Below are 230,686 nucleotides of genomic sequence, written 5' to 3'. Positions count from 1 at the left end.
ACGTTAATAGACACATCCCCTTCTGCTTCTGCAATCTTTTCCGCTAAGCGAATAGAATCATCCATTAAGACTTCCTCCGTCCCAGCAGTAATAAAAATCGGTGGTAGATCATGCAGTGCCGCATAGTAAGGAGAAACATCGGGATCGCAAGGGTTATGATTGCCTATATAGTTATTACGCATCAGCAGCAAGCTGCTCAAGTCAAAGAAAGGGTCATCTTTGCTCTTAGTAAATGCAGACTCTCCTGTCACTGCCATGTCTGTCACTGGTGACAATAATATTGCTCCAGCAGGCATCGGTAAATTGGCGTTTCGCGCACGTACTAAAGTGGTTAGCGCTAAATTGCCACCAGCAGAATCCCCAGCAAAAAAAATCTGATGGGGTAAATAGCCTTTGATCAACAATGTCCGATACACCGCATAACATTCGTCAGCAGCCGCTGGATAGGGTCTTTCCGGAGCCAGACTATAGTTCACCATTAAGCCTCGTGACTTTGTGGCATTGGCAAGCCTGGCAAGGAAGGCATTATGGATGTTAGGGCTGTGAAAACAAAATCCACCACCGTGGAAATACAGAACAATTTTATTGCCGCTGCTGTTTGGCATATCAACCCAGTCACAGCCTACATTAGCGAACTTGGTCGAGGTCACAACCATATTTTGCGGCATACTAATGAGTGCACCGTAACTATCAATGCTAGAAATCAACTCACGCATTTCTATTGTTGAGTTACAACGGGCAAGGCGTTGACGCATGACACGGGATAAGAGTTTATTAAAGGCTCTATTACGCCAGCTATCCATAACTCCCACCTTGTTAACATAAAAAGTTAATAACCGAGCTAATTACTAATTAAGGTTTAGATAACCCGTTTAGTCAATGTATGGCAGTAAAAATTCTATTTACTCACAACGCATTCACTACTGTTATGCTGTCAATATTCTCTTGCCAAGACGTATTGGGTGCCGATTTCAACGACTCGCTTTGACTTAACCAACCCAATGGAAAAAAGGCGCGCGTGCATGGCCCACGCGCGACCTAAAAAGACATATCCCCTGAAGGTGTGGTTATATGCCTTCAGGATTACATTATCATCTGGCTGGCTTGATGACACATAACCCTGCCTTGGCAGCTATTCTACTTCTGCCAATTTTTCGACGGCTAGTGTCAGCTTGTCGATTTTCTCATCCATACGCTCTAGTTTTTCACGGTCAACACCACTTAGGCGGTAGAAGAGATCATTCATGCCAGCTTCTACTTCATCAGAAGCCTTCTCGGCATTTTGACCAATGCACTCTTTCGCTTGGGTTTCCACTTCTTTCCCGCGTTCTACAAGCTCATCGAACGCAGTAGACGTTTTCTCATTTAACTGCTGAGCTTCTTCAAGTGTACGGCTATAAAGGCCTAGACCTGCTAACCAAATATTGCGCGCAACACCTTCACCACTTTCAACGACATTCTTAGCCGCTTTCACTACTGTTTTGTCGATCATAATATTATCCCCCTGCGCTTAAGCGCTGGTCTGTGTATGAGACTATCGCTATTTTGTTCACCAGATGCCTGCTCATTGATTGTTGGTAGACTTCCTGCGAACTCAGCATACTTTAAATTCACTTTCGCTGTTTTTGTCACCACCTGACAGGTCAACGCCTGATGTTTATGCTTTTTCCGGTGCAGGTTTAACTTCCGTCTTTTCCGCTATAGGCTTAACTACAGGCTTAGCTACGGCTTCGTGCTTTACCGGCTCCGCCACTATTGGCTTCTCAGAAATAATTTCTTTTTTGACAACAGTCTCTGCTACTTTCGCAGGCTTACGACGCGCAACACCTGGTTTCTTACCGCGTGCTACAGGGGCTTTTGCTGTCGCTGATTTTCCAACTGCTTTTGCTGGCTTACCTTCTTGTTGACGCACTAACAGCGCTTCAATGTTGGCTGTTAATTGATCAATTTTGTCATCCACACGATTCAAACGCTCATTATCGATACCGATAAATTTCTGCACCATCTGGTGGACGCGTTCTTCAATCGCAATGGATGTTTGATTACGTGCAGTATGCACACGTTCTTTGGTTTTTGATTCAACCGCATGTCCGCGCTCTACCAGTTCATCAAACAAGCTTTTACCTTTATCCGATAACTGATTCACTTCATCCGCACTTTTCGCATAAGCGCCCAGTCCGGCTAACCAAATGTTGTAGACCATGGCATCACGGACAAGTTTTTTTTCTTTGCCTGATTCATCCGCAGTCTGTTTAAAGATGCCCATTATTGCGCCCTCCTAATTTCTATTCCATCTGTTGTCAGCCAGTGGTGTTTGTCTGACTGCTTATACATAGAATAAGAATTTCAATTAGAATGTTCTTACTAAAAGAGCGATTTTACGTGGGCGGGATCAAATATTTGAAGGTTTGAAGCGGGAGGGTGTAGCGGTATACCTCTGGGGGCGAGAAGCTAGCATCGAGTAATGAGTATCGAGAAGCGAGAATCTAGTAACTAGGTTCTCGTTACTCGGCCCTCGTTACCAAGACCTAAATTAATTAGATATTAGCAGTTGATCCAGACGTTCCGTGATATGGTTTTCAATCGTAGATGCAAAAAAACTCGCAGCAAACCCCAATTTAAGCTGAATAACAATCTTGCCTTCCTGTGAATGTAAAAATCCACGTGCCGATGCATGGTGAATGACCAGTTTACCTTCCTGCCAAGACCAGTTTATACCATATTCCTGAGCTAACTCTTCGGCAATTGTCTCTGACATTTCTACGATATCATCCAGATGAAAATCATGTTCGCGTTCAATGAAAATAGTCACAATGGATTCCATTCAATTAATGCAACTAGTGCAATTACTCTACTCGTATTATAAACATACCTGACAGAGATATCTTTTTCTGTGCCACGGATCGAATACAAGACGATCAACATATAAATAAATTAGTTAGTCACAGGGGGGCTGCTTCGTCGGACAAGCAGACGAGCAACCCTTGTAAATAATATAGCGCTTCCCACTGCAAGTTGGGCACCTATTATCGCACGACGATACGGTTTTTTTTCAGAAGGTGCGGTCAAGCCTCCGCACAACAGCCCTATTCCCGCCAACTTTATCAAGCGCTCTTGTGCCCTCAATACCAAATAACCACCAAGCATTAAGACGATAAAACGCTGTAATTGAGTACACTCTACGGGTAAACCATGAGATTCACGGACAAATTGTTCGCAATTTTGATTAAATAAATTATACGGCATCCCTAAGTATTTTTGACCGTTGATATAGGCCTGCTCAGGATCCTGCCCGACAATAGAGCTGACAACAATTTCCTTCCCGTCAGAGAACGCTTCCAGCGTATCAAACTGAACTCTGCGTCGTTTTTTCGAATTATGGATCACACTACCTTGTCCGTCCGACATGCCATAGTGCCAGTATGTGCTACAACGAATTTTTAAAACCGTTCCAACTGGATAAAGAACATCTGACATTTCCTACCTCTTACTTTTAGATCTTGTCGATTTAGCTTATTAAGCATAACCAAAGATCGACATTTCATCGGTGAAATTTTTTTCACACTCAATATACCCAAGCCAATAGATAGATTGATTTATAAGCAGGATAAATTTTACCTGCTATAAATTTAACTACAGGTGAAATTTGGAAATCAATATTGCGCAACGATATGAATAACTTAAAATCATTGGTAGTTAAAAAGAATCAATATGCATTATAATTTTTTATTGTTCAGTACAATTTTGCTTTCAGGCTGTCAGAGTGCACATCTTCTGGAAAACGCTACAAACAGCAACCATCAATCGAACAATAGTTCGGTGATTGATTTGACTCCAGAAACCATCAATCAACCCAGTCATATTGACCACCAGCGACACAGTGGTACTTATATTGCCGCAGAACGGCCACAGCAAAGGTTACAACAACCTATTCCCGATGTTTCAGAGAAAATCGAACCTGACTTGTGGGATATCTTAGGCCGTTCCTTTTCATTGCCGGTTCCCGACAATAAACGCATCCGACACTCTCGTCACTGGTTTGTGAATAATCCTTACCACATCAGAACGGTAACCCGACGGGCCGAACCTTTCTTGTATCTCATGTATGACAAGGTACAACAGCGCGACATGCCCATTGAAGTTGCTCTGTTACCTTTCATCGAAAGTGCTTTCGATCAGTTTGCCTATTCACCTCGAGCCGCTGCCGGTCTTTGGCAGATCACCGCGCCTACAGGAAAAGCATTCGGCCTGGAATATTGGAAAGGTTACGACGGACGCCGTGATGTTCTGGCATCAACTGACGCTGCATTAGATTTGCTGGAATACCTTCATGAAAGGTTTAACGGTAATTGGCTTCATGCCATTGCCGCTTATAATACAGGTGGAGCGCGGGTCCGAAATGCGATCAAAAAGAATCAATCTGAAGGGAAATCAACTGATTTCTGGGCATTAGAATTGCCGAAAGAAACGCGATTATATGTTCCTAAATTGTTAGCCATGGCCGACATTATTAAACATCACAACAAATATAATCTGGACTTCGCAACTATCAAGCCCGCACCAGTGCTGTCTAAGGTGATTGTAAATACCCGCGTTCAATTAGAGGTTATAGCCAGCCATGCAAATATATCAAGCAAAGCGCTGTATGCACTCAATCCTGGTTACACGGCTGGCTATACTCTGGAAAAGCGAGATAATCTCATTCTTCTGCCTAAAGACAAAATAGAAGCTTTTTACAAAAATGAAGGGAGTCATGGTTATATAAAATACAAATTCACGATTCACAACATTCAACCGGGCGAATCATTGAGCGAACTTGCTCAAATCAACAACACAACCGTCTCGCATATAAAGCAGGTCAACAAGCTGTCAGATTCAATTATTATCGCAGGACAGCAACTCCTGATCCCTTTGTTTTATCCAGAGTGACACATCAAAGCACACAAAACGTTCTATTTCTCAAGAAGTCGCTCATTTTTTTTCGATAGATGAAAAATCCAAACTTTTAATCGGTTCGACATTCTGTTGAACAGACAGCACTGGGGCAAACGCAGCATAGACGGAACTTTCCAGGTGATTTAAAAATTTCAAATCCGATTCATTATGGGAGAGCGACAGTCCAATCAGGATACCTGCCATCATGGAGGCTGGTGCAATTAAACTTCTGACTGAAATTAAACAGCAAATTGATAAGACCGAGACAATGGTTGCCAAGTAGATATTACCTCTCAGCTCCGTATAAAAAGCTACATATAAGGCCACTCCTTGTAACAAAATCCCTGTAATAAGAAATATTAGCTTCATAACTTAAGCCTTATTATTGGTATTTAACCCAAGTATAGGCATAAAAAAACTTAGCACGGCGCTCGGTTACAGTTTGACTAAGATAAGAAGCCAGAATTGTAAAATACGAGATTTTGTTCCATGTCACTTATCAAAATCAAAACTATTTCATACCATCACAACAATATTGATGAATTTCGCATGCTTTTTTGCTTTAAATCATTCATACATGGAGGTCATTAGCGTTAATGTTAGAGCTGTGTACAAGTTGGCATCTGATTTGCCATAGATTGCTAATCAACGTTATCTCAGCAGCAGCGTAAATTTAAGGGGGCGTTTACCTACTCCTTGCCTTTTTCAATAACCTACCACTTTACAACAATAATAGTGACTTAGCGTCAGGAAAACCTATGAAATATATGAAAGCGACACTCGTTATTCTCAGCCTTGCTTCGGCAACCATCTCTCATGCGGCTGAAAACAAGACCATTCGCCTTGCGACAACAACCAGTACTTACCATTCAGGCTTACTTGATCACCTGTTACCAGAATTCAAAAAAGATACGGGTTACAGTGTTGAAGTCTTGGCCGCCGGTACCGGTAAATCACTGCGTATGGGCGAGAACGGCGATGTTGATTTGGTGATGACACATGCGCCAAAGGCAGAAGCAAAATTCGTTGATAATGGTTTCGGCGTCCTGCCTCGTAAATTGATGCACAATGATTTTGTCGTGGTTGGCCCTGATAGCGATCCGGCGAAAATTGCGGGCGGAAAGGATGTTGTTATAGCGCTGACTAGCATTGCCTCATACAATGCGACGTTTGTTTCTCGGGGCGACGATTCCGGCACACATAAAAAAGAACTGAACCTATGGGCACAAACCACGATCGAACCTGATTTCGGTGGTTATAAAGCAGTAGGCCAAGGTATGGGGCCGACCCTGAATATGGCGTCAGAACTTCAGGCGTATACCATGACTGATCGTGGTACTTGGCTGGCATACCAGAATAAGCTAGACCTGAAAATCATGGTTGAAGGTGATAAGCGTCTGTTTAACCCGTATCAGGTTATTCTGGTTAACCCAAGCCGCTATCCGGATATCAACTACCAAGGCGCAAAAACATTCAGCGACTGGTTAGTGAACCCGAAAGCACAATCCATGATTAACAACTACAAGCGTCATAATGAACAGTTGTTCGTTGCAGATGCTATCGCACAGTAAACCGTTCTCAACACACTCACTTGACGTGGATAACATTACGAAATAATGGATATTTGGCAAACAACCCAACAAGCTGTTCAACTTTTATTTAGCGGTGATATGGCATTATGGGGAATTGTGGGTGTGTCATTTTCGGTCTCTTTGCTGGCAATTGGTATTGTGCTATTGCCAGCATTGACGATAGGATTTGCCCTCGCCTACGGGAAATTTCCAGGACGATGGCTGATCCTATCGCTGTTTAATACTTTCCAGTCGATCCCCACGGTGGTGATCGGCTTACTGCTCTACATGTTATTGTCACGCTCAGGCCCATTGGGTGACTGGAAAATGTTGTTTACCCAACAAGCCATGGTGCTGGGTCAGATTCTTATCTGTTTTCCGATTTTAGTCTCGATGATGCACGCCGCTTTTCAAAATAGTGATCGCCGGGCATGGGAAACCGCTTTGACCTTAGGCGCAAGCTTACCGCGTGCCTTCATCAGCCTGATGTGGGAGAGCCGCTTTCCTTTATTTGCCGCGGTTATTGCAGCGTTCAGCCGTATTATTACAGAAGTGGGCTGCTCGATGATGGTCGGCGGCAACATTTTGAACTCAACCCGAAATATTCCCTCCGCAATTGCCCTTGAAAGCTCTAAAGGAGCATTTTCACAAGGCGTTGCCCTGGGCATGATATTATTAATTCTGGCGCTGGGGCTAAATTTCTTTTTATCTGTTGCTCGTGGCAAAGCCCACTTGCGTACCAATTAAGCAGAGGAACAGGTGATGACACAAATCTCCATTCAGGCACATGACCTCTCGATGCGATTTAAAGATCGCCTGCTATTTCACATACCTCAGCTCAGCCTTGGCCCTCAAGAGGCAATCTATTTAACTGGCGATAATGGTGTCGGTAAAACTACCCTGCTCAAAATTCTTTCCGGATTGCAAAAACCGACAACTGGTCGGGTCAACTTGCAAAATCAGTCATGGCTATCCCGCCTGTTCAGAGGTGAGAGCAAGGGTGGAGTTATATATATGCACCAAACCCCCTATATGTTCGACGGTTCTGTATTTGATAATGTCTGCTATGGTCTTAAATTCGCCATAAAAGATCGCAGAACGCGCCGAAGTGAAGTCATTAATGCTTTACGTATGGTAGGGTTAGAGACTCTGGCCGACGAGCATATCTCAGTGCTTTCAGGTGGTGAAAGACAGCGTGTAGCAATGGCGCGTGCCTGGGTATTAAAACCCAGTGTATTACTGATGGATGAATCAAGTGCCAGTCTGGACTGCGAATCAATTGAACGGCAAGTTCATCTGACTGAAGATCTGCTTGAACGAGGTTCAAGCCTGGTGATCACCAGCCACCAGCAAAATGCACTCACCGCTTTATGCCGTCGCCAGTGGACAATTACCAATGCAAAACTAATTGAACGAGCAGATTTACAGCTCGTGAATGAGGACAATAACAACTATGCCTACGGCTGAACAAACAAGTTGGGTCATTTTAGCTGGCGGACAAGCCAGCCGTATGGGGGGCAATGATAAAGGGCTCGTTGAACTTGCCGGCAAAGCCATGATCGAACATGTGATCGAAGCGTTAAAAACGCAGACATCATCGATCGCCATCAATGCCAACCGCAACTGCGACCGTTACCAAGCTTATGGTTCGGTGTTCGGCGATCATATTCAGAATTATCCCGGCCCGTTAGGTGGCATGCATGCAGCGCTACACCATAAAGATAATGAATGGATCGGCTTTGTACCCTGTGACTGTCCGCGGCTCCCTTCCGACTTAGTTACTCGTATGGCCAATGCTTGTCAGGAAGATACCGATATTGCCGTTGCCCACGATGGCGATCATATTCAGCCAGTCGTGACACTCGTTAACCGCCGTATCTTACCCAAACTGGAAGCTTTCCTTGCCAATGGTGATCGAAAAATCATCCTGCTGTATCGCCAGTGCAACATGATCACCGTTGATTTCAGCGATCAGCCGAATGCATTCGCGAACCTCAACACGCCAGAAGAATTACAACAATTTGGACAAAGCTATGAGTCAAATTAACGCCTCTCTTCCCCTGCTTGGTTTTGCCGCCTTCAGTGGTACAGGAAAAACCACTCTGCTTGAAGCAATGCTGCCTAAACTCGTCGAGCGGGATATTCGCGTGGCGGTCATAAAACACGCCCACCATAATTTCGATATCGATCAGGAAGGTAAAGACAGCTATCGCTTACGTAAAGCCGGGGCTAGGCAGATGCTGATCTCTTCACGCTATCGTCATGCACTGGTAACTGAAACGCCTGATGAAGAAGCCAACCTGCCCTACCTGGTTTCTCAGCTGGATCATACGCAGCTGGATCTGATTTTGGTTGAAGGTTTTAAAAAGCTCAGTTTCCCAAAAATCGAATTACATCGGGAAGAAGTCGGTAAACCCTGGTTACACCCTGACGATCCCAACATCATCGCAGTTGCTGCCAATGTGACAGCGGATACCACATTACCAACAATGGATATTAACAACCTGGATGAAATCACCGACTTTGTCGTGAGCTTTGCCAAGCAAGGTAATGCATTCAAAGAGAAAAAACAGAAACAAGGTTTAGCCTGCAGCGATCTTTCCCCCTCCGGCATGCTATCGGTCGATGACGGACGCCAGCGCATTCTGAGTCAGATTGTTCCACCAGCATCCGCTCAATCGGTTCCGCTTAAAGAGGCGTTAGGACAAATTGTCGCACACGACATTTCGTCGCCAGTCAATGTACCGCAGCACACCAATTCTGCGATGGATGGTTATGCTATTCGCGGTGACGACATACCAAGCAAAGACGAACAAAAAAGCAAAGCGTATCAGGTGGTGGCACACGTCATGGCCGGTCATTGCTATGATCAACCACTGGAAAAAGGTCAGGCTGTACGCATTATGACTGGCGCGCCCGTGCCGGAACATGCCGATACCGTGGTCATGCGCGAGCAAGCAATAGAAGGAAGTGACACTGTCACCTTCGGCACTCAGAAATCAGCCATTTATCCGGGACAGAATGTTCGTCTGGCGGGTGAAGATCTCGCCATCGGTCAAGTCGCGATTGCTAAAGGAACGCAAATCTCAGCCCCAGAGCTAGGAATGATTGCCTCGCTGGGTATTGATAACGTCAGTATCAACACCCCAATTAAAGTCGCGATTTTCTCGACCGGTGATGAAGTACAGCAGCCCGGCGAAGTCCAGAAAGATAACTGCATTTACGATTCCAATCGCTACACACTGCATGCAATGCTAACTCAGATTGGTTGCGAAGTGATTGATTTCGGCATTATCGAAGACAGCGAAGCGTCACTTGAAGCCACCCTCACTCAGGCCAGCCAACAAGCTGATTTAATACTGTCATCGGGTGGGGTTTCTGTTGGCGATGCGGACTATATAAAAACCGTATTGAACAAACTGGGCGAGATCAACTTCTGGCGTATAAACATGCGTCCGGGACGTCCGCTGGCCTTTGGGAAAATTGCGGAAACACCTTTCTTTGGTCTCCCGGGCAACCCTGTTGCCGTGATGGTTGTCTTCCTGCAATTTGTTGAACCCGCCATTCGTAAACTACAAGGTATCGAAAACTGGCAGCCGCAGGTCTTTAATGCCGCCGCCGCAGAGCGCCTGCTCTCACGCCCTGGACGAACAGAATACACCCGTGGCATCTACAAGCTGGATGCAAATGGCAGATTGTCGGTGAAAACAACGGGCCAGCAAGGTTCAGGGGTTTTACGTTCAATGAGTGAGGCAAACTGCCTGATTGAGATTGTACCTGAGCAACCAGGTGTGGAGATAGGTGAAACGGTTCGGGTAATACCGCTGATCAGTCGAATCTAATACCGATCGGGATAATTGTCCCGATTGGTATAACGCTGCAAACTATTTTATTAGCGCTCAGCAAGCGATGATAACTCATCGCTGCTGAGTGCTTTTTTGTTTGCAGCTTCCGTGCTGCTTTATTTTTCCTGAGCTTCTACACGTTAGAAGATGTTATATGTGCTGTTTAGTCGTATTTGACGTACGCTTTTTGCACTATTTTAATAAACCTCAGATAAAGCAACCCTAGCCTAGAATTCGATATTACTTTGTTTTTATTATGTTTGCGGGGCGCATCATACATAACTATTCGGTTTGTTGCACTTAAAAAAGTCACATTTTCGAACATTGATTCATGATAGCAATGAAACACCATCTATAACAAATATGACTCATTTCAGCACAGTTCAGCCTAAAGAAGGATAAAACATGTCACATTGCACCTCAATTGATGCTGTTTTCTATCACCATGACACGATTTTACTGCGCGAAAATCCTGACATTAGGGCCATAGAGCCAAAATCCATCCGATTACTTTGCTGCCCGCTTAAAATATTTTGCCAACAAATTGGTCTGTTTATTCATTTTCCTATCATAATTACCCTCCAAGGAACGAAATTCATCTGGCTAGACCATTTGATGCTTCTTCTCATGTACAATAGATCGCAGTGTAATGATTAAGGTATTCATAAATTAAGCATGTTTTTAGATTCGTATTATTCAGAACAGAACAGTGAGTATTCTTTTACTCGTGAACAAGCAAGCCACTTCGCTAAAAAGATCGCGGGGGATTTCAATCCAATTCATGATGAAGACAATAAACGTTTTTGTGTACCGGGTGATCTGCTGTTTTCTGTTGTGCTTTCAAAAGCAGGCCTGAGCCACAAAATGCGTTTTGACTTCGCCGGTATGATTAATGACGGCATTGCAGTAAGTCTCGATACCAAATCTGATACAGAACTGTCGTTGGTGGATGCTAAAGGTAAAGAGTACCTGCATATCACCCGCGAAGGTGATACCACTATGAATCAAGATTTAATTGCACAAGTGACTAAAAGTTATGTGCAGTTTTCGGGAATGAACTTCCCCCACATCATGGTTCCTCTAATGGAATCGAAACAAATGATGATCAATCCAACCCGTCCTCTTGTGATCTACGAAAGCATGGAACTGGATTTTACCCGTTTAGATCTCACTGCGCCGACTGTTGAACTGACCGATTCTGAAATTGATGTTGATGGCAAACGTGGGAGCGTGACACTAAAATTCTGCTTTAAGGAGAATGGCGAAGTTGTAGGCACGGGCCGTAAGCGTATGGTAATGAGCGGACTTAAGCCGTATTGCCAGAATGACATTGACGATCTGGTAAACCGCTTCAATGAGCGGAAAGACCTCTTTTCAGGCATTGCCGCCTAATGAATTTAAAAGCCTGTTTTTTAACAGGCTTTTTTCTCTTCCGGTGAATATCCTCTGGAACAAAAACCATCAATTGGCAACACTTTCCACACAGATAACGGGTTCTTGATAATCTATATGCACCCCCTCATCCGCAAGTTCACCGACAATATCTTCATTCACTTCAACAAACGCTTCACTAATTTTATCGCAGATCACTTCACCACCAGGTGTAAGCGCAACCGCAGAAAACCATGGGCTCAACTGAATCCCCCCTTCACTCAATGCCTGATGCAGGTGTTTCATGTCTTTGCGGACAATATTGATGATTGTGTCAGTCAAAGAACTTGCTATTCCGAGTCCCCGGTATTGCGAATGTACAAATACCGTATGTAGTGAGAGCTCGTAGCACAATTCATCGCAAGATAAAGCAAAGCGATGATCTTCGATATAGCGACTAAAACTTGCCATAGCGATCACATGTTCACGGTGATAAACCACCAGACATACGTCACTATCAGGATCTAAATATCGCGTAAGAGGTGAAGGTAATGCTGACAAATCATCAGAAGACGGCAGTTCTTCATTCCCATGCATTAACTCTTTCAGTGCCGATGTACTCTTCAACAGAGATGATAATACTGTAATCGTATTAAGAGACGCAATGCATTCAGCGAGCTGGCTCATTGCCAATGTAGCGATTGGCAGCAGGGACAAACGATCTAAGTAGGCTCTGCGACGATGGCCAGTACTGAAAACTTTTTTCGTTTCATCGATAATAAACACATCTTCATCACCTTCTTTAGCCTCGGTATCAATGATATACCGCTTATCTCTGGCGATTCGACGGGAAGACCCGGAACTTGACGCTTCGACAGTCAATGATACCGCCGATAAAACCGCCTCTGCCCACATTTTATATGTATCAACAAGCTCTACACCCATGCCGTCATGCTGCATCACATGATATCGGTACTGATTCATACTTTTACGTCTTCCATAGATGCCAATTTAGTCGCTGATATTGTACGAAAATAAAGAAAGTAAATATGTTGATCCTATACTTACAGGCGAAAAAATACGTTCTGCGATTTGATCGTTCGAACAGGCTAATATTTTGACGGTAAGGAGTGCCTGTCTGATACTAAATGACAAAAAATGACAATTTTTTTACGTTACAGGAGGGAGCATCTGATAAAATTCAAACTCGTTTAATAACAAAAGCAAAAAATGTTAACTTCTTCATTTATTTCTAAAAAAATACCAGGGATCATCGCCCTGTCCCTGTTTGCGGTATTAATGACCAGTGTACTTGTCTTTCTTCCTCAACCTGCTTTTACAACAGAGGTTAATGATCTGACAGGCTTGCTCTTTACCCTGCTCACCGATTCTGCAGGAAACCCATACTTTCTGATCACCACAGGGCTGCTTTGCCTGATCCCTCTGTTCCTGAAATACCCCAAAAGAAAACTGATCCGTTTATGGCTTCAATTTGGCATTTTGTTAACACTAAGCTTTGTCGCTAAAACCGGATTAAAGCACATTACCGAAATTCCCCGCCCATACAGTTATGAACTGCAAAGCCTTGGACTGGTCGATTCCGTACAGAGCTTTTATCAGTTGGATGGCACAAATAAAGAAGCGGTTGTCGAACAAGCCACCGACAATGTCAGCCATTGGCGTACTCGGCACTGGCAAGGCGAAACAAACTATTCAATGCCGTCAGGACACACTATTTTCGCGGCCGTTTGTGTTGTCTTCTGGGGCGGATTTTTCTTACGCCGAAAACAGCTAATACCCGCATTTATTATCTTATTATGGGCAACCGGTGTAGGCACCAGTCGGATCTGGCTAGGCATGCACTGGCCATCAGACCTGTTGGTATCTATTGCTTGCGCCGGGATCTTATATTGTTTAATTCCGGAGTGTGAATTGAATGGCAAGAAAGATAAGGGGGGAAACCTCATAAAAACACTTTTCACAGCATTTAAAAAGCCCTCAGTATGAGGGCTTTTTTATAACTGTAATTTTAGGATGAGGTAACAATTACACATTAACACTATGTTCGTACTCGACCACTAATTGGTTACCGTCGTAACGCACATTTTTGATGTCACCATCAAGAATATAGGTATTTGTTACGGTTACTGAATTAGGCATCGCCGTACCCATTTGATTTCGCAACGATGGTAAGGTCAGTACCGGGTCAACAGCCATAAAGTTACAGAACTGACTTACAAACCGATGCTCAAGAGACAACTTACCTCGTAATATATCGGAAAAGATAAGCTGACTGATCCCTAACCGTTTCGCCATTTCGATTTGGGTCACTCTCATCTTGGCCTTATAGCTCATCCATGTGTCATGTAAGACCTTTCTATCTTGTTCTGTGTACTGCATACCCAAAATTCCCGTGCTATTTTTTTATTTATTACGATATTAAAACTCAAAGCAGCGCGTGTAATGTCAGAGCAACGTAAGGTTGTGTATGAATTTAGGCTTTACAACCACTCTGTATCCTATTATGGCTGCTCGCCAGCATCACACTCATGGCCTGCCTGACCACAACCGTAGGATTAACCAATGCCAATGCTGAATACTACCGTAAAACCTACAACGTAAAATTAACCAGCCCGCTGTTCTCCGGTCACCGCCGACAACCAGGCAGCCAGAGTGCCGTCGTGATCACCGCGTGTATCTTCGGCAGCATCAATGCGTTCGTGCACAGAATCAGCTGTGCTGGGGCTGTTCCTTCCAGATAAATCAGAATTTATAACCAATGAATTATTGCAGCTCAGCATATAATCTAGCTCATAATATAAGAGTAAATATTACCCATTGAAATAATAGAGATAATCAATAAATTTGACTTTACATCTCAAACTAATGCTTATAAGGTAAATGCGTTGCCGAGAATGAATATCAGGTTTTTATATGTTTTTTGATTCAGCTAAACAAACTGCCAAGTTACAACGCCGGTCGGTGTTAGCTGCTCGCGCAACTCAGTCTATTATTATCGCCATTATTCTAGTGATTATTCGCTAGGCTGGCGTTTTTTTCCGTCAGCCTGGCTGACGGAAGAATACAAGCGCCATCCATATCCTCTTCTCTTTCCCAGCCAAGCCTGACGGTCCCAACAAAATAACAGGACAGTCAATTGAAAAAACAAGATTTACTCGCCATCGGCTTAATGACGTTTGCACTTTTCCTTGGTGCTGGTAACCTGATCTTTCCGCCATCCATGGGGCTTGAAGCCGGTACCAATTTATTACCGGCTATGGCAGGTTTCCTGATCACGGCAGTCGGTTTACCCGCTTTCACTCTTATTGTTTTAGGCCGTATTAGCTGTACCCAAAATCTGACCCGGGCACTGCCTTCCTGGCTGGGGCGTACCTTCTGGGTACTGCTGTTTACCGCAATTGGTCCGGCATTTGGTATGCCGCGAGCAGTCACGGTTGCCTATGAGATGGGGCTCAAACCTTTTGTCACAGAAGATCACCTGCTACTTTTTTCTGTCATCTTTTCAGGGCTTACGCTTGTGCTTGCCTTATCCCCCGGAAAACTGGTCGACTATATCGGCAAGCTGATGACACCAGCACTGATCCTGATGCTACTTGCGCTATCTGTCGCAGCATTACTGGCACCTTTAGGTGAACCGCTACTACCATCTGCCACTTACCAGCAAAGTGCCCTCACAAATGGGTTAATTCAGGGCTATATGACAATGGATGGCATCGCCGCTGTAGGCTTTGGCTGGGTGATCATTAAGGCAATCAACGCGAAAGGCGTTACAGAACCGAAAGCTGTAGCAAAAACCTCACTGTATGTGGCCGGCATTTATACTGTATTGATGGGGGCATGTTATCTGGCAATGGGATACGTCGGCGCAACGTCAGCTACTGTCGCGGCCAGTGCAGCCAATGGCGGGGAAATACTGACCCTGTATGTCGCGGGGATTTTCGGTGAATACGGCCAACTGCTGCTGGCCGCTATCATCACCATGGCATGTCTGACGACAACAGTTGGCCTGACAAATGCCAGTGCCGAATATTATCAGCAATCCTTCAACGCACCGTTTACCCTGACCTCCGTTATTGTTGTGATGCTGACGGCTTTCATTGCCAATTTCGGCCTTGATCAAATTATTAGTGTTAGCTTACCGGCCATCTTAATCCTTTGTCCGATTGCGATTTCACTGGTGATGGTATCTTATGCCAATTCTGCGGGGTGCTCGATAAAACACACCCATCTGACTGTGCTGGTCAGCACCCTGGTTTTCGGTAGCCTGGACGCACTAAACATTCTCGGCTACATGCCAAAAAGTCTGGACCAGAATATTGCTGAGGTATTACCGCTATATACCGCCCACGCTAGCTGGTTGTTACCATGCTCGCTGATTATTGCGGGTAACTATACAATATCGATGGTCAACCGCAGAAGAACCTGCACGGCTTAATATAGAACAATATGTATTTCCCTTGTCATACCACTGACAGGGGAACTATCCCTTGCCGTAATTCGTTGTCGCCATAATCAATAAAACCGCTTAATTTAAGCCCGGCAGTGTGGCCGGGCTTATTGATCTTGAAAAAAATCAGCGCGCTTCAATACGTGCAAACAAAGCCCGGTTGGGATCGCTCTGTTCAGCCCACTCGGGATCGACTTCGCGTTTTTCAAAATAAATTTGCAAGCCGTTAAAATAGGTAAAGGCTGTTAATTCAGAATCTCGCATAAAATGTTCAAAGAAAGCATCCTCCTGTTGAGCCAATTCGCTTAGCGTTGTAATACCCCGCTGCAATGCCCATTGAATCGCATGCGGTGAGACCATCGTGCGATACAACATCAACCCATTAATCTCAGACAACGCTATCTCAATAAACTGATCAGGTTGATTTTGTGCTGTTAGCTCCTGCTCTGCTGCTGCTTGCTCTGCCAATAGCGCTTTCAGGCTCGCGATACTGGTTTCGCGTTCAGCAGCTGAATAACCATAAGTCGTTTTACAAAAACGAATTGCATAAGCTAATTTGTCGCGGCCAACGAGCTCAACCACTTCTTCCAGATAAGGCTGAGGTATATTGTATGCCTTGGCAAGTTGCTCAACCGCCTGTACCAAACCGGTATAGATGATGCCGTTAAACTCAAGCTGAAAGGCATTGTTAATACCCATAACAGGAACACCGTCAATACTCACGGGCCAGCCAGGGTAATTCACCCGGCCTTTTGCGATTTCAAACATCATCCAGGCACTGTCGCGAAAACCTTCAAATGCTCTGCCTTCCAGTTCTGAATCTTTCAGCTCTTCTTTCGTCCAGTTCACACCTATTTGCAAGTGTTTCTCATAACGGTTGTGAAGCTTTTCTTTCACTTTATCGCGTAATAAATCCAAGCCACTGACCTTGATGGATTTACATAACGTAAAACACTCCTGACAGCTAGGGATCAAAATCGGTGATCGTTGCTGCTCATAGTTAGGGGAAGCCATGAAAGGATAGGATTCATAGTACGGCTCGCCACAAAACCAGCAGGTGTGACGAAATTCAAAAGGAACATCAATGGATTGATAAGCTGTTGTCATATTTGCTTTATACTTATTAGCAGCCCAGCATTAATAACTGGGAAGAGTTAAATCATTATGCAAAGCATACGGTATTTTAACAAGCCTGAGATCGTCAGGTTTTATCCGCTCAGATATAAATTTAGCATTATCTACACACATTTTTTGCCAAATACCCGAGTAAAACGTTAAAATACGTCCCCCTTTTCTTAAAGAGTGTGATTGAATGTCTGAACAGAAGCGAAAGGCGCTGAAAAAAATTGCAAAATGCCTAGAGCTGGGTAACTCTGCGAACATCAACGAAGCCGCACAAGCCATTCGTATGGCACACCGTCTGATGCTGAAATACGGCTTAGATCAAGATGATATTGAATTCATTAAGATGGGGAAAACCAAGTCTGCCACCCTGTTACCTGCAGACATAAGTGCACAAATTCTTAAGATCATACGTGGTATCAACCGTCGCTTTGGTGTCGAATGTGTATTGACCAATCACAAGGGGCTAAAAAAAGCCGAATTCATCGGTGTCGCTGAGCGAGCTATTTTTGCCGCTTTCGCTTTTGACATTGTATACCGTGAAATGAACCAGCAAACGGGTCAGTTCCGCAATAGCTTTGCCGGAACGGGAACCAGCACGACCGAGGTTACACGTCGCGTTTCTTCTTTCCTGGCTGGCTGGCTGGAAGGGGCATTGGAAAAATTACCGGTGCTTAATACTGATGATGACCATGATCAGCGCATGTCGAATTATATCGATAAGCAGTTTGAAAACCTTGATCGTGAAACATTTAAGCAGCAACTCCAAGAAGCAATGAAAGGCATCACTGACGACTATGAGAAAGGCATGAAAAAAGGCCGCAGCATTTCCGTCAACCGCCCTGTTGGCGGTTCAGCCACCAAGCAAGAAATGAAGCTACTAGAATAAGCATTATTTCGTCACTCTGCATGCTATTTATTAGTCTTATTTCATAATAAAAACCGCAAGCTATTGCGGTTTTTATTATCTGCCTTTATGTGTTTCAATTTTATTTATCCATAAAATAGAGTCAGTTATTACGTTCTTTTTCTCCTTTTTAATTAACTCCCGTTTACGAAGATTAAAAAAGAAGCAAATGAAAGCATTTCACCGTCAGATTGCAATGAAATGGGATATATCTCGCATTTCTGTGTTAACATTGAACAAAATCCCATGAATCCCGTAGCCTTTACACATGAAATTTCCTGGTCAGCGTAAATCAAAGCATTACTTCCCTGTTAATGCCCGCGATCCATTAGTGGCTCAAATCCAGCATGACAATCCATTTGCACGTACCCATCTAGTCGGTGTTGGTCAAACTATTGTTGATATTGAAGCACGCGTTGATGATGATTTCTTAAACAGGCATTCACTGAGTAAAGGCCACTCGTTAGTACTTGATGAAGATAAGGCAGAACAACTTTATCAAGAGCTAAAAGAGCATGATCTCATCAGCCACGAATACCCTGGCGATACTATCGGTAACACGCTGCACAACTACTCGGTGCTGGCCGATGACAAGTCAATTTTGTTAGGTGTGATGAGCCAAGATCTTAAAATCGGTTCTTATGCGTATCGCTACCTGTGCAATACCTCATGCCGAATGGATCTGGATTATTTACAGCCTGTCGATGGCCCAATTGGTCGCTGTTATACATTGATCACAGAAGATGGCGAGCGTACATTTGCCATTAACGAAGGTCAGATGAACCAGCTTCGTCCTGAAAGCGTGCCTGAATGTGCCTTTGAGAATGCATCTGCACTTGTACTTTCATCTTACTTGGTACGTGGCAAAGTCACCGATCCGATGAAAAATGCTGCGCTAAAAGCCATTGAGCATGCAAAGAAGCATGATGTACCCGTTGTCCTGACCCTGGGTACAAAATACGTCATAGAAGACAAAAAAGAGTGGTGGATTGAGTTCCTCAAAGAACATGTCACCTGTGTCGCGATGAACGAAGAAGAAGCCGAAGCGCTTACCGGTGAGAAAGATCCTCTGATTGCCGCAGACAAAGCACTGGATTGGGTTGATATGGTGCTCTGTACCGCAGGCCCCGTTGGTCTTTATATGGCGGGTTACACTGACGATGCGCTCAAACGTGAGTCGACCCTGCCATTGCTGCCTGGCCATATCCCTGAATTCAATAAGTACGAATTCAGTCGTCCTATGATGAAGACTGACTGTAAAAATCCAGTACGTGTATATTCACATATTGCTCCTTACCTTGGCGGCCCGGTGGAAATTAAAAACACCAATGGCGCAGGCGATGCAGCCCTGTCAGCACTATTACATGACATGTCAGCAAACCGCTACCATAAGGCCAATGTACCTAATTCAGGCAAACACAACGGTAAGTTCCTAAGTTACTCCTCCTTTTCACAGATTTGCCAATATTCAAATCGTGTCAGCTATGAGGTGCTCACCCAGCATGCTCCTCGCCTGTCACGCGGTCTGCCAGAGCGTGAAGATTGCTTAGAAGAAGCCTACTGGGAACGTTGATCCCAACAAGTTGTGAATAAAAAAACGGAGCCTGCTGGCTCCGTTTTTGTATCTATCGCTTAATTAAGCAGACGACAATCAACACTCGTTGATCGCATTGCGAACTCGCTTATCCGATACCGGATATGGGGTGCCGAGTTGCTGAGCAAAGTAGCTTACACGTAGCTCTTCAATCATCCAGCGGATCTCTCTGACCTTTTCAGGTACCGGCTGCCCTTTCGGGATCTTATTCAACAGCTCTTTATAGTCGTTGACCACAGATTCAATCTTCAGAATATGAACACGATCTTTGTTTGGATCGATCGGCAGTTTTTCCATCCGGCGTTCGATAGCTTTCATATAACGCAGGATATCCGGTAAACGCTGCCAACCGCACTCTGTCGCAAAGCCTTTGAAAATCAAGCCTTCGATCTGTGCTTTGATATCTGACAGCGCAAACGCCATGCTCAGATCGACCCTGCCCTTCAGGCGTTTGTTAATGTTAAACGCCGTCGTCAGAATCGCTTCGACCTGCTTCGCGACATCAACAACCGTATCGCCCAGCTCCGCACGTACATATTCTTTGGTTGCCTCAAACTGTTCAGGCTGCCAGATCAATCCGCCTTTTTGCCCGATCAGCTTATCAACGCCACAGGCAATGCAGTCATCAATCAGATCCATGACACGGCCATACGGGTTGAAGTACAAACCGAGCTTCGATTTATTCGGCAAGTTAGCATGCAGGTATTTGATTGGCGAAGGTACATTAAGCAAAATCAGACGCCGCTGGCCCTGACTCATGGCCGTGCGCTGTTCTTCCTCGGTTTCAAATAACTTAATGCCGACCGAATCTTTGTTATCGACCAATGCCGGGAAGGCTTTCACCTCAAAGCCGCCGCGTTTTTGCTGATAGCATTCAGGTAAAGTGCCGAAGCTCCAGGTTTTCAGGCCGTCCTGCTCAATGTCGTCGTCCGCAACTTGCGATAACGTTTCCTGGACTTTCTCTTTCAGGCCTTCTTTCAGGCTGTATAAGTCTTTGCTCTCATTCAGCTTACGGTTGCGATGATCAACAACGCGATAAGTGATTTTCAAGTGATCGGGGACTTGATTTAGATTCCAGTCTTCACGTAATACGGTTACACCGGAAATCCGCTTCAGTTCTTTTTCTAACGAATCGAGTAATGGCATCGCCATTGGCTCAGCTCGCGCTAAGAAAGCATCGGCATAGTTAGGTGCCGGTACAAAGTTACGGCGCACAGGTTTTGGCAGCGACTTGATCAGTGTTATCACTAATTCTTGTCGCAGTCCCGGGATTTGCCAGTCGAAGTTATCCGGCTCCACCTGATTTAAGATCGGGAGCGGAATATGAACCGTGACACCGTCACTATCTTCGCCCGGCTCAAACTGGTAGCTCAACTTCAGTTTCAGGTTGCCCTGATGCCAGAAGTTAGGGTAATCCAGATCGGTAATATGACTCGCATCGCCTTTGAATAGCATTTCGCGTTCAAAGTTAAGCAAGTCTTTATTTTCTTTAGATGCTTTCTTCCACCAGCTATCAAAGAAACGGCCAGAAACAACCGTATGTTCAATACGCTGATCGTAAAATTCAAATAGCTGATCATCATCAATCAGAATATCGCGACGACGAGACTTATGCTCAAGCTCTTCGACTTCCCGTAATAGCTTACGGTTTTGATGGTAAAACTTATGCTTAGTTTCCCAATCACCTTCTACCAATGCCGAACGAATGAAAATCTCACGAGATACCTGAGCATCAATAGTGCCGTAGTTAACTTTTCGTTTAGCGACAATCGGAATACCGTACAGCATGATTTTTTCAAAACCAAAGACAGCTGCCTGCTTTTTCTCCCAATGCGGTTCGCTGTAGCTTCGCTTCAGCAAGTGCTGAGCCAGAGGCTCAACCCACTCTGGCTGAATTTTGGCGGCAATACGTCCCCACAATTTTGAGGTTTCAACTAATTCAGCAACCATGACCCATTTGGGTTGTTTCTTGAAAATACCCGAACCCGGGAAAATATTGAAACGGGCATTACGCGCGCCCTGATATTCATTCTTTTCCTGATCTTTAAGACCGATATGAGACAGCATACCTGCCAGTAACGCGGTATGAATACCTTCATAGCTGGCTTCCTGACTATTTAAACGCAAGTCCAGCTCTTTCACTACCTGGCTGACCTGGTAGTAAATATCTTGCCACTCACGAATACGCAGGTAGTTAAGATAATCTTTCTTACACTGCTTACGGAACTGATTGCCAGACAGCGCTTTTTGCTGCTCTTGTACGTAATTCCATAAGTTAACAAACGTGATGAAATCCGATTCTTTATCGGCAAAGCGATTATGCTTTTCATCTGACGCTTGTTTTTTCTCCATCGGGCGTTCACGGGGATCTTGAATCGACAACGCGCAGGCAATGATCATCACTTCACGCAATGAACCCAATCGGGGCGCTTCTAAAACCATTCGTGCAAGACGCGGATCGAGAGGTAAACGGGCTAACTGACGCCCCATTGGTGACAGACGCTTGCGCGGATCCGTCGCTTTGGTGTTAATCGCACCCAGTTCTTCAAGCAGGCGAATACCATCCTGAATATTGCGATTATCCGGCGCTTCTAAAAATGGAAATGCCTGAATATCGCCAAGACCAATATTGGTCATTTGCAAGATAACGGATGCCAGGTTAGTACGCAGAATTTCCGGATCGGTAAATTCCGGACGCGACAGGAAGTCTTCTTCAGAATAGAGACGAATACAGATCCCTTCCTGCACACGACCACATCGACCTTTACGCTGGTTAGCACTGGCCTGAGAAATCGCTTCTATCGGAAGTCGCTGTACTTTCGTTCGGTAGCTGTAACGGCTGATCCGTGCGGTACCCGGATCGATAACATATTTGATCCCCGGAACCGTCAGCGAGGTTTCCGCCACGTTAGTCGACAACACAATACGGCGACCGGCATGCGACTGGAAAACCCGATTTTGCTCACCGGCAGACAAACGCGCATAAAGCGGTAAGATTTCGGTATCACGCAAATTACGCTTTTCAAGTGCGTCAGCAGTATCGCGGATCTCACGCTCACCATTCATGAAGATCAGGATATCACCCAAGCCTTCATCGCACAGTTCATCGACCGCATCAAAAATAGCCTGCAGCTGATCACGTTCAGACTCTTCTTCTGTCACCGGACGATAACGCGTTTCTACCGGATAAGTACGGCCAGACACTTCAATAATAGGTGCATTATGGAAGTGTTTAGAAAAACGCTCCGGATCAATCGTTGCCGAGGTTATTACAACCTTTAAATCGGGGCGCTTAGGCAACAGTTCACGCAAGTAGCCCATAATAAAATCGATATTCAGACTACGTTCGTGAGCTTCATCAATAATAATGGTGTCGTACTGGTTCAGATAGCGGTCGCTCTGAATTTCAGCCAGCAAGATACCATCTGTCATCAGTTTGACTTGGCTGCGATCAGACACCTGATCGTTAAATCGGACTTTATAACCGACAGACGAACCCAGCTCACATTCCAGTTCTTCTGCAATACGGGTTGCTACCGTACGGGCTGCCAGACGACGAGGCTGGGTATGGCCAATCATGCCTTGGGTACCGCGCCCCAGCTCCATACAGATTTTAGGTAGCTGAGTCGTTTTACCCGAACCGGTTTCACCCGCAACAATAACTACCTGATGATTCTTAATTGCTTCTGCAATATCATCTTTCTTCTGGCTGACAGGTAACAGTTCAGGATAGCGAATGGTTGGACGTTGGGTTCTGCGTAACTCAACAGTTTGCATCGACTTGGCAATATCTAATGCAATTTCATCGAAAACAGCATGTTTTGCTTTTTCGTTCTTAATTCTTGCCGCACCCTGCACACGTTTGTGCAAACGAAAACGATCGCGGATCATGCAATCTTTAATTGCGGCTTTCAGCGTTTTTTCATTATTCAAAACGTCTGATTGAGGTGTATTTGACAAACTCAACGGAATTCCTGACTTTTCAACTTGAAAGAATAAAAACTGGCGGGATTCTACCACATTTCTCACGCCTGATCCGGCTGTCGCAGAAATCATAAATTAAGAAACAACGAACCGTAAGAAAAATAAAGCAACGAACTAAAGAAAAAAAAGCAGAGCCAGATATACCTACCCAGCCCCTGCTTTTGAACACACTTTTACTCGCGACTCGTCATTAGAAACTAGAAACTAGAAACTAGAAACTAGAAACTAGTACCGTTTCACACAAGTTTTGACTAATTGAAGCACGTCATCCCGGAATCGAGGAACGAGATATCCGGGATCCAGTTCTAACCGTGTGCGCCTTAGATTCCGTATAAGTTCGTTCCTCACTTTACGGAATGACGATGGTTGGTGACTGAACGGGTCAAAACTTCTGTGATGAAGTACTAGAAACTAGATATACGCTTCTTCAGGCAGCCAAACACTCTTTGTCACCATCAGGTGATTCGTCATTAATCAGGTTGGTTAACCAGTGGCGGCCTCTAATACGATGTGTAGTCAGTACGACTTTGACTAACTCTTCAGTCAGTATCGCCAACATCACCCAGTGTAATGGCCAGCCAAGGTAAATACCGGTAAAGATCGCAAGTGGGATACCGACCCCCCATTGAGCAAACAAGTCAATGAATATGCTATAGCGAATATCGCCGCCACTTCTCAATACCCCGCCAATACCCACCATATTAAACACTTTCAGGCATAACCCCAGTGCCAGTACCAGGGTAACATTGATAGCCATTTCCATATTTGGAGCCTCTGTTTTAGCCAGCAAGCTACCTATACCATCCTGGAACAGGATGACTGTCATACCTAGCAACAGTGCGAGCGATGCACTCAACCCAACAAACCACCATGACTGATGCCAGGCACGTTGATAGTTCTCTGCACCCAGCTCATGACCAAGAATGGTTGAAGCCGCTACCGCAAAACCAATAAAGCCAGAGATCAGAACACCTTCAATGGGCGACAACAGACTGATAATGGCCAGTTCTGTCACTCCAAGCTGCCCGATAATGTAGTTATAGACCAGCAGCCCCATTGCCCAGCCACCATCATGAATGATCATCGGCAGTGCTACTGACAAGTACTTCTTTCGCGCCTTAGGGACAATAGCAGCATCTAGATCTTCTGCTTTTGGCAGAATCTCATTATACTTCCGGTAAGTCACCAACAGTAACACCACCGTCTGAATACCACGGGAGATCGTTGTACCCAACGCTGCACCCGCTACCCCCATCTCAGGGAAGCCATAGAGACCGAAGATCAGTAAAGCATTCAACAGCGCATTGATCAGCACCGCAATCAACCCTACAACAGTCGGCATTTTAGCAACACCGACAGCACGAAGTGCCGATTCAAGTGGCACAACAATGGCGGTAAAAATGATGCTCCAGCCGCACACAAACAGATAGGTTGTCGCGTGTTCGACAAAGGCTGGATCATTCGTAATCAAACTGACAACACTATCAGGAGCTAGACGGTACAAAAAGGCAAAAGGTATCGTAAAAACAACAGCACAGAGCCACGACTGAAGCAAAGTACGACGTACACCATCCATTCTTCCGGCACCGAAAAACTGTGCGGCAAGCACACCAACTGCACCACTCACACCGATAATCATCAGCAAGTTAAAGAAGAATATCCGGTTACCGACACCGACCGCTGCGATCTGGGATTCACCCAGCTTCGACACCATCATGATATCGACTAAACCTAAGACGGCAAAAAGCATCGACTGCATCGAAACGGGTATCGCTAATCGCCAGGTTTTATTCCAGAACTCTTTATCTGCCGCCGTTCGCCAATTTTGCATTTTTGCCTCCTTATTATTGTTTTTAGTGTGATATGGATCATACGCCCAATCAATGAAAACGACTTATGCTAGCGTCTCAATAACTTTTGCAAAACTATCAAACATAACCCTACCCAAAATCGCTGATGGAGTGAAAGAACCTGATGAGCTGGCCTGAGTACTTCCAAATCTCTGATCTCTGCCGCACAACGACCATCGATCAGGGTCAACTTGTCGCTTTAGAGAAGCATAGTATTATTCAATGTGGCGTAAATTACGCGCGCGATAGCTTCACGATTTACCGTCGCAATCCTAATATGCACATGCTGCTATTTACTTGTTGCGGTGAAGGATGGCTGGAAACCCCGGTAAGAAAATGGCAACTCGAACCCGGCAGCGTTATTTATGTGCCGCCCGGCTATGCCAATGGTTTTGGAATGAACCAAGGTGGTATAGAGGGCGGGAATATGAGCAAAAATGAAATCAACATCTGGGATATCGCCTGGGTTATGCTCAGCGACAATGGCGAGTGGCAGAACATGATGCCTAACGAGGTTACTTACAGTAAAACTCAATGTGGTGATATGTTAAGAAAAACCATCGACTGCTTACATCAGTCGATGTCACTGCCCTATCCCGTCGGTAACCAATTAGGAGACAGTCTGGTTGAACAGATCAGGTTGCTGGTGTCTCACCGATTACCCACATCGATGCCGGTATCACTGCAGCGGTTAGAGAAAGTGTTTGGTCGCGCCAAAGAGCAATTTCATCGAAGCTGGCAGGTTTCAGAACTTGCCGAACTTCATCCCTGTTCAGAACCTCACTTCCATCGCTTATGCCAGCAATTCTATGGACACGGACCCATGGCCCATTTAACACGATTACGAATGGAATATGCGGCTCGTCTGCTCAGCGCTACTGACTGGCCAATCCAACATATCTGTGAACTAAGCGGCTATCCTAACCCGGCCAATTTCAGCACCCGCTTCAAAAAATGGAGTTCACTAACACCAAGAGAGTTCAGGCAACGCTTCCGCCACAGTCCTGTACTGTAGCTGAAAATCTGGTAGAAAATCATTCCGCCAACCTTGAATTATGCGAATAAATACCCAAAGTATTGCAATATACAAATACAGGATTCTGTATGACAATTTAGTTTACCAAGAGGCAACTTATGTTTACTCAATTACGCACTCTTTTCCGCAAAGTGATGCTCGAAGGTAGCGAAGGCGGCGTTCTTCAGGATGGTGCGGCCGATACACCCGCAATGAACCTGGCGATGGCCTCACTACTCTGTGAAGTCGCCAATGCCGATCACGATATCGATCCCCGGGAAGAATCCGCCAAAATACATTTGTTAGTTCTGTTACTCAATATCAGTGAAAATGAAGCCAAAGAACTACTGGCTAAAGCCGTTACCCAAAGCAAACAGTCGGTATCATTGTTCGAGTTCACCACGAAGTTGCGTGCTTTAAGGCCGGAAGAACGCTTTCAGCTCATTGAAGCGATGTGGCAGGTGGCTTATGCCGATGGCATCGTAAAACCGATGGAAGAAGCCGTTATTCGACAGGTTTCCGACTTAATTTATCTCGATCACTCAGAGTTTATTCGAGCGAAAATTTCAGCCAAGACTAGCGTTAAGCTATAACTATTTTTGGCTATGCTAAATTTGTTCAAGTTCCTGTTTTTTAGATTTAGTTAATTTGCTGACAACAAGTGAATATGAGCCATTAGCCAATTCAATCAGCATGGATTCAGATACCTCTCCGGTGAGCAAGATAGTGATCCAATGCCTCTTATTCATATAGTAACCAGGAGTAATAGACTTAAACTGGCTTGTCAGTACCTCTCCATCAGCAGGCGCACATTTCAATGTAACCCTTGGGATGTCGTCTAGCTGTGAAACAAGCGCAAACATCTTGCCCATCACCTTAAACACAAGGGCTTCTGGCCCAAAAGGATAACTGGACTCAGAACCACGCAAACCAGACAGATGCTTTTCAATATCAACTTTTTGCATTAGGCCTAACCTTATGTTGTATATATTAATACATTTTAACAAAGACGCTTATGCCACGAATATAAATCAACAACCAAAGGAAGTGTTTCCTGTTAACTACGCGGGCTAGATCTCACTTCACACGTAAGCAAAGACAAATAAATCACTCAACCGACTTTCAGTCACCCAATCACTGGTAATGTTTATGGCTTTTATTTAGCGGCGAACACAACTTGCCGCAACACTTTCGATTCAACCAGGGTATCTACTTTATCCGGTATCATCGCTACTTGAGTTTCAGAGATTGAGGGTTCGGCGTAATAGCCACACCAAGAGTTTCTACCCGCCACTTTTGCTTTATATAGACCATAATCCGCCAGCTCTAATGCCGTCTGCCAGTTTTCTCCTAACATTGGGGGCTCGCAGATCGGAAACGAGGCAAAACCAATTGAGACAGTCACAGGAAGAGATTTTTCCAGATCAGAGCCAAAGCGGAACGTTTCAATACATGATCTGACCCGCTCTGCCAATTTTTGACTAAAGTCCTCACCCTGACTAGTGGCAACGACCAAAAATTCTTCACCGCCCATGCGCACCACATGATCATTTTCACGGAATATCGAATTAAGAATATTTGCTAACTGGATTAAAACCATGTCTCCGGTTGCATGACCATAATTGTCGTTCAACTTTTTAAAATGATCGACATCAATAACCAGTAATAACTTTTTGTGACTGGGATCATGCAGCACATTTCCACTCACCCGCACCATTAAGCGTTCTAGGTAGCGCCGATTGTGTAACTTGGTAAGAGGATCTGTTAATGCCTCTTCTTCCAGGCAAGCTGAGTGATCTTTCAGCGCTTGCTGAGTCTTAATCAACCTCTTAGCCATCTGCCAGTACTTCCGGTAGAGCAAGGTGATTTCATCACCATTGTTGATTGTTGGCAGGGGAACAGGTGTCTTCTGATTACCCAATTGATCCATGGATTTGGCCAGCTCCGACAAAGGGTCCAACACCACTTGTTTCACACGCCGATAAGCAAACCAGGAGCAGAATATTCCGGCAATAGTAAGTCCTAATAAAGCGGCAATCATTGCTTTCAATGATTCAATAAACCCGATTCTTTGCTTATCAATTGTTAACGTAAAATCAGCGTCACCTTTATAGTCGCGGATAAGCGCTCTTGCTCTGATCTCCGTAAGACTAAGTCTCTTAATGTAAAAATCCGTGCTGTTTGTAAGCGGCTTTCTGAACACTTCAACCTCATTCAAATCAGCCGGGGCAAAAAGAATAGGTTGCTGCATTTGATTGCTGACTTCTTGCGTGAACTTGTAGTTCAACCAGAGGCCCGTAATGAACCAACCTCGTGAAGGTCCTTTTTTATGACTGGTTAAAACCGGCCTGGCGACAATGAAGAGATTTCCTAAATGCGTAGATAAATAACCGTCTACTCCTTCTGACGATTGACTTAATGCGGTCATAAATCGCTCAGGCCAGACTCCGTCAACTGTCGGCGCTCCCGGATAACCGGTATCGACACAGTCAGGTTTGAAGTAACGCCCCCATACAATCTCGCCATCTGACGTTGTAATGTTTATAAAACTTACGTTCGCGATGCGAAAAGTATCATCACTCAAGTTAGATTGTTCATAATTGGGCGATTCAGCGGCTAAATAACGGTAGGTATCATCCCAATAAGCCCAATCGTTTGCGTAGTGGCCCAAACGTATAAATTCGCGGTTCAGGGTATTAATGGCATGATGCAGATCGCTTTCAATCGCCTTTTCCTCCACACTCCAGATGCTGGGAAGAAACACAATCACGACCACAAACAAAATCATCGCGGTGAGCAGAGCTGAAACTAAAAAAAATGAAAAGGCAATTTTATGCTTAATTGACGAGTGTTGTTTAACCACCTAATTGCACCTTAATTATTCCCAACCAGCATAGGCGTACGTATTCACCACGAAAACATTACGCCGAAGTATAAGGTATATATTCTTTCCAATCTAGATTGCTGTCTGTCCATAAAGTGCGTTGTAACTCACTTTTGGTGTAAAGTGCATTATGCATAATTAGCCATGGTTAGTCATAATCTTTTGCATCCCAATTGTCTATTCGATCGTATTCCTAAAGATTAAATGCCGATCAATATGAATTAAGTGGATTATCAGCATTTATAATAATGCACATTATTATCCTTATGCATAACAAGCGACTAATCTGCTGATTTATAAATACATATTTAAATATATCATCGTGCGTACTTCGCTAAATTCAGTCCTAAAATACTAAGTATTTTGGAATTAATTAATACTAAACAGAAAAGATTCATTACAATGATGAAAATCATCGGTGGCGCATTAGCAAATCAAGTAATGCTTAAATAACTAGTCGTTACTAAGAGCACCATGCATGACACTATGCACAAATGTATTATCATGAACGCCGGATAATCTCTCAGACCCCGGACCTTGCGATGTGATTGGCACATTGACTTCTGTATGCCCTTTCGTTGACCAATTTACATAAAACACACTGCCATCCGCGGTACTAAATGGCCCGTCTTCGCTAGCCAAACCACTCGATGACGGTGAAACTGACATACCACCTGTTTCATGATCTGCCGTTACAATAATCAATGTATCGCGATCTATAAATGAAAATTTCTTAGCAACCTCAACGGCTTCATCAAAATCTATCGTGTCGGAAATAGCATTAGCCGCATCATTATTATGACTCGCCCAATCAATTTGACCACCTTCGACCATTAAAAAGAAACCATTTGGTTTTTTCGAAAGTATATCTATCGCACTTTGTGTCATTTCAGCTAATGAAGGAGAAAAAGGTCGTATCATGCCCTCATCACCAAAAAGCCCAAGTAACTTTAACGATGAAGACGTATCGATTGCTCTAAACGAAGGTAAATCGCATACATAAGTGTATCCAATTGATATCGCTTCCTGAATGAGGTTTCTTCCATCCTCTCTTTCACCCGCTTCCGGATAGCAGCCATTTTCTGATCTTGGGAGAAATTCATCCTCTCCACCACCAAGCAATACATCAATATCTGCATTCAACATCTGAAGTGCAATATTCTTCATCATATCTCTATTTTCAACATGTGAATAAAACGCAGCAGGCGTTGCATGTGTGATATGTACAGTAGTAACAAGACCAACAAGCTTATCTTGTTTCTTTGCGTCTTCTAATATTGTTGGAACAAAACCAAGGTTAGCATCTAAGCCTATAACACCATTATTTGTTTTTACACCCGTGGCTAATGCCGTTGCTGCAGCAGCAGAATCCGTTATAAGGTTATCGGATGAATGCGTCTGTAAATACCCACTTGTTGGCATGTTGTCCATCGATAGTTTGCCTGTACCTCCAACTTTAACCAAACGCGCCGCTTTTCGATGTTCATCTCCCATTCCATCGCCAATAAATATAATAATATTTTTTGCTTTTAGTGTTACAGCAGGCGGAATGACAACAGAATCAATCTCACTATCACCACATTTAAATATAAAAGTTGTCACAGAAATAATCAGGACGATTCTCAATAGAGTTATTTCCATATTTAATCTCTAATTTTTCAATGGCAAATATAAACCTAGCAGAAAAATCAACTTATAGAGTTCTGAAATCCATTTGCTCACTGTCTTATTCTATTGTGCTACCAGCCGGATCGTATCACCGTCAGAAACCTGCAGTGCCTCTGCCATTTCAAGGGTAATACGGGCACGGTTAAGCTCCCTATCCACAGCCACTTTACCGGCTACGGCTCTGAAATTACGGAACCGGGTATTACTGATCAAATATTCAGATGAGCTGGTATGTGCACCAATCTCTACTGAGCAGTGAAATGCATGACGGACAGATTCAATATTAAGCAGGTCGCACTCTACTGTCGGTCCTGCATCAAAAATAGCGGCATAACCGTGGTTAGTAAAACCTTCTTTCTCCAGCAGACGAAGTGCAGGCCGGGTTTTTTCATGCACCTGGCCAATCACCGCCTGAGCTTCATTACTCAGCAAGCTGACATAAATCGGCAGCTTAGGCATGAGATCGGCAATAAAGCCTTTCTGGCCAACACCAACAAGGTAATCTGCATGAGTAAATTCAATCGAAAAGAAATGCTCTTTAAGCCACTCCCAGAATGGAGAATGACCCTCTTCATCCGAAACACCCCGCATTTCCGCAACCACCGTTTTAGCGAAACGCTGCGGATGCTCTCCCATCATCAAAAAACGGCACTTAGACAGCAGGCGGCCATTTGAACCCTCACGATACTCTGGACGCAGGAACAGGGTGCACACTTCGCTACAACCGGTGTAGTTATTACCAAAGGTTAACAGTTCAACCACATTGTGCACTCCCAGCTTACGCGATGCATGCACGACTTTACTAATATGATAGCTATAAAACGGCACATCTAAGCCTATCGCAGCTTCGATACCCGTGGTACCGACCACTTCACCTGCTTCTGTATCTTCAGCAATCATCAAGTAACCTTCTGTGCCAGGTGTGGTCACCTCTTTGCCAAAGCTTTCCATCGAGTGGCGAATTTTCCCACGAATCAGTTTTTCGTCGACTGGAAGTGAAGTAAAACCATGCCCCGACTCTTCCGCGCAACGCATAAGCGCCGGAAAATCAGCCTCGGTGATCGGACGAATTACTAGCATCTAACATCCCTCCTGATGCATGTAGTGGCCTCCTGGCCGCTAGTTCTTATTGATCTATAAATAACATTAATTTTACTGAGCACATAGTAATGCATTGTGCCTGCCACAAAAATTACACAATTCCCGCGTGACAGAGCCATCGGATATGAGGCTGCGTAAGAAACCATCGCTATTGTGAATCAGGTTCAATACGATAAAGATTGCCCCTATCAGTGGTGAAATAGATCCCGCCCTGCGTGCTTAAGTTGCCTAACAGCGCCTTGGTCAATTCTTTTTTAAGCCGAAAACTAAGTTGCAAGGCCCACATGCCAGTTATCAAAACCATCATACTTTTCGCATACTGTTTTTCTTCTTCTGCTCCTGGGGACCCACTAGCCATTTTGTTAACCAAACATAGAACAATACCAGCAATATGCCCAGCAACCATTGCCATGACTTGTTGTCATCAATATTACTGCTCGTCGGTTGGCTGTTACCTTGACTAGTTTGTTCCATCGAAGAATTGGCGCTTAATTGTGTTTCTTCCACCAGATCAAGCTCAATGCTCGTGATAGTTAACGTCTCTGCTGCCCTTGCAAATCCGTGGTCAGAACCTCCTGACGTACCCGAGCCGCCTGACGTACCCGAACCACCTGGCGTAGCCGAGCCTCCTGACGCCCCCGAACCTCCTGACGTAGCCGAACCACCTGACGTACCCGAGCCGCCTGACGTAGCCGAACCACCTGACGTACCCGAGCCGCCTGACGTACCCGAGCCACCTGACGTACCCGAGCCGCCTGACGTAGCCGAACCACCTGATGTACCCGAGCCACCTGACGTACCCCCGCCAGCAGACACCGCGATCTCCCCTATTGTTCCGCTTATGACATTTCCAAGTGACCCGAATGCGCCAGCTATTGCCAGCGATAGCAGCGATGCCACAATTGCATATTCAACTATAGTCATTCCACGCTGAGATCGATTAGCTACGCACATAAAAGTAACCGGACTGTTTAATGAGAGATAACCGTTATAGGTTATTAAAGCTTAAATAAAAAAAGATGGGGAAACTGTTTCATTTATGCGACTAGTGTTAGCGAAACCATGAAGACGTTAGCGCCATTGTTTGAGTTTTCAGCCTATTTTTGTTCGGATGATTTTGATATTTCAGCCAAGGTTACGGTCAGCATTCATGTTATTTTTTGCACCACTCCATATTTCCACCATCTGATTACCGATTAGATAGAAATAAATTTGAAGTTCTTTAAATTCATCCCGACTGCATACTCCAAGTGCGACCTCTGCTGCCTCTTGATGAGGATAACCATACACACCACAAGATATCGCGGGAAATGCTACTGTTTGGCAGTGATTTTCGATAGCCAACCGAAGTGAGTTTAAATAAGCTGATTCAAGCAATTTTCTCGGGTTAGCAACTTGTTTATAGACTGGCCCAACGGTATGAATTACATACTTTGAAGGCAGATGTCCTGCTGATGTAATTCGTGCTTCTCCAACGGGGCAGCGAATGCCATTTACAGGCTCAACCTTAAAACATTCTTTACGTAAACCAGGGCCGGCAGCTTGATGAATTGCTCCATCAACACCACCACCTCCCAACATTTTTGGATTAGCGGCATTTACGATTGCATCGACATTCGCTTTGGTTAAATCCCCTTCGATGATAGAAATATTGTTCATGCGGATTAATCACCTAATCTACTGAATTGGATATTTTTTATATTACAAGAGAGGCTACCAAACTTAATTCTAACACTGTAATTATCAATCCTAATTGAGATAGAACTACCGCGTGTAGCGCACCACCTTGATATATTATTATATTCCAATATGCGACATAACTTGAGACTGTATTAAGAAATTATCAATCTGCTTACTATGTTCTAATCGTTCACCAACTAAGACAAAGTTATAAGCAAGATCAATACAAGCTTTCTTGTCCCATACTCCATCACCAAAGTACGTTTTTGATATGAAATTTTTGCACTTACAACGCGATTCAGAAACTTGCATTATTTTTGTTCGTTGAAAGTGATCTGAAGCCGACGCAAAAGCGATACCTGATATATCGAATCCTGCTGATTTCAACTTCAATTGGGCGCTATCTTCCCAACCGCCAGTTGCTATTGAAACTTCAACGTCTTGACGACCTTTGAGCTGATTAATGAATGATATAGCACCTTCAACTTCACGAACAGGCGTGACTTTTAGCTCTAAGTTAACTCTACGCGCAAATTCATCTTTAACGCGATGATGAATTTCATCACGTCGGTTCATTAAACCTACTTGCGCAATAAATTCATCCAAAATTCCCGAGACAGTGATATTAGTGTAATCAGATATATTATTCTTAATTTCGATACCTAGAATACTATTTACTGTGTCAGAAAAACACATTGCATCTAACTTACAAGATTGGATAAGTGTGCCATCAATATCGAACATGACTAAATGCATTGAACCTCCCAGTGGCATACGCCTAAAATACGGTGTGCGCGAGTACAACCTTTACTTTGATGTGACCTTGTTAGCCGTAATTCACCCTTTATCTAAGACTAGTAGCTTCCACATGGGCAATGACCAATCTTTGGATCATATCTTTCACCACAACCAACGCATCTGATTTTTGAGTCTATGTCTTCAATTTCTGTGGGTAATACTAGATCATTCTCATTAATAATATCTTCAATGGCCATCGATGTGACCACATCAATGGCCATCATATATGTCTTGCTTGCTTTATTTAACCCTAACTCTAGCTTTCTTTTAGCCAAAGCGATATCGGCTAAATTACCACGTGCAAGTAGCAAACTATCAGCAAATGATGAATATAGACTTCTGATTTGGGCCAAATATTCCTGCATAAATGCTTGTTTAATGACTCCCATTTTCACCTCATTTGAAACACGCTACCGACCTTAGGTAACAGCAATAATCTTTGCTCTTCCATCTTTTGTTTCCAGCCTTCACTTTTATATCTATAGCAAACAATTCCACTTGATGCATACAAGGCTACAGATGAAAGATCGTGGTTTGGTGATTGGAACAAGAAAGATAAGCAATGACATTTCACCTACACTTTCATTAGCCTTAGTAGGAGCATAGCCATGAAGCATAAAGATAAAGTTCTATTTATCCCCGTTGAAAGACAGGAGACGACACGAAAGGAAATAACAATTTTGCTGTCTGAACATTCCTGCACCGCCAAAGAGATTTCGACTGCCGTTAAAATCTCGGAAAAACAGGTTTATGATAACCTCGAGTATATTTTAAAGACAATTCACAGAGATAACAGGAAACTGGTCATCACCCCATACAAATGTAGAAAGTGTGGATTTGCCTTTAAGAAGCGGGATCGCCTGAAGAAGCCGGGAAAGTGCCCTTTATGCAAAAGTGAATCTATTGAGGATGCACTCTTTTCTATTCAAGCGAATTGATAGGCCTCTGCTGGTGGCAACTAAGATTTCATCTCATTTGTCCGTTGTATTAGAAATACGTCATCATTTCAGCATCGACGCTTTCAATATGGTCAGCCAGTACGTTTTCAGGCAAGTCTTCATTGTTTTCACCCATGCCACCGTTCGGGTTTTCTTCAAACCACTCCGCTTTTAACTGTGCTAGCATCAGCTTTCTTTTCCAGCGAGCGAAATCAAGAACAAAATCATCACGTTCTGGCACAATAGCGCTATCAACCTCAGCGCAATGACATCCTATATTCGCCACTTTACGGGCGGCGATTACCGCATCTTGCTGGCTTGCATCAAGTCGCCCCCATGCTTCATGCAAGTTCTTGTAAAACCCTTTAAACACAGACATATCACCAGTAACAAAACCATAACTAAAAGTTTCGCTGGTTGAACCGCCACGCCTTACCAGACCAATTAATACAATTCGTTCTGCATGGCTCAGTTGTTCAAATCCCATAATGAATTCCTGTTTCTTAGTTTTAAAGCTGTTTCAGTTTTGAGATCAAGTCTTCGGCAAGGCGAATACTCCAATTGCCGTCATAGATAGGAACCGTGAAATTATGAATAAGGGCGATGTGTGTAGCCGTCTCTTTTGTTAGCAGAGCTTGGTTATCTGGATGACAAACAACATCCAACACGAAAGAGGTAATGGTAAAATGCTGCTTGTTATTGTCCACGAACAATCTAATTGTATCGTGTTTAATGTCCGGAGCTTCCGCAGCGATCATTTCTAAGACTTGAGCGATATTTTGTTTGTCACGCAAAACCCAGTCTAAATTATCTTCTGACATAGCATTTACCTTATTCAGAACCTGATCATATTTTAGCCGCACGACTGCCAGTTACCAAGCCAATTATTCAGAATCTCATCTTCGACCGATTATTGTGCAGATGCCGCAGTGGCCATCAACAACGATCCGAATATAAGTACGACTAACTTTACGAATATCTGTTTCATGCTCTTCTCCTTTCCTCTGATTGTTATGTGTATACTTTCTTGTGACACCTGAAATGCAACCTAACGATATGCGCGCAGTGCTTATTATCACCGAGTTCATATCAGCATGTTTCAATAAAAACATGCCTCTCCGCGAAATTTTTTTGATATTTCCCATTTGTTTTTATTTATACCGCTTTGAATAGAAATGCAGTAGACATTGAACATATTAGCTTGTGTATATATAAGTAATCATAGATACACCAGACTACGCCGAATAGTCGCCGCATCAGAAAACTTATATTCGAATTTCATCATTTAAAACAAACACAATTAAGCCAATTGTCCTGCAATCGGTATTACAATATTTTGATTTTGCACAGCTCCAACACCTGCATTATTCCAGCTTATATCGATATTAATCGGGTAAGCTCCGGCATTGATTAATGCGCCAGTTTTTTGCGTGTTTGAAATAGTGCCATATGGCCATATATGTTGTGCTGCCTTGATAAGGATATGCTCCAAATCGTAGTTGTGACCATCCAGCGTGATTTGTAGGTTACCGGCAACATAACCCGGAGCATTGTTCCATCCGACAGCTCCATTATCGCGATATCGCATCGTTCCGACAAACGCGTAAATTCCGTTTAATACTGCCTGTTCAAATCCCAACTCGTAACAGGCTCCCTGTCGTCCGGCAAAACGATCTCTAATATCATTAGAAATGCCCATAAAACGATTTTCTTGCATGCCGTTTTGATTGAGAATCAGGTACAGCCCTTCCGCGTTGGGGAAATCTGCCGGAAGACCAACCGCAACACCTGCGCCTGCCGGCAAAATTTGATTTAAAGTTATAGCGTGAGTTAATCGATATTCTACTTCAGCCAAGATCAATCCCTCCTGTTTGTTCAAGTTTTGTTTAATACAGTGTTAAATATATTCGTGAGTTCAATATTATATTTGCCTCTCTAAAAATACTCGGTGAATAATATGTTTTTGAATCATATTATTCGCCTAGAATGCGAACCAAAGCACAATTAGCATTGAGAGTAGATAATCTTTTTATGACTTAGCCCTACCTTATGATAACTATATATTTTTAAAGGTAAAAATTATGATTTCAACCCAATCTCGTCAGGAAGTTACTTACAAAATATTCAATGAATTGTCCGACTCAATCAAACTACAAATTGAAAACACGCCAGTGCGGCCATAAATGCAGCCAAGCCAGATGTTCCTGGATTGAATACGATGATGTTGGCTTCACAGTCAATTAAAAATAGAGTCTTAGAAGAGCCTACGTCTGTGCAGGGGTGTGCAAACATTGAAACCGTTCGATTGGTAGCAGACTGGAATACTGATTTGTGTGTGATTCGATTTGCTTACGACGACACACAAATCCCCAGAGCTTCATTGCTGGTAGCAAACAATAAGTCTGAGTTACGCAGTTTGTTTGATGAACAATGCCATTTTTTGACTAACCTCAACCAATATGCCAACACCAAAGCTCCTGTTAGGGGCTTGAAAAAATATCAATTCATTCAGGCTGGTTTTGGTCGTCAAACTAAACTAGACGGGGGTTTGTTTGAAGGTTCGCTGAATAAACTCCAGTATCGAGTAATTGATTTTAAAGAGGGAAATACCGGCCCTTTTATAATGTCCGATGATAACGTTGATTATCAGGATATTTTTGTTTGTCAATCCGATGAAGATAACACGTCGTTACCTGGGGATTTCGGGGGACCTGTATTTGCAGTAGAGATAGGAAGTTCTTCTCCGATGCTCTATTTGGTCGGGATTACCCTTGGTAGTGAGTTCTTTGAAAAGGATAAAGCTCCTGAAGATGCCGATACTGTTCCAATTGGGCATTATAATAATGTGGCGACATCGACAAACTCCTTTTTTGAAAATTGTTTTCGTTAAAATCAAGTGAATCCAACGAGGTCCGTTGCCAACTATGCTCTCATATTATATAGAACTTGTTGACTGGACGGGCCGACAGCTTCGCAAAAAACCGGCCATATTGAACCCCACACACCGACAATTCTTCAACGTTTAAATATCGAACAGCAAGCAGACTAATGATGGCTTTTGTTATCTTGGGCTGGCAGGCCATAGCATCTATTGAGACCAGTGCATCACGTAAATCGAGCATCTTTAGCAGGTCAGGGATAGCAGTCATTTCATTGTTTTTTTATTAGCTACTGTTAAATCCCTGTTCTATTTTTATTTTATCTATTTTGATTTTTCACTATCACAATGTGGACAATAAGGATAAATAAAAATTGAATACAATCAAACAAGCTTTTCAGTTGCTATGGTGAATGAATACTGCTGTTTTCACAATAAACTTTGAAGTAGATCCTAGATTTTAAAATCAATACGAAAAACTGAAAGGCAATATAAAACCACAACACCAAAAATGGCTTGGAAATAACTCACAAAATCTTGCAATCGATGTTTGCAATTATCATTTCACTTTACCGCAAATAACCCACAACACGATATAAGCAACTGATTAGTAAAGGGTAACACCTCCCACCCACAATTATTGACAGCTTTAACCAATAAGCCGCAATTCAACTTAAACATTAAATTATGTTGAGTTACCTGTTACTAACCAGGTTAATAAAACCCTTGCGTTATTTTTGTTCCCCAATTAATGTGCGCACTTAATAAAACAAGCAAGAATTAATATGCAATCACTTATTAAGTGGTGGTTGCATGTTTTTTGTTATCAACGACTTCCATATGAATTTACTAAGTTAAAGTATTCACATGGAATTAATTTAATTGAAAAATGAAACGTAACAAACATTAAGGAGAAATGATGTATAGGCCTATTTTAATGAGTGTTCCGCTCATTGCGATGTTGACTGCTTGTGGTGGGGGCTCAGATTCAGATTTAAAACCAGATCCGAAGAAAGTACTACAAAAAAAAATGACCTTTAGTGGAATGGTATATGATGGACCTATGGCGGATACTACCGTTTCGGTCTTTGCTGGCAAGCATCTACTCGCTACGGCAAAGACAGATATAAACGGTAAATATTCAGTAGATGCTTCAATCTCTGTTGAGCAATTTGAAAATATCAAAGCGCAAGCAATCACCTACCGTGCCCAGCGCGAAGATATTTTCCTCTATCAATATGCTGGTACAAGCTTAGAAGAAGCGTTGGTAAGCAAGAATAATCAAACGCTGATTACTAATTTCTCTACGGTTGAATACGTCTTTGCCGATATTGATAAAAATAACTTTGTTACTGATGAAGAGTGGAAAAAATATCAACAACTTGATAGCAATTTCACAGAACTGGCGACTGTTCGTTATGGTGTCGGTTTAAAATCTATTATTGACGAATCTGCAACATTAGCAGGTTATGAAAACAGTACACTTTGGTTACGTGCAGTACTTAACGATGCAGCATGGCAAGAGTGGCATAGTTCGAACGTTGCTCCTTATCGCCAAGCTTGGGATTCATTATTTGCCGACACCTGGTTTTTAGATCAAGAAGCACACCGCTTTGAAGACATTAGCTCGTGGGAAGCAAAACATAACTACATTGTAACTGCTGGGCCTCTCGATCCTGATGCACCTGTTGTTAAACACCTAACTATGAGTGGAATTCCGCAAAAAGTAAGCGTTGGCGATTTGCTTAGCCCATCAATTCAAGCGTTTTGGTCTGACGACACAGCATCCGATGTTAGTGAGCCTGTAACATATTCGGTAAGCCCTGCAGACGCACTGGTAATAAATAATGGACGGATGCAAGTTCAAACTTCGGGAACTATTACACTTAGTGCTGAATATAAAGGCGCTTTCGATGAAGTTACTTTTGTTGCTGACGCTGCAGTACTCGCATCATTACGCTTAGAGTTTGATAGTCGTCAACAGCAGCTAAAAGACGAATGGCAGGTTGTTGCGCATGGCGTGCACCAAAATGATTACCTTGTTGATTTTAGCGATCAAGCCGAGTGGGCTTCAAGCAACCCAGAAATTATTGAATCCTTAGGTAACGGCCGATTCCTAAGCAAGGGCGTGGGTACAGCAAAAGTGATCGTCACTTGGGGTGGTCTTACAGCAGAGCAAGCGTTTGATATAAAAGCAAAAATTATTGACGTAAGTTTAAACTTGCCTAATGGCACAATTTCACGTGAAGAAACCGTACAATTATCGCTTAACGGTGAATTTAATGACGGCAGCGTCAGCGTCATCACCGATGAGATTGTCTGGAGCAGTAGCAACCCTGAGTTCCTGACTATTGATGAAAATGGCATTGCTACAGGTATCACTGAAGGTCAGTCAGTGGTTACCGCCACCTACCAAGGCTTCACGTTTAAAGAAACGGTGACGGTGATCCATCCGAAGATTGTTAGCTCAATACCGAGCTTTGTTGATGGTGTGCTAACCCTAACAGAAGGTGACATCCTCGAGTATGGGATGAAGTTTGTCCGTTCAAATGGTATTGAACATGCATTTACAGCCGCTGACGATGGCTTGGATTTCGAATCCTCTGGGTTCGGAGGGCTAAGGGACCCATCTCGCGTTAAGATTGCAGAAATAGACAAAGACAGCGATCGTATTCATGCAGTTCGTTCTGGTGAGGACACATTAGAAATACTAAATGTACCAGTAGAACTACAACAGATCTTTGTTGAGCTAGGCGCAATCACATCTGCCGACGATGACCCAACCAGGGTTAGCTTGAAGGTCAATGTACTTGATAACGCTGACGTATATCAATGGAACCTGTTGGCTGGTAGCCCACCAGTTGGCAAAACCGTAACGATAGTTCAGGCGATACAGAGTGGTAATACGCTTTATCGCTTCTGGCAGGTTAAGGGGGCTGAACAAGATGGTATTTATTTAACCAAGGTTACGGCAGAAGGCGAATCTGCCCCAGTGCTTGTGCTGGCCGCTTCCATGAATGAAAATGATCGCCCGCATAAGTTAATAAGCAACGGAATCATCCACGATTACTATGATTATGTTCTCCTGCTAACAGACAGTAACAACGGTTCAGCCGCTGATAACCAACTCGCTTATCGCTATAAGTTGAGTGATGGTAGCCTGACAGTAATACCATTGGCAAACTACCCTAATTCAACAGTTAATATGCGTAAGGATAGCTTTGCCTTCACGCCAAACGGGGACTTCGTTGTTACTTATGAGCATAACAAAAAAGGAGAAATACCCCATATTTATCATTTCGAGACTGGAACATGGGAAGAAAAATCCCCAATGCCTGGCAAGCGAATTCAAACTCCGTTGAATAAGAGCCAAATAGCCGTTCTTGAAACTAACAATATGGGTAGCGAACCCTATGAAGTTCCAGTGTTGAGGATCTTCGACTTGGAAACTCAACAAATCATCACTCAAGAGTTTGTTATCCCAGGTGATGCTGAATACTTCTGTCGTAGTGTCGAAACAATGAGCCTTGCAATTGTAGATAACATGAAAGACTCTGGCGCGGGCTGTATGGTTGCGAAAAGAGGCAACTGGGATGGCATCGGTTATTGGCTGTGGGATTCTATTGCCGAACTGCCGAAACTGCACCTATTTTCAGAAGGTGTTGTTCAAGGAACCTCTGACGTATATGCCGTCGCTTACCACAAACCGGATGGGCACGTAGTCTTTAGTGCTGCCGGCGTCAAAAATGAAGCGGGTGATAAAGTGTATGACGTCGCTGAAATCATTGATGTGGAGGTTGATGGCGTTATAGAGCAACAAGTAAGCCATAAACGTCTAGCCCAACAAGGTAAGAAATTAGAGGGCTATTACAATGACCTTATTCGTGTGCAAGATGGATCGCAATATACCGTCAACAATGCTGATGTGCCAAATGAGTCGATTACCGTCTTTAACAAAGGTACAGCCGTACGCGATGAGCACGGCCAATGGTCGAGCGATAAGTATATGTATCAATTGCCTGTAACTGTTGAAGGCACCAACAAACTGTACAACCTTGGCAATACGATCGTCTTAAGTCCTGAGGGCTATGAAAACAAGTCAGAATACTGGCTACTTCAGATGCGTGAACCTCAGATTGTTGATGAGCCTGTAGAGCCCGAGCTTCCGGTACAACCCGAAGTACCAGAGCAGCCAACCGAGCCTACACCTGCACAGTAAATATTATTAAGTCTCAGATATGTTCAAGGGCTACGTTCGTAGCCCTTTTTTAGTTGCTATATATACTTGTCGTATTGAACCGATAGTCAAGCTGGTTTTCAAAGCGCATAACTATCTTAATAAATGAGGTGACTTCTCTTACCTCTTGGCAGCAATACTTTGGTTACAAGCAGAAAACTTAGAATCGCGCAGAATTTCTAAAGGCTCAGTAACTGAATTTGTTTCACCATCCCACAATGCCAATGTCCATTCATGGTCAAAAATTATTCCTGCAGTTGTTATAAAACGAGCCTCAGGATTCCGAATATCTCTAGCAAAGTCGGGACTAGAATTATACGATTTTATTATCTCAGCTCGTAATTTTGCCACATCATATATTTGAAGAAATGTAACCTTATATTTGCCTTCTCCTACCCACTCAGCATTGGCTTGAATTTCTCCAACATCCTTGAGTGATGCAGACAACTTTTCCAACCCTGTTTCGCTGCTCTTACTTATAAACAGTGAGAGCTCCATCTCATAACAAAAGAATAAAAATGCTGACAGTCAAAATTTCAAGCCTCTGGTGATGGCGCCTTAGATCCCCGAAAAATTTTTTAACGCGCGAGTCAGACTCGTAAGCAGAACCAGGGCTCTCAGAAGAACCTATTTTCCTGAGCAACGAGATGTAAGAAAGGATCTAGTAAAGGAATATTTGTTCAGTTACAGCCTGGTGTACACAAAGGTAATGTCACCACGTGTGTTATGCCAAATAGACATAAATAAACAGCAAAAATAGAGCAAAAACTCGACACACATGCAGTGCATTTAGTTTTACATCAAAAAACGTGACAGGGCTCGCATAAAGCATCGTGCAATTTATGTATAAACGGGGCGAATCATGATTATGGAAACACAAATGTTATTTTATAAGAAATGCCCTGCTTGTAGCAGCCTAACGAATTTCATACAGCTGCATAGAACTTTTATTGAAAAATACATAATTAAAAGAAACTGGCTTAAATATCAATGTATCGAGTGCAAATCTGAAATATTTGTTCATAATTCCAAAAATATTGAGCCGAAAACTAGCCAGTCTTGCGTTAACAACTGTTGAATAATTTTCACTCGACGCCCTATTCCATTCTTACTTACCAACAGATTGTAATACATCTCTCCAAAATACATTGAGCAATATCACTCCAGCATTGTCGGCTTTTTACCTCTGTATATATGATGGTACAAAGCCGAACAACTACCTCCCGATATTCAGTGACAATTTCAGTTGTAGTGCATCCGCTCAGTAACGCTGTCAGGCAAAGGCCGCTAGTGTATATAGGACAGGCACACTTAAGAAACCATCAATTCTGTTAATTTCACCGTACCACATTTAAACCCCATCCGTGCTGGCATTGCTAACACGCCGGAAAGCTCCGAATATACGTCGATAAAAGCAAGGTTACAGGATCTGAAAGATGAGAAACTAACCGCCCCTTCACTTTGCCCTTTCATTGGCAATCCAACCAACTCCATCATCAAAGGGCTCCCAATGCGATTGATGGATTACATCGAACTTGTTGACTGGACGGGGCGACAGCTTCGTGAAGGTGAAACCGGTTATATTGAATCCCATACACCGCCTATTCTTCAACGTTTAACTATTAAACAGCAAGATTGGATAAAGGCCTGCACACAGTTTGAACGCCAACGTGCGTTGCTCATTGGCTCGTTGCGATCCATTCAAATTGCTACGGTAAATTTAAACCGTTCTCGGGCACAGGGTTACAGGCTCACCACGTAATTCGTTCTAGAAAACCAAAGATTCCACGTCATTTTGATCCAAGAAGGATACCCCCTAGCTCTCACAACGAAAAAGAAGCTAAATAACATCATATTTAGATTATTACAGGCCAGAAAAGCAACAGTGCTGTTCCAAGTGTATTTTTCTGACTGAATAATGTATGTATTAATTAGCGTCTGTTAAATATGCCAGTCCTGTTAAACAACTCTTTTTTTGCCCCCATAATATGAGCTAAATTTATTCGGTTCATATGCGCACCAAAAACCACACGAGTAGTGATGCACGCTGACTTGGCAGCTTCAGCTTACTTCTACCCCTTCCTTGATAGTGTCTTTACTCGTTAGAACCCCACGGCTTAAGATTTGACCTGATTTTGATAATCCATGCAATATCTCGCCACTAACAAAACCTATAGATCTTCTCTTTGTTACACACCGATAAAAATAATGCCCTCTATGTCTGTGTGATCAAGTAATTGACCTGTCAACCTATCTGTACTCATCTATATTCAATATTAGGCAATACTCCCGTATGGGAGATCGGATTGGATACGTACTGTCAACAGTATCAAAAAGGATTTAACCATTATGAAGGAAAAATACTCTCTTCCCTCGCTTTGGGGTCATCACCTCCAGTATGTCACTATCGCAGCTTTCTTACTGATGATTGGCGCACTTTCAGGTTGTGCGTCAACTATTGACCCAAAGCCTTTTTTTCAACTTCAGGCCTCCTCAGTCGCACTGAGAGATAATACCGATGCAACCATGAATGTACTGGTTCCTCAAACCATCGACAGATATAAACGTAACGCACAATTGAGTGAAGATGGGAAGGACATAAAAGCCATTAGAGATGCCCATACGATTCAAATTCTTAGAAAAGAATATTTGACCCTTGTTAAAGTACCCAGTTACTTAAGGTATGAGCAATTTAAAGTTGGCATATGGGAAATGAACAATACGATGGTGGGCTACACCACCCTATTACACGCTTTAGCAACTAAGCAAATAATGACAGAGACTGAGTTTAAGACGATAACTCAAGATCTAAACGCCAGCGCGTTTTCAACGTACGTTGCATTCCACCCAGATGCGAGTGATAGAAGTACTGAAAATACCGCTATCCTCTCTGGTTTCGCTGCGGGCGCTTTTCATGCCTACCTAGATAATCAGCAAAAGACGAAGCTAATCAAGGCAATCGAGGATAATCAAGCCCAAGTTGAGCTATTCTCGAGTCATTTGATATCAGGTATTTGGATCATTGAAGAGGCGTTTCACCGTGAATATTCCGATTCTATTAAATCACTAAAAGACCAACTGCTCACAAATAAAAGCAAAGATGCTCAGAGCAAAACGATTCAGTCTTGGATGGATCTAAATAGAGATTACTTTGCCCACATAGAAAGCCTAAAAGCGTTGCGTAACGCCGCACTAGCTTTCCCCTTAGCACACAAAGAGCTGAAGGTTGCTGTAGAAAGCCCCGAGCAGCCTTTAGCCTATGCCATCTCTATGGTGAACTATGGGACACAGCTGAAGTCCATTGTTGAAAGTGCGCAAAAAGAAAACAAAAAAAGTATTTTAGATACAGAGTTGCTTCCCATTGAAGCGCGTGCTGTTGCATTGGAAAACGAAGCGAAGGAAGCAACTCACGCTTACTCCTTAGCCTATGCTGAAGCGGTCTGGACTAGGAATGAATCGGATAAAGACGCTGGTAACGCTGAAATTAAAGCAAAAGCAGAACAATTAGAAAAAACAGCAGATAAGCTCAAGATTGATGCCGACAAGAAAGCTGATGCGGCGAAGAAGATGCGTGAAGCCGTTGAGACTGTTAAAACCAGCACGTTTATTTAAGTTTAATTATCAACAAACGACTAGGAGAAGAATCAAATGGACATAACAGAGAATAAACGGGTCATTCATAACCTTAATTTCATGTTAAGAGAGCTCGACGATATCATTTTTAATATGCGTGTTGGCGGAATAACTGAAGGTTTAGATGACCTAGAGGAAAGACGTAAACTTCTTGCAGAGAAAATTGATGAATTGATCGTCAATGCAATGAAGGAGTGGCAGTTAGAAGGGGCATCAATAACGGCAAAACTCAGTTCAATCAGTGATGAGTTGGTTCAGGCCGAAAAAGACATTGATCAAATAGAAGACACAGCTAAAAATGTGACAAAGGTGATTGGCCTTATTGATGACATTTTAGTTATCGTAGCTAAAATTGCAATTTTGGTATAGCTTTAGGGCCACTGAAGCCGTGAGCTGCTTAGCAACTCTCCATAGGCATGACAAATCATCATTACGTTACGCATAACGCGCATAACGCGCATAGTCTAAATGATGCCAGGCTACTTCTTATATCAGCCTCTGGTGGCGCCTTAGAGCTCCGAAAAATTTCTATTTCGTGCGAGTGAGCCTCATGAGGCAATACAGGGCTCTCAGAAGAACCTATTTTTCTGATCCATCAAGGAATGGGGACATTGGCAGGCTGGATGATTCAGTTGTTGAATGCCGTTTAACGTCCAACATAACCGGCGGCGAAGCATAGTGAGGAACGTATGCTTGTTGCCGCCGATTATGCTTTTGTTAGGCATTAGTTTTTCTGCTGCTCTGTTCGTACACGTTCAATCCGGCCATCCAGGAGCACGTTTCCGTACTTATCTTTCATGATTAACGTCGTTTGCGATTTGCCTTCGCCGGCGGAAGACTCCACCATCGTTCCTGTAAAGCCGGTGCCGAAATCCATGTACTCCCAATTCATGCTCGTTGATTTTTCATCCCAAGTTCCTATCCAGTAGCTTGAATCGCCAGAAGCATGAATAACCCACCTCTCATACCTCTTGATTCTCTTGTTGTAGCGTTGAATTGTAAGATGTTTTTCTTCATCGCTAAGAGTCACTATCTGCTGCAAGTGACCGTCAAGGTTCCACTGGATATCATTTGATTCCACCCAAGTCTTTCCTTCAGGAAACCATTCTGATTGCTTGAATACAACGGTTGACTTCCAGTTACCAAGCCAATTATTCAGGAGCTCATCTTCGGCCGATTGTTGAGCAGAAGCCGCAGTGGTCATCAACAACGATGCAAATACAAGTACGACTAACCTTACGAATATCTGTTTCATGCTCTTTTCCTTTCCTCTGTCCTAACAATGCTATTAAACAGAATTCTGCCTATTTTCAGCTGGAATTAGATACTAGACAGAAAACGATAAACATTAGTTGGTTTATGCTAACTGCCTAAATATCTGAGCGGAAAAAGGCGGTGTAAAACCTCTCACCTTCATTAACAATGAAGGATAGTAGATTTAATATGCGACAGCATGGAAAATCGCATAACAAAAAACAACAATGTGCGCGCATCGGTTTCTTTCACCGGCGCTTTACACAGATAAGGCGCAACTTGGCAAACATCGTAAAGCGGTGTATTGCCCTTGTGTGCAACGGGCTCGATGCCTGCTGCCTTAAGACGTTTTCGAACAGTCGAGCGGTGAGAACCAAACTGCTCTAATTCACTGGTATTCCAGAGCCGTTTTTCATTATTCATAACCACCCTCGATAAAAGTAATCCCGTCTCTCCGGGTGTCACGCCATTGTTCGCCTCGGCCTGACGTTGGCCTTAATGTCGCGGGATACGCGGGCTAATACCTTTTTGATTCTTATATTGCGCTCAGGAGTAAGGAGCTCCGTCGTGGCTAACAACAAAGACGGCGAGGTACTGACGCAGGAAGATAAAACTAAACAAAGCTAATGAGGAACGAGCGACTAGGTTTTAACGGTGGACGACCACCCAATAGGTAATGACTTATTCGCCCGTATTCGGGTTAACGTTCGAGAAGCCGTAGAAGGTTCTCAAACGTTGAATTTTGTTGGCGCACTCCTTCCAGGAAGCGAACCATAAAGGATCACGTTCAACCGCCTCGCCATACGTGGCGGGAGGCAAATCAGAAGGTTGTAAGCATAAGGTAAGGTCTGAAGCGGGAGGCTTAACAACCACCTCCCGATATTCAGTGACAATTTCAGTTGTAGTGCATCCGCTTAATAACGTTGTCAGGCAAAGGCCGAGAATAACAATCTTCATGTTGTATCACCGTCCGAACCTCTTTCACTTTAACCAGAGCATCGCGCCTTAACTTCAATACCTCACGCTGATTTTCATCAGCAGCCTGTTGCGCCACATCACGATCCAACAACAACGCCTGCATTTGGTTATCAAGCGCTTGGTTCTTGGCAGTAAGAGACTTAACAGAAAGGTTGGAAGTTATAAGCTGTGTGCTTAGGTTTTCGTTTACTTGAGATTGGGAATAATTGAATAAGAGGCTGACAACAAGAGAAAGCCCAACACCAAAGCCGAAGTACGCTTTGATATTAGAGAGCATTCAAGCACACCTCCTTCTCGGCATTTCTTCGACGAACTAAGCCCTTCAAGCGTTTGCCATCGGCATATACCCAGCGAGTAAGTTCATTACACGCTCCGGTATAGTCTTTGGTGTTTAGCTTTTTAAGCAACGTCGATTGTTTGAAGTTCCCTGCCCCGACGTTAAAAACAAAGCTGACGAACGCATCAAACTGGAATTGTTCGAGTGGTACCGTTACTTGCTTATCAATTACGGCCTCAGCCGATTGCACATCTTTCACCAGGTTATCGACCACCTCTTCATGTGTAACCACTGAATCAGGGCTGACACCGACAGTATGGCCGAAGCCATTGGTCCAGACATTAGCAGAACATTGATAAGTATTAAGCTGACACCCTTCGTAATCCGTTATCAACTTCAACCCAACTTCACTGGTTTTTAATGTGCCAACTGGCAAAGCAGATAACAGACTAACGATAACAACAGCGATACAGCGTTTAGCCGTTGATATCTTCATACAGCTCCCTCAACTGGGGATGCTGCTGCAACAACTTGAAGCTTTTCTTTCGGTAGTGGCGATTGATACAGAACGTACCAATCGCCAACCCCACGCCAATGATGGTGGCCCAATCTTGCAGTGACAGCGCCCCGAAGAAAGCCAACAGCCAGGCGAAGAAATACGCCAGAGCTGAATTGAGTTTTTCTTGCATGCTTTTCACCCATAAAAAAAGCGCCGCTGATCTAAAGACCAAAGGCGCCGATTCTAGTTGATAGTGCTAAAACGAAAAAACCCCGCCAATCAGGCGAGGTTTCTCAACGTGGTAATCTTGCGCCATTTAAGGGTGAGTGTCAACAATCAGGTTGAAATTTGTACGGATATCTAGGCGGCATGCTCTTACGTCGAAATCAACCACAACTGATAGTGCATTAATTTTAAGTATCTTTTCTATCAAACAGATTAAAAACATTGATATGCAACATACACTTAATGACGGATTATAAGGCATAATGTCCCGCAAAATTTCTTGCCATTTTGGTTGTGAGGCTATGACTCAAGGGCGGTAGCGTGCCAAATTTTCAGCACCCCATTAGTAACAATTAGATGTTATAACCAAATTACTCAGCATCAGGATTTTTCGTACATGTCCCAATTAGATACTTTAGCAGAAAAGAAAATAGAACTTACTAACCAGTTTGCAATTGAACGGTATAAATTCATCTTAGACAAAATTAAGTTTCTAGACAATCAATACAATAATTATTTAAATCTATTCATCAAATTACTTACTGCCATACTAGGAATTATCATTTCATCAATTTTAATTTCTAAGAAAGGAGAAATTGACGCAAGTTGGGTAAGGTATATAATTGAAGCGAGCTCTGCTCTTATAATAATCATTTCTCTTATTTTAATAAGGCTTACTACTATAACCATACATTCATGGAAAGATTATCGGAATGATGAAGTTCTTCTCTTAAGTAAATTTGAAATTGATATTGACAGAAAACCTCCATCAGATCAAAAAGAAAATCATTGGAATGAAGCAGCTTTTATAACATTACTATGGGCAACTGTTGTTTCTTTCATTCTTACTTATTTATCATCAGATTGGATTCTCACAATTCTTAAGCTAAACAATTAAATCCATCTCAACACATGTAAAATTCGAAACGATAATCTTATGAATATAACCTTACCATCAAAGCTATTAACAATAGTACAAAAAAACAACGATATTAATGGAAAGCTCTTAATCTTGATGAACTGCTTTTCTGAATGGCTAAGTGCTAATAATATGGAGTTCTTCCCTGAATATACAGACCATGGTATATCTCATGTGCAGAGTGTTATTAATACTGCTGAAAGTTTAATAACTGATCAAGCTTTGGAATTAATTACTCCTGAAGATGTATATGTATTAACAACGTCAATTTTACTTCATGATTGTGCAATGCACTTATCAAAAGATGCCCTATGGAATTTATTGTCAAATGATACTTACAATGGAGTCTTATTCCTCTTTGACAATGAAGATGAATGGATATCAAGATGGAATAAATTCAACTCTGACGTGAAAAAATTTGATGAGCAAGATTGGCATAAGTTTTTTAATGAAAATCGAATCGTAGAACTACCCGAAATAGGATGCAAATCACTTAATGACGATCAAAGAATAATAATTGGTGATTTTATAAGAAAATATCATGCCTGTATTGCACAAGTTATTGCAACTTATGGTTTTCCATCAGTTAATGGTCCAATCGATATTTTCAATAATGAGTTAAGTTATTTAAATCAATTATCAGGTGTTGTAGCCAGAAGTCATAACCATCGATTAAGATATATTGTTGATCTCCTCGGAGAAGAAAAAAAGCGGGAATACAGGAAAACCCATCCCACTTATATTATGGGGTTAATCAGACTTGCTGACTATCTACAATTTAAAGAAGATAGAACACCAAAGTTTCTTTTCAAAACGAAAGGATTTTGTAGTCCAATATCCATTAAGGAGTGGAAAAAACACCTTTCCATAATATCAACAAATGACTCCCACCCAGATGAAGAGCTAATTTTTGTTGAAGCCTTTCCAGAAGATGCAAGCACACTAATTTCAATAAAAAATCTATTGGAAGGATTACAAAAGGAATTAGACGAGTTTTGGGCAACAACTGGAGAGGTTTATAGTCGCTACCCAAAAATAAGAAACCTGTCTATAATATATCGAAGAGTTAAATCCAACATAGACAACCCAAAAAAATATGTTCTAGAAAACCATAAAACCTATCACCCTGAATTATTATCAATTAAATCCGACAACCAAAAATTATTTCCTTTACTTATTAAGCCACTTTACGGTAACCATCCACAAATCGGCATTCGAGAATTACTACAAAACGCTATAGATGCTTGCAATGAAAGATTTTGTCTAGAATCAGGCATGAATGTCATCGACCATGACATACCTTATCCAATTTCAGTTACTATTAACGTTGATAACTCAACTCTTACTATCGAAGACTCTGGTGTAGGGATGAGCATTGAAATCATTAAAAACTATTTTTTAAAAATAGGCTCTTCCTATCGAACCTCTGAGTTTTGGAAATCCGTTTATACAGATAATGACAATAATTCACACATTCCAAGAACAGGTAAGTTTGGTATAGGAATGCTAGCAGGATTTCTCATCGGAAATAAAATAGATGTATTGACAAAACATGTTGATGAAAAATCAAAGGCAGTGAAATTCAACTATTCAATAGATTCAGATGAAATTGAGCTATCATATTCAACGAAGGATAAAATAGGCACGGAAATAACAATACATAGTGACAAAAAAACTCTTGAGATAATAAAAGATTCATTCATAAAAGAACCAAAAAGAAAAAGGTATTATAGTGATGATGAAGCCATTAGCTCTTGGTGGTATTATATGGACACACCTGAAATAGCTACTAAATATATTAATGACGGTAAATCCGATGATATACAAAGACATAAAACAATAAATAAGAGCTCTTTAAATGAATCTTGGAATAAAGTAGAAGATACAGAGCTAGAACTCTTCTTATGGAGTTTTGGAAATAGATATCAGAGTGGTGAAACCTATTGCAATGGAATATACATCCATGAACAAAAAAGTCCTATAGTTACATTATCACTAGGAGGCCTTGATGATATTGAAATTCATAATATCGATATATGTGTATTTGATAATCACGGGATATTCCCTTTGGCTTTAACGAGAGATAAGCTAGCCACAAGTAAATACTTTGAACATGATAAACTTCAAAATTCGTTTAAAAAACATTTTGTGAAGGAACTCATATCAATAAGTGAAAAAGTTAAATATGACAGAGAAGAACTATCCAAGTTTATAAATACATATAGTTACTCAAGATATAATAGCAATAAACACATCCCCCTAGTATTTTGTAAGGATGGTGTTAAACCATTTTCATGTAAATCATTATTCAACAATTCAGTGTTGATTTTTGTAGATTTTGTTATGCATTCTCAAAAAAGAGGAATAATATATGATAATGATGTATTTTCCACTTTAGATGGGATGCCATATTCTTGCTTGATTGAATGTGATAAATATCAAGACACGGTAGAAAAAGCCATTGCTTATTATATATTCAACAAGCGCAAACAAAGATCCAGAGGTACAGACGAAGATAATAAAGAAAACCTAAATATTGAATTGGAAAGCTGGGTTTTCATAAAGAAATATGATTTTAATAAACTATCAGATCATTACAAAACAACAATTTCCAATGAAACCTATCATATATACGAAATGGATGAAAATTGGATCGTAATAACGAACATAGAATCGAGAAAAAATATACCGCATCAAGGCTTGAATATTATTAACACGAAATCAAGAAATGAGTTTTTTATGTTTTCCATTTACAAACAAAAAACACAATTAGAAACAGAAATATCTGAATATTGGAGTGAATCAAAATAATTTTAACGGAAGTACTATCGATATATCTTAAAGGCGACTCCCGTCGCCTTTCCCTTCCCTAAGCTACCTCCAGCGCCACTTCCTCTTCCCTAACCACCCTACTCTGTAACGCCAATACAGCTTCTGACCTTTGACCTATTAACCAACAAACTAACTTGCTCAACACTGGCTGATAGCGTTTGAATCGCGAATAGGTGATCGGCAGTGTTTGGCAGAACAGCGCGAAGCGGGTTTCGGTGGTCCATAGTATTCGGCCATCGTCACAACATTGGCACTTGCGACTGTGGCGCTGCTTATCAATTACCTCACCAGAACCATTACACTCGGGGCAGATACGGCCTTGTTGCTGGGTTGCTTCCGTCATTGCCGTTATGCATAACGCTTCGAGTGCTTTAATTGGGTAAACGCCTCGCCAGTCGGCCATCGCTTTATGGGCTTCAACCAAGGTAGCTTTGTAAAGCTGTTGAGCGGCTGGCTTATCAGACAGACATTCCACGAATAACACCAAAAACCCCACTGGTGATTCCTTCCACGTAATACCCACAATTGCCAGTTGCTCATCTAAGCTGAGTAGCGCCTTGCCACCTTTCGATGGTTCGTAGTTAATCCCTTTCAGGTTGAACTTTGCTAGCAACCGTTCGATCTTCTTCATGCTGCCTCCCCCATTGCCTTTAGCGCTGCACCGCAGCCGCGTTTGAATGGAATTCTTTGAGTTATTTTGACTTTATGCGGTGTAAACAGCACAAACACCGAACCGAAGTTAACGCCGGATTTCTTGGTTGCTCCATCTGGTTTATAGAAGTTGTAACGACCATCAGGGGTATAAACCGCCGTGGCTTTATCTCCCACCAAATCTAACCACCAACTGGTTAGCGGTTCGTAGGGCATCAGCATCATGCCTGACTTCCCTGCCCTCGATTCGATGTAGGCTTTGGTGATGAATTCACGCTTGAGATCAAACGGTGGATTGCAGTACCAGTCGTTCTTCCAGTCACATGTCAGCCCATCGAAACCAACGATCTTGTTGCTTGGATTGAACCAGAAAGTCTCATGACCATGCAGGCCATAGTTCGATAACCGGTTACGTGAGAACCAATCAAGTAAAACAAAATAACGTTCACACTTGGCTGTTTCTGGCTCTGCACATACGTCTAACTGAAACGGCTTTCCATACAGGCTTACGGCATCTGCGAAGCATTGCCACTGCGTTCCCCAACGGTTTTTATCATCTTGGTGAGAGGTGGTTTTAACTAAAATCGCCATGTAAGCACCTCTGAATTTTTTATACTCATTGCAATGTTATCCTTAGGCCGCTGACGCGTTTGAGCGGTAGCTTGGCCAGTTAAACTCAACCCAGTGCGCTTGATTTGTTTTAAGCCGGTCTATAACTCGTTCGCCGAGTTGCTTAACAAGTTCGCTGTAGTTGAGGTTAGTTAAAATCCCTGTTGGTAAGCCGTCGGCAGAACGATTATCAACGATGGTGTTAATGGTTAGCGCCTCGTTGTCGTTGCCGCGCTGTACCCCGATTTCATCGAGGATCAGTAAATCGGCACTCGAATTGGATATGTTTGAGATCACCAGCAAAGCTACCATTTACAAATGGCGTCAAAGCCGAGGCTTTCCTGATCCGGTTACGCTAATGCCGTTAAGATGGTTACGGTCGGCGGTTGAAGAATGGAAAATGAAAGTTGGTGGTTGTGGGAGATGATGGATGGAAAGCGGTCATTTTATCGTGACCGCTGTTTTATATACCTGTCGAGATTAACGCCGAGCATAAGGTGCGCCACGACCAACTAGCCAAGCGCACCGAACTTCAAAACAAAAATGCCGAGTAAAAGGCATCACCTTGATTGTTTTATAGTTGGCTGCGGCGAATAACTCTTGTACCTGACATTTTGTCATGGAGAAACAATCTTTCTTTATTAAATAGTGGATATAGAAAACCTAACCCAATAATTAGTACAGAAAAAAACTTGAGCGAATTTCTCTTGAGAGATTGCTTTAGAGTTATATTACTACCATCCAATTGAACAACTCTAATTCCACAAGCATGTTTACCGAAAGTGTTTAACGAACCAGAACATTCAAAGATTATAAAGTAAATCAGGCAAAGCAGTGAAGCGAACTCTCTAACTTGAATCTTAACCAATTGAAAGTCAAGTCTTACCTGAACATCGCTTTTATTAGCAATATAATTGTAAAATGCTGGTTCAAGATCGCGAAAGAACCAAAAGAACGCAACGCTCAAAAGTGTAATCGGCAATACATCTATAAAATATGCAAAAAATCTACGTACAAATATCATTATTATGCTTCTATTTAATTATTAAAAGTTATAACGCCTACAATAAGGTGTGCCACGTTGAATCAACCAAGCGCACCGAACTTCAAACCAAAAATGCCGAGTGTAATGCATCACTCTGATTGTTTTGTTATGCGCGTGTCAATTTAACAAATTAAGCGTCTTAGCAACTTCCCTTAAGTCGAAAGGTTTATTATATGATTCTTGTAATTTATTAAGTTCTGTTTGATTCAAGTGCGAGACTCTTTTCTTTGCCATTGATTCCATAGCTGGCAAATCTGAAATAAATAAATCTAAAATCTCTTCATTACCATCATTAGTAAAAGATTTGTAAATAATATGAGTTTCTTTTTCTATGCAATTTTTATTGTTTCGCTGAAATAAATAGCCTAACACGTTCAGCTTATCTTCATTAGACAATGCCTCAAACCATAGGTTTGGAGGTGGTATATCTACATTACTATGCAACAATCGTTGGCATTCACCAAATTTATCTGAATACATTTTAAGTGCGTCAACACTATTAACTTGTGCTGTACAGCCAGTTAATAATGTAGCAATCATTATAATACTACTATTTACTAGCTTCACTTACGCACCTCCAAAACTCTTGCTCTTTACCATATGTATAAAATTCTTGGCTATATGCGACATTAAAAATTCGTGACCTTGTGATTTTACCTGTTGCAGAAAGCGCATTACCAAATAGCTCCCAGTCATATTCTCGAATACTCACAGTAGCTTCAAATGCCGTTCCTTTCCCTGGACTAAGAAATATTTGAAATAATGGTATAGTAGATGTAACAATAGATAACATATTACCAGAACCAATCAAATCGCTAATTTCTGAAATTGCGTTAGAGCTATTCGCACTCAACTTTAAGTCATCGATTTTACAATACCCCAAACTAGCCATAAACATCATCCATATAAAAAAGAAACAGATTAATCTCAATTTAATAAAGAATTCAAGTTACCAACTTATAATTCACTATGATATAAGAAGAACATCACTCTAAAATGTAATTAACTGACCAGTCAAAATACCAACGCCGAACATAAGGTGCGCCACGATAAACTCTCCAAGCACACCGAACTCCATACCAAAACCGCCGAGTGTAACGCGTCACCTTGATGTTTTTGTTATGCGAAGTTTTACTCATACTTTTTGATGCGTACTTTACCAAGCTCATTCCCACGACTGTAACGATATTTAGGATAGTAAACCCAATATAAGTATGGGTTCTTTGAATCTTGAGCAACCTGTAGCTCAAACTCTCCCGAACGAACTACTACACGTATACTTCGCTTTTCTAAGGGGCGCGTTTTATGAGTACTAACATATTGCTTATTTTTTAATGCGTTGAGTAACATCGTATTATCAAAGCCTTCATAAGATTCAATTACGAAGCTATTCTCATTAATCAGTTCTGACACTTCATTTTTGATCAAGTATTCCAGCAAAAATAATGAAAGAAAACTTGTTACCGCTATACAAAACAATGCGACAACAACTATCCCTCTTTTCTTCCAATGATTAAATGGAATTGTAACAAGGACTATGAATACACACAGCGCAATTATCCAGAATACCGCTAATGCCCATGCATCAAATATTGCTGCCATAAAACTCCTAATCGCATAACATTTTATTCTACGAACTCAGATCGTATGTCTTCCCATTTTAAGCAGATTTACGAAGATGATTAACGAATAGAATTCGTATATTCGCGATCAACTACCCCCTCATTTCTTACCTGCCCACAGCTACAACACAGCGTTTAGTATGAAACCAGATGAAAGATGGGAATTATACATTTTATCTATCATTGGTGTCTAAGAAATCTGTCAATCTATCCGCATACATCTCATACGCCACCAGCTGATCATCCAGCCAATCATGCTTGTTGTAGACGGCCAGTACCCCACCCAGCTCGTGACCGTGCATCTCAGCTACATGCGGCATTACGCCAAGCTCTGACACGCCTGTTGAGAGTGATCGTCTGAAGTCGTGGGTTCGCCAGCTTTCTAATGGCAAGTTGTCGCGTATTCGCCGGATGTAGCGATTAGCGCCTGAAATGGTCATAGACTGGCTCAGGTCTGGGCCGGGGAAGAATACATCGTCACTGCTTTCCATATGGTTTTCCATTACCCGCTCTAATATTGCTCTGGCTTTGGTGGGAATTGGTCGGCGGATAGGCTTGTTGGTTTTGCTTAGTTCTTTCGGTACCGTCCAGATGCCAGCATGCATATCAAAGTGTGATCGCCTTGCTAAGCGCAGTTCTGACGGCCTGTTGCCCCACAGCATGGTTAACTGGTGCCGGGTGACAATCTTTGGCATAAGCACCAACATTCCTTTTCACGACTCACACCACGTGTTCTTCATTATCATTGGTTTATAAGCCCCTTCACCCAATCTAATTCCGCAACCGTAATAATTCTCTGTTATTATTACCAAAGACAACAGATCATTAACTGTGCAGAAGATTATAATGAGCAACAATGAAAACCAACCAACACTGTTTTGGTTGGACTACGAAACCTTTGGTGCTAAGCCAGCCACCGATCGCCCTTGCCAGTTTGCTGGTATTCGAACCGATATGGATCTCAACATCCTCGGTGAGCCTCTGGTTATTTACTGTCAGCCTCCCAGCGATTACCTGCCGTCACCGGAAGCCTGCTTAATTACCGGCATTACACCACAGGAAGCGCAGCAAAAAGGGCTTTCTGAACCCGAATTTATCGCCCGAATTCATGAAGAGCTATCGAAGCCCAATACCTGCGTGATTGGTTATAACAATGTCCGCTTCGATGATGAAGTAACGCGTTATACGCTTTATCGAAATTTCTTTGACCCATACGCATGGTGCTGGCAGAACGGTAACTCACGTTGGGATTTGCTCGACATTATGCGTACCTGTTATGCCTTAAGGCCTGAAGGCATCAACTGGCCTAACAACGAAGATGGTCTTCCGAGTTTTAAACTTGAGGCGCTTTCGGTTGCCAATGGTATTGAACATGCCAATGCGCACGATGCAATGGCCGATGTGTATGCGACGATTGAACTGGCGAAAATTTTAAAAACCAAGCAGCCGAAGTTATTTGACTACTTGTTCAGTTTGCGCCACAAACGCCAGCTGCAAGAGTTAATCGACATTGTTAACCTCTCCCCGCTGGTACATGTTTCTGGCATGTTTGGTGTCGGCTGTGGCAATACCAGCTGGATCGTCCCGATGGCATGGCACCCTGATAATAAAAATGCCGTGATCACCGTTAACCTTGCGCTCGATCCGTCACCATTAATTGAGCTGGATGCAGATACGTTAAGAGAGCGGCTCTATACCAAGCGTAACGAACTAAGCCCGGATGAGCTGCCTGTTCCGGTTAAGCTGGTGCATCTCAATAAATGCCCGGTTCTGGCCCCGGCTAAAACACTAAAAGCGGAAGATGCCGAACGTCTTGGTATTGATCGCGAACAGTGCCTGAAGAATTTACAGCGGCTTAAAGAGCATCCTGAAGTTAGGGAAAAACTCTTGGCCATATTCAGTGTCGATCGTCAGTTCGCTGCCAATGATAATGTGGATGCCATGTTATACGACGGTTTCTTCTCTCATGCAGATCGTTCAGCGATGGATATTATTCGTGAGACAGCACCAGAGTCACTGGGCAGCCTAGATTTGAAGGTTGATGATAAGCGTATCAAGCCTTTGCTATTTCGTTATCGTGCACGTAATTATCCGATGACGCTCGATTATGCAGAGCAGCAAAAATGGAAACATCACTGTCAGGATTTCTTTGAAGACAACCTGCCCGCTTACATGGAAAACTTTGAATCGCTCGCGCTTATACATCAATCGAATGAAAAGAAGATGCAGATCCTCAAAGACTTGTATGACTATGTTAACAATCTTGTGTCTTAATCTGGTTATTTGCAAGGCAATTGCTCGCCAATCATAATTCCATTATGACAATGATAAATAACAGATAATCACCCCAAACGTGCGAAGCCCGTTAGCCCATATCGCTAACGGGCTTTTTTTTAAGGCAATATCCCATAAACGAAATTTGAACTTCCTCACAATGCCATCAACACTTATATCAGTCGCATTAAACGATACACATTATGTTGATTTGTTTTGATACACCGATGAATCTCACGCCTCGACGATAATTGAGGCCTATTGCAACACGTTTTTATTGATGGGTATGCACCGTGTTTGTTTCTGGTTATACATGAGTTATGGCTGGTTAATGGCGCGATTCACCATCATATAGCATGAAGTGATTTTGCCATGACGACAAAAACAATGACCCGCTGTTACCGATTCCAGCATGTCGATTTTGAGCCGGATTTACGTTTACTGGTCTGGCCGGATCAAACCGAGACTCAGCTGACGGTTAATGAGACCCAGTTACTGGAGGTATTGTGCTACTTCGCTGGCGAAGTGATCAACCTACAAGCACTCTACGACAAAGCATTCCTTCAGCCAGGTTCGAATAATGATTTAAACCAACCCCCGTTTGATTTGAACACCATTCTGGTCTCGCTAAGTAGAAAACTAGAGCGTAACGGTTCCATGGCAATTCCGATTCAGGTGCTCCCGAATTACGGCTTTCGCGTTCCGTTACCAGATAAAACGTGTCGTTTGGTACATACCGTTAAGGAAAATACCCAGTCTGGGCCTGTTGCCCCCTCGGCGAAACCTGAACTCTCAGCCACTGAATATATTGTAAAGCACAGCCTTTTTCACAAAATATCCGTATTACTGCTGGCACTGGCTGGTGTGGCACTGTTTCTGCTCTCTGAGTTTTATTAAATCAGCATTCCAGTAAAAACGTTATCGTAATACCAATCGGCATCATTACCTGAGCCGATTGGTATAGCCTTTACTAACGTTAACTCCGATTAAATGTGGCTTAGATCACAATTGTTTTGTATGATGAATGCGTTGTTAACCGTATTTGAAGGGCTTATGGGGTATCTTCGTTCTTTTGTTATCATCTTTCTTTGCCTGATGCTGGGCAAAGGCATTCAAGCATTCACCCACGTTGCCATTCCTGGCAGCATCATTGGGATGCTCATTCTTTTTGTCGTGCTATCTATGGGGCTTATCCCTTCACATTGGGCAAAAGAAGGCTGTCACCTTCTCATTCGCCATATGGCTTTATTATTTGTGCCTGTTGGTGTTGGGCTCATGAATTATTTAGAGCTGCTAACGGCGAATACCTGGCCGATCCTTTTTAGTACCATTGGAAGCAGCCTGGCCGTTTTCCTTGTCATTGGTATTGCTACACATCATAAGGAAAAAGAATGATCTGGCTTATTACTACATTGGTTGTTTTTTATCTGGCTCGGCTGGTTTCTAAACATTTGCAGCACCCAATTATTAATCCGCTACTTATCTGCCTTGTTGTCATCATTCCATTGCTGATGTGGCTGAATGTTCCTTATGAGCGTTACTTCGAGCAAAATAAGTGGCTGAATTATTTATTAGAGCCTGCGGTTGTTGCTCTGGCCTTTCCTCTCTATGAGCAACTCTCGCAAATTCGCCAGAAATGGAAAGTGATCTTAACTGTCTGTTTAACGGGTAGCCTGCTATCAATGGTCTCGGGGGCCGGTATTGCTTTGTTCATGGGTGCAGATCCCCAACTGACAGCCAGTATTTTGCCTAAATCCGTGACAACGCCTATTGCAATGGCCGTCGCAGAGCAAGTGGGAGGAGTCCCCGCTATTGCTGCTGTTATGGTGATTATCGCAGGATTATTTGGTGCGGTATTAGGTTATCCGCTATTCCGATTATTTGGTATTAAGGCCCCCATTGCGAGAGGGTTAACCATGGGTACGGTATCGCATGCGTTAGGTACGGCAAAAGCGGCCGAAGAAAACTATCAGGAAGGGGCTTTTAGTTCGTTAGCTTTGGTGATCTGTGGCATTTTGACATCGATACTGGCGCCCGTTGTGTACCCGCTGATCCTGGCATTATTTGGCTACTAGGCCTGTTTATCTTTCAACATTGCTACCATTGTCAATCATAAAGAGGCAGCGCTTAACGTGCATGCAATCGCATACATTACTAAGTCATTGATAAATAAGCAGGCGAATTTCAAAAGTTTGTGTGACACCACTCTCAGAAATGTATGGAGTGAAACAAACATTGCACTTGTGTGACGACGGTCACATCTGATTTTGAAATGCTCGCCTACAATGTTTCTCCATCAACGATACGGAGTAACAACACATGCATGCTAAAGTAATGGATGCTTTAAGCTCTTTACCCACTGATCTTGCTTCAGCGGTAAAACCTATTTTGGTAGATGCTGACTTTGACGCTACCTTGAGTCTCGAACAGTTCGAAGAATTGCTCAAGAAAACACAAATGACTGACAGTGAACTGCGTGTTGCCCTTCTTCCTGTTGCTGCTGCTTATTCCGTTACACCTATTTCTCATTTCAATGTTGGTGCCATCGCTCGAGGTAATTCCGGTCGCCTGTATTTCGGTGCCAATATGGAGTTTGTCGGTGCATCGCTTTCCCAAACCATTCATGCTGAACAATCTGCAATCAGCCATGCTTGGGTGAAAGGTGAAACGGGCATCTCTGATATTACGATTAACTACAGCCCGTGCGGCCACTGCCGTCAGTTCATGAATGAGCTAACGACAGCAAAAGAGTTGGTTGTCCAGCTGCCTGAGCGTGATGCAATGAGCCTTCAGCAATACCTGCCAGAGTCTTTTGGCCCGGCAGATCTCAATATTACCGACGCTCTGCTTGCAAAGGTTGATCACGGGTTAACCACTCAGGAAAGCGATGAACTGGCAACCACTGCCTGCCAGGCTGCGAACCTTGCTCATGCACCTTATACCCACAACTACAGTGGTGTTGCGCTGAAGGCAAAAGACGGTAAAACCTTTACGGGCATGTACGCTGAAAATGCAGCATTCAACCCTAGCCTGCCGCCATTGCAAGTCGCCTTGGTGAACATGAACATGGCTGGTTATCCGTTATCTGAAATTGCTGAAGCGGCATTGGTTGAGAAAGCTGACAGCACCATCAGCCATCTTGCAGATACCCAAGCTACGCTTGAAGCGCTGAACCCTGATATTCCGTTAATCTACGTAGCGGCATAATCGCTCAATACGGCAATTTGTTTAAAACACTGCCTGTAACGATTGTGATAATACCTTTCACTAAAAACCGCCTTCTGGCGGTTTTTCTTTTAGAATCAAAGCTAACCCTAATACCAATTACAATCAGTTCAGAGTATTATCCGTCAATATTATTATTATCAGTCTATTTCCATGTCTCACAAACACAACCCAGTACAAGGTGCAAGCTGGATGCTCACCGCAGGGCTTGCTTTTGCCCTCGTAAATAGCTTGGCTCAATATTTGAGTATAAAACTGCAATTACCGTCGACAACAATCGCCTTCATCCAATACTTTATTGCATTAATTGCCATGCTTCCCTGGCTGAGATCTTTGGGGCTGCGTCAGGCGCTGCGCACCAATCATTTAGGGCAACATTGTTTTCGTGTCTTCCTCTCTGTTATTGGTATTCAGCTTTGGCTATGGGCACTCGCATATCCGGTACCTATCTGGCAAGGTATCGCTTTGCTGATGACATCACCGTTGTTTGCCACAATCGGATCGGGTTTATTCCTGAAGGAAAAAGTGGGGACTGCGCGATGGGTAGCAACATTAGCCGGTTTTACCGGTGCGATGGTTATCTTAGAGCCCTGGGCCGATACATTTAACTGGGCATCTCTGTTACCGGTTGGTGCAGCTTTTTTCTGGGCCTGCTATTCGCTGATGGTAAAGAAGCTATCCGTCTACGATTCACCTGCGACGATGGTGGTTTATCTGCTGTTACTGATCACCCCTTTTAATTTGTTTCTGGCCGCTCCTGAGTTTTCATTTCCAGATCAAAGCCTGACATGGGGATTGCTGGCGGCTGCGGGTCTGTTAACGGCTCTGGCGCAGTGGGCCATCGCGAAAGCGTATGCGGCCGCTGATGCTTCATTCGTCCAGCCTTTCGACCATGCGAAACTGCCACTTAATGTATTAGCCGGCTGGGTAGTTTTCGGCTGGGCTCCGCCAGGTCGCCTATGGCTGGGCGCAGCAATCATTATCGCTTCGGTAGCTTTTATCACCCAGTGGGAAAATCGTAAAATAAAATCTAAATTATAAATATACCCAAGCTATCTCAAGATGCTCGTTTCAGCGAGAATTACTTGGCTACTAGGCTAGGTACCGATTTGAAGATCTAGTGGGTCTAAATCAAAAATCGGTAACAACGCATAGAAGCCAAGTAAACTCGCCCTTTGGGAGTGATCCAGCGAGCCCATTTCTGTGTCAAATAACGTTGAAAGGGAGTAGCCATTCCTACCGTTATTTTCCTTGAACTGAGCCCGCTGGACTCACTCTGAATCCTGCATCTTGAGGTAGCTTGGGTATAAAATAAAAACAACAAGGGTTAGCGCATGGCTAACCCTTTTTTATCAGCATTAAGCGCTTTAATACGTCAGAATCGAACTCGGAAACCGAGAGCGGCCTCTAAATCCATATCAACGTCTTCAACCACATACAATGTTGGTCCGACTTCGCCATAGAACTCAAAACTATTTACCGGAAGCTCAAAACCGACGCCAGAGCGGATACCCACTTTGTCGTTCTTGTTATCGACAAACTGGCCGCCCACGTAAGTGTAAAAACTGTTTAAATCCGCATTGTTAACCAATGTTCCCAGATTGAAATTTTTATCAACTGCGACACCAAAGTCATCAATACCTAACGAGAATCGTAGATCGTCTTGTTTATATTGGATCCCTGACATAGGGCTACCGAAGAAAATACCTAAACTCTGGCTAGCTTGTGCTGAAAATGGAACAGCAAGAAATAACGCCAATCCGACTAATAACTTTTTCATCTTAATTTTGCCTTTTGTGTAGAGAATACCAATTTAGCAATAAAGTTCACTGAACTCGACGCCCTCAGAACATGTCTGACACAACTTTAACAATGAGAACCGCATATCAATACGTTAGCAGTCTTTAGTCAGTATCACCACTGCTTCTCTAAAATGGCTATCCACTCTTCTTTGCTGACAGTAACTAACCGATGAATCTTTCAGCGAAAACCACAAAGGCAAACGTTTGCGTTGGTGTTAAAATCGGGTATGATCTGCTCCAGTATCACAATACATACCGTAAGGAAATTCGATGTTAGGTTCAGCAACTCGTTCTGATGCAACCCGCGTACTGTTACTCGGTTCTGGAGAACTCGGTAAAGAAGTGGCCATTGAGTGCCAACGCTTAGGTATTGAGGTGATTGCCGTTGATCGTTATGACAATGCGCCTGCGATGCAGGTTGCCCATCGTAGCCACGTCATTGATATGCTTGATGGCGAAGCCTTGAGAAAAGTGATTGAACAAGAGCAACCGCATTATGTTGTTCCTGAAATTGAAGCCATTGCGACCGACACCCTGGTTGCGCTGGAGGCTGAGGGCGTGAATGTTGTTCCGACGGCCAATGCCACTCAATTGACCATGAACCGAGAAGGTATTCGCCGCCTGGCCGCTGAAGAGTTGGGGATTACGACATCGCCTTACGAGTTTTCCGGACAATATACTGATTTCGTTGCTGCTGTTGAACGCATCGGTACTCCCTGTGTTGTTAAGCCGATTATGAGTTCTTCGGGGAAAGGTCAGAGCGTTATCAAAACGTCGGCTGATATCGAATCTGCCTGGCAGTATGCTCAGGAAGGCGGCCGTGCCGGTGCAGGTCGCGTTATTGTTGAAGGTTTTGTCGAGTTTGATTACGAGATCACCCTGCTAACCGTGCGTGCTGTTGACGGTATTCACTTCTGTGCGCCAATCGGTCACCGTCAGGAAGATGGCGACTATCGTGAATCGTGGCAGCCTCAGCAGATGTCTGAGGCTGCAATTAAAACCGCACAGGACGTTGCCGGAAAAGTGGTTAACGCGCTGGGTGGTTATGGCCTGTTTGGTGTTGAACTGTTCATTAAGGGGGATGACGTCTTATTCAGCGAAGTATCACCTCGCCCGCATGATACCGGTATGGTAACGCTTATTTCGCAGGAACTTTCCGAGTTCGCCCTGCACGTGCGCGCATTCTTAGGGCTGCCCATTCACAGCATTACCCAATACGGCCCGTCAGCATCTGCCGTTATTCTTGCTGAAGGGGTTTCTGAAAATATACGATTTGATAACCTGGCAGCAGCTCTGGCCCGTCCGCAAACTCAAGTCCGCTTATTTGCTAAGCCTGAGATTGATGGCCGTCGTCGCCTTGGTGTGGCCCTGACACGCCGTGACAGCACTGAACAGGCCATCTCTGATGCGATCGAAGCTGCTGCTGACGTTAAGGTCGTTTTATAACACTTTAAATAATACAAACCGGTATCATTCATTTATCAGAGTAAAATACAAGAAGGAGCCAATAGGCTCCTTCTTGCATCTAAGTCATCATCACTTCTCGATTAGCCCGATCTTTTCAGCAAAGCGGGTTAAGCCGCGCTGGCGGCGTGGATGCAATTCATCAGTACCATTACCGGCAGATAGCAAAACAGCACATGTCTGTTTTTTGCTTATGCTCATGCCAGCTGCCTGAATTGCGCATGCTGTATTACAAATAACGTGATAAGCCCCGAGCGGTATAAAATATACCCTGGAATAATTCGCCTTGCTCCTTGTTCGTACGAATAATAATCGACAAACACCCTAAGGAAAAAGGAGTTTTATCCAATGACGAACAAGACAATAATTAATAAAAAGATGCTTCTCGCCAGCTTTGTGCTTGGTGTGTGTGCAACGGGGCATGCTTTTGCGGCGCAAGATCCTGTTGTCTGGGAGCGTGGGGTTACCCAAGTCACAAATGGTGATCTCGTGATCCATAGCGGCACTTGCTATGTGGCAAAGAACAGCCCGGGGGCCTGGGAATCACCGTCGACAAGCAGCTGGTTCTGGGATGCGGCAGACTGCCCGACAGGGCCAACGCCAGATCCCGACCCCACACCTGATCCAGGCCCTACCCCGGGGATGATGACCGTTCTCCCTGATGGCAAAGGTGGTTACCTGATGCCACGCAGCGAGTTGGAGGCCATTGAAACCAATCTCACCAATACACCGCTGTTTGAGCTGGTACGATCCGATATAGAAACACGCGACAATACCATTGTCGAAGCGGTACAACCGCTAAATATTGCTAATCCTGACAACGTCCGTCGGGCCGAATCTATCGTCGACGGAGCTATGTGGGATTACCTGTTCCCACTGCGCAACGAGAAGTACACCTATACTCGCTTCTTACAGGCTATCGCCAAGTTCCCGGCATTCTGCCGCACCTACACTGATGGCCGAAATTCCGATGACATCTGTAAACGCTCCATCACTACCATGTTTGCTCACTTTGTGCAGGAAACGGGGGCTCATACTCCGAACTGGGAAATAACCAAAGGGGTGCCGGAATGGCGTCAAGGCTTGTATTTCCTGCGTGAAATGTACAAATCAGAAGACAAGCCAGACGGTACCTATAACATGTGCACGGGCTGGCAAGGTGAAAAATGGCCGTGTGCACCAGGTAAGAGTTACTTCGGACGGGGGGCTAAGCAGCTAAGCTGGAACTACAACTATGGTCCGTTCTCAGAAGCCATGTTTGGCGATCAGAGTATCCTTCTCGAAAACCCCGCTCTGGTTGCCGATACTTGGCTAAACCTTGCTTCCGCCGTGTTCTTCTATGTCTATCCTCAACCACCTAAACCTAGCATGCTGCACGTTATCGACGGTACATGGCAACCCAATGCGGCCGATAAGGCCGCCGGGATCGAGAAAGGATTCGGTTCAACAATTCAAATCATCAACGGCGCATACGAATGCAACAAAGGGTCTGAAACAGCACTTGCGCAGAACCGTATTGATTATTACAAATTGTTTGCCAAAGAGCTTACCTTAGATATCAACGGTGAAAAACTCGGTTGCGCCAATATGAAACCGTTTAACACCGATGGTGCCGGTGCACTGATGATCACTTGGGATAAAGACTGGGGCTGGAACCCGGATACTCCAGGAAATCACAGCTTTACCTGCAAACTGGTACCTTACCAATATGCTTACAGCGCCTTATTCAAAGGTGACTATGAGAAATGTGTTGAGCACCACTTTAATGTTCAGGCCTATGATAAAAACGGGAATGTGATCCCTGACGGTCAGTAGGTTTAACGGCTGAAAAAGAATCCCTAATCACATCGTGGTTAGGGATTCTTTTATATAGCCGTTGAAAGTATTGTTATTACTTCTCGATTAGCCAGATCTCTTCAGCAAAGCGGGTTAAGCCGCGCTGGCGGCGTGGATGCGATTCATCGGCATCATTACGCGCTAGCTGAGTCAATCGACAATCTTTGAACAAGTTTTCGACTTCCTCTTTGGTAACGCTAAATGGAGGCCCGTCAAGCTGCTCCTGCGGATAATCCAGCGTCACTAATAGGATACGCCCGCTTTCTCTCAGTAATGCCAGCAGACGCTCTGCGTACATCTGGCGCATGTTTTGTGGCATCGCTATTAATGCCGCACGATCGTAGACCACATCAACGGGTTCAACCCGTGCCGAGAAAAAATCACCGCAATGAATGGTGATTTCATCAAACTCATAAACCGTTTCAGCGCCAACCCCACTTACCATTGGCGTGTAGAGCTGTTCAGCAAAGAACGCTTTCACGGCGATGTCACTCAGTTCGATGCCAATAACGTTATCGTGCCGTTGAGCCAGCCAGATAAGATCAACGGATTTACCGCACATCGGTACAAGAACACGGTCATCACGCGTCGCTTTCACTGCGTGCCAATGTTCTGTTAGCGCCGGGTTGGTATCATTCAGGTGAAAACCAATACGATTTTCAGCCCAGCGGCTATGCCAAAATTCTGGGTTCATGTTTATTCCTGTTTCTTATTAGACTGACTTTTATAAAGCAATCGGTTCCATTCTCTAAACTATTAACGAGAATTGTTCCGATTGGCATTTAGTTGACCACATTTTGTTTACTGAATCTACTGCTACCAAAGATAGCGGTATCAGCCAGCTCACCAGATTGCTAGCGGTCTTTTTTTCAATGCTTTAAACGCAAAAAAGGATGCCGAGGCATCCTTTTCTGTCAATCATGCTTAACAATTGCAAAAATTGCGAAGCTGGATTGAGAATCTGTTCTTCAACTTTTCTTTATGAGAGTCATTCAACAAACGATAGAAACAAGACAGATCATGACACTCTGAAAAGTTTAATCGAATCTCGGCGAACCGTTACGCCACGGAAAGTTACAGGCTCAAGCAAAGTCATTAACTGCTTAGACACATAAAACTTGCCGCCATAACTGCGATCACCACCACGATTTACCCATTCAGCAAATTCATCTGCCAGGTTGAACATAGAGTTACCAACAAGCAGTACAAGTACTTTTGCTACTTCACTGTCATTCTGTCGATTAAACTCAGAATCACGAACTTTCTTGCGATATTCGTCAACGATTCTTTCAAGGCACTCAAATCTGCTCATATACACCACCATAAAAAAAGAGGAGCGGATACTACTGCTCAACACCAATGAAATCAACCCATGAAGGTCGGATTATTGCGACAAAATGGGTTATTTTTTCATGTTGATAACATGTACCCTCAAATATGTCATATAAATCACTGTTTAAGATCAACTTTTGAGTCACCAACCTTATAGCTGCATTTAAAATGCAGGCTTTATAATTTAGGATAACGTCAGTTCCGCTCACCAGGCAACAGTATGAAATCAACAACTACAAACATCTTAATCGGTACACTCAATACTGAGTTTAAAACCATTCGTGCGATGGTGAATATCTATTGTCACGACCATCATCGGGAGTCTGAGCTTTGTCAACAATGCAAAGATTTTCTTGATTACGCCCTGATGCGTTTAGACCGTTGTCCTTACGGTGAACAAAAACCAACTTGCCGCCGTTGCCCTATTCACTGCTATAAAGCTGACTACAAAGCCATGTCACAAACGATCATGCGCTATGCCGGCCCTAGGATGATAATGAAACATCCTATTTTGGCTATTCGCCATCTTATCGCTGAAAGGCGTCCTGTTCCTGAAAAACCAGAATCCGGCGCATCTAACCGGCACAAACGTAAACAACGTGCAAGCAATAAACAAGAAGTCAGTTAGCGGTAATAATCCACTACCTGAATTTTTGCTGGCTTATTGTCACCGGAAAGATCCATACTAAAGCGGTTAGCCCCCAATACTTTGGCAGTTGGGCCCGCTTTACCCGTGACACTCACGCCTTCAATTTTGCGAAACATTTTAGCATCATCGTAATGCATGGTCACGGTTACCGTTATCGCTTCATTAGAAGATATATCAAACTGACAGATCCCTGTCGGGCAATAAACATCAATTTGTGTCTGCGCGGTAATATTCACTTTTTCGACATTTTTAACAGGTGAAGCAGCTAACTGAACGTCTTCACTGCATCCCCCCAGAGCCAACATAACCCCAAATACCGAGCCTGCGATTAATCTCTTGGTCACCGTATTCTCCCGTTCAAGTACTCGTTCACTGTAAAAGCCAACCGCGCTAATTCACATGAATTTTGTTCATTCTATGATCAAAGTATATGCAAGAAGCATCATTATCAACGGTTAATGCTTGGTAGGGATACCAATAAAGTTAAAAGCTAAACGATTGCGTAATCGCTAACGCTCCCTTTGTGCAATTTTACCTGTTCAAGATCACATTCGCAGCTGTTATAGTTCCACCATAATTCATACACAAGACCATTCGGGGCAAGGAATCTCCCCCTTTATATCGATCGCAGAATTGATAACAGACTCATGATGAGGTGATTGGCAAAACTAGAGGGTAATATTATGGAATTCAACACAGTTGAAATATTGGGCTATGCATCGTCACTAATGGTGGCAATCTCACTTATGATGAAAGACATCGTATGGCTTCGTGTACTGAACTTCGTTGGCTGTGTACTTTTCACTACTTACGGTTTTATGATTGATGCAATGCCAGTAGTTGTAACGAATGGTTTTATTGCTTGCGTCAATATTTACTTCCTGGCAAAAATGCAGCAAGAGAAAAGTAAACAAACTAATCTTGCATGTGATGCCGCATAGTCAGTAAGCCATCGAGCACTGTGATAGAAAGCCAACAGCAAGTCTGTTGGCTTTTTTGTGCCTTATGCTAGTAATTACTTAACGCCATTGACCCGTTGGGTTCTTTCGGCCTCATAGGGTTCAAATTGCAACTCACAAAGCCTTTGATACAGTTCGGATTTCTTCATCAACTGAACATGCGTACCACAGGCCAATATTTTACCCTTGTCCAATAGCACTATCATATCGGCATGAATCACCGTAGAAAGCCGATGCGCAATGATCAACGTGGTACGATTTTTCATTAGCTCATTTAACGCCGCCTGAACATGAGACTCACTTTCGGCATCTAAGGCACTGGTTGCCTCGTCCAGCAACAGCACATCCGGATCTTTGAGAATCGCCCGAGCAAGGGCTATTCGTTGTTTTTGCCCACCAGATAAACGGACGCCCTGCTCTCCCAGATAACTCTTATACCCTTCGGGTAACTCCAGAATAAACTCATGAGCGTGAGCCCGTTTGGCGGCCCAAATAACCTCTTCATCCGATGCCTCGGGACGACCATAACGAATGTTATGCCAAACATCAGAGCTAAACATGATTGGCTGTTGTTGCACCATCCCCATTTGCTGACGAAGAAACCCGGGATCGAGTTGGTGAATAGGCGCATTTTTAAATCGGATTTCGCCTTTAAATGGGTCATAAAAACGCTGCAACAACTCAAAAAGTGTCGTTTTTCCAGCCCCTGAAGGCCCCACCAAAGCAACAACCTGCCCTTTTTTAATATCCAGGTTGATACCTTTAAGCGCTGGGCTATTGGGCCGCGACGGATAACTGAAATCAACCTGATCAAAGACAATAACGGTCTCGGTTAAATCGTCTAACTGCATCAACTGTTGAGGGGCCTGAATCTTACTTTCCACCGCCAGCAATTCAAACAGCCGTTCAGCAGAGCCAGATGCCCGCTGTAACTCACCGTATACTTCAGAAATGGTTGCCAGCGACATGGCAACCATGATGGCGTAAAAGAGAAAGGCCGCCAATTCCCCTTCACTAATTTTACCCGACAAAACATCGATGCCGCCGATCCAAAGCATGATGCTAATGGCGCCAAATACCAAAAAAATAACTGTCGCGATCAAAATGGAACGCTGCTTTATTCTTTGCCGGGCCACGGAAAAAGCAGTTTCAACTTCGGCAGCAAAAGCCGCTCTTTCTTGTTTCTCACGGGTATAGCTTTGAACCACTTTGATATTCTGGATGATCTCACCGGCATACGTTCCTACATCAGCGATACTGGCCTGGCTTTCTCGCGCCAGGCGTCGTACCTTGCGCCCATAAAAAAGCATCGGCATTAACACCACAGGGACACACCCCATCACCATCAGGGTCAGCTTCGGGTTAGTGATCACCAGCATAAGCAAGCCGCCCGCAAACAGAAGTGCACTGCGCAGGGCCATTGAAAATGAAGAACCAATGATAGATTGCAACAAGGTGGTATCAGTCGTCAGGCGCGACATAAGTTCACCGCTGCGGTTCTCTTCAAAATAGCTCGGATGAAGGCCGAGCAACCGATCAAATACGGCCTTGCGAATATCAGCGCTGACTCTCTCTCCAAGCCAGGACATCAGATAAAAGCGGGTAAAAGTACCCACTGCCAGAACGGTGATCATAATGACCATCACCCCAATCGCGTGGCCTAACTGCTCTTTTGAGCCCGCAATAAAACCATCGTCGATAATCATCCTTACGCCCTGCCCAATCGACAGGCTAACGACCGCAGTCACTACTAAGGCCAGCATAGCTGCAGCAACCCTCTTTTTATAGGGCCGCACAAAGCCGAGTAGTGGCCACAAAGTATCTAATGCTCGTTTATCCCGAGCTTTGTTAATCTTATCGAGGGTCATAACCTACCGTGTTATTCCTTATTCAATGGATAAATAATACCAATCGGGATAACTGCGTTGTTACAGATGAAATAGAAATGAGGCTACATAGTCAATACTTTAGCAGATAAGATAGTGACGGAATGAGTTGCGGATAAGAATTGTCCATTCCCGTAAAGGATTGATTCACCTGATTGGGGTTTAAGTCAGCGGCCAGTACAGCAAGGTTACCGGTAAGGCCGGCAACCAATGCTTCCAATATGACAATTGGGGAATTACTCTTAGATAAAACAGTTCGCACCAGCCATTAAATCAGCCCTTCTTTTCTGGCCTGGTCTAGTACCGCCTCATCTGCATCAGCCATCACCACGTCCCAGAGCTCGCCGATCTGATCGGCCTCTTCGCCACTGGCCAGCTTCTCCAACTTGTAAAGATGACGCAGTGAATCAATGGTTAAATGCTGTTTAAACAGAGCTTGAGCTTGGATTAAAAGAGTCATCATCTGTCCTTTTTGGTTAACTCGCAGTAGCAACCGCTTCGGTAACGAATGCAAAGGCATCCGGTAAAGTGCTTTCTAATGTCTGGGGCGCTAACAACCAAGCGACGAAATGCTCGGCAATCCATTCGCTGTCATTAATGCCACCGTATTTCGTTAATGATGGTTGTCCCTTAAGCTGCGGCAATATATTGGGCTCCCCCTGATTTATAGTAGACCTGATGACACATTTCGTGCACCTAGGTCGTCACAATTCTCGCAGATGATTTCAATGGATAACTAATACCAGTCGGGATTACTGCGCTGTTGCAGATGAAATTGAAATGAGGCGATATAGTCAGTACTTTAGCAAATAAGATAGCGACGGAATGAGTGTGGATAAGAATTGGCAATCCCGATAAAGGATTGATTCACCTGATTGGGTTTAGGTGTATGGTGTTGCTGACCGAACGGTATAACGCAAAAAGGCCGCCCATTGGGCGACCTCTTCTGTAATGCTTTGATTCAGTCTTACGCTTTTTTAGCTGTTAACTGATCAATATCACGTGATTGCTGAAACCAAAAACGTTTTCTGCCTGTAGATTTAGACATGGGTTTATCCTTTAATAATAATTTGCATCAATATGCGTATAGCCTGAAAAGAATTACTTATCTGATGTAATTATACGAAAGGAAAACTTCATGACATGAACTGGTAAGGCAGATGTAGGAAAGGTTTCTATTGCACACGGTTGTATTACATATAAATAGGTCTATCGTTAGGCCTGTTGTTTGCTATTTATCAATGTAACTCAATGAAAAATAGTAGATAAATGCTGGCCTTTAGCCAGCATTTACTTGAAGAATAAATCTTCGAATTATAGAGCTACAACATTTGCAGCTTGCAGACCTTTCTGGCCTTGCTCAACGTCAAAAGAAACCTTTTGACCTTCAGCTAGCGTTTTAAAACCTTCAGAAGCAATAGCACGAAAATGAACGAATACGTCAGCGCCGCCATTATCTTGAGTAATAAAGCCAAAACCTTTCTCTTCGTTAAACCATTTTACGATGCCAGTAGTTGAATTAGACATGTATTGTCCCTTATAAAAATTCATAAAATATTAATCGCAGAATGCGATGTGCTGAGAAGTTGAATTATTAAATGTTACGATGAAGCTAAGGGAAACACTGAGGACAAAAACTTAACGAAGATGTATCTGAGAGTTTAACTTGTACTTATGCTGCATTAATAACCCTGAACAACAGAGCAGCACGTAAAGTATCACGTTATAAATTTATGTAAAGGAATAATTTAAATTATTCTTCCGTCAACGAGAAGACTATACCCAAGTTACAGCAATAGCCACGTAGAACCTAATGCAGCATAGTTAACCGTCTACACTTTGAACTGCCCAACTAATTGTTGCTGTTGATCTGCCAACAGAGTCAGTTCCTCACCAATTCTCGCTGCCGATTCGGCCTCGCCTGTAATGGCATGGCTCACATTACATATGTTACTGACATTTCGGTTTATCTCCTCAAACGCAGCACTCAGATCATCTGCCGCATTGGCGTTCTGATGGTTCATCTCATGGATCGAGCCAACCGCATCAAGGATCTGCTCTAACATTTCCATTGATTCGTTAACCTTACGCTCAGTGTAAAGGGTCTTATCGTTGCCTGTCATCATCACCTTCACAACCGCATTGGTTCCCTTATGCAATCGCTCAATCATAGTACGGATCTGCTCGATTGAATTCTGGGTGCGCCCGGCTAACGCCCGTACTTCATCTGCAACCACCGCAAACCCCCGCCCCTGATCTCCGGCCCTGGCAGCTTCTATCGCAGCATTAAGGGCCAGTAGGTTCGTCTGCTCAGCAATACCCTGGATAACCTCTAAAATAGAGTTAATGTTTTCACTATCCTGTTCCAGTTGCGTTACCACCGGCTGGGCTTCTGAAATCAATTGTTTCAGCTCTCCCATCGCGATCATATTATCGGTGAGCACCGCTTTTCCCTGTTTAGCCGCTAAGTCTGCTGAGTTGGCCGCATTTGCCGCCTTGGTGATATTGTTGGCCATTTCATGTGTTGTGGCATTTATCTCCTCGAACGCGGTCGCCACCATTTCAACCTCCCGGTGCTGAGCCATAACCCCTTCACTGGTTCGCAGAGCAACATCGGCCGACTGAGTTGCTGTCGAACGGGTACTTTCCACGGTGACTACAACATCCGATACCGTACTTCTCAGTTTTTTCTGAAAGAGATTGAACCATAGCGCCAATTCACCCGTTTCATCTTGTTGCTTAATATTGATTTCCTGAGTGAGATCCCCTTCACCTTCGGCAATATCTTTCAGGCGTGCCGCCATGACCTTGATAGGAGCAACCAGAGTTCCCGCCAATACCCATAACAGCAGCATAGCCAATCCGATGAACAGCAAGCCGGCGACGACTTGCGATAACATATTCTCTTGCTGCTGCGTTTTTACCTCCCGTCCCAGAGACAGGGCTTTTGCCAGGATCACCTCACGAGGCAGACTGATATATAGCCCCCATCCCTTATTACCCAGACCAAAGGTGACAGGCTTGAACATTTGCAGGACGCTACCATCAGCGCTCCAGGCTAGCTGCTCCTGATCTTGACGGAGCCATTTATTCAACGTGTCAATTTGGCTGGTGGCATCAGCAGATATTTTTCCTCCTAAGAAGGCGGAGTCCCGATCTGTTCCGGCGATAAGACCGCTGCGACTAACGAGCAGCACCTCGCCCTGACCATCAAAAAGTTCACTGTCCATATGAGTCACAAGCTTCTGCAAACCCGTCAAGCTCAGATCTATGCCCAGCATCCCTTTTACTTTGTTATCCTCTTTGAGCGGCAAGGTCAGGCTGGTCATTAATTGCTCGGTATCACCAACTGGATTCAGATAAGGTTCAAGCAGACACGACTCCTGGGTGCGGATACTGCAGGCATACCATTCATTGCTTTGAATACCATTTTGATCAGGTGTCATGTTGGAAATTTCTTTTTCCAATATTGCCTCAGGTGTAATCGTCCCGTCAGGCTCTCGTGCCCAGTATCGTGCAAAACGACCAATATCATTGGATCCCAACGATGCCGAATCAATATACTCTGCATCATTACCGTCCAATTGGTTCGGCTCGAATATCACATAAGCCCCCAGTAAATCACCGTATAGCTCAACAATCTGACGAATGCGGGTATTTAAGTCTGTCCGTAAGGCTGCCGATTTAAGGTTATGTTCCTGCAAATGAGTTTTTTGATACATCACTTCCTGAGATAACATCTGCCCGATAGTGTGCGCCTCATCGAAAGGTTTAATTATCTTTTCAATTTCAGCCTCTGAACGGGCCACCAACAACCGCTCTGCGACCTGGGTAAAATCATCCAGAGTTCTTTCGTTAATTAAGGTCTGGGATTGCTTGGCAGAGTAAAGAGAAAAGGAGAGCAGAGAAACGCTGGTGATCAACAGACAAAGACCGCTGGCAAGTATAATTTTCCACTTTACAGAAAAACATTTCATTCACGTATCCTAATTTGAATAATTATTATAAGACTTCTACTTTTCTTAGTGACTTGCCATTTAAAGCGCATCGGTAAATCTGTTATTGGTGACTCTAAAAAATTTATTGCCATCCGTTCCCTGAGACCTCGTAATATATAAATAATCTCAAGTATCAATGAAAATAGATCCGTTTATAAGTTCAGCTAATATCGTTTTTTCATTGCAACTTTTGTTTCTGTCGCATTTTCCTGAAGCTCATATTTCTGTAAAATAATGTATTTTTTCACGTAACTATATAATCAAAATTACTGACAATAGTTCGTTATTAAAATCACTTATCGATATTGCATCAGAAAATCCGGTACGTTTTGTGATGATATAGTTAAAAATTCAGCCCAGATTTATAACAAAAAAGAAAATTGATTCTGATCAAATATTTTACCTCGCTGTCAGCGCTATGTTTCTTAGCACCAAAAGCTTATTTAGCTCCCAATAAACGTGATGGAATACAAAATGAAAAATCAAAAACCTATTTTGGTTGTCGCTGTCGGCGGCAATGCCTTGCTTCAGCGAGGTGAAGTCATGAGCTGCGATAACCAGGTCAAGAACATTGCACATACGACTTCGGCTTTAGCCAAACTCAGCGAAGACTACCGTTTGGTTATTGTGCATGGCAATGGTCCTCAAGTAGGCTTGCTGGCCTTACAGAACCTGGCATATAAGGATGCGCCACCCTATCCGCTTGACGTTTTAGGCGCTGAGACTCAGGGCATGATCGGCTACTTAATGGAACAAGGTCTAAAACGCGTTATGCCAAACAGCCTGTTTAGCACAGTGTTAACTCAAATTGAGGTAGATCGGAACGATCCTGCTTTTGCCGATCCGAATAAATTTATCGGTCCGGTTTATGACGAGCCTACTGCGCGTGATTTTGCACAGCAATACGGGTGGGAGATCAAAGCCGATGGTAAGTATTGGCGCCGGGTCGTTCCATCCCCTGAGCCGCAAAATATTGTACAGCTTGAAGCTATCCGTGCTTTGCTCGATGTAAATCATACTGTTATTTGCTGTGGCGGCGGTGGCTCACCGGTCATCAAAGATCAGCAGGGTTATACCGGCGTAGAAGCCGTTATTGATAAAGATCTGGCTGCCGCGGTACTGGCTAAGCAGCTGGGAGCCGCGCACTACTTGATCCTGACTGATGGCGATAATGTTTGCGTTGACTGGGGCACGCCAAATGAAATTCCTTTGTATGATGTGAGTGTAGAGGAGATCCAGCAATATACTTTTGCCGCGGGTTCAATGGCCCCGAAGGTTGATGCCTGCTGTGACTTTGCCAAAGCAACAAAGGGAACCGGGCATATTGGTTCGCTACACAAAGCTTATGAGATCATGACTTTCGAATCTGGTACACATATCCGGGTTTAATCAACAACAATTCCACTTAAATTTAAAGTTACGGGCAACGGAATTCCCGATCATTCGAAACACAAAGAAAAGGAAAGATCACCACTACGCCAATATAAATTTTTAACGCGATAAAAAGAATAAAAGAAACCTGCTAAAGTTATAAAAAGCCTATATAGCCATTGTGCCATATAGGCTTTTTATGTCTGTGTAATACCTTCACATTTTAAATACATCAAAGGATACCTTTAAAACAAAATATCGAAAAACAACATTAAAAAAAAGATAAAAATGTGCGTGGGAACATAAAATCAATTAAGCCAATTACAGTAAGACCGATTATTGATTCTGGTTTTAGAAATTTACAATAAATTCACCGATACTAAGTCCACTGCTTGGGAAGATATTAATGCCAACCACAGGCATCCTACTCCCGACAATTAGCCAAGAGATAAAATCTAATATAATTCAGTAAGGATAGGTCATGAAACTACCATCATCAAGTGCAACTAATTTAAACAAAGAAGGCCTGCGTCATTTTCTAAAAACCCAGGATTTCACTAAAAAAGAACTTACAGATATTCTTGAACTAATGGCGATGCTGAAACAAGCTCGCCATGACAATGCCATCCCTCAGCTATTTAAGGGAAAATCTGTGGCGATGGTTTTTGAACAACCTTCTACCCGTACTCGCGTATCTTTTGAAACAGCAGCAACGCTGCTAGGTGGCCATGCCCTGTTCCTTTCACCCAAAGACATTCACTTAGGCGCGAAAGAGTCGCTTGAAGATACTGGCCGAGTTCTTTCCAGAATGGTTGATGTCATCATGGCCCGAGTCGACGATCACAGTACCGTTTCTGGCTTAGCTGAGCATGCAAGCGTTCCCGTCATCAACGGCTTATGTGACTGGCTGCACCCAACCCAGATTATGGCTGATCTGTTTACCATGATGGAGCATCTGCCAGAAGGCAAATCACTGGGCGATCTGACTGTTGCCTTTGTGGGTGATGCCACTAACGTCGCATCGTCACTCATGTTTGCTTGCACTAAGTTTGGTATGACCTTTAAACATATTTGTCCTGAGCGCTTTAAAGCACCGCAAAAATGGGTTGATATCGCATTAGACAACTGTGAAACCTCCGGCGGCAAATTGGTGATCACTGACGACACCAACCAAGTTGCAGGTTGCGATATCATTGTTGCAGACAGCTTCTACTGGTTCGGTCAGGAAGATGAAAAAGAGATCCGCCTGTCAACTTTCATCCCGGAGTATGTCGTAACGGAAGATCTCATGGTAAAAGCCGGACCAGATGCCGTGTTCATGCACTGCTTGCCAGCCAATGATCAGCGCGAATGTACCCGTGCAGTAATGGAATCTCCTCGCTCTGTGATCTTTGATGAGGCAGAAAACCGCCTGACCGCTCAAATGGCCCTCTTGGTCTACCTGACCTATCCCCACAATAAGCCAGCATCTGAAGAAACGTTAGCCGCTCATAAAGCGAAGATCGAAGGCTTTCTCAACAACCTGTAATTTAATGTTGCTCCCGACATCCAAGGCGCCAGAACCGTGGCGCCTTACTCTATACCCACACTACTTCAAAATGCAGGATTCAGAGTGACGTCAGCAAGCCTAGTTCAAGTTTTTTTCTTAAGTAAAAAAAATATTTTTTAAAGTCCCGTAATTAATCACTTACTATATAAGGATAAATATCGATATGAGTGGCGATATCATAAAGCTTTCAAGAAACACTGAAAATGCACCAAAAAGTTCAGTATCTACACAAACTGTAGCTTTTTCTCATTATAATAATATTTCAGCTCAGTTACCCGTAGACCCTAAAACGGGGGAAATTGTCGTTGGTTGTGTAAAAGACCAGGCAAAACAGTGTTTAGACAATATTAAAGCAATTGTAGAAAGTATCGACCACGTTATGGACGACGTTGTTAAACTAAATATCTTCGTTAAAAATATCTCAGATATTGACGCGATAGACGAAGTTTATACAACTTTCTTCCAAGATGCTCTTCCTACGCGTACGGTTGTTGCTGTTGCAGCTTTACCTATGAGTGATGCTCTAGTACAAATTGATGCACTTATTTCAAACGGTGAAGGTACAACTCCACAAGCCCCTTGCGCCCTAATTAAAGTTTCAAGAAATACAGAAAATGCACCCAAAGGTCTATACTCACAAACGGTCGCTTTTTCTCATTACAATAACCTTGCGTCTCAATTACCTGTCGAACCAAAAACGGGTGAGTTGGTAGTTGGTGGTATTAAAGAGCAGACTGAACAGTGCTTAAACAACATCAAAGCAATTTTAGAAAGTATCGACCACGTTATGGATGATGTTGTTAAAACAACTATCTTCCTTAAAGATATCTCGGATGCTGAAGTTGTAAACGAAGTTTGTGCAAAATTCTTCCCAAGCTATGTTCCTGCACGCACAGTTGTTAGCGCTGCGGCTCTACCAATGGGCGCTTTGGTACAAATTGATACATCTGTATCACACGGTGATGGTACACCACCACAGCTTCCTGAAGATACGCGTTTACTGGTTATTGAAGCAAACAATACGGAAAATGCACCAAAAGCGTCATACTCACACACTGTCGCTTTCTCTCACTACAACCATGTTTCTGGTCAATTACCTTTAGACCCGAAAACAAATAAATTAGTTGCTGGTGACGTAAAAGCGCAAGCGGAACAATGTCTAAACAATATTAAGGCAATTATTGAAAGTGTTGACCATGTGATGGACGATACCGTTAAAATCAATATTCAACTTAAAAATATCGCAGACATTGATGCTGTAAACGAAGTTTACACTACCTTCTTTAAAGGCGATCTTCCTGCAAGAACAGTAGTTGGCGTTTCAGCTATCCCTATGGATGCTTTAGTACAAATTGATGCTGTTGTTTCTAACTGTGAAGGTACACCTCCACAAGTATAATAGGCATTTGATTACAGCTGAGTAGTTCTTCAATTGCTATAAGCTGAATTCATAGAATAAGTGCAATCGTGGCACTCAAGTTAAAACTCCCCAGTTCTATTCACTGTGGATGATGTTTGCAAGCTTTAGCTCTGAATTTACCATGATGACCGGTGCTGCACTAGAAGAGAAACTGGCACAAAATTAAAGTGTCCCCAACCCTATCCAGCAACTTCATGTTGCTGGATTTTTTTGTTATCTGATCCTCAAAAACGTTACCCGCTAGCCAAACCTTCCAGGTGGGTATGAACACTGTGAGCCAGTGCCTCCAAATCATAGCCGCCTTCCAGTACCGAGACGATCCTGCCGCCGGCGAAGCAAGCGGCGGCCTCAACGATAAGATTGGTTACCCAGCGGTAGTCACCCTCATCGAGCAGAAGTTGCCCCAGCGGATCAGCTTTGTGGGCATCGAAACCGGCAGAGACAAATATCATTTGCGGCTGGTGGTAGTGCAAGGCTGGCAGCCAGTCCCGTTCGACTGTGCGGCGAAACTCGCTGCCAGTGGTACCGGCAGGTAGCGGGGAATTAATAATGTTGGGTCGCTGAATATCATAATAGCGGTGGGGGAAAAAAGGGTGCTGAAAAGTCGAGCACACCAGCACCTCGGGGCGATTCTGGAACATATCGACAGTACCATTACAATGGTGCACATCAAAATCAAGTATAGCAACCCGTTCGATATCGCTATGGCTCAGTGCCTGCTCTACTCCCAGAGCAATATTGTTAAAAAAACAAAACCCCATGGCAATGCTTCTTTCAGCATGGTGCCCCGGCGGCCGTACCGCACAGAACGCATTGTTTATCTCACCACCAAGTACCATCTCTGTCGCCATGGTCACTGCACCAGCAGCCAAGCGGGCGGCATGCATAGTATGGGGATTAAGTGCGGTGTCTGGATCGGCATAAGCCAACCCTTTCTCCGGTTGCAGGCTGTCGAGCCAGCGAATATATTCAACTGGATGCACCTTCTCCAGCAGCTTCTCAGACACCGGCTGTGCAGCCAACCATTTCAACCGATTGCCCAGCTCAGAAGACGCCAGGTATTGAGTAATGGCCCCCAGCCGTTCGGGACATTCCGGATGATCCGCTCCCATTTCATGCAGCAGGTAATCCCCGTGGGTAATAAAGGCTGTGGTCATTGCTGGTCACTCCCTCAAGGTAAAGGTAATTGGTTCGTCCCTATATCAACAATACTTTATATTTCAGAACTTCGTGAAAAAGGGATTAAACGGTTATGCTTAGTATTCAGGGTTATAGTGAATTATCCCGATTGATATTATTAATAACTATAGTTTAATGATTCAAGACTGAGCGAGGATCCCAATGGACTGTATTTTCTGCAAAATCGCTAACAAAGAAATCCCGGCGAACCTGGTTTATGAAGACGATCAGATCGTCGCCTTCCCAGATAATGATCCGCAGGCTCCGACACATATACTGATCATTCCACGCCAACACATCGACACGATTAACCAGCTGGACATTGATAAGAGTGCGCTTATCAGCCATATGGTGCTGACCGCGACACAACTGGCAAAAGATCTGGCACTCGCTGACGACGGCTACCGGCTGGTATGGAACTGCAACCGTCAGGGTGGCCAGGCTGTGTTTCATATTCACCTTCACCTATTGGGTGGACGCACTATGCATTGGCCTCCGGGCTAAGCTTTAGATTGAAATAATTTGGGGCTTTACGAAATCCAAAGAAAACCGGGAGGTCTTATAGGCTTGGTTTATCGGGAGGGATTACGGCTCAACTCAACTGAGCCGTAATTGTTTGTGATTAGTCCTTGGTTGCTATAGCTATTCCCTCTTGCGTTGCTTGTTCAAGATTGGTTTCACCTTCTGCCACATCTTCTTCCGCTAGTACTACTGACATATTTTGATTAGGGAAAAGATGGCTGGCAATCAGATAGCCGGTCACACTTAAGAGCAACCCAAGGAATATTCCATTCAAGCCGAAAAATCTACCCATTCATATTTGACGGCTAAAATACCAAAAGTACCTAATAATAGAGATACCCAGGTTCCCTGCTTGCTTCCTCTAGGATAGAAATGTCCCATCAAATATGGAACTAATGTTCCACCCGCTCTAAGACTGAATGAGAACATAAGCAAAGTAATGATCGCACTGGTATTTAACACTGCGATACCTATTGAAAAAATACCAATAACGAACATGGTCAGTCTTGCGACTTTTAATAACGACTGCTGATCAGCATTTTTATGAATATACCCAAGTTAGCTCAAGATGCTCGTTTCAGCGAGAATTCCCAGACGCAAGGTCAGGCGCTGATTTGCAGATATAGCGCTCTACATCAAAAATCAGCAACGCAGCATGAGATGCCTCGAAAGCTCGCCCTTCGGGAGTGATCCAGCATCTTGAGGAATTTGGGTATGAATGCTGACGGTTGAAATTGTATTCAAGGCAGTTTGACTTTTTTTTCACGCAAAACATGCTACTTATTACACCTATTTTTTCTTACAAATGAGTTTTTTTGTGAAACCTAGTCAAAAAGGATTTGTTCGGCTTATCTATGCCACTAAATATTCATGGTTAGGTTTGCGTGCAGCCTGGCGTTGCGAGGCGGCATTCAGGCAAGAGTTGGTGTCTTTCTGTGTGCTGACTCCTCTGGCTCTCGCTTTACCTGTAGGCGGATTAGAGAAGTTACTACTGATCGGTTCAATCATCGCGGTTATTGTCGTCGAATTACTTAATTCCGCCATAGAAGCTGTTGTCGATAGGATCGGGAAAGAAAAGCATGAATTGTCAGGGCAAGCGAAAGATATGGGATCAGCCGCGGTGCTGCTGACTCTCTCAATGGCAATATCCACGTGGGTGTATGTCTTGTTTTCTAACTTTGCCGTGTGAAAACATAGTTAATTAATCAGGAAGTTACAAATGACAGATGTTGTTAAAAGGCGTTTGGGTATTCTCTACCCTCTCTGCATGACGTTTTTAGTCTGCCTTTTCATTCTGATGCTCTCTCGCGTAGGGTTGAGTATGTGGCATGGCGAGCGTGTCAGCGAAGCAAATGGCTGGTTAACCATACTATTTTCTGGCTTACGGATTGATATTTCATCCATAAGCTATCTGCTTGTATTGCCCGCCCTGCTGACTTGTCTGCTTGCAGGTAACGGCTTTATCGGTAGAAGTTGGTTATTGATTTTACGGGTCTGGATTGTTTTCGGTTTATGGCTTGTGGTCTACATGGAACTCGCAACGCCTTCTTTCATTATGGAATATGACGTCCGTCCCAATCGACTCTTTATTGAATACCTGATCTACCCGAAAGAAGTCTTAGGGATGTTATGGAGTGGATACAAACCCGAGTTGTTTATTGGCGCCACAGTGAGCACGGCAACTCTGTATTGGGGCTGGAAATTCACCCGTCACTTAGTGACAGGTTTAACTTTCCCACGTTGGTACTGGCGACCGATTCTGGCTGTGTTTGTCGTTTTGGCTGGATTGATGGGCGCTAGGTCGACACTTGGACACCGACCGCTCAATCCGGCGATGGTGGCCTTTTCTACCGATCCGTTAGTCAATGATCTGGTACTTAATTCATCGTACTCCCTGTTGTTTGCTGCAAAGCAAATGGACGGCGAGGACAATGCCTCCAAATGTTACGGCGATATGGATACCCGTGAGATCATCGATTTGGTTCGGGAATCGACAGGGAGATCGAGTACAGATTTTACGTCTGACTCGGCTCCAACCATGGCCTATCATGCCGCGACGTATCAAGGTAAGCCTAAGAATCTGGTTATTCTTCTGCAAGAAAGCCTCGGGGCGAGATATGTCGGGGCATTAGGGGGAATGCCGTTAACGCCTAACCTCGATGGATTGATGCAGGAAGGCTGGAATTTTACCCGTATGTATGCAACGGGCACACGCTCAGTCCGAGGTATTGAAGCGGTTGTGACCGGTTTCTCGCCAACCCCTGCGCGCTCAGTGGTCAAGCTGGGTAAAAGCCAAAGTGGTTTCTTTACTGTTGCCGACCTACTGAAAAGTAAGGGATACCACACTCAATTTATCTATGGCGGAGAAAGTCACTTTGACAATATGAAGAGCTTTTTCTTAGGGAATGGTTTTACCGACATGCAAGACTTCCCTACCTTTACAAAACCGGCGTTTGTTGGTTCCTGGGGGGCATCAGATGAAGATTTATATCAAAAGGCCCATGAGCAGTTTTCTGAGCTGAGTGCTCGGAAGCGGCCATTTTTCAGCCTGGTCTTTACATCGTCTAACCATAGCCCGTTTGATTATCCTGATGGTCGCATTACGCCATATAACGAACCGAAGCAAACTCGTGAAAATGCGGCGAAGTATTCGGATTACGCTCTTGGTGAGTTTTTCAAACAGGCAAAATCATCCTCTTATTGGGATGACACCATTTTTGTGGTGGTAGCTGACCATGACTCCCGAGCTTATGGAAACCAACTCGTGCCGATTGATCATTTTCATATTCCAGCGGTGATTGTCGGTGAAGGTGTTTCCGAAAGGCAGGATTCGCGCTTAGCCAGCCAGATCGATCTTGCGCCGACATTGCTGTCTCTCATTGGGATTAATAGCGTTAACCCAATGATTGGTCACGATATGACAAAAAATGTTGATAGTACCAAGCAAAGAGCCATGATGCAGTTTTATAAGAACTTTGCCTGGATGGATAGTAATAATGATGTTGTTATTTTTCAGCCGGATAAACCCGCTCAAGGATTCTCCTACGATGAAGCCACCACAGAGTTACTTGACCGTAAGATGCCTCAGGACATGATAAAAATGGCGAAAGCCAATGCCCTGTGGGGCAGTCTGGCCTACCAAAATAACTATTATCACTCATCCGAGAATAAATAAGTATCAATGGAAAAGCCGAAAGTTCTCTTTCGGTTTTTATCCCCATTAGCGGCAAAATCAGCTCTGATGATCGGCTATCAACGGTGGCAGTGCGTCGCGAATTACAGCCATTCCTGAACAATAGCCGCGATCTCGATATCAGCGGTTTCTTCACAAAGGGTCCGGATCCGGGCTGTATTTAACTCCAACTGGCGTTTGTCGCTGCCCACAAGGCAAACCGCCAGAACGGCACGTTGCCATTTGTCTTTGAATCCCACCTCGGCCACAGAGGCGTTGAATTTATTGCTGATGCGATCCTTTAGCCCCCGTACCTCACTGCGCTTCTCCTTAAGCGATTGTGCATGGGGGATCACCAATTCAATGGTCAGAAGAGTGATGAATATAGATTGATCGCTCATGGGGTATCACCATTATTAAAGACGTTGATATCTTTGGAAGTGAACGTAACGTATTTTTGCTCGTGCAATTGGCTTCGATAAAGAGAAAGCACAACAGTTAGCTTCTTATCTCAATTACACGCATAGAATCGGATAAGGTAAGCCATCTCATTCTTCATGATGCTTACCGGTTGCCATAAGGTGCCCCAAGCCAATACATAACCTGATTTGAGGCACCATAATCACGAAACCTAATTCAAACTAATGGACTTCGATTACTTTGAATCAGCACGGCTCATGAATTTATGTTCAGCGGTGTTGATCTTAATCTTTTCACCGTTTGCAATGTATTCAGGAACTTGAACTGTCAGGCCTGTAGAAAGGATCGCAGGCTTAGTACGAGCACTTGCAGATGCACCTTTAATTGAAGGATCGGTTTCAACAATCACCAATTCAACAGTAGCAGGCAGTTCGATAGCAACAGGAGAGCCGTCAACGGTCAGTACTTGCAGGCCTTTTGTCTCTTCGGTGATGAAAAGTAGCTCTTCTGAAATCGACTCTTTACTGAAATTATAAGGGGTGTAATCTTCGCTATCCATGAAGACATACTCATCACCATCAATGTATGAAAAAGTCACTTGGTGGCGACTAAAGTCAGCAAGGTTGATCATCTCATCGGCTTTGAAGCTCTCATCAACTTTTGCACCGGTTGCAACATCATAAAGACGCATTCTGTACAGACTAGCTCCGGCACGGCCACTGGGGGTCAGTTTGCTGATTTCTTTAACAAGCAACACCTTTCCGTTATGTTCGATGGCTGCAAATTTTTTTATTTCACTTGCCTTTGGCATGATAATGAATCCAAAAAATAAATTGTGGAGTGAAAATATCATGAACTGAATTTTTGGCAAGTGTTGCGCATAATAAGCGCTGATTTCTTCACCGCTTAATACTTCAATAAATACATTTCGATATGCAATCATGCCCTTAGCGGTTTTCATTGAGGAGGCAAAATATTTGGTTCTGATCGCTGGACGGTTGATGACGCTGAACTATACTGGTTAATGAAAAGCGTATCTTTCTGCCAATAGGTCTTGTGAGATGAGGGGAAAGAGTAGCAACCACGTAAGTTTCTGGGCTTGCAGCGTGGTCAACGAGAGAGAAGCAGAACCCTGTAAGAGCTAACTCTCGACGCGCTTTTCATACTCCTGTCTGTTTTGTAGAGAATCAAGAAACCCGCCTTTAACGCGGGTTTTTTCATGTTATATACCCAAACCACTTCAAGATGCAGCGGTTTGGATATACCGTTTTTCACTGCTTAAGGTTCTTCCTCACACTTCCCACTCTGAACCGGCTTCGGTTGGCATGCTGGCTTCTAACGTCTCATCAGCCCAGCTAAGCGCTGCCATCACGCAAGGAAAGCCCAGGGTACTGGTCAGAAGAATAAGGACATGGCGAATTTCATCGATGCTGGCTCCTGCTTCAAGTGCTCTTCTGGTATGGCTGTGGACTGCACCTTCCGAGCGGATTGCCGCTGCCGCAGCCAACTGAATAAGCTGCGCCGTTTTCTCATCTAACGGCCCTTCCTGTTTAACTGCCTTGCCAAGTGATTCAACTGCATCTAAAAAACCTGGATGCCTTTGTTTGATTTTAAGGTACTGATTAGACGGATTACCAGCCATAAGTCTCTCCTAACAAACTCATAATACCGAGTATTAAAATACAATCAAAAAGATGAAAAACACCATAAAAACAATTAATTAACTTAAGTTACGGTTAACTATTCTCTATTTTAAAGCCTATTTTAATAACCACCTGAAAGTGACCGACCTTACCATCAACAATATGGCCACGAGTTTCAACGACTTCAAACCATTCCATGTTTTTAATGGTCTTATGACATTCATCAATGGCGTTGCTGATGGCATCTTCGATACTGAATTTAGACGTACCAACCATTTCTAGTTTTTTATAAGTATGGTGTTCAGACATATCAAGCCCCTGTATTAACGAAGAAAATTCATACCAAGAACTATAGTTGAATAATAATTACTTTGCCAAAGTGCTCATTTGATCTAGGTGAATGAAAAGACGAATTTTGGTTTAAGTTTACCTGCTATGAGCAAGATTATTCCGATAAGAACGAAACCTAAGGCCGTTAGTTGTAGATACCATAATATTGATATTTACCAACAAGAGGCCGGCTCGAAAATATTCATTTTATGACCCAAACACCTTCGTTATTTGAATAATATTTCATGCTCGACATTTGCGACATCACCGACATAATTTTATTTAATATCGTAATATTTTATTGGTACTTAATAAATATTTTTCCGCACCAAATAAGAACCTCAGGGGATGTATTATGCTCATCGCTAAAGAGTTAAAAAAAACAATTCAATTTCCAACCGCTTTCACAATATTATTTATAATTATGATAGTAGCAATTGGCCTTACATGGATTGTTCCTGCTGGCTCATACTCAAAACTATCCTATAACTCAGATGAAAATACCTTACAGGTTGTCAGCCCTTTTGGGGATATAACAACCGTGGCCGCAACTCAAGCTGAACTAAAAAAACTTGATATCAATATAGGTATAGATCAGTTCGTCAACGGCACAATCCGTAAGCCGATAGCGATACCGGATACTTATCATCAGCTGGAGCAATCTCCAAAAGGATTAGGAGATGTGGCTGTAAGCATGGTTGAAGGTACTATAGAAGGTGCAGACATTATTGTTTTCATCTTGATTTTAGGAGGCATGATTGGTGTTATCAATAAAACAGGAGCATTTAACGCTGGACTGATAACTTTATCAGAAAAAACAAAAGGGCGTGAATTCTTATTTGTAGCGTCAGTTTGTATCGTCATGGCATTAGGAGGGACAACCTGTGGTTTAGAAGAAGAAGCTGTTGCTTTTTACCCTATTCTTGTTCCTATTTTTCTAGCTCTTGGTTTCGATTCTATCGTTTGTGTTGGTGCAATATTCCTTGCCGCATCAATAGGTACTGCGTTCTCAACGATTAACCCATTCTCGGTAGTGATTGCATCTAATGCTGCGGGTATTTCCTTTACGGAAGGCTTAGGCGTTAGGACTTTTGGCTTAGTTGTTGGCACGACGACGGTTATAAGCTATTTGTATTGGTATTGTAAAAAAATCAAAGCTGACCCTTCATTTTCGTATACCTATTCTGACAGGGAATCGTTTAAAGAGCGTTTTTTGAAAGGTAAAGATCTGGCAGAAAAAGTACCCTTCACCCTACGTCGTAAAATAATTTTATCATTATTTGCCATAGCGTTTCCCATGATGATTTGGGGTGTTTCAATGGGGGGATGGTGGTTTCCTCAAATGGCAGCATCTTTTCTATCTATTGCTATCATAATTATATTTATCTCTGGACTTAAGGAAAAAGAAGCTGTTGAAGCCTTTACTCAAGGGGCATCTGAATTAGTCGCGGTATCATTAATTATAGGTATGGCTCGTGGGGTCAATATCGTTCTTGAACAAGGTATGATTTCAGACACCATCTTAGCTTATGCATCTGATTTGGTTTCAGGCATGCATGGCAGTGTCTTTGCTGTTTCTCAAATGTTTGTCTTCTTCCTTCTTGGATTAGTCGTTCCATCTTCATCAGGCCTGGCAGTACTATCGATGCCAATCATGGCTCCATTAGCCGATACGGTAAATATACCTCGTGATATTGTTGTATCTGCATATAACTGGGGGCAGTATGCCATGCTATTTTTAGCCCCAACAGGATTGGTATTAGTCACTCTACAAATGCTTGATATTCCATTTAACAAGTGGGTGAAATTCGTGCTTCCTATCGTTATTTTCTTACTTGGTTTTGGCTCTTTATTGTTGGTTGCTCAAGTGATGATGCTTTAATTACTTTTAGCATCCTTCGGTAAGAACCCCAATACGCATATTTATATATTGGCCACGTTAATTATAAAATTAGCGTGGTTTTCTCAAGATTTGGTTTACCTGAATATAGACCCGAAGATCGCCGCTGACATCACTGGTATTACAAAAAACAGGTCAAATATTTCTCTCTGAGAGAAAAGCTCGGCGTTTCCAATGGTTATTGGATCAGGTATTAAACTCTATCCCCCCAGGGAGAATCAGTTTCTCTTTGCTGATTCTCCGCCTTTCCCATCGGTCATTAAATAAAACAAACATTGCCACTCTATTCACACTGATGTAACGTATTGTAACTAGTAGGATAAATCAAAGGAATGAATAATGCGCAGGGTGGTCTTTAATCAAAAAGGTGGAGTCGGTAAATCCAGTATTACAACGAACCTTGCCGCTCTGAGTGCTGCACAGGGATATAAGACGTTACTTATTGACTTGGATGTACAAGGAAACAGTAGTCACTACCTTGACTGTGATATCAATACCGATAATAAACGAACCGTTGCTGATTTATTAAACCAAACCGTTGGTTGGTTCACGGTAACGACTCCGATCATAGACTTCCCCCAACCTACAGCATTTGCCAATCTCGATATTATTCCTTCCAGCCCCAAACTCGAAAAGATTGAAGCCGAACTTGAGCGACGCTATAAAATTTACAAATTACGTGATGCGCTCGATGAACTGGATAAAAAGTATGATCGCATTTACCTCGATACACCACCAAATCTTAACTTCTATAGTAAGACCGCATTAATTGCAGCCCAGCGACTACTCGTCCCTTTCGACTGCGATAGCTTTTCACAGCAAGCGCTCATTACTTTGCTGAATAATTTAGCGGAACTAAAAGAAGATCATAATCCAACACTGGAAGTGGAAGGCGTGATCGTCAACATGTTCAACGCACAGGCAAAATTCCCAACGAAAATCATTGCCGATCTTAAAGATTTGGGACTGCCCGTACTTGAACCTTACTTACCGCAGTCAATTAAAATGAAAGAATCACACTATCAGCAGCAACCACTGATCTATTCAGCACCCAACCACAAACTGACAAACCATTTTAGGGCTTTATTTGCCACCCTAGAGCATATCAATACAAAGGATGACTCCACTTTCTTTCAAGTGGACGGGGTGGCCAGCTTTGCTGGGCAAACAACAAAAAGGCCCTAAGTAAAAAAACTTAGAGCCTTTATAACTGGGCAGAAGGATCGTTCAACCGATCATTTTAACCTTAACAGATTAGCATTAGGTCATCGGCCATCTTTTTTGACAATAGCTGGATTGAATAGCCGTTATCTAAACTGTGGCATAAAATCCAAGTTCTCTTGAATGGTTTCTTCCAGCGCTTGCTCGAGAATTGTCCCGGTTGTCACAAGAGGGTTTAGGATCAGCGCTTTGTGTGCAGCGTTTCGATTGCCTGTTACCGCGGCCTCGACAGTCAGAGACTCAAACTCTTTCATTAGTTGAATCAAGCGCAGTGTATCTGTTGGAAAAGGTGCGACGTTGAGGGGTAGCGGACCTGACTTAGTGATCATACAACTCATTTCTACAGCACAATCTTCGGGTAGCCCAGCAATCGCACCATTGTTGCGAGTGTTGACATGCATGATAGTGCGTTTGTCGTTAAAGATAGAGCTCATCAGCTCACAAGCGGCTTCCGAATAGTATTGACCGCCGCGTTTCTCAAGCTCTTTTGGCTTATCGCTGAGCTCTGGGTTGCGGTAGATATCAAATAGGCGTTTTTCCATCGCCTTAACTACCTCACCACGTGTGCCTTCACCTTTTGCCTCTTCAAGCTCCTGCTCCATGATGTCTTGACTTGTGTAGTAGTAACGCAAATAAGCACAAGGGATCATGCCCATATTTCTGAGCAGCTCAGGCGGCCATTCGAACGGAGGAATGTTTTGTGGCACTAAAGGGTCGTTGCCAGACAAAATCTTTTCAACGACCTCTTGTAGCTTATCTTTACCCTCATGCAGAATTTGGCGAGCCCAAATCAAGTGGTTAAGGCCAGCAACTTGAAGAACGATATCTTTTTCATCTGCGCCCAGCATTTGTGAAACACCTTTTTGCATGATCACCGGGACATTACACAGGCCAACGGCTTTAACATTGGTGTATTTAAGGATGGCTTCAGTTACCATACCTGACGGATTGGTAAAGTTGAGAAGCCACGCTTCAGGACAGTACTCTTCCATTTCCTTACAAATTTCAAGTGCGATAGGAATGGTGCGACACGCGTTAGCAAATCCACCTAAGCCATTCGTTTCTTGACCAATCATTCCATATTTCAAAGAAATACGTTCATCACGTATACGACTTTCCAAGCAGCCTGCACGGAATTGAGAGCAAACAAAATCTGCTCCTTGCAATGCCGGAATGCGGTCAAGGCTGATATGCACTTCGACGTCATCCAGACCATTTTTCGTCAGCATGCGACGGGTTAAGTCACCGATGATGTTAACTTTTTCTTTGCCTTCGTCGATATCCACGAGCCAAAGCTCACGGATCGGCAATTCATGTTTGCGATTGATTAGACCTTCGATCAGTTCAGGAGTGTAACTTGAACCCGCGCCAATAATGGTAATTTTCAGACCTTGTTTCATCATTTTATTTCTCACTATAGACAAGATAAATTAATTAAAACCTTTGTATTCATCCTGAACAAACCAAATAAAATATGGTATGTATTAGACGTACTAATGCATGAGTGAGAAATAACCGATGGATCGCAAACAACTGTTACTGGCGAACATGTATACATTTAGTGTGGCTGCTAAATTTTTGAGCTTTACCATGGCAGCTGAAGAGCTGTTTATTACGCAAGGGGCCGTCAGTCAGCGAATCAAATCTTTGGAAGAGCAACTAGGATTTACGTTGTTTGTCCGTATGACTCGACGCTTAGAGCTGACTGCGGAAGGCGATCGTTTACTGCAAGCGCTAAATCAATCTTTTGATGTAATTTTCTCTGAAATAGAGGACATCAGATTTAATGAGCTAAGAGGTGAATTGTACATTGGTGCTGCCCCAACTTTTGCTCAAAGCTGGTTACTTCCACGACTACCGAAGTTTCAAGAGTTGTATCCCAATCTCAATGTAAAGCTTCGCGTTAAGGCAAGTCGTTTGGATTTCCAACACGAGCCGGTCGATCTCGCCATCTATTACAGTGAAGGGAACCATCCAGAGTTTTATAGCCGCAGGTTGTTTGATGAGACGATCACACCAGTTTGCAGTAACTCTTACTATCAAAAACTCTTCGGAGATCAAAGTCATCAAACGCCAGACATGGGCAGTAAGCTCAAGCAAGCTACCTTCATCCATTGTTCAGAATCATTGGAAGCGAGCGAACCAAACCGAGAGTGGCAATTATGGCTAAAAAGTCAGTCTGACGACTCACTGAACACACTCAACGTCTTGGAACGAACATATATTTTTAACCACTCGGATATGGCGATGATTGCCGCTAAAAACGGTATGGGGATAGCTATGGCAAGAGAGTCGCTGGTTACCAAAAGCCTAAAAAGCGGTGAGTTGATTGCGCCATTCGAGAATGTATATTCTGGGCGAGGCTACGATCTTATTTGCCTAAATGGTCAAGAGCATCGTCCTCGTATCGCGGCATTTATCGAATGGCTTCAAGGAGAGTGTGATTCATCGGCTTCGCAAGTGAACATTGATGGATAAGGTTTGTTACTCAATCTGTGTCGATACCGATACTTAAATGTACTCGGCAAGCTCAGGATAGCCTGGTTTTATAACATATATAGTTTCAGCCAATACTTATAAATATGAATCAAGTCTAATATTGTTACAGCCGCAGCCCCTATAATTCAAACATATGTTTAAAAGGATTTTAATATGTTTTTATACAAAACCGTTATAGGTGTAAACAAGCAGCTCAACAAATTAATCACCATCCCTTTTCCACATGTCGAAGTAGGGGTAAACAGTATATCGAAGGCAGGCGAATTAATGTCGTCAGCCGGAGCCAAGAAAGTCATGATAGTGACAGGTAGAGTGAGCTCAATGGGGATGACCGTCCCTCTTTGTGAATCGCTACAGGCCAAAAACATCGACTATGCCATTTTCAATCAGGTTACGCCCGATCCGACTATCGCTACGGTAGTAAACGGTGTTGATTTCTATAAAAAACATAATTGCGACGCCCTTATCGCCCTTGGAGGCGGCTCCCCTATCGACTGTGCCAAAGTCATCGGAGCTAAAGTTGTCAGAGACCGACCAGTTAGATCCCTGGCCGGAAAACTGAAAATCAGAAGAAAACTTCCACCATTTTTAGCCATCCCCACCACAGCAGGTACTGGCTCGGAAGCTACCGTCGCCGCCGTCATTTCCGACCCCGTTGCACGGCAAAAATTCGCCGTCATAGATCCAGTGTTATTGCCTGACTTCGCTATTATTGATCCCAAACTGATGACAGGGCTACCGCAAAATATGACCGCGGCAACCGGAATGGATGCCCTGACCCACGCTATAGAAGCTTATATCGGCACATACAACACCCCGCTGAGCGATAACTATGCCAAGCAGGCAATTGAGAAAATTTTCGCCTACCTGCCGAAAGCTTATGAAAATGGCGAAGATCTTGAGGCACGCGAGCAAATGGCTATCGCCTCTTATGAGGCCGGTTGTGCGTTTACCCGTGCATTCGTTGGCTATGTCCACGCGATCGCACACCAACTCGGGGGGATGTATCACATTCCGCATGGACAGGCGAACGCGGTTCTGCTCCCTATGATATTGCGTTTCTTACAGCCGCATTGCGTGAAGCGCATGAATGAGCTGGCAACAGTTATCGGCCTTAGTGACGGTGAAGCATTTATTGATGCTGTTATTAAGCTAAATCAACAGCTGAATATTCCAGCCAGCTTTCCGGAGCTACAAGCCAGTGATATTCCGTTGATTGCCAAGCGTGCATTAGCAGAGGCCCATGGCACCTACCCGGTACCGGGTTACATGAACCAAAAACAATGTGAAAGGTTGTTGAGACAATTCCTTGTCGAATCACCGCAATGTGTTAACGCCACAGCAGCCTAGAACAGCACAACCATCAGCAGCTGGAGAATTCCACCTGCTGATTAGCTTCTACATAGATGGCAATACCGGAATCAAAACGTCTTCTAACTCCTACCTACTTTCCCTTCCAGCACAGAAAAAACAAAAAACACTGTATACCCCAGTTACCTCCCGATCGTGAAGCAACTCAAATATCTTAATCAAAACCCAATCCCCCCAGGCTCCCTACACTGGGCGAGTTGATTTTTACCAACATCACCACAAAGCAATAAAGTAATTAAAAACAACATGATAAAAATAGAAGCTCAGTCTCGTTTAGCCGAAAAAAGTCTCACATGAGATTGGAACTGACACAAAAAACTTGCATACGTGCCCAAATAAAACTACTGTATACACATACAGTATGTGTGTATAACCACTGGATGGGGATGACGGATCAATGACAGCATTATTTAATCGCTTACAATCGGTTACTGCTTCGCAGGCGTATAAATCGACCTTTACTACTGACTCAGCAATGCCTCATTACCAGTCGGTTAAATGCCCTATTGAAGTTTGTTTTTCAGACGAAAAGCAGACACAACTTGCCTACTTCCTGCGTTTACTAAAGCAAGCTAGTCAGCAAAATCGCTGGATTATGTTCATTGGCGATGACGCACTTATCGATAAAAATCTACTAATTAGTGCCGGTATTGCTCTAAACAAAGTACTGGTCTTAAATAATAAAAAATCACTTACCGATCAGGTCCTAATGACTAAAGCTCTTATTACCGGGAACTGCAGTGCAGTCATTGCAACGGGTGATATTGAGGATTTCGAGACAGAATCTATTCGACAGGCAGCAGAACAAGGCCTGTCATTAGCTTTTGTCATCAACCGAGAAGCAAGCCGCAATCTGACATTTCACTAATATCTATATACCCAACCCCTTGCAATCAATTCACTGTCGGCTTTCTTGATCTACAGCAATTATCAGCGGAATTACCTATCATAGAGCCGATAGACATCACACAATTCGTGATATAACGCGAAAACGCACCATAAAATGCCTTATTATTACCAGCCTCTAGTTTTTAAAACTTGGTTTTTATTTTGGATAATAAGCTTGGATTAGGTGCGATGACCGCACTGGTAATTGGCTCAATGATCGGCGCTGGAGTCTTTAGTCTTCCACAGAATATGGCGGCCGTCGCCAGTCCTGCAGCTGTAATGATTGGCTGGGGTATCACGGGTCTCGGAATGATCTTTCTCGCCCTGGCCTTTCAACACCTCTCGCAACTAAAACCCGAAATTGAAAGTGGTGTCTTTGGCTATGCGCAAGCTGGGTTTGGGGATTTTATCGGTTTTTGCTCTGCCTGGGGGTACTGGCTCAGCGCTATGCTGGCCAATGTTTCTTATCTAGTCATTGTTTTCAGCACGCTAGGTATGTTTTTCGACCAACCTGATATGGTGTTATTCGGCGAAGGAAATACCTGGCTTGCTGTTGCCGGCTCTTCAGTTTTATTATGGTTGGTACACGCATTAGTGTTACGTGGTGTACAAACAGCCGCTGTGATCAATATGGTTACAACTATAGCCAAACTTATCCCTTTGATCATGTTCATCTTATGTGCGTTAATCGCATTTAAGTGGGACACCTTCGTGTGGGATTTCACCGGCCTCCACTTTGGTGAACAACACAGTTTACTGTCGCAAGTCAAAAGTACCATGCTGATCACCGTGTGGGTGTTCATTGGTATAGAAGGGGCTGTAGTAGTTTCCAGCCGCGCAAGGCACCGTAAAGACATTGGCCGTGCAACCATTCTTGGGCTGTTAACTGCGCTCTCTATTTATGTACTGGTAACGCTACTCTCTATGGGGGTGATTAGCACTGAAGAGCTTGCAACCTACCAGAACCCTTCCATGGCTCAGGTACTAACCCACATACTGGGCCCTTGGGGAGGGATCATTATCGGTTGTGGCTTGTTGATCTCTGTTTGTGGTGCTTTTCTCAGTTGGACCGTACTGGCTTCAGAGGCTCCCTACTTAGCAGCTAAAGACAACATGTTCCCGAAAAGCTACACACGACAGAATGAAGCAGGTAGTCCGGTAAAAGCCCTTTTGCTGACCAGCTGCTGTATTCAGGTTTCACTGTTTTTTGTTATGTTTGCTGGCGGAACCTACGACACACTTCTCGCTGTCGCCTCAGAAATGATATTGGTTCCCTACTTCTTGGTTGGTGCTTACACCCTACGTCTGGCCATTGAAACGAATAACCGCGGTTCGCTGCTGTTTATCGGCAGCTGCGCCAGCCTTTATGGATTATGGCTACTTTATGCCTCAGGCCTCAACTATCTTCTGCTCTCAGCGCTACTCTACCTGCCTGGGTTGTACTTCTACAGCAAGGCGAAGCGTGAGCAAGGCGTTAAGATTTTTGTCGGCAAAGAAAAAGCCGCAGCCAGTCTGTTAACTGTTGCAGCCTGTCTCGCGGTTGGCATGTTATGGCAAGGCATCTTATAACTGATAACCTATAAAAAAAGCCAGTAAATATACTGGCTTTTCTCTTTCTGAACACAACAAACATCTAATACCACCCGGGATAATTTTTGGCTTACTCATCTCACAAAATGCAGACGTTAAGTGCTTCCCCATTCTCTGCGACAAAACTAATTCTGCAATCTGATTTCTCCTCAATTAAAGCCAACTGCTCTTCATCCAGAGAGTAAGGCAATCTAATAAGGAGGTTATCTATATGTTCAGAACGGGCCAGACGCAGTAAACGGATCATGTTATTTGCATCGCTAATATTGGTAGATAGCACTTTAAGCGCCTGCATCTGGAGTTTTTCAGATTCAGTTAAACCAATGGGCAGAGACGATGTCCATGATATCTCTAAAGCAGGCAGCAGGGCTTTCAATGCATCAATAAACGTTATCTTATGCTTACAGGATGCAGACAAAAACGATGTGTAATCAAACACGACATTTTCTTTTTTTGAGGCTTCAACTGATGTTTCCATATTAGTCCTTAAGAGAAACATAACTACTGTTGCTTTGACCATTCAATGCACTCGTTTGCATTGGTAATTAACTATACGATCAACTTGTTTAAGAGGTATTCTTAGTTTTAGGAAATTTGCGCTTGATCTTACTTTTTCCACGTAAAAATCAATAAAAATATACCCCCAGAACATTTGATTAACATCAATGAAACCTCGAAAACACTTTACTTACGTCGTTGAAATATGTTTGCAATTCTGTTACCAACTATCAGCGATATCCTTCTATGATCATTTATTTAAATTGATAAGAAGATGGCACCACTATCACCCCCTTTTCTGAAATATCGAAACGCTTGGCATCAGCTTTAGCATCAATACCAATCTCTACTCCTGGCGGGATCTTTACATGCTTATCAATAATGCAGTTTTGCACGTGTGAACCCTCGCCTATTTCTACCCCTTCAAAAATGATGCTATTGATCACCACCGCAGCATTCTTAATTTTCACCCTTGGGAACAGAATTGAATTTTGCGCAGAACCACCTTCAATCACTACACCGCTCGATATAATGGAATTGATAAAAATACCTTCATTTCCCGTTGCTGACGAAACTGTTCTGGCTGGTGGCAGCTGAGGTTCATAGGTCCGGATTGACCAGTCAGACTGATATAGATCCACGGGGGGCACAGGCTGTAACAAATCCATATTGGCCTGATAGTATGAGTCGATAGTTCCAACATCTCGCCAATAGGCGTCTTGTGTTACTCGTCCTTCTTGTCCTCCAAAACGATGAGCATAAACGCTGCCCCCCTCAAGCAGTTTTGGAATAATATCTTTACCAAAATCATGGCCGGAAGATGAATTTTCCGCATCTTCTTGCAGAGCATTTATCAATAATTGGGTCGTAAAGACATAAATCCCCATCGAAGCCAAACTACAACCGGAGTTACCCGGTAAGGTTGCAGGTTGTTGCGGCTTCTCAGTAAATGCCACAATTCGCTGGTCTTGATCAATTTCCATCACGCCGAATTCACTGGCTTCCTCAACTGGCACTTCCATACAGGCCACCGTTAAATCGGCATTCGTTTGCTTATGGTGCTCAATCATAGGGGCGTAATCCATCCGGTAGATATGATCCCCCGACAATACGACGACATACTTTGCTTCGCTACGAGATAACAGATACAGATTCTGAAAGATGGCATCGGCAGTTCCACTATACCAGCTGTCGCCTGTGCGCATTTGAGGAGGAATATTAGTGATGTATTCACCAAGTTCAGGGTTGAAAATCGACCAACCGTCTCGTAGATGTTTTTGTAACGAATGGGACTTATATTGAGTCAGTACAAGTATTCGGCGCACTCCGGAATGCAGACAATTTGCCAAGGTAAAATCGATAATGCGGTATTTACCGCCAAAAGGTACCGCTGGCTTTGCCCTGTTATCTGTTAGTGGCGACAATCGAGAACCCACTCCACCGGCTAAAATTACTGCTAATGTATCTTGCATTGTCTGACCTTCCTTAGTAAAAAGTTAATCTTTAACCAGATAGGCAAATATCAAGCCAGCACTTAACCCATTAATAAGCTGGCATATTAAAAATCACTCTGTTTTTGTTGCACCAAAATGCTGAAACAATCACGGCATATATGCACAAAATTGAGGCAAGTCTATTGAGCTATTGCAACCTGTGCACTGTATTGTCGCGTTCAAAGATTTCGGGGATGATGTGGCGGTGCGGCTAGACCAATCGGAATAATAGTTCCGATTGATCTTACATGAAGAATATTGAGGAATTAATACTTGGACGAAACCAACAACCACCAACTGATGCCGGTGGCTGTTAAATCACATTATTCTTTTGTGTAGTCACAAAGAGAATGCCGAGTGAGCTATCTTAGCCATCAAGCTCCGCTTCTGCTTCCAGGATAGCAGCAAACTCTTCTTCTGCAGTATGCTTTGATACTTCTTTGTGTTTGAATACAAAGTAGTAAGCCATACCGAGTGCATAAAGACCTGCTGCCCATAATGCCGCGCGAGCATCATAAGCAAAACAAGAACTCAGTGCGATAATTGACAAGACCAGCGCAATACCAGCTGTCACTGTACCGCCAGGCGTTTTATATGGACGCTCAAGATCAGGTTCGCGACGACGTAATAAAATATGACTGTACGCCTGAAGTGCATAAGAAATGGTAGCACCAAATACCGCCATCATGATCATCATGTCACCTTCACCAGTCAGTGAAGCAATGAAACCAAAAATACCCGGAATAACCAACGCCCAAGTAGGCACTTTACGCTTACCTGTTAATGACATGAAATCAGGCAGATAACCCGCACGCGATAAAGCAAATACGAGACGGCTATATCCATAAATGATCGAGAAGAAGGATGCAATTAACCCTGCCAAGCCAACGACATTAACAAAGTTAGCCAGCATCGAGTCTTGACCGTACACTTTACGCAGTGCATCGACGAGCGGTGCACCATATTCACCTGTCGCGGAAGCACCTGCAGCACCTGGAACCAACAACATCACCATCGCAGCAGAAATCAAAAGGAAGATCATGGCCGCAATAATACCGCGAGGCATATCCGTTTTAGGATCTTTCGCTTCTTCAGCAGCCAAAGGAACGCCTTCAACAGCCAGGAATAACCACATACCAAATGGTAGAGCTGCCCATACGCCATACCAGCCTTGAGGTAAGAACGTCGTCGCTCCGGCAACATCTGGGTTAGCAGCAATATCAAACAGGTTACTTACTTCAAAATGAGGGATTAAGCCAAGTGCCGTCACAATAATTGCAATTACCGCTAAGGCGGTGATCACCATCATAATGCGCAACGCTTCACCAGCACCGATTAAGTGAATGCCCACAAAGACCAGATAGAAAGCGGCATAGACGGTTGGTCCATCCCAGCCAAATAGTGCATTGGTATATTGACCGATAAATATAACAATCGCCGCAGGAGCAATGGCGTATTCAAGCAAAACGGCCAGCCCAGTTGCGTACCCGCCTACCGGTCCCATAACACGACGAGCGAAGCTGTACCCCCCACCTGCGGTAGGAATGGCCGCTGACATTTCAGCAAGAGAGAGAACAAGAGTGAGGTACATGAGCCCCATTAAACAAGCAGCAATTAACATGCCGCCCCACCCTGCTGTTGCTATACCGAAGTTCCAGCCGGCATAATCGCCGGATATTACGTAAGAAACACCGAGTGTTGCTAGCAGCATCCACCCTGCAACCCCTTTTTTCAACTGTCTCTGATGCATGAACTCTTTCGAGCCAAAATCAGACGAATTAGATTGTTCTGACATAAATCACCTGTAGAGTAAGAGTTATAATTTTGTTGTGCGGGATTTAGGTTAAAAGTAAACGTATTACTCAAATCCATTTAGTGATAAGAACCTAAACCCTCTCTCTATGCCGTTCTGTGTGTTTAATGCTTATTGTTTAATCTCCCTATAATTTATCCTCTAATATCTCTTTTCGCGGTTGTGCAATAACCACCTTGTCTACTAACAAACCTTTGTGTTTAATTTTCTCTGCGGCCGCTTCAACGGCGGCCGTTACCGCGGCGACATCACCGGTAAGCGTCACGAACCCCTTACCGCCGATAGCCATCGCCATATGAACTTCCATCAACTGAACATTTGCCGCTTTCACCGCAGCATCGGCAGCTTCAACAATGGCAGCAACCGAGAAGGTTTCGACAATGCCTAATGCATCAGTCTGTTCAACCACACGTGTGCCTGATATAGCCGGAAAAACGTCGGGATGAACATTGGCAATGATCAAATCATCGATTATTTCACCGCCTCCAACGCATAAGCCCGTTTCAACCGCCGCATTAATTGCAGCAATATCACCACCCATCATCACCATGAATTTGCCTGGGCAAATCGTACGGTTAAAAAGAATGTCAACATCCGCGGCTTTTAACATGGCATCAGCCACCAGATAACCTCGTGCAATCGAATTAAGTTCAATACAACCTATCGCATTTACCATTTTCAGCTCTTCTTCTTTAACCGTTACTTCTCACGCTCAATGACAATGACATCACTGACTGAAATTACTTTTCCGCTGATGCTGGCATGTACCGACACACTTAGTGCTTGTGGTACGGCTCTGCCAATCAGCTGGCCTTTTGCCACGCTGTCACCGACTTTAACGGCTGCCATCGCGGGCTTACCGATGTGCTGCGATAATGGAATACTGACCTGACACACATCGGCCTCTAACGCTTTATCAAGCTCAACAAACGCTGCTTTCGTTAACGCGTATTCAGCCAGCTCTAATCGGCGAGTTAGGCGTTTGGTTGGTACCCCGCGGTATTCACGCAGAGGATGGACATCCGTCGTTTTGGCTTGTAGCTGCTGCGGACTCATCAACTGGTTGTTATCGCGCAGTTCACGCTTTGTTGTTCCGCATACGCGACTAGGATCTAACCCCTCGGGACACGACCACATAGTGCACAAGTTACAACCACTACATGCTTGAGCCGCGAGGGCATAACTTAAGTTATTGGTGCCAGAAACTTGTAAGGCGCGCATTGCTAAATGCGGCTTGATCGGGTAGCCCAATAAACCACGAGGACACATTGAGGAGCACATACTGCATTGATCGCAGGCTGCTTTACCGATACGACGTAAATCTTGTTCACTGCGGGTTTTAATGCGTGCAATTCGGGACTCACGTGGCAATACCAACAGACCGCTCGATACTTTGGTGACTGGCTGGCTTAAATCTTCGGTGACTGAGCCCATCATCGGGCCGCCTTCGACCACCACAAACTCGCCACAAGTGATACCACCAGCTAAATCGATAGCCTGTTGGTAAGACATCCCGACAGGTAGCCACGCCGTATAAGGCTGCCGTACTTCACCGTGCACTGTAACCATGGTGTCGGTGACAGGCATACCTTGTGCCGCACGGAACACATTAATAAATGATTCGATATTATTGACCATCACACCGATGTCTTTCGGCAAGCCGCCAGACGGAATACGTTTGCCTGTTGCTTCGTAAACCAATTCGACTTCATCCCCTGCCGGATACACATCTTCCATCAGTAATAATTCGATGGTGTCCGGTAACGAGGCTTGTAAAACCGCAATGGTATCGGCATTTTTCTTTTTAATTCCAATCACACCACGGCTGGCACCCACTTGATGCATGGCCAATAACATGCCGCCAAACAGTTCTTTGGCCCAGCGCTGCATAAGTACCTGGTCTTTATAGAGCAACGGCTCACATTCGGCACCGTTAGCCAGCACCCATTCAACCTGACAATCGAGCTTAACGTAGGTGGGGAAACCTGCCCCACCAGCGCCAATCACACCACCGTCCTGAATCTGTTGTAAAAACGGATCCATCAAAACACTCCCAACTTAGTTCGCAATTGGATTACGGGCGACATCTAATACTGCAGCCTCAAACGCGTCACAGGCTGCACGACACGCAGCTTGTGAACCGGTCAAATGACCACCACCAAAGTTAGTTTCTGATGGTGGCGCAAACAGGTTAACCAGCTTCACATCCGCCGCTTTCAATGCCGCATCAAGGCCCACCATTGCTTCCAACGGCGGGGCGATTAAGTAAGCCAGTGCCTCACCTTGCTCAACACCGGCTTCTTCTGACAGGTAACTCCCTGTCGATGAAACCAGGTGGGCGAAATAGGCCAACTCACCACTTTCATCCGCACATTGGAAAGCCGCTTCATCTTCAATGAACGCTTTCGCACGCTCTAAGCCCGCAATAATGTCGGCCGGGCAATCTGCAGCGATAATACCGATAACCTCACCGGACGTAGGGCCCGATGAATGCGCGGCACCCGCATAGAAAGACTTGGCATACACCACATCGACATTGGCCGCTTTGGTCGCTTCATCAAGGGCGCAGTAAGTTACGTCGTCACAGTCTGCCGTAATCAAACCGATACTGTTATGGTGTGGCTTCAGCCCTAATTTTTCTTTATAAACAGGATCAACAGAAGCGATCACACGTGTCGCTAAAACTGAGGGTTGAATTTTATCTAAGATAGCCATCGTTATTTCCTATATCAGCGTTTCAGGTTGATACCGCTGGCTTTCTTATCCAGCATGGTTTTCACGAGATCGACAATAACCGCAGCCGCTTCAACCGGTGGTGTACCGCCCGCATGAATGTTCGAGATCACGGTACGATCTGATTCAACCGTATTGTCGGTAGGCTTATAAATCGCATAGCAGCTAAGTGACTCAGACTGGCCTAGCCCCGGACGTTCGCCGATCAACAAAATGTTTATTTCAGCATTTAAAAGCATGCCTATTTCATCTTGTGCTTTAACCCGGCCATAACGGAGAAAGAACGGCGTACCAACATCCAACCCGGCATTTTTCAGACCGTTCAATAACGGAGGCAATATTTCATCATGGTTCACGGTGACGGCATCAAGGCTCAGACCATCCGACAGCACTACCTGCACCTGAGGTGCATGCTTGCATTTGGCTTTAAGCAGGGCTTTGGCCTCATCATTTAATTTACGCCCCATATCAGGACGAGTCAGATACTCATCTTTATCACGGGCGCAAGTTTGTATTTCCATTAGGCCACGTTCTTGCAGCCAGGATGATTCAACGTTCTTGATCACCGTATCTTTTGAACGTGAATGATCGGCCAGGAAACGCAGCAATGCCGTAGTACGCGGACGAGGACCGGTGCGGCCGGTACCCACACGGGCATCGGTCTGGCTGATCAGATCTTCCACGACTTTCGGTTCAGCCGCATTCTCAATGCCGTTCCAATTCTTAAAACACTTATCACCCAGATCTGGCAATGACTCGCCACTGGCGGCCGATAGACCACTAGCCTGATTGGCCGCATTGGCGGTTGCATCAATCACTTTGGTGATTGCCGATGGCTGGATATTGTTTTCGCCAAGCTGGGCTAAAACAGTTGCTACTATGTCCTGAATTCTTTGCTCGTTCATTGCCACACCCTTACTTGAAGAAGATTGATGGATCGCCCGCTTTAGCTGTCAGACGACCGTTTTCCATCAGCCCCATTGTTTCCATCCAAGCTTCGAATTCTGGCGCCGGGCGTAAGTTCAATAGCTGACGAATTGTCGCGGTATCGTGGAAAGAGGTGGTCTGGTAGTTCAGCATGATGTCATCGCCCATCGGCATACCAATCACGAAGTTCACGCCGGCCGCAGCCAATAACACCAACAGGTTTTCATTCGAGTTCTGGTCGGTATCCGCATGGTTGGTATAACAGGCATCACAACCCATTGGCATCCCTGACAGTTTGCCCATGAAGTGATCTTCAAGACCGGCACGGATGATCTGTTGATGGTTGTAAAGATATTCAGGACCGATAAAACCAACAACCGTGTTAACAAGATGCGGCTTATAACGCTGGGCTAACGCATAACAACGCGCTTCCATCGTCATCTGATCGGCACCGTGGTGCGCATCTGCTGATAACTCTGAACCCTGGCCGGTCTCAAAGTACATCATGTTGTTGCCTGCCAGGTTGCTATACTGCTTGCCCACTTCGTAGGCTTCATCGAGCATCTCAACGCTCACACCAAATTCAGCCAGTCCTTTTTCCGATCCCGCAATACTCTGAAACAGTAATCCTGCCGGTGCTCCTTTACGTACCGCCTCCATCTGAGTGGTGATGTGGGCAAGTACACAAGGCTGAGTGGGAATGTCCCACTTGGTGATAACATCCTGAATGGCATTCAGCATTTGAGTCGTATTTTCAACACTGTCGGTAACAGGGTTGATTCCGATCACCGCATCGCCACAACCATAAGTCAGACCTTCAAATGTCTGGGCCAGAATAGAGTTAACGTTATCGCGAGTATCGTTTGGCTGCAGGCGGCAGCTAAAGCGACCTGGCAGACCCACCGTTGCGTTAGCTTTGGTGATCACTGGCAGTTTCTTAGCGCCATACATCAAATCGCTGTTTGAACTCAATTTAGCAACCGCAGACACCATCTCTGCCGTCAGGCCCTTTCGTAGGCGCTGAACATCCTCATTGGTCGGATCATCAGACAATACATACTCACGCAACTCACTGACTGACCAGTTCTTAATTTTCTCAAATACCGAGCGGTTCAGGCTATCCTGGTTGATCCGGGTAATGATGTCGGATTCATAGCTGACCACGGGATTTTCACGCAGATCATTCAAGGTCATTTCCGACAAGACATGTTTAGCGGCAACGCGCTCTTGAGCTGTTTCAGCCGCCACACCTGCCAGCACATCGCCGGAACGCAATTCCGAGGCCTTCGCCAGCACTTCTTTTACATCCCTGAATTGGTAAGTCTGACCAAACAGGTAGGTTTTCAACTTCATCAAACAACTCCTATTAAGACGGGAAGGCGAGTGATTTCACGGTTAACGGGACAATCTCCCCGCCGAAATAACTTTTACCTATATCGATATAGTCACCCTCACAGGTGGCTACTTCATCAATCACACTCAGGGCTTGCGGTGTGAGTAACGGTTGTAATTCCATGCCTAACGCTTTACCGATGTCGTTATGCACGATGACCAATGCCGTTGTATGGTGATTACCATGGTCACGATAAAACTGGGCCAATTCTTGCGCGGCATGCTGTACCGCCTGATAACGGATCGGCATGGTGGCATCCAGTGAGATGGCATAACGGTCGCAGCCCAACGCTAAATCCATCCGTTCTGCGGCAATCACAATCTCGTCGCAAATTGCAGGCTTTGGTTGCTGCCAGTCAATCGCGGGGTGTACCACCGGAATATTTTTCAACGGCAGTTCATCGGAATTAAGCCAAATGGTTGAACCCGACAAGGTTAATGAATAGGCACCGGCACCAATAACCGTGGCACGCAGTGTCTGGTTCGGCTTTTTCACTGCCCGGTGGGCTAACCCTTTATGGCGTAATAACGCCCGGGCTAACAACGGACCTAAATCGCCAAATTGAGTCAGTTCGAGTGGCTGTTGTTGCTGCTGATAAAAACACTCGCCTACCCCCCCACTTAAGAAAATGGCGTCAATGTCAGCAATCGCTTTCAACTCCGGGGTTTGCAACAAATACGCTGCAAGCTTTGTTATCTTGCCGTTAATCAGCTCAACAATCAGATCGGCCATGCGTGTAACAATACGGTTGATATGATCAGCCGTGATCTGACGCGGATGCAGCGCCTCACCAAACAGATCCTGAATAACCGCTATAGCCGGTTTATGGACATAACTGATACCACCTTGCGGATTCAGTTCGATCAAGCGACCGCCGATATTCAGACACGCGGTATCGACCACTCGCCCGCAGTCAAAAATCACATAGTTAGAAGTGCCGCCACCAATATCAATGTTCATCACTTTAAGGTGGTTTTGCTGTGAATATTCTTGTGCGCCACTGCCGCGGCCCGCAATAACCGATTCCAGATTAGGGCCCGCGGTGGCGACCACAAAGTCACCTAATTGGTGCGATAAATCCATGATGGCGTCACGCGCATTATGGGCTTTCGCGGTTTCACCGGTAATAATAATGGCGCCCGTTTCAACCCCTTGCGAAGAAAATCCGGCTAACTCAATCTGCTGGTCGATAAACTGACGTAAACCCACCGAATCTATCATGCCGTTGTGATCGATAGGGGTGAACGATACCGGGCTCTGATAGCTAATTTCGCGGTCAACAAATTCATACACTGGCACCTGTGACGCAGGCGCACGGTTAACCACCGTAAGGTTAGAAAAAATCACCTGCGTGGTGGTGGTCCCGATATCGATACCGACACTGTGTACAGTTTTGCGATCCATCAGCAGTACCCCTCAGGGAATTCACCGCTTAATACCTGCTCTAGCAATGTTACAATCTGAACTGGCGTTACCTGGCGAGGATTACCAATCAGACAGATATCCTGCATCGCTTGTTCGGCAAGTTGCGGCAGATCGTGTTCAACTACGCCAAAACCTGCCAGCGACGTCGGTAATCCTAAATCAATTACCAATTGGCGCACGGCGGTGATCGCGGCATTACACCGTTCGCGTTGCGTCATCGACTCGCGACTTACGCCCAATGCACTGGCTACCTCGGCGTATCCGGCTTCACAGCACAATGCATTAAACGCCATCACATAAGGCAGTAATATGGCATTCGCGACCCCATGAGGAATGTGATAGCGAGAGCCGATTTGATGGGCAATGGCATGGGTCAGACCCAGCCCTGCATTACTAAAGGCTAATCCGGCTTTGTAAGCAGAAACGGCCATGTCATAACGCATATCCATGTCTTCGCCACAGCCGACGGCAACCGGTAACGCCCGGATCAGCGTTTCCATCGCATGATAGGCATAGGCTTTGGATAATGGATTAACCTGACGAGACACATAAGCTTCAACTGCGTGGGTCAGGGTATCAACACCTGTTGCTGCGGTAATACCGGCAGGTACACCCAGCATTAATGCCGGATCCAGCAGCGCCATATCTGGCACTAAAGCCGGACCTTTGATTGGCACTTTGATGTTGTACACCAAGTCTTTAATCACTGTAATGTCAGTCACTTCAGAACCGGTGCCCGCAGTGGTTGGAATAGCGCCTAAGCCCACACGGCGTGATGCTAAGCCACCAACTTTAAAATCTGCCAACGGGCCTTGATAATCACCAATGACCGCAATTGCTTTGGCTGCATCTAATGCAGAACCGCCGCCAACGCCTAGAACAAAATCAGCCTCGCTCGTTTTTAGTGCCGCTAAGCCTTGGGCTATCATTGCGCTATCAGGCTCACCTTCAACATCGCTGAATACCGTGAGCCCAAGCCCCGCCGTAGTAATCGCCGCTTCGCAACCTGAAACCAGACCTAATTGCCACACCATTTTGTCGGCAACCAATAAGACATGAGTGGCACCCAGCTCTTGCAAGATGTCGCCAAGCTGATTGACACAATATCCGCCGGTGACGGTTATCGCCGGAGAACGGAAGGCAAAACCCTTATACGGGCGGTACTGTTTGAGGGTCTGGTTAACAATACTGGCGATATCTGCGGTTGAGACCGGCATTGATACAGGCAACGACTGAGTCATGATTTATTCCTCTCCCTGCAATGTCAGGCCGTAGCTGGCAATCGCTAGCGGGGTGAGATACAGCGCACGCGATAATTCGACAATTTCAATGGCCGGGAACGTCTGGTTGAAAATCTCCGCAAAACCCTTGATCAAGGTGCCGCCACCGGTGAGATAAATGGCTCCGGGCTGATGACCGGCAATATGCCCTGCCACGATATCGGACATTTTCTCAATGACTGGTTTTGCCATCGCCGCTACCATGGGTTCTTCATGGCTGCGGCGCTTAAATTGTTCCGCCTTTTCCATGTCGATCCCCATACCACCAGCAATTGTTAGGCTGACATGACGACCGCCCGAGGGCTCATCGAGAGAAAGCACCAAGTTGCCGTTTTCAATGATTGCAGTCCCGGTAGTCCCGCCACCCACATCGACCACAGCACCGCTGTCGATATGGAGTAAAGCGGCAACACTGGATGGTTCATCAATGACATGGCTCACCACGATACCCGTCGATTCCACCACGTTAATTGAAATGCGCGGATCGGTTCCCGGTGGATATGATGTGATCGCTTCTTTCGGCTCAATGCCGAGTTTTTGCTGCACTTTTTGTAGCTGACTACGCACGATTTGACAGGCACCGAAATAATCAACCACCACCCCATCCCGTACTACGTCGGCCCAGTCAAGGAAAGCCGCAATTGGCGTTCCTTGATCGTCTATCACAACGGTCTGTATATCTGCCGTACCCAAATCGATTCCGATCTGCACATGTTCAGGAGCTGTAATCGGTGTTTCATCGTTTACAATCTCGTCAATAATGAGCAGATTCTGGTTGGTCTGAGCGAGATAATCCGTCTTCATACTTATACAATCCTGAATGCATCAACAGCGGTACAACGACGCTTACGGGTAAAGGTCAACGCATTGGTTACCCCTTCTCCGGTCGGTGTTGAAATCGTCATGGTTGTCCAGCCTTCACCACCCGCGCCAATGGCAGCAATCGCAGGACCATTTTTAGCCAGCAGGCTACAGTCAAGTTCATAGGCCATGCGCGTCAGCACATCGATGTTTTTCGAATGGACAGCACCGGTGTGACGATTACCGCTTTCCAGTTCAACCGCCCAATCAATGGCTTGATCGGCATTCGCTGCACGGATCAATGGCAATATCGGCATCATCTGCTCGGTAACCGCAAATACATGAGATTTGTCTGCTTCAAAAATTAACAAACGTGTTTCTGCCGGTACATCAATGCCCGCGGCAGCAGCAATTTTGGCAGCATCGCGGCCAACCCATTGGGGACTCGCTGAAGGTTTATTCCCCGGATACCCTTTCAGTACCACACGAGCAATGGCTTCTGCCTGCTCTGGGCTTACTAGATATGCACCATTACGGCACATCGCCACTTTCAACTCATCGGCAATGGAATCTACGGCGATAATTTCTTTTTCCGTGGCACAGACGATGTTGTTATCAAAAGATGCCCCCTGCACAATTGAAATCGCTGCTCGTTCCAAATCCGCGGTTTCATCAACTACCACGGGCGGATTACCAGGGCCTGCTGCGATTAAACGTTTGTCGGTCACTTTGCGGGCCGCATCAACAACAGCATCACCACCGGTTACAACTAATAAACGAATACCCGGGAAGGTGAATAATGCCTGGGCATTTTCCAGTGATGGCTTCGCGACTGTGGTACAAATATGCGCTGGGCCGCCAACACTTTCACAGGCTCTATTCACCAGTTGAATCGCATATTGTGAAACTTTTTTTGCCGCCGGGTGCGGCGCAAATACCACTGCGTTGCCCGCTGCAATCATGCTGATAGCATTATTAATCACAGTGCAAGACGGGTTGGTACTGGGGGTTACGGATGCAATAACACCCCATGGTGCATTTTCGATTAAGCTCATGCCGGCATCACCTGAAACCGCTTGCGGTGCAAGAATTTCAGTACCCGGTGTACGTTGTGCAACTAATAAATGCTTGGCAATTTTGTCATCCACCCGACCAAAGCCGGTCTCTTCAACCGCCATTACAGACAGTTCACGAGCATGTTTTTTTGCCATACGACGAATGGCTAAGATCATTTCATCGCGCAGGGCAATCGTGCGGATCTGTTTTTGCGCTGCGGTTGCGGCCGCAACTGCACCATCCAGGGTCGCAAACACACCGTAATCGCCTTGTTCTTTCAATAACGGCTCTTTTAAAGCATTCGCGGAAGATGCAGTTGCAGAATTGTCGTTCAACTGCAATACGACGCGCCTTACAATTTCTTCTATTTGCTGCTGATCCATATTGAATCTACTCCACCCCATCCACTAACAATTTGACTGATCACTTTTGATTCAACGTGATCTGTCACTTGCAATAACATTGCTCGTTTGCAGATGTTACTTCGTCAATAATGCCGACCACACAAAGGTCAACCGGAGATCCATCCTCGGTGCTTCCATACGCTACACGCGCTGAACTGCCAGCCACCACCATCACCCACTCCCCTTCACCAGCACCAAGCTGATCCATCGCGATATGCGTATCTCCGGTGGCTTCGCCGCGCTGATTAACAAATTCGACTAAGCACAATTTGTCCATTCGCATGTTATGACTGCGGACCGTGGCAATCACATGACCAATTACGCGAGCAATTCGCATGAGATCTCCTTCCTATTCCAGATTTATCTCCCCTTGGCATTTTCATTTACCAAGGGGACCGTTTACTTTGCTTTAATTGGAAACACTTTTTCCAAATCATCATGCGGGCGAGGGATAACGTGTACCGCGACCAACTCACCTAAGCGTTGGGCAACCACAGAACCTGCATCTGTTGCTGCTTTGCATGACGCTACGTCACCGCGAATTAACGCCGTCACATAACCAGAACCAATTTGCTGATAGCCAACTAGCTCAACACGTGCCGCTTTTACCATCGCATCTGATGCTTCAATTAACGCAGTCAGACCTTTTGTTTCTAAAATACCTAAAGCATCCATTTGAATTTCCTTCTGAAAATAAGTTATTTACTTAGATGTGCGAGGCTTGGCGGCTGGGGCAGCTTTCTCTTCTGGCGCATCATTAAATGTGATTGGGAAGATCCCTTCCAGATCACCATGCGGACGAGGGATAACGTGCACCGCAACCACTTCACCTAAACGCTGTGCGGCCGCTGCACCAGCATCTGTCGCGGCTTTACATGCTGCAACATCACCACGCACCATTGCTGAAACGATGCCTGAACCAATCTGCTTGTAGCCGACCAGCTGAACACGTGCTGCTTTCACCATGGCATCCGATGCTTCGATTAATGCCGTAAGACCTTTTGTTTCAATAATTCCTAGAGCTTCCATCTTAATTTCCTCAGAAATGTCAACTGGTTAGGTTTGTTAATTACATATACTGGATGCAAGTACCGAGATATCGACGATATCATCAGCACTACACCCCCGAGACAAGTCATGCACCGGGCCTGCAAGCCCTTGTAACATCGGTCCCAGAGCGATATATCCACCTAAACGCTGCGCTACCTTGTAAGCGATATTGCCAGCATTCAGGGATGGGAAAATAAATACATTGGCGCAGCCGCCCAGTGGGCTGTCTGGCATTTTTTGTGCTGCAACGGCTGGCACAATGGCGGCGTCAAACTGTACTTCACCATCGATAATCAGGTCAGGCTCGCGCTGACGAACCAGCTCAGTCGCTTCCGTCACTTTATTTACCGCGGGATGTTCTGCGCTGCCTTTGGTTGAAAACGACAACATGGCAACACGTGGTTCATTCCCTGTCAGGCGCTGATAGTTATGTGCGGTATCAATCGCAATATCAGCCAGTTGCTCAGCCGTTGGCAGCGGAATAACCCCGGCATCAGAAAACGCATGGATTTGGGTACCGTCTGGCGACAACATCAGAAAGAAGCTGGATACCGTTTTTGAATCCTGAGCAACACCAACGCCGCGGATCGCCGCCCGAATCACATCCCCGGTAGTGGAAATATTGCCGCCGACACAAATATCGGCATAACCCTGATCGACCATCATCATGGCAAAGTTCAGCGGCTGCTTAAGGCGGCGGGCAGCCTCTTCTCGCTCAATAGGCTTGCGTTGTTTCGCGATATACAGATCGACCATTTCATCAAAACAGCCTGCAAACTCCGGAGTCAGAATAGTCAGACACGGCACGGCAATACCGCTGCGGTGCGCGTAATCACGCAACTCGAATGGGTTACCCAATAAAATCGGTTCAGCCAAACCGGCAAGCTTCAGATCGTTGGCAGCATGGAGTAACCGTGCATCGTTAGCATCAGGAAACACAATGCGTTTCGGTTGCTGACGACATTTGGCGCGACACCTATCAAGCAGTTCCATGTGCTAGCCCCCCCAACACTGAATCCTGCCCGTTCTGGCATTGCCACGCTAAGATCATCACCACGTACACCGCGCTGGAAAGACGATTCAAACCTGCCACAATATCGTTGCGATCGATGCCGCCACTCGATAGCTGCATGCTGTGATCGATAAACACCTGAGTTGCCACCAGCTCTAATTCACGCACTAACGCACGTAAATAATTCAACTGCGCAACAAGCTCACCATAAATTACGTCTGGCAACATGTGATCATGACCAAGGTGCTTGAGCGGATTATGCGACCATTGGTGAACGGTATCTGAACTGAACTCACCAAGCATCGGTTCAGGTAACGCCTGTCCGGTCACTTCGGCCTGTAGGATCTGACCCAGGTAGGAGCGAATATCTGCCATAAAACCTTGCAGTAATTCAGGCTGATGACGCATTTCGCACTGCACTAAAACGCAGTAGCTGATACAAGAATCCAGCTTGCCACGCAGCGTAATGCGAGGATGGGTTTTCGGCACCAGAACCTGATCGTCAAGGTGGGTCATCAGTGCAGGTTTATCGGCTACACCTGAGCCACACAACATGCAGCCGTTTGAGGGACGTACATTGTTACTTTTCAACGGATGTACTTTTTCAAGCCGGGTGCTTTGAGCACAACCATGTTGTTGATTTGCTGAATGGGCTGTCTCAACAAATACCTGGCCTTTTTCATCACGCCAGCGAACGGTGATCTGCCTTTCATTCAGCAGCTGCTGAGCAGCTGGGGTAAAGCGTGTGCCGGGCTCTAACTGAATTTCTCCACCTTGGCGCATACCAAAATGCTGGCGAAGATAGTCTTCAGTAATAAATTGAGGCACTGTATGGCTGTCCATACTTATGCCCACTCTGCCGGGTAAGTAATGTAGACATAGCGAACATGCGTCGGGGTACCGAATTCAACGGAGCTGTTCTTAGGAATAAAAATCACATCGCCAGGCTTACCTATTGAGGTGCCTGATGCTGTTTTTACATGTAACTCACCTTCGAGTACAACGTTGACTTCGTCGTAGCAAAGCGTCCATGGGAAGAAAGCATTCTCCCACCCCATATAGCCTACGCCCATGTTGCTGCCGTCTTCGGCGCCAATAACATCCGTCAAGCCAATGTTCTTGCCCGGTGCGCCATCGAACTCATTGAGCTGAACGGCATTTCCACGTACTAAAACAATCCCGTCATCATTTATCTGACGCGGTGAATCAGGGGCTTGCTGATTAAAATCAGCCATGGCTTTTGCCACTAATGATTGAATCAACGCACTCTTCTCAGAGTCAACATCCGACAGGTGCGATTCAATTTCAGCTTGAATCGATTGTGCAGTCGGTGCTAACGCCGATGGCGGTGGTACCGCTGTAACTTGGGAAGCTGCCGCAACTTGTGGCTGTGGTGAAGGCTGAGCAGATTCTACAATCTCAATACCTTCCACTTTAGCGACATCACGCGCTTCGGGAGTGACAATAAAGTCTTTTACGGGGGCGACAATATAAGTCTTACTTTCTGACTTAACCTGTCGAATATCCGCAGCAGAAATCAGTTTTTTCATTACTGCAATCCTTGATGGTATTCACACAAATCACGCCAGCACGGACTGCTGAAGTGAAAGTAAATGGTGATAAAGCTGATCGATTGATGCTTGTTCAAAAATGGAAGTTTGAATGTAAGGCTCTGGCACGCCATTTTGCCGTAAGAACTTAGTCGCTTTTTCCAGATCGGCATCAGGTGCATCCACTTTGCTAATAACCCCGACAATAGTTTTATTCGGATACACTCTTAATAATCCACTTGGCGGCGAAAAACGTTTTGCATTGGCCGGCTGTAAATACACCACGGTTTTCACGCTACAAATTGTCGAAAGCAACGCGCCATTCCATGAACGGTTATCAACAAATTCCCCAGGGGTGTCGATAACTTGTCCCTGATAAAAAATGGGAGATTGTGTTTTTCCGGTATGTGTCTCTTGATCTATTAATTTATCAATTAGGGCCGACTTGCCTGCATCGACCTCACCAATAAATGCGATACTGTCTAATCGATTATTTTTCATTTTAAGTTCTGGTTAATTCGCAGGTGTTATAAGACAGATTTCTTTCTAAAACATCAATGACAGTCTTTAATGATTCTTCGACAGAAGAAACGGAACCAGTAATAACTAACGCACCAGAGAAACGGTCAAGAAAACCAATATGTACATTGGCAGCTTTGGTGGCAATATCACCGGCGATGATGGATGTTTCACCTGGCGTTAATGTTAAAATGCCAATAGCCCCTTTGCTTTCCACCCCCACTCTCTCGCACAACTCCTCTGTCGGATTAGCAACCAGGTGCGCAAGAGTGACCTGCTTTCCCGGAACGAACTCCTGAATGATTCGCTCTTTACCAGCATCAAAATCCAGCATTAAATCAATCTACAGAATATTAACAGTTGCATATAAGCCTACCCCCAAAAGGGAGGTTGTTTTTTTATTCCTGTCACAGAATTGATGTAAGAATAAATCGTGGGTTGCTTATAATTCTAATAGTTGACTGCTGTCACTTTATTTACATATTTATTAGTGACAGTGAAAATTTAGTTAGAACTTTCTAATTTGAGGTTTTTTATATTTTTATAAGAAATGAATGAGGCTTACATGGCTAAACCATGGTTTGTTTATGTTGGGAAAACATATTACGCGATCAAAATAAACAAGCAGACTAAACAATATATTGGCATTTTATTGATATTCAGATTGTAAGAAATAAAGACACCATACTAACTATATTATAAGCGTTCAGTATTATAGCGCATGATGCACTGTTAACTATCACTGATAAAGCATTTTTCAAATATTGAGAAATGATGGTAAAAATTAATTTCTCGAAAATGACAGAAAATTACAGTGACGGACCAAAGATTTTGCCAGCAAATTATGATGCAAACCAGAACTTTCCACATAAGAACCAGGCACTAGCTGAAAAATACAAAACAATATTAAAAACGGCGACCATAACTCACCGCTTTTAATAAAATATGATCAGAAACTTCAACGTAACTAGCAGCCCCTTTTCATCAAAGAGCACCCGTCTAATAAGGTCTGCCTCTTCTAAGAAAAGAGGGGTATGCCGGAGTTAGGTAATGGGCTTCTCTTATGCTATTGCCATCGCTCTGAGTTGAGAATCTGGTAGATATAATTGCTTCGGCCGACACTCCTTTAACTCTAGCACTTCTGCTTTTGCTTCCAGTTGTGCTAGTTCCTTCTTCATATCAGCGAGTTCTCTCTCCATATAAGAAATATTGCGTATTAGCATTTTCCTTTCCATCATTCATTCCTTATGCATCAACTGTTATATAAAGGTAACAAAAAAGGTACAACCCTAAAGAGGTAGACCCCTCAATATTGCTTTTTCCTGTTGCACAAATATCAACCATTCAGTAGTAATTAAGTATTGTTGCATTCCAGTTACTTCGCCAACTTTTTTTGCAACACAAACAAATTTAGCCATTGATAAATATCAATGTCTTTGTTACATCAAATATAAGTAGAAGATCACATTTTCCGTGTTCGTTTAAAGAAGGGGAAATGTAATTTTTTTGTTGTAACGGATGCTGTCTTAACGGGTATATACCCAAGCTTCCTCAAGATGCTCGTTTCAGCGAGAATTACTTGGCTTCTAGGCTAGGCACCGATTTGAAGATCTAGTGTTTCTAAATTAAAAATCGGTAACAACGCATAGAAGCCAAGTAAACTCGCCCTTTGGGGGTGATCCAGCGAGCCCATTTCTGTGTCAAATAATGTTGAAAGGGAATAGCCATTCCTACCATTATTTTCCTTGAACTGAGCCCGCTGGACCCACTCTGAATCCTGCATCTTGAGATAGCTTGGGTATCGCTAGTGGCGGTAATTTTTCATCGAAATATACTTCGATTCTACAGGCTCTGCTCTAGGGCTATCGTAACCGTAAATGTCTTCACGCATCTGCAGTGCATTGTGCTCATCAATCCATGCTGTCAGATAAACGAAATCAACCCCTAGCCGTTGTGATAGATAAACTGTATCTGAATTATTATTACTCACCATGGCACTATATGGCGCAATATTACTCCGCTGCTGGAAGTCGATAATAAAATTCGCCAAATCATCCGCTTTTTCAACCCGGACACAACCTGAACTAAAATTACGCTTCGTTTTGCGGAACAGTCCCCGAGAGGGCGTATCATGCAGAAAAATAGAATACTCGTTCGGCATCAGAAACTTCACTTTACCTAAAGCGTTATTCGGCCCCGGGCCTTGCTGGAATTCATAGGGAAATGTTTTTGGATTCACCGATTGCCAGTCAATTTGATCGACCGGAACTTTCGTACGGTCATGCCAGCTTTTCAAAATCTGCATGTTATGTTTAACAAGGTAGTCACGGGAACGTTTTACGCTAGGAACAATATCCTTTTGCTTTATCGTCTCTGGCACATTCCAGGTCGGATTGACAACCATGGTATTAATTGACGATGAAAAAAGATTCGTTGGGCGGTTTGAGCGTCCGACAATGACTCTTGACTCAAAAATCACCTCACTGCCATCGAATATTCTGAGCATATAATCCGGAATGTTCACCCAAATATGCGGGGTATTTTCGCTATGATTTATAACGCGACTACGTTGTAAGTTAAGTGCGATGCGGCGAGCGATTTCATCATATGCCATGGTTAATCGCATTGCCGTTTCAGCCCCTATAATCCCGTCGACAACTAGCCCATGACGCCGCTGAAAATGCTTGATACTGTCAAATACAACACCGGAATTATTAATGACGCCGCTCTGCGAAAGCTGTTCGAAATCTAACTGACTCAGATCACCTTGATCATAAAGTACGCGAATCACCCCGTGACCTTCCGTTATTATCTCATTTTGATGGATCGCTTCCTGTAAGCGAAAAGACGACAACGGATGCGATGGCAGTTGCTGCATCTTTTCAACCATAACCATAGCTTGTTCAAACTTTGTATCTTGCGGCCGTAATGACTGTAATTTTGTCTGAGTCAACGGAAGCATAAGCTGGCTCAGCATCACATCAGATTGACTAGATAGAGTTAACGGTTCTGTTCTGAATAATGCACTGCGATCTTGCTTGATATGAGTCAAATATGATTGATAAACGTAATAGCTATCCGTCGCGAGCAGATCATAAGCCCGCGGATCTGTGCTTAATGCCAAGGTTCGTAACTCTGACAAACGTTCCGTTAAACCGGGTACCATTTCAGTATCAGCAACGGATTTGAGCTGCAACTCAAGCTCTTTTCTTAACGCTTCTTCATGCCAAAGCGGATAAAAATTATTGGCCTCATATGCGTGTTCTGATAGCTTAGCAAAGCATACTTTCGATCCTGTTGACGGACACAGCTTTCTACTGCTGTTAACGGCAACATCATCCAGGTAGGACCAACTCAGGGAATGCCTAACCGCTGCAAATTTTTTGACTAATGGAATTTTTGTAACAGCATTTATATCTGCGACTTTGTCATTTACAGAAGAAGTTTCAGAAAAGGCACTCTCAACAGAAGCAACATATTTATCCGTAATGAAATTTTCGCCAGCCGAAGTGCCACCGGACAAAAATAAAGACAACGCTAGAAATTGGCCGCACCGTTGAGGAAAAACACGCTTATGATCTAACATCGTCAACGCGATCCTTATCTGAGGGAAATGAATAAATATTTGACTTCAACCCATGATAATTGACTCCGTCAGAAACAATTGTCATGATTCGATAAGCCCTGATATTTTTGTTTACTCATTATATATTTAGACAAAAAATCGTCATTCATACAGCTTAAGTGGGTTAATTTTTCATCATTAATATTCCAAACTCACTCTTTCCCTCCCAAAAATAATCGTCAACAATTTGACGAAAGGACTGATTTTAATCAATAAATCAAATATAAATAACACCATTTTTTATTTCAAAAACAGGCATTACCGAACATCACAAAAAAATGATTTTTTTAATGTTGCTGGGTAAAAAAGTGTGATTGGGCGCTGCGAATTTCCATTTGGTCAATCTGTAATTCTATGTTTTTCACTTTTGGAAAGCTAAGACAAACGTTACCTTATAACCATAATAACTACGTGGATTTTGTACTATGACCTTGCAGGCTAAATTAAAACAGATCGTTACTGATCCGACGCTTTCCCCTAAGCAAAAATCAAATTATCTCGCGTTAGAAGCTGATGCAAACTTACCTTACTTGCCCGTCTCCGAAAGAGTAAAAACCGCTATGGCGGCTGGTATCATCTGCGATATGTTTGAGGGCAATGCCCCATTCAAACCACGCTACGTTCTGCCTGACTACGCAAAATTTCTTCAGCAAGGTTCAGAGTATCTGGAATTACCACCTGCGACTAATTTTGATGAAGCACTAAACGCATTAACCATTATTTATCATCATGTGCCTTCAGTGACCAACATCCCCGTATATCTGGGTCAACTTGATGAACTCTTAATTCCTTATATTGAAGATCTAGATGAAGCGACAATTTATCGCAAAATCAAACTGTTCTGGATCATGCTTGACCGTACCTTGCCCGATGCCTTTATGCATGTGAACATCGGCCCAAGCGATAACATCATCTGCCGTACCATTCTCAAAGTCGATGCCGAGCTAAAACAAATCGCGCCCAACCTGACCTTTATGTACGATCCGACAATCACACCAGATAGTCTATTACATGTCGCAGCCAGCAATATCTGTGAATGCAGTAAGCCACATATCGCTAACTACCCTATTCATGCCAGCGCTTTCGACAATAAAGGCTTCGGTATTGTCAGTTGTTATAACTCATTACCACTGGCAGGTGGTGCCAATACCTTGGTTAGAATGAATTTAAAAGAGGTCGCACTGCAAGCAGAAAACAGCGATAGCTTCTTTGCAGAAACCCTGCCCCATTACTGTCAAATCATGTATGAACTGATAGAAGCCCGTGCGAAGTTCCTCCATGAAAAATCCCATTTCTTTGATAGTTATCTGGTCAAAGAAGGCTTAATTGACGAAAAGCGTTTTGCACCAATGTTCGGCATTTATGGGATGGCCGAAGCCGTGAACATTCTGATTGAAAAATCTGGCTGCAACGGCAAATACGGTCATGATGAAACTGCGAACCAGTTAGGCCATCAAATCTCGGCAGCCTTGGATAAGATTGTGAAATCAACCCCAGTGACTTACGGCTATCATGATCGGGCGTTGCTTCACTCTCAGGGCGGCATTAGTCTGGATGAAAACGTGACTCCGGGCGTACGTATTCCCTATGGGTCAGAACCGGATCCTGTTTCTCACATTCAGGCATTGGCTGAGCACCATCAATACTATACATCGGGTATCAGTGAGATTTTGACCATAGATGAAACCGTTAAGTCGAACCCTGAAGCAATGTATCAGCTGTGCAAAGGGGCACTAAATCTTGGCTTCCGGGAATTCACGGCGAATGTGGCTTCCAATGATTTAGTGCGTGTGACAGGTTACATGATTAAATTATCAGATATTGCGATCTTTAAAGAACAAGGCTCTCGTACCAATACCACAGGCTTAGGCGCAGAAGCGGCTGAAAAAACCGGCATCTTAAATCGCACACCAAGAGTCGCCTGTCATGAGCAGTCTCCTTGCTATTGCAAATAGAGCAGAAATCAATCAGGACAAAGAAAGTGACAGGTAATAAAGCGACGGTCAGTAAAATTCTGACTTTCTCTTGCGTTGACGGGCCTGGTAACAGGCTCGTTATTTTCCTGCAAGGGTGCAACTTTAAGTGTAAAAATTGCCATAATCCCCATACGATTGGGCACTGTAATGATTGTGGCGACTGTGTTTCGCAATGTCCGACTCAGGCGTTATCGCTCTACGAACAAGTGCAGGACGGGCAAGATCTACAGCCACAAAAAGGCACATCCCGAGTACGCTGGGACGCTTCACTCTGCAGCCATTGTGATCAGTGTTTAGCAGTATGCCCGCAACAATCAAGCCCGAAAACCCGGCAATATTCGGTTGCAGAGATGCTGGCAGTGCTCCGAAAAAATAGTCTGTTTATTAACGGAATAACCGTAACGGGTGGAGAAGCAACCCTACAACTGAAGTTCATTACAGCACTGTTTACAATGATTAAATCAGCGCCCGATTTGCTGCATTTAACCTGCATGGTCGATAGCAATGGCAGCCTTAGTAGCACTGGCTGGCAGAATTTGCTTCCCGTCATTGATGGTGCGATGATCGATCTGAAAGCCTGGCAACAGGAAACTCATTTATGGCTGACCGGCCGTAATCATCATCGTGTATTTCAATCTATTGAACTATTAGCCAGACACCAAAAATTGTATGAAGTGCGTTTGCTTTACATTCCCGGAATTACGGATTTTGATGCCGAAATCGACGAGCTAGCAGGCTACCTGAACACACTGCCAACCGATACCCGAATTAAGCTCAATGCTTTTCAACATCACGGGGTTACAGGTGAGGCTCAGGAATGGGCTGTCTGTCTGGAACAAGATATTAACCAGCTGGCAACCGGACTCACCTCTCGCGGGGTGAAAAATTTAGTGTTGCCTGCGGTTTATGTTTAAGACCCGGATCTGAGTTATGGGTAGAAAAACCAAACCACAATGTGCTTAGAAATTTCTAGGCTTTTTGCTTTTTCTAGAGCCTAGAGCCGAGAACCTAGAACCGCTCTTTCCTAACGCCCGCCTTACCCATCTTTACAACATTGCTTTATCTGCTCATACAACCATCGGTGTGCGGGATCATTCATACTCGGCTGATGCCAGACTAAGCTATAGGCTACATCCCCGTAATTAAAAGGTAATGATTTGGTGATCAATCCTTTTGCCTGAAAAGCGATTTGTGCCCAGCGTTTCGAGCAGGTAAAGAGCAGATCACTGTGGTGACACATCAGAGCTGCACCACCGAAATCAGGAACGGTAATCATAGTTTTGCGCTTTTGGTGCTGTTGGGCAAGTTGTAATTCAAAGAAAGGAACATTCAGATCGCTATCCATGATCCCAATATGACCATAGCGCAGGTAATCTTCAATGGTTAAGTTCTTATCGGCTAGAGGATGAGACGGATTCATCAGACAGACCATTTCATCATGAATTAAGGTCTCCCAGATCAAATTAGTATGAGAGCTCGGTGGCTGACTTCTGTCATGAGGCAACATGATAAAATCAAGCTGACCTTTTGAAACTCCATCAAATCCTACGCTATCTTTCGACCAGATATCTAATCGGATATTCGGAGCCTGCGCGAACACCTGAGCACTTAGCTTAGCCGCCAGTAATTCAAAGGTACTTTCACGCATAGCCAGCGAAAAACGGCCTTCATAACGGGATGGTTCAAAAGCTTCCTGCGTCATGATCTGGTTCATGTCATTGATCATCTGGTGCACCGTCGGGCCCAGTCGTCGCGCAAGCGGTGTAGCAACTAACTTGTTCCCATGACGGTAGAACAGTTCGTCATTCAAATTTTCCCGTAACTGACTCAATGTCTTACTTACTGATGACGGGCTCAGGCATAATCGTTCGGCACTGGCCGTGACACTTAAGGTATCTAACATGACATGAAGCGTTATCAAGTGCTTCATACTGATCCGGGAAAGTTTGATCAGATCCATTAACCGTTCTCCATTATCTGTGTTCAGAACAAAACCGACAAAAAAGCCGCGAGCAAGTCGCGGCTTCTTTTTCAATCTATCCCCTAGTGACCTCAAGGTGCAGGTTTCAGAGTGAGCCACTTGGGTATATGCGACTACCGGATACCGTTAAGAAATTCAGCGCGTGTCGCGGGGTTTCTTTTAAAGATACCGCCCAGTGCCGTTGTTGTCGTCACACTCGTTGCATCCATCACACCGCGTGCTTTTACACAATAATGCGTCGCATCAATGGTGATCGCAACATCATCGCTTTCAAGCAATGTTTGCAGTGCAACTAAAATCTGTTGGGTCATACGTTCCTGCACCTGCGGACGTTGACCGAAGAAGCGCACGATACGATTAATTTTTGACAATCCAATGATCTTGCTACGCGGAATATAAGCGACGGTCGCCTTGCCATCAATCGTCACCAAATGGTGCTCACAGGTACTGGTAAGCGTAATATCTTTCACTCGCACCATTTCATCACAGTTCATCTTATTTTCGATCACTGTGATTTTCGGAAAGTTTGCGTAATCTAATCCGGAGAACACTTCATCCACATACATTTTTGCAACACGGTGAGGTGTTTCCATCAGGCTGTCATCCGTTAAGTCTAACGAAAGCAGCTCTAAGATCTCACGCACATGGTATTCGATCTTCTCTTTTTTCTCTTCGCGACTCACAGCTTTGTCAGTCATTGGTGTTTCAAGTCCGCGAGCTTCAAGGGCTGCACGCACCTTTAATGCAGATTCGCTTAATACCGCCATTCTTCGCCTCCAACTGGCCTGGGCTTAAATGCAAAAACGTGCCCAATTCATAACTGAAATCACTACGCCAGTGATAAATCTGACCGAAGGATACCCGCAAATAAAAACAATTACATCACATAATGATAAGTGAATAGTTCAGACACGTTTTTTTTGTCATAATATCCCTTCTGGCAATCTAATCACAGCCTATGACTTATAACTAATAACGGACACCAATATGGGATGTTGCGACGCTCCAGGCCTAATGCCTGTTGAAACGGCTTTGAACAAAATTTTGGCCGATGTTAAGCCTTTGGAGGCAGTCTCTGCTGTTTCCCTTTCCGACGCAATGGGACGTGTCACCGCTGAAGATATTCTCTCACCAATTAATGTGCCGCCATTTGCTAATTCAGCAATGGACGGTTATGCGATTCGCTCTCAGGATCTGAACACTACCGATACACTTGTTCTTGCTGGAAAATCCTTTGCAGGCATTCCTTTTGCGGGCAAATGGTCTGAAGGCCAGTGCATTCGTATTATGACCGGCGCACAGATGCCTGAAGGTGCTGATTCCGTTGTCATGCAAGAAGAAACAGAGGCTAACGACGACCAAATTCGTTTTCTGATCAAGCCACTCGCTGATGATAATGTCCGCCCGATTGGCGATGATGTTCGCCTTGGTGATGTAGTAATAGCTAAAGGCACTCGTATTACAGCACGTGAAATGCCGCTACTGGCCTCATTAGGTGTTGCAACGATCAACGTGATTGCACGCCCTAAGGCTGCATTTTTCTCAACCGGTGATGAACTGCGTCCGGTCGGTGAACCATTAGAAGCCGGCCAGATCTATGATAGCAACCGGTACGGTATTCGTGCACTGCTTGAAAAATTCGGCTGTGATGTTATCGATCTGGGCATTATCCCAGATTGCCCGGAAAAACTGCGTGAAGCCTTCGTCAAGGCAACGAACGAAGCTGATGTAATGATCACCTCTGGTGGTGTGAGTGTCGGTGAAGCAGACTACACCAAAGACATTCTTGATGAGCAAGGTGAGATTGGATTCTGGAAGATCGCGATGAAGCCGGGTAAACCCTTTGCCTTCGGCACTATCGAAAACACTTGGTTCTGCGGCCTGCCTGGCAACCCGGTATCCGCCATGCTGACACTGTATCAACTGGTGCAACCGATGCTGGCTCAGCTGTCTGGTCATTCGCAGTATCAACCACCGCAGCGCATAAAAGCAAAAGCAACAACCTTCTTTAAAAAGCGTCCTGGACGTACCGACTTCCAACGCGGTATTTATCAAATCAACCCTGATGGTCAGTTTGAAGTGGCAACCACCGGCAATCAGGGCTCTGGTGCTTTCAGTTCAATGCACCAAGCCAACTGCTTCGTGGTTCTTGAACAAGAACGCGGGCAAATTATGCCAAGTGAAGACGTCACTATCGAGCTTTTCAACCACACGTTGTACTAATGTGAGTAAAGAGTTGAGAGTGGAGAGGATCTAAGTACTAGCGTCTAGGCGCTCGCTACTCGAAACTAGCTACTCAAAACTCTATTGAACAGGACCGCATTGTGATAGAACTTTCTGATGAAGAAATGCTTCGTTATAACCGCCAGATCATTCTTCGTCAGTTTGATTTTGATGGTCAGGAAGCGCTGAAAGCTGCATCTATGCTCATTTTAGGAGCAGGTGGTTTAGGTTGTGCATCAAGCCAATATTTGGCGGCAGCAGGGGTAGGAAAACTCACTCTGATCGATGACGACAAAGTGGAAGTTTCAAACCTGCAACGTCAGGTACTGCATAACGACGGCACCGTTGGCCAGTTAAAAGTGGAATCAGCCAGGTTGGCACTAACCACGATTAACCCTTACACCCAAGTTGACACTATTGCTAAGCGCTTAAGTGATGATGAGCTTTTACCATTAATCGAACAGCACTCCACTGTGCTTGATTGCAGCGATAATGTTGATACCCGTAATCAGCTCAACCGTTTATGTCACCAGACAAAAACACCGCTTATTTCGGGTGCCGCTATCCGTATGGAAGGGCAGATCAGCGTTTACACGTATAAAGACAATGAGCCTTGCTACCAGTGTTTAAGCGCCCTGTTCGGCCAGCAATCTCTAAGCTGTGTTGAAGCGGGGATTATGTCTCCTGTCGTTGGCATCGTGGGTGCCGTACAGGCAATGGAAGCCATCAAAGTCGTCGCAAATATGGGGGATCCGCTAACAGGTAAAATCCTGATGCTGGATGCGATGTCGATGAGCTGGCGTGAAATGAAACTAACCAAGCAGCCAACTTGCTCAGTGTGTAGTTAAAGATCTCAGATGCTATAGCTAGAAAAAAGAAAGGAAGCAATATGCTTCCTTTTTTTTACGAATTATATAAAGATTGATTTTATTCAAATTTTTCAACCCAAGGTGTAATTCGAACATCAATGCGGCGGTTCTGTTTACGCCCAGATGCCAGCTTATTGCTCGCAATAGGGCTTAGTTCACCAAATCCATATGTATTGATGCGCTCAGGATCAACCCCTCTTAATACGAAGAATTTCAATACAGATTCTGCACGTTTAGCTGACAGCTCCCTATTATATACCTTACTGCCAACACTATCGGTATAGCCTGCAATAAATACTTTAGATTTTGGGCTATCCGCCAACAAAGAAGAAAGTTTTTCTAGAGAATCATGACTATCACTACGTATATATGCACTATTATTATCAAAACTTTTATCACCGTTAAAAACGATAGTAACCTGATCCCCTTCTCTTTTAACCGTTCCAATTGTTGGTGGAATTAATTTACGGGCTTGTTTGAAGTTATAACTTACAAGTTTCTCAATATCATTCTTAATGGCTCTTTCCCTTGCAGTATCACTACCCGTCGATTGACACCCAACAAGCAGTGTTGACAATAACATCAAAATTGCGATTTGTATTTTAACCATGAATCTATTCCTATCCAAGTTTCTATACGAAAGGCTATCAAACCAACCCATGAATTACACAATGAAAATTTTTTTAATGGAGTGACTTCACAAGTATATTTCAGGCCAAACAAGACTTACATTGATTGGTTACTAAGACATGATGATCGAGCAAAAATTCAACATCAACATTGTTATTACCTTCCATCTTGAATCGGAAGTAATATAGGCAACTGAAACACAAATCGATATGACAATTATCATGACCAAAAAAAACAGTGAATATATAATTACCTCAGAACTATTTTGCGCTGGATATTTTTCATCTCTATTCATCACCAGATTTCTATTGTCTGCTATTGGTATGATCAGCTTATAAGCACTTTTCACTCTTGATTAATTTCTGTAGTGATCACCCAAGAATTCACATTTTTTATCTCTAAGTAAGGTCATCGCCCATGGGTTGCCTAATTCTGCTGATTTATAAAACCATTCTCCGGCAGTTAAACCCTTTTGGAAGTTCTGATATTCTAAACTGCGACCAAGCCAGTACATTGCATCGGCATTGCCCCTTTCTGCTTCTGGCCTGAACTCTTGCTCGGCATCATGCCAGCGGGCTTGCTGTACGTATTCCATACCCTGTTCAAAACTTGCATGGCTGTAGCTGCAGAGAACTACATTGATCAATATGACATGCGATATTTTTGTTAAGAAGGCTATCATCATGACTTAGAACAAATTAACTTCGTTGTAAAAGTGATTAACAGTATGGGTAGATAGCCATTCTTCTGCTTTTTTATCTAATTCTATTTTTTTTCTATTGTTAAATCGCCACCAATTCTTCCATCTTGAACTGCGCTATATGATCGACTAGCATCCTCCCCTCCTAAGCCAACATTTATTTTAGCATAATAATATGCTTGCTCACTATTTTGCTTAAAACCATCAGTGCCATCATTGTAGTAATGACTCAGCAAATATGGCGAATCAGGATAACCAAGATCAAGGGATTTATACAACCACTTCTTTGTTTCCTTATGACCAATAATATCAGAGTAGCCTGAAAGCGCGGTCATTGCTGGAGCATATCCATTTTTAGCCGCAATTAATAAATAATTAATGCTTTCCTTTCGTAAATATTGAGGAGCGGTATCATAACCATAATTACCGAGTATGATTCCATATATAGTCATTGCAGAATAATTGTATCCCATATCCAACGCTTTTGTTAATCGCCGGATTCTTTTTTTTTTTCTAACAAATGGGATATAGCCCTTCCAACCAAGGTCATAACTTGCCAAAGCATATTCGGCGAGCCCATCACCTTTTGCAGCCATGTCCCGCCATATCTCTATTTGTATCTCTTTCCAATCTTTTCTATCACACGGCCAACCGAAGAAGTCACAATTTGTATTGTCCTGTAAAGAATACATCGCCCATGGGTTACCTAGCTCCGCTGATTTATAAAACCACTCTCCTGCAGTTAGCCCTTTTTGAAAATCCTGAAATTCTAGTGATCGACCTAACCAATACATTGCATCTGCATTTCCAGCTTCAGCTTCTGCCCTGAATTGCTGCTCAGCATCATCCCAGCGGGCTTGCTGCACATATTTCATACCTTGTTCAAAACTTGCATGGCTGTAGCTGCTGAAAGCTACATTGATCAATATGGCGAGTGATAATTCTATTGAAGGAGTTTTCACTGTCATAGCCTAAAACAAATTTACTTCATTGTAGAAGTGATTAACGGTGTGGGTTGCAAGCCATTCTTCTGCTTTTTTATCTAACTCTATTTTTTTTTCTCTTGTTAAATTCTCACCTATCTTACCATCATCATTTGAATAATAATCTTCTCTCGCAAATTTCCCGCCCCAACCAGATAAAACTTTAGAAAAGTAATAGGCTTGTTCTTTATCTTTGGCAAAGCCATATTCACCTTCATCATAAGCATAAATAAGTAAATAAGGTGCACTAGGGTAACCAAGGGTTAAAGCTTTATATAACCAAACCTTACTTTCCCCCTCATCTAATAAGTCACTATAATCAACAATATCAGTCATTGCTGGTGCGTAAGATTGATTAGCAGCAATCTTCAGATATTTGAGCCCTTCTTCACGAACTTTTTTAGGTGCTGTTTTATAACCACGCCCATCTATCAATTCAGTATTTAATGTAATTGCCGCATAACTAGCTCCAAATTCTAATGCCTTAGTTAATCGACGATTTCTTTCCTTTTTCCGTACAACAGGTATATACCCTTTCCAACCTAAATCATAACTTGCCAGCGCATATTCAGCGAGCCCATCTCCTTTTGCAGCCTTCTCGCGCCATATCTCTATTTGTTTATCTTTCCAGTTCATTCTATCACATGGCCAACCGAAAAAATCACAATTAGTATCATCCTGTAAAGAATACATCGCCCATGGGTTACCCAATTCTGCCGATTTATAAAACCATTCACCAGCGGTTAATCCTTTTTGATAATCCTGAAATTCTAGTGAACGACCTAGCCAATACATTGCATCTGCATTGCCCGCTTCGGCTTCTGGTCTGAATTCTTGCTCAGCATCATACCATCGAGCTTGCTGAACGAATTCCATACCTTTATTAAAATCTGCACGAACAATAGAACAATGAAATGCTAAAAATAAAATGAAACCCGTTATTGCTTTATTCATTATCTTGACCCTATATATGTCCAGCCAACTCTCGTTGCACTCTTGCTATAACCACAACCTTTGAGTTGTTTCTCTAGATCTATCGAACCTTCCCCCACATAAAAAGCATCTTGCATGTATTTATTACAACCCTTGTTTTTCCTTATCTGTACATCTTGATAAATATGAACATTAACGCCTAGTGTTTTTATGTGTTCACTAAATTTATGATAATCATCTCGAACGGATTTTAAATCATCTTCATTTAAGTTAATTTCCTTGTATTGCATATAAAAAAACTCATTATGCAGTCGCTTTAACCCTGCCCAATAACAATCCCATTGCTTTGATTTATCGAGTTGTTCATTGGGTTTAAGGTGCATTCGCTGCAAAGCTTCTTCAAATTGACGCTTGTCGGCTTTTGTAGGTTTACTTGCATTCACTGATATCCACTTCAATATATTTAGAATCGCCTTACGCTGCATTGCATTCGCTTCAATCGCTTTTTCTGAAGGTGTTAATCTCCGTCTTCCTCGCGATTCACCCTCAATATATCCATTTATAAAGTGTGTTGTTTTTTCCCACATTGATGCTGTTTGGTGATGCGACAGCACATATAACATCGGGGCTAGTGTTTCAGGGTACATTTTCTCTATTTTTGATCGTAGTGCTTGTGCCTTTTTAGAGGGTAACTTACTTTCCGCTTGGCTAGCGGGATCGGCCGAATTGATATAACGGGCAATAATAGGCGCATTTTTCTCGACTCTTGCCTTTCTTTCTAGTTCATCAAGCACTTTAATTGGCAACATCAATACTTGCGCAGCTTCTAGCTGATACGTGATCATGATGGTGAGCATTTGATTTAACCGGGCAAAGGTTTCATCCTCTTTTCCGCTGCTGTCGGTTGTTTTAAAAAAGACAACCCGCCGAAAGCCTTCTTTTTTGGTGATAGAAAGCAACACATCAAACAGTTGCTCGAAAGCGAATGGGGATATCGCCATCGCAAGCTTGCCACCTAAACCTCCGCCAAATACCGCTTTTGCCGCCATAATGTAAACAAACTTGCCATTTTGAAATGACAGCTGAAAAACCAGCTCGCCTGAAAAGCCTGCCGCAGCATTAACCGCGGCACTGCCTTCAACGAGTGTCTGAAAGCTGTTTTTTACTGGCCGTGATATGGCTGATGACGCTGAACCGTTTCCACTGTTTGGTGGCTGCCAATCAAATTTGACGGTAACGTCTCCGCCAATTTCAATGCCGGCAAATAGCTTCGCTTCTGTCTTTATTCCTGCCGCTAGTCCTGGATCTAATGTTGCGTTACTTTTTTTATAGTTATTATAGTCAGCGACTTGGGGCACCATTCCTTTAAGGCCAATACCTGCACCTTTGGTTGTGTCGGTTTCAACGGTGCCGATATAGATTTCTGCGCCTAACACGCAACTGACACCGACCAGGCCGCGCACTGTTGCGGCAAGCGAAGCCCTGTAAGCGCCGGCATCGAATACTTTTATCTCTTCACTGCCGTTTTTATATACAACGTAATCAATAGTGAATGGTGTACCGCTTTTATCTTTAGGGATAGTAACTTCAAATTTTGCACTTCCCTCAGTAATACCAAACGTTGTTTTTGTCTCAAGCTTGGCGAGTTTAGATTTACCGTCCGTACCGGCTTGAAGGTTACGGTTATCAGAGAGCTCCAGGCTGGAGGCGAAACGGAAAAACTGTGTTTGAGCCCCGAATTCCATCGCAGCCGTCGGTAAAAATTTAGGGACGTTATTACCTGACGTTGCTCGCCACGAAAACCAGTTTTTCTGACTAATCGCGTCTGACAGAGCGACAAACTGTTTCGATAGGATTTTAAGCTCGGCATCGGGTTCCAATAAGGCTTTCGCTATCTCTTTTGATTGGTAGCCGCTGGATGAAGCTGGCGCAACAGTTACCTCACCCAGTCTCTTATTGTGTCTGCAATTAACATTCTGCTTTAAGCTAATAGCATTGCAATTGGATCGCACATAACATGCCTTCCCGTTATTCCCGCCTAAAAAACACTCCACAATCTGTAAGCTATTTTCACCCGGGGTATTATAAATAAGGTTATTTGTGTTACGGGGTTTCCACTGCTTCTCATCCCATAGCAGTGTTATTGCATTCGATAACCCTACTGAATACGCTGTATTACCCGTTGGTAAAAAAAAGTTCTGCAAACTGTTATTTTGTTGGAGTCTTTTCTCAGCATCTTGTTTAAGCTTATCCATTCTCGCTTGTATTTTTAAGCTGATGGTAAGCAGTCGTGACACATAGGTTTCAGCTTGTATCGTTTCACCCATGAGGGATTCAAAATCTTTTATCCTGACGATTATTTCTTTCGACAGTTTTAAGAGTAAGGCTTCACAGCTGTAATAGCCCAGCGTATCTATATCCGCTTCGTTGCGATCTAATGCTGTAGGCGTAAGGTCAATATTATCAACAGCTTCAGCCTCTGCGTAGAGCTCTGATGAATTCAAACATTGTTCTTTGATTGCGTAGCCGCACTGATTTAACGTGAATAGGTTTTCTATCATATCACGTGCAGATCCACCCACATTTTCCCATACTGTTAGATAACGTCTTACCTGATAAGCATCTTTATACTTCTGCTTCTGTACATTGCGTATATAGCCACATATTTCCTTATAATGCTCTTCCATCTTTCTGACAGAAACAATTTCTGTTGTTGCTGTTACGCTATCTTTGTCAGTACGGCTATTTTTATAAATTCGCTCTCTGCTGCTAACTAGCGCATTTCGGGCTTTCGCCACTTTTAGATGATGGTCTGAAGTGTAATATTGTCCTTCGTTATAGTATGCGAATTTATACTCCTTTCCCCCTTCAATAAAGGTTGTATTTCTCGCTTTTCTCTGTGCGGTGCCTTCCAATATTTCAATATATTTATGTATGCTTTTTATTTTATCTTCCATAAGAGAAAAGCATTTATTCGATTTTATTGCCGCTTTTGATACTTCAACCTGATAACTATTAAAGTCGCCGGCTGCAACATGGCTGGCAGTAATATCCTGAATTGATAGCGGTACCCCTATCGCATTCAGTTCATCTTGATAGTCTTCCGGTACCCAGATGACATTTTTAGCCCTTGCGGCTTTAAGTGCTGAGTATTCATATAAATATTTTCTATACTTCACCTTATCACTATCGTCGAGAAATGTTTCATGTACAGGATGGGAGAAACCACTCAGCACGCCCAGCTGAATTAATCCTTCGACAGTTGCTGCCTTATCATCCACTTTCACAGCATTGAGGCATTCGTTTGATTCAGCCGCAATTTCGTTGGCTGCATCTTGGGTGAGCGCTAACCACTCAGGTTTTTTACTTACCGGGTGTTCGGGTATAAAAATGATCTCGGTATAATTTATTGGTGCGCAATCGCTTTGAACCAATAGCGCTTCACTTAATGCTTGCTGGGGGGGGATCCTCGATAAACCGCTCACATCTTGTACAGGTGGGACAACAATTGTTTCACCGTCGTAGAGCGAATCGAGCTCTTTGATCTGGTCGCTAGTTAACTGGTGTAATGTTGACTGATTAGTATTATAAAGCGCAGCAAGCACATCAGGCGTCGAGCCCTTTTTTGTCGTATATGATCGTGGACTCATGCTTTTAACTCGTCATAAACCGTTGGTGAAAGAATAAATGAAGTCGAATCTGTACTTTCGCCCTTCTCTTGCGAATAGTGTCGAAGATCTGATATTTCATTTTGTTCACCTAATACCAGCCAATTTACCGATGTTATTATTCCCCAAAACAGTGCCTTTTCCTGATCTGATAAATGGGGCATCATCCGCTCTAACGTAACTGGAGAATGAAATCTGAAGTACAGTGGCCTTCCTTTGGGCGAGAATACTTCAATTCTGCTGCTTAATTGTTTTAACGCCTCTCTTTGCTGGCCTTGGGGAAAACCAACAACAATCGCACTGGTTACCCAAAGTGGCGTGGTCATCCAATGCTGCCAAAACGGTGAGTCAGGCTCTGTAGATACCCAAATCGGCCCTACGTCTTTTACATCGTTAAATGCGGTATCTTCATAAAGCTGACCATATTCAGGATCGTCAATTAATTCATATACCACCTGCAATACATCAGGCACACGGCTAGCATCAACCAACATAAAATAACTGTTACCCGCTAAGGTGTTTGATTCACTCATGATGCGGCTCCTCCGTTACCGGCACTATTGGTACACGGGCAGTCAGACAGCGGACAACTTCCATCCGTTTGTTTCTTACAAATTTGAGAAAATGGCGCATTCACAGCGGCAAGGGCGGTTATCGAACTTGATGTTATTCCGACGGGCGCACTCACATTGGCATCGGGTGCTTTCTGCGACAAGACTGGCAGTTGCGCTGCCTGTGCTGCTGCGCCACTGCCGCGGCCGGCACTGCCGCCGGAGTTCATTTTCACCGTCGGCCCGAGCAATGTGACACCTGACGGATCAACTTTGATAAAGCTGCCACCGGCCTTGATGGTGATTTCTGCACCGGCTTCGATTACCACTTTTTGTCCCGATTTAACATGGACTTCAGTGCCCGCTTCAATCAGCTGTTTATTGCCGATTTTGGTGTGGACGGTACCGTCGATGATATGGTGGCTATCGCCTTTGACGGCTTCAAACTGATCGCCGTTTACGGTGCTGTGGTTGTCGACCTTGACTTCCTGAAAGCGGGAGTCGTGCACGGTGAGGTGGTCGGCATTGAGAATTTCGTCCTTACGATCATTTTCGACCTGAACATCCATGTTCTTGGCGGCATGAAGATAAAGCTGTTCATTGTCTTTTTTGTCTTCAAAACGCAGTTCATTAAAATTGCCGCCACCGACGCTTGATGAGGTTTTGAAGGTGCTGCGGGTTTTGTGCTCTGGCAGATCATACGGTACTTTGTTTTTACCGTTGAACATCGCACCGGTGATTATGGGTTTATCCGGATCGCCATGAATAAAACTGACGATCACTTCGTGGCCTATGCGCGGCAAGACAAACTGACCATAACCGTTGCCGGCCCAGCCCTGTGATACACGTAGCCAGCAACTGGTTGTTTCGTTCGCCTGCCCTTCCCTGTCCCAGTGGAATTGTACTTTTACCCGCCCAAGCGCATCACAGTAGATCTCTTCACCAGCAGGACCGGTGACAATGGCGGTATCGATGTTATGAATATACGGCTTGGTAATGGGCTCGGCTCGAAACGCGGCTTCCCACGGGGTGGCGATAAAATCTGCGTTATAAGTTGCAGCGCCGTCTGCATACTCTTCTAACGCCTGTGGCTGCTTGCCCTGATGTTTAACTTCCACCAGCAGCCAGGGTTCATTCCATTGATCATTGGGGTGCGCTTCCAGCGGCTGAAAATACCCGCTGGTGAGTTGGGTACAGTCACTTTTCCCGGTTACCCGCTGCTTATGGATTCTGGCCTGCTCTAAGGTTAGTGTCGCGATACGTGTTCCGTCGGCATCGGTTGTGAACTGACCGGGATAATGAAAGGCTTCCAGAGGTTGTTCGTTAGAGATATTGCTGACCTTGAGCCCTTGCGGTCTGAAATCGGGGCGCTCAAAGGTGAAGTCGGTCAGCGACACTTTTCCGGTCTGTGTTTGCTCTAACAGCGCAAAGTGATGAATGATGTCGCGGTCTTTTGCCATGCCGTGACTTTGCCGGTATGGCAATGCGGGCAGTTCAAGAAAGCCATCCTGCCCGTCGGCAATGACCATAACATGACCGGTCTCGGTGTGTTCAAAATGGTAATGGAGCCCTTCTTCGCTCATCAACCTGGCAATGAACAGCATATCCGATTCACCGTATTGCACGCAGTATTCACGCACCGGGAAACTATTTGAGAGCCGCTGTTCATATTCATGGCTTAAAATCCCCGCATCGGTAAAGATGGTGGTGATAATGTCGGAAACGCTCTGGTTCTGAAAAATACGGAAGTTAGTGCGGTGGGTTAATAGCTGGACGCGAGGCGTTATCGTCAGACGATACTGACAGTGACGATCACTGTGGGTTAGCTGCTCGATACCATAGACCATTCCGCACACAAAACGCGGTTCTAGGCCATTATTATGATACAGGGCTAAACGCACGGGTAATTGCAGCCAGCTGTCGAGCTGCAGGGCCGGATCATCGCACACGAAAATAACCGAGAAATTGAATAACTGGCTGATCCCTTCTTGACCTTCGAAAGCATAGAGCCTTAACGGCAGATCTATCGTTGCAACATCTAATTCAAATTGCGCCTGATTGGCGTTCCTTGCCATAACATCACCCTGAAACACAGCTACCGCACACCAGAAAGATGATTGCTGGCGTATAAAAGTAGATTACTTTATGTTCTGAAAACAGAAGAAAATGAAGAGGGAAAGTTACCCCCTTCGAGTAAGATCGCAGGCTTACGCCTTCATTGCAGTACGCCAGTCATCACCACCCGATGTACCCGACACTTCGTGGGTCCAATCGATTTTACGGTAAGTCATGAGCACATCTTCAAGGTGAGTGAAATGCGCCTGACCAGGATCCTGGCAGTTAGGCATTTTTGCGGTAACATCAACCACAATGGCATCTGTCAGTGTGGTGGTAAAGTAGTGCTCTTGGCTACCTGTTGCTGATGTGCGGTACCATTTGATTTCAACCTTAGGCAGACGCTCACCAGAGGTGAGTGAGTTATAGATAAGTGGCGAACACTTATCAAACACTTTGGTTATTTTCACCGGCTTGTGCACACGCTGACCGGTTGGCTGGCCTGATTGTGGATCGCGAGGTAAAACAACCTGATGCTCAAACGCTTCGACCAGCACTTCATCTTCATGGCCTTCCTGGAAAATATTTCCAACTGAATCTTCCGTGAATGTACCCGCTGTGATCAGACCTTGTTTTTCGCCTTCAATGCGCATATAAGCAGGAGTTGGCATGGCTAATATCCTTTTTCTCTATAAGTGGGATTAAGTTCACCTCAAAATAAGGTTATTTATATAGAGCAAAAGCCATGCCACAAATTTAACTCATATTTTTCAATAATTTATATTTGTTTGTTTTTATAATCATTGAAAACAATGAATCTCAACCTGATAATCAATAATGAATTATTGATTATCAATCAGTATTGGGGGGATTTAGACTTAATACAAAGCGGAAGGCGGGAGTTCAGATTAGTCGCTTATACACCGTGTCAAAAAGGTAATAAAAGCCGGCGAATATCACCGGCTTTCAGATAATAACTGGTTAGACTGTTTCTTAGTTATCGTTCAGGCGAATACCATCGCGGTCGATGACAATCAGGCCTTTTTTGTACAAGCCACCGATGGTTTTCTTAAAGGTCGCTTTACTGGTACGGAAAGCCTCGAAGATCTCTTGTGGTGAAGATTTATCACTCAGTGGCATGAAGCCACCTTTTCGTTCCAGCGACGTCAAAATTTTATCAGCCAGATCATCAACCTTTCCACGTCCCGCTTTCTGCAGAGATAAGCTAATCTTGCCGTCTGGGCGAATTTCTTTAATATATGCTTTTAGTTTCTTACCGATGAACAGCTTGCCGAACGATTCTGTTTTAAAGATCAGGCCCCAATGTTCACCTTCAATCACGGCTTTGTAACCAAGATCGGTAACTTCAGCAATGACGACTTTCACTTCCTGACCCACTTTATAATTAGCCGGCGTCAGATCAAGAAAGCGGTTGAACTTAGTCGAGCCGACAATACGTCCAGAAGCTTTATCGGTGTAGACACGCAGCATCACATTCTCGCCTTCTTCTAGGCGGCGACGCTGTTCGCTGAACGGCACAAGAAGATCTTTGCGCAATCCCCAGTCAACAAAGGCGCCAATATTGGTTACGCCGACAACACGCAGCATCGCAAACTCGCCAACTTGAGCTAATGGCTCTTCCGTTGTCGCAATAATGTCGTCTTCTGAGTCAAAGTAGATGAATACCTTCAGCTCATCACCCAGTTGTGTGCCGGCAGGAACAGAGTTTTTGGGCAATAGGATATTACCGAAGTCTTCACCACCATCAAGAAATACGCCGAAATCAACTAACTTGACGACTTCTAATGTGTTGTATTGTCCAATTTTAATCATGAATCCGGCACTCTCTGAGTAAATATAAATGATACTCTTATTTGTCGCCATGAACCTCTTGCTATATAAGAGAATCACGCCATCCGAGTATCGATACGAACTTTGGTCGCGCATTATACGTGATGTTCGTTCAACGTGCCTGACCTATCTTCGGTTATTTGGCTAAATTTCATTCTATTGGCATAAAAGTTACGTAATTCAACTGATAATAACCGACTAAATAATCTAGAATTATAAAATATCCCACTCGCAAGCAAAGGTATGAAAACGTAGTGATCACTGTTGAAAAAAAAGATGGACACAAAGTTAAAATTTCCCATGTAATTCAGGAAACCACTAATCGACAGCTTGATATGTACATTTTCATACCCGGAGAACTTGGCCTGAACGCTAAGATCATCACTGAAGATGAATTTTACCACAACGCCATTCACGGTAAACGTACCTATTACAGTGACGTCAACCACCTGCCGCTTGTTCACAGTCGTCTGGCCAGCCGAGGAAAGCTCTCAATCGAGCAATACCGTTTAAGTTTAAGTCTGTATGCCTATCAGTATGCGCTGGCATTAGAAAAAACAACACATCAGCTGCTGGAAGATAAACAGGAACGCACTCTGGAGGAAGTTGAAGAGGTTGTTCAACTTGCCGTTCGGATTCTGAAAAGGTTACGGCGCAACGTACCTACTGATGAAAAGCTCCTCAAATATTACGAGAATATCGATAACTATCTGTCATGGTTCACAGAGCAGCGTTGTTTATCATTGGTGGCCCATCTACCTCGTGGAAATAGTTATGCCGACATAAAAAGCCTGCTGCTTGATACCTGTGAGAGCGAGGCTGAACATCGCAGCAAGCATAGCTACAATTCAAGCAAAGCAATGCAAGATCAAACCCGAATGTCAAATAAAATGCGGCTTCTGCGGCGCTTGATTGAATACCCGGTCACAATGAAAGAAACAACCACCGAATTAGGAAACAACACCAAAAAAGTGGTTACCGCCGTTGCTACCGGGATTGTGATGATATTCGTCACTATGATGCTGATAAAAGCCCGTGGTGTTCTCGGTGATATTACCGCCTCTTTTATTCTGGTGATCTCTGTCATTTATGCTGCGCGTGAAGTATTTAAAGACGATCTGAAAAAAATGTTGTGGCGCTGGGTGCGAAAAGGCAAGCCGAAGTGGCGAAAACAATTTTTCGATACCAATAACGGACGTCTGATTGGCCGCCAGTTAGAGTGGCTGGAATACAGTAGTTATAATGAACTAAACCCCGAGATTAAAGCCGTTCGAAAACACAAAGTATCACAACGCGAAGAAACCGTGCTCCATTACAAGAGCACCACACGCATGTCGCCGACGAAGTTTTTGAGTGGTTATGAACAAACCCGAGAATCCATTATGCTTGACCTTCGTATTCTCTCAAGCTTGATGGAAAAAGGATCGCAACGGATCTACCAATTAAAAGAAGGCCAGGTCACTAAAGAATCGGTTGAAAAGCGCCATTTGATCAACCTTATCACCAAAGAAACCGATGAAGATAATACCGTTCGCATTCAACGTTGGAAGATCATTATGAACCGTTCTAAAATCGTTGATATCGAAATGATCACGACGGACTAACGTACGAGGCTGGGACCGATGCGAACGTTATCTGAATTAGTTTTTCACAACACTTACAGTGAGCTTCCCAAAGCCTTTGGTTGCTTAGTCACACCGCAACCGCTAGACAATCCATTTCTGGTGAGTGTGAATCCCCATGTGTGTGAGTTGCTAGAATTGGATCCGCGGCAAGCAAACACGCCATGTTTTATCAATGTGTTTACTGGCAACAGTGCATTTTCAGGTTTTTCACCGTTGGCGATGAAATACACAGGCCATCAGTTTGGCCAATACAATCCGGACCTCGGCGACGGACGCGGTTTGCTTATGGGTGAAGTGCTCACCTCTACAGGGAAAAAATGGGATATTCACTTAAAAGGTTCAGGCATGACCCCCTATTCTCGTCAAGGCGACGGGCGTGCCGTGTTGCGTTCAAGCATCCGGGAATACTTGGCCTGTGCCGCCATGCAGGGATTAGGCATTAAAACCACCCATGCACTCGCCATTTTAGGCAGCACAACCCCGGTGTATCGCGAGAAGGTGGAGCGTGGTGCAACGCTGATCCGTGTTGCTGAAAGCCATCTCCGCTTCGGCCACTTCGAGTACCTGTTTTACACCGGCCAGCATGCTGAACTGAAACTTCTCGCCGATTATTTGATCAAACAGCATTTTGACGATTTGTACGTTCAGCAGGAATTGCTTATCCACGGCAAAACGGACGAGCATGAAACAGAAGTAGCCCATAAGAAAATTTACGCTGCAATGTTTCAGCGTATCGTCGATCTGACGGCGACCATGATCGCCAACTGGCAAGCCGCCGGCTTTGCCCACGGGGTTATGAATACCGATAATATGTCAGTACTGGGCCTGACATTTGATTATGGGCCGTATGCTTTTCTTGATAACTACGACCCGGGCTTTATCTGCAACCACTCAGATTACAGCGGCCGCTATGCGTTTAATCAGCAGCCCTCAATTGCCTTGTGGAACCTTTCGGCATTAGGTTATGCGCTGAGCCCGTTAGTCGAGAAAGATGCGATTGAACAATCACTGCAAGGCTATCAGGTACAACTACAGCAACAATACAGCGTCACTATGCGCCGTAAACTAGGGTTAATCGAAAAGCGAGAGGAAGATACAGTCTTATTTTCAAGTCTTTTTGACCTCTTAAAATCACAAGCTGTCGATTACACACTTTTTTTTAGAATTTTATCTGACATCCCATTACATGAATTATCTACAAGTACCGATCGTTTTGGCGATCTGTTTGACTGCCCCCGTTCACTCAACATCTGGCTAACAGCTTATGCCACGCGCCTTGGTTTCGAAATAAAACCTTTTACTACCGTTCAAAAGCAAGACGATGAACAACGATTATTGCGGATGAAAAAACACAACCCGAAATTCATCTTACGCAACTACCTGGCGCAACAAGCAATCGACAAAGCACAAGATGGCGATTTCTTAATGATAGAGCAGCTGTTACAGGTACTGGGCACCCCTTTTGACGAACATCCCGAATTCAATGAATTCGCTGCTAAACCGCCATACTGGAGCAAAGAACTGGCGATAAGTTGTTCATCATAGTTGGCAGGGATAAAAAAATGCCACTCAGTTTCCTGGCTGGCATTGAAGTTTTGCTGTGTTCTTAATGTACCCTACGCGACTATAATTTCAACCTACTGGCTAATCACCGTATCGATCCCCTGTTCAAGCAACCACTTCTGTAATTTAGGGGACTGGCGTATAAAATGGCTGACAACGTCGCAAGGTTTACCTGTCGTTTCAGCCGCTTTCAAGGCTTGAAACACCAATAATAAGACCGCTTCATTTTGATCATCGTGAAGATAATTCAAAGACCCATGATGCTGATCTAACCCTAAAGCAAACTGCCCAATCTGATCAATATCAATCACCATACCGTCGAAATACTGTAGAAATTTTTCAGCCAGCACCGCATTTCCTGGCAGCTCGCACATCATATGTACTTTTAAGCCTTGAGCCCCTCTGCACAATCCTTGCTCAGCCAGCAGGTCAATGACGGTTGCTGATTCACTAAACGTTCGCACAAAAGGAATCACCAATTCAATATTTGTCATACCTTCTGCATTTCGGGCACGCTTGATCACTTCACATTCAAGTTCAAAGCTAACTCGATGTGCTTTCTCCGCGAAGCGAGATACACCGCGTAACCCGATAACCGGGTTCACTTCCTTTGCTTCAAGTTCACTACCCAATAACCCTTCACGAGTATGCGAACCTGCTCCGGATAGCCTCACTTTAAGCGGTTTTCCCTGCATTTTTTTTGCTGCAAGAACCAGCACCTTTGTTAGTTCTGCCACATAATATTCAGCAGGTGTTTCATATTCACCGACACGCTTCAACACTTCTTGTTGCTTCTGCTCATCGAGCTTATGCGTGTCGGCTATTGCATAAGGATGTACCCCAATAATGGCATGACCTAAGTCATCCATTGAAACTAATCCAATCGCGGGGGCTTCTTTCTCTAACAGAGAAGCATCTACTAATAATTCTGAGTAACTAAGTTCAGACTGAGCTTTACTTGTCATAAGGCACCAATACAACCATGCTAAAATGTGCGTAAGTGTTAAGAACCATCAAGTGTATGCTTAACACCGGAAAATAAGGAAGCCATACTACATGATGCTCAATGCACCATATAAAATCACATAAAATGCATTAATACACAACCTTACACTAAAAAACACTTTGGAAACTGATGTGAATACAGTATAGATCAATTAGCATAAGCACTTGTTAACTACCCTTTACCCTGACATTACTGGTTCGGTATTATTGAAGCAAGCAGAAAAAGCCCCATTGAAAAAATATTCAATCCGCGCCAACAAAATACAACTGATAGCCAATCGCCTTCACATGGCATCATTATGATTCTAACAATATACTTACCAGTTGAAACAGATTGCGATTCATATACGTTCGCATTAAATTTTCAGGTGAGTTGCTCAATCTCATGTCTTGAGATGGTTTGGATAAGATTGTTTTACGCTTAGATTTCTGCCAGTTACTGATGATTGACTATCAATGCAGCATCTATCTTTAACAAAGCCTCCTATTCAGCCAAAAACCTATGACATATCACAAGTTTGGTTTATTCCTGCGGACTTTTGGGCTATCTTAACGCGTCGTTATTTTGAAGATACCAAGGTAGGCAAACGTATTATGCCAATGAAAACAGATGAACTCCGTACCGTTAGCCTAGGGTTAATGCCAACCCCTGCAGAAATAGAAGCAGCCTTTCCAATTACTGATGAAATCGCTGAGCACATCGCTCAGTCTCGTCGTCAGGTAGAGGCTATTCTGACTGGGCAAGATTCTCGTCTTCTGGTTGTTGTTGGTCCTTGTTCTGTACACGATACTGATGCTGCAATGGATTACGCGAAGCGACTTGTTGCCATCCAGGACAAATACAAAGATGAACTTTGTATTGTAATGCGTACCTATTTTGAAAAGCCCCGCACCGTTGTTGGCTGGAAAGGACTCGTCTCTGACCCACATTTAGACGGCAGCCTTGACCTAGTTACCGGCCTTCAGAAAGCCCGTAAGCTATTGGTTGATATCAACGCGCTGGGCCTTGCGACTGCGACAGAATTTCTGGATATGATCACCGGCCAGTATCTGGCTGATTTGATCACATGGGGTGCCATTGGTGCCCGTACGACTGAATCACAGATCCACCGCGAAATGGCCTCTGCCCTTTCTTGTCCGGTTGGTTTTAAAAATGGCACTGACGGCAATATCAAAATAGCCGTCGATGCTATTCGAGCAACGCGTGAATCTCATCTCTTCTGCTCACCGGCGAAAAATGGTCAAATGACAATTTATCGCACTTCGGGTAACCCTTATGGCCATGTGATCCTGCGTGGCGGTAAAATGCCAAACTACCACCAGGAAGATGTTTCTGCAGCATGTGATACCTTAGCCTCTTTTGACCTGCCAACGCGTCTTGTTGTCGATTTCAGTCATGGCAACTGCCAGAAACAACACAAGCGCCAGTTGGATGTTGCCGCTGATATTTGTGCGCAAATCAAAAGTGGCAGCAATTACATTGCCGGTATAATGGCAGAGAGCTTTATTGAAGAAGGCAATCAGCCAGTGATTGCAGACAAAGAAAAAGAACTCGTTTACGGCCAATCCATTACCGACCCTTGTGTAAACTGGGATGATACCGTAACCATGCTAGACATGCTTGCTGACGCCATTAAAAGCCGTAAGTAAGATTGCTATTTTTAGATACAACGCATGCAGCGATGTATCTATTATTTTTGCTAAAATATTGTAAGCAAAAAGCTAACCAATAGATTAACAACTAAGGTTGATGACATGCCATCTTTTGATATTATTTCTGAAGTTGATTTCGTTGAAATCAGAAATGCCGTAGACAACGCAAATCGCGAACTTGAAACTCGTTTTGATTTCCGTGGTGTTGATGCAAGCTTCAAGCTAGAAAAAGAAGTAGTAAAAATCACTACAGAATCTGATTTTCAGCTTACTCAGCTCGTAGCAATCCTGCGCAGTAATCTTGCTAAACGTTTCGTTGATGCGCAATCAATGGAACAAAAAGACACCGTTCGAACTGGTAAATCATTTTCCTGTAATGTCGAATTTAAGCAAGGTGTTGAAACCGCAACAGCGAAAAAGCTCGTTAAAGCAATTAAAGATGCGAAACTTAAAGTTCAAGCCGCTATTCAAGGCGACAAAATACGCGTAACGGGTAAAAAACGTGATGATCTGCAAGCTGCGATGGCACTTGTCCGTGAAGCGGATCTGGGCCAGCCGTTCCAGTTTGACAATTTCCGCGACTAATCTGCCGCAGCGATATTCATTCAGCGCAACAGTATAAAGAGAAGGCATGATGCCTTCCTTTTTTCCAATATCTAAACCCAATAACACACTAACTGCTTATCCAATATAAAACTCGGCATACCTCACATGAAGGATGTTACAGCCCTAACCACTGAATGATAATATCAAGTTATTATCGATATATTACATACCAGCACCTCAACCCATATCCGGCTCGTATTTTTTCCAACCAGATATTCACAATTGGTAATCTTTACACATAACCTTATGTAACCGTTCTTTTTTGGTCGTTATAAAAATGAATATTATTCGTCCAAACAATCCCTATACAGGGTGAAATAGATAGTTGTACCACGATGAATCCCCTATAATTCCGCCGTCATCTGGGGTTCCATTAGTATTTACAAGGTTTTATTTAATTAGCGATATAAAGCAGACATTACATCAGCAGCTTAATGCCAGCATGGATACGCACAAAAGACCGAGGAACCGTCACTTGAATAACCAGAACTGAGAACCTATCTCCACTGTTATTCAACCTAACATTCAGCTTCTTTTCTTTGTTCTCCTGAACTCAAGTATAAGGCTCTGACTATGAGCATATACTGCGATCTGTTTATATTCCTTCGTCATCTGGCGAGGCACGGAAGATATGCAACTAGAACCCTTTGAAGGCTATAACAATATACCTATTAAAGGAGATGTCCATAATGGACACTGTGAAAAACAATACAGTTAATTCATCATTAAATAGCGCAACCAAAGTAGGTTGGAGCAAAAACGATACCGTTTGGGCACTAGGCCTATACGGTACAGCTGTAGGTGCAGGCACCTTGTTCCTACCTATTAACGCCGGTGTGGGTGGTCTTATTCCACTATTGGTCATGGCAATTCTTGCTCTACCAATGACATTCTTTGCTCACCGCGGTATGACGCGTTTTGTATTATCAAGCTCAAATCCGGGCGCTGACATTACTGAAGTAGTTGAAGAACACTTTGGTGCCGGTATGGGTAAAGTGATCACCCTACTGTACTTCTTTGCTATCTACCCGATCCTGCTGGTTTACAGTGTTGCTCTAACCAATACTGTTGAAAGCTTCATGCAGCACCAATTAGGTATTGAGCCACCAGCACGTGCAATCTTGGCACTGGTTCTGATTCTTGCCCTAATGGCTATCGTTCGTCTTGGCGAACAACTAATCATTAAAGCTATGAGTGTTTTGGTATTCCCATTTGTGGCAGTACTGCTGATGCTGGCAATGTACCTTGTTCCTTACTGGAACGGCGCGATTTTTGACCAAGTAATGCCAACTGAAGGTGGGGTGACTACCATCATGATGGCGGTATGGCTGATCCTTCCGGTAATGGTTTTCTCGTTTAACCACTCTCCGGTGATCTCATCTTTCGCTGTTGCTAAACAGAAAGAGTACGGTGCAAATGCTGAGAAGCAATGTTCACGCATTCTAGCGCGTAGCCACATTATGATGGTTGCTACCGTTATGTTCTTTGTATTCAGCTGCGTACTGAGCCTGTCTCCGGCAAACCTTGCTGAAGCAAAAGCACAAAACGTATCTATTCTGACTTACCTAGCAAACCACTTTGATACACCAATAATCGCTTACGCGGCACCTGTTGTTGCTATTATCGCAATCACCAAGTCTTTTCTTGGCCACTACCTAGGCGCAAGCGAAGGTCTAAACGGTCTGGTTGTTAAAATGGCACGTAGCCGTGGTAAGGAAGTTGGTCCTAAAGCGCTTAACACATATACTGCGCTATTCATGCTAGTTACTACTTGGGCTGTTGCTACTATCAACCCAAACATCCTAGGTATGATTGAAAGCCTAGGTGGCCCAATCATCGCGATGCTGCTGTTCATAATGCCAATGTATGCGATTAAGAAAGTACCTTCGATGCGCCAGTACTCAGGTGCAGTAAGCAACGTATTTGTTGCGGTAATTGGCCTGATTTCTATTTCGGCAATCTTCTACTCCCTCGTGCAATAAAGTCAACTCATAAATAAATTAAGGCCATCTTCGGATGGCTTTTTCTTCCCAGCATCCCTAACATTATACCGGTTGGTATTACTTACACTTTATTGCTCAGTTTGCTAAAGTAAATCAATTACTCAGCCTGAATTGAACAGCGCCAGCCCATGCATATTGACCGCCATTCCCAATACGATAACCCTCTGATTTGGCCCATGATCAGTATTCTGAAAGTCAAACCCACCGGTTGGATGATTCATACCCTCTCAGAAGAGCTGAAACACCAAGGCATACTCAAGACATTAGATGACGATCCGGATAAAGATCTGTTTAAACGTAATTTCTTACTCATGAATGCGTTATACCAATTGCAGGAAATGTTGCTACCTGACCAATGGCTACAGGCCCGGGCTATGGATATTCAGCTGTCAAACAACCATCCTTCTGAGAACCACCACCTCGACCTCAATGATCCTTTACGTGAGTATTACTTAGATTGGCGTAACTACAATGCCGATCTGGCTACCATTGAAGGCTTGTTATCCTCTTTCTGGAAACGCTATCAACAATATATTGGCTCTGAAAAAGAGTATAGCTATTCTGGTAAGCGATATTTTGATACGCGTGCACAATCGACTATAGGGGCGCATCATCAGGATCTCGCAATCTTAGAACTGACCAAACATGCAAAACCAGAAGAGATCCGCCGTCAGTGGCGAAAAATGGCTTTAAGATGGCACCCTGATCGGCCAAATGGCAATGCCGAAAAATTTCGCACTGTGTGTGAAGCCTGGCAACGTATACAACACTATTTATAGGAGCCATTCGCCAGTCCCCCGTCATCTACGATCCCAGACCGACAACTCCACTTAGTCAAATTTTTCTAATAAGCTGTTCATCTCAGCGGTCTGTTAACCTGCCCCTACTCACTCTACACTGATCTTATTCCCTCAGAATCAAACCCTGAGTTAGACTTTAGGAGGTCATCATGGCGATTAGGCGTATCCAACAAATCATTCAGTCTCACCCATCTTCAGATGGTGATGGCGTCAAAATTCAGCGTGTTCACGGTTTTGACAACACGCTATTTTCACCATTTCTGATGATTGATGAGCTCAAGTCTGACAACGCCGACGATTATATTGGTGGCTTTCCGCCACATCCGTGAGAGTTTTGTTGAGCTACAATCTTTGTTCAAGGTAAGTGAGTGAGTGGAAAACTAATACCTGCAAGGTATTTTGCACATGTTGCGGCCAAAATATGAACAAATCTTTATGAACACTTAGCTCCTACCAACCATACTGTATAGAAAAACAGGTAGGAGTACGCCAATGCACTTCGTACAGCAGGGGAACACCCTCACCGCGCTGATCACCAATCCGCGCAGAACTGAGCCAGAGCGCTCAGACATCTCCCCACTGCTCATATTATACGCTGAAGACCGCAACAGGTTACTTAACGCAACCAGCCAACGCGCAGTCGCCAAGGCATACAAAACACAAATTAGCTATGTGCGAGACATCCTCCGTCCTTTTGGCCATTATCTGCACTGGGATATAGCTCTGCACCAAGATGGAGTCTGCCGCCTGCCTGATACATTTGAGGACTGGCAGCGGCTGGTACTGCAGTTTGGCCTGTGGTACATCAGTCGCCCGGGCACTAAAGCCACCCTGAAAACGCTATGTGGCGCCGGACGAATGTGTGTGCGCCCATGGCTGGAGTTTCTACAGGAAGACGGTCTGCTCCCCCTTGGCGTGATGCTGCCAGACTTTCGCCTACCCGAAGAGCAAGGCAGCCACGGCTCGCCACAGAATCCCAGACTGCTAGGCGAACAACCGGCCAAGCCAACCCGCGACGACGAGCCTATAGAAAAAGTCAGGGAACCACTCGACAAAACCCTAGCCGGGCCGATTTTCTGGCACACCGACGCCGAGTATCTGGATCAGGTTGAAACCAGCCTGCGCCACCGCGACCAGGTACTGGCTGATGTACTAGATGACTACTGGCTGCGACTGGTGCGAGATTACCGCCGTGGCCAACAGATGCTACAGCAAATCACCGCTGACGACTGGTGTCTACGCGAACAGAACTCCATCTGGCAGGATACTGTCACCTTAACAGTAGTTGACAAAAACAGAGGTCAATACCAGAAACAACTCAGTAAGGTGCTTGCCTCTCCAAGCCACCCGGAGGGCCATCTGTGGGGGCTGCGCATGATGCAGCAGCAATTGGAGCATAACAACGACCCTGAATGCCTGCGGCCCAAGACGTTACGTCAGCACCCAGCAACCAGAAATAAGTTTCTAGCAGCTTCTGAATCTACACCTATTGCCTCACTGCTTAGTGCCAGCACCCTGCCACCGCAGCAGGCCGAGTTCCTATCGCTCGAGCAGTTGTACCATCGCTTTCTTGGCCTTCTTAGCAACACCGATATGGTAGTCGCCATGGCGCTGCTGATACGCGAGCACGCCAACCTGACGCCCGAAGCGCTGGCCGGGGCACAGTTACTCAACGTCCGGGGCAAAAGCTATATGCTGTTGAGCGACGAGGGGCAGCAGATTTTCAGCGTCGATAAACCTCGCGCCGGTAGCCGTAAATACGCTGCACTGACACCGCGCGCAGCCCGAGTACTACGCCACCTGCAACGTGCCACCGCACCGGTGCGCGCGCTGCTAAAACGCGCCGGACACCCACACTGGCGATACCTGCTGTTGGGAGTGACCCAAGTACGGAAAAATGTCAATGGCCTCGGCCACCCCTCATATCTCCCTCCTAAGCGGCTATACGTTACCGCAGCAGGTAGTTATAAATTCAGCCTAGCCCGCTGTTACCCGGTGCTGGCTAATGCCGGGCTCGGTGCCGGAACGCTGGATTTCAGCAAGATACGCCACACCCAGGGGGTACTGGCCTGGTTCGATAAAGGCTCGGTACGCGCCGTGCAAAAGCGCCTCGGCAACAGTTACCGCGTCGCCATCGAGCACTATATTCCCGAAAGCCTGCTCCAAGCGTGGAACGAGCGTATTATCCGTCGTTTCCAGAATACCCTGCTGGTCCTGGCGGCAGCCGGAGAGGACTACTTGCTTGAAGTTGTCGATATGCCAAACCTGGCCGAGTTACACCGCTTCCTGGCTCAACTGGTCTATGAACTGCCCGCTGGGCGCTCACCGATTGCCGACAAGCTGCAGCAACTCTACTCTGAGCGATATCACATTGACCATGCGGGACAACCAGCCACTGGGCAGGCAGCTCCAACGCCAGACGACCTGTTGCACCTGCGTCTGTCACCAAACAGTCTGGCCCTGTTGCTCGCCTACCGTCAGTGGGCGCAGCAGCACCTTACACCGGCGCTCCAGAGCCAGCCAGACCACCTAACCGGCCTAACGCCCAAACACTTTATTGACCTCGGCGGCATGCTGCAGGCGGCAGCGCAAAACGACGACATCGGTAAGGCATTGCGTGAGTCACTGAACGTGAAGAAGCTGCAGCGTGCCTACGGCCAGGCCGAGAGCAAGGTGCCGGAACTGGTTAGTCGTCTAACCCACCTGTCATTGCAACCAACCAACACAGAGCATACCGCATGAGCGCCGAGGTATTCGACTTCAAGCAACTACTAGGTAGCCTGCGCCTTGCCACAGACCAGCCAAGCGAATTGCAGCTACAACACCTGACCTGGACCCGGCAGCGCGTCAAACCCTACGACGGCCACTGGCAAGCTCCCTGGCTGCTTAGTGACTGGACGGCGCCCCAATGGCAAACAACCGATGGCAGCAAAACTCGCCAGAAAGACGATCAATGGGTTGGTACCGTCAACGTCGACTGGGCTTTACTGCTGCCAGACAACAGCCACCTGACGGACACCTGCTACGCCACGCTGCTGGAAACCTGCCGCCGGTTGAGTTTCCTCTATCGCCAAGGTTATGTCGGTGGCAATCCACCCAGCATAGCTAGCTGGCAGCGATTTAATCAACAGTTGCTCTGCCTATGCCAGTGGCTGGTACTTGAGCACTCGCGTTACCACCCCGAGACCTACAGCCTCAGCCTGCTCGACCGAGCCGGGCTGGAACGCCTACTGCGCGCTATCGCCCGTGGTGATTGGTGCGAAGCACACGGATTAGTCGAGCGCTGCCTGAGTGGCCTATATCAGGCAGTGTTCCGGGAGCCTTGTCCGGCGAAACTGATGGCCGAGCCTGGCAACTGGCCACAGGATACCTGCCAGGCGGTCATCGACTGGCTCGAAGCTAACCAGGGTTATTCATACTCGGGAAAGTCTGTTGAACACACTGGCCTGGTATCCCGCGTGTTGCTTGGTAGGCTGACCTCAGTGTCAGTTAAATCGCTAACGAAAAACCAGCGCCTTAACGCCGTGCTGCGCCAGTTTGAGCCCAACCTGGCCCACCCGACGCTGCTGATTCGAGGCAGACAACGTACGGAATATCCCAACCAAAGCACCCCCATGCGGCAGGAGGCACTTCACACCACAGGCTGCAAGAGTTCAGTTGAACATGCCAGCAAAATGCTACGCCTGGTGCTGATGCTCTATCGCCATCAGCCCGAGCATTTACCGTCACCAGCGACGCTCAATTTGCCTGCAGCAGTTTCATCTGCCGTTAAACTGGCCGCAATGGATGGCCACACGCCGTTTATTCCGATTGATACCGGGTTACAGTACCTCAACCACGCTCTGCGCTGGGTGGTGCTGTACGGCGATGCCCTGGTTGATTACTACCTGGCGATCATGAGCCAGTTGTCTGCCAAAGCCGATACCTCCGCTGCGCAGACCCCCTGGAACAAGGTGATGGATTTTGACCTGCCAAAGGTGTTGTGCCAAACCCCGCTGCCACAGACACTGAAAGAGGCCGGATTTGTCTTTACTCAGCTAAGCACACCGAAAACAGGCCGTGATTTCGACCGCCTGCGCAGCCAGCCTACGCTGCATCAGGCACTGGAGATCTATATCGGCGCCGTCACCGTGGTGATCGCACTGATGAAGCCATCACGTGACTGCGAGGTCGCCAACCTGCCACGGAGCTGCCTGCTCCGTACGTACGGCGGCCACTATTGGCTCGACTCGGATCTGGCCAAGCGAACCAGAGGCGAGCGCCGCGCCCGTACCGGCGGCAAACCTATCCCGGTGATCACCGCCCGCGCTATCCAGCAAGTGCGCAAGCTTAACCGTGGCCTGACAAAACTGTTCGGCGAAGACGATAACCACTTGCGCAACAAGCTGTTCTACCTTCCAAACCCCACCAAATGGGGCACCGGTAAGGAGGTAAACCCAGGTTCACTCAACAGCTACCTAGACAAGTTCTGCGACTACGTTGGCTTGCCGCCAGACGAGCACGGACGACGCTGGTACCTGCGCATTCACCAGATGCGCAAATGGTTCCTGCTCCTGCTGTTCTGGAGCGGTCGCTACGACGTACTGGACGCGGCGCGCTGGATTGCCGGGCACACCGATGTCGAGCACCTGTATGCCTATATTGAGCGTGAGTTTCCCGGCGGCAAGATTGGCCAGCTGGAAGCCGAGTGCGCGATTGATCGCCTCGCTGAATACGATACTACCCAGGTCACCGTAGACGGTGAAGACGAGGGGCTGGCAGAGCTATACCAGCATGTACTGCGCCAGTTCCAAGTCAAGGCACTTAACATGGTGCCTGAGCGTGAGTGGCAAGCCCTAGTTGAGGATCTTTTCGAACACGATTACCACCTAGCGCCGTACAGCATCACCACTGACGACGGACACAAACGCCTGTGCATTTCCATTCGCCAGGGCGGGAGGAAGACTGAATGACTGAGCAAAAACCACGACGCAAGCCGAATGCCGAAGCCTGCAAGGCCAGTGTCTATAACCGCTACGAGGCATTACAGCGCGCGCTGCGTAACCCTAAACTGGCACCGACCGATCTGTTGGATGCCTGCGCGTCCCAGTCCACCCTGGCCGCACTGGATATTACCCAGTATGGGATCACCCCACTGTCGCGCAATTCCATGTACAAATACGCCGACCTGGTGCTGGCAGACAATATCGTACCCGAATGTAAAACCGCCGGTCAGGGCGGAAAGTACTACCTAGACTGGCTGCGCAAACAGGTAATGGCAGTTGCACTCAAAGAGACCGGCTATCGCACCAAGGCCGCCCGCGCCCAGCGCAGTCAAAAACGCAAACAGGAAAACAATGACAAACTGGATGAGACCGAACTACACGCGCTGCGACTGAGCAAAGCCTACCTGCACTTGTTTCAGCAGGTGCGTGGCTACGCCCGCGACGAGCAGATCGAACCGCGCACGCGCCAGTTACTGTTTAACCTGCTCAATGATCACGACGCGCTGTACGGTGACCTGTTCAGTGAAGCCGGTACCCAGCGCGATGACGATGACAACGTAGAGGTACTGCCACGATGAAACGCCCGCCCCAGCAACAGCTATACAGAAAACTGACTGAAGTCACCCTGCCGGAGAGTATCCAATACTTTCGCAGCGGCAGTGAAGCGACCTACCGCATTGAGCAACAGTATCTACCGGTCGCCTCCTTTGTACGCTGGCCCAGCGGCAAGCCCTGCCTGCCCGTCAATATGTACCTGCTGTACAACGGCTACAACTGGACCGGTGACAGTGTACTCACCACAGCATCCAAGTTGTCTGAGCTAGTTCGCTACTGTGCCCATGGACGCGCCACCCGACAGCCCTGTGGTTTTGGTGACCTGACCGACAATGACATCGGCCGTCTGATCGAGAAATTATGCACCGATGTCTACATGGACGATCCCAGTCAGCGCCTGCGCAACAACAATACAGTGCGCGCCATCATGCAGACCATTCTCAGCTTCCTCGTCTGGTACCAGGACAACCTGTATCTCAAGCCTGGACGCCTGATAGGCTCCAGCGGCGAAGGGGCGGCCATCGGCGTCACCCGCAAGAAGAATCCGCACAATAATCGCGATTACTGGCACCATCGTTACCTGCCGCAAAGCGTCAGCACCGACCCCAAACTACCGATGGGCACCATCATGATCGAAGATATCGAGATGGTGATAGAGGATCTGTACGAGCCGGATGCCTATCCGGAGCCTGCACGGCGTCGCTTTGGCAAAGATGAAGCCCTGTTTGACGCTTACCGGGACTACATCACGGCCCGGCGCGACTTTATGCTGCTGATGATGCGCAAAACCGGCCTCCGTCCGGAAGAAATGGCCCAGATGTCACTCAAAGCTAACCGGCGCAGCATCGGTGAGAGTCAACCAGTGCTGATCCTGCCTACGCTCAAGCGTCGTCAACTCAACCCGCCGCTACGTCGCTTCCCAATCACACCAAAGATCGCCACTCGCGTGCGGTTGTACCTTAAAGCGCATCAGAGATGGCTGCAGTACTGCGAGGCACGCAACCCTGAACTTGCGGAATCAGACAGTCTGTTTCTCAGCACAGAGCCAGGCAACCTCGGCGCTGCGCTCGCCAAGTCAGGACTGGACAAGGACTTTGAGAATTTATGCAACCGCGCCGGTTACCGTAAACATCAAGCGTGCTTCTCCATGTTCCGCCACAGGTTTATTACCGACCTGGTAATACTGCACCTCAAGGAGTTGAATAAAGGTAAAACCGAGATGAATAAGCACGACTACCGTATGGTTCTAGAAAAAGTACGTGAGAAAACCGGCCATAAAAGCATCGATACACTGTGGCACTACATCGACCTGGCCTACGACATGGAAGGCGTCTGGAACCCTGTTAACCAGGCTATCCGCCGCCTGCAGGCCACCGAAGAGCTAAAACACGACCTGAACCAATTGCGCCGGCAGTTACGTAATACAGACGGTAGCCAGTTGGCCAGCAGCCAGGTGATCGACCTAGTGACTGAACGCCTGAGCCAGATCATCGGTGACGCCGAGCAGGCCGGGCTGGATACGGCACCGACCGGATAACCCACAGCGTTTTACAGGGTAGACCCCCTAATGAGGCTCTGACATTTGTGTTTCTAACCTCTCAAAACAAGAAAGGCTCCTGCCAAAGTAAGGCTTTGTACATACAAAATGTAAAGGGGGTCAAACTCAGGTTGGGACAGAAATGCGTTAGAGTATTTAGTCTGAATCCTGACGTTCACATTAACAGAGATAAGGGTAACGCCCGCAACACCGGGCAACTTGGAGCTAGGCGGGAAATTACTCCGAGTGCTTGCGCTTGTTATATGCTTCCATATTTTACTCATTCCAACTTCTGATCATTGCATCAAGGTCATGAATCTCATTATTCAGATTGTTTTTAAAGTCATTCAATTTCCTTTCTTCATCCCAGGAGTTTGTAACCTTTAAAGCGTATAATTTTTTTGTGGTGCTACTCAAACTCCCATTCTCCTCAAGACTCCTGCTATCTAAATAGTCTTCAAGGGTTCTAACTTCTGTATCATGCCTCTTGTACCATAAACCTAGCTTGTAACCATCTTCTAATAAGGCATCAAATTCATTAGCAAAAAAATCCTTAGCAGCTGAAAATTTTGACTGGTCAATAATTACATTTTCTTTCTTGATTGCATCACTATCAGTTATTAAATATGCATTTCGACTAAAGCTGAAAATACTCACAAGCTTTTTAAACTCCACATACTCAGACAAGCCATCTTTTATACAGCAAAGACTATCTAAAAGGGTCCCGCCGAACATTTGAAATTCATAATGGTGCCCTTGTGTTAAAGGAGTTAATTCATTTTCATTTGCATACATCTCTAGCCATTTTCTTATATATATAATGTCACTTGGCCCTTCAACCCAAACTATCCCATTGGATTGAATTAAATCAGAACCTTGGGCACCCAAATTATTGAGTATGCCATGATATTGTTTATCAATAGCCCGAATGCTAGAAATTAATGAGACCTGCTCAACTTTTTTATTTTCATTACCTTGTTGTGTTATATAGCTAGAGTCTACATAACTACAATCAAAATCGTATATTGAACATATTTCCTTTCTCGAAATAAATTCATTAATCATTACTGGTGAATGTGATGATATAAATATTTGTTTTGGTTTTATATCTCGCGGTTCAGTTTCTTCCCAGCCTGGTGAATCTTTCCATGTGCTATTTTCAAACCAGGAATCCCATTCTTTTTCAATCTCAGATATATCAGTACTTTTATTCTTAATATGTCTTAGTGATATCCAAACTAAGACATCAATCAGCCTTCGAATTATTCTCGGTTCCAGATGTGTTTCAGGCTCATCAATACAGATTATCCTTTTTTCAGAGCTTAGCGTTTTAATTAGAAGGTTTGCTACAGAAAAAAAACCTGAAGACCATTGATTTAAGAAAGCAGGCCCACCATTTGTTCCCTTCTCGCTCCCCCCTTGTTTGGTGAAAAACTCTGTTATATCACCGGGTCGTATTGAGAAGTCTCTCTCAAAAATGTAAGTTAGTGAGAAGCTTAACGTCGCTGGCCAGTTTTTACTTCGACTAAGGTCATGAAGGCGATCTTTAAACGAAAGCATCGAGTCATCAGGAAGAATATGATCACCAGATTTGCTTAAGAAGTTTCCTCTAATATGATAATTATCCTTGAACTCAACTATATCGTCTTCATACTCTATTAATAAATCAACTCCTGTTTCATTGCTGAAGAGTTGGTCATTAGTAAAATCTCTAACATAGCTTCTTCTTCTTGCCGAATTCCCTAAATAGTGGGTATAACTATTTGTGCTTTCTCGGTAAATGGGAATGACATCTATATCGCAGAGTGCCCTAAACACATTGCTTTTACCGCTACCATTTTTTCCAATAAATAGGTTTAATTGATTGAAATTACAAAGTTCAGGTGTGCCGTCATCACCAAAAGTGTAAACATTTCGTAAGTTAAGTCTTTTTATCCACATTATTTCATTTCACTTTGCATATAACGCCTTAATAACAGGCAAAATTTGGTTGACTAAAATACGAGCGAAGCGAGATAGCCAGCCGTATTTTGTCCTTGTTGATTAACTTGTTATGTGTTACTCCGTCCAAAATTTGAGCTCACTTTGGTTTAGCTTTAAATTAGATGAATAATACACTTTATCTAATGCCACGCAGCTTTCGAGTGATAAAACCGAACATATTTTAATAATGGAGCCAAAATGGTTATGTTCATACGGATATTCTTTGTTTTCTCCCAATCCAATTAATAGCGGATAAATTGCAACCCAAACATCGAATATCTTCCTATTTTTCAGTATGAATTGCTGTGCTATAGCACGACAAGTTTCGTTCCGAAGCTCTTGCTCGTCTATCAGCGAGAATTGCTGCAAAATAGCTCTTGCTGTTCCTTCTGGATATATTGACTCGTCTAAATAGAGATCCAGCCTTTCAATGTAGAAATTAATATCGTCTCGAACGTCTTGAATGTATGATTGATCGAATTGGTGCTTATTCATCGAGGCTTGCGACCGAACCTGACCAATGAGAATTATAAATGCCAGAAATGCTATTAACGGCGAATAAATTCCTGAAAAGGCTGAACCCATTTCAGCCCATTTAGTGTGCACATCCCATACCCCAATACCAAACTGGCTCATATAAATTGCGATAGGAGCAATAAAAAGGGATAGAAATACCCCAACAATAATCCATATCTTTAGGTTTTTGTTCATACTCTCCCTTTACACTTAACGCTGCCAGCAGTGACGCAGGTTTTCTGCGGCCCACTGGCTGGTCTTGTTATGACTTGTTGCTTAATTCTATCTTGATTTCTAACTTTCTTTTCAGCCCAAGAAGATCACATTCAACCATGCGCTCCTTATAACCCATTCTCCCAAGGTGCATGGGATAAAGCTCATCTCTAATCCCTCTCACACAGCAGGTTTTGCCACTATCGATTGCTAAATCAATAACTTTAAGAGCTGTCTCATGATATTCAAGGCTTATTAGCTTTTCCGTATTTGTTTTTTCTGGCTTTCCCCATCCAAGATAAATGTGATCAATCGCCTTTATTAATTTTTCAAGATGTTTTAAATTCTTTGACAGCTGCTCTTTATGTTGTTGTAGATTTGCTGAGTTTTGCTCATAAATTGGGTATAGATTTCCGATAACCACTCTGCCGAAAGCCATTTCATTCTTTTCAAAATAACGAATCACTCTGTCGATTGTGGAATCAGATCGTACGTTGTCAGCTTCTGCAGGGTTCATCATTATTACGAGGGCTGTTTTTTCACTTCCATTTAAGATGGGTAAAGATAGTTCGTAACGAAAACTAATTTCATCTACAGTTTCTGTTTCTATTTTAATATTGCCACTATCGACAAATGCAGGGTAATTCAATCTTTCCACCTATAAAGAAAAGAGCATAACAGCATATTAGGCAGCATGCTCGATAACACGCACACCATCTTGATTGCATTTTAGCTACTTCAGCATGAGTATCAAGCACTTAAGCCCTACATTGATATCTATGTGTGGTTTTACGTTCGGTAAAAGCAAGCATGCACATATAACGAGACCTCATATGTACTCACCAATAGAATACAATACTTTTATTTTCAGCAGCATAAGCCGTTTGGTCATCAGCAAAGAGAGCAATTCTTGTCTCGTTAATACCCCCCCCGAGATATGCAGAAATAAGAGACTTTTACTTATAACTGTGTATAAGTACAGCCCTTCTCGGGTTACGCCTTAATGACCTGTAAGCTTAGATCAGTTGAGCACGATAAGAAAATATATGGTGATAACGTCCGCCACAAACGCGAGCAACTTGTTGCGAGTCGAGCGCTTAAAGGGCGCACTTTTGATGGAGATTGTTATGCGCCATCACTGACTTCAATAAACTGTGAAATAGTTTGCGGTTCTCGTTTATTGCCCTCTAACCACTCATTAAAAGTCGATGCACTGCAAGAAGAACCGATTATGACACGAGATCGGATGAGGCAAACTGTATTTGAGTATATTGAAGTTGATTACAATCGAACTAGGCGACATAGTGCCCGTAGCTATCTGGTTCCAGAAAACTTTGAATTGAAAAATAGTGCTTAGCAAAATGTCCGCTGTTACTGGATCAGTATTTAGCATGATCATCCTACGGCCAAAGCCCCACATGGGCGAGGCTTTGTTGCCTAAATCATTTTGAACCATTTACGAACTTACGGATCAGATCTTATTCATAACTGAATGAGTAAGCATAATGACCAAAGTTAAGTACAGAACCACTAATTGGAAGCAGTACAATCAAGCGCTTGTTAACCGTGGTTCGATTACTTTCTGGATTGATGAAGAGGCAATATCTTCTTGGCTTTGTACTCAACATTGCGATCGACGTGGGCGAAGATTTCAGTACTCGGATACTGCGATTACAACCGCATTGATGCTCAAGAGTATTTTTAAGCTGACACTCCGATCATCAGAAGGTTTTCTTAACTCGATATTTTCGCTGATGAAGTTACCCCTCCGTTTTCCTGGCTACACATGCATTAGTAAACGAGCAAAAATCGTTAACATCAGTATTAAAATGCCTATCCGTGGTGAAATTTGTCACCTTGCCATTGATTCCACTGGTCTGAAAGTCTTTGGTGAAGGCGAATGGAAAATGAAGAAACATGGCAAAGAAAAACGTCGAGTTTGGCGAAAACTCCATATTGCGGTTGATGCAGATACACACCAAATCGTTGCTGCGGAGCTTTCCTTATCAAGTGTTACAGACGGGGAAGTACTTCCTAATTTGCTAAAGCAAACACATCGTAAAATCAAAGCAATATCAGGAGATGGTGCCTACGACACTCGACGATGTTATGAGGCGATAGCCAAGAAAAAAGCATCGCCTTTAATTCCTCCCCGTACAGGGGCTGCTTACTGGGAGCATGGGCATCCCCGTAATCGAGGTGTCGCCAATCAGCGTATTCACGGTAGTAACGAGCATTGGAAAAAAGTGATTGGATATCATAAACGGTCATTGTCAGAAACGGCGATGTTCCGCTACAAGACGTTGATTAATTCATCACTGACATTAAGAGATTACAATGCACAAGTGGGGGAAGTGTATACCGCAATTCGAGCAATGAATAAGCTAACGAGACTGGGTATGCCGGTTACACAAGCAGTCCGCTAACGTTTAAATTAAATGCAGAGATCTACCTGATTTTTGATTTAGGCAACAAAGCCCATGGGCGATCACCACCTCCATAGGTGTTGGTTTTAGGGGGGGGGCAATAAGGTCAGTTGGCTTGCCAATGAGTAGCCAACTGACTAATTTTATATAAATTTAGCAATACACTTTATCAGTGTATATGTCACCCATGGGGGTTGTTTGGATCATCATGGTTTTGACAAAACTGCTATCTATGAATAAATCCACTTGATAACCAGCAGTTCCACGTAGACCTCGAAACTTTGTAGTTATCTCGATTCTTTCATCGCTGTCCCCGGTCACAAAATAGTCATGACCGAATTCAACATCAATGAACACTCCCCAGTCAGGTTCATAATTCGCGCCTATAAGCTGAATCCCGTTAAAATCCAGATTGTGGTCGCAAAACTCAACAGTATAGAAGAGATCAAACATGACGATAGCTCCTATCGATAGCGTAAATGGTTTTTTCGCTATGGGGTTTAGCTAACTCTTTAGCTAAACAATCAGAGCACAATACAGCGTAAACGTCATCCTCATCTTCTGCTTCAGTTACGAATTCAAAATCATCTACTGTCGTAGTCATCTCTTTTTGACAACCATCGCAATTCAGTACTTCTGGATGATAGACGATTAGCATCATATTCAAGCACAAAATCAAATTTTCAACGTTCAGATTGACTATCGCTGGACTTTTATTCTTAGAAATCAGCTTCTCTAGAAGAGAGTAGTCAGCATGAGTGTCATTAGGTTCGTCATCATTCCACTTCCGAAGTAACTTTTGAACGACATCAGGGTTATCTAAATCAATGTCATTACGTTGGTATGCAGCGTTTAAAGAGGCGTAGCTTTTGAACTCAAGAGCCCAGGCAATAACGTCTGGTATTGAGCGGTTTGGAATATGAGGAAACTCGTTCTCGACCTTGCGGCACAAGTACGTAAATAGAGGAGTTTTGGCAGACATGTAATCACCTTATATCCGCAATTGGTATCAAGGTTTTTTGTCGGAGGCATTTGCAGGGACTGACCAATTGCGAAAAATGATTGATGCCCAATAGAGGGGGGTTGCCTCATCCCAAGCCTCTGTATAGCATACTCTCTTATTAAAAGAGCGATGTCAATCCCATGATTGATGTTGACTGATGATCTACCATGACAATAGTCGTTATTTACCCCCCCCTCCCTTAGCATTACTAAAATTTGGGGAAATTGCAGATAAATGAAACGAACATCGTTGATGTCTTAAATCGTTTTGGGGCAAAGGTGAGTCAAAGTTGGCCGCTCTCTCTCTGTTGGCCGCTCTCTCTCACCACTGGACAGAAGCATTTGTATCACAAATTAGCTTTAGTAACAAAACGCCTCTATCACCCGCTGACGAAACCTCCCAAGCTTAAGCTCGGCTAAATCGTTTGAATCACCTCCCGTGTGGCAGTTAGAGGCTTTTTCCCTAGGCAACCACTCAAGATTCGACAGTAGCTCTTCAGCTAATCCACACGTAAATTGGAGCGATTTATTTTCACGCTCACAAGTTGGTTCGTGTTCGTGCTCCTCATCAGAAGGCGGTCTAATGTGAAGACAGGTCTCTGGGATATCTTGCTCAATTCGTTCAGCGAAAGTGACAAGGTTTTCTTCAGCAAAGGTATAAAGCCAAGCTTCCTGATTAGCGCTCCCATTCACCCTGAGTATCCGACCCAATACCTGGCGAAAGTACAGTTCTGTTTTAACTGCACTCATATGACAGCATACTTGTAATCTCGGGATATCTGTTCCTTCACTAATCATCCCAACACTGACTATCCATTGTGTATTAGCACTTTTGAACTGTTCAATAGTCTGTAAAGGCTTGTCATGATGATAGGTTACTATCACCACACTCTGACCGTGCTTCTCAGCTAATGCTTTCTTAATCTGTTTCGCATGACTTACAGAGGCCGCAACGACTAATCCCCCTGCATCTGGTACTGATTTCCGTATCTCCGCCAATTTTTTGCAGCTTTCAGTGAGCAAATAATCTATCGCTCTTGGACTATGAATGACTGATTGGTAGCTTGCCGTAGAGTCTGATAGTAGAGATTTAATCGATGAAAAAGAGCGTTGACTGCTTCCCTCCTTCACTAGCAAGTGCTCGCTGTCTGCCAACACAATACGAGGGCGACGGCACACTGAATCATCAACAGCTTGTTGCAAACCGTATTGGTAATCACAAATTAGTTCACCTTCGGGGTTAGTGTACTCAGCCATAGCAATAGGCACAGAGTCTGTACGCCATGGTGTACCAGACAGTGCCAAGGTATACGTTGCCAATTTCTGAATATTTGCCACAATCTGCTGCCCCCAAACGTTTGATCGGCCATGCTCATCAGCCGCACAATGATGGATTTCATCGAAGACAACAAACACACGATAACGCTTGAAGCGTTGCCAAAATTCATCGTTTTTAAAGCTCAACGTCTGGTAGGTATAAACACCTCCAATGGCTCCGAACCCACCACTAAAGTCACTCCCAGTGATCATGGAAAAGGTATGCCGGATTCCTTCACAAACCGTGCGGGATGGAGCGAAGCAAAGCACCAGATCAACCTGATTTTGATCTAACAGACGTTTTGCCAATGTCGCCGCAAAGACTGTTTTTCCGGCCCCTGGTGTTGCCTGGCAAAAAAAGTGCGAGCCACCCGAATTATATTTATTTTCTGCCGCCTTTTCGCAGGCCTGCTGCCAACGCCTTAACATTTACTCACAGCCTTGGCATCGTGCTTTAACACCTTCTCCAGCGCATTTATTCGGCCTAACAAGGTTGCCGAACGCTCTTTCGCCTCGATAAAAAAGGGGGTCCATTCACGCGCTTTTTTAGGAAAACGTTCAATCAAAGACCGAAGCTCCTCCACTTCACCAAGCGTAATGGATAGTTCCCCTTCATATTGGCTCTTTTCCTTAAACAACTGATCAAATCCCATGGTCGCTTTGGTTGCTGACTTAAATTCTTTTTCCTCATTTAAATCAGCACTTTTGATACCGCTTCTCGGCTCTACAGGTAATTGCTTAAAGGTATCAGTAACCCAATAATGTTTATTGTGCCCTTCTCCTGTATCCCGCAACCAGCCTTTGCCCAGGAATGAAAGAATCTGGCGATAAATCACCTTCCTTGCTTGATTGGTATCTTCAAGGCTACTGTCGTAAGAAAGTATCGCATCCCGCGCCTCTGTAACTGAAAAGCCATCCAGTTTCTTTTCAATCAATAGGTTATACATAAAGCGATTTATTTTGATCTTCGCAACCATGGGCAACTTCACCAACACAAAAACTTAGGATTGCTAAGTATACAAAAATCCGTAAAACTTAGACAATCTAAGTTATCTATAGGTTGATTAGAAATGTCTAAGTGCAAAACACCAACCCCATCCCAGAGAGGCTCAAAGCTGCGCGTAAAAAAGCCAAAATCACCCAGAAAGATTTAGGGGTGAAAATAGGCATGGAACAAAGCTCAGCTAGCGGACGTATGAACCACTACGAGAAAGGTCGTCATGTTCCAGACATCAGCACTCTGAAACGCATGGCAGAAGAACTAGATGTGCCACTAAATTACTTTTTTTGCGAAGATCAACTCAGTGCAGATCTGGCTTGTGTAATTGAAAAAATGAGTGAAGAAGAGAAGAAGCTGTTACTTATAGAACTGGCAAAGAAGTAAAAGAGTTACTCCTAAATCAGGATAGTAGCTGCTATCCTGATTTAAACAAAAGCTTAGCACGAAAGAGTCAGAAACGTGCTGCCCGTGACCACGCTAACAGGTTAAGTTTGGATTAGGTAGTGTATGGATAACGGCACCGATGAATGTCTAATTGGCGATACACTGTATCAATGCCCAATGGCGCTGGCATGAGCGCCAGGTAACAGAACTTCAATATATGTTTGTGGCAGATATTTACCAACTGAGCTAGATGAGGCATAAACTAGATGCTTAACACCATGGTGACGACACGCTTCTAGAACTGATAGAAAACCCATCAAGTTGCTTTCACCATACACCATTGGTGCTTCAACCGAATAACGAACTCCAGCCTGCGCTGCACAGTGGATAACATAGTCGAATTTTTCTTCTTCAAATAAGCGAGTCAACTCATCAGAATACTCAATACTCATGCGGTGAAATCTGAAGCTTTCACCTTGAATCAATTCCAAATGAGCCTTTTTGAGGCTAACTTCATAATAGTCATTTAGGTTATCAACCCCAACAACATCGTACCCCTCATTATAAAGTCGACTACATACATGGCTACCAATAAAACCAGCTGCATCTGTTACCAGTGTTTTCATTACATTCTCTAGCCAAAGAGTAGAACAACGCATTTTTCATATAAGTAGTTACTCAAATACTCATTAATCTCAATAATTTACATGACATAACCATCGTTTTCCTTATCATAATAAAATCAATAACTAATCTAATAAATCAAAAATGAATAATGTCATTGTGCTTATCGCGACCACGCCCAGGCTTTCACTATTTACCGAGAATACGCTGCCTTCTATCGTTAACCAGATACACCCACCAGCAGCCGTCGTCCTTGTTTCAGACACTCGTCATTTAAACCAAGAAGAAACAGAAATACTCCAATCCGAATTTAAGGATATTCCCCTATACGCATTGGCTAATTCACGCTCTTCGGGCGCAGCAGGCAGCTGGAATACCGGTATAGACTTTATCTCCAAGCACTTTCCCGACAGTTACATTGCCATTATTGATGATGATGACCTGTGGCACCCGGAACACTTGTCATCGTGCGTAGCCAATAGTAACTCAGGCAAAGCGGATGTAGTCCTTTCAGGTATTAATGTAAAAATTAATCAGAAAACAGTAGCTGTAAACATCCCTAATGAAATCTCAGTGAGAGACTTCCTTGTAGGTAATCCAGGCTGGCAGGGTTCAAACACCTTCATTAAGTCTGAGCTCGCTACCAAAATTGGGGGGTTTACTGATGGCTTAATCAGTGGAAATGACCGAGATTTTGCTATCCGAGTTTTGGAGTCAGGTAAAGCAAAGGTCTGCTATACCAATATAGCGACTGTAGATTGGATATGTAATCAATCGCCAGACGCGCTTTCCGCGCCAGGCTCGAAACAAAAACTAAGAGGATGCGCTCAGTTTCTGCAGTTACATGGAAACAAAATGTCTACACAAGAGATGAATACTTATTTCCAGCGTGCTCATGAGCTTTTTTTTCTTTCCAAGGAAGATATTTTAAATGAATTAAAACAAATGGATGGCGACAATGACTAACTTCAATACACGAGCACCGAGCAAATATAGTGAAATACTCTGTGACCGAAACTTACAGCACGTTCTTAGCTCTACTGCTGAATTTGAAAATGCTGAAGTGGTGATAGCAATCGCCCACAAGAAACAAGCCCAAGACCTAAGCCGAGCTCTGAAAAGTGCGTTGAACCAGACACTCGTTAAGAAGCACATTGCGCGCATAGTTGTGTTAAACGACAGCTCAGAGATCACTTGGCCTTCGGAAACAGAAGCTTTACTTCATCATCCATCTGTTACCCTTCTGAGTGCTGAGTGTGGTTCTCCAGCCAGAGCTCGTAACCTTCTGCTAGATTGGGCAGATACACAACCGAAGTTACAGTGGGTTGCGCGGTTAGATGCTGATGATGAGTTATTCTCAACTAATAGCCTGGAAGGGCTTTGGAACTCTGTTCGAGGAACAAGCAGCAAGGCAGCAATTGGAAGCAATAAGCTACGAAAAGATGGTGAGATCCTCCCTGAAGATAATATTGCAGATCCCAAAGAACTGAATGACCATTTCCAACTCGCAGGATTAATCGAAAAATTTGCTTCCGGTAGGCAACAAAGAGAACTCCCGTCATGTAACTTGATGCTAAGAACCAACCTGGGCCTAAGATATCCAAATATCAGAAGTGCAGAGGACCACTGGCTGGTTACCAGACTATTGATGTTACACCCATCAGATATAGTAATTTGCCCGTTCCCTATTTACGCTATCTACTCTCTAGATGGGGAAGACACGAAACAAAACAAATCCAATGAATCCTGGCGAGACCAAAGAAATCGGCTGGCATATGTTGCTAGAACATGGAGTACTCTTCTTGGCACCAAGCGACACTTGCTTGGTATGGGCATGGAAGGCGCTGTATGGCTTCAGCATAACCAGGTCGTTAAGGAGTTCTATCCGTGGGCGATTTCCGATGCTGAAGTACAAGAACTCAAAGCCCTACTATCATCCGGTAAAGATATTCCTATTCCGAAGGTAAGGTGGAGAAAGTGTGATGGCTTGTGGCAGTACCAAACTGCCTACGAAAGTAGCACCATACCTGGGGGGAAAATAGCTAAACAAGCGATAGTTCAATACCTTAAAAAGCTGTATCAAACTGGTGTAAGCACACTTAATATCAAAAGAGATAATCTAATTGTTACTGCCAATGGAGAACTGCAGTACATCGATATCGGTAAAGACATAAAACCGCTAACCACATCATACTTTCGTGATATGTGCGCCCGTCTGTATTCTATTGGCATTTTAGGTAATAAAGATGAGGAGTTGGTTCGCAGAAAAAGTTGGCGTAGACAAGATGATGCACTGAAGGCTCTTCCTGGCTTTGAACAGTTCTATAGCGAGCTTTTGACCTTACTTCACCCACAATGTGCCGAATCTTTCAGTGACCCAGTTCCCACAGCTTCATTTAAGAGTGATTCTGTAACCTTATTCATTAAAGCCTGCGGACAAGATGCTGATGTACTCACCGAGCAAGTAACACATATCGTTACTCAACTTAGCTACCCGGTTACTTTCACTAAGAAAGTGCTTCTGATTGACCCTCACCGGGGAGAGTTTCTACGTCAATATGCGGATGCTAATCTAGCTTCCGTTATTCAACAGGCTAAAAAGCTTAAAGATGATGGTCTCATTGACACAGTGCTAGTTGCTCCTGCAGATTCAGAAACCATCGTCACAACCTATGAAAGGTGGTTCTCACAATCAGACTGTACAGAGACACACACAACTAGCAATGCCCCGCTCTTTCCACAAATCTGGGGATTCGATCAAATCACTACACCATATGTATTGCAGTGTGATTTGGATGTGCTTGTCGGTCGTCGCAGTTGGCAACACGACTATATCGCCGACATGCTTTACGCCTGTGAGCCGGAAGATGTGTTAGCTGTTGGGTTTAATATCCCCAAAAGCCACCCTCACTTTAACCCTTACCATGGAGAGCCAGGAGAATTCGCACCTGAAGTCAGGTTTGGCCTCCTGGACCTCAACCGAATTCGTAATCAGCTACCGATTGATAACTCCCAATCAGGTGATCGACTTACATTGACTTGGCACCGAGCTCTGCAGGCAGCGATGGGGCTTAGAGGCCTACGCGCAGTGCGTGGCGGTGATTCACGCAGCTATTACGTTCACCCACGTAACGAACATAAGCACCTGTCCGAACTTACCATAGCAAGAGATCTGATTGCCCAAGGAAGGGAGCCTGCTGAGCAGCACGAACAGTTTGATTGGATACCGGGTAAACACTGGAAATACAAGCAGAGACATGAAGCTATTGTGTTTCTGCTAAAAGGCAGATATACCGAACACGCCCTACTTAAACGGAGCCTGGACTCATTACGAAGTCAGACAAACCAAAATTTTGGCATTATCTTAATTGACGATGCAAGCGGTGCTGCTCACAACTGGTGCTATCCAATGTTACTAGATGAATTAGAGGCTAAAACGACCTTAGTAAGGCACTGCACCCATGCTGGTAGAATGCCGAACTTCTTATTGGCGATAAAAGAGATTTGCCAAGATCCTCAAACCTTGATAGCTGTTTTAGATCAAGATGACTGCTTGATGCAAGCTAGTGTCGTTGACGAACTGCTTGATGCAAAACAACAAGGTGCTGATTTAATTCAGATGCCAATGTATCGACCTAACAAGCCGATTAACTTATATCGCCCCGATTACACAAACCCAAGGAAAGCTGCAGGCGCAAATGTATGGAGTCACCTACGAGTATTTACCAAAGCACTGTTCGACCAGGTTCCCGAAGATTATTTTAAGCGAAAGGATAATTCTGAGTGGTTTGATACCGTTACAGATTATCTAACTATGTTACCTATGTCCGAACTAGCAAAGAATCCGGTTTACCTGGACTCTGGTTACACATACTGGCATTTACGCAAGTATTACGGTCAAGATGAACGAGATCGTGAAGATCAGTTAATTGAGGAGTTGATATCTAAACCTTCACTTTCTCAACTTGTTCAAATGCTTGTTGAACGAATGCCAGAGTCCTTTGAAGACAATTAACATGGACCGATAACTGGTTATCATACATCCACCAGTTAGGGGAAATATGCCTATATCCTGAGATATAGAATAGTGGCTCAATGGCCTTTAATTTCTTGCTGTTAGCTTGTTCGAGCCAAGTGTGGAAGCTCACTTTTGAGAGTGTTAACCATAATTGGCTCGCTTCATGTCGAGGCAGATCCGGCAATTCCAATAAGCATGAGAAGCTATCCGTAACGCTAATGTCACTCTGTTCCGGGGCCGACAGCCAAAATTCAGGCCAATGCAGGCTATCTATCCAGGCTAGAGCAAGTCGTCTCTCTCCCAACCAATTATGATAGGCCGCTGGCAATGCTTTTTTGTCAGAGCAATTTTGTGGCCTTTCCAGAGATGGTAGCAAGGCCATGCAACTTATTTTTAATGCAACGTCATACTCCAGCATAGTCTTGATTGCAAGTAGCCCCAGTGAAGGTTTACATTCAAGTAGATTCTCCAACTCTCTGTTATTAGCTTCTAGTCTCTCAGCGAATCGAACTCCTGGAGGTTTACCTTGTACAAGAACGCCTTTCTTTAGGCCTGCTACCTTACTATTTGTAATTGTCAGTGTCGTACTTGCACCCAAAACTAAAGGCTGATTAAACCTTATAACTTTTTCATTCTCTGCAACCATTGACTTGCCCAGACCATTGCCAACGATATGCCATATGTCCACTTATCCCCCCCTTCCGTTCATATCAAATCAATCATATCGACTTCTGTCGGGTTCCCACTCTTGGTAAATTTTCTTCCACGTATCTGAAGTACGCTGTTCTAATATTTTAGGGCGTAGTTTAGGTGGGACATAGTGCCCATCTCTGAATCGACCACATAGACCACAAGCGTTTTTCATGAGATCACGCATTTCATCATCACTTGCTGGTAAGCATTGCCGTCCACTATTTTTATTTAGCACTCTATCAATGCCACCAGCAACCGCACATGGAAAATAGCCTTGGGGAGTAAGTCCCATACCACAAGTTCTGGCAATATCGCAGCCATTCGAGAAGTCGCTGAATTTATGGTACCAACTATCAATAGGCGCCAAGTTAAAAGGACCAAAGTCTGGCTGAACGGAATCTGTTTTAGAGGAGTTTTCAATATATAGCCACTCAGGCAACTCTGATATCACCTTGTTCACCCGGCGACCGTACCCGTTGGTCACAAGCTGAATTGATATATCTGGCTGTGCCTGTTTTAGGCGGTATAGCTCTTCAAGAATTTCATTTAGCTGAGGATGCAGTGTGGGTTCGCCGCCAAGTACTCGGATTTTTCTCCAATGCCTTCTTTGGCTCAGACTATCTTCAACAAACTGCGTAATATCACTTAGACCAATATGCTTGATATCCGGCGCTTGAGCAGAAGAGCGATTGCAGTTGTAGCACTTCAAATTACACTGGTACGTAATATCTATTTCTATCAGGTCATTCGCCGCCTGATACTGGTAACCCACTAGCTTACTTACTGGCTTTTGCACACGAATCCATCGCCACAATGCCTTTAGATGAAACCACAATTTAGCTAAGCGTAACCATTTTTGGGGATAATCATGTGAATACATAAATGGTTCTTTCTTGTTGCTAAACACCACTAGAGTGCTCCTTTTATCTTGTTGTTATAGCCAGCTTTGTTACTACTTAGATGCTCTAGCGTATAATGTTCCATCTCGTCTTACGGGACAATCCAGTTGCGGATCGTATTCACGCTTATGGACTACAGAGAACCCGGCTTCATGCAACACATGCTCTAACGTCTCATAATCGTACGCAAACTTGTGATCATGGTACTCTCGAAAGTGATGGTTAATATGTTCCAATCGAGTAACGCACCAGCTGGGGTGCCACTTCTTCTTAGCTATTTCAAAGTAGCCATCATTCCGAATATCAAGATATTCAGCTATAGGCCACTCGGTATCAGGTACTGCGACACTAAACTCCCCTTCTGGCTCCAAAACGCGATAGCACTCTTTCAGAAAAGAATAAGCCTGATTGGGGTATTCAAGATGTTCCAAAAAGTGCTCTGAGTAGATAAAACTACATGAGTTATCTGAAAAAGGCAGAAGTTCTCGAACATCCAGAGTCAGATCCGCAGAAGGTTTCAGGTCAATATTAACCCAACCACGTTTGGGCTTTTTTCCGCAGCCAATATTGAGCTTAAGCTTTACCTGATCTCTATACTCTTTCGCCATTCGAACACCTTTATGGTGCCGAAATGCAAAAGTGATTTCTCGCTTCAAGTTTATGAGTGCTGAACGCAAACCTGCGGTTAATGTGACATTAAGCATTTCTATACACCAAAAACAATAGTTGTTAGATAACCAATTGAACAATATACATGAATTGTAAGTATTGTTCTGCTCCAGCCAGACTTAGTACTTCATTGCCACCACATTTTGACAAAAGTATATAGGGGCAAGTATTGCTCATCACTAATATGCTCATGGATTAGAAAAATTGAGTAAGATGACTGTATAGAGGTTTGAGATACAGGCGTAGCTAACAAACTTGGGGCAGTTTCGTGTCAGCCAGAATTCAACACGGATATGGACAAAACCATGTCAGTGACTTTGCTGAATTAGCAATCAATGAATTACTTTTGGTATGGCGAAGGTTAACAACAATTACTTTTGATAGCTTATACGAATGGCAAATAATACATTGTGTCCCCTTCGATGAAAGGCAAGGCAGTTTCATATAAATAAAGAAGGGGGTAGACTTTTCAGTAGGATGGGGAAATAAACAGGAATTATCTAAGATGGCATTTTCAATAAAAAAAACAGTTTTAATTTCGGTTGGTCTGGCGTTACTTTCTGGATGTGTCAGCATCCCAGCTGATCGTGATGGTCGAATGACGGCTCTAGCTAAAGATGCTCGCTCACTGGCTGCGGATTATCCAGACGCTCAGTATAGTGAACCTATGCAATTGATGTACACTATTCATGGAACGAAACCAGAACGTCACAATGATTTAGATGGTTTTAATGCTTTTGATTACCATGATCCTAATAGCGTACAATCTGCTTTGCAGGTAGGTACCGTTGCATCGACGTTCGGCAACCCTTTCGCAATGTTAACGAGAACTTCTCTGATTGAAATAATGAAAACAGCCCCAAGTAAGTCTCTTCAATCTAACCGGTTAGTTATCATGGTTCCATCTTCCGGTAATATCAAAGCAGATGCGGATAAAATTTATGAGTTGAAGCTAGCAATGATCAAGCGTGCTTATGTCCGCGCTGGCGCATCCTCAGTATCTACTCATTTTGTTGAAGGTAATACTGACGGCTTGTCTTCATTTTCTCCAGCATATCTTATTCCAGATGGGCTAAAACACTGTGATTTGTCGAATGTTAACCTAGATAACATCGGCGGATATCAACGGAAATCGTGCGCTGCAATGATTCTTAATGGTGGCTCACTCTATTTCAACAACAGTGACGATAAACTGGCACCTAAAGGGGACTTCTTAGTAAGTAGTAGTTGGTTGCCAGATAATTTCCCTGTTGAGCACTTAAGTACTGACTCAGATTTTACATACCTATATATGCCTACTGTACTTTGGAACCAATCGGGAGTATATGCTGACATCCCAGCTGAAGATTTATCTGCACTTTATGCTAAGCATCGTTTCAGTTTAAATCCATTAGTAAAGAACTTGAAGTCTGGCGAAGTTATGTACTTCAACCAAAAGCTTTCTAATAATCAACCATCACCGACAGAGCTTGTAGATGAGAAGAAGGTTTTCTTGTCTAAGCAGTAAAGTTCAACATAAAAAATGGGGAGCCGCATGGTATGCGCCCCATGATCCCACGGGCGCAATATTAATGTGAGAAGTTCCAGGGAAGAAGTGATTCGATATCTGGATCAGGCTTGGCCATCTCTTTCATGCACTGGACGAGGTAATCGTAAAGGATAAGATCATTGGCTTTGGCCGTTTCGATGATGCTGTAGAGCATTGCACTGGCATCCGCCCCCTTAGGCGTATCGGCGAAGAGCCAGTTCTTGCGCCCGATAACCATGGATTTGATTGCACGTTCCGCTCGATTATTGTCGATAGATAAGTGACCATCTTCCACATACCGAACCAGCTTAGGCCACTGGCCAGTCGTATATTTAATTGCCTTACCCAACTGGCTTGAGCCCACCACTTTCTGCGATGTCAGCCACTTATGCAGGTCATCAAGCATTGGCTTCGCCAGTTTCTGCCGCTCTGTCAATCGCTCCTGGGCAACTTTACCTTTCAGACGCGTTTCTAACGCATACAGTTTTTGGACTTTCGCTAGGGCAACATCTGCTTTCCCTGTCTTGCCTTTACCTTGCAGCTTCTTGGCATCCATGAACTTACGGCGGGCATGAGCCAGGCAGCCCATGTGCTTGACCTTTGGCAGTCCATCATAGGCTTTATAACCATCCGTTTGTAAGTAGCCCTTGTATTCGCCAAGGAAGGCAACAGGGCACGCCCTCGAACGACCGTTTTGATAGTCGAACAAGACGATATTTTTGACATCTTTTAATGCGGCTTCAGGTGAGTCTGCGCCCGAGCAGTAGACCCACATATAACACTGTTTATCTTCTTTCAGTACATTGAGTGGCGTTTCATCCGCCTGAACCACCACTTGTTCCAGCAGGTGCTTTTGTAGCGCCTGATAAAGCGGAGTAAAGTGCTCGCTGACCTGCATCACCCAACGTGCCATCGTGGTTCTGGATAACTCAATACCAGATTGTTTAAACAAGCTTTCCTGGCGGTACAGTGGCAACGCGTACTGGTATTTACCGAGGATGATGTTGGCCAGAAGGCTTTCAGTGGCGAAGCTCTTTGGGATTAGGCTGGCGGGGGCAGGTTTTTGGCTGATGCAGACTTTATCCGCTTCTCTCTCGCACTGGCGACAACCGTACTTAGGACGAACATATTCCAGCACCTTCAGTACTGCTGGTGTGAACTCAAGCTTTTCACAACTATCTTCACCGATTTTATGCAGCGGATGCTGGCAACATGAGCAGACTTTTTCTTCATCAGCCAAGTCAAGAACGATACGTTCACGTGGCAGGTCTTTTGGAAGTGGCTTGCGTTTACCACGCGCTTTTTTGGTCGTTGTGGTAGTGACCACCTCTTCCTGCTCTGGGGCAGCCGCTTCGCATTCCACCTCATTGAACAGATCACCCTGCGCTTCATCATACGGCTTGAGTGCTTCTGCACGTTTGGCGAACTGGCGGTCGATAGCCAGTTTAAACTGCTCAAGAAGAGATGCCTTTTCAGCCATCAGGGCTTTTACCATCGCTTGAAGCTCGGCAACATCTTGACTGTCAGGGTTAATATCGGGCATCTTTTTCATGGCATCCATTATACTAAGAATGGTCCGTAACAGCCCGATACATCTGACTTTTATGGTGACTAACTCATTGTAAAACTGTGTATTTCTATGGGTTTATGGCCGATAATCGTAAAGCCAGACAGCAGGCGTTCGAACTCCTCACCGCTTAGGGTAAAGACCTGATGTTTCTCCCTGGATGGCCACTTAAACTTGTCCTTTTCTAGGCGCTTGTACCAAAGGGCGAAGCCTGTGTTATCCCAGTAGAGTACCTTCATTTTGTCGCGCTGTTTGTTGGTAAACAAGAACAGCGCCCCTGAGTCTAAAGACAAATCTGTTTCGGATTCGACCAGCGCCGCCAGGCCGTTGATGGATTTGCGGAAGTCAACGAACTCACGGTACAGGTAAATGGCAGGAGGACTGATTAACCCTTTCATGACTGGAGAGCGCCAATAAGCTCTGCCAGATAACCCACAGGTGTACCTTGCGGAATGCTTAGCTCGATTTCATTGATGCTGAGCGTCATATTTGCCAGGGCGAGTTTGGTGAACTGGTAGTGCGTTGTCTGCTCAACCACTTCTGCACGAACAAACGCGCTTTGATGACTTTCATTGGATAGTTGCAGCGAACGCCGTTTAGCAAAGAAGGTTGAAGGACTGAGATTGTTCTGTCGGCAGAACTCTCTTTGTGTAAGGGAACTGCTTTCATATTGCTGGAATATTGCCATCCATTCCTGGTCGCTACGTCGATTAGCCATGATCCTATCTCCTAATTTGATGGAGATATGATCATAAAAGTCTCATCCAGCTATTTGAATGTGAGGTTTATGGGGCGCTTACGCCGCATGGCTCCTTTTTTTTGCTAATTAGTCAGCAAACACTCCCGTTGAACAACCTTGCACATTTGGAGTTTCTGAGCAATCTACACTTGAGAGAACATCAGCCTTATCGACTTCATTTCGGTAGTCCTGATGTGTTTGCCATGATCGGCTCTAGCACACCTCTGGACAAAACCTTGTCAGTGGCTTTGCTAATTTAGCGTTTTACGGATAATCTCAGGGATTGTGATGACCAGACCAAGATCGGCTAAGTCATTACAACACCTCTAATCTGGTGGTCAAATTCACTCTACCACTACACAGGCCGCAATCGCCCCCCCATAAGGAAGTTTTTCACAATGGATATCCCACGAATATTCAACATTACTGAAAGCGCTCATCGCATTCACAACCCGATCACTCCCGAAAAGCTCGCCACTCTTGGCGCGGCGCTGCGTTTGGAGTCAGGGACCCGCGTGCTCGACCTCGGCAGTGGTTCGGGGGAGATGCTGTGCACCTGGGCACGCGATCACGGCATCATCGGCACCGGTATCGATATGAGCCAGTTGTTCTCCGAACAAGCGAAACACCGTGCTGTAGAACTCGGCGTTGCTGATCGAGTCAAGTTCATCCATGGCGATGCTGCGGGCTACATCTCTGACGAGAAGGTCGGTGTAGCAGCTTGTGTCGGTGCCACTTGGATCGCAGGGGGAGTCGCCAGCACTATCGACCTTCTGGCGCGGAGCCTGTGCACCGGAGGGATCATCCTTATCGGTGAGCCGTTCTGGCGGCAGTTGCCACCGACGGAAGAGGTTGCCAAGGGGTGTCTTGCGAACTCAATCGCCGACTTTCTCATACTGCCGGAACTTCTCGCGTCTTTCGGCCGTCTGGGCTACGACGTCGTTGAAATGGTTCTGGCCGACCAAGACGGCTGGGACAGATACGAGGCGGCCAAGTGGCTCACTATGCGCCGATGGCTTGAAGCCAATCCCGACGATGAGTTAGCCAAAGAGGTTCGAGATCAACTGTCCTCGGAACCCGTGCGTCACGCCGCTTACACACGTGAATACTTAGGCTGGGGTGTGTTCGCGTTGATGCCACGATGAGCATTGGTATCTTATCGTCGTCTCGCCAGCGCCGACTTTTGCGCTTTTGGCTATCAGCCTAACCCATCATCTCACCGGCCTGCGCGGCTTTTCGCGCAGGTGAGCTACTGCTGGCTCAGAAATGGACAGATGTATGGTACGCCCCGTTTTGCAAGTGATAAACCCGATAACGGAGTTGGTTTGCGCTAATGTATTCAGAGTCAACGAGTGATGCGTGCAATAAAACATCAGCATAATCCAATCTAACTATCAATAATTTATATCTTAAAATGAAGCAATAGTCAGCATAAGATTGCAGTAATAGTTAGCAAAATGCTCATTCTAAAAATAGCTATGTTGTAAATTTACCACCCTTTGAATTCCTTCCAGAAGCAGTGATAATTCCCCTCAAGATTCATCACCACTCAATTTGAATGAGGTAATTTTAGATTAGAACGATCACTGTCAACACTGTTCACGTGACACGCCTTTGGACAAAACCTTGTTCCGAACTTCATATTACAGAGTGAACTCGGATAACCTCAGCTACTGCACCCCTAGCTAGAAGCTCAACCATTCTAATCAAAAGCAAAATGAAAGACCTAACCGTATTCGTTTCATTACCTCTATTTTGCGCGCATTGACGTTAGTTCATTTTTGATACTGCGTGCTGCTCTACCATGAACGCGATCACTTCATCATTTAAGCAAGATTTACTGACATATTGGCGCTGTTTACCCATATGAAGGATAAAACCTAAATCGCTTTGTTGAAGTTGGTCGATTTCACTCCAGGCGATGTTACGGGTGTTTTTACCGCTTTTATAACTCACACCGTTAGAGTCAACATGAAATACCACTTTGCTGCCAGAGCTCATGCTGAGTGTTTGTCGCCATAACCACCAGGTTCTCTTAAAATAAACACTAAGCGCCTCAATAATACTCAAAACAATAAAGAACCAACCAACGTAACCGCTGGGTAGTAGCTCAAATTTTACTAAAACCACCCCAAAAAGAAGAAAAAGTATTCCTTTTAAATAGGCTTTTGGAAATTCAGCAGGACGACTAGTTTGATCATAACACTCTGCAAAAAAGGCCTTGTCGAGGGTGTATTCTGTGGTGAAATCAAAATCTTTAGACATATGTGGCTACTTTGAGGTTTTCTGTGAATGAGTATCCCATGCTGCGACCTCGCAACTCGAGTATTGTATAGCTTCTCGGTGCTTTTCTTTAGCTGTTTTGATCCTCTTTTGTAAATCAATAATACCGACAGGGTCTACTCTCACCATAGCCAGTTTGCTATCCAAATTGGTATTAAATGATGCATCAGCCAGCTAAAAACCTAGGCGCTCTGTAATGCTAAATAAAGCTGATAGCTGGTTGAGGTTAGCTGGTGCGCAAACATTAAAGGCTAAAGGCTGGCTCCCTCAACAAGAAGCTGAGTATACGTACGCATCTTAATTTGAATTGATTAGCTACTTTGCTAATACGTGGATTCCTATACCGAACACGACAGAATCGCTTGGTGATCACAATGTCAGCAGCAACTAAGCTGACTCGCAGTTGGACACAAATGAGTTAGAGTCTTTGTGTAATTCGATAACAGTCAAATTAACTGAAGTATCACAAACCTAAACTTTGACGCCTTAAAGTTTGTTATGTCTCTTTGGCTATCACGTTTCGCAACTGCTCTTCCGAAGTAGCATAGACTTGTTCATGTGCAGACTGAAGTATCATGTTGTTGTATTCGTGCACAGACTTTTCATTAAACCCCATACTTTCTGTTGAACCGAATACATCACGCTCGACTAAAAATACAGCTTTTGAGGGAGAAATTGGGTAATACAATCCAAAATTATCTACTTGCTCACCTTCAGGTGTATCAATAGACATAAAGTTAATTACTGGCTGGTCGCACGCTAAAAGGTCTACATTAGATGTGTTGTTAACTAAAACTAACTTATAGTTCTGTCTGTCCGCGAATAAATTTGCCGCTAACTTTGTTGAAAAAACAATACGGATTAAATTTATACACTTAACAATTTGATCTTTATGCGCCCCAGAGAAACCATTTACGATCGCTTCTTGTTGCTTTCTAGTTCGGATGTATTGCATACAAATATAATTTAAAAAGTGTGCTGCACCTTGCTCGCTTTCAAAAAAGGTGACATCGTCTTCAAGGAGAGACGCTAGACACTTATCACCTTGAGATTCAATTTCAGACTGAATTTCTTCTTCCAAGTTCTTGGCGTAGTTTGTTTTTAGTGCTGCGAGATCGCTATTAAGATCATTTACAGCTAACTTATCTATCTGCTCTACCATTGAAAATAAAGAGAACAGCCTGTCATAAATAGATGAAACAGACTCAGAAACGTCGTTGAGAAACAGATCTCTCACGTAATCAATATCCTCGGGCGCTAACTCGTTTACCTCGTAGAAGTAACTTTTTTGACCCACCCCCATAAGGTCAGTGGAGAAAACATGTGTCCCATTACGCATGCAGGCAATCTTATTTTGAAAACACCATGCCTTTAAGTAACGTCTCCATACGTAGTGCTGTCTTTTCTTCTTCTGCTGAAACATAGTCTAAATTAACCTCTGGGACATAACACCTGCAACTCAGGAATCGCCACAAAATACCCTTACAGTTCAATAAGTAGATACCCTAATCACCTCTAAATCTGATGGGTTCTCCACAAACCTAAAGTTTAATTTGCTAATTTTTTATAGTAGTCATCGTATGTCATCGCAATGGTGGTACATAATGGCTTGAATCCCGGCAGTAAAACAACTTCTCCTTCAAGTTTTCGATTCCACGCGATATCGTTCCTATCAACAAGTGCTTTGACGACCACTCTCTCATGCTTGTCTAAGTTTGAAAAATGAGTGAAAGCAAAAATAGTCGCTATTTGCTTATCAACACTCCAAGATTGCCTGAAGTTTTTCGAATAAAACTCCTCTACCGAGCACCCCCGATATACCGTTACTTCTTTTGGTAAATCATTATAGTCATTCATTTTTTTATCGATGATTACAAGAGGAAACCAGTCTTCTCCACCTCTATTTACGTGGGCATAGATTGAACGCTTTAGCTCCTCTCCTGTTTGTGCTGAAAGCTCTCGAAAACAGTCATACATGGCTTGAAGAAATTCATTTTCATCGTGGCTACCTTCCTCAAAATAATGATCAATGAGATCGTGTTCTGTAGCTTTCCCTCTGCGAATGTCATTTGCTGTATTTAGCATGGCTGAAAATCTTTGCGCAGCATCAATTCTGAACTGTTCATCAAAGCTAAAATACTTCTCTAAAAAGTGTTCCATCTCAATGAACATTTGGTTTTTCAAACAGTCAATGACACTGTCTGGTAGCTCTCGACTCATACTGCTAGCCCTAAAACCGAAATTGCTTCAGTCACAATCTTATGTCTTTCTCCTTTAGAGGGAGGGAATCCTCCCCGAGCAAAGTAACTACTAATCAGTTCTTCCCAAGCGGCCATTTTTTCGTCTGCCGGAGTATAAGCACCAGAATGATAGTGGCACTCCTGCGCTAACATGGTTAAGAGAACTTGATGGTGTTTAGGATAAGGATACCCTCCACTAAATTCAGGTAGCTGAGTTTCACCTAAAAAATTGGCTAGTTCCTGTGCGTCTGATTTACCTTTTAATATGCTATTGGCTAGTTCAGGAGCTAAACAGAATATCGAAACCCCAAGTAGCCGAAGTAATTTGTAACCGAAGATGATATTGCTAGCTAAAGCTTTTTGCTCCGTTAACACTTGATAAATTTCAAAATATCGTACCAGCGTTTCCACCTCTCGAAGCGAAACATCATGCTTTTGTATGATGTGCCTGATGAAACTTAGATCAGCATCTTGGTGTAATTGAGTATTAGCGAGAGTTTCACTGTTCTGTACAAGTTGAACGAAGTGATTTGTAGCGGCAAGGGTTTTTTCATACTGTTCGGGAATAACTATAGGCAGGGCAAAACTGAACTTTAAGAACTTATCTAGATAACGCTGTGCATCAACAGTAGGGCCATAACAATGATTAATCGATGCCTTGAGTTGTTTTGTATTCGTAACCAACACGAACTGGACACCTTCAACATCAAAAGTATGCTTAATGATTTCTAACATGTTTATGGCAAAGTCAGGTCGGCAACGATCCAGTTCATCAATAAATAGAATCATGGGTTTCTCGGCTGCGATTTCTTTTAAGGCGGTTTGCAAAGCGAGTAGGCTCTCAGAAGCCTTAACATGATCTTTCAATAAAGACTCAACCGATGTATCAATAGCTTGGTTCGCGGCTTGTTGAATCTCCTTATCGAAATCATTAGCGACATCTGTTGCATCTTGACGTAACAAATGCGCTACTCCTGCTTTTGCTAGCGCTTTTAATCCGTAGCGCACTGCTGGGAGAGCTTTTTGAATAAAGGTATTTTGTGCTTCATCATTTGGGAGCACTTTTATAACTTCAGCTAATACGGTTAACAAAGGTTCATTGGCATGATCAGCATTAAAAGCATCAACATAAATAATATGATAATGATCTTCAGTCTTCATCCAATTGATTAGCTTGTGACAAAACTCGGTTTTACCTGTCCCCCAATCACCATCAATAACCATGGGGGAAACATCAATAGGTGAACGTAATAATTGAATCACCTTTTCCGCAATTTTTTTACGCTGGAACTCGTCTCGATCATCAAATGTAAATTTTGTACGCATAAGTCTAACCACGTCCGGACTCTAATGAGCATATAGTATCACATCAATAAAAAGTGAGAGCTTTTGTGCGGTAATGGCTGTGTTCTAGCTCGGCATTGGGAGAAAGCCAGTATTACAGGTGCTTAGATGCCTGCACCCTCGCATTAACTCAGGTATCGGAAATCGACATTAACAGTATGTAAATGATTTTTAACTCTAAGCAGTAAAGGGGCATTATTGAGTGTTCGAGTTAAATCTGATCACATACTTATTGTTCGATTTGTGGTATTGAGTGTAATAGCAAATGTTTAAGCGCAGAGGCGTTGAGAAGCCAGTTTTGATGCCTAATCTATGAGTTTACCGTAATGGGCATAATGAGCACTTCAAATCTCCCTAATGTTTTGAAAAGATTCCATATATCAAGGGGAAATCTATGGGTACGATATTAGGATTCATTATTTTAGCTATCATCGCTTATTTTATAAAAAAGCGCTATGGCTTAACTATGACTAAATTCTTCGAGAAAAAAATAGCTGAGCATAACCAAAAGAAAAAAAAGAAAGAAGAAAAGAAAAATCGCTATTAAACAATATTTCCATACAATGCTCCATGAATGAAAGCCTATCACTAACGACCTTAGTGTTGTGTTCTAAACCGACAAGCACGATTAGAAAATGTATCGTAAAATCACATGAACAGCATGTGAGTGAGCTTTGGCTCTAAATGGTTTTGGGGCAAAGGCGTGTTACGTCCTTCAGCTGTAGCACACCACTGAACACAAACGCTTTAGAGGATTCATTTTAACGCGAATTGTTGAGTTACGAAGGTTACCAGTCTGAGGGGATCTTCTGCTCCGCCTCTTTTTTACTTCAGCTAACTTCTAACCCTCGAACGGGCTTGCTCTGCCAGGAGCTCTCCAATTGTATCCTCCCACGGATCGCACATACCAAGCTCGGCAAAAACAGTGTTTCTTACTGCGAGTTGAACATCCACTACTACCGCCACCGCCGTATCAAGATCCGAGAATGTTTGATTGAACTGTACCCTCCATGTATCGGACTTCGTAGAGTTGGAACTCCGGGCAACAGTGATGTCCCGGTTGATGGCCGTGTTGTCCTCTTTAGTTAACAGGACACAAGTGTCCGGTCCATACAATTTCCCTTCGCCGCCTACTAGAAGATCCTTGTCTAACTCCTTGTCACGCCAGTCCTGATTGTAGTACCACTCGGCAAAAACTTGGAAGTCGTGCCATCGCTTGTCAACCTCAACATTAGCGTAGCTAGGCTGACGGCGATAGTTTTTCTTTTCGTAGCATCTGTACAACATTGCAGCCCAGGACTCGTAAGCCGGGCTCCTGGTAGTGCCTGGAATGTAGGGGTTTTTATCCGATAGGTAATTACTCTGGTATGGGCCTACACCTATATAACCAACTCCACAGACATTAGGAGCCAATCGATCGCCCACTTCACCGTTGCGGATTTCGGAAGAGGTCGTGAAATTTTCGTAACCGGTATCGAGGAAGCGATACCAGACCTTTTTTGCGTGCTCATACTTGGTAATTTTTAGCTTACCAAAGTTATTAGTTGAATGAACCTTGCCGACAGTCATATCCTCAGGTGTTGAAATTTCATTCCTAACCAAAGGCAGCGACGGATCACGGACACAACCTTCTCTGATATGGGTTGAACTGGTCCATTTTTTGGCTCCAGTATCGTGGAATTTCACCTGAATATTGAGAGCATCTTTGTACTTAATGACCGTCATGTCACCATAGTTATTGGAGGGGAAAACATCACCCACTTTCATGGTCGGCTTACTTGACGGGAACTCTAGGAAGTGATGGGGCGTGGACGTTGCCTTTGCGGATACAGGAACTGAATGTCCAACGTTCTTCGCCAGTGTTGTTAAATCTGACTTGGATTTTTTTCGAGTTAACGTACTGGATGACCGTCAGAATTCCGCAGTTAGTGGTAGGGTATGTCTCACCGACTTTTATTGGTGATTTATTTTTCATACGTCGATTCCTGGTAATATTATATCTGTCCTTGAACGGATCTGCTCGGTCAGTATTTCTCGGATCGTTCCCTCTAGCGAGTCACGCCTTTTCAGCTTGGCAAAGATGGCGTGCCTTATTGAGAGCTGTATATTCACGGCGGCTTCGATTGCCTGCTCTTGTGTCGAGAACGTTTGGCTGAAAAGCACTCGCCAACGTTCAGGACCAGCTACATTTTCTGCCCGAAAGATAGAGCCGACACGGTTGATGGCCGTGTTATTCTCTGGCGAGATCAAGACGCATGTGTCCGGTCCATAGCGCTTTTTCGACCCCGAAGTAAGCAAGTCTTTGTCTAGCTCTTTGCCACGCCAGTCTTGACTGTAGTACCACTTGGCAAATACTTGAAAGTTATGCCAGCGTTCATCGACTTCTACGCCTGCGTAGGTCGGTCTTCTTTCCTGACTTTTTTTGCAGTAGCACCGTTTCAGCATACCGGACCAAGCTTCATAGGCTGGGCTTCTTTCCTTGCCGGGAAGATACGGGTTTTTCTCCGGGGGGTACCAACTTAGATATGGGCCTTCTCCTATATAACCGACGCCAGCCACGGACGGTGCGAGAACATCACGAACGCCCCCTCTCCGAATATTGGCAGCTGCAGTGTGGCTTTCGTAACCGGTATCGAGGAAGCGATACCAGACCTTTTTTGCGCTCTCATACTTGGTGATGACTAGGTTGCTGTTGTTATTAGTGGGGAAAACATCACCCACTTTCATGCTTGGTTTCGCCATACATATATTCCATTATGTTCAATAACCGACAAGTGATGTTCCCTCAGTATTGTAGACACATTACGTGTATGAGGAAAAATATGGAAAAGTTAATAGTCACATTGGTGCAATGAAACTGACAGGCTTTAATCATATTAGCGATATAAAAGTATACCTAAATATTAATGGCCTTTTACATTTCAACCACCTTCTGCTTCTCCTACTTTATAGTCGTTCAAATTTTTCAAACAAGCTGTTCGTTTTTGCCCCCTGTTTGCATCGCACGTTGCTTTCTACACTACAGATAAGAAAGAAATTTGGAGGCGACTATGGCAATCCGACGTATCAAACAAGTCATTCAATCTCACCCATCATCTGATGGCGATGGCGTAAAAATCCTGCGTGTACATGGATTTAACAACACCAGCTTTTCACCATTCTTAATGATCGATGAATTGAAATCGATTAGCCCTGATGACTACATAGGTGGATTTCCCTTTCACCCTCATCGCGGTATAGAAACTCTCACGTATTTACTCAATGGCCATTTCCAACATAAAGACCATATGGGCAACGTAGGTGAATTACGGGATGGTGGCGCACAATGGATGTCAGCCGGTAAAGGTGTCATCCACAGTGAAATGCCGATGATGACTGACGGCTCGCTACACGGCTTCCAAATCTGGATTAACTTGCCAGCTGCCAAGAAGATGCAGCCAGCCCAATACACTGACTTTCAGCCTGAGATGATCACTGAAAAGGCATTAGGCCAAAATAACCTAGTTCGCTTAATTTCAGGTGATCTCACCATTCAAGGCGATACAATCAAAGGGCCATTGCAGCAAACAGGTGTTCCAACCACAATCGCAGACTGGCAAGCCACCAAGGGGGCGAAATTTACCAGTTGCCTAAATCCCGACTTCCAGGCGATGCTCTATGTCTACAAAGGTACAATTGAAGTGGAAGGACAAACCGTCAAAACCGGACAATTGGCATTACTCGAACACGGTGAGGGACTAGCAATCACAAACACCGAAGACAGCGGTGTGTTGTTACTATCGGGCATCCCAATCGATGAACCTGTGGTGCATTACGGCCCGTTTGTGATGAATAGCATGGAAGAGATTGAACAAGCCGTACAAGACTACCAGCAAGGTCAATTGGTATAACAGTCAACTATTTGTTTATAGATCAGATGAATTAGCATTAACTCCTGATCTCTATAGGCATAGTCAACTCTAATCACTTTATGCCAAGTGAATTGTCATTTTTGCTCATCGTAGGGCGAAATTTAGCGCGGCAGCGTAAAACGTGATCAAGCACTATAATATGAACAATTTTTTTTGTAGCTCTTGAAAACATCGCGGTATCGAAACGCTAACCTATATGCTCAATGGCCATTTCCAGCATAAAGATCATATGGGCAATACCGGAGAGCTTCTCGATGGTGGTGCACAATGGATGTCGGCAGGCAAAGGGGTCATTCACAGTGAAATGCCGGTGATGACCGATGGCAAGCTCCATGGCTTTCAGATTTGGATAAACCTGCCTGCAGCAAAGAAAATGCAGCCAGCGCAATATCACGATTTTCAGCCAGAAGTGATGACAGAAAAAGCGTTCAATGAAAATAACCTGATCCGGGTCATTTCTGGTGACTTAACCATTAAGGGGGAAACTCTGACCGGACCGCTGCAGAGCACAGGCGTACCGACCACGATTGCTGACTGGCAAGCCGCGGCAGGTGAACAGTTCGGAAGCTGTCTGAATCCAGATTTTCAGGCCTTACTTTACGTTTATAAGGGCGAAATCGAGGTGGAGGGTGCGAAAGTGGAAGCCGGTCAACTGGCCTTGCTGGATCAAGGCGAAGGCTTGTCGTTAGCGTCAACAGACGATAGCGGTGTGTTACTTCTCTCTGGGCTCCCAATCCATGAGCCCGTTGTTCATTATGGTCCTTTCGTCATGAATTCGATGGAAGAGATCGATCAGGCTATCTCTGATTATCAGAATGGTAAATTAGTTGCTGAGTGATGCCGGGCCCTCACAACTATAAACGACAAAGCCCACTTTCGTGGGCTTTGATTTATCTCAATATCAGCAAATCTTATAATTAATCATACAACGATGCTTCGCCTTCCGGACGGGTTTTAAAGCGGCGATGTAACCACATATATTGATCCGGCGCCTGCATGATCGATTGTTCAACCACCTTATTGATATAGACCGCAGCAGCATCCGGATCGTTATGCGGAAAGTCATCTAGCGGCGGATACATCGTTAAGGTGTATTGACCGGAATCAGTATTACGTACCATAGAAAATGGAACAACAGCACAATCGGATGCGTCGACTAACAAGCTGGTTCCTGTTGTAGTACAGGCATTTTCTACCGCGAAAAGTGGTGCAAATGTTGAACGGCGGCGACCATAGTCATGATCAGGAGCATACCAGACACGCTCCCCTCGACGTAACATACGCAGCATCTCTTTGACGTCTTTACGATCAATCAATGTCCGGTTCGAACGCGATCGGCCTTTATACTGAAAATAGTCAAAACAAGGATTGTTATTGGGACGGTAAACGCCCATTCCAGACATTTTTATTCCAAAAGCCCGAGCGGCTATTTCCAGGTTCATTGAATGAACAGCAACCAGCAGCGCACCTTTACCGTCCTGATCCAGTTTCGTCATATGCTCCATGCCTTCGATAGTCACATGGCGATTAACCCGAAAGTCAGGCCAGAACCAGGCCATACCTGTCTCAAACAATGCAAGGCCGGTATTATCAATATTCTTTTTTATCAGCTCGTCACGCTCACCATCAGGCATGTCAGGGAAACAGAGTTCTAAATTACGTTTAATAATTTTACGTCTTTTCTTCATCAGGCGAATAGCTAATCGGCCTATAACCTGCCCCATGCGAAACTGAATAAAATATGGCAGCCAGCTGATCAAATACATTACCGCGATCAGGATCAGTGTCAGCCAGTAACGTGGATGCAGAAACGCTTTGCTAAACGTGGGTGGCGTAAATTTGCTCATAGTGAGAAAAACATTACCTTACTTGTTATTGTGGTAAGTCGAACATGAAGAATAGAGTGGATGTTCATGCTTATGAAAAACGTCACATTATATACCCAAACCACTCCTTTATTAAACCTTGAAGCCGTTTACTTCCTCTTGTAAATGGTCTGCAAGGGCCACTAAATCAGGGTATGAGTCCGATGTCTTCTCAACGCCTGCTGCAGTTTGCTCAGGGAAACCATTAATGCGGGTAATATGATGTTACTCTGTATTAAGAGTAAACAGGTCATTTCCCCCCATAACCGTACAGATAAAAGGATCGGAATACCCCATTATGACGACCATCAGCAAAACCAAATCGAGCTATTACCGTCGTTTATACATCGCGCATTTAATTGAAAACGGCGTTGCCACTGTTCCCGCGATTATTGACTATACTGGCATGCCAAGGCGAACCGCACAAGACACGATAAAAAGCCTTTCTGAACTGGATATCATCTGCGTTTTTAATCAAACCAAAGGCGAGCGTAACCGTAGCGGTCAGTATAAGATCATTGATTGGGGTGCGATTAACAAACACTGGATTGCAGAACACATAACAGATATTAAAGCCGCGTTAGACTATCCATAAAACGAGAGGCGACATCTATCCTGTCTCGAGGGCTAGAAACTCGATCCTCGCTCCTATAAAACTGGCTACTCCATACATAAACCAATACACTCGCCTGCTGAAACAGAGTGCAAGGCACTCATATCTCGATGAATAAGGTTTTGCATTGGAATTATTAACGCTTGATTTTCTTGGCCGGCCATTACGTTTGGAAGGATCGATGGCTGGCTGGCAACAACTCTTCTGGGATAACACTCTGGTATCGCAGCTTGATGCAAATGCAGAGCACAGCGATCCCCATATTCATGAGTTTGAACTCAGCAATGGTGTAGAAACGATAAACTGTCGATTGGATATCGTTCTGAACTGGCAGCCATTTCTTATCGAATATAGTGTCAGAGCCAATGAGCAAGTTATTGCCGACGGATCTCGAAATGAGAAAGACATCGAACAACAAACACCAAGCACTGCGCCGACATCCGAACGTAAATTCAGCCTGATTGGCCTTGTCTCTTTAGGCATGAAAGCATTAAAGAGTGTCAAAATTATCAAAGGGGTGTTAGCAGCAGCCAGCTTGGCGGCTTATTCATGGCTGTTTTCGGTGCAGTTTGCCCTGGCGCTAGTTGCTTGTCTGATCTTCCATGAATACGGTCATATCCGCGCCATGAAATACTTTGGAATGAAAACCAAAGGCATCTATTTAATCCCCTTTCTGGGTGGTTTGGCACTGAGTGACGAAAAGATCAACACTCGCTGGCAAGATGTGGTTATCTCGATAATGGGCCCGCTCTTTGGTCTGATCATGTCGTTGCTATGTATCGTGGCGTACTGGATCACTGGCGAAATGTTCTTTGCCGGACTCGCAGTATTCAACGCCCTGTTAAACCTGTTTAACCTGCTGCCCATTCTACCGTTAGACGGTGGTCACGTCCTGAAAAGCATCAGCTTTTCGATGAACAGTAAAATAGGTATTGCCCTGTGTGCTTTAGCGGCTGTTGGCGGAGTGATCATAAGCTACAAGCTGGGTCTGACCCTATTTGGTTTCCTGCTGGTTATGGGCAATGTTGAAATCTTGTTTGAATGGAAATACCGCCACCAAAGTCATCTGCTTCCACTGAACCGTTATGGTCAGATTGTCGCTTTTGTCTGGTATCTCGGATTAGTGAGTTCGCTGGTAGGTATTATCTGGTATTTCGCCGGCACAGGGGACACAATGCTCGGCTTGCCGTTACAGGTGTTGGGATCTTAGGGAGGAAGAATCTAGGTTCGAGTGGCGAGAATAGAGAACCTAGTACCCTTTCACACAGGTTTTGACTAGTTGAAGCACGTCGTCCCGGAATCGAGGAACGAGATATCCGGGATCCAGTTCTAACCGTGCGCGCCTTAGATTCCGTATAAGTTCGTACCTCACTTTACGGAATGACGAAGGTGGTGACTGAACTCGTCAAAACTTCTGTGATGAAGCACTAGATACTAGGGACGAGAATCGAGTAACTAGATACTCGTCCCTTAATTTTTACTTCTTCTTTTCCATCATCGCTTTCAGATCTGCGAATGGATTAAAGGTCGCAGCTTCATGTTCATCTTCACCCGCTTTGATCACACTGCCGGTCTGCTGATCATGTTCTGTGTATTTTTCATGCTCATGGTCATGACAGAAAAGGCACAACAGTTCCCAGTTACTGCCATCTGCCGGGTTATTGGTGTGGTCATGGTCGACATGGTGAACCGTCAGTTCACGAAGGTTTGAATAGACAAATTCTCTAGAACAACGACCACATACCCACGGATAGAGCTTTAATGCTTTCTCTCGGTAACCTTGCTCTTGACGAGCATAACTGGCACTGGTGCCATAAATATCAGATGACATATTTAAACCTGTAATTTCGGTAGAACTTGATTTAGGACCTGTTTACCTTTAAACATAATAGCGGCAATATTGAAAGGTAAACAGGCTGTAGTTTAACTGATTTCTTCTCACAATACCTGACCAAGTACGCAATGTTAATACACAATTAATGCCTTTAAACAGGTAACAACTTATATTCTGTGGATGATACAATGCCTATTGCTGCATACTCAAACAGCATAGCTTAGGCAACGGCCATGCTAAAAGGCTGGATTGACTGTAAAATAAACTAAGGCAACGATTCTTCTTGCTTTTTGGGTAATAAATACTTGCAGCTTAGATGTAATACGACATGATTATGTTAGTATTCTGCCCAAATTGTTCATAGTGAATCGATTTTTCACTGTTAAGAGTAAATGAATATGGCTTTTGATTTTTCTAATATGACTGTTGATCTATCGGCAATCCCGACTACCATCGATATGGGCCATGCATGGCTGGGTGGTTTTGTATTAATTTTACTGGCTCTCTATATTGCAAAAAAAGGCAAACCAGTTGAAGTTGAAAAAATTGTCGAAAAACAAGTCGAAGTAGAGAAAATCGTTGAGGTTGAAAAACCTGTCGAGAAAATTGTAGAAGTAGAAAAGATCGTAGAAAAAATTATTGAAGTTGAGCCAAAACTGAAAACGGCTACGCCTGATGCTGCACTTCAGCTACTGTCACTTCTGCAACAAGAAGCCCGTTTTATTGATTTCATGCAAGAAGACCTGAGAGGTTTTGCTGATGCTGAAATCGGTGCTGCTGCCCGTGTTATTCATGAAGGCGGCCAGAAAGTCCTAAACGAATACTTCCGCTTTGCTCCTGTTCGTTCTGAAGACGAAGAATCCCGCATTACCCTGCCACAGGGCTTTAACGCCTCTGAAGTGCGTCTTACAGGTAATGTCGTTGGCGAAGCACCTTTCACCGGAACCCTTATTCATCGCGGCTGGAAAGTGACTGAAGTTAAACTGCCTAAACTGGCAGAAGGTCACGATGCTAATATTGTTGCCGCCGCTGAGGTAGAACTGTAATGCAAGAAACACAAGAACATCGTTTTAGCGTTGGTATCGACTTAGGTACCACTCACTGCGTACTGTCTTATGTCGATCTGCAAGATGAAGAAGCACAAGTAAGCGTCATGCCGATCGCTCAACTTACCACACCAGGTAATGTTGAAGAGAAAGATCAACTGCCGTCATTCATGTATCAGGCTCACGAATCTGAGCTTGCAGAAGGCGACACTGCCCTGCCATGGAGCGCGCAACCAAATGCCATCGTTGGTGCAATGGCACGTACGCTTGGTAGCAAAACACCGATTCGACTTATCGCCAGTGCAAAAAGCTGGTTATGCCATGGCGGTGTGAATCGCCGTGATGCCTTCCTGCCGCTGAACAGCCCGGAAGAAGTTGCAAAAGTGTCTCCTGTCGAAGCCACTCGCAGTTATCTTGCGCATCTGGCAGAAGCATGGAACGACCAGCACCCGGATACGCCACTGTTTGATCAGGACGTCACAATCACGGTTCCGGCCTCTTTTGATCCGGCAGCACGTGACCTGACGGCAGAAGCAGCACGCAGCGTGGGCTTCAAGCACATGACGTTGCTGGAAGAGCCACAGGCTGCGGTTTATAGCTGGCTGAAAAACAACCATGATACCTGGCGTGATCAAGTCACCGTGGGTGATGTGATCCTCGTGGTCGATATCGGTGGTGGTACTACTGACCTTTCTTTAGTCGCGGTAACCGAAGAAGAAGGTAATCTGACCCTGAACCGCGTCGCGGTTGGTGATCACATCCTGCTCGGTGGTGACAATATGGATCTGGCGCTGGCTTATCGTCTGAAGATGAAGCTGGCACAAGATGGTAAACAACTTCAGCCTTGGCAGATCCAGGCTATTACCCACGCTTGCCGTGATGCCAAAGAAGCCCTGCTAAGTGATGCAGAACTTCAGGCTGTGCCGATTGTTGTGCCAAGCCGCGGTTCCAAGCTACTAAGTGGCACCCTGCAAACGGAACTGACACAAGAAGAAGTTCAGCAAACACTGGTTGAAGGTTTCTTCCCACGTAACAGCATTGAAGAACATCCGGTAGAAATGCAACGTGGCGCCCTGACTCAAATGGGCCTGCCCTATGCGCAAGATGCGGCCGTTTCTCGCCATGTTGCCGGTTTCCTAAGCCGTCAGTCTTCAGCGGTTGATGAACTGTTCGAAAAATACGACCAACTACACGAAGGCTTTATCCGCCCGACAGCTATCCTGTTCAACGGCGGTGTACTGAAGTCTGAACTGCTGTCTGATCGCCTGCTTTCAATCATCAACAACTGGCTGACCACAGCCGGTAATGAAGAAGCGAAGCTGCTGGAAGGTCTGGATCTTGATCTGGCAGTTGCAAGTGGTGCCTCTTACTACGGCTCTGTTCGCCGTGGTAAAGGTGTCCGTATCCGTGGCGGTATTGCAAGCAGCTACTACGTCGGTATCGAAAGCTCTATGCCGGCCATTCCGGGTATGGAACCACCTCTGGAAGCATTGTGTGTGGCACCGTTTGGTATGGAAGAAGGCACTCACGCTGAAGTACCAAGCCGGGAATTTGGTCTGATTATTGGCCAACCGGTTCAATTCAAATTCTTTGGTTCAACGGTACGCCGAGAAGATCCTGCTGGCACCCATCTTGACTGGTGGCAACCAGAGGAACTGGAAGAACTTCCTGCAATTCAGGTAACTCTTCCTGTTGCTGATGGCCGCACTGCTGGTGAAGTTGTTCCTGTTCGTCTTGCTTCCCATGTAACGGAACTCGGTACGCTGTGCCTTGAAGCAATACCGACCGACGGCGGCCAGAAATGGCAGGTTGAATTCGACGTACGCGAAAAGTAATCCCTACCTTATAACGGCGCATCTTGATGCGCCGTTATTTTTTGTCGTACTGTTATTGCGAAAAATATAAATATAACATTGAAGATACCATCCTGTAGGGAATTCACTGCCACCAGCCATATTCGGCGTTCAAAGCCATTCCGTAGTGAACACCTGAATTCAGGATCAACTCTGGAGTAAACAATGTCTTCACCCTCTTCCCCGCGTTTTCTTGTTGGTATCGATTTAGGCACCACTCACACTGTTGTCGCCTATTCACCAATCGGTGACGATCTTGAATCCAGCCCAATTACTATTTTTGAAATTGACCAGCTTATCGCACCCGGTGAAGTTGCCCGCAAGCCGCTGCTTCCCTCTTTTCGCTATCACCCTGCATCAGGGGAAATGAACGAAGCCGAGTTAGTCTTGCCTTGGGATATTCAGCCCGTCGCCGGTGAAATTGAGAACGTGATCATCGGTGAGTTTGCCCGTGAGCTTGGCGCTAAAGTAGAAGGCCGTCAGGTCGTCAGTGCCAAAAGCTGGCTATCCCATACCGGTGTTGACCGCACCGAAGCCATTTTGCCCTGGTCTGCAAATAAGGGGGCTTCGAATAGCGTAAACACGAGCGTCGAGAAAGTCTCACCTGTTGTTGCCAGTGCCAGTTATCTCAATCATGTGCGTCAGGCATGGGATTACCATCACCGGGATGCAATATTATGCGAGCAGGAAGTCGTGATCACCGTTCCGGCTTCTTTCGATGAAGCCGCACGGGCATTAACACTGGAAGCGGCCGCTATGGCTGGTCTGCCAAACGTCCTGTTGTTAGAAGAACCGCAAGCGGTTTGCTACGACTGGTACACTCAAAATAAAGATCAGGCCGAAGAATTATTAAAAGACATTCCATTGCTGATGGTGTGTGATGTCGGCGGTGGTACAACCGACCTTAGCCTGATCAAAGTCAGCTCTAAAAACAACAAACTCGCACTGGATCGTATCGGCGTGGGCGATCACCTGATGCTGGGCGGCGATAACCTTGATCTTGCCCTCGCTCATAAAGCAGAGCAGCGCCTGCATGGCAGTGCAAAAAAACTCAGTGCTGCAGGCCTGTCAAAACTGATCCAGCAAACCCGTAAGGTTAAAGAACAATTACTCTCTGACAATGCACCTGCTACGGCCAAAGTCACGTTATTGGGCAGTGGCTCGCGCCTGATAGGTGGCGCTAAAAGCATCGAGCTAACCCGTGAAGAAGTCCATGATATTGCGCTAGATGGCTTCTTCCCACTGACAGAATTTACGGATCAACCCAGCCATCGCCAGGCCGCCGTGGTTGAATTTGGCCTGCCTTACGCTGCCGATCCGGCAATCAGCAAACACCTTGCCCAGTTCATTGATCTGCACGCTAGCGTATGCCGTGAAGCCTTAGCCGACCATGAAGCGCTAACCACGAGCGACAGTGAATTAATTGAAGACCAGCCGATCATTCCTTCCGCAGTACTATTGAATGGCGGCGTGTTTAACAGCCCGTTATTATCAGAGCGCGTGTTAAACATTTTTTCCAACTGGCGAGGTGACAGTGTCACTGAGCTTCATAACCCACACCCCGATCTCGCAGTCGCTTATGGCGCCGTCGCCTACGCCAAAGCCCGTCACGGTGCTCAATTAAAAATCGGCGGGGGGTCTGCACGTTCTTTCTTCTTAATGCTGGAAGGTAAAAAGAAATGCAAACAAGGTCTGTGCCTGCTGCCGAAAGGGATCGGTGAAGGTACTGAAGTACGACTTGACCAGCGAACATTTGCTCTCACCCTCGGTGAGCCTGTCCGCTTTAATCTGATCTCTTCCACAGATGACAGTCATACCAAAATTGGTGAGCTTGTCACTTTTGAAAATAACAGTGATAACGAAAGTTTCGTCACCCTTCCTCCTTTCATTGCAACGCTTGAAAGCGAGCGAGATCGCGCCGAGCTTGCTGCTAACCAGAAAGATCGCGAAGAAGTGACACTGGCCTGCCAGCTCACCGAAGTCGGTACTCTGCTGATCGAATGCGTTAGCGTAAGCGACGACAGAAAACGCTGGAAAGTTGAGTTTGGTATTCGTAAAGATCTGGCGCGCTTAAATCGTAACAAAGGTGATTCCACCCTTGCCCAATCGATCCTTCCAGCCCGCATGGAAGAAGCAATTGACGCCATTAAGCTGATATATGGTGGCAGTACCAAAAAGACCAACAACAAAGCGATCAAAACGCTGCGTAACGATTTAGACAAACTACTAGGCAAACGCGACACTTGGGAAACTCCATGCTTGAGGGAGCTGGCAGATACCCTGCTAGACAGCAAGAAACGTCGCCGTCGTTCAGACATCCATGAAAGAAACTGGTTAAAACTGACTGGCTTCACAATGCGGCCAGGTTTTGGCTATCCCTCTGATGAATGGCGTATGGAACAAATCTGGCCGCTCTATCAGCATAGTGTCCAGTTTAGCGATAATACCCAGACCTGGAGCGACTGGTGGACATTCTGGCGCCGTATCGCCGGTGGTCTGACTCAGGAACAGCAACTTGTGATCTTTAAAGATATCGCGAAGTACATCAGCCCGAGTGCAACGCGCAACAGTAAATTGAGCAAAGAGATGCAAGAGCGCAGTTATGAAGACATGGTGCGTCTGGCTGCATCTCTTGAGCATTTGCCGTTTGAAAATAAACTGCAATTGATTGAATCAATCTTTGGCCGCTTACAAAAAACACAATATTCCCAGGCCCACTGGTGGGCAATCGGTCGTATCGCAACCCGTAGCCCGTTCTACGGTAGCGCGCATAACTTATTGTCTCCTCAGCATATCGCCTACTGCTTACCTGAGTTGATGGATTTCGACTGGCGTAAAGATCCTAATATTGCCTTTGCTGCGGTGATGATGTGTCGTATGACAGGTGATCGTACCTTAGATATCGACGAAGAAAACCGCAAAAAGGTCATTGCCAAGCTGAAAGCCTGTAAAGCGCCGGCAAGCTGGATTCAAATGGTATCGGAAGTCAAAGTACTGACTGAATCTGAAACCAAACGGGTATTTGGTGATGCCCTGCCAACGGGATTACGTTTGATTGATTAAGCTTACGTTAGGGTTAACTTGGTAGGCTACAACGTAATAACAACGTTAAGCTTTAAGCGCATTTCTATACATTTAAAGCTTATCAAAAATGAAAGTTTTAGTGAGTATAGCCATGACCCATTCCCAATTTCATTTAATAGCTCAACGTATCTTTAAATCCGAAGACCAGCGTACAGCCGTTGCTGCCGTGATCTTTGATGGATTATCAAGCTATGAAGCAGAAAAACGTTTTGAGTTACCCAAAGGTACACTTTCTCGTAATGTAAAAAAGTACCGGGCTGAAGTAAATTACATCAAAAATGTCGCTGCGGCTTAATCGCTTCGCTTAGTTGCTCATTGATAGAAACGGAGAGCCATGCTCTCCGTGTTTATTACGCCTATTTAGCTCTTCACTATTGAAGCAAGATAAAAACCCGGAATCAATAACTGATCCCAGATTATGTCCGCCTTCTAAGATCGTTCAACGGTTCTGTATTTAGTATAAGCACTTATTTTTTATGGCTATATAACGCCTAACCAAGTCATCAATCTAATACTTAAAGTGATTAATCTTATAACTTACATCATTGGTATATCCTGCGACCCTATTACTCTCTTCCTGCGCCATTTGCGAACCTTTCCCAATATTTTCCGCGGCGTCATTTATCGCCACAATACTGCGATTAACTTCTTCGGTTACAGCGGCTTGTTCTTCGGCTGCACTGGCAATTTGATGTGCCATATCTTGAATTTTACCGCTCTGCACGCTCACTTCATCAAGGGCTTTCACAGCCTCTTCAGCATGCGACATGCACTTATCACTCAACTCTCGGTTCTTCTGCATCGTATCAACGGCTTGCTTACTGCTTGTACGCAGCCTGTTAATCATTTGCTGAATTTCATCCGTCGAATCTGCGGTCTTGGTTGCTAAGTTTCTTACTTCGTCAGCAACAACGGCAAAGCCCCGGCCTTGTTCACCCGCACGGGCAGCTTCAATCGCGGCATTCAATGCCAGTAGATTCGTTTGCTCAGAAATATTACGGATCACGTCCAAAATACTCCCAATGTCACTGGTTTGCTTTTCAAGCTCTTCAATTTTTTGGGTGGCATCAATCACATTATTAGCAAGATCACGTAAACCTTCGGCGTTCGCGCCAACCACATCCTGACCCTGATTCACAGATTGCTGGGTGAGTGACACTGCACCCGCCGTTTCCTGGGCATTATCAGATACGCTGTGAGCCGTCGATGACATCTCATTGGTCGCCGTGACCACTTGTTCGATTTCCTGACGCTGAGCCGTAATCTGCGTTTGGCTCAGTGTTGCCGCCTCTGCTGTCGCTGTTACACTTTGTGTTAATGAACCAACTGTTCCAGCAATATCCGTCACAATGCCTCGAACATCGGCAATAAAGGTATTAAGGTGGTTTGCCAGCTGACCCGTTTCATCTTTACGCTCAATATTGATACGTTGTGTTAAATCCCCCCCCGAGTGAGTCAGTGCTTTAACACGCGATACCAGCACGCTAATTGGTGAGGCAATCGATAGCGATACAAACCACATCAAAATCAAACCAAGCAGACCGGCAATTAGACCAACGCCCATCTGCCCGGATAAGTTGTCAGAAATACGCGCAGTAACGGTATTTACAATTGCCTGGGCATTGGCTAATGCAACATCCACTGGCGCAATAACAATTACTTCCCATTGAGCATTGGTGCCCGTTGTCTTAAAACCTGCGGTTGCAATCAAATCGTTACCACTCACTACCGTTTCACCGACACGACGAGAAGTGATCATCTCTTGTAACGACGTAGCAGACAGCGTTTTACCAATGTTAGTCGGCTCGCCACTATCAGCACTGACAATACCCGACGCGCTTAAGATAATGACCCGCGACTGACCAGAAATCAGTCCTTTTGCAGTCTTTGTTGCCAATGATTGTAAGAAATTAAGCGAATAATCGACACCGAACATTCCAACGTATTCGCCGTTACGTATTACCGGAGCAACAAATGAACTCATGAGTGTTGATACACCTTGAATATTATAACTTGCCGGATCAATCACACAGGCTAGCTTGGTTTCCATTGGACATAAATACCACTCAGATTCGCGGATCCCCGTTTCTGTCATGCGAGTCGAATAGAAAGGATATGTTGCTTCCGAACGCACTTCACCAGACGCCGAACGGTTAAAATACGGACTAAATTCACCATTGGGTTGTGAATATTTATCAGTAATATAACTGCTTGCCTGACCATCATATTTATTCACTTCCCAACCAGTATAAATACCTATGATATTTGGCGTATTATTAATGGTATTTTCTAATAATTGAATGGCACTTTGTCGTGATATTTTCGGATCTTCTGCACTGAAAGCTGACGTGTAACTGGCGACTATTTCCATTGCCTGATTAAACACAATGTTAATTTCTCCAGCCTCAACCTTGGCTGACAAGCTTAAATTTTCTTTCAATGCTGTTTCTGCATCATATAATACTAATTTATCCAGCTGCTGGCTGAGATTTGTGCCGCTGTAATTACTATAACCAAGCATTGCGACGGTGACCGCGAGCAAGCTAGCTCCTCCAAACAACATGATTTGTTGTTTAATACTCGAAAACTGCATCTGTATACCTTCACGACATATATAGGATTATTCTTAACTGATTGCAGGCGTTATTATACATCCTGCACCGTAAACCTCTTCGATCAATTTTTACCTATTTAAAGATATAAAAATAACTGAAATATTTAGAATTATAGCTATAGGTAAGCATCTCAGCTGCGAGAACTTACATTATATAATGTATGCATACAAAAAATATCAGTGAAATTATGAGCCATGAATCATTTATAGTTGACATTTCATATCTTTTAGCTTTTTTTCAACAACTTATGTGGCCGCATTCCAACAATAAGCAGAACACGCTTACCAGCGTGGACTTACATAGAAGACAAGCAAAATATTTTTATCGACCAAATAATTTTATCCTGCCATAAACTAATGCAAGGTGACTTTATCTTTTATATTATATTGCCAATTCCTATTAAGCATATTTATAAGTAAAATTTCAACACATGAGACACATAATCATTCAATTGGAACGCTTAAATATTGACACCTTTTTAACCTCGAGGTAAATCCATATAGAACAATGTATTCTCTCGATGATTATTGGTTGTATGATTCACACATACATTAAATTTTGCGTTGAACCCCATACAGCCACTAAGATTAGTAACATCCGTTATATACATTTAAAAATCATAAATTAACAAATTCCTAGTATTTTAATTTAATTCGAACCTTCATAAACCACGCTTTTGTACGTAATGTAATGGCCAATTAGGATCAGGCGGTAATTAATGAAACAACCGACTCTATTAGCAACCTTACCGGTGAGGTGAAAAAGGCTGTTCACATCATCGATGCAACCGAATGCGACTTGAAATAATATTTACTTCATTCATCGATATGATACGAGGCACTGCCGATTAAACTAACTTGCTTTAACCTCGCAGATTGAAACGGAAAATGTTATGTAAGGCCATCGTTGATCTGTCTTTTATACAGTTCAACGATGGCTTTTTCTTCTCTAAACCTCCTATAAACGTAGTTATAACTAACCGTATCTACTGGTGATTACTATACCCAAGTGACGTCCACATGCTCGTTTCAGCTTGAAATGAACAATCATTCCTGTGCTCATTTCCTTGAATTGAACGTGCTGAGTTCAAACTAAATCCAGCCTCTTGAAACGACTTGGATATATTGTTCAACGACTCATCCCAAAACGCTCTGCAATATCATCAGAGCCTCGAAGTTGGGCACTCAAAGAGAACAATCCGCCGCTTGCCAATAACAGGGCGATGAGTGTTATTGGCCCTAAACTAAAGAAATCCATTACCGGGCTGTCACCCACTAGAATGTTAAATGGCAGGTGATAGATGTCGCTGAGAAAATCGCCCACGCTACTTGAACCAAAGATCATATAGGTCAGCAGATTTATCATCAGCACAGCAACAAATAACGAGATCAATGGATGACTGGTGATCTGCGAAAGTACCAGCAGCAAACAGGCAATCGGCAATAAGGCCAAACTTACAAAGACCATTCGGCCGAGAAAATCAAACCAATGCGATGCCATCGCCAACAAACTAATGGAAGATGATGCCTGCATATCGACGGGTAACAGCCAACTTCCTAGCAACCATACGATCAAATCTGAAAACAGCAATAATAATGAAGCAATACACGGAATAACAATTAGAGCAAAAATCAGTTTAACGGCTATCGCCAGATGATCTGTAACAGGCATTGAACGCCAAAACATCAAACTGCCTTCCTGACGTTCCTTACGCAAGGTTTTCGGTATATAGGCAAAAAAAGACACCACCGAGACCATTCCCGCGACGATAACATTCACCTTACCAATGATCCCGGCAAAACCGGTGACAACCGCTAAACCAGTCCAGGTATAATCACCTGATATTTGAAAATAAAAATTGCTGTTATCGCCGCTCATTAGCAGGACAAAAATAACCACAGCGAATAGTCCAAGGAGGATAGGCAGACGAGTAATGAGTTTATGCTCGATTAACTCTTTCTCCAGCATATAAATAACCGGGTTCACTTTGACGCCTCCTGTTGTTTTGCAATAAATATCTCGGCCAGACCTGGTTGAGATATTTTCCCATGTGGCATCAGGGCTTCCCGCGATACATTTTCGAATAATAATGAATGCAGGCCCAATCCCGACTTTTGATAGATCGGTTTCAATGCCTGAGCTTGTGCCAGATTGTGCTGCTCTACCGTCAGCTGTGTATATTGTGCTTCCACTTGTTCTAGCGGTGCCTGCAAAACCATCTCACCTTTGCGCAAAATCAACACATCGCTTAATAAATGTTCAACTTCAGACACCTCATGACTGGCAATAATCAATGCCCGGTCTCCATCATGAAACCATTCCATTAAATAACGATAGAAAGTATCTCGGTAGATTAAATCCAGGCCTAGCGTTGGTTCATCCAGGATCAGTACTTTTGCATCGGTCGACATTACAACCGCTAAATGCAACTGCACTTTCATTCCCTTCGATAGACTGCCAATCTTGCTACTGCTTTTAATATCTGTTTTATTGAGAAAGGCCCTCATTCTCTCAAGTTCAAAATTCGGATGAACACCCGACATGTACTTCAGTAACTGAGATACCTTCATCCACTCTGGTAATACTGCAACATCAGAAATATATGCCAGATCTTCTACAATAAGCGCTCGATCTTTTTTAGGCGATAAACCAAATATCGCCAGCTCGCCATCATAGTCATGAGCGCCGAGCAAAGACTTAATCAACGTCGATTTACCTGCGCCATTATGTCCCAGCAAACCTAATATCTGGCCAGCTTTTAATTCAAAACTAATGTTCGCTAATGCCTGTTGCTGTCGATAAGACTTACCCAGTTTTTCAGCTTTTATTAATATGTCCACGTCTTACACTACCTGATTCTATATTGTTCAAGTGCCTGAAGCAGTTCATCGTCTGATAAACCAATTCTGTTTAATTTCTCTGCCAATTCGGGAAGTTCTTTATCAAGGAAGTGTTGCTTCTGACTTTTTCGAATCATCTCGACAGCACCCGTTAATACAACCATCCCCTGTCCGCGTTTTTTCTCAATGAAACCTTGATCAACTAGCTGCTGATACCCTTTCATGACTGTCAAATGATTAATTTTCAGATCTGCAGCAACTCCCCGAACCGAAGGCAACATACTCCCTTCAGGCCAGATACCATCGGCGATCTGACTGATAATGCGTTGACTTAACTGTTTGTAAATCGGCAATTCATCGCCCCAGTCATTCATCTGTAACTCATCCACCACCCACTGTTATAGTGATATATAACACCAATACAAGCAGAAGCCAAGACTGTTAGACTAAAACCACAGCGGATAGTGCAGGAAGTGCAGGAAGTGCAGGAAGTGCCAAAATATGGTTAATCGATTTCAAGATGTAGGATTCATCGAGAATCCCCAGGAAAAATCCTGAATTTCGCATTTAGAAGTGAGATGGGTATATAAAGAGGGGAAAACAAAAAACGATAAGATAAGGCGCTAAATATTCAATTCGGCACCCTATTCAAAATATTCAATGTGGGACAATATCAATACCGGCCAGCGACGGTTCCACCCAATACACAATCACAAAAAGTCACATACAAACAAACTAAGAGAAGCTCATTCCAACCAGCAGAATTAGGGTATTAATAAACACCAAAAAAATCAATTCGGGTTCTCATATATCTCTGTATGTAATATCAGGCATTACAGAAAAATACCAACAGTTAATGGCAAGTGTACAATAGCCCAATAACAATCAAAGATTGATAAATGCGTTAAAACCTCACCATAGATTAATAAGCCATTGATTTTGATTTGGATTGTGAATACAAGCTGACTATTAGTCTAAAATGTTATTCATCTTTGGCGAGTAATTCATCTTTGGCAAGTAATTCACCTGGCTGAACCCCGTCTTTTTCCATTAATGCTAGAATTTCATTCATTCGCACCTGACGTGCTTCTTCTTTGAATTCATGCAATACAGCAATAAGGTTATTAATTTTATGCAGTGGCATCCGCTTAATCACCGCTTTCTGTCGACCTGGGACTTCATCTGCAAAATCGATCAAAGCCTGACGGTAATCAGTACGTTCTTCTTTTATACCTTTTCCCGACTCAACATTTTTTAACATTGCACTCAGCGCTTTTTCTGCAGCTGCAAAATTATCCATAAACTACCTCTTAAATCATACGAAGCAACCACTCAGAGTTCGGCAAAACCCAAAGGATTGTATTAATAGTATTCCCTACAATAGAAGCATCTCAGTGTAGGCAACTTGGTTCTATAAAGTGTCAAATTAAATAAATTAACAACCTCATATGAAAGGAGAGGTTGGTAAAGGCCTTGCCAACGAACAAACCAACCAAGAGTGATACCTGGTTACCTAGTAATTATAATTGATATTTGTGGTTTGATGCCAAAAAGACAGTCAATTTAAGCAAATATACCCCCAGATGAGGTCTATGTGAACTTAATTTTAACTGAAACAGATAAATAGTGCCAAAAATGTCATGGCGTGGCAAGAATCATCAAAGCGGGCACTCTACTATCAAGCCGTTCTACTATCCGGCCTGCCGATAGCCTCTAGTGATGATTTTTAGGTCTTACCATCGCTAGCCAATGAATAATACAAATGCTTGTAACATCAATGCTGCTGTGTTCTGCATCACTAATTTTAACTTTTTTATGAACTGCCTCAAGTAATTAGTATGCAAGATTCGTAAGCTTTGATAACCTGCTCAAAGCAACACACAACATGGCTTTTTGGCGGACATTAGCGCAGTTTGGTAGCGCACAACTCTGGGGGAGTTGGGGTCGCTGGTTCGAATCCAGTATGTCCGACCAAAAGGTCATTTTCATCTCTGAAAACCATTCCCGCCCTTCTCTTCGACTTCTATACCATTTATTAAACATTGCTAGTGCAAGCTTTAGCCTCGACCATGAGATACCTCTCCATATGCAATTAATACTGATTGAAAAAATGCAAATATGGTAACCCTGTCTCAAAAATCTACTATAACTCTCAATTTCATTTTCACAGTACAGCAAACTAAAAAAACTCGTAGTACTATTTGTTAGTCTTAAGAATCATCAAAGACATACTAATCATAAGAGGATATTGCTATGGGGGTTCTTCCCAAGTGTGACGTATGTGGCCAGTCAGACGAGTTCCTTGTTACGGACAAAGGTGTCTTCATCTGTATTTGCGGCCATCAGTTCAAAATCGGAGAACACCCACAATCGGCCACGGTAAAGCAACTGAGTGGCTATCTTAAAACACTACAGCCACACTATATTCACTAATCAATTAGCCAATAGTAGTCAATACCTGTCAAAGCACTTCAGGTTTACTAATGGTAAATAAACGCCCTATCTAGTAGGACCAAAATAAATATAACGGTTAAATCCATTACATTGCAGTGGAAACAAAATTATCGTTGCTCCCTAACCCGGAGCACTTTCCTCCTTCATCCCCCAGCCATTCAAAGGAATCACCTACCTCATACCATGGCTCATTATGAATAGAAAATATCGTAACCAGTCATTTTTGACCGAAATGCTGCGAGAATGTAACAATAACTTTCACTTGAAATACCGTTCCCCCCTGTTTTTTGATTAAATAACCATCAAGATCAACTTTTCAGTGTTCAAAATCACAAATTTATCTTTAACCGCAAAAAAACAACAATATCATGATAATTAAAACTTTTTATTGTTGTTTTATATTCAAAATACATTTATTGCATTACAATCATTCGAAAAGTGTGATCTCGATCGCACTGGGAAATCAGGATTCCATGCTAACTTTCAGCGCCTTCTTTAGGCGATACTATCGATTCGATGTTTCACATTTGTAAATGCAACGGGTTGTTCAACCTGTTCATTCGTGAGCAATAACAAAATATAAATCCAGAATCGTATTCACGAACAGTCACTGAAATTGACGTTCCAGTTCGCTCAATCAGCAAATTGCTGACTGAGCCTTAGTTACAGGAAAATTTTATGAGTGTTACGAATGAAACTTGGTTAACATCACTGAACGACAGTCTGATGACCGTCATCGGTGCTATTAACGGTGTTCTATGGGGCCAACTTATTGTTTACCTACTTGTTGGTGTAGGTATCTATTTCACTTTCCGTTTAGGCTTCATTCAAATCCGACAGTTCCGACATGCCATTACTGTATTAAATACCGGTAAAAATACTGAAAACGGTATCAGTTCTTATCAGGTGTTCTGCACCTCGATGGCCGCACGTGTAGGTACCGGTAACATGGCAGGTGTTGCCGTTGCGCTTGCCGTGGGTGGCCCGGGGGCTATTTTCTGGATGTGGATAATGGCCCTTTTCGGTATGTCGACGGCTTTTATCGAGTCAACGCTTGCTCAGGTATATAAAGTTAAAGACGTCGATGGCCAATACCGTGGCGGACCAGCATACTATATGGAAAAAGGACTGGGTCAGCGTTGGATGGGTTCACTCTTCTCTGTGTTCCTGATCATTGCTTTCGGCCTCGTATTCAACGCGGTACAAGCCAATACTATCACCGATGCACTGAACCACTCTTTCGGCTTCGATAAAACCGTTATGGGTGTGATCATTGTTCTCGCATCGGCCTTTTTCATCATGGGTGGCCTTAGCAAAGTTGCACAAGCATCATCACGCATCGTACCTGTAATGGCCGTTGGCTATCTCGCAATTGCTCTTCTTATTGTCGTTATGAACATCACTGAACTTCCTGCGGCTATTATACTCATCGTTAAGAGTGCATTTGGCTGGCAAGAAGCTGCAGCTGGCGGTGTGGCTTATACGATTGCACAGGCAATGCAAAGCGGTATTGCCCGTGGTCTGTTCTCTAATGAAGCAGGTATGGGTTCTGCTGCTAACATTGCAGCAAGTGCGACGCCAAACCCTAACCACCCTGCGTCGCAAGGCTTCGTTCAGATGCTAGGTGTCTTTGCTGATACTATTGTTATCTGTACGGCATCTGCTGCAATGATTATGCTATCTGGCGTAATGGATCAACCAGATGCGGCTTCAGGTATCGGCCTGCTTCAGCAAGCACTAACCAGCGAGCTAGGCGGTTGGACGACATACTTCATGGCAGCAGCAATTATCCTGTTCTGCTTCTCATCTATCATTGCTAACTACAGCTATGCTGAAACGAACATTATGTTCTTTAATGGCAACAGCAAAAAAGGCCTGTTCATCTTCCGCCTGACAGTACTGGCAATGGTGATGTTTGGGTCTGTAGCTTCTTTGCCTGTTGTTTGGAACCTTGCAGATGCCTCTATGGGTTTGATGGTACTGATTAACGTTGTGGCGCTGATCCTGTTATCTAAGTTGGCAATCAAAGTGATCAAAGATTACGAAGTTCAGCTGAAAGCCGGTAAAGTACCAGAATTTGACCGCTCTAAGTTCCCAGAGTTGGACGAGCTAGATGGTGCGTGGCATCCAGAAGGTGCTGAGCCATTAGCAGCAACGAAGTAAGCTATCTCTAAAATCTGATTAAGATCGAACGTAATAAAAAAGCCAGCAGAAATGCTGGCTTTTTTATTACCCGGTAAGTGCTTAATCAAATACCTGGTTGCTAAAGTGTAAACATTTCGCGTCATCCATCAGTTGAATAAATCCATCTTTTTTCAGCTGCATTAAATAAGCATGATCACCGGCTTCAAGATAAAGTTCAGGCTGTTTCAACAGACATTCATCGTACACCCTATCCATATGGTAGGCCTGCGCAACTGGCGGGACTGCGCCGTGTTCACAGTCTTTAAATAATTCAAAAACGTCTTCTTCTTTCATCAGATGGAGCTGCCGATTTAATTCGTCACTCAACGTGCTTAGATTAATTTTATGACTGGCAGGCAAAATAGCCATCAATTTGCGACTTTCATGATCTTCAAGTATCACCGCTTTGACGACTTGAGTTAACGGGATATTCGACGCAATAGCCGAACTCAGGGAGTTAAAACTCCGTGCATGTTTCAGTAATTCATAATGAACATGGGCTTTATCCAGATAAGCACTCACTCTTGGTACGACACTCATGAGATGATCTCCTTTAATAAAGTAGCCCTAAAATTATAGTTCGAAGAAAAGAAAATGCTCCGCTATATCGGCGAGGTTTGTTACCGATAATTAATTAATATTTAAATCATTTTTTTTACTCACTTCTTCGTGTCCCCCCATCCATCCAAAAGGATTTGCTTATACCCAAACCACGCCAATATGCAGTATTGCGCGCGAAGATAATGTTTTGATACGAACCTACGCCCTCGGTTACTTCAAAGGGGGAGTAGTGAGCCGAATGATTACATTTATCAATGCTTTCAATATATTTGACACTACCGTATTAACAACAAAAATAATGGACTATGAAAAGGACTCTCTCTACCCTCGCTCTGATGGCGGTCTTGCCCGCTACAGCCCTACCCGCGATGGCAGCTCCATCCATCACTGTTGCAACCCCAACCAATAGTCGTGACTATCCCTTGTCTGCTGACAGCCCGTTAGTCGTCTCGCTAAATAAAGCCGACTACACCCTGACAGTCTCAGGGCTTGAAGGCGACTGCACAGCTGAACCAGTGACGAAAGTAAGATTTAACCAACCGTTAGGACTCAACTGTGGTGAAAACACATCACTGCCAATAAAAATTCGCTTTTCCGGTGACTATGCATTTCACTTCGATACCAACGCCAATACCCTGCTGATTAAACGCCAGCCTAAAAAAAACAAAACAGAATTCAAACGTCCATTACCACAAGTTACCTGTGATGTTTATTCTGGTGGTGAAGTCTCAATCAGATTGGAAGATACATTCCCAGATGGTACCTGGCTGCGTGATGCTTACAGCGGTAATAAGGCCCAGGTCAAAAACGGGCAAATAGCCTTAACGCCTGCGGCAGAAAGCGGCGGTCTGTTACTGCTTGAACCCGTAGAAAAGATCACCCCAGAATCTCAGGGCTTTGAATGGCGCAACGCTAATATCTACTTTGTGATGGTAGATCGCTTTAACAACGGCAACACTGAAAACGACCACAGCTATGGCCGCAAGAAAGATGGTAAAGACGAAGTAGCGACTTTCCATGGCGGCGATCTGGCGGGTATAACCGCCAAACTCGATTACATAAAAAGTCTGGGTACAAATGCCATCTGGCTCTCACCTATTGTCGAGCAAGTCCATGGCTTTGTCGGCGGCGGTGAAAGCGGCTCCTTCCCTTTTTATTCTTATCACGGCTACTGGACGCGTGATTTCACCCGGCTGGATGCCAACTTTGGTAACGAGGATGATTTAAAAACCTTAGTAACAGAAGCGCACAAGCGCGGCATTAAAATATTAATGGATGCGGTTATCAACCACTCCGGCTATTCCACCCTGGCCGATCTTCAAAATCAAGGGGTCAAGGTAATTAACCCTGACTCGGAATTGCCATCAAACTGGGGCGACTGGAAACCGGGCAAGGGAGAGAACTGGCACAGTTATCATAAAAATATCGACTATTCATCACCTAACTGGGCAAACTGGTGGGGTGGCGATTGGGTACGTGCAGGGTTACCGGGCTACCCGACCCCGGGTACTGGCGATCTGACTTTAGCCTTGGCAGGCTTGCCTGATTTCAGAACCGAGTCAGAAGACTTTGTAAAACCACCACAATGGCTGCTGGATAACCCAGGAACACACGTCGTTAATCGTGACAACTATCGGGTTGCTGACTATCTGGTTGAATGGCAGTCAGATTGGGTAAAACGCTTTGGTATTGATGGTTTCCGTGTAGATACAGTAAAACACGTCGCTGGTGATGTGTGGAAACAGCTAAAACAACAAGCGAGTGCCAGTCTGGAAACGTGGCGAAAAGACAACAAGGTTGAGAATAACACCCCATTCTGGATGATGGGTGAAGTGTGGGGGCACGGTCCTAGCCGCAGTTTTTACTATGACGACGGTTTTGATGCACTGATCAACTTTGACATGCAGAAAAAGGTCGATCCAGGGGCGTTCTGCTTCAGTGAAATGGCAGATACATATCAATACTATGCCGATTCACTGGCTAAACATCAGGATTTTAATGCGGTCAGCTATTTATCTTCCCACGATACTGAGTTGTATTTTAATCGCTATAAATCATTTGAAATGCAACGTGGCGCGGCGACGGCACTACTGCTGTCACCAGGTGCAGTTCAAGTGTATTACGGGGATGAAGTTGCTCGTGAACATGGCCCTTATGCCGATGATTTCCATCATGGTACCCGCTCTGACATGAACTGGAAGCCCGATACTGAGCGCCAGAGTTTACTCAAACACTGGCAAAAACTGGGGCAATTCCGCCAAAGTCATCCCGCTATAGGCGCTGGTAAGCCTAAAGTTCTGTCACAAAATCAAGGCTACGCCTTCAGCCGCGAATTCAATGGCGACAAAGTTGTTGTCGTATTTGCCGGTAAACAGAAATAACCAGGACTGATTAATCCAGCATAGCAATTCAAGCCGGCGATGTCGCATCGCTGGCTTTATTTGCCCCCCTAATCAGCAAATACATGCTGCAACCGCTGATTCACAGCCTTTTTATCAAAGACTTTCGGATCAAAGCCCTCTTCATCCCAGCCAAACCATTCAAGCTGTTCCAGATCGTCTTCTTTTTTTAATTTATAAGCCTTCAGTAACTCTTGATAACCAGGTACGCCACCACAATCTTCAGGCGGACACATATTTTTCCCAGCGGTCACTATTGGTGTTAAGCAATCCCTTTTATTGATTCTTTCCAGGGTAATCGTATGGTGCCAATTATCACCAAAATCATAGATATAATGAATACTGTCACTTGGTTTCTTTAACAAACTACCCAGTGGGATGGCAGCGAGTCCGTCAAAACCTTCATCATCGTTATCAATATCTCCATCAACATTGCCATTAAAATCCGGCGAATATCGGGTTCTGCCTTTTTGAAACTCAAATAAATGGGTATCGTCCCAGCCCATCACGACCTGAACTGCGGTATGCAAATCCAGCAAACTGCACTTATTGCTTACAGTAAACCGGCGCCATACCGCCGGGCTGACACCGTTTAATTCAATCTTAAGCACATAACCGTGGCCCGGTTGCATGGACAACTTATTAGTAGCTAAAAATACTGCCTTTTCGTCCATTGCTGATAGTGATCGTTCCGCCAATTGCTCCAGTAATGGCAGCTTCTTGCGTTTCAGATCGTTGACCAGAAGATCGTAGGCGCAAAGCATAAAGAGCTTCTCATCATCAGCCAGAAGATCCGATTTCAGCTGATAACGACACAGCAGTCCACTCAGCACCAGACGTTTGGCCAGATACGTCCGATCGGCCAAATAGACCTTATTGATCACATCCCGCACAGTTTTACACCCTGCCGGCAGATCAATTTCAAACCAAGTCTGCGTAATTGGATGATTTAAAATCATAGCACTACACGATCGAACCTGGTTGATCTCACGTTCAGACGGAACCGCCTCAAACTCCTTAATCACATCCAGCAATCTAACCGGTTGTGGCTGCCCCCAAGACAAAGGAACCCGCGCAAGCAACATCAGTGTTTCAATATCGAGCCAAGTACCTGCTTTTTGTCCAACAGCCAGCAACCAGGGAAACACCTTTGCTGGGTAATCCAAAGAAACCGCCATAGAATCCACATCTTCTGCGGCCATGCTTTTCAGTTGGAGCCACTCTTCCATGTCAGCGTCAGGACGGTACATTCCATCAACAACCCCCAGATCCAGGCGCAACATCCCGCTCCATACAGAATACTCCGTATCCCGTTTTAACAGCAGCATTAACACTACAGTATCCTGACCATCAGGCATTGAAGCCTGCACTTCCACCACCTCGGTATCATTCTCATCGTGTTTTTGTGCGCGAAGGGTGAGACGTTGCCAACGTTCAAGATCTGCTTTCAGGCTCACATCAGCATGGTAACGAAGCAGGCTAAGGTACTTAATATTCGACAGTTTTGACCATTCACTATCTGGCAGCTGCTGCAAAAAGTCCTGAACTTCAACCCTGACATTTTCATCCTGATGAGCAAGTAGTATAACCGCAGCATCCAGATACCAGTGAAGTTCAGACACAATGCTCAGCAGCTGTGTAATCCCCCCCGCTGGAAGCATGGCTAATTCACTCATCATTAACAGCACAAAATCTTCGCCATTTCTAATACCTGACGCATGAATATGGCTTATTAAATCTTCAGGGGTATCGATAACATTGGTGCCAGTGTGATTGGCATTATCCATATAGATTTCCTGCAACCAGCTCATAACCTCTTCCGGGACTGAGACCTGGTGGCTTTTCAACACCCTGACAACCTGGTACGCACAATCAGGATGAATCTTGTCATCTTCCAGTAGGGCTATCAGAACCGCCGAAACTATTTCATTAAACTGATGAAACAATTCAGGATCACTGCGCTTCAACAGATAGAAGTGACCAGCTGAATATTCAAGCCACTGCAGTAATAATTCAAATTCATCACTTTCATCATCATAGGGGCTGGTACATCCCATTGTGACGACATAATTAAGGGACAGCGGGCTTTCCAGCAGCAACTGAATGTCTGGTGGTAGAACAGACAAATCCTTTGCTGCATTATTCTCAAGATAGTCTTCGAAGGCACCTATAAATGTTGATAATTCCACGATGTTTGCTCTGCTGTATTGAAATAAAAGATATTTGCCATAAAGCCGTAAACCTCTGACTCTAATTGTGCGGCGCTGTCTACCAAAGTTACCGGCATTGAATGTGTTAAACAGTATAGACAACCCTAAGGTATGGTGTTTTTCAAGATATAAACCAAACAGATACATCAATATGCCAAAGTAAGCTCAAGGTGCAGGTAACTCTTCCTGAGGGCTAACTGAAACAAGTATATTGCGGTTACTTGGGTATATAACATGTGCATCAAATTTGCTATCAACCCTTGTTTTTTATGATTGATAGATCACAGCACTCACTCTCCAAACAGATATAGTGTGGTGATATTCAAAAGGAGAGCGATATGTCGTACCCCGTTATTCTTGATTGTGATCCTGGTCATGATGATGCCATTGCATTGATCCTGGCTTGTGCCAGTCCAGAACTTGATATTAGAGCCGTTACCACCAGCGCAGGAAATCAAACGCCCGAGAAAACCCTTAACAACGCATTACGTATTCTGACCTTACTTGGCAGAACAGATATTCCTGTTGCTGGCGGCGCACTCAAGCCCATTTCCCGCGAACTAATCATTGCCGACAACGTGCATGGTGAAACCGGATTAGATGGCCCGGTATTACCCGATCCCGGTTTTAAGCCACAACCGATTCATGCCATTGAATTAATGGCGAATATTTTGCGAGAATCAGAAACGCCGGTGACGCTGGTACCGACTGGGCCACTGACCAATGTTGCCCTGCTACTGGCAACCCACCGTGAACTGCACGAGAAGATTGAACAGATTGTTCTGATGGGAGGTGCCGCCGAAGCCGGTAACTGGACGCCAGCGGCCGAATTTAATATTTTTGTCGATCCCGAAGCGGCAGATATCGTCTTTAAGTCTGGTGTTCCTATCACTATGTGCGGGCTGGATGTCACCCACCGAGCCCAGATCATGGATGAAGATATCGAACGGATCAGAGCCATCGCCAACCCCGTTGCAAACGTCGTCGCAGAGTTACTCGACTTCTTTATGATTTATCATCGCGATCCAAAATGGGGATTTAAAGGCGCGCCATTGCATGATCCTTGTACCATTGCATGGCTATTAAAACCGGCACTGTTCCAGTCGCAAACTTGCTGGGTCGGTATTGAAACGCAAGGGACTCACACCTTAGGTATGACTGTGGTAGATCGTTACCAGCTCACCAATCATCCGGCCAACGCCACAGTGCTGTACGATATTAACCGCCAAGGCTTTGTTGATCTGCTCGCCGAGCGCTTAGAAAACTACTCAGAAATAACGGTGTGATGGCATAAGTTGCTATTCGTAATGCTCAAGAATAAGCTGAAAATTTCGTCATCCTCGAAAGCGCTTAACGCTGATCTTTTTCTTATCGATTGAATTTACAGTAGCGATTATCGGGGATCCACAGTCCACTGAACCTTCCGTGCATGATGGATCCCTGATAACCTCCAGGTGAGTTTTGAGAAAGCCTGCAAGTTCAGTGTTTGGCGGTTGCTGGGATGACGGACTTCGACTGTTTCAATCATCATACAGTCTGTTTCGGTACTAGCATAAAAAAGGCCTCTTATATTAGAGACCTCATGTTTAACCATAACCATTTAAAAGAATAACGATTAATAATAACCATGTTCGTGTTTCCAGCTTTCGCTCATTTGATTTAATACACAGGCTGGAAGTGGTCGATGCGCCTTAGCTGGCCGAGTGGCGATATTACGATATCCAGCGGCTTTTAATCGCAAATCGAAGGCTCTATCAATGGGCATCCCTGCTCGGGCAAGATCCTTCTTAAACATCCTCAACGCCTGATATTCATGCTGCTCAATCTCACCGCCGTAAGGATATTTCAATACTTTTGCATACGCTTGCTTTGCCAGTTCGAAATTAACTCTAATCATAAGCGCCTCCCATGCACTGTATATAACAACAGTAGTACGTTACGACGTAGCTTGCAACATGTTTGCTACCAATGTATTGAAAATATACCGATAGCGTTAAATCAGTTGATGTTAATTGAGTATTCTGGAAAATTGTTAAATGGATCAGGACAGCCGAACTCCAAAGCCAAGACATAAACCTTTCTTTTATTACTCCGCTACAGGCCTTTTTATTGGCTACTTTCTAGTCAGCCAACGCGTTGGAAAAAGATTATTCCTTTAAACCGTTTCTTTGCTCCTTTACTATGCCCGTTCCAGACGAACCCAAGGACAAATACGCAATGCAACAAGCTAACATCGCCCCAAACCCACAAATCGCCGTTATCTTCAAAGGCTGGGCAGCTGACTGGGCAAAAGAAAGCCAGGCTGACAAAAAAGACATGGCAACGAAATTTCATACTGTTTATAACATTGCGGCTGACTTGTTCTCTAAGGGCGGTGAAGTAGATATGCAGTTCCTATCGGCACTGTTTCAAGACTGCAAACAAAAATTAGAAATGGCCGAAGCCATGAACGAAAAGGTGAAGGCAAGCCTGCACGCTGATGACGAGCGCGCCCTTGCGATTATTGCCAAAGTAAACAGCGCCGCACAAGATGCCGCGCATGTTGTTCGCTACTTGGGACAGTTGTTGATGCCGGCGGCGTAAACCGCTTTCAATAACAGTGAATAGCACAGACATTCAATTTCGAGAATGCCTGTGCTCCGGTTTTAATCAGCTTATTAAGTCCTGGTGTTATCGCATTTTGAAGATTTCTTTATGAAAGCGGTCACTTCCTAAACCAGCCGCGGCTAAATGCGTACTCAAGATCTTGCCAAACTCCTCTGGCCCACAGAAGCTAACATCAAACTCTTTGCTGTCGGTTGTACTTAGTATCTGTTCAGCACTCAGGAACTCCCCCTTGGCAGCATCAAGTATTTCAAGTTCAATAAAATCTAAGCGCTGCAGAATAGACAGGATTTCCTTTTCAAAGAAAGCTTCATTTCTAGTATTTACACAATAGAACAAATGGATCTTTTTAAACTCAAGGTCTTCTTTATGGGCTTTACGCTCTAGCCAGTAGAGCCTAGACATAAACGGTACAATACCGATACCCGCACCAACCCAGACTTGCGTTTCTTGTTCTGGAATCTGGAAATAACCGTACCCACCTTCGACTGTCACTCTTTGTCCGGCCGTTAACTGATTGACCATCTTATTGGTATAATCACCTAAACCTTTTATACCAAACTCGATGAGTTTTCTTTCGGCATCATAATTGAGGATTGAGAAGGGATGCGGTGCTTCGCCATCATGAAAATTTAGATATACAAACTGACCTTCTTTATATCGAATAGCTGAATCTAACTTAATGCCAATACGAATCGCAATATTACTTTCTGTATTTACCTTAAGCGGCTCAACACGCACCACCTCTCCTGCAGATTTGTAACTCGCACCAATTTTTCCGGTTAGTGATATGAAAGAGCACCAGATACCAATGAGAGAAATACCAGCAATAGCGATATTCATCGGTATTGATTGACTATTCCAGTCAAGCAGTAAAACACTATGAAGTACGCCTGCGATAACTAGCAAGCCACCGATTTTATGGGTGAACTTAAACTTCTTATAGCTGATAGCTTGCACCAAACTAATAAGGCTAAAGAGAACAAATACATAAAAGGTGAACTCGCCAATTTCGCTAGCAACATGGTGCCAGTTTATCCCTTCAATAGCAGGGCGGCTTATGGTTGGCCTTGCTAACAATCCTGCCTGCACGAACCACTTGGCACTTTGAACACAAAGCCAGTGCAGAACTAAGGCTACCGTCGCACCAATTCCAAGTTTTTTGTGTAACGCATAACCCTTATCTAGCCCATTCAACCGAGACTCAACCCAGCTTAACCTTGCGGCAATAAGCACGGCAAAGCTCATATACCCAAGGCCAATAATACCAGACAGCATAGTGAGCTGATGACGCCAGAAGAAGAAGTTTCCCATTTCGTCATAGCCCATCAATAAGGCCGGAGACCATAACAGTACGAGTATCAGTGTAAATTTCAACATAGCGGTAGCTTCTCGCTGGAATATTAATTTCAGTAATAAAAAAACTATGAGGGATATAATATTCCCTCTCGCGAGGGATAGAAGCGGCTTTACTTAGCTTCAAACAAGTTTACGCTTCTTTACATTACCTGCGGCACTACTCCCGCCAAGCCGATTTATCGCAATCACTATTACGCTTTCAATCTGCTGGTTTCAAAAAAAAGCCTGAGTAAGACGACTCAGACTTTTTAGATCTTATTCGTTGTTGTTTTTTATCAACCCTGAGAGCACTCAATCAGCTTCACGGCATTGCCCAGAACATGCAGGCAGGTAAGTCGACCTACACCACCGGGAACCGGTGTAATTGATGCCGCCGTTACCATGCCATGATGGTGTTTAATATCACCGACCAACTTTCCGTCTACGCGATTGATACCGACATCAATAATAAGCTGCCCTTCGATAAACTGTGAGTTATCCAAAATACCGTGAGCACCGGTTGCAACTACGATGACATCATATTTATTCCAGTCTACCGCGGCGAGATCTGAACGGCTGTTAAAGCTGGCGACCGTACTTTGACGATTAATAAGTTCAATAGCCAAAGGCTTGCCAACGATATTGCTGCGACCGACCACTGCCACCTTCAGGCCGGCAAAATTATGCTCACCGCAATGGGCCGATATAATATCTATCGTCGCTTGCACGGTACAAGGAAGAACAGTGTTCTGGCCCAGCACCAGCTGACCTAGTGACTCAGAGCCAAATCCATCCACATCGATGTCGGCAGGTAGATCGGGGGCTGTGAGTCCGTTCGGCAATGGCAGCTGGAATAAAATAGGATGATCCGCATTTGCTGCAAGTGCATCAAGATCCGCCTGGACCGTTGTCTCTTCTGCCAGTGTGAGGTGGTTGCATTCAAGGCCGAGTTCATCAAAAAGACGGATTTTATTGCGGACATAGACTTTACTGGCGGGATCGTCACCGACAGTAACGATAGTCAGTTGAACAGGCACGCTTAAAGTCGTAATTTTACTCTTAAGCTCTTCGATTTTTGATTCATAGATTGTATTGATTACTGATTTCATTGTTCTTCACGCTTGAGACTGATTGTTACTTTATAACCAACTGATTTTTATAACACTATGCGTTAGAACAATGAAAGTGTGTTTCGAGTCGCATATCAGAATTTAGTAACGCTTATGCTTGTCTATCTTACCGATGCTTAGCGCCTCAACGCTATAGCGGAGTAAAGGCTATCCATTACGTATCAGTAAGCAGTATAATGGGTGCAGATCCCGCCATATACACTCGTTTTAGGAACAGCAATGCTAGAAGAACAACAAAACAACCCGTTACACGGCCTTAAATTAGAAACTTTACTCACAGAACTTGTCGATTTTTATGGCTGGGATATCCTCGACACGGCTATGCGTTTCAACTGTTTTAATACGAACCCCACCATTGCAGGTAGCCTTAAGTTTCTTCGCAAAACAGAGTGGGCACGCGAAAAATTAGAAGCGTTTTATTTATCCCGCTATAAGCGCATGCCAAGAGCAAGCGAAGAAGACTTTGCATTACCACCTCGTAAGCGTACTTTTCCGGTCGGTATCGTGCCACGGGAACCGATGGTACTAACCGTTGAGTCAATTTTGCTTTCTCAGGCAAAAGCAGCTTCTGCCCATAAAGAAAAATCATCACGCAGACACCCTCGACGTCGATAGACTTAGCTAATATTAACGTTAGCTCTTCAATGATAGGGGTAAGACAATGCCATCTTTAGACATAACCCAACTCGGTAACCCTGTCTTAAGAGCACAAGCTGCAACCTTGACGTCTGTGCAGATCGAACTATCTGCTCCTTTCTTTGAATCACTTAAACAGATCATGGGCAAATATCAGGGGGTCGGTATTGCCGCCCCTCAAGTTGGCCAGTCTATACGCGCTTTTATTGTGGCCTCACGCCCTAACGAACGCTACCCCCATGCACCATTGATGGAGCCAACAGTCATGCTCAACCCCGAGCTGCTTTGGCAAAGCGATGAGATGGAAAAGGACTGGGAAGGCTGCCTCAGTATTCCGGGAATAAGAGCCAAAGTTAGCCGCCACAAACGTATACAGGTTCGTTACCAAACCGAATCAGGCAAGGTGATTGAAACGGAGTTCGACGGTTTTATTGCGCGAATTTTCCAGCACGAACTCGACCACCTCAACGGCATTGTCTTCCTCGACAGAGCAGACAAGCTCGATGTCGTGACGGAGAGCGAGTATCAGAAGCTGATGGGGATTAGGCAGTAAAGGCAGAGTTATTTGGCATTACTGGCGTAGTACCCCTAATCAAGATTTTAGAAAGCTATAAACTTTACTTATCTTCATTTTGTTTATTAGTTAATGTACAAATTTTCACGATGGTAAGAAAGATAATGCTTATGTCGGCTGTCAACAATAAAAGACATTCCTTCATTAATACCTAAGACATCATGGTCTTCTAAAGCATCTGAAATGAGGATATGGCCTTGGTCAGTAAATGATATGAATCCGAGATCAAATGCTTTATCAATGTTTGCCAGCAACAACAGGCCATTGAAAGGGTCTAAACGTTCTGTATTTTTTGCCTTCGACCAGGGCTTAATATGTGAAGCCACCAGCATAGGCAATTTGGGATAACTGGTCAGTGCGCATCCGCCCCAATATTCAATAAGTTCTTCACGGAAACGCCCTTGGCCAATTCGAGTACTTACCATAATGGACTTTTCAGTTTCGTTGAGAGAAGTATCTTCGAGGATATGTTGAACATCTGATTTTACATTGACTTGCCCGACATCAGCTAAAAAGGTGCCATAGGATTTAATTGCAGCACTGTACATTCCCTTTCCTTTCGCATCTTTTTTCTTAAATTCTTCGAGCTGCATAGCTTGCGTTGTTAAACGCTTGTATTCATGAAAGCTATTCACCCTGGTAAGTGGTTGAGTTAATAGACATTCATCAGCCATCCAATTGGAAATACTTCCTCTTAATGCACCTAGGTAATTTTTTACCGTCTTATCTGATTTTCCAAGAGTTGTTGCCCACCTTGCATATAAATCAGCCAAATTGTCGAGATTTACAGTCAATGCAGTTTTAAGCTCACCATTTACGATGGTGCTTTTCATATAATCAAAAAGTTCATCATCAAGGTAAGCGAAATCAATATTGTCTTTAATTGATTTTGGAGATACTGATTTAAGTACTGGTGTGTCTGTTGTTAGCTTTCCTTTGTGGTACCAGAAGCCTTCAGACCGAAGGAAGTAAAAAGGATTCTCTGGTGTGTCTTGATCATCTCCTTGCTTGAACTGCTCGAAATAATAACTAAATCTACTTTTCAGTTGATCATTGAAGTAAATTTTATTTGAATGAAAGTGGCCGACTTCAATAAGATCGATAACGGCTAATAGCAGACATACTTTATGCGGTTTACTATGACCTCTTGAACGATCTGTATTGAGAGTTTTAAATTTTTCTACGTAATAAGATAGTGACATAACTATTTCCCGTGCCCTATCACCACCGTCTGCCACTGCACATATTCTCGGCCCATGGCATCGGGGGCACGCTCAGATTTATGACAAATATGTAGGGCATGATCTTTTGCCAGCAGCTCTAGTCCTTCGACTGAAACACCATGGGTAGTTCGACCATCGCTAAAACTGCCATGACGCAGAGAAATAACCAGTTTGCTATTAGGGGCTAGTAGATTCGCCAGCTTTCGGAAAGCACGCTTGCGCTCTGATTTGGCGATATGCATCCAAACAGCCGAAACAAGAATAAAATCAAAACGCATACCCAAATCGATGACTTTCTTTAATTCCGGTAGTGTGTCATCGAGCCAGGTGACTTCCAGGCCATCGGTATGCTCGCGACCTCGCTGACTAAGGGATTTAGCTGGCTCTATGGCAAAGACTTCACAGCCATTTTGTGCAAACCATTTGGCATCTCGTCCGCTGCCAGCCCCAACATCCAATACTCGGAGTGGCTGTTGTCCATCTGCAGCAACAGGCCAATATGGCTTCCAGCTTGCGTGAACATCCTCAAAAGAAAACTGCTGATAACTATCGGCAAGGGTTGAGGCGTTTTTATGGTAGAAGTTTATGTTCTGGTTCACAGCAATGCGCTTACTTTATGCAACTGCTCTCATTCTAATCCCAACAATTATTAATTGCATCAACAAGATAGATTGTTTTCTAGCAAACGCACACTTTATCCTTGTTGTTATAAACTCAAACAGCTGGCAATGCTCTGAATTGACCAGATAATTGTCCCGATTGGTATTAGCTCATTCTAAGCAGAATAATCCTGAAGCGATCGAGTTTAATTACGAGAGGTTAATGCCGCGACGGTCATTGAAACCCGTGCCGCGCTGGCATGTTAGCAGAAGCTAAAATGGCTCCCCCGACGATCGCTGAAGTAGGTCCAGTCAAACATGAAAAAAGCAGCGATTAGCTGCTTTTAATATTTTCTACTATATATATCTGTAATCGCGATTACTTCGGTATGTTGAAGTTTTTGTCATCGGCACAGGTAAAGGTGTAATAATTTTTACGCTCATTAAACAACGAGAACCCTTTGCCATGGCAGTATGCGCCATTCAGTTCTTGCATATAAGCTAAGGTTTCTTCGCTCTTAACAAGAAAGTAGCTATCGTTATCACAGATCACACGGATTTTACCGTCGTCTCCTTGGGAATAGGCTTTTACTTTGGTTCCACACAAAGAAAAGCTGACATCAACATAGTCATCGGCTTGCTCGTCGACCGATTTAGAGCACCCTGATAAAGCTAAAACTGCAAAAATGACACTTAGAACTGCTTTCACTGACTTTCTCCTGCCGGTGTCAGAAATTATTTTTTATACACATCATTGTAATAGCAGAATTTTGCTTACGCAAAAAAATTATGTTTTATATTTATTGTTTCAGCCGTTTACAATCCGTTTTTCATCTATACGTCGTCGGTGCCAGATGGAATAATGCCGTAATCCCGCCGGTCCATGGGCAATAAAGACCGACATAACGAGAATGCTGATAAACAACACAGGCTTGTGCTGAGGGATCAGCCAGAACGAGGCTAACAATCCCAGTTTAACGAAGGTCAGCACGCCTTTTAGCTGAATGATCCACAGGCGTGAACGGGTTATTTCCAGCGTCATCATGATCAGGCCTGTCGACATGGCTAACATCCACCAGCCTAGCCACAGGTGTTTATCGACGCCATATAGTATTCCGCCGCTGGACGCTGCAACCCCTAAGATATGCAGTGCTCGCAAGCCTGTTTTGCTTAGTCTTTGCGTCCAGAAACGAGCTTCGGAGATTGGATATTTTTCACCCTTGCGATCTCCCTTTCCTTTTCTTTCTGAATGAGAAAATGTGTGTTGTGACTCTTGCGGTTCATCTGTTCTTTTCATTGCGGCAATCGAGTGTCGGTACAGGCCGCTAAGAATACCCAATAGAGGGGCAAGTTGCGAGATGACAGGTTTAGAAGCTTCAACTATTCATCATTTATGTGAAATAGTAATAGCGCTTTCTATGCCTTCGCAGACCAGACGTGAACTCAGTGATCTTACCGTCAATCACCACGCTGCCAGCACGGCAGAACGTCCTAAATCAGTGTCTTCAAAGACCAATACAACTACGACGGAACAATCCCTCCCAACATGTAAATTAACAATCTCGTTAACAATGATGTTGAGGGGGATTGTGGGCATTACTTAACGGTTATAATGCTGGGATCTGCTGGGTAATACAGTGAATATTGCCACCTCCCAATAAGATTTCTCGCGCATCAACACCTGTGATTGCATAGCCGGGATAAAGCTGCTGCAGCAATACACCAACCTCAGCGTCACATTCATGATCGAGTAGCGGGTAGATAACATGCTTGTTAGAAACCAGATAGTTTGCATATGAGCCAGCCAGACGTTCGCCCGGTACGCGCTCCATACCATCTGAAACATCTACGCCGCTTGCTTCTGATTCAGAAATATAAAGCGGGCCAGGCATAGGTAATTTATGCACCTTGATCTGACGCCCCTTGGCATCTGTTTCCGTCGATAAGACATCCAGCGCTTTGCGAGAAATCTCATACTGGGGATCGGCCTCATCATCACACCAGGTTAGAACGACTTCACCCGGCGCAACCACATGAATTAGGTTATCAACATGACCGTTTGTTTCATCGTTATACAGCCCGTTGGGGATCCAGATAATTTTTTCAACGGATAAGTACGTTTTCAGTGTTTCTTCAATTTGTTGTTTTGACAAATCCGGATTTCGACTTGGGTGCAGCAGGCACTCCTCGGTCGTGTACAGCGTCCCTTCCCCATCAACATGAATAGACCCGCCTTCCAACACGACAGGAGCGCGGTAGCTTTCATCACCTAAAGCCTCACAGACCTTACGAGCAACGGCATCGTCTTTATCCCATGGAAAATAGAGACCATCCTCCAGGCCGCCCCAGGCATTGAAATGCCAGTCAACACCGCGTCGTTCACCGTTGTCGTTAACCACATAAGAAGGACCGATATCGCGCATCCAAGAGTCATCAGTACTCATTTCCAGCAGTTGCACTTCTTCAGGAAGCATTGAACGTGCATTTTCATACTGACCGGCGCTAACTACCATGGTCACTTTGGTGTTTTTTGAAATTGCTTTGGCAACGTCAACAAATGTTGCTTGCGCAGGTTTTCCACCGAAGCGCCAATTATCTGTACGCTCAGGCCATGCCATCCATATGCCGGATTGTGGTTCATGCTCTGCCGGCATCCGGAATCCATCTTGTTTAGGGGTAGTTTCTAGTTGCTTGCTCATTTTTTCCACCTTTAGATTTCAGTCCAATAACTACGCAATGTCTTCTTGATATTCACTTTGCTGCTTTCTGCTTGTTGCCTGTTTCAGTAAGTACTCACCAATCGCGATGGTGACGATGACTCCAATCAGTACCGGGGCGCTATAGACCCAATCGACCGTCATTGTTATGAGATCCGGGAAGATGAAGAGCAACACGGCCTGTGCGATAACAAGGAAGCAGATAATGCTAAGGCTCCACTGCGTCGCCATACCGCCAGGTACTTTAAACGGACGCTCCTGATCGCCATCGCTGATACGCAATTTCAGATAAGAAGGGAACATAAACAAATATGGCAACAAGAAAATACAACTGGAGAATGCAAACACTGACCAGAATAGTTCATCGCTGTTTTGAGCAAACACTGCATAGGCCATAATCACGACAGTCGAAACAATACCCGTAATATTATTGGCTCCAACAGGGGTATCATGTTTTTCAGACATTTTTCCGACGGCAGCGGGAAGCTCTCCTTCGCTAGCGGCTTCTGCGGCAGCCCGGCTGGCTCCCATCGTCCAGGTCACCATGTTACCAATGAAGGTTAATAGCGCCATGGAACCAATGGCGTACACCATGAACTGACCAAACGCGCCCTCGCCAAACAGTTTTCTCAAGGTATCGATAATACCGGCGACCAGACCGATGTCTTCAACAGGCAAAGCCATTAAAATACCAATAGTGCCAAATACATAGAGGAATGCCGTGATAATTGCCGCCAAGAATATCGACTTAGGAAGATCACGCACATCCTTCATTTCTTTGGTCATGGTCGCGACTAATTCAAACCCCATCAGGTTAAAGACCAGAGCGGGCAGGAAAGCGACCCCGGTGTCGAGCGACGGCATGATTGCAGAAATACTAAATTCGTTAGCTACCCCGTTCTTCGCGGCATAAATAAAACCACCAAAACCCAGAACGCTAATAACCGTTACCTTCAATACCGCGCCGATGTTGGTGACCCAGACGCCGACATCGACAGAGACATTACAGACCCAAATCGTTAACCAGGTTAATACGATGCATATGGCAATTTGACCAAATAAAGAAAGGTCTGGCATAAATAATTCGGCAAACATTCCTGCGAACATAATATAGACGGCAGGCATCCATAAACCGACGTTTATCCAGTAAAACCAGGTTGTTCGAACCGCCCACTTATATCCGAACGCTTGTTTGACCCAATCATAAATCCCCCCGTCACCAGGGTATGTGGTACTAAGCTCTGAGGTGATCAATCCATAAGGGATAACAAAAACGAACAACGTGATCAGCCACCAGCCAATAGAGCTGACTCCGATTGACGCAGAGGCTGTTAATGTATCAACAACAATAACTGCACACAGGCTAAATAACGCTAAGCTTGTGACCCCCATTTTTCCTGTAGATGTTTGCGTTTCCATATCTATTTCTCCATCTGCTATATAGATGCCTGTTTTTCCCAGTCACAAATATATTCAGCAATTCACTGTAATTTTATTTCACTAGCAATATTTTGCTTCCATTCGATCAATCAATACTTTCTTTGTTACCATCATTAAAACCAACAATCATGAGTTTGAATTGAAATCCTTAATAAATTGTTCCGCTCGACTGGTAATTATCTAATCAAAATATCTCTTGATTTATTGTTATTAAAATCACTTATCGATATTGCTTTTAAATGCACCGCTCACTTCGTGACGGCTAAGATGAAAATTTGTCCGTAATGGCATACAATGCAGAAAATTGATTCTGATCAAGTTATCCACCACATATAGAGCGGTATGTTTATCAGCACTAGATGAATAACGTGAAGCACTTCGTGCTCAGATCTCGCAAGAGCTAATGTATCGTTAAGGTATATGAGTTTCATAATACTGACCGATAGTGGTAGTGTATGCTTGAAGGGTCACACATCGGGTACACATATCCGAGCTTAAACAGCCATGTTGAAAATATGGCAATGGATTTGCCCGCACATTATGGAGGCCAAGATGAAAAAAGAATCCACTCAAGAGCGTTTAGAGCGAATACATAAGGCTGTCACAACCTTGGTATCGAACCGAGACATTAATAATATTTCCATTTATGATGTTGCCAAGGAAGCTGCAATTGCAACATCAACGGTGTATCACCACTATCCCAATATGGAAGCCTTAGTCTATCGGTTAATGGAAGACATCTTCGAAGATTTCAAGTCAGTGCTGACCTCGGCGATAAAGCCAAAAGACATTCACCACTGGAGTGATATTAACCGCATGGTTGAACAAGGATTTGTTGACTATTACAGCAGCAACCCTTTAGTGCAAAGAATTCTACTCGGTCAGCACACATATTCATCAATCAGGCATGCCGATGCTGAAAATGATGTGATTCTGGCTGAGCAAGTCGAGAGTATTTATCGTAAATATTTCAAATTGCCTCAGTTGCCTGAAGATGTGAATATATTCGCAATCGCCCTTCAGGTTGCAGATAAAGTTTACTCTATGAATTATCGGGAAAATGGCATTATTCCCAAAGAAATGGCACGAGAAGCGGTAATATTGACCGAAGCATATTTGGGGGTCTATTTGCCGAAGCACCTCCCTAAATCTGAAGAAGTGGTCGCCGAAGATATTTCACTTCACTAGTACTCTTTCACATAAATTGTGAATAGTTGAAATACCTAAACACGTCATCCCGGAATTGAGGAACGAAATATCCGGGTTCCAGCTCTAGCTGTGTGCGCCTTAGATTCCGTTATAAGTTCGTTCCTCACTTGACGGAATAACGAAGTTTTGTGACTGAACTGGTCAAAACTTCTGTGATTAAGTACTAGGCCCCTCATCTTTACAAGAAAATCCAATCAGAGCTAAAACCAATCTTATTAGTCAGATTGGTCTTAGCTCTTTTTTATTTTTATTTCCTCGTCATCATTAGAATCAAATATCGACAATCACGTCATGATGAATAATAAAAATGTGAGAAAGCACGAAAATATCATTGTGTTCGTGTCCGCTATACCGATTAGTGATTCTGATTTAAGAAAATAGCAGTTGCCTAACAGATAATTACGCCATACCCCAAGCGATGAGATACAAAGCTCTGTCAGAAATATCTCAATCGTAATAAATAAATATCATAGAAAACCCGCTCAGAATGTTGAAATAACATGCATGAGAACAAACAATAGTAGGAATATATTATGAAACTACCATCTTCAAGCGCAACAAATTTACATAAAGAAGGTCTACGTCATTTCCTTAAAACTCAGGATTTTACGAAAAAAGATCTGACCGATATTCTTGAGTTGATGGCTATGCTTAAACAAGCTCGTAGTGACAATGCTATTCCTCAGCTTTTCAAAGGCCAATCTGTTGCGATGATTTTTGAGCAACCCTCTACCCGTACTCGCGTATCATTTGAGACGGCAGCAACACTGCTGGGTGGCCACGCCCTGTTCTTATCACCTAAAGACATTCACCTTGGCGCAAAAGAGTCGTTAGAAGACACTGGCCGCGTTCTTTCAAGAATGGTGGATGTGATCATGGCACGTGTTGATGAACACAGTACCGTTGCCGGATTAGCAGAGCATGCAAGCGTTCCCGTCATTAACGGGTTATGTGACTGGCTGCATCCCACTCAAATCATGGCCGATCTTTTTTCCATGATGGAACACTTACCGCAAGGTAAATCATTGGGTGATCTGACTGTTGCATTCGTCGGTGATGCAACGAACGTCGCTTCGTCATTGATGTTTGCCTGCACGAAATTTGGCATGACATTTAAGCATATTTGTCCTGAGCGTTTCAAAGCACCACAAAAATGGATTGATATTGCTCTAGAAAACTGCGAATCATCGGGTGGCAAATTAGTGATCACCGATAACACGGATCAGGTTGCAGGTTGCGATGTTATCGTTGCCGATAGTTTCTATTGGTTCGGCCAAGAAGATGAAAAAGATATTCGCTTGTCGACTTTCATTCCAGAATACGTAGTTACTGAAGACTTGATGGAGAAGGCAGGGCCTGATGCGATGTTCATGCACTGTTTGCCAGCCAATGACCAACGTGAATGTACCCGTGAAGTGATGGAATCTTCCCGTTCTATTATCTTTGATGAAGCAGAAAACCGATTAACAGCTCAAATGGCCCTGCTGGTGTACCTGACTTATCATCACAATAAAGTGCCATCAGACGAAACCGTAATGGCACATAAAACGAAAATTGAAGGTTTCCTGAATAACCTATAACGACATGTTCTTATCCCTTCCAATCAATTTGGGCTCATAAGAATCGAAATTTGATTGTGATTGTTATAAGTAAATAAAAAAAGAACGGTGCTCTCTGGCACCGTTCTTTTTCTATTCGTTATTAATTATTAGTAATTTAATACTCGAATCTGAGTTGTTTATTTCCCACCCAAGCTTCACCAAGCACCTCTTTCGACAGTGCGACCAATTTATCAATCTCTTGTGGGGCGGTCAGACCCGCAAAAACAAGGCCACAGCTATCGGCAACAAAAAGACTCTTCAAAAGGTTAGATATCAAAACGATATAAGATTCTTCTTGCTCAGATAGTTTGCCGTCAACAACCAGAGTCAGGTTGTCAGCACCGGCAACAATACACAACTTGGCAATGTCATTAACTTCGTAATTGGATGCAATATCATCCAGGTTTAAGCGCATGTTAAAAGTATAATGACTGCACTGCTCTTTTAACGACAGCAGCAAATCAAAAATTTCGGTTCGCTGGCATGAGCGATAAAATGCTAAAGGAAAATCGACTTCGATCTCTGTGACGGCACAGTCAGTGGCAATCACTTTGATTGGAAAGCGATTCTCATCATCAAGCTGAATACGCTGTTTTTTTAATGAATGAAAGCACGGTACGCTTTGTTCGAAGACCAGGTAATAGGCTGCATCTTGCTCATCGCAGCCCTGCAAACTCTGGAACTGAAAGTCTACTGCTTTCTTTTTACTTACATCTGAGCTCGTCATTGTCATAGCTAATCCCTCGCAATTATTTGCTAAATGATAACCGAAAAAACCGTCAAGACTGTTTCCGCTCAGGGAAACTGTGTTTATTTTCATGGTTATTTTTTCAACAAAAAGTGTGAAGAATACCAATTAGTATAATTATTCAAATTGGTATAATGTCAGCGGTCAGTGATCAAAAAAAGATAAAAAATGCAATTTAACTCGTTGATAAACACGCATTAGTCAGTTGGTAGTAAGAATCTGCAAACCCTTTATTTGGAAAATATTCTTCATTAATCAGCAAACTTTTACTTTCAGACCAATTCGTAACCGATGAGCCGTTACCATAAGGAAGCTTATAGATCGTAAAGTGACGGTCTCTACGCTCAAAAATCATGTTGGCAGGCAAACGATGTGAACGAAGGTTATCGTTACGATAATATTTAAAACCTCCCTCACAGCTTTTCACAATATAGGATCCCTTTTCACTCCTGACCGAAACATAAGGCCGCTGAGTGTTTTCAAAATACCGGTACTGCCACGAGCCTGCGATTTGTTCCATTTTGATCCTTGCGGCAGGCTTTGGCTTGGCCGGTGCTACGGTTTCCAGCTCTGAGGCTTTCTGTGGCCGTTGCTGAGAGACCAAGTCATCCGGGTTGATATCTAATACTGTCACCACCGTTTTCGGTTTATCTGCCGGCTCGTTAATCATGGCGTAAAGAGCAAGCCAGGGCTCTTTACCCAACATCAACATCAGCGTCAGAAAGATGACCGGAAAAATCATAAATACAGCAATGCGACGAGCGTTAAATCGCCCAAGTGATTTGATTTGCGCAGACACCTTCTGCGACAAAACAACACCTGGCTGGTTGCCTGAATCGGCTCCAAACGGCTTAACATCCCGGCTTTTTTCTCTCAGCTCTCGCCGGGCTTCTGCCAGTTGTGCCTTTAACCTATCATTTTTGGCGCGCAGTTTTTTTTCTTCATTCCCTGCGTTAGGTTGCCTCGCATCGGCGCTATACTTTTGCTTATTCTCTTGATGAGCCTGTTTCAACTTTCGTTTCAGAGCATCGTTAGACTCTTTAAGCTGCTTATAATCTCGCTCCAGTTGCAGAATTTTCCCCACATAGTTATCAATCGCAGGGTCTTTGATATAGAGAGTGTGCACAGCTTCTTCATGCCCTTTCCCCTTTCCTACCTGATCATAGGCTTGAGAAATAAGCTGCATGATCACCTTCGAGCCCCCCTTATCAGGGTGAAAGCGAGTGGAAAGCAATTTATAACGACGTTTTACTTCATCGCTGGAGGTATTTTTATCTGTGCCTAAGATATCGTGGAAAGATGCCATTATGCCGTTCTGATTCAATGCCGGAAAGTCCCTATAGGGAATATATTCTATACCCAAATCACCTCAAGATGCAGTGTTCAGCGAGAATATATCGAACAGCTTTAAGCGTTGTCACACTGGACAAATATACTAATTCTCTTTCACATAAATTATGCATGGTTAAAGCAACTAAACTCGTCATCCCGGAATCGAGGGACGAGATATCCGGGATCCAGTTCTTACTGTGTGCTCCCTAGATTCCGTATAAGTTCGTTCCTCAATTCAAATTATGCTTTTTCATCCGGAATTCACCCGGCGAGCAGCCTATATGCTTTTTAAAAACCCGAGAGAAATATGAGACGTCTTTAAAGCCCGCAGAAGTGGCAACAGATGCAATTTTTCCTCTGTCTGAGGTTAATAATCCACAAGCTAAATCTAGCCTTTTCTTAATGATGTACTGCTTTAAGGTCACCCCCATAATGCTATGAAACAGGCGGGAAAAATAAGTGGGCGAATAATGGCAGGCGTTGGCCAAATCTTGTTCCCTGAGTGGAGCGCTTATATTTTCATCAATAATTTTCAGCGCTGGCTTGATGGATAACTCTCGATGTTCATAGCCATCATCATCGCTCAATTCAATCGTATGCGTATGCATGCGACTGAAACACTCTTCCAGCTGTTGCCGTGATGCTCTTGCACTCAATACATCTTCCCCACCTGCTCGTAACACATTCAGTGCTAAATCGGCATCCAAGTCATGGTAAACCACCACCACTTTTGTTGATGGGAAACGATTTTTTACCGCTTGTAACAGTTCAAAGCCTTCTGACGATGAGTTCTCCACCTCAAGAAAAATTAACTCATGCCCTGTCATTGTTGACAAAAGTTCAAAAGGTGAAACATCAACCACGCTATGAAACAGCTTCAGGTTTTCTTTCGCTTCAGTCTGCTTATCTTGATGACAACAACTAACCCAAATCACATTCTCACCTTACTGCCAGTAACATAACGCATGCACCTCACCATAAAAGCAAATACGTACATACCAAGTAAATTCCAAACAATTTACCAGATATGCAACTAATATGAATGACACAGCTAAGTACTAGGCAAATCTATTTGTAATAGACACTCCGTGTCGATGAATGTATAGAAATTTACAAGTAACTGTATGTAAAGTACGACAAAAAAACCTCTTACATATGAATAATTAACGGTCAAAAAACCAAATAAATCCAGCTTGGGAAATGCGTCTCAAAATTAAGCAATGAAAAATTAAAATTCTGCTACCATGGTGCAATCAAACAGTTAGGGTACATTATATATTTAAAGGTGACGCTTATATATCAAAAGCGAATAACAATACCCAAAATTTATTCCAAAATAAACTATCACTTGTGTTATTTATATAGTCGTAAAAAAAGACGGAATCATAAAAAAGTGATACTAAGAAATTCGGTCTTAGTTTTTTAACACTTAACCGTGCCACAAGAGCATCACTTCTTTGGTTGATGGCTGTTGCCGTTAACCCGTACTCGTTTCAGCCAACAAATTCGCCTAAGCCTCTTAGCTTCAGCATTATGATTTTTTAACCTCTGCATGTATTTTTTTGGAGACAATCGCATTTTTATCAATTAATATTGCGCTCGAAAAATGAGTTCCGATGAAGACAGCAGGAGAGTGGCGCTTTATCTATTAACAATAGATAGTTAGCCCGCCGAAGAAGTAAGCGTTTTACCTCGCTTGTTACTGTTCAAGCACAAAACGTTAATCTTTCAGGCACCGTTTTACGGTATGGACTGTTGTTGGAGGAGCCTCTGGAGAGACCCGTTAAATCGGGCGCCGAAGGAGCAAACCGACCCGCGTGCACTATTTGTACATCGCAGGAAGGTGAAACTCTCAGGCAAAAGGACAGAGGAGATAAGTTCAACAGCCAGAAATATTTTCTGTAAATTCCACGTTTCTGTTGTTCTGTATCTCCTCCTTTGATGTTTAAAGGGGGAATAATGAATCCGCTACACGATACGCTACAAAATACACTTCAAGTTATTGATAACCTCGTTTGGGGACCACCGCTGCTATTGCTGTTGGTGGGAACAGGCTTGTACCTCACACTGCGCCTGGGTTTTATACAAATTCGCTATTTACCATTAGCGTTAAGCTACGTATTTTCAAATAAGAACCGCACTAAAGGATCGGGAGATATCTCCAGTTTTGCTGCGCTCTGCACAGCCCTGTCTGCAACTATCGGTACGGGTAACATTGTCGGCGTTGCGACGGCGATTAAACTAGGCGGACCAGGTGCCCTTCTCTGGATGTGGATCGCCGCTTTATTTGGAATGGCAACCAAGTATGCTGAATGCCTGCTGGCGGTAAAATATCGCGAGCAAGATGCAAACGGCCAAATGCTTGGCGGCCCGATGTATTACCTTGAAAAAGGTGTTGGCAGCAAATGGCTGGCAAAAATGTTTGCCTTCTTTGCGTTAGGTGTGGCCTGTTTCGGTATTGGTACCTTCCCACAGGTCAATGCGATTGTTGATGCCGCTTACCTGTCTTTTGAGGTACCCAAAGAATACACCATCGTATTGCTGACGATATTAGTCGCCACGGTGACTCTGGGCGGGATTAAATCTATCGCAAGCGTTGCCAGTAAAGTCGTTCCGGTAATGGCTGGTTTCTATATTCTGGCGTGCCTGTTAGTACTGACGTCGCAAGCCGACGCCCTGCCCGCGGCCATTGCTCTGGTTATTAGCTCGGCCTTTACCGGCCAGGCTGCAACCGGCGGTTTTGTTGGTGCGGGTATCATGCTGGCGATTCAATCTGGTATTGCGCGTGGTGTGTTCTCGAATGAGTCTGGCCTGGGTAGTGCACCGATGGCAGCAGCCGCCGCGAAAACCGACTCTTGCGTCCATCAGGGACTGACATCAATGACTGGTACCTTCTTCGATACCATCATTATCTGTACCATGACAGGTCTAACTCTGGTCGTTACGGGTGCATGGCAAAGTGACTACGCGGGTGCCGCGATGACAACCTATGCATTTGCTGCAGGTTTAGATTCTGGCTACTGGGGCCCGTTGATGGTCTCCGTTGGTCTGATGTTCTTTGCCTTTACCACGATTCTTGGCTGGAACTACTATGGTGAGCGTTGTATCACTTATCTGTTCGGTGTGAAGGCTATTTTACCTTACAAAGTTATATTCCTGGTTTTGATTGCCGGCGGTGCTTTCATAAAACTCGATATGATTTGGCTAATCGCTGATATTGTCAACGGCCTGATGGCGGTGCCAAATCTGATCGGCCTGGTCTTACTGCGTAAAGTCGTTATCTCTGAAACTAAAGCTTACTTTGACCTACTAAAGTCTGCATCTCAGGGCACAACACAAACAGCTTAATTTTTTTAAGATAAAAATATATGCTGATAAAAAGCGGTATTGTGAGGATACCGCTTTTTTTTTGCTTTTTTATTATTCCAGATACCGCGTTAACTGCTGATACAAATCAAAGCTACTGTCTTCAAGCCAGCAATCCGTCATCAAGCCATCTTTCATCTTAAACAGCAACATACCTGTCATTGTAACTTTCTGGTTTTTCCCCGGTATTTTGAGCCAGCCACCATGGTAGGTCGCATTGCATTTATAAACGGCAACGGTTTTCTGTTCATCGTTAATTATCTGATTAATCGTAAACTGAACATTTTTAAACCTTTTATTCCAGATAACTAAATAAGAAAGGTAATCTTGATGGCTCAGCGCCAGACAGCGACCACCAGAGAGATGAAAATTAAAAGGATCTGTCGCACATTCGGCCAGCACATTTCCGTTCGCTTTGGCTAACACTTCATGAAACCAGTAACTCACCCTGTCATTTTCATTCATACGCTTATACCTCAGATCACTTGGCTGATTAATCTCAATCGGGACAATTATCCTCTCAATTCAGAGTGTTGCCTGCAGTTTGAGTGCTCGCCATTACCAACACTTCTACTTGAACAAGATTAGACAGAAAATCACAAAAAAACTGGAGGAATGTCGACATTTTTCACTAAAGTGTTGTTACACGAAACAGTGCTCTGCCCAACGAGCCAGCCCCGCAGTCACGGAACCAAAGTAACTGCCACTGACTATCTGAACATCAGGTAATTGCTGCTCGATACATGCACGCAGTATTGGTGATCGTGAAGTGCCACCCGTCATATAAATCACATCTGGCTTTTTACCGCTCTGTGCCATGGCTTCTGCTACCAAATCACTCATTTTCTCTTTTGGTGATTCAATCGCCTCAGCCATATCATTCTGGCTAATCGTCACTTCAAGCAGCTCAGAAAGCATGTTCAGCTGCACTTTATTCGTTGCTGCCTCTGACAGTGCAATTTTACTCTCTTCCGCTTTTCTAACGATCTGGTATCCAAGTGTTTCGTGATAAGCCTGGATCAGACGTTGCAGCT

At 44.2% G+C, this 230,686-nt stretch carries 213 protein-coding genes, 1 tRNA gene, 6 pseudogenes and 1 riboswitch (2 of these 221 only partly in view); of the genes and pseudogenes, 85 read left to right on the top strand and 135 right to left on the bottom strand.

Annotation, left to right across the window (positions count from 1 at the left end):
- The 5 genes from C9I89_RS06835 to C9I89_RS06815 all read right to left on the bottom strand — a co-directional run.
- Window positions 1-803, bottom strand: partial view of an alpha/beta hydrolase gene (locus tag C9I89_RS06835; RefSeq protein ID WP_107282596.1) — the 5' portion only. 142 nt of this gene lie to the left of the window's left edge; only the first 803 of its 945 coding nucleotides appear in the window; the start codon lies at window positions 801-803; its stop codon lies off the left edge, out of view.
- 329 nt (window positions 804-1,132) lie between these two features.
- Complete coding sequence (locus C9I89_RS06830) at window positions 1,133-1,492, bottom strand: phasin-related domain-containing protein (RefSeq protein WP_107282595.1); 360 nt, start codon at window positions 1,490-1,492, stop codon at window positions 1,133-1,135.
- Window positions 1,493-1,657: 165 nt separating this feature from the next.
- Window positions 1,658-2,266: a phasin-related domain-containing protein gene (locus C9I89_RS06825; RefSeq protein ID WP_107282594.1), complete on the bottom strand. Its 609-nt coding sequence runs from the start codon at window positions 2,264-2,266 to the stop codon at window positions 1,658-1,660.
- A 267-nt stretch (window positions 2,267-2,533) separates the two neighbouring features.
- Entirely contained in the window at window positions 2,534-2,812 is a 279-nt protein-coding gene (locus C9I89_RS06820; protein WP_245905421.1) for a polyhydroxyalkanoic acid system family protein, read from the bottom strand.
- Between the two features lie 122 nt (window positions 2,813-2,934).
- A complete protein-coding gene (locus tag C9I89_RS06815; RefSeq protein WP_107282592.1) occupies window positions 2,935-3,477 on the bottom strand; it encodes a lecithin retinol acyltransferase family protein in 543 nt (180 codons plus the stop codon).
- A gap of 234 nt (window positions 3,478-3,711) precedes the next feature.
- On the opposite strand from C9I89_RS06815, the gene C9I89_RS06810 reads away from it, so the two are divergent.
- The gene (locus C9I89_RS06810; RefSeq protein WP_107282591.1) at window positions 3,712-4,929 is read left to right on the top strand and encodes a transglycosylase SLT domain-containing protein; all 1,218 of its coding nucleotides are present in this window, start codon (window positions 3,712-3,714) and stop codon (window positions 4,927-4,929) included.
- A 42-nt stretch (window positions 4,930-4,971) separates the two neighbouring features.
- Here the strand turns inward: C9I89_RS06810 and C9I89_RS06805 are convergent, their stop codons facing one another.
- The gene (locus tag C9I89_RS06805; protein ID WP_107282590.1) at window positions 4,972-5,304 is read right to left on the bottom strand and encodes a hypothetical protein; all 333 of its coding nucleotides are present in this window, start codon (window positions 5,302-5,304) and stop codon (window positions 4,972-4,974) included.
- 389 nt (window positions 5,305-5,693) lie between these two features.
- Between C9I89_RS06805 and C9I89_RS06800 the strand changes: the two genes are divergently transcribed.
- The 6 genes from C9I89_RS06800 to C9I89_RS06770 all read left to right on the top strand — a co-directional run bounded on the left by C9I89_RS06800 (window position 5,694) and on the right by C9I89_RS06770 (window position 11,743).
- Window positions 5,694-6,506, top strand: a complete 813-nt coding sequence (locus C9I89_RS06800; RefSeq protein WP_107282589.1) for an ABC transporter substrate-binding protein — start codon at window positions 5,694-5,696, stop codon at window positions 6,504-6,506.
- Window positions 6,507-6,551: 45 nt separating this feature from the next.
- On the top strand, window positions 6,552-7,253 hold the full coding sequence (locus C9I89_RS06795) for an ABC transporter permease (RefSeq protein WP_107282588.1): 702 nt from the start codon (window positions 6,552-6,554) through the stop codon (window positions 7,251-7,253).
- Window positions 7,254-7,268: 15 nt separating this feature from the next.
- Window positions 7,269-7,973: an ATP-binding cassette domain-containing protein gene (locus C9I89_RS06790; protein ID WP_107282587.1), complete on the top strand. Its 705-nt coding sequence runs from the start codon at window positions 7,269-7,271 to the stop codon at window positions 7,971-7,973.
- Window positions 7,960-8,553, top strand: a complete 594-nt coding sequence (gene mobA / locus C9I89_RS06785) for a molybdenum cofactor guanylyltransferase MobA (protein WP_107282586.1) — start codon at window positions 7,960-7,962, stop codon at window positions 8,551-8,553. The genes C9I89_RS06790 and mobA overlap by 14 nt, the downstream gene beginning before the upstream one ends.
- Window positions 8,540-10,348 carry a bifunctional molybdopterin-guanine dinucleotide biosynthesis adaptor protein MobB/molybdopterin molybdotransferase MoeA gene (locus tag C9I89_RS06780; RefSeq protein WP_107282585.1) on the top strand — a complete coding sequence of 603 codons (1,809 nt, stop codon included), beginning with the start codon at window positions 8,540-8,542 and terminating at the stop codon, window positions 10,346-10,348. Before mobA ends, C9I89_RS06780 begins: the two co-directional genes overlap by 14 nt.
- A gap of 678 nt (window positions 10,349-11,026) precedes the next feature.
- Window positions 11,027-11,743 (top strand): DUF3581 domain-containing protein, encoded by a 717-nt coding sequence (locus C9I89_RS06770; RefSeq protein ID WP_107282583.1) that lies wholly within the window; start codon window positions 11,027-11,029, stop codon window positions 11,741-11,743.
- A 69-nt stretch (window positions 11,744-11,812) separates the two neighbouring features.
- On the opposite strand, the gene C9I89_RS06765 is transcribed toward C9I89_RS06770, so the two are convergent.
- A complete protein-coding gene (locus C9I89_RS06765; protein WP_107282582.1) occupies window positions 11,813-12,706 on the bottom strand; it encodes a GNAT family N-acetyltransferase in 894 nt (297 codons plus the stop codon).
- A gap of 246 nt (window positions 12,707-12,952) precedes the next feature.
- On the opposite strand from C9I89_RS06765, the gene C9I89_RS06760 reads away from it, so the two are divergent.
- Window positions 12,953-13,729, top strand: coding sequence for a phosphatase PAP2 family protein (locus C9I89_RS06760; RefSeq protein WP_107282581.1), 777 nt, complete (start codon window positions 12,953-12,955; stop codon window positions 13,727-13,729).
- Window positions 13,730-13,768: 39 nt separating this feature from the next.
- On the opposite strand, the gene C9I89_RS06755 is transcribed toward C9I89_RS06760, so the two are convergent.
- Window positions 13,769-14,122 carry a helix-turn-helix domain-containing protein gene (locus C9I89_RS06755; protein ID WP_107282580.1) on the bottom strand — a complete coding sequence of 118 codons (354 nt, stop codon included), beginning with the start codon at window positions 14,120-14,122 and terminating at the stop codon, window positions 13,769-13,771.
- 128 nt (window positions 14,123-14,250) lie between these two features.
- Here C9I89_RS06755 and C9I89_RS06750 point away from each other — a divergent pair.
- Window positions 14,251-14,343: pseudogene (locus tag C9I89_RS06750) on the top strand (branched-chain amino acid transport system II carrier protein); the annotation flags it as partial.
- Between the two features lie 536 nt (window positions 14,344-14,879).
- On the top strand, window positions 14,880-16,178 hold the full coding sequence (gene brnQ / locus C9I89_RS06745; RefSeq protein ID WP_107282579.1) for a branched-chain amino acid transport system II carrier protein: 1,299 nt from the start codon (window positions 14,880-14,882) through the stop codon (window positions 16,176-16,178).
- Window positions 16,179-16,316: 138 nt separating this feature from the next.
- Here brnQ and C9I89_RS06740 read toward each other — a convergent pair whose 3' ends face one another.
- On the bottom strand, window positions 16,317-17,297 hold the full coding sequence (locus tag C9I89_RS06740) for a hypothetical protein (RefSeq protein WP_107282578.1): 981 nt from the start codon (window positions 17,295-17,297) through the stop codon (window positions 16,317-16,319).
- A gap of 205 nt (window positions 17,298-17,502) precedes the next feature.
- Between C9I89_RS06740 and C9I89_RS06735 the strand changes: the two genes are divergently transcribed.
- Window positions 17,503-18,201: a DUF2786 domain-containing protein gene (locus C9I89_RS06735; protein ID WP_107282577.1), complete on the top strand. Its 699-nt coding sequence runs from the start codon at window positions 17,503-17,505 to the stop codon at window positions 18,199-18,201.
- Between the two features lie 286 nt (window positions 18,202-18,487).
- The gene (locus tag C9I89_RS06730; RefSeq protein WP_107282576.1) at window positions 18,488-19,792 is read left to right on the top strand and encodes an inosine/guanosine kinase; all 1,305 of its coding nucleotides are present in this window, start codon (window positions 18,488-18,490) and stop codon (window positions 19,790-19,792) included.
- Between the two features lie 78 nt (window positions 19,793-19,870).
- On the opposite strand, the gene hrpA is transcribed toward C9I89_RS06730, so the two are convergent.
- Window positions 19,871-23,746 carry an ATP-dependent RNA helicase HrpA gene (gene hrpA, locus C9I89_RS06725; RefSeq protein ID WP_281258249.1) on the bottom strand — a complete coding sequence of 1,292 codons (3,876 nt, stop codon included), beginning with the start codon at window positions 23,744-23,746 and terminating at the stop codon, window positions 19,871-19,873.
- Window positions 23,747-24,224: 478 nt separating this feature from the next.
- A complete protein-coding gene (locus C9I89_RS06720) occupies window positions 24,225-25,628 on the bottom strand; it encodes an MATE family efflux transporter (RefSeq protein ID WP_107282575.1) in 1,404 nt (467 codons plus the stop codon).
- Between the two features lie 143 nt (window positions 25,629-25,771).
- On the opposite strand from C9I89_RS06720, the gene C9I89_RS06715 reads away from it, so the two are divergent.
- Both C9I89_RS06715 and C9I89_RS06710 read left to right on the top strand, forming a co-directional pair.
- Complete coding sequence (locus C9I89_RS06715; RefSeq protein ID WP_107282574.1) at window positions 25,772-26,662, top strand: AraC family transcriptional regulator; 891 nt, start codon at window positions 25,772-25,774, stop codon at window positions 26,660-26,662.
- A gap of 119 nt (window positions 26,663-26,781) precedes the next feature.
- Window positions 26,782-27,255 carry a tellurite resistance TerB family protein gene (locus C9I89_RS06710; protein WP_107282573.1) on the top strand — a complete coding sequence of 158 codons (474 nt, stop codon included), beginning with the start codon at window positions 26,782-26,784 and terminating at the stop codon, window positions 27,253-27,255.
- 15 nt (window positions 27,256-27,270) lie between these two features.
- On the opposite strand, the gene C9I89_RS06705 is transcribed toward C9I89_RS06710, so the two are convergent.
- The 9 genes from C9I89_RS06705 to C9I89_RS06670 all read right to left on the bottom strand — a co-directional run bounded on the left by C9I89_RS06705 (window position 27,271) and on the right by C9I89_RS06670 (window position 35,182).
- Entirely contained in the window at window positions 27,271-27,627 is a 357-nt protein-coding gene (locus C9I89_RS06705; protein WP_107282572.1) for an MmcQ/YjbR family DNA-binding protein, read from the bottom strand.
- A 191-nt stretch (window positions 27,628-27,818) separates the two neighbouring features.
- On the bottom strand, window positions 27,819-29,525 hold the full coding sequence (locus tag C9I89_RS06700) for a diguanylate cyclase domain-containing protein (RefSeq protein WP_107282571.1): 1,707 nt from the start codon (window positions 29,523-29,525) through the stop codon (window positions 27,819-27,821).
- Between the two features lie 474 nt (window positions 29,526-29,999).
- Window positions 30,000-31,187, bottom strand: a complete 1,188-nt coding sequence (locus tag C9I89_RS06695) for an alkaline phosphatase (protein ID WP_107282570.1) — start codon at window positions 31,185-31,187, stop codon at window positions 30,000-30,002.
- 90 nt (window positions 31,188-31,277) lie between these two features.
- Window positions 31,278-32,294, bottom strand: coding sequence for an arginine N-succinyltransferase (gene astA / locus C9I89_RS06690; protein ID WP_107282569.1), 1,017 nt, complete (start codon window positions 32,292-32,294; stop codon window positions 31,278-31,280).
- Between the two features lie 169 nt (window positions 32,295-32,463).
- Complete coding sequence (locus C9I89_RS22445) at window positions 32,464-32,727, bottom strand: hypothetical protein (RefSeq protein WP_170107643.1); 264 nt, start codon at window positions 32,725-32,727, stop codon at window positions 32,464-32,466.
- 121 nt (window positions 32,728-32,848) lie between these two features.
- A complete protein-coding gene (locus C9I89_RS06685; protein WP_170107642.1) occupies window positions 32,849-33,106 on the bottom strand; it encodes a hypothetical protein in 258 nt (85 codons plus the stop codon).
- Window positions 33,107-33,440: 334 nt separating this feature from the next.
- Window positions 33,441-33,974, bottom strand: coding sequence for a macro domain-containing protein (locus C9I89_RS06680; protein WP_107282568.1), 534 nt, complete (start codon window positions 33,972-33,974; stop codon window positions 33,441-33,443).
- A 138-nt stretch (window positions 33,975-34,112) separates the two neighbouring features.
- Window positions 34,113-34,751, bottom strand: a complete 639-nt coding sequence (locus C9I89_RS06675) for an HAD family hydrolase (RefSeq protein ID WP_170107641.1) — start codon at window positions 34,749-34,751, stop codon at window positions 34,113-34,115.
- Window positions 34,752-34,849: 98 nt separating this feature from the next.
- Window positions 34,850-35,182: a hypothetical protein gene (locus tag C9I89_RS06670; protein WP_107282566.1), complete on the bottom strand. Its 333-nt coding sequence runs from the start codon at window positions 35,180-35,182 to the stop codon at window positions 34,850-34,852.
- Window positions 35,183-35,401: 219 nt separating this feature from the next.
- Here C9I89_RS06670 and C9I89_RS06665 point away from each other — a divergent pair, with 219 nt between their 5' ends.
- Window positions 35,402-35,731: a transcriptional regulator gene (locus tag C9I89_RS06665; RefSeq protein ID WP_107282565.1), complete on the top strand. Its 330-nt coding sequence runs from the start codon at window positions 35,402-35,404 to the stop codon at window positions 35,729-35,731.
- Between the two features lie 49 nt (window positions 35,732-35,780).
- On the opposite strand, the gene C9I89_RS06660 is transcribed toward C9I89_RS06665, so the two are convergent.
- The 3 genes from C9I89_RS06660 to C9I89_RS06650 all read right to left on the bottom strand — a co-directional run bounded on the left by C9I89_RS06660 (window position 35,781) and on the right by C9I89_RS06650 (window position 37,586).
- On the bottom strand, window positions 35,781-36,218 hold the full coding sequence (locus C9I89_RS06660; RefSeq protein WP_107282564.1) for a hypothetical protein: 438 nt from the start codon (window positions 36,216-36,218) through the stop codon (window positions 35,781-35,783).
- A gap of 22 nt (window positions 36,219-36,240) precedes the next feature.
- Window positions 36,241-36,552, bottom strand: a complete 312-nt coding sequence (locus C9I89_RS06655; RefSeq protein WP_107282563.1) for a hypothetical protein — start codon at window positions 36,550-36,552, stop codon at window positions 36,241-36,243.
- Between the two features lie 479 nt (window positions 36,553-37,031).
- Window positions 37,032-37,586 (bottom strand): hypothetical protein, encoded by a 555-nt coding sequence (locus C9I89_RS06650; protein WP_107282562.1) that lies wholly within the window; start codon window positions 37,584-37,586, stop codon window positions 37,032-37,034.
- Between the two features lie 363 nt (window positions 37,587-37,949).
- Between C9I89_RS06650 and C9I89_RS06645 the strand changes: the two genes are divergently transcribed.
- A complete protein-coding gene (locus C9I89_RS06645) occupies window positions 37,950-38,621 on the top strand; it encodes a hypothetical protein (protein ID WP_107282561.1) in 672 nt (223 codons plus the stop codon).
- Window positions 38,622-38,760: 139 nt separating this feature from the next.
- Here the strand turns inward: C9I89_RS06645 and C9I89_RS06640 are convergent.
- Window positions 38,761-38,892 (bottom strand): annotated as a pseudogene (locus tag C9I89_RS06640) (ISAs1 family transposase); the annotation flags it as partial.
- 636 nt (window positions 38,893-39,528) lie between these two features.
- On the opposite strand from C9I89_RS06640, the gene C9I89_RS06635 reads away from it, so the two are divergent.
- Window positions 39,529-42,828: an Ig-like domain-containing protein gene (locus C9I89_RS06635; protein ID WP_170107640.1), complete on the top strand. Its 3,300-nt coding sequence runs from the start codon at window positions 39,529-39,531 to the stop codon at window positions 42,826-42,828.
- 138 nt (window positions 42,829-42,966) lie between these two features.
- Here the strand turns inward: C9I89_RS06635 and C9I89_RS06630 are convergent, their stop codons facing one another.
- Together C9I89_RS06630 and C9I89_RS06625 are read right to left on the bottom strand one after the other, a co-directional pair.
- A complete protein-coding gene (locus C9I89_RS06630) occupies window positions 42,967-43,293 on the bottom strand; it encodes a hypothetical protein (RefSeq protein ID WP_146155051.1) in 327 nt (108 codons plus the stop codon).
- Between the two features lie 864 nt (window positions 43,294-44,157).
- On the bottom strand, window positions 44,158-44,343 hold the full coding sequence (locus C9I89_RS06625; protein ID WP_107282558.1) for a hypothetical protein: 186 nt from the start codon (window positions 44,341-44,343) through the stop codon (window positions 44,158-44,160).
- 13 nt (window positions 44,344-44,356) lie between these two features.
- Here C9I89_RS06625 and C9I89_RS06620 point away from each other — a divergent pair, with 13 nt between their 5' ends.
- The 3 genes from C9I89_RS06620 (at window position 44,357) to C9I89_RS06610 (ending at window position 46,848) form a co-directional block, all read left to right on the top strand.
- Entirely contained in the window at window positions 44,357-44,608 is a 252-nt protein-coding gene (locus C9I89_RS06620) for a hypothetical protein (RefSeq protein ID WP_107282557.1), read from the top strand.
- 587 nt (window positions 44,609-45,195) lie between these two features.
- The gene (locus C9I89_RS06615) at window positions 45,196-46,458 is read left to right on the top strand and encodes a hypothetical protein (protein ID WP_107282556.1); all 1,263 of its coding nucleotides are present in this window, start codon (window positions 45,196-45,198) and stop codon (window positions 46,456-46,458) included.
- 36 nt (window positions 46,459-46,494) lie between these two features.
- A complete protein-coding gene (locus tag C9I89_RS06610) occupies window positions 46,495-46,848 on the top strand; it encodes a hypothetical protein (protein ID WP_107282555.1) in 354 nt (117 codons plus the stop codon).
- A 355-nt stretch (window positions 46,849-47,203) separates the two neighbouring features.
- Here the strand turns inward: C9I89_RS06610 and C9I89_RS06605 are convergent, their stop codons facing one another.
- The 6 genes from C9I89_RS06605 to C9I89_RS06580 all read right to left on the bottom strand — a co-directional run bounded on the left by C9I89_RS06605 (window position 47,204) and on the right by C9I89_RS06580 (window position 49,677).
- A complete protein-coding gene (locus tag C9I89_RS06605) occupies window positions 47,204-47,734 on the bottom strand; it encodes a hypothetical protein (protein ID WP_107282554.1) in 531 nt (176 codons plus the stop codon).
- A 161-nt stretch (window positions 47,735-47,895) separates the two neighbouring features.
- Window positions 47,896-48,156 (bottom strand): hypothetical protein, encoded by a 261-nt coding sequence (locus C9I89_RS06600; RefSeq protein WP_107282553.1) that lies wholly within the window; start codon window positions 48,154-48,156, stop codon window positions 47,896-47,898.
- A 258-nt stretch (window positions 48,157-48,414) separates the two neighbouring features.
- A complete protein-coding gene (gene lysC, locus C9I89_RS23035) occupies window positions 48,415-48,690 on the bottom strand; it encodes an Rz1-like lysis system protein LysC (RefSeq protein WP_425440405.1) in 276 nt (91 codons plus the stop codon).
- The gene (locus C9I89_RS06590) at window positions 48,629-48,988 is read right to left on the bottom strand and encodes a DUF2570 family protein (protein WP_107282552.1); all 360 of its coding nucleotides are present in this window, start codon (window positions 48,986-48,988) and stop codon (window positions 48,629-48,631) included. Before C9I89_RS06590 ends, lysC begins: the two co-directional genes overlap by 62 nt.
- Window positions 48,978-49,484: a lysozyme gene (locus C9I89_RS06585; protein WP_107282551.1), complete on the bottom strand. Its 507-nt coding sequence runs from the start codon at window positions 49,482-49,484 to the stop codon at window positions 48,978-48,980. Before C9I89_RS06585 ends, C9I89_RS06590 begins: the two co-directional genes overlap by 11 nt.
- A complete protein-coding gene (locus C9I89_RS06580; RefSeq protein ID WP_107282550.1) occupies window positions 49,465-49,677 on the bottom strand; it encodes an HP1 family phage holin in 213 nt (70 codons plus the stop codon). The genes C9I89_RS06585 and C9I89_RS06580 overlap by 20 nt, the downstream gene beginning before the upstream one ends.
- A 432-nt stretch (window positions 49,678-50,109) precedes the next feature.
- On the opposite strand from C9I89_RS06580, the gene C9I89_RS06575 reads away from it, so the two are divergent.
- Both C9I89_RS06575 and C9I89_RS06570 read left to right on the top strand, forming a co-directional pair.
- Window positions 50,110-50,610, top strand: coding sequence for a hypothetical protein (locus C9I89_RS06575; RefSeq protein ID WP_107282549.1), 501 nt, complete (start codon window positions 50,110-50,112; stop codon window positions 50,608-50,610).
- Window positions 50,611-50,649: 39 nt separating this feature from the next.
- On the top strand, window positions 50,650-53,442 hold the full coding sequence (locus tag C9I89_RS06570) for an HD domain-containing protein (RefSeq protein ID WP_107282548.1): 2,793 nt from the start codon (window positions 50,650-50,652) through the stop codon (window positions 53,440-53,442).
- Window positions 53,443-53,500: 58 nt separating this feature from the next.
- On the opposite strand, the gene C9I89_RS06565 is transcribed toward C9I89_RS06570, so the two are convergent.
- The 8 genes from C9I89_RS06565 to C9I89_RS06530 form a co-directional block, all read right to left on the bottom strand.
- Entirely contained in the window at window positions 53,501-54,094 is a 594-nt protein-coding gene (locus C9I89_RS06565; protein WP_107282547.1) for a hypothetical protein, read from the bottom strand.
- Window positions 54,091-54,705 carry a DNA N-6-adenine-methyltransferase gene (locus C9I89_RS06560; protein ID WP_107282546.1) on the bottom strand — a complete coding sequence of 205 codons (615 nt, stop codon included), beginning with the start codon at window positions 54,703-54,705 and terminating at the stop codon, window positions 54,091-54,093. Before C9I89_RS06560 ends, C9I89_RS06565 begins: the two co-directional genes overlap by 4 nt.
- Before the next feature lie 42 nt (window positions 54,706-54,747).
- Entirely contained in the window at window positions 54,748-55,020 is a 273-nt protein-coding gene (locus tag C9I89_RS06555) for a P-loop NTPase family protein (protein ID WP_170107639.1), read from the bottom strand.
- Window positions 55,021-55,297: 277 nt separating this feature from the next.
- Window positions 55,298-55,747, bottom strand: coding sequence for an RDD family protein (locus C9I89_RS06550; RefSeq protein ID WP_107282544.1), 450 nt, complete (start codon window positions 55,745-55,747; stop codon window positions 55,298-55,300).
- Between the two features lie 138 nt (window positions 55,748-55,885).
- Complete coding sequence (locus C9I89_RS06545; protein ID WP_146155050.1) at window positions 55,886-56,335, bottom strand: hypothetical protein; 450 nt, start codon at window positions 56,333-56,335, stop codon at window positions 55,886-55,888.
- Entirely contained in the window at window positions 56,319-56,660 is a 342-nt protein-coding gene (locus C9I89_RS06540) for a hypothetical protein (RefSeq protein ID WP_107282542.1), read from the bottom strand. Before C9I89_RS06540 ends, C9I89_RS06545 begins: the two co-directional genes overlap by 17 nt.
- A 239-nt stretch (window positions 56,661-56,899) precedes the next feature.
- Window positions 56,900-57,370: a hypothetical protein gene (locus C9I89_RS06535; protein ID WP_107282541.1), complete on the bottom strand. Its 471-nt coding sequence runs from the start codon at window positions 57,368-57,370 to the stop codon at window positions 56,900-56,902.
- Window positions 57,371-57,563: 193 nt separating this feature from the next.
- Entirely contained in the window at window positions 57,564-58,085 is a 522-nt protein-coding gene (locus C9I89_RS06530; protein ID WP_245905420.1) for a tyrosine-type recombinase/integrase, read from the bottom strand.
- Between the two features lie 151 nt (window positions 58,086-58,236).
- Here C9I89_RS06530 and sbcB point away from each other — a divergent pair, with 151 nt between their 5' ends.
- The 6 genes from sbcB (at window position 58,237) to C9I89_RS06500 (ending at window position 63,930) form a co-directional block, all read left to right on the top strand.
- Window positions 58,237-59,664 carry an exodeoxyribonuclease I gene (sbcB, locus tag C9I89_RS06525; protein WP_107282540.1) on the top strand — a complete coding sequence of 476 codons (1,428 nt, stop codon included), beginning with the start codon at window positions 58,237-58,239 and terminating at the stop codon, window positions 59,662-59,664.
- A 372-nt stretch (window positions 59,665-60,036) separates the two neighbouring features.
- Window positions 60,037-60,561, top strand: coding sequence for a hypothetical protein (locus C9I89_RS06520; protein ID WP_107282539.1), 525 nt, complete (start codon window positions 60,037-60,039; stop codon window positions 60,559-60,561).
- A gap of 120 nt (window positions 60,562-60,681) precedes the next feature.
- Window positions 60,682-61,059: a CidA/LrgA family protein gene (locus C9I89_RS06515; RefSeq protein WP_245905419.1), complete on the top strand. Its 378-nt coding sequence runs from the start codon at window positions 60,682-60,684 to the stop codon at window positions 61,057-61,059.
- Window positions 61,056-61,739, top strand: a complete 684-nt coding sequence (locus C9I89_RS06510; RefSeq protein WP_107282537.1) for a CidB/LrgB family autolysis modulator — start codon at window positions 61,056-61,058, stop codon at window positions 61,737-61,739. Before C9I89_RS06515 ends, C9I89_RS06510 begins: the two co-directional genes overlap by 4 nt.
- Window positions 61,740-61,983: 244 nt before the next feature.
- The gene (gene cdd, locus C9I89_RS06505) at window positions 61,984-62,871 is read left to right on the top strand and encodes a cytidine deaminase (protein ID WP_107282536.1); all 888 of its coding nucleotides are present in this window, start codon (window positions 61,984-61,986) and stop codon (window positions 62,869-62,871) included.
- A 171-nt stretch (window positions 62,872-63,042) separates the two neighbouring features.
- On the top strand, window positions 63,043-63,930 hold the full coding sequence (locus C9I89_RS06500; RefSeq protein ID WP_107282535.1) for a DMT family transporter: 888 nt from the start codon (window positions 63,043-63,045) through the stop codon (window positions 63,928-63,930).
- Between the two features lie 334 nt (window positions 63,931-64,264).
- Here C9I89_RS06500 and C9I89_RS06495 read toward each other — a convergent pair whose 3' ends face one another.
- Window positions 64,265-64,669 carry a hypothetical protein gene (locus C9I89_RS06495; protein ID WP_107282534.1) on the bottom strand — a complete coding sequence of 135 codons (405 nt, stop codon included), beginning with the start codon at window positions 64,667-64,669 and terminating at the stop codon, window positions 64,265-64,267.
- Between the two features lie 292 nt (window positions 64,670-64,961).
- Between C9I89_RS06495 and purT the strand changes: the two genes are divergently transcribed.
- Window positions 64,962-66,137 carry a formate-dependent phosphoribosylglycinamide formyltransferase gene (gene purT, locus C9I89_RS06490; RefSeq protein WP_107282533.1) on the top strand — a complete coding sequence of 392 codons (1,176 nt, stop codon included), beginning with the start codon at window positions 64,962-64,964 and terminating at the stop codon, window positions 66,135-66,137.
- Window positions 66,138-66,227: 90 nt separating this feature from the next.
- Here purT and C9I89_RS22935 read toward each other — a convergent pair whose 3' ends face one another.
- Window positions 66,228-66,356, bottom strand: a complete 129-nt coding sequence (locus C9I89_RS22935; protein WP_281258246.1) for a hypothetical protein — start codon at window positions 66,354-66,356, stop codon at window positions 66,228-66,230.
- 147 nt (window positions 66,357-66,503) lie between these two features.
- Between C9I89_RS22935 and C9I89_RS06485 the strand changes: the two genes are divergently transcribed.
- The gene (locus tag C9I89_RS06485) at window positions 66,504-67,970 is read left to right on the top strand and encodes a chitinase (RefSeq protein ID WP_107282532.1); all 1,467 of its coding nucleotides are present in this window, start codon (window positions 66,504-66,506) and stop codon (window positions 67,968-67,970) included.
- Window positions 67,971-68,046: 76 nt separating this feature from the next.
- Here the strand turns inward: C9I89_RS06485 and C9I89_RS06480 are convergent, their stop codons facing one another.
- Window positions 68,047-68,685: a thiopurine S-methyltransferase gene (locus tag C9I89_RS06480; protein ID WP_107282531.1), complete on the bottom strand. Its 639-nt coding sequence runs from the start codon at window positions 68,683-68,685 to the stop codon at window positions 68,047-68,049.
- Window positions 68,686-69,009: 324 nt separating this feature from the next.
- On the bottom strand, window positions 69,010-69,303 hold the full coding sequence (locus C9I89_RS06475) for a hypothetical protein (protein ID WP_107282530.1): 294 nt from the start codon (window positions 69,301-69,303) through the stop codon (window positions 69,010-69,012).
- A 240-nt stretch (window positions 69,304-69,543) separates the two neighbouring features.
- On the opposite strand from C9I89_RS06475, the gene C9I89_RS06470 reads away from it, so the two are divergent.
- Window positions 69,544-69,951, top strand: a complete 408-nt coding sequence (locus tag C9I89_RS06470) for a nitrous oxide-stimulated promoter family protein (RefSeq protein ID WP_107282529.1) — start codon at window positions 69,544-69,546, stop codon at window positions 69,949-69,951.
- Here C9I89_RS06470 and C9I89_RS06465 read toward each other — a convergent pair.
- The gene (locus tag C9I89_RS06465; RefSeq protein ID WP_245905418.1) at window positions 69,948-70,316 is read right to left on the bottom strand and encodes a spore gernimation protein; all 369 of its coding nucleotides are present in this window, start codon (window positions 70,314-70,316) and stop codon (window positions 69,948-69,950) included. The two genes, C9I89_RS06470 and C9I89_RS06465, sit on opposite strands and share 4 nt — an antisense overlap.
- 339 nt (window positions 70,317-70,655) lie before the next feature.
- On the opposite strand from C9I89_RS06465, the gene C9I89_RS06460 reads away from it, so the two are divergent.
- Window positions 70,656-70,913, top strand: coding sequence for a YgjV family protein (locus tag C9I89_RS06460; RefSeq protein WP_107282528.1), 258 nt, complete (start codon window positions 70,656-70,658; stop codon window positions 70,911-70,913).
- Window positions 70,914-70,987: 74 nt separating this feature from the next.
- On the opposite strand, the gene C9I89_RS06455 is transcribed toward C9I89_RS06460, so the two are convergent.
- The 5 genes from C9I89_RS06455 to C9I89_RS06440 all read right to left on the bottom strand — a co-directional run bounded on the left by C9I89_RS06455 (window position 70,988) and on the right by C9I89_RS06440 (window position 76,794).
- Window positions 70,988-72,799, bottom strand: a complete 1,812-nt coding sequence (locus C9I89_RS06455; protein WP_107282527.1) for an ABC transporter transmembrane domain-containing protein — start codon at window positions 72,797-72,799, stop codon at window positions 70,988-70,990.
- Between the two features lie 286 nt (window positions 72,800-73,085).
- A complete protein-coding gene (locus C9I89_RS06450) occupies window positions 73,086-73,277 on the bottom strand; it encodes a hypothetical protein (RefSeq protein WP_107282526.1) in 192 nt (63 codons plus the stop codon).
- A 16-nt stretch (window positions 73,278-73,293) separates the two neighbouring features.
- Window positions 73,294-73,461, bottom strand: a complete 168-nt coding sequence (locus C9I89_RS22440) for a hypothetical protein (protein ID WP_170107638.1) — start codon at window positions 73,459-73,461, stop codon at window positions 73,294-73,296.
- A 670-nt stretch (window positions 73,462-74,131) separates the two neighbouring features.
- Window positions 74,132-74,344 (bottom strand): transcription antiterminator/RNA stability regulator CspE, encoded by a 213-nt coding sequence (cspE, locus tag C9I89_RS06445; protein WP_107282525.1) that lies wholly within the window; start codon window positions 74,342-74,344, stop codon window positions 74,132-74,134.
- 305 nt (window positions 74,345-74,649) lie between these two features.
- On the bottom strand, window positions 74,650-76,794 hold the full coding sequence (locus tag C9I89_RS06440) for a methyl-accepting chemotaxis protein (RefSeq protein ID WP_107282524.1): 2,145 nt from the start codon (window positions 76,792-76,794) through the stop codon (window positions 74,650-74,652).
- Between the two features lie 495 nt (window positions 76,795-77,289).
- On the opposite strand from C9I89_RS06440, the gene arcC reads away from it, so the two are divergent.
- The 3 genes from arcC (at window position 77,290) to C9I89_RS06425 (ending at window position 81,134) form a co-directional block, all read left to right on the top strand.
- Entirely contained in the window at window positions 77,290-78,204 is a 915-nt protein-coding gene (arcC, locus tag C9I89_RS06435; RefSeq protein ID WP_107282523.1) for a carbamate kinase, read from the top strand.
- A 463-nt stretch (window positions 78,205-78,667) separates the two neighbouring features.
- Window positions 78,668-79,714: a putrescine carbamoyltransferase gene (gene ptcA / locus C9I89_RS06430; protein ID WP_107282522.1), complete on the top strand. Its 1,047-nt coding sequence runs from the start codon at window positions 78,668-78,670 to the stop codon at window positions 79,712-79,714.
- 184 nt (window positions 79,715-79,898) lie between these two features.
- Window positions 79,899-81,134 (top strand): RidA family protein, encoded by a 1,236-nt coding sequence (locus tag C9I89_RS06425; RefSeq protein WP_107282521.1) that lies wholly within the window; start codon window positions 79,899-79,901, stop codon window positions 81,132-81,134.
- Window positions 81,135-81,388: 254 nt separating this feature from the next.
- On the opposite strand, the gene C9I89_RS06420 is transcribed toward C9I89_RS06425, so the two are convergent.
- Window positions 81,389-82,312, bottom strand: coding sequence for a histone deacetylase family protein (locus C9I89_RS06420; RefSeq protein WP_107282520.1), 924 nt, complete (start codon window positions 82,310-82,312; stop codon window positions 81,389-81,391).
- Between the two features lie 184 nt (window positions 82,313-82,496).
- Here C9I89_RS06420 and C9I89_RS06415 point away from each other — a divergent pair, with 184 nt between their 5' ends.
- Complete coding sequence (locus tag C9I89_RS06415; protein WP_107282519.1) at window positions 82,497-82,838, top strand: histidine triad nucleotide-binding protein; 342 nt, start codon at window positions 82,497-82,499, stop codon at window positions 82,836-82,838.
- A 118-nt stretch (window positions 82,839-82,956) separates the two neighbouring features.
- On the opposite strand, the gene C9I89_RS22435 is transcribed toward C9I89_RS06415, so the two are convergent.
- Together C9I89_RS22435 and C9I89_RS22325 are read right to left on the bottom strand one after the other, a co-directional pair.
- Window positions 82,957-83,130, bottom strand: a complete 174-nt coding sequence (locus C9I89_RS22435; RefSeq protein WP_170107637.1) for a hypothetical protein — start codon at window positions 83,128-83,130, stop codon at window positions 82,957-82,959.
- Window positions 83,127-83,354, bottom strand: coding sequence for a hypothetical protein (locus C9I89_RS22325; protein WP_146155049.1), 228 nt, complete (start codon window positions 83,352-83,354; stop codon window positions 83,127-83,129). The genes C9I89_RS22435 and C9I89_RS22325 overlap by 4 nt, the downstream gene beginning before the upstream one ends.
- A gap of 319 nt (window positions 83,355-83,673) precedes the next feature.
- Between C9I89_RS22325 and C9I89_RS06405 the strand changes: the two genes are divergently transcribed.
- Together C9I89_RS06405 and C9I89_RS06400 are read left to right on the top strand one after the other, a co-directional pair.
- Window positions 83,674-84,045, top strand: coding sequence for a diacylglycerol kinase (locus tag C9I89_RS06405; RefSeq protein ID WP_107282517.1), 372 nt, complete (start codon window positions 83,674-83,676; stop codon window positions 84,043-84,045).
- 30 nt (window positions 84,046-84,075) lie between these two features.
- Window positions 84,076-86,031 carry an LTA synthase family protein gene (locus C9I89_RS06400; RefSeq protein ID WP_107282516.1) on the top strand — a complete coding sequence of 652 codons (1,956 nt, stop codon included), beginning with the start codon at window positions 84,076-84,078 and terminating at the stop codon, window positions 86,029-86,031.
- 101 nt (window positions 86,032-86,132) lie between these two features.
- Here the strand turns inward: C9I89_RS06400 and C9I89_RS06395 are convergent, their stop codons facing one another.
- From C9I89_RS06395 to C9I89_RS06380, 4 genes are all read right to left on the bottom strand, one after another.
- The gene (locus tag C9I89_RS06395) at window positions 86,133-86,429 is read right to left on the bottom strand and encodes a DUF503 domain-containing protein (RefSeq protein WP_107282515.1); all 297 of its coding nucleotides are present in this window, start codon (window positions 86,427-86,429) and stop codon (window positions 86,133-86,135) included.
- Window positions 86,430-86,683: 254 nt separating this feature from the next.
- A complete protein-coding gene (gene efpL / locus C9I89_RS06390; protein WP_107282726.1) occupies window positions 86,684-87,259 on the bottom strand; it encodes an elongation factor P-like protein EfpL in 576 nt (191 codons plus the stop codon).
- A 480-nt stretch (window positions 87,260-87,739) separates the two neighbouring features.
- Window positions 87,740-88,090, bottom strand: coding sequence for a carboxymuconolactone decarboxylase family protein (locus C9I89_RS06385; RefSeq protein ID WP_107282514.1), 351 nt, complete (start codon window positions 88,088-88,090; stop codon window positions 87,740-87,742).
- A gap of 94 nt (window positions 88,091-88,184) precedes the next feature.
- Window positions 88,185-88,400: a dodecin gene (locus C9I89_RS06380; protein WP_107282513.1), complete on the bottom strand. Its 216-nt coding sequence runs from the start codon at window positions 88,398-88,400 to the stop codon at window positions 88,185-88,187.
- 376 nt (window positions 88,401-88,776) lie between these two features.
- Here C9I89_RS06380 and C9I89_RS06375 point away from each other — a divergent pair, with 376 nt between their 5' ends.
- Complete coding sequence (locus C9I89_RS06375) at window positions 88,777-90,303, top strand: YfcC family protein (RefSeq protein ID WP_107282512.1); 1,527 nt, start codon at window positions 88,777-88,779, stop codon at window positions 90,301-90,303.
- 357 nt (window positions 90,304-90,660) lie between these two features.
- Window positions 90,661-91,506, top strand: coding sequence for a ParA family protein (locus C9I89_RS06370; protein ID WP_107282511.1), 846 nt, complete (start codon window positions 90,661-90,663; stop codon window positions 91,504-91,506).
- A gap of 122 nt (window positions 91,507-91,628) precedes the next feature.
- Here the strand turns inward: C9I89_RS06370 and C9I89_RS06365 are convergent, their stop codons facing one another.
- Entirely contained in the window at window positions 91,629-92,942 is a 1,314-nt protein-coding gene (locus C9I89_RS06365; protein WP_107282725.1) for a 6-phospho-beta-glucosidase, read from the bottom strand.
- 118 nt (window positions 92,943-93,060) lie between these two features.
- Between C9I89_RS06365 and C9I89_RS06360 the strand changes: the two genes are divergently transcribed.
- The 4 genes from C9I89_RS06360 (at window position 93,061) to C9I89_RS06345 (ending at window position 97,869) form a co-directional block, all read left to right on the top strand.
- Entirely contained in the window at window positions 93,061-94,020 is a 960-nt protein-coding gene (locus C9I89_RS06360) for a LysR substrate-binding domain-containing protein (RefSeq protein WP_107282510.1), read from the top strand.
- Between the two features lie 174 nt (window positions 94,021-94,194).
- Window positions 94,195-95,391 (top strand): iron-containing alcohol dehydrogenase, encoded by a 1,197-nt coding sequence (locus C9I89_RS06355; protein WP_107282509.1) that lies wholly within the window; start codon window positions 94,195-94,197, stop codon window positions 95,389-95,391.
- A gap of 418 nt (window positions 95,392-95,809) precedes the next feature.
- On the top strand, window positions 95,810-96,280 hold the full coding sequence (locus C9I89_RS06350) for a cell division inhibitor SulA (RefSeq protein ID WP_107282508.1): 471 nt from the start codon (window positions 95,810-95,812) through the stop codon (window positions 96,278-96,280).
- Between the two features lie 182 nt (window positions 96,281-96,462).
- Window positions 96,463-97,869, top strand: coding sequence for a basic amino acid/polyamine antiporter (locus C9I89_RS06345; protein WP_107282507.1), 1,407 nt, complete (start codon window positions 96,463-96,465; stop codon window positions 97,867-97,869).
- A 100-nt stretch (window positions 97,870-97,969) separates the two neighbouring features.
- On the opposite strand, the gene C9I89_RS06340 is transcribed toward C9I89_RS06345, so the two are convergent.
- From C9I89_RS06340 to C9I89_RS06235, 22 genes are all read right to left on the bottom strand, one after another.
- Complete coding sequence (locus C9I89_RS06340) at window positions 97,970-98,368, bottom strand: hypothetical protein (protein ID WP_107282506.1); 399 nt, start codon at window positions 98,366-98,368, stop codon at window positions 97,970-97,972.
- Between the two features lie 274 nt (window positions 98,369-98,642).
- Entirely contained in the window at window positions 98,643-99,860 is a 1,218-nt protein-coding gene (glgC, locus tag C9I89_RS06335; RefSeq protein WP_107282505.1) for a glucose-1-phosphate adenylyltransferase, read from the bottom strand.
- A gap of 388 nt (window positions 99,861-100,248) precedes the next feature.
- On the bottom strand, window positions 100,249-101,676 hold the full coding sequence (gene eat / locus C9I89_RS06330; protein ID WP_107282504.1) for an ethanolamine permease: 1,428 nt from the start codon (window positions 101,674-101,676) through the stop codon (window positions 100,249-100,251).
- A 145-nt stretch (window positions 101,677-101,821) separates the two neighbouring features.
- Complete coding sequence (locus C9I89_RS06325) at window positions 101,822-102,370, bottom strand: BMC domain-containing protein (RefSeq protein ID WP_107282503.1); 549 nt, start codon at window positions 102,368-102,370, stop codon at window positions 101,822-101,824.
- Window positions 102,371-102,393: 23 nt separating this feature from the next.
- Window positions 102,394-103,737: a 4Fe-4S dicluster domain-containing protein gene (locus C9I89_RS06320; protein ID WP_107282502.1), complete on the bottom strand. Its 1,344-nt coding sequence runs from the start codon at window positions 103,735-103,737 to the stop codon at window positions 102,394-102,396.
- 15 nt (window positions 103,738-103,752) lie between these two features.
- Window positions 103,753-104,409 carry an ethanolamine utilization microcompartment protein EutL gene (gene eutL / locus C9I89_RS06315; protein ID WP_107282501.1) on the bottom strand — a complete coding sequence of 219 codons (657 nt, stop codon included), beginning with the start codon at window positions 104,407-104,409 and terminating at the stop codon, window positions 103,753-103,755.
- Between the two features lie 14 nt (window positions 104,410-104,423).
- Window positions 104,424-105,332 (bottom strand): ethanolamine ammonia-lyase subunit EutC, encoded by a 909-nt coding sequence (gene eutC / locus C9I89_RS06310; protein ID WP_107282500.1) that lies wholly within the window; start codon window positions 105,330-105,332, stop codon window positions 104,424-104,426.
- A gap of 10 nt (window positions 105,333-105,342) precedes the next feature.
- Window positions 105,343-106,707: an ethanolamine ammonia-lyase subunit EutB gene (locus C9I89_RS06305; protein WP_107282499.1), complete on the bottom strand. Its 1,365-nt coding sequence runs from the start codon at window positions 106,705-106,707 to the stop codon at window positions 105,343-105,345.
- Between the two features lie 13 nt (window positions 106,708-106,720).
- Window positions 106,721-108,151 (bottom strand): ethanolamine ammonia-lyase reactivating factor EutA, encoded by a 1,431-nt coding sequence (locus C9I89_RS06300; protein ID WP_107282498.1) that lies wholly within the window; start codon window positions 108,149-108,151, stop codon window positions 106,721-106,723.
- Window positions 108,151-109,413, bottom strand: coding sequence for an iron-containing alcohol dehydrogenase family protein (locus C9I89_RS06295; RefSeq protein ID WP_245905417.1), 1,263 nt, complete (start codon window positions 109,411-109,413; stop codon window positions 108,151-108,153). The genes C9I89_RS06300 and C9I89_RS06295 overlap by 1 nt, the downstream gene beginning before the upstream one ends.
- A 3-nt stretch (window positions 109,414-109,416) precedes the next feature.
- Window positions 109,417-110,256, bottom strand: a complete 840-nt coding sequence (eutJ, locus tag C9I89_RS06290; RefSeq protein WP_107282497.1) for an ethanolamine utilization protein EutJ — start codon at window positions 110,254-110,256, stop codon at window positions 109,417-109,419.
- A 2-nt stretch (window positions 110,257-110,258) separates the two neighbouring features.
- Window positions 110,259-111,692: an aldehyde dehydrogenase family protein gene (locus C9I89_RS06285; protein WP_107282496.1), complete on the bottom strand. Its 1,434-nt coding sequence runs from the start codon at window positions 111,690-111,692 to the stop codon at window positions 110,259-110,261.
- Between the two features lie 64 nt (window positions 111,693-111,756).
- Window positions 111,757-112,050 carry a EutN/CcmL family microcompartment protein gene (locus C9I89_RS06280; protein ID WP_107282495.1) on the bottom strand — a complete coding sequence of 98 codons (294 nt, stop codon included), beginning with the start codon at window positions 112,048-112,050 and terminating at the stop codon, window positions 111,757-111,759.
- Between the two features lie 62 nt (window positions 112,051-112,112).
- Window positions 112,113-112,388, bottom strand: a complete 276-nt coding sequence (gene eutM / locus C9I89_RS06275) for an ethanolamine utilization microcompartment protein EutM (RefSeq protein ID WP_107282494.1) — start codon at window positions 112,386-112,388, stop codon at window positions 112,113-112,115.
- A 27-nt stretch (window positions 112,389-112,415) separates the two neighbouring features.
- Entirely contained in the window at window positions 112,416-112,742 is a 327-nt protein-coding gene (eutM, locus tag C9I89_RS06270; RefSeq protein ID WP_107282493.1) for an ethanolamine utilization microcompartment protein EutM, read from the bottom strand.
- Window positions 112,743-112,778: 36 nt separating this feature from the next.
- A complete protein-coding gene (gene pta, locus C9I89_RS06265) occupies window positions 112,779-113,756 on the bottom strand; it encodes a phosphate acetyltransferase (protein WP_107282492.1) in 978 nt (325 codons plus the stop codon).
- A complete protein-coding gene (gene eutT, locus C9I89_RS06260; RefSeq protein WP_107282491.1) occupies window positions 113,743-114,618 on the bottom strand; it encodes an ethanolamine utilization cob(I)yrinic acid a,c-diamide adenosyltransferase EutT in 876 nt (291 codons plus the stop codon). Before eutT ends, pta begins: the two co-directional genes overlap by 14 nt.
- A gap of 2 nt (window positions 114,619-114,620) precedes the next feature.
- On the bottom strand, window positions 114,621-115,325 hold the full coding sequence (eutQ, locus tag C9I89_RS06255; protein ID WP_107282490.1) for an ethanolamine utilization acetate kinase EutQ: 705 nt from the start codon (window positions 115,323-115,325) through the stop codon (window positions 114,621-114,623).
- A gap of 30 nt (window positions 115,326-115,355) precedes the next feature.
- Complete coding sequence (locus tag C9I89_RS06250; protein WP_107282489.1) at window positions 115,356-115,826, bottom strand: EutP/PduV family microcompartment system protein; 471 nt, start codon at window positions 115,824-115,826, stop codon at window positions 115,356-115,358.
- A 1-nt stretch (window position 115,827) separates the two neighbouring features.
- Complete coding sequence (gene eutS / locus C9I89_RS06245; protein ID WP_107282488.1) at window positions 115,828-116,178, bottom strand: ethanolamine utilization microcompartment protein EutS; 351 nt, start codon at window positions 116,176-116,178, stop codon at window positions 115,828-115,830.
- A 727-nt stretch (window positions 116,179-116,905) separates the two neighbouring features.
- Window positions 116,906-117,079, bottom strand: a complete 174-nt coding sequence (locus C9I89_RS22430) for a hypothetical protein (RefSeq protein ID WP_170107635.1) — start codon at window positions 117,077-117,079, stop codon at window positions 116,906-116,908.
- A gap of 569 nt (window positions 117,080-117,648) precedes the next feature.
- Window positions 117,649-119,430: a L,D-transpeptidase family protein gene (locus C9I89_RS06235; RefSeq protein WP_107282486.1), complete on the bottom strand. Its 1,782-nt coding sequence runs from the start codon at window positions 119,428-119,430 to the stop codon at window positions 117,649-117,651.
- Between the two features lie 464 nt (window positions 119,431-119,894).
- On the opposite strand from C9I89_RS06235, the gene C9I89_RS06230 reads away from it, so the two are divergent.
- Both C9I89_RS06230 and C9I89_RS06225 read left to right on the top strand, forming a co-directional pair.
- Window positions 119,895-121,424, top strand: coding sequence for a YjjI family glycine radical enzyme (locus tag C9I89_RS06230; protein WP_107282485.1), 1,530 nt, complete (start codon window positions 119,895-119,897; stop codon window positions 121,422-121,424).
- Between the two features lie 26 nt (window positions 121,425-121,450).
- Complete coding sequence (locus tag C9I89_RS06225; protein ID WP_107282484.1) at window positions 121,451-122,359, top strand: YjjW family glycine radical enzyme activase; 909 nt, start codon at window positions 121,451-121,453, stop codon at window positions 122,357-122,359.
- Window positions 122,360-122,481: 122 nt separating this feature from the next.
- Here the strand turns inward: C9I89_RS06225 and C9I89_RS06220 are convergent, their stop codons facing one another.
- The gene (locus tag C9I89_RS06220; protein ID WP_107282483.1) at window positions 122,482-123,405 is read right to left on the bottom strand and encodes a LysR family transcriptional regulator; all 924 of its coding nucleotides are present in this window, start codon (window positions 123,403-123,405) and stop codon (window positions 122,482-122,484) included.
- A gap of 134 nt (window positions 123,406-123,539) precedes the next feature.
- Window positions 123,540-124,193: a GTP cyclohydrolase I FolE gene (gene folE, locus C9I89_RS06215; protein WP_107282482.1), complete on the bottom strand. Its 654-nt coding sequence runs from the start codon at window positions 124,191-124,193 to the stop codon at window positions 123,540-123,542.
- 220 nt (window positions 124,194-124,413) lie between these two features.
- Here folE and moeA point away from each other — a divergent pair, with 220 nt between their 5' ends.
- Together moeA and moeB are read left to right on the top strand one after the other, a co-directional pair.
- Entirely contained in the window at window positions 124,414-125,649 is a 1,236-nt protein-coding gene (gene moeA / locus C9I89_RS06210) for a molybdopterin molybdotransferase MoeA (protein WP_107282481.1), read from the top strand.
- Between the two features lie 101 nt (window positions 125,650-125,750).
- Window positions 125,751-126,497 carry a molybdopterin-synthase adenylyltransferase MoeB gene (moeB, locus tag C9I89_RS06205; protein ID WP_107282480.1) on the top strand — a complete coding sequence of 249 codons (747 nt, stop codon included), beginning with the start codon at window positions 125,751-125,753 and terminating at the stop codon, window positions 126,495-126,497.
- 79 nt (window positions 126,498-126,576) lie between these two features.
- Here the strand turns inward: moeB and C9I89_RS06200 are convergent, their stop codons facing one another.
- The 9 genes from C9I89_RS06200 to C9I89_RS06160 form a co-directional block, all read right to left on the bottom strand.
- Window positions 126,577-127,128: an OmpA family protein gene (locus C9I89_RS06200; RefSeq protein WP_170107634.1), complete on the bottom strand. Its 552-nt coding sequence runs from the start codon at window positions 127,126-127,128 to the stop codon at window positions 126,577-126,579.
- 375 nt (window positions 127,129-127,503) lie between these two features.
- Complete coding sequence (locus C9I89_RS06195; protein ID WP_170107633.1) at window positions 127,504-127,794, bottom strand: SEL1-like repeat protein; 291 nt, start codon at window positions 127,792-127,794, stop codon at window positions 127,504-127,506.
- Between the two features lie 119 nt (window positions 127,795-127,913).
- On the bottom strand, window positions 127,914-128,810 hold the full coding sequence (locus C9I89_RS06190; protein ID WP_146155048.1) for an SEL1-like repeat protein: 897 nt from the start codon (window positions 128,808-128,810) through the stop codon (window positions 127,914-127,916).
- Between the two features lie 9 nt (window positions 128,811-128,819).
- Entirely contained in the window at window positions 128,820-129,785 is a 966-nt protein-coding gene (locus C9I89_RS06185; protein WP_107282476.1) for an SEL1-like repeat protein, read from the bottom strand.
- On the bottom strand, window positions 129,785-133,414 hold the full coding sequence (locus C9I89_RS06180; RefSeq protein WP_107282475.1) for a hypothetical protein: 3,630 nt from the start codon (window positions 133,412-133,414) through the stop codon (window positions 129,785-129,787). The genes C9I89_RS06185 and C9I89_RS06180 overlap by 1 nt, the downstream gene beginning before the upstream one ends.
- Complete coding sequence (locus C9I89_RS06175; protein ID WP_107282474.1) at window positions 133,411-133,965, bottom strand: DUF4123 domain-containing protein; 555 nt, start codon at window positions 133,963-133,965, stop codon at window positions 133,411-133,413. The genes C9I89_RS06180 and C9I89_RS06175 overlap by 4 nt, the downstream gene beginning before the upstream one ends.
- Complete coding sequence (locus C9I89_RS06170; protein WP_107282473.1) at window positions 133,962-136,058, bottom strand: type VI secretion system Vgr family protein; 2,097 nt, start codon at window positions 136,056-136,058, stop codon at window positions 133,962-133,964. Before C9I89_RS06170 ends, C9I89_RS06175 begins: the two co-directional genes overlap by 4 nt.
- Window positions 136,059-136,190: 132 nt before the next feature.
- Entirely contained in the window at window positions 136,191-136,709 is a 519-nt protein-coding gene (locus C9I89_RS06165) for an Hcp family type VI secretion system effector (RefSeq protein ID WP_107282472.1), read from the bottom strand.
- 322 nt (window positions 136,710-137,031) lie between these two features.
- A complete protein-coding gene (locus tag C9I89_RS06160) occupies window positions 137,032-137,871 on the bottom strand; it encodes a CvfB family protein (RefSeq protein WP_107282723.1) in 840 nt (279 codons plus the stop codon).
- Between the two features lie 272 nt (window positions 137,872-138,143).
- On the opposite strand from C9I89_RS06160, the gene C9I89_RS06155 reads away from it, so the two are divergent.
- Entirely contained in the window at window positions 138,144-139,493 is a 1,350-nt protein-coding gene (locus C9I89_RS06155) for a hypothetical protein (protein WP_107282471.1), read from the top strand.
- Between the two features lie 18 nt (window positions 139,494-139,511).
- On the top strand, window positions 139,512-141,059 hold the full coding sequence (locus C9I89_RS06150) for a protein adenylyltransferase SelO (protein WP_107282470.1): 1,548 nt from the start codon (window positions 139,512-139,514) through the stop codon (window positions 141,057-141,059).
- 92 nt (window positions 141,060-141,151) lie between these two features.
- Here C9I89_RS06150 and C9I89_RS06145 read toward each other — a convergent pair whose 3' ends face one another.
- A complete protein-coding gene (locus C9I89_RS06145) occupies window positions 141,152-142,042 on the bottom strand; it encodes a putative PEP-binding protein (protein WP_107282469.1) in 891 nt (296 codons plus the stop codon).
- A 634-nt stretch (window positions 142,043-142,676) separates the two neighbouring features.
- Here C9I89_RS06145 and C9I89_RS06140 point away from each other — a divergent pair.
- The 9 genes and pseudogenes from C9I89_RS06140 (at window position 142,677) to C9I89_RS06100 (ending at window position 154,221) form a co-directional block, all read left to right on the top strand.
- Window positions 142,677-143,732, top strand: a complete 1,056-nt coding sequence (locus C9I89_RS06140) for a 3-deoxy-7-phosphoheptulonate synthase (RefSeq protein ID WP_107282722.1) — start codon at window positions 142,677-142,679, stop codon at window positions 143,730-143,732.
- Between the two features lie 105 nt (window positions 143,733-143,837).
- Window positions 143,838-144,320 (top strand): YajQ family cyclic di-GMP-binding protein, encoded by a 483-nt coding sequence (locus tag C9I89_RS06135; protein WP_107282468.1) that lies wholly within the window; start codon window positions 143,838-143,840, stop codon window positions 144,318-144,320.
- Between the two features lie 710 nt (window positions 144,321-145,030).
- Entirely contained in the window at window positions 145,031-146,323 is a 1,293-nt protein-coding gene (locus tag C9I89_RS06130; RefSeq protein WP_107282467.1) for an HAAAP family serine/threonine permease, read from the top strand.
- Window positions 146,324-146,472: 149 nt separating this feature from the next.
- Complete coding sequence (locus tag C9I89_RS06125; RefSeq protein WP_107282466.1) at window positions 146,473-147,123, top strand: DNA-J related domain-containing protein; 651 nt, start codon at window positions 146,473-146,475, stop codon at window positions 147,121-147,123.
- A gap of 170 nt (window positions 147,124-147,293) precedes the next feature.
- Window positions 147,294-147,470 (top strand): annotated as a pseudogene (locus C9I89_RS06120) (pirin family protein); the annotation flags it as partial.
- Window positions 147,471-147,636: 166 nt separating this feature from the next.
- A complete protein-coding gene (locus tag C9I89_RS06115) occupies window positions 147,637-149,886 on the top strand; it encodes a hypothetical protein (protein WP_107282465.1) in 2,250 nt (749 codons plus the stop codon).
- A complete protein-coding gene (locus C9I89_RS06110; RefSeq protein WP_107282464.1) occupies window positions 149,883-152,096 on the top strand; it encodes a hypothetical protein in 2,214 nt (737 codons plus the stop codon). Before C9I89_RS06115 ends, C9I89_RS06110 begins: the two co-directional genes overlap by 4 nt.
- Complete coding sequence (locus C9I89_RS06105) at window positions 152,093-152,707, top strand: hypothetical protein (RefSeq protein ID WP_107282463.1); 615 nt, start codon at window positions 152,093-152,095, stop codon at window positions 152,705-152,707. Before C9I89_RS06110 ends, C9I89_RS06105 begins: the two co-directional genes overlap by 4 nt.
- Window positions 152,704-154,221 carry a site-specific integrase gene (locus tag C9I89_RS06100; RefSeq protein WP_107282462.1) on the top strand — a complete coding sequence of 506 codons (1,518 nt, stop codon included), beginning with the start codon at window positions 152,704-152,706 and terminating at the stop codon, window positions 154,219-154,221. Before C9I89_RS06105 ends, C9I89_RS06100 begins: the two co-directional genes overlap by 4 nt.
- Window positions 154,222-154,497: 276 nt before the next feature.
- On the opposite strand, the gene C9I89_RS06095 is transcribed toward C9I89_RS06100, so the two are convergent.
- The 3 genes from C9I89_RS06095 to C9I89_RS06085 form a co-directional block, all read right to left on the bottom strand.
- Complete coding sequence (locus C9I89_RS06095; protein ID WP_107282461.1) at window positions 154,498-156,162, bottom strand: AAA family ATPase; 1,665 nt, start codon at window positions 156,160-156,162, stop codon at window positions 154,498-154,500.
- Window positions 156,163-156,279: 117 nt separating this feature from the next.
- A complete protein-coding gene (locus tag C9I89_RS06090; RefSeq protein WP_107282460.1) occupies window positions 156,280-156,915 on the bottom strand; it encodes a hypothetical protein in 636 nt (211 codons plus the stop codon).
- Between the two features lie 67 nt (window positions 156,916-156,982).
- Window positions 156,983-157,582: a DUF1643 domain-containing protein gene (locus tag C9I89_RS06085; RefSeq protein ID WP_170107632.1), complete on the bottom strand. Its 600-nt coding sequence runs from the start codon at window positions 157,580-157,582 to the stop codon at window positions 156,983-156,985.
- Between the two features lie 543 nt (window positions 157,583-158,125).
- On the opposite strand from C9I89_RS06085, the pseudogene C9I89_RS06080 reads away from it, so the two are divergent.
- Both C9I89_RS06080 and C9I89_RS06075 read left to right on the top strand, forming a co-directional pair.
- Window positions 158,126-158,290 (top strand): annotated as a pseudogene (locus C9I89_RS06080) (IS3 family transposase); the annotation flags it as partial.
- Window positions 158,291-158,438: 148 nt separating this feature from the next.
- Window positions 158,439-159,359: an IS5 family transposase gene (locus tag C9I89_RS06075; RefSeq protein WP_107282458.1), complete on the top strand. Its 921-nt coding sequence runs from the start codon at window positions 158,439-158,441 to the stop codon at window positions 159,357-159,359.
- A 153-nt stretch (window positions 159,360-159,512) separates the two neighbouring features.
- On the opposite strand, the gene C9I89_RS06070 is transcribed toward C9I89_RS06075, so the two are convergent.
- The 4 genes from C9I89_RS06070 to C9I89_RS06055 form a co-directional block, all read right to left on the bottom strand.
- Window positions 159,513-159,812 (bottom strand): hypothetical protein, encoded by a 300-nt coding sequence (locus tag C9I89_RS06070; RefSeq protein WP_107282457.1) that lies wholly within the window; start codon window positions 159,810-159,812, stop codon window positions 159,513-159,515.
- Window positions 159,805-160,341 (bottom strand): hypothetical protein, encoded by a 537-nt coding sequence (locus C9I89_RS06065; RefSeq protein ID WP_107282456.1) that lies wholly within the window; start codon window positions 160,339-160,341, stop codon window positions 159,805-159,807. Before C9I89_RS06065 ends, C9I89_RS06070 begins: the two co-directional genes overlap by 8 nt.
- Before the next feature lie 380 nt (window positions 160,342-160,721).
- A complete protein-coding gene (locus C9I89_RS06060) occupies window positions 160,722-162,107 on the bottom strand; it encodes a DEAD/DEAH box helicase (protein ID WP_107282455.1) in 1,386 nt (461 codons plus the stop codon).
- Window positions 162,101-162,655 (bottom strand): hypothetical protein, encoded by a 555-nt coding sequence (locus C9I89_RS06055; RefSeq protein ID WP_107282454.1) that lies wholly within the window; start codon window positions 162,653-162,655, stop codon window positions 162,101-162,103. Before C9I89_RS06055 ends, C9I89_RS06060 begins: the two co-directional genes overlap by 7 nt.
- A 101-nt stretch (window positions 162,656-162,756) precedes the next feature.
- Here C9I89_RS06055 and C9I89_RS06050 point away from each other — a divergent pair, with 101 nt between their 5' ends.
- Window positions 162,757-163,062, top strand: coding sequence for a helix-turn-helix domain-containing protein (locus C9I89_RS06050; protein ID WP_107282453.1), 306 nt, complete (start codon window positions 162,757-162,759; stop codon window positions 163,060-163,062).
- A 239-nt stretch (window positions 163,063-163,301) separates the two neighbouring features.
- Here C9I89_RS06050 and C9I89_RS06045 read toward each other — a convergent pair.
- Window positions 163,302-163,688: pseudogene (locus tag C9I89_RS06045) on the bottom strand (NAD-dependent epimerase/dehydratase family protein); the annotation flags it as partial.
- Window positions 163,689-163,830: 142 nt separating this feature from the next.
- Here C9I89_RS06045 and C9I89_RS06040 point away from each other — a divergent pair.
- Both C9I89_RS06040 and C9I89_RS06035 read left to right on the top strand, forming a co-directional pair.
- Window positions 163,831-164,652, top strand: coding sequence for a glycosyltransferase family 2 protein (locus C9I89_RS06040; RefSeq protein ID WP_107282451.1), 822 nt, complete (start codon window positions 163,831-163,833; stop codon window positions 164,650-164,652).
- On the top strand, window positions 164,645-167,701 hold the full coding sequence (locus tag C9I89_RS06035) for a glycosyltransferase (RefSeq protein WP_107282450.1): 3,057 nt from the start codon (window positions 164,645-164,647) through the stop codon (window positions 167,699-167,701). Before C9I89_RS06040 ends, C9I89_RS06035 begins: the two co-directional genes overlap by 8 nt.
- Here the strand turns inward: C9I89_RS06035 and C9I89_RS06030 are convergent.
- The 3 genes from C9I89_RS06030 to C9I89_RS06020 are packed head-to-tail and all read right to left on the bottom strand — an operon-like array spanning window position 167,631 to window position 169,904.
- Complete coding sequence (locus C9I89_RS06030) at window positions 167,631-168,392, bottom strand: hypothetical protein (RefSeq protein WP_107282449.1); 762 nt, start codon at window positions 168,390-168,392, stop codon at window positions 167,631-167,633. The two genes, C9I89_RS06035 and C9I89_RS06030, sit on opposite strands and share 71 nt — an antisense overlap.
- Before the next feature lie 27 nt (window positions 168,393-168,419).
- The gene (locus tag C9I89_RS06025; protein WP_245905416.1) at window positions 168,420-169,304 is read right to left on the bottom strand and encodes a radical SAM protein; all 885 of its coding nucleotides are present in this window, start codon (window positions 169,302-169,304) and stop codon (window positions 168,420-168,422) included.
- A gap of 45 nt (window positions 169,305-169,349) precedes the next feature.
- Window positions 169,350-169,904 (bottom strand): class I SAM-dependent methyltransferase, encoded by a 555-nt coding sequence (locus tag C9I89_RS06020; RefSeq protein WP_170107631.1) that lies wholly within the window; start codon window positions 169,902-169,904, stop codon window positions 169,350-169,352.
- A gap of 566 nt (window positions 169,905-170,470) precedes the next feature.
- On the opposite strand from C9I89_RS06020, the gene C9I89_RS06015 reads away from it, so the two are divergent.
- On the top strand, window positions 170,471-171,472 hold the full coding sequence (locus C9I89_RS06015; RefSeq protein ID WP_107282447.1) for a hypothetical protein: 1,002 nt from the start codon (window positions 170,471-170,473) through the stop codon (window positions 171,470-171,472).
- A 61-nt stretch (window positions 171,473-171,533) separates the two neighbouring features.
- Here the strand turns inward: C9I89_RS06015 and tnpC are convergent, their stop codons facing one another.
- From tnpC to tnpA, 3 genes are read right to left on the bottom strand one after another with little or no spacing between them, the layout of a single operon-like run.
- Window positions 171,534-173,045, bottom strand: a complete 1,512-nt coding sequence (gene tnpC / locus C9I89_RS06010) for an IS66 family transposase (protein ID WP_107282720.1) — start codon at window positions 173,043-173,045, stop codon at window positions 171,534-171,536.
- A 59-nt stretch (window positions 173,046-173,104) separates the two neighbouring features.
- Window positions 173,105-173,458: an IS66 family insertion sequence element accessory protein TnpB gene (gene tnpB, locus C9I89_RS06005; protein WP_107282446.1), complete on the bottom strand. Its 354-nt coding sequence runs from the start codon at window positions 173,456-173,458 to the stop codon at window positions 173,105-173,107.
- Window positions 173,455-173,778: an IS66 family insertion sequence element accessory protein TnpA gene (tnpA, locus tag C9I89_RS06000; RefSeq protein WP_107282445.1), complete on the bottom strand. Its 324-nt coding sequence runs from the start codon at window positions 173,776-173,778 to the stop codon at window positions 173,455-173,457. Before tnpA ends, tnpB begins: the two co-directional genes overlap by 4 nt.
- 419 nt (window positions 173,779-174,197) lie before the next feature.
- Between tnpA and C9I89_RS05995 the strand changes: the two genes are divergently transcribed.
- Window positions 174,198-174,944: an SAM-dependent methyltransferase gene (locus C9I89_RS05995; RefSeq protein ID WP_107282444.1), complete on the top strand. Its 747-nt coding sequence runs from the start codon at window positions 174,198-174,200 to the stop codon at window positions 174,942-174,944.
- 625 nt (window positions 174,945-175,569) lie between these two features.
- Here the strand turns inward: C9I89_RS05995 and C9I89_RS05990 are convergent.
- The 4 genes from C9I89_RS05990 to C9I89_RS05975 all read right to left on the bottom strand — a co-directional run bounded on the left by C9I89_RS05990 (window position 175,570) and on the right by C9I89_RS05975 (window position 179,648).
- Window positions 175,570-176,064 carry a YcxB family protein gene (locus C9I89_RS05990; RefSeq protein WP_107282443.1) on the bottom strand — a complete coding sequence of 165 codons (495 nt, stop codon included), beginning with the start codon at window positions 176,062-176,064 and terminating at the stop codon, window positions 175,570-175,572.
- A 514-nt stretch (window positions 176,065-176,578) separates the two neighbouring features.
- Window positions 176,579-177,505 (bottom strand): DUF4238 domain-containing protein, encoded by a 927-nt coding sequence (locus C9I89_RS05985; RefSeq protein ID WP_107282442.1) that lies wholly within the window; start codon window positions 177,503-177,505, stop codon window positions 176,579-176,581.
- 125 nt (window positions 177,506-177,630) lie between these two features.
- Window positions 177,631-178,302, bottom strand: coding sequence for a hypothetical protein (locus C9I89_RS05980; protein WP_107282441.1), 672 nt, complete (start codon window positions 178,300-178,302; stop codon window positions 177,631-177,633).
- Window positions 178,299-179,648, bottom strand: coding sequence for a KAP family P-loop NTPase fold protein (locus tag C9I89_RS05975; protein WP_107282440.1), 1,350 nt, complete (start codon window positions 179,646-179,648; stop codon window positions 178,299-178,301). Before C9I89_RS05975 ends, C9I89_RS05980 begins: the two co-directional genes overlap by 4 nt.
- Before the next feature lie 412 nt (window positions 179,649-180,060).
- Here C9I89_RS05975 and C9I89_RS22425 point away from each other — a divergent pair, with 412 nt between their 5' ends.
- Window positions 180,061-180,213: a hypothetical protein gene (locus tag C9I89_RS22425; protein WP_170107630.1), complete on the top strand. Its 153-nt coding sequence runs from the start codon at window positions 180,061-180,063 to the stop codon at window positions 180,211-180,213.
- A gap of 287 nt (window positions 180,214-180,500) precedes the next feature.
- Here C9I89_RS22425 and C9I89_RS05970 read toward each other — a convergent pair whose 3' ends face one another.
- Both C9I89_RS05970 and C9I89_RS05960 read right to left on the bottom strand, forming a co-directional pair.
- The gene (locus tag C9I89_RS05970; RefSeq protein ID WP_107282439.1) at window positions 180,501-181,433 is read right to left on the bottom strand and encodes a hypothetical protein; all 933 of its coding nucleotides are present in this window, start codon (window positions 181,431-181,433) and stop codon (window positions 180,501-180,503) included.
- 204 nt (window positions 181,434-181,637) lie between these two features.
- Window positions 181,638-182,408: a hypothetical protein gene (locus C9I89_RS05960; protein ID WP_107282437.1), complete on the bottom strand. Its 771-nt coding sequence runs from the start codon at window positions 182,406-182,408 to the stop codon at window positions 181,638-181,640.
- A 308-nt stretch (window positions 182,409-182,716) separates the two neighbouring features.
- On the opposite strand from C9I89_RS05960, the gene C9I89_RS05955 reads away from it, so the two are divergent.
- Together C9I89_RS05955 and C9I89_RS05950 are read left to right on the top strand one after the other, a co-directional pair.
- Window positions 182,717-183,556, top strand: a complete 840-nt coding sequence (locus C9I89_RS05955) for a pirin family protein (protein WP_107282436.1) — start codon at window positions 182,717-182,719, stop codon at window positions 183,554-183,556.
- 190 nt (window positions 183,557-183,746) lie between these two features.
- Window positions 183,747-184,415: pseudogene (locus C9I89_RS05950) on the top strand (pirin family protein); the annotation flags it as partial.
- Window positions 184,416-184,494: 79 nt separating this feature from the next.
- On the opposite strand, the gene C9I89_RS05945 reads toward C9I89_RS05950, so the two are convergent.
- Window positions 184,495-185,424 (bottom strand): LpxL/LpxP family Kdo(2)-lipid IV(A) lauroyl/palmitoleoyl acyltransferase, encoded by a 930-nt coding sequence (locus tag C9I89_RS05945; RefSeq protein ID WP_107282435.1) that lies wholly within the window; start codon window positions 185,422-185,424, stop codon window positions 184,495-184,497.
- 316 nt (window positions 185,425-185,740) lie between these two features.
- On the opposite strand from C9I89_RS05945, the gene C9I89_RS05940 reads away from it, so the two are divergent.
- Window positions 185,741-186,037, top strand: a complete 297-nt coding sequence (locus tag C9I89_RS05940; RefSeq protein ID WP_107282434.1) for a winged helix-turn-helix domain-containing protein — start codon at window positions 185,741-185,743, stop codon at window positions 186,035-186,037.
- A gap of 145 nt (window positions 186,038-186,182) precedes the next feature.
- Window positions 186,183-187,265 (top strand): site-2 protease family protein, encoded by a 1,083-nt coding sequence (locus tag C9I89_RS05935; protein WP_107282433.1) that lies wholly within the window; start codon window positions 186,183-186,185, stop codon window positions 187,263-187,265.
- A 267-nt stretch (window positions 187,266-187,532) separates the two neighbouring features.
- Here C9I89_RS05935 and C9I89_RS05930 read toward each other — a convergent pair whose 3' ends face one another.
- Window positions 187,533-187,886 (bottom strand): YajD family HNH nuclease, encoded by a 354-nt coding sequence (locus C9I89_RS05930; RefSeq protein WP_107282432.1) that lies wholly within the window; start codon window positions 187,884-187,886, stop codon window positions 187,533-187,535.
- 422 nt (window positions 187,887-188,308) lie between these two features.
- Here C9I89_RS05930 and C9I89_RS05925 point away from each other — a divergent pair, with 422 nt between their 5' ends.
- The 4 genes from C9I89_RS05925 to C9I89_RS05910 all read left to right on the top strand — a co-directional run bounded on the left by C9I89_RS05925 (window position 188,309) and on the right by C9I89_RS05910 (window position 194,167).
- Window positions 188,309-188,935, top strand: coding sequence for a DUF2760 domain-containing protein (locus C9I89_RS05925; RefSeq protein WP_107282719.1), 627 nt, complete (start codon window positions 188,309-188,311; stop codon window positions 188,933-188,935).
- Window positions 188,935-190,770, top strand: coding sequence for an Hsp70 family protein (locus tag C9I89_RS05920; RefSeq protein ID WP_107282431.1), 1,836 nt, complete (start codon window positions 188,935-188,937; stop codon window positions 190,768-190,770). The genes C9I89_RS05925 and C9I89_RS05920 overlap by 1 nt, the downstream gene beginning before the upstream one ends.
- A gap of 183 nt (window positions 190,771-190,953) precedes the next feature.
- Window positions 190,954-193,851 carry an Hsp70 family protein gene (locus C9I89_RS05915; protein ID WP_107282430.1) on the top strand — a complete coding sequence of 966 codons (2,898 nt, stop codon included), beginning with the start codon at window positions 190,954-190,956 and terminating at the stop codon, window positions 193,849-193,851.
- Window positions 193,852-193,963: 112 nt separating this feature from the next.
- Window positions 193,964-194,167, top strand: coding sequence for a hypothetical protein (locus tag C9I89_RS05910; protein WP_107282429.1), 204 nt, complete (start codon window positions 193,964-193,966; stop codon window positions 194,165-194,167).
- Between the two features lie 213 nt (window positions 194,168-194,380).
- On the opposite strand, the gene C9I89_RS05905 is transcribed toward C9I89_RS05910, so the two are convergent.
- The 5 genes from C9I89_RS05905 to C9I89_RS05885 all read right to left on the bottom strand — a co-directional run bounded on the left by C9I89_RS05905 (window position 194,381) and on the right by C9I89_RS05885 (window position 200,627).
- Window positions 194,381-196,465, bottom strand: coding sequence for a methyl-accepting chemotaxis protein (locus C9I89_RS05905; protein ID WP_107282428.1), 2,085 nt, complete (start codon window positions 196,463-196,465; stop codon window positions 194,381-194,383).
- 1,150 nt (window positions 196,466-197,615) lie between these two features.
- Window positions 197,616-198,473 (bottom strand): ABC transporter, encoded by an 858-nt coding sequence (locus C9I89_RS05900; protein ID WP_107282427.1) that lies wholly within the window; start codon window positions 198,471-198,473, stop codon window positions 197,616-197,618.
- Window positions 198,470-199,327: an ABC transporter ATP-binding protein gene (locus tag C9I89_RS05895; protein ID WP_107282426.1), complete on the bottom strand. Its 858-nt coding sequence runs from the start codon at window positions 199,325-199,327 to the stop codon at window positions 198,470-198,472. The genes C9I89_RS05900 and C9I89_RS05895 overlap by 4 nt, the downstream gene beginning before the upstream one ends.
- Before the next feature lie 8 nt (window positions 199,328-199,335).
- Window positions 199,336-199,701 (bottom strand): GntR family transcriptional regulator, encoded by a 366-nt coding sequence (locus tag C9I89_RS05890; RefSeq protein WP_107282425.1) that lies wholly within the window; start codon window positions 199,699-199,701, stop codon window positions 199,336-199,338.
- Between the two features lie 608 nt (window positions 199,702-200,309).
- Complete coding sequence (locus C9I89_RS05885) at window positions 200,310-200,627, bottom strand: hypothetical protein (protein WP_107282424.1); 318 nt, start codon at window positions 200,625-200,627, stop codon at window positions 200,310-200,312.
- Between the two features lie 597 nt (window positions 200,628-201,224).
- On the opposite strand from C9I89_RS05885, the gene C9I89_RS05880 reads away from it, so the two are divergent.
- Together C9I89_RS05880 and C9I89_RS05870 are read left to right on the top strand one after the other, a co-directional pair.
- Window positions 201,225-201,301, top strand: a tRNA-Pro gene (locus C9I89_RS05880).
- A 1,158-nt stretch (window positions 201,302-202,459) separates the two neighbouring features.
- Window positions 202,460-203,944 carry an alanine/glycine:cation symporter family protein gene (locus C9I89_RS05870; protein WP_107282422.1) on the top strand — a complete coding sequence of 495 codons (1,485 nt, stop codon included), beginning with the start codon at window positions 202,460-202,462 and terminating at the stop codon, window positions 203,942-203,944.
- A gap of 81 nt (window positions 203,945-204,025) precedes the next feature.
- On the opposite strand, the gene C9I89_RS05865 is transcribed toward C9I89_RS05870, so the two are convergent.
- A complete protein-coding gene (locus C9I89_RS05865) occupies window positions 204,026-204,505 on the bottom strand; it encodes an aminoacyl-tRNA deacylase (protein ID WP_107282421.1) in 480 nt (159 codons plus the stop codon).
- A 326-nt stretch (window positions 204,506-204,831) separates the two neighbouring features.
- On the opposite strand from C9I89_RS05865, the gene C9I89_RS05860 reads away from it, so the two are divergent.
- On the top strand, window positions 204,832-206,907 hold the full coding sequence (locus C9I89_RS05860) for an alpha-amylase (RefSeq protein ID WP_107282420.1): 2,076 nt from the start codon (window positions 204,832-204,834) through the stop codon (window positions 206,905-206,907).
- Between the two features lie 68 nt (window positions 206,908-206,975).
- On the opposite strand, the gene C9I89_RS05855 is transcribed toward C9I89_RS05860, so the two are convergent.
- Window positions 206,976-209,114: a plasmid pRiA4b ORF-3 family protein gene (locus tag C9I89_RS05855; protein ID WP_170107629.1), complete on the bottom strand. Its 2,139-nt coding sequence runs from the start codon at window positions 209,112-209,114 to the stop codon at window positions 206,976-206,978.
- Window positions 209,115-209,473: 359 nt separating this feature from the next.
- Here C9I89_RS05855 and rihA point away from each other — a divergent pair, with 359 nt between their 5' ends.
- Window positions 209,474-210,421 carry a pyrimidine-specific ribonucleoside hydrolase RihA gene (rihA, locus tag C9I89_RS05850; protein ID WP_107282418.1) on the top strand — a complete coding sequence of 316 codons (948 nt, stop codon included), beginning with the start codon at window positions 209,474-209,476 and terminating at the stop codon, window positions 210,419-210,421.
- Between the two features lie 329 nt (window positions 210,422-210,750).
- Here rihA and C9I89_RS05845 read toward each other — a convergent pair whose 3' ends face one another.
- Window positions 210,751-211,032 (bottom strand): hypothetical protein, encoded by a 282-nt coding sequence (locus tag C9I89_RS05845; protein ID WP_107282417.1) that lies wholly within the window; start codon window positions 211,030-211,032, stop codon window positions 210,751-210,753.
- Between the two features lie 320 nt (window positions 211,033-211,352).
- On the opposite strand from C9I89_RS05845, the gene C9I89_RS05840 reads away from it, so the two are divergent.
- On the top strand, window positions 211,353-211,718 hold the full coding sequence (locus C9I89_RS05840) for a hypothetical protein (RefSeq protein ID WP_107282416.1): 366 nt from the start codon (window positions 211,353-211,355) through the stop codon (window positions 211,716-211,718).
- An 87-nt stretch (window positions 211,719-211,805) separates the two neighbouring features.
- On the opposite strand, the gene C9I89_RS05835 is transcribed toward C9I89_RS05840, so the two are convergent.
- The gene (locus C9I89_RS05835) at window positions 211,806-213,119 is read right to left on the bottom strand and encodes a ferredoxin reductase family protein (RefSeq protein ID WP_107282415.1); all 1,314 of its coding nucleotides are present in this window, start codon (window positions 213,117-213,119) and stop codon (window positions 211,806-211,808) included.
- 254 nt (window positions 213,120-213,373) lie between these two features.
- Window positions 213,374-214,186: a bifunctional 5,10-methylenetetrahydrofolate dehydrogenase/5,10-methenyltetrahydrofolate cyclohydrolase gene (locus tag C9I89_RS05830; protein ID WP_107282414.1), complete on the bottom strand. Its 813-nt coding sequence runs from the start codon at window positions 214,184-214,186 to the stop codon at window positions 213,374-213,376.
- 240 nt (window positions 214,187-214,426) lie between these two features.
- Between C9I89_RS05830 and C9I89_RS05825 the strand changes: the two genes are divergently transcribed.
- Both C9I89_RS05825 and def read left to right on the top strand, forming a co-directional pair.
- Complete coding sequence (locus C9I89_RS05825) at window positions 214,427-214,822, top strand: VF530 family protein (protein WP_107282413.1); 396 nt, start codon at window positions 214,427-214,429, stop codon at window positions 214,820-214,822.
- A gap of 46 nt (window positions 214,823-214,868) precedes the next feature.
- A complete protein-coding gene (gene def / locus C9I89_RS05820) occupies window positions 214,869-215,396 on the top strand; it encodes a peptide deformylase (protein WP_107282412.1) in 528 nt (175 codons plus the stop codon).
- 86 nt (window positions 215,397-215,482) lie between these two features.
- Here def and C9I89_RS05815 read toward each other — a convergent pair whose 3' ends face one another.
- From C9I89_RS05815 to C9I89_RS05790, 6 genes are all read right to left on the bottom strand, one after another.
- On the bottom strand, window positions 215,483-216,619 hold the full coding sequence (locus C9I89_RS05815) for an HNH endonuclease (RefSeq protein ID WP_107282411.1): 1,137 nt from the start codon (window positions 216,617-216,619) through the stop codon (window positions 215,483-215,485).
- Between the two features lie 2 nt (window positions 216,620-216,621).
- A complete protein-coding gene (locus tag C9I89_RS05810) occupies window positions 216,622-217,239 on the bottom strand; it encodes a class I SAM-dependent methyltransferase (RefSeq protein WP_107282410.1) in 618 nt (205 codons plus the stop codon).
- Between the two features lie 379 nt (window positions 217,240-217,618).
- Complete coding sequence (locus tag C9I89_RS05805) at window positions 217,619-217,948, bottom strand: hypothetical protein (protein ID WP_107282409.1); 330 nt, start codon at window positions 217,946-217,948, stop codon at window positions 217,619-217,621.
- 99 nt (window positions 217,949-218,047) lie between these two features.
- Window positions 218,048-218,536, bottom strand: a complete 489-nt coding sequence (locus tag C9I89_RS05800; protein ID WP_245905414.1) for a hypothetical protein — start codon at window positions 218,534-218,536, stop codon at window positions 218,048-218,050.
- Between the two features lie 310 nt (window positions 218,537-218,846).
- Entirely contained in the window at window positions 218,847-219,938 is a 1,092-nt protein-coding gene (gene aguA, locus C9I89_RS05795) for an agmatine deiminase (protein ID WP_107282408.1), read from the bottom strand.
- 30 nt (window positions 219,939-219,968) lie between these two features.
- The gene (locus tag C9I89_RS05790; RefSeq protein WP_107282407.1) at window positions 219,969-221,375 is read right to left on the bottom strand and encodes an APC family permease; all 1,407 of its coding nucleotides are present in this window, start codon (window positions 221,373-221,375) and stop codon (window positions 219,969-219,971) included.
- Between the two features lie 573 nt (window positions 221,376-221,948).
- On the opposite strand from C9I89_RS05790, the gene C9I89_RS05785 reads away from it, so the two are divergent.
- A complete protein-coding gene (locus C9I89_RS05785; RefSeq protein ID WP_107282406.1) occupies window positions 221,949-222,584 on the top strand; it encodes a TetR/AcrR family transcriptional regulator in 636 nt (211 codons plus the stop codon).
- 554 nt (window positions 222,585-223,138) lie between these two features.
- Window positions 223,139-224,185, top strand: coding sequence for a putrescine carbamoyltransferase (gene ptcA, locus C9I89_RS05780; protein WP_107282405.1), 1,047 nt, complete (start codon window positions 223,139-223,141; stop codon window positions 224,183-224,185).
- 136 nt (window positions 224,186-224,321) lie between these two features.
- On the opposite strand, the gene C9I89_RS05775 is transcribed toward ptcA (C9I89_RS05780), so the two are convergent.
- The 3 genes from C9I89_RS05775 to C9I89_RS05765 all read right to left on the bottom strand — a co-directional run bounded on the left by C9I89_RS05775 (window position 224,322) and on the right by C9I89_RS05765 (window position 227,221).
- Window positions 224,322-224,939: a hypothetical protein gene (locus C9I89_RS05775; RefSeq protein ID WP_107282404.1), complete on the bottom strand. Its 618-nt coding sequence runs from the start codon at window positions 224,937-224,939 to the stop codon at window positions 224,322-224,324.
- Window positions 224,940-225,129: 190 nt separating this feature from the next.
- Complete coding sequence (locus tag C9I89_RS05770; protein ID WP_107282403.1) at window positions 225,130-226,260, bottom strand: DnaJ domain-containing protein; 1,131 nt, start codon at window positions 226,258-226,260, stop codon at window positions 225,130-225,132.
- Window positions 226,261-226,516: 256 nt separating this feature from the next.
- Window positions 226,517-227,221 (bottom strand): response regulator transcription factor, encoded by a 705-nt coding sequence (locus tag C9I89_RS05765; RefSeq protein WP_107282402.1) that lies wholly within the window; start codon window positions 227,219-227,221, stop codon window positions 226,517-226,519.
- Window positions 227,222-228,046: 825 nt separating this feature from the next.
- Window positions 228,047-228,164, top strand: a riboswitch (glycine riboswitch).
- 81 nt (window positions 228,165-228,245) lie between these two features.
- Between C9I89_RS05765 and C9I89_RS05760 the strand changes: the two genes are divergently transcribed.
- Entirely contained in the window at window positions 228,246-229,634 is a 1,389-nt protein-coding gene (locus tag C9I89_RS05760; protein WP_107282401.1) for an alanine/glycine:cation symporter family protein, read from the top strand.
- A gap of 72 nt (window positions 229,635-229,706) precedes the next feature.
- On the opposite strand, the gene C9I89_RS05755 is transcribed toward C9I89_RS05760, so the two are convergent.
- Both C9I89_RS05755 and yegD read right to left on the bottom strand, forming a co-directional pair.
- A complete protein-coding gene (locus C9I89_RS05755) occupies window positions 229,707-230,117 on the bottom strand; it encodes an ester cyclase (protein WP_107282400.1) in 411 nt (136 codons plus the stop codon).
- A 177-nt stretch (window positions 230,118-230,294) separates the two neighbouring features.
- Window positions 230,295-230,686: the 3' portion of a molecular chaperone gene (gene yegD, locus C9I89_RS05750; RefSeq protein ID WP_107282399.1), read on the bottom strand. 961 nt of this gene lie beyond the right edge of the window; the window shows 392 of its 1,353 coding nt (coding positions 962-1,353); its start codon lies off the right edge, out of view — the gene reads right to left on this strand; it ends in the stop codon at window positions 230,295-230,297.

Source organism: Photobacterium lipolyticum (genome assembly GCF_003026475.1).
Classification (GTDB): domain Bacteria; phylum Pseudomonadota; class Gammaproteobacteria; order Enterobacterales; family Vibrionaceae; genus Photobacterium; species Photobacterium lipolyticum.
The sequence above is the reverse complement of the archived record's forward strand: the minus strand, read 5'-3'. Positions and strand labels throughout refer to the sequence as shown.

Excerpts from the sequence above, each read along its gene's own strand:
- C9I89_RS06830 (WP_107282595.1), bottom strand. The coding sequence starts at position 1,492 with ATGATCGACAAAACAGTAGTGAAAGCGGCTAAGAATGTCGTTGAAAGT.
- C9I89_RS06825 (WP_107282594.1), bottom strand. The coding sequence starts at position 2,266 with ATGGGCATCTTTAAACAGACTGCGGATGAATCAGGCAAAGAAAAAAAA.
- C9I89_RS06815 (WP_107282592.1), bottom strand. The coding sequence starts at position 3,477 with ATGTCAGATGTTCTTTATCCAGTTGGAACGGTTTTAAAAATTCGTTGT.
- C9I89_RS06810 (WP_107282591.1), top strand. The coding sequence starts at position 3,712 with ATGCATTATAATTTTTTATTGTTCAGTACAATTTTGCTTTCAGGCTGT.
- C9I89_RS06805 (WP_107282590.1), bottom strand. The coding sequence starts at position 5,304 with ATGAAGCTAATATTTCTTATTACAGGGATTTTGTTACAAGGAGTGGCC.
- C9I89_RS06800 (WP_107282589.1), top strand. The coding sequence starts at position 5,694 with ATGAAATATATGAAAGCGACACTCGTTATTCTCAGCCTTGCTTCGGCA.
- C9I89_RS06795 (WP_107282588.1), top strand. The coding sequence starts at position 6,552 with ATGGATATTTGGCAAACAACCCAACAAGCTGTTCAACTTTTATTTAGC.
- C9I89_RS06790 (WP_107282587.1), top strand. The coding sequence starts at position 7,269 with ATGACACAAATCTCCATTCAGGCACATGACCTCTCGATGCGATTTAAA.
- mobA (WP_107282586.1), top strand. The coding sequence starts at position 7,960 with ATGCCTACGGCTGAACAAACAAGTTGGGTCATTTTAGCTGGCGGACAA.
- C9I89_RS06780 (WP_107282585.1), top strand. The coding sequence starts at position 8,540 with ATGAGTCAAATTAACGCCTCTCTTCCCCTGCTTGGTTTTGCCGCCTTC.
- C9I89_RS06770 (WP_107282583.1), top strand. The coding sequence starts at position 11,027 with ATGTTTTTAGATTCGTATTATTCAGAACAGAACAGTGAGTATTCTTTT.
- C9I89_RS06765 (WP_107282582.1), bottom strand. The coding sequence starts at position 12,706 with ATGAATCAGTACCGATATCATGTGATGCAGCATGACGGCATGGGTGTA.
- C9I89_RS06760 (WP_107282581.1), top strand. The coding sequence starts at position 12,953 with ATGTTAACTTCTTCATTTATTTCTAAAAAAATACCAGGGATCATCGCC.
- C9I89_RS06755 (WP_107282580.1), bottom strand. The coding sequence starts at position 14,122 with ATGCAGTACACAGAACAAGATAGAAAGGTCTTACATGACACATGGATG.
- C9I89_RS06740 (WP_107282578.1), bottom strand. The coding sequence starts at position 17,297 with ATGACAACAGCTTATCAATCCATTGATGTTCCTTTTGAATTTCGTCAC.
- C9I89_RS06735 (WP_107282577.1), top strand. The coding sequence starts at position 17,503 with ATGTCTGAACAGAAGCGAAAGGCGCTGAAAAAAATTGCAAAATGCCTA.
- C9I89_RS06730 (WP_107282576.1), top strand. The coding sequence starts at position 18,488 with ATGAAATTTCCTGGTCAGCGTAAATCAAAGCATTACTTCCCTGTTAAT.
- C9I89_RS06720 (WP_107282575.1), bottom strand. The coding sequence starts at position 25,628 with ATGCAAAATTGGCGAACGGCGGCAGATAAAGAGTTCTGGAATAAAACC.
- C9I89_RS06715 (WP_107282574.1), top strand. The coding sequence starts at position 25,772 with ATGAGCTGGCCTGAGTACTTCCAAATCTCTGATCTCTGCCGCACAACG.
- C9I89_RS06710 (WP_107282573.1), top strand. The coding sequence starts at position 26,782 with ATGTTTACTCAATTACGCACTCTTTTCCGCAAAGTGATGCTCGAAGGT.
- C9I89_RS06705 (WP_107282572.1), bottom strand. The coding sequence starts at position 27,627 with ATGCAAAAAGTTGATATTGAAAAGCATCTGTCTGGTTTGCGTGGTTCT.
- C9I89_RS06695 (WP_107282570.1), bottom strand. The coding sequence starts at position 31,187 with ATGGAAATAACTCTATTGAGAATCGTCCTGATTATTTCTGTGACAACT.
- astA (WP_107282569.1), bottom strand. The coding sequence starts at position 32,294 with ATGCTAGTAATTCGTCCGATCACCGAGGCTGATTTTCCGGCGCTTATG.
- C9I89_RS22445 (WP_170107643.1), bottom strand. The coding sequence starts at position 32,727 with ATGGCAATGGTTGCTGGGCATATTGCTGGTATTGTTCTATGTTTGGTT.
- C9I89_RS06680 (WP_107282568.1), bottom strand. The coding sequence starts at position 33,974 with ATGAACAATATTTCTATCATCGAAGGGGATTTAACCAAAGCGAATGTC.
- C9I89_RS06675 (WP_170107641.1), bottom strand. The coding sequence starts at position 34,751 with ATGCATTTAGTCATGTTCGATATTGATGGCACACTTATCCAATCTTGT.
- C9I89_RS06670 (WP_107282566.1), bottom strand. The coding sequence starts at position 35,182 with ATGGGAGTCATTAAACAAGCATTTATGCAGGAATATTTGGCCCAAATC.
- C9I89_RS06665 (WP_107282565.1), top strand. The coding sequence starts at position 35,402 with ATGAAGCATAAAGATAAAGTTCTATTTATCCCCGTTGAAAGACAGGAG.
- C9I89_RS06660 (WP_107282564.1), bottom strand. The coding sequence starts at position 36,218 with ATGGGATTTGAACAACTGAGCCATGCAGAACGAATTGTATTAATTGGT.
- C9I89_RS06655 (WP_107282563.1), bottom strand. The coding sequence starts at position 36,552 with ATGTCAGAAGATAATTTAGACTGGGTTTTGCGTGACAAACAAAATATC.
- C9I89_RS06645 (WP_107282561.1), top strand. The coding sequence starts at position 37,950 with ATGATGTTGGCTTCACAGTCAATTAAAAATAGAGTCTTAGAAGAGCCT.
- C9I89_RS06635 (WP_170107640.1), top strand. The coding sequence starts at position 39,529 with ATGTATAGGCCTATTTTAATGAGTGTTCCGCTCATTGCGATGTTGACT.
- C9I89_RS06625 (WP_107282558.1), bottom strand. The coding sequence starts at position 44,343 with ATGATGGAGTTGGTTGGATTGCCAATGAAAGGGCAAAGTGAAGGGGCG.
- C9I89_RS06620 (WP_107282557.1), top strand. The coding sequence starts at position 44,357 with ATGCGATTGATGGATTACATCGAACTTGTTGACTGGACGGGGCGACAG.
- C9I89_RS06615 (WP_107282556.1), top strand. The coding sequence starts at position 45,196 with ATGAAGGAAAAATACTCTCTTCCCTCGCTTTGGGGTCATCACCTCCAG.
- C9I89_RS06610 (WP_107282555.1), top strand. The coding sequence starts at position 46,495 with ATGGACATAACAGAGAATAAACGGGTCATTCATAACCTTAATTTCATG.
- C9I89_RS06605 (WP_107282554.1), bottom strand. The coding sequence starts at position 47,734 with ATGAAACAGATATTCGTAAGGTTAGTCGTACTTGTATTTGCATCGTTG.
- C9I89_RS06600 (WP_107282553.1), bottom strand. The coding sequence starts at position 48,156 with ATGAATAATGAAAAACGGCTCTGGAATACCAGTGAATTAGAGCAGTTT.
- lysC (WP_425440405.1), bottom strand. The coding sequence starts at position 48,690 with ATGAAGATTGTTATTCTCGGCCTTTGCCTGACAACGTTATTAAGCGGA.
- C9I89_RS06590 (WP_107282552.1), bottom strand. The coding sequence starts at position 48,988 with ATGCTCTCTAATATCAAAGCGTACTTCGGCTTTGGTGTTGGGCTTTCT.
- C9I89_RS06585 (WP_107282551.1), bottom strand. The coding sequence starts at position 49,484 with ATGAAGATATCAACGGCTAAACGCTGTATCGCTGTTGTTATCGTTAGT.
- C9I89_RS06580 (WP_107282550.1), bottom strand. The coding sequence starts at position 49,677 with ATGCAAGAAAAACTCAATTCAGCTCTGGCGTATTTCTTCGCCTGGCTG.
- C9I89_RS06575 (WP_107282549.1), top strand. The coding sequence starts at position 50,110 with ATGTCCCAATTAGATACTTTAGCAGAAAAGAAAATAGAACTTACTAAC.
- C9I89_RS06570 (WP_107282548.1), top strand. The coding sequence starts at position 50,650 with ATGAATATAACCTTACCATCAAAGCTATTAACAATAGTACAAAAAAAC.
- C9I89_RS06565 (WP_107282547.1), bottom strand. The coding sequence starts at position 54,094 with ATGAAGAAGATCGAACGGTTGCTAGCAAAGTTCAACCTGAAAGGGATT.
- C9I89_RS06560 (WP_107282546.1), bottom strand. The coding sequence starts at position 54,705 with ATGGCGATTTTAGTTAAAACCACCTCTCACCAAGATGATAAAAACCGT.
- C9I89_RS06550 (WP_107282544.1), bottom strand. The coding sequence starts at position 55,747 with ATGATATTTGTACGTAGATTTTTTGCATATTTTATAGATGTATTGCCG.
- C9I89_RS06540 (WP_107282542.1), bottom strand. The coding sequence starts at position 56,660 with ATGGCTAGTTTGGGGTATTGTAAAATCGATGACTTAAAGTTGAGTGCG.
- C9I89_RS06535 (WP_107282541.1), bottom strand. The coding sequence starts at position 57,370 with ATGGCAGCAATATTTGATGCATGGGCATTAGCGGTATTCTGGATAATT.
- C9I89_RS06530 (WP_245905420.1), bottom strand. The coding sequence starts at position 58,085 with ATGCCAAAGATTGTCACCCGGCACCAGTTAACCATGCTGTGGGGCAAC.
- sbcB (WP_107282540.1), top strand. The coding sequence starts at position 58,237 with ATGAGCAACAATGAAAACCAACCAACACTGTTTTGGTTGGACTACGAA.
- C9I89_RS06520 (WP_107282539.1), top strand. The coding sequence starts at position 60,037 with ATGACGACAAAAACAATGACCCGCTGTTACCGATTCCAGCATGTCGAT.
- C9I89_RS06515 (WP_245905419.1), top strand. The coding sequence starts at position 60,682 with ATGATGAATGCGTTGTTAACCGTATTTGAAGGGCTTATGGGGTATCTT.
- C9I89_RS06510 (WP_107282537.1), top strand. The coding sequence starts at position 61,056 with ATGATCTGGCTTATTACTACATTGGTTGTTTTTTATCTGGCTCGGCTG.
- cdd (WP_107282536.1), top strand. The coding sequence starts at position 61,984 with ATGCATGCTAAAGTAATGGATGCTTTAAGCTCTTTACCCACTGATCTT.
- C9I89_RS06500 (WP_107282535.1), top strand. The coding sequence starts at position 63,043 with ATGTCTCACAAACACAACCCAGTACAAGGTGCAAGCTGGATGCTCACC.
- C9I89_RS06495 (WP_107282534.1), bottom strand. The coding sequence starts at position 64,669 with ATGAAAAAGTTATTAGTCGGATTGGCGTTATTTCTTGCTGTTCCATTT.
- purT (WP_107282533.1), top strand. The coding sequence starts at position 64,962 with ATGTTAGGTTCAGCAACTCGTTCTGATGCAACCCGCGTACTGTTACTC.
- C9I89_RS22935 (WP_281258246.1), bottom strand. The coding sequence starts at position 66,356 with ATGAGCATAAGCAAAAAACAGACATGTGCTGTTTTGCTATCTGCCGGT.
- C9I89_RS06485 (WP_107282532.1), top strand. The coding sequence starts at position 66,504 with ATGACGAACAAGACAATAATTAATAAAAAGATGCTTCTCGCCAGCTTT.
- C9I89_RS06480 (WP_107282531.1), bottom strand. The coding sequence starts at position 68,685 with ATGAACCCAGAATTTTGGCATAGCCGCTGGGCTGAAAATCGTATTGGT.
- C9I89_RS06475 (WP_107282530.1), bottom strand. The coding sequence starts at position 69,303 with ATGAGCAGATTTGAGTGCCTTGAAAGAATCGTTGACGAATATCGCAAG.
- C9I89_RS06470 (WP_107282529.1), top strand. The coding sequence starts at position 69,544 with ATGAAATCAACAACTACAAACATCTTAATCGGTACACTCAATACTGAG.
- C9I89_RS06460 (WP_107282528.1), top strand. The coding sequence starts at position 70,656 with ATGGAATTCAACACAGTTGAAATATTGGGCTATGCATCGTCACTAATG.
- C9I89_RS06455 (WP_107282527.1), bottom strand. The coding sequence starts at position 72,799 with ATGACCCTCGATAAGATTAACAAAGCTCGGGATAAACGAGCATTAGAT.
- C9I89_RS06450 (WP_107282526.1), bottom strand. The coding sequence starts at position 73,277 with ATGACTCTTTTAATCCAAGCTCAAGCTCTGTTTAAACAGCATTTAACC.
- cspE (WP_107282525.1), bottom strand. The coding sequence starts at position 74,344 with ATGTCTAATTCAACTACTGGCATCGTAAAATGGTTTAACGAAGAGAAA.
- C9I89_RS06440 (WP_107282524.1), bottom strand. The coding sequence starts at position 76,794 with ATGAAATGTTTTTCTGTAAAGTGGAAAATTATACTTGCCAGCGGTCTT.
- arcC (WP_107282523.1), top strand. The coding sequence starts at position 77,290 with ATGAAAAATCAAAAACCTATTTTGGTTGTCGCTGTCGGCGGCAATGCC.
- ptcA (WP_107282522.1), top strand. The coding sequence starts at position 78,668 with ATGAAACTACCATCATCAAGTGCAACTAATTTAAACAAAGAAGGCCTG.
- C9I89_RS06425 (WP_107282521.1), top strand. The coding sequence starts at position 79,899 with ATGAGTGGCGATATCATAAAGCTTTCAAGAAACACTGAAAATGCACCA.
- C9I89_RS06420 (WP_107282520.1), bottom strand. The coding sequence starts at position 82,312 with ATGACCACAGCCTTTATTACCCACGGGGATTACCTGCTGCATGAAATG.
- C9I89_RS06415 (WP_107282519.1), top strand. The coding sequence starts at position 82,497 with ATGGACTGTATTTTCTGCAAAATCGCTAACAAAGAAATCCCGGCGAAC.
- C9I89_RS22325 (WP_146155049.1), bottom strand. The coding sequence starts at position 83,354 with ATGTTCGTTATTGGTATTTTTTCAATAGGTATCGCAGTGTTAAATACC.
- C9I89_RS06400 (WP_107282516.1), top strand. The coding sequence starts at position 84,076 with ATGACAGATGTTGTTAAAAGGCGTTTGGGTATTCTCTACCCTCTCTGC.
- C9I89_RS06395 (WP_107282515.1), bottom strand. The coding sequence starts at position 86,429 with ATGAGCGATCAATCTATATTCATCACTCTTCTGACCATTGAATTGGTG.
- efpL (WP_107282726.1), bottom strand. The coding sequence starts at position 87,259 with ATGCCAAAGGCAAGTGAAATAAAAAAATTTGCAGCCATCGAACATAAC.
- C9I89_RS06385 (WP_107282514.1), bottom strand. The coding sequence starts at position 88,090 with ATGGCTGGTAATCCGTCTAATCAGTACCTTAAAATCAAACAAAGGCAT.
- C9I89_RS06380 (WP_107282513.1), bottom strand. The coding sequence starts at position 88,400 with ATGTCTGAACACCATACTTATAAAAAACTAGAAATGGTTGGTACGTCT.
- C9I89_RS06375 (WP_107282512.1), top strand. The coding sequence starts at position 88,777 with ATGCTCATCGCTAAAGAGTTAAAAAAAACAATTCAATTTCCAACCGCT.
- C9I89_RS06370 (WP_107282511.1), top strand. The coding sequence starts at position 90,661 with ATGCGCAGGGTGGTCTTTAATCAAAAAGGTGGAGTCGGTAAATCCAGT.
- C9I89_RS06365 (WP_107282725.1), bottom strand. The coding sequence starts at position 92,942 with ATGAAACAAGGTCTGAAAATTACCATTATTGGCGCGGGTTCAAGTTAC.
- C9I89_RS06360 (WP_107282510.1), top strand. The coding sequence starts at position 93,061 with ATGGATCGCAAACAACTGTTACTGGCGAACATGTATACATTTAGTGTG.
- C9I89_RS06355 (WP_107282509.1), top strand. The coding sequence starts at position 94,195 with ATGTTTTTATACAAAACCGTTATAGGTGTAAACAAGCAGCTCAACAAA.
- C9I89_RS06350 (WP_107282508.1), top strand. The coding sequence starts at position 95,810 with ATGACAGCATTATTTAATCGCTTACAATCGGTTACTGCTTCGCAGGCG.
- C9I89_RS06340 (WP_107282506.1), bottom strand. The coding sequence starts at position 98,368 with ATGGAAACATCAGTTGAAGCCTCAAAAAAAGAAAATGTCGTGTTTGAT.
- glgC (WP_107282505.1), bottom strand. The coding sequence starts at position 99,860 with ATGCAAGATACATTAGCAGTAATTTTAGCCGGTGGAGTGGGTTCTCGA.
- eat (WP_107282504.1), bottom strand. The coding sequence starts at position 101,676 with ATGTCAGAACAATCTAATTCGTCTGATTTTGGCTCGAAAGAGTTCATG.
- C9I89_RS06325 (WP_107282503.1), bottom strand. The coding sequence starts at position 102,370 with ATGGTAAATGCGATAGGTTGTATTGAACTTAATTCGATTGCACGAGGT.
- C9I89_RS06320 (WP_107282502.1), bottom strand. The coding sequence starts at position 103,737 with ATGGATCCGTTTTTACAACAGATTCAGGACGGTGGTGTGATTGGCGCT.
- eutL (WP_107282501.1), bottom strand. The coding sequence starts at position 104,409 with ATGGCTATCTTAGATAAAATTCAACCCTCAGTTTTAGCGACACGTGTG.
- eutC (WP_107282500.1), bottom strand. The coding sequence starts at position 105,332 with ATGAACGAGCAAAGAATTCAGGACATAGTAGCAACTGTTTTAGCCCAG.
- C9I89_RS06305 (WP_107282499.1), bottom strand. The coding sequence starts at position 106,707 with ATGAAGTTGAAAACCTACCTGTTTGGTCAGACTTACCAATTCAGGGAT.
- C9I89_RS06300 (WP_107282498.1), bottom strand. The coding sequence starts at position 108,151 with ATGGATCGCAAAACTGTACACAGTGTCGGTATCGATATCGGGACCACC.
- C9I89_RS06295 (WP_245905417.1), bottom strand. The coding sequence starts at position 109,413 with ATGACTCAGTCGTTGCCTGTATCAATGCCGGTCTCAACCGCAGATATC.
- eutJ (WP_107282497.1), bottom strand. The coding sequence starts at position 110,256 with ATGAAGACGGATTATCTCGCTCAGACCAACCAGAATCTGCTCATTATT.
- C9I89_RS06285 (WP_107282496.1), bottom strand. The coding sequence starts at position 111,692 with ATGGATCAGCAGCAAATAGAAGAAATTGTAAGGCGCGTCGTATTGCAG.
- C9I89_RS06280 (WP_107282495.1), bottom strand. The coding sequence starts at position 112,050 with ATGCGAATTGCTCGCGTAATTGGTCATGTGATTGCCACGGTCCGCAGT.
- eutM (WP_107282494.1), bottom strand. The coding sequence starts at position 112,388 with ATGGATGCTTTAGGTATTTTAGAAACAAAAGGTCTGACTGCGTTAATT.
- eutM (WP_107282493.1), bottom strand. The coding sequence starts at position 112,742 with ATGGAAGCTCTAGGAATTATTGAAACAAAAGGTCTTACGGCATTAATC.
- pta (WP_107282492.1), bottom strand. The coding sequence starts at position 113,756 with ATGGAACTGCTTGATAGGTGTCGCGCCAAATGTCGTCAGCAACCGAAA.
- eutT (WP_107282491.1), bottom strand. The coding sequence starts at position 114,618 with ATGGACAGCCATACAGTGCCTCAATTTATTACTGAAGACTATCTTCGC.
- eutQ (WP_107282490.1), bottom strand. The coding sequence starts at position 115,325 with ATGAAAAAACTGATTTCTGCTGCGGATATTCGACAGGTTAAGTCAGAA.
- C9I89_RS06250 (WP_107282489.1), bottom strand. The coding sequence starts at position 115,826 with ATGAAAAATAATCGATTAGACAGTATCGCATTTATTGGTGAGGTCGAT.
- eutS (WP_107282488.1), bottom strand. The coding sequence starts at position 116,178 with ATGCTGGATTTTGATGCTGGTAAAGAGCGAATCATTCAGGAGTTCGTT.
- C9I89_RS22430 (WP_170107635.1), bottom strand. The coding sequence starts at position 117,079 with ATGGAAAGGAAAATGCTAATACGCAATATTTCTTATATGGAGAGAGAA.
- C9I89_RS06235 (WP_107282486.1), bottom strand. The coding sequence starts at position 119,430 with ATGTTAGATCATAAGCGTGTTTTTCCTCAACGGTGCGGCCAATTTCTA.
- C9I89_RS06230 (WP_107282485.1), top strand. The coding sequence starts at position 119,895 with ATGACCTTGCAGGCTAAATTAAAACAGATCGTTACTGATCCGACGCTT.
- C9I89_RS06220 (WP_107282483.1), bottom strand. The coding sequence starts at position 123,405 with ATGGATCTGATCAAACTTTCCCGGATCAGTATGAAGCACTTGATAACG.
- folE (WP_107282482.1), bottom strand. The coding sequence starts at position 124,193 with ATGGCGGTATTAAGCGAATCTGCATTAAAGGTGCGTGCAGCCCTTGAA.
- moeA (WP_107282481.1), top strand. The coding sequence starts at position 124,414 with ATGGGATGTTGCGACGCTCCAGGCCTAATGCCTGTTGAAACGGCTTTG.
- C9I89_RS06200 (WP_170107634.1), bottom strand. The coding sequence starts at position 127,128 with ATGGTTAAAATACAAATCGCAATTTTGATGTTATTGTCAACACTGCTT.
- C9I89_RS06185 (WP_107282476.1), bottom strand. The coding sequence starts at position 129,785 with ATGAATAAAGCAATAACGGGTTTCATTTTATTTTTAGCATTTCATTGT.
- C9I89_RS06180 (WP_107282475.1), bottom strand. The coding sequence starts at position 133,414 with ATGAGTCCACGATCATATACGACAAAAAAGGGCTCGACGCCTGATGTG.
- C9I89_RS06175 (WP_107282474.1), bottom strand. The coding sequence starts at position 133,965 with ATGAGTGAATCAAACACCTTAGCGGGTAACAGTTATTTTATGTTGGTT.
- C9I89_RS06170 (WP_107282473.1), bottom strand. The coding sequence starts at position 136,058 with ATGGCAAGGAACGCCAATCAGGCGCAATTTGAATTAGATGTTGCAACG.
- C9I89_RS06165 (WP_107282472.1), bottom strand. The coding sequence starts at position 136,709 with ATGCCAACTCCTGCTTATATGCGCATTGAAGGCGAAAAACAAGGTCTG.
- C9I89_RS06160 (WP_107282723.1), bottom strand. The coding sequence starts at position 137,871 with ATGATTAAAATTGGACAATACAACACATTAGAAGTCGTCAAGTTAGTT.
- C9I89_RS06150 (WP_107282470.1), top strand. The coding sequence starts at position 139,512 with ATGCGAACGTTATCTGAATTAGTTTTTCACAACACTTACAGTGAGCTT.
- C9I89_RS06145 (WP_107282469.1), bottom strand. The coding sequence starts at position 142,042 with ATGACAAGTAAAGCTCAGTCTGAACTTAGTTACTCAGAATTATTAGTA.
- C9I89_RS06140 (WP_107282722.1), top strand. The coding sequence starts at position 142,677 with ATGCCAATGAAAACAGATGAACTCCGTACCGTTAGCCTAGGGTTAATG.
- C9I89_RS06135 (WP_107282468.1), top strand. The coding sequence starts at position 143,838 with ATGCCATCTTTTGATATTATTTCTGAAGTTGATTTCGTTGAAATCAGA.
- C9I89_RS06130 (WP_107282467.1), top strand. The coding sequence starts at position 145,031 with ATGGACACTGTGAAAAACAATACAGTTAATTCATCATTAAATAGCGCA.
- C9I89_RS06125 (WP_107282466.1), top strand. The coding sequence starts at position 146,473 with ATGCATATTGACCGCCATTCCCAATACGATAACCCTCTGATTTGGCCC.
- C9I89_RS06115 (WP_107282465.1), top strand. The coding sequence starts at position 147,637 with ATGCACTTCGTACAGCAGGGGAACACCCTCACCGCGCTGATCACCAAT.
- C9I89_RS06110 (WP_107282464.1), top strand. The coding sequence starts at position 149,883 with ATGAGCGCCGAGGTATTCGACTTCAAGCAACTACTAGGTAGCCTGCGC.
- C9I89_RS06105 (WP_107282463.1), top strand. The coding sequence starts at position 152,093 with ATGACTGAGCAAAAACCACGACGCAAGCCGAATGCCGAAGCCTGCAAG.
- C9I89_RS06100 (WP_107282462.1), top strand. The coding sequence starts at position 152,704 with ATGAAACGCCCGCCCCAGCAACAGCTATACAGAAAACTGACTGAAGTC.
- C9I89_RS06095 (WP_107282461.1), bottom strand. The coding sequence starts at position 156,162 with ATGTGGATAAAAAGACTTAACTTACGAAATGTTTACACTTTTGGTGAT.
- C9I89_RS06090 (WP_107282460.1), bottom strand. The coding sequence starts at position 156,915 with ATGAACAAAAACCTAAAGATATGGATTATTGTTGGGGTATTTCTATCC.
- C9I89_RS06075 (WP_107282458.1), top strand. The coding sequence starts at position 158,439 with ATGACCAAAGTTAAGTACAGAACCACTAATTGGAAGCAGTACAATCAA.
- C9I89_RS06070 (WP_107282457.1), bottom strand. The coding sequence starts at position 159,812 with ATGTTTGATCTCTTCTATACTGTTGAGTTTTGCGACCACAATCTGGAT.
- C9I89_RS06065 (WP_107282456.1), bottom strand. The coding sequence starts at position 160,341 with ATGTCTGCCAAAACTCCTCTATTTACGTACTTGTGCCGCAAGGTCGAG.
- C9I89_RS06060 (WP_107282455.1), bottom strand. The coding sequence starts at position 162,107 with ATGTTAAGGCGTTGGCAGCAGGCCTGCGAAAAGGCGGCAGAAAATAAA.
- C9I89_RS06055 (WP_107282454.1), bottom strand. The coding sequence starts at position 162,655 with ATGGTTGCGAAGATCAAAATAAATCGCTTTATGTATAACCTATTGATT.
- C9I89_RS06040 (WP_107282451.1), top strand. The coding sequence starts at position 163,831 with ATGAATAATGTCATTGTGCTTATCGCGACCACGCCCAGGCTTTCACTA.
- C9I89_RS06035 (WP_107282450.1), top strand. The coding sequence starts at position 164,645 with ATGACTAACTTCAATACACGAGCACCGAGCAAATATAGTGAAATACTC.
- C9I89_RS06020 (WP_170107631.1), bottom strand. The coding sequence starts at position 169,904 with ATGGCGAAAGAGTATAGAGATCAGGTAAAGCTTAAGCTCAATATTGGC.
- C9I89_RS06015 (WP_107282447.1), top strand. The coding sequence starts at position 170,471 with ATGGCATTTTCAATAAAAAAAACAGTTTTAATTTCGGTTGGTCTGGCG.
- tnpC (WP_107282720.1), bottom strand. The coding sequence starts at position 173,045 with ATGAAAAAGATGCCCGATATTAACCCTGACAGTCAAGATGTTGCCGAG.
- tnpB (WP_107282446.1), bottom strand. The coding sequence starts at position 173,458 with ATGAAAGGGTTAATCAGTCCTCCTGCCATTTACCTGTACCGTGAGTTC.
- tnpA (WP_107282445.1), bottom strand. The coding sequence starts at position 173,778 with ATGGCTAATCGACGTAGCGACCAGGAATGGATGGCAATATTCCAGCAA.
- C9I89_RS05995 (WP_107282444.1), top strand. The coding sequence starts at position 174,198 with ATGGATATCCCACGAATATTCAACATTACTGAAAGCGCTCATCGCATT.
- C9I89_RS05990 (WP_107282443.1), bottom strand. The coding sequence starts at position 176,064 with ATGTCTAAAGATTTTGATTTCACCACAGAATACACCCTCGACAAGGCC.
- C9I89_RS05985 (WP_107282442.1), bottom strand. The coding sequence starts at position 177,505 with ATGTTTCAGCAGAAGAAGAAAAGACAGCACTACGTATGGAGACGTTAC.
- C9I89_RS05980 (WP_107282441.1), bottom strand. The coding sequence starts at position 178,302 with ATGAGTCGAGAGCTACCAGACAGTGTCATTGACTGTTTGAAAAACCAA.
- C9I89_RS05975 (WP_107282440.1), bottom strand. The coding sequence starts at position 179,648 with ATGCGTACAAAATTTACATTTGATGATCGAGACGAGTTCCAGCGTAAA.
- C9I89_RS22425 (WP_170107630.1), top strand. The coding sequence starts at position 180,061 with ATGGGTACGATATTAGGATTCATTATTTTAGCTATCATCGCTTATTTT.
- C9I89_RS05970 (WP_107282439.1), bottom strand. The coding sequence starts at position 181,433 with ATGAAAGTGGGTGATGTTTTCCCCTCCAATAACTATGGTGACATGACG.
- C9I89_RS05960 (WP_107282437.1), bottom strand. The coding sequence starts at position 182,408 with ATGGCGAAACCAAGCATGAAAGTGGGTGATGTTTTCCCCACTAATAAC.
- C9I89_RS05955 (WP_107282436.1), top strand. The coding sequence starts at position 182,717 with ATGGCAATCCGACGTATCAAACAAGTCATTCAATCTCACCCATCATCT.
- C9I89_RS05945 (WP_107282435.1), bottom strand. The coding sequence starts at position 185,424 with ATGAGCAAATTTACGCCACCCACGTTTAGCAAAGCGTTTCTGCATCCA.
- C9I89_RS05940 (WP_107282434.1), top strand. The coding sequence starts at position 185,741 with ATGACGACCATCAGCAAAACCAAATCGAGCTATTACCGTCGTTTATAC.
- C9I89_RS05930 (WP_107282432.1), bottom strand. The coding sequence starts at position 187,886 with ATGTCATCTGATATTTATGGCACCAGTGCCAGTTATGCTCGTCAAGAG.
- C9I89_RS05925 (WP_107282719.1), top strand. The coding sequence starts at position 188,309 with ATGACTGTTGATCTATCGGCAATCCCGACTACCATCGATATGGGCCAT.
- C9I89_RS05920 (WP_107282431.1), top strand. The coding sequence starts at position 188,935 with ATGCAAGAAACACAAGAACATCGTTTTAGCGTTGGTATCGACTTAGGT.
- C9I89_RS05915 (WP_107282430.1), top strand. The coding sequence starts at position 190,954 with ATGTCTTCACCCTCTTCCCCGCGTTTTCTTGTTGGTATCGATTTAGGC.
- C9I89_RS05910 (WP_107282429.1), top strand. The coding sequence starts at position 193,964 with ATGACCCATTCCCAATTTCATTTAATAGCTCAACGTATCTTTAAATCC.
- C9I89_RS05905 (WP_107282428.1), bottom strand. The coding sequence starts at position 196,465 with ATGCAGTTTTCGAGTATTAAACAACAAATCATGTTGTTTGGAGGAGCT.
- C9I89_RS05890 (WP_107282425.1), bottom strand. The coding sequence starts at position 199,701 with ATGAATGACTGGGGCGATGAATTGCCGATTTACAAACAGTTAAGTCAA.
- C9I89_RS05885 (WP_107282424.1), bottom strand. The coding sequence starts at position 200,627 with ATGGATAATTTTGCAGCTGCAGAAAAAGCGCTGAGTGCAATGTTAAAA.
- C9I89_RS05870 (WP_107282422.1), top strand. The coding sequence starts at position 202,460 with ATGAGTGTTACGAATGAAACTTGGTTAACATCACTGAACGACAGTCTG.
- C9I89_RS05865 (WP_107282421.1), bottom strand. The coding sequence starts at position 204,505 with ATGAGTGTCGTACCAAGAGTGAGTGCTTATCTGGATAAAGCCCATGTT.
- C9I89_RS05860 (WP_107282420.1), top strand. The coding sequence starts at position 204,832 with ATGAAAAGGACTCTCTCTACCCTCGCTCTGATGGCGGTCTTGCCCGCT.
- rihA (WP_107282418.1), top strand. The coding sequence starts at position 209,474 with ATGTCGTACCCCGTTATTCTTGATTGTGATCCTGGTCATGATGATGCC.
- C9I89_RS05845 (WP_107282417.1), bottom strand. The coding sequence starts at position 211,032 with ATGATTAGAGTTAATTTCGAACTGGCAAAGCAAGCGTATGCAAAAGTA.
- C9I89_RS05840 (WP_107282416.1), top strand. The coding sequence starts at position 211,353 with ATGCAACAAGCTAACATCGCCCCAAACCCACAAATCGCCGTTATCTTC.
- C9I89_RS05835 (WP_107282415.1), bottom strand. The coding sequence starts at position 213,119 with ATGTTGAAATTTACACTGATACTCGTACTGTTATGGTCTCCGGCCTTA.
- C9I89_RS05830 (WP_107282414.1), bottom strand. The coding sequence starts at position 214,186 with ATGAAATCAGTAATCAATACAATCTATGAATCAAAAATCGAAGAGCTT.
- C9I89_RS05825 (WP_107282413.1), top strand. The coding sequence starts at position 214,427 with ATGCTAGAAGAACAACAAAACAACCCGTTACACGGCCTTAAATTAGAA.
- def (WP_107282412.1), top strand. The coding sequence starts at position 214,869 with ATGCCATCTTTAGACATAACCCAACTCGGTAACCCTGTCTTAAGAGCA.
- C9I89_RS05815 (WP_107282411.1), bottom strand. The coding sequence starts at position 216,619 with ATGTCACTATCTTATTACGTAGAAAAATTTAAAACTCTCAATACAGAT.
- C9I89_RS05800 (WP_245905414.1), bottom strand. The coding sequence starts at position 218,536 with ATGAAAAGAACAGATGAACCGCAAGAGTCACAACACACATTTTCTCAT.
- aguA (WP_107282408.1), bottom strand. The coding sequence starts at position 219,938 with ATGAGCAAGCAACTAGAAACTACCCCTAAACAAGATGGATTCCGGATG.
- C9I89_RS05790 (WP_107282407.1), bottom strand. The coding sequence starts at position 221,375 with ATGGAAACGCAAACATCTACAGGAAAAATGGGGGTCACAAGCTTAGCG.
- C9I89_RS05785 (WP_107282406.1), top strand. The coding sequence starts at position 221,949 with ATGAAAAAAGAATCCACTCAAGAGCGTTTAGAGCGAATACATAAGGCT.
- ptcA (WP_107282405.1), top strand. The coding sequence starts at position 223,139 with ATGAAACTACCATCTTCAAGCGCAACAAATTTACATAAAGAAGGTCTA.
- C9I89_RS05775 (WP_107282404.1), bottom strand. The coding sequence starts at position 224,939 with ATGACAATGACGAGCTCAGATGTAAGTAAAAAGAAAGCAGTAGACTTT.
- C9I89_RS05770 (WP_107282403.1), bottom strand. The coding sequence starts at position 226,260 with ATGGCATCTTTCCACGATATCTTAGGCACAGATAAAAATACCTCCAGC.
- C9I89_RS05760 (WP_107282401.1), top strand. The coding sequence starts at position 228,246 with ATGAATCCGCTACACGATACGCTACAAAATACACTTCAAGTTATTGAT.
- C9I89_RS05755 (WP_107282400.1), bottom strand. The coding sequence starts at position 230,117 with ATGAATGAAAATGACAGGGTGAGTTACTGGTTTCATGAAGTGTTAGCC.